162 protein-coding genes, 2 tRNA genes and 2 riboswitches (1 of these 166 running past the window's edge) are annotated in these 185342 nt (G+C 60.2%); of the genes, 77 read left to right on the forward strand and 87 right to left on the reverse strand.

What is annotated here, in order from left to right; translation table 11 throughout:
* A protein-coding gene (locus tag K290_RS0108145; protein WP_028751449.1) for a type II toxin-antitoxin system VapB family antitoxin crosses the window boundary here: on the forward strand, positions 1 to 191 show its 3' portion. Its footprint begins 37 nt before the window's first position; the window shows 191 of its 228 coding nt (coding positions 38-228); the start codon falls outside the window, past its left edge; the stop codon is at positions 189 to 191.
* The gene (locus K290_RS0108150) at positions 191 to 586 is read left to right on the forward strand and encodes a type II toxin-antitoxin system VapC family toxin (protein ID WP_028751450.1); all 396 of its coding nucleotides are present in this window, start codon (positions 191 to 193) and stop codon (positions 584 to 586) included. The genes K290_RS0108145 and K290_RS0108150 overlap by 1 nt, the downstream gene beginning before the upstream one ends.
* A 22-nt stretch (positions 587 to 608) precedes the next feature.
* Here the strand turns inward: K290_RS0108150 and K290_RS0108155 are convergent, their stop codons facing one another.
* The 7 genes from K290_RS0108155 to hutI all read right to left on the reverse strand — a co-directional run bounded on the left by K290_RS0108155 (position 609) and on the right by hutI (position 8437).
* A complete protein-coding gene (locus K290_RS0108155; RefSeq protein ID WP_028751451.1) occupies positions 609 to 914 on the reverse strand; it encodes a hypothetical protein in 306 nt (101 codons plus the stop codon).
* A 103-nt stretch (positions 915 to 1017) separates the two neighbouring features.
* Positions 1018 to 2457: an MFS transporter gene (locus tag K290_RS0108160; RefSeq protein ID WP_028751452.1), complete on the reverse strand. Its 1440-nt coding sequence runs from the start codon at positions 2455 to 2457 to the stop codon at positions 1018 to 1020.
* A 199-nt stretch (positions 2458 to 2656) separates the two neighbouring features.
* Complete coding sequence (locus K290_RS0108165; RefSeq protein WP_028751453.1) at positions 2657 to 3319, reverse strand: sulfite oxidase-like oxidoreductase; 663 nt, start codon at positions 3317 to 3319, stop codon at positions 2657 to 2659.
* Between the two features lie 77 nt (positions 3320 to 3396).
* Complete coding sequence (locus K290_RS0108170) at positions 3397 to 3960, reverse strand: HutD/Ves family protein (RefSeq protein ID WP_028751454.1); 564 nt, start codon at positions 3958 to 3960, stop codon at positions 3397 to 3399.
* Between the two features lies 1 nt (position 3961).
* Complete coding sequence (gene hutU / locus K290_RS0108175) at positions 3962 to 5647, reverse strand: urocanate hydratase (RefSeq protein WP_028751455.1); 1686 nt, start codon at positions 5645 to 5647, stop codon at positions 3962 to 3964.
* 1 nt (position 5648) lies between these two features.
* Positions 5649 to 7184: a histidine ammonia-lyase gene (gene hutH, locus K290_RS0108180; protein WP_028751456.1), complete on the reverse strand. Its 1536-nt coding sequence runs from the start codon at positions 7182 to 7184 to the stop codon at positions 5649 to 5651.
* A complete protein-coding gene (gene hutI, locus K290_RS0108185) occupies positions 7181 to 8437 on the reverse strand; it encodes an imidazolonepropionase (RefSeq protein WP_028751457.1) in 1257 nt (418 codons plus the stop codon). The genes hutH and hutI overlap by 4 nt, the downstream gene beginning before the upstream one ends.
* A 101-nt stretch (positions 8438 to 8538) precedes the next feature.
* Here hutI and K290_RS0108190 point away from each other — a divergent pair, with 101 nt between their 5' ends.
* Together K290_RS0108190 and hutC are read left to right on the forward strand one after the other, a co-directional pair.
* A complete protein-coding gene (locus K290_RS0108190; RefSeq protein ID WP_028751458.1) occupies positions 8539 to 9882 on the forward strand; it encodes a formimidoylglutamate deiminase in 1344 nt (447 codons plus the stop codon).
* An 83-nt stretch (positions 9883 to 9965) separates the two neighbouring features.
* Positions 9966 to 10685, forward strand: coding sequence for a histidine utilization transcriptional repressor HutC (gene hutC / locus K290_RS0108195; protein ID WP_028751459.1), 720 nt, complete (start codon positions 9966 to 9968; stop codon positions 10683 to 10685).
* Between the two features lie 73 nt (positions 10686 to 10758).
* On the opposite strand, the gene K290_RS37865 is transcribed toward hutC, so the two are convergent.
* Positions 10759 to 10911, reverse strand: coding sequence for a hypothetical protein (locus K290_RS37865; protein WP_154668566.1), 153 nt, complete (start codon positions 10909 to 10911; stop codon positions 10759 to 10761).
* A gap of 195 nt (positions 10912 to 11106) precedes the next feature.
* On the opposite strand from K290_RS37865, the gene K290_RS0108205 reads away from it, so the two are divergent.
* From K290_RS0108205 to K290_RS0108225, 5 genes are all read left to right on the forward strand, one after another.
* The gene (locus K290_RS0108205; protein ID WP_028751460.1) at positions 11107 to 11691 is read left to right on the forward strand and encodes a TetR/AcrR family transcriptional regulator; all 585 of its coding nucleotides are present in this window, start codon (positions 11107 to 11109) and stop codon (positions 11689 to 11691) included.
* 205 nt (positions 11692 to 11896) lie between these two features.
* Entirely contained in the window at positions 11897 to 12520 is a 624-nt protein-coding gene (locus K290_RS0108210) for a hypothetical protein (protein WP_028751461.1), read from the forward strand.
* A gap of 193 nt (positions 12521 to 12713) precedes the next feature.
* Positions 12714 to 13571 (forward strand): cytochrome b/b6 domain-containing protein, encoded by an 858-nt coding sequence (locus tag K290_RS0108215; protein ID WP_028751462.1) that lies wholly within the window; start codon positions 12714 to 12716, stop codon positions 13569 to 13571.
* Complete coding sequence (locus K290_RS0108220; RefSeq protein ID WP_028751463.1) at positions 13568 to 14344, forward strand: molybdopterin-binding protein; 777 nt, start codon at positions 13568 to 13570, stop codon at positions 14342 to 14344. Before K290_RS0108215 ends, K290_RS0108220 begins: the two co-directional genes overlap by 4 nt.
* Before the next feature lie 112 nt (positions 14345 to 14456).
* Positions 14457 to 14711: a hypothetical protein gene (locus K290_RS0108225; RefSeq protein WP_028751464.1), complete on the forward strand. Its 255-nt coding sequence runs from the start codon at positions 14457 to 14459 to the stop codon at positions 14709 to 14711.
* A 59-nt stretch (positions 14712 to 14770) separates the two neighbouring features.
* Here K290_RS0108225 and K290_RS0108230 read toward each other — a convergent pair whose 3' ends face one another.
* Positions 14771 to 15247 (reverse strand): Lrp/AsnC family transcriptional regulator, encoded by a 477-nt coding sequence (locus K290_RS0108230; RefSeq protein ID WP_028751465.1) that lies wholly within the window; start codon positions 15245 to 15247, stop codon positions 14771 to 14773.
* Between the two features lie 147 nt (positions 15248 to 15394).
* On the opposite strand from K290_RS0108230, the gene K290_RS0108235 reads away from it, so the two are divergent.
* Positions 15395 to 16144, forward strand: coding sequence for a tryptophan 2,3-dioxygenase family protein (locus tag K290_RS0108235; protein ID WP_028751466.1), 750 nt, complete (start codon positions 15395 to 15397; stop codon positions 16142 to 16144).
* 17 nt (positions 16145 to 16161) lie between these two features.
* Here the strand turns inward: K290_RS0108235 and mntR are convergent, their stop codons facing one another.
* The gene (mntR, locus tag K290_RS0108240) at positions 16162 to 16617 is read right to left on the reverse strand and encodes a manganese-binding transcriptional regulator MntR (protein ID WP_028751467.1); all 456 of its coding nucleotides are present in this window, start codon (positions 16615 to 16617) and stop codon (positions 16162 to 16164) included.
* A gap of 198 nt (positions 16618 to 16815) precedes the next feature.
* On the opposite strand from mntR, the gene K290_RS0108245 reads away from it, so the two are divergent.
* The 3 genes from K290_RS0108245 to K290_RS0108255 all read left to right on the forward strand — a co-directional run bounded on the left by K290_RS0108245 (position 16816) and on the right by K290_RS0108255 (position 20727).
* Positions 16816 to 18171, forward strand: coding sequence for an Nramp family divalent metal transporter (locus K290_RS0108245; RefSeq protein ID WP_028751468.1), 1356 nt, complete (start codon positions 16816 to 16818; stop codon positions 18169 to 18171).
* Between the two features lie 132 nt (positions 18172 to 18303).
* Complete coding sequence (locus K290_RS0108250; RefSeq protein WP_028751469.1) at positions 18304 to 20133, forward strand: M23 family metallopeptidase; 1830 nt, start codon at positions 18304 to 18306, stop codon at positions 20131 to 20133.
* A gap of 180 nt (positions 20134 to 20313) precedes the next feature.
* Entirely contained in the window at positions 20314 to 20727 is a 414-nt protein-coding gene (locus K290_RS0108255) for a GFA family protein (RefSeq protein WP_028751470.1), read from the forward strand.
* A 14-nt stretch (positions 20728 to 20741) separates the two neighbouring features.
* On the opposite strand, the gene K290_RS0108260 is transcribed toward K290_RS0108255, so the two are convergent.
* From K290_RS0108260 to K290_RS0108275, 4 genes are all read right to left on the reverse strand, one after another.
* Positions 20742 to 21665: an SMP-30/gluconolactonase/LRE family protein gene (locus tag K290_RS0108260; RefSeq protein WP_028751471.1), complete on the reverse strand. Its 924-nt coding sequence runs from the start codon at positions 21663 to 21665 to the stop codon at positions 20742 to 20744.
* A 285-nt stretch (positions 21666 to 21950) separates the two neighbouring features.
* Entirely contained in the window at positions 21951 to 24239 is a 2289-nt protein-coding gene (locus tag K290_RS0108265; protein ID WP_028751472.1) for a xanthine dehydrogenase family protein molybdopterin-binding subunit, read from the reverse strand.
* Positions 24236 to 25219, reverse strand: coding sequence for an FAD binding domain-containing protein (locus K290_RS0108270; protein WP_028751473.1), 984 nt, complete (start codon positions 25217 to 25219; stop codon positions 24236 to 24238). Before K290_RS0108270 ends, K290_RS0108265 begins: the two co-directional genes overlap by 4 nt.
* The gene (locus K290_RS0108275; RefSeq protein WP_154668567.1) at positions 25216 to 25683 is read right to left on the reverse strand and encodes a (2Fe-2S)-binding protein; all 468 of its coding nucleotides are present in this window, start codon (positions 25681 to 25683) and stop codon (positions 25216 to 25218) included. Before K290_RS0108275 ends, K290_RS0108270 begins: the two co-directional genes overlap by 4 nt.
* A gap of 298 nt (positions 25684 to 25981) precedes the next feature.
* Between K290_RS0108275 and K290_RS0108280 the strand changes: the two genes are divergently transcribed.
* Both K290_RS0108280 and K290_RS0108285 read left to right on the forward strand, forming a co-directional pair.
* Entirely contained in the window at positions 25982 to 26626 is a 645-nt protein-coding gene (locus K290_RS0108280) for a TetR/AcrR family transcriptional regulator (protein WP_037135113.1), read from the forward strand.
* A 63-nt stretch (positions 26627 to 26689) separates the two neighbouring features.
* The gene (locus K290_RS0108285) at positions 26690 to 27067 is read left to right on the forward strand and encodes a DUF427 domain-containing protein (protein ID WP_028751476.1); all 378 of its coding nucleotides are present in this window, start codon (positions 26690 to 26692) and stop codon (positions 27065 to 27067) included.
* Here the strand turns inward: K290_RS0108285 and K290_RS0108290 are convergent.
* The 4 genes from K290_RS0108290 to K290_RS0108305 all read right to left on the reverse strand — a co-directional run bounded on the left by K290_RS0108290 (position 27064) and on the right by K290_RS0108305 (position 31524).
* Positions 27064 to 28134, reverse strand: coding sequence for an ABC transporter ATP-binding protein (locus K290_RS0108290; RefSeq protein WP_028751477.1), 1071 nt, complete (start codon positions 28132 to 28134; stop codon positions 27064 to 27066). The genes K290_RS0108285 and K290_RS0108290 overlap by 4 nt on opposite strands.
* Before the next feature lie 21 nt (positions 28135 to 28155).
* Positions 28156 to 29004: a carbohydrate ABC transporter permease gene (locus tag K290_RS0108295; protein ID WP_028751478.1), complete on the reverse strand. Its 849-nt coding sequence runs from the start codon at positions 29002 to 29004 to the stop codon at positions 28156 to 28158.
* Positions 28997 to 29935 carry a carbohydrate ABC transporter permease gene (locus K290_RS0108300; RefSeq protein WP_028751479.1) on the reverse strand — a complete coding sequence of 313 codons (939 nt, stop codon included), beginning with the start codon at positions 29933 to 29935 and terminating at the stop codon, positions 28997 to 28999. Before K290_RS0108300 ends, K290_RS0108295 begins: the two co-directional genes overlap by 8 nt.
* Positions 29936 to 30222: 287 nt before the next feature.
* Positions 30223 to 31524, reverse strand: coding sequence for an ABC transporter substrate-binding protein (locus K290_RS0108305; RefSeq protein WP_028751480.1), 1302 nt, complete (start codon positions 31522 to 31524; stop codon positions 30223 to 30225).
* 220 nt (positions 31525 to 31744) lie between these two features.
* Here K290_RS0108305 and K290_RS0108310 point away from each other — a divergent pair, with 220 nt between their 5' ends.
* From K290_RS0108310 to K290_RS0108365, 11 genes are all read left to right on the forward strand, one after another.
* A complete protein-coding gene (locus K290_RS0108310; RefSeq protein WP_028751481.1) occupies positions 31745 to 32947 on the forward strand; it encodes an ROK family transcriptional regulator in 1203 nt (400 codons plus the stop codon).
* A gap of 40 nt (positions 32948 to 32987) precedes the next feature.
* Positions 32988 to 34088, forward strand: a complete 1101-nt coding sequence (locus tag K290_RS0108315; protein WP_028751482.1) for a Gfo/Idh/MocA family protein — start codon at positions 32988 to 32990, stop codon at positions 34086 to 34088.
* A 24-nt stretch (positions 34089 to 34112) separates the two neighbouring features.
* Positions 34113 to 34754: a ThuA domain-containing protein gene (locus K290_RS0108320; protein WP_028751483.1), complete on the forward strand. Its 642-nt coding sequence runs from the start codon at positions 34113 to 34115 to the stop codon at positions 34752 to 34754.
* Between the two features lie 183 nt (positions 34755 to 34937).
* Positions 34938 to 35981, forward strand: a complete 1044-nt coding sequence (locus K290_RS0108325; protein WP_154668568.1) for a CorA family divalent cation transporter — start codon at positions 34938 to 34940, stop codon at positions 35979 to 35981.
* Positions 35982 to 36835: 854 nt separating this feature from the next.
* Positions 36836 to 37918 (forward strand): ABC transporter ATP-binding protein, encoded by a 1083-nt coding sequence (locus K290_RS0108335; RefSeq protein ID WP_028751486.1) that lies wholly within the window; start codon positions 36836 to 36838, stop codon positions 37916 to 37918.
* A 15-nt stretch (positions 37919 to 37933) separates the two neighbouring features.
* Positions 37934 to 39004, forward strand: a complete 1071-nt coding sequence (locus K290_RS0108340) for an ABC transporter ATP-binding protein (protein WP_028751487.1) — start codon at positions 37934 to 37936, stop codon at positions 39002 to 39004.
* Between the two features lie 2 nt (positions 39005 to 39006).
* Entirely contained in the window at positions 39007 to 39879 is an 873-nt protein-coding gene (locus tag K290_RS0108345) for a carbohydrate ABC transporter permease (protein WP_028751488.1), read from the forward strand.
* Positions 39880 to 39917: 38 nt separating this feature from the next.
* Complete coding sequence (locus K290_RS0108350) at positions 39918 to 40799, forward strand: carbohydrate ABC transporter permease (RefSeq protein ID WP_028751489.1); 882 nt, start codon at positions 39918 to 39920, stop codon at positions 40797 to 40799.
* A gap of 12 nt (positions 40800 to 40811) precedes the next feature.
* Complete coding sequence (locus tag K290_RS0108355; RefSeq protein ID WP_028751490.1) at positions 40812 to 41099, forward strand: DUF2160 domain-containing protein; 288 nt, start codon at positions 40812 to 40814, stop codon at positions 41097 to 41099.
* Positions 41100 to 41225: 126 nt separating this feature from the next.
* Entirely contained in the window at positions 41226 to 42956 is a 1731-nt protein-coding gene (locus tag K290_RS0108360) for an ABC transporter substrate-binding protein (protein ID WP_028751491.1), read from the forward strand.
* 193 nt (positions 42957 to 43149) lie between these two features.
* Positions 43150 to 43593 (forward strand): SRPBCC family protein, encoded by a 444-nt coding sequence (locus tag K290_RS0108365; RefSeq protein ID WP_028751492.1) that lies wholly within the window; start codon positions 43150 to 43152, stop codon positions 43591 to 43593.
* Between the two features lie 136 nt (positions 43594 to 43729).
* Here the strand turns inward: K290_RS0108365 and K290_RS0108370 are convergent, their stop codons facing one another.
* Positions 43730 to 45025 (reverse strand): ABC transporter substrate-binding protein, encoded by a 1296-nt coding sequence (locus tag K290_RS0108370; protein WP_028751493.1) that lies wholly within the window; start codon positions 45023 to 45025, stop codon positions 43730 to 43732.
* A 161-nt stretch (positions 45026 to 45186) separates the two neighbouring features.
* Here K290_RS0108370 and K290_RS0108375 point away from each other — a divergent pair, with 161 nt between their 5' ends.
* From K290_RS0108375 to K290_RS0108390, 4 genes are all read left to right on the forward strand, one after another.
* Complete coding sequence (locus tag K290_RS0108375; protein ID WP_028751494.1) at positions 45187 to 46209, forward strand: LacI family DNA-binding transcriptional regulator; 1023 nt, start codon at positions 45187 to 45189, stop codon at positions 46207 to 46209.
* Positions 46210 to 46251: 42 nt separating this feature from the next.
* On the forward strand, positions 46252 to 48108 hold the full coding sequence (locus tag K290_RS0108380; RefSeq protein ID WP_028751495.1) for a DUF2264 domain-containing protein: 1857 nt from the start codon (positions 46252 to 46254) through the stop codon (positions 48106 to 48108).
* A complete protein-coding gene (locus tag K290_RS0108385) occupies positions 48105 to 49130 on the forward strand; it encodes a hydroxyacid dehydrogenase (protein ID WP_028751496.1) in 1026 nt (341 codons plus the stop codon). Before K290_RS0108380 ends, K290_RS0108385 begins: the two co-directional genes overlap by 4 nt.
* Before the next feature lie 205 nt (positions 49131 to 49335).
* Entirely contained in the window at positions 49336 to 49923 is a 588-nt protein-coding gene (locus K290_RS0108390; RefSeq protein WP_028751497.1) for a transglycosylase SLT domain-containing protein, read from the forward strand.
* A 21-nt stretch (positions 49924 to 49944) separates the two neighbouring features.
* Here K290_RS0108390 and K290_RS0108395 read toward each other — a convergent pair whose 3' ends face one another.
* From K290_RS0108395 to K290_RS0108410, 4 genes are all read right to left on the reverse strand, one after another.
* A complete protein-coding gene (locus K290_RS0108395; protein WP_028751498.1) occupies positions 49945 to 51207 on the reverse strand; it encodes a Gfo/Idh/MocA family protein in 1263 nt (420 codons plus the stop codon).
* Between the two features lie 174 nt (positions 51208 to 51381).
* Complete coding sequence (locus tag K290_RS0108400; RefSeq protein ID WP_028751499.1) at positions 51382 to 52833, reverse strand: enolase-like domain-containing protein; 1452 nt, start codon at positions 52831 to 52833, stop codon at positions 51382 to 51384.
* 271 nt (positions 52834 to 53104) lie between these two features.
* On the reverse strand, positions 53105 to 54250 hold the full coding sequence (locus K290_RS0108405) for a Gfo/Idh/MocA family protein (protein ID WP_028751500.1): 1146 nt from the start codon (positions 54248 to 54250) through the stop codon (positions 53105 to 53107).
* Between the two features lie 178 nt (positions 54251 to 54428).
* Positions 54429 to 55124, reverse strand: a complete 696-nt coding sequence (locus K290_RS0108410; RefSeq protein WP_028751501.1) for a TetR/AcrR family transcriptional regulator — start codon at positions 55122 to 55124, stop codon at positions 54429 to 54431.
* 180 nt (positions 55125 to 55304) lie between these two features.
* On the opposite strand from K290_RS0108410, the gene K290_RS0108415 reads away from it, so the two are divergent.
* From K290_RS0108415 to K290_RS0108440, 6 genes are all read left to right on the forward strand, one after another.
* Complete coding sequence (locus K290_RS0108415) at positions 55305 to 56588, forward strand: ABC transporter substrate-binding protein (protein ID WP_028751502.1); 1284 nt, start codon at positions 55305 to 55307, stop codon at positions 56586 to 56588.
* 61 nt (positions 56589 to 56649) lie between these two features.
* Positions 56650 to 57561: a carbohydrate ABC transporter permease gene (locus K290_RS0108420; protein ID WP_210311460.1), complete on the forward strand. Its 912-nt coding sequence runs from the start codon at positions 56650 to 56652 to the stop codon at positions 57559 to 57561.
* Positions 57554 to 58438 (forward strand): carbohydrate ABC transporter permease, encoded by an 885-nt coding sequence (locus K290_RS0108425; RefSeq protein ID WP_028751504.1) that lies wholly within the window; start codon positions 57554 to 57556, stop codon positions 58436 to 58438. The genes K290_RS0108420 and K290_RS0108425 overlap by 8 nt, the downstream gene beginning before the upstream one ends.
* Positions 58439 to 58510: 72 nt before the next feature.
* Complete coding sequence (locus K290_RS0108430; protein ID WP_028751505.1) at positions 58511 to 59536, forward strand: Gfo/Idh/MocA family protein; 1026 nt, start codon at positions 58511 to 58513, stop codon at positions 59534 to 59536.
* 7 nt (positions 59537 to 59543) lie between these two features.
* Entirely contained in the window at positions 59544 to 60614 is a 1071-nt protein-coding gene (locus tag K290_RS0108435; protein WP_028751506.1) for a Gfo/Idh/MocA family protein, read from the forward strand.
* A gap of 44 nt (positions 60615 to 60658) precedes the next feature.
* Complete coding sequence (locus K290_RS0108440; protein WP_028751507.1) at positions 60659 to 61738, forward strand: ABC transporter ATP-binding protein; 1080 nt, start codon at positions 60659 to 60661, stop codon at positions 61736 to 61738.
* A gap of 73 nt (positions 61739 to 61811) precedes the next feature.
* On the opposite strand, the gene K290_RS0108445 is transcribed toward K290_RS0108440, so the two are convergent.
* The 7 genes from K290_RS0108445 to epmA form a co-directional block, all read right to left on the reverse strand.
* Positions 61812 to 64283 (reverse strand): glycoside hydrolase family 2 protein, encoded by a 2472-nt coding sequence (locus tag K290_RS0108445; RefSeq protein WP_028751508.1) that lies wholly within the window; start codon positions 64281 to 64283, stop codon positions 61812 to 61814.
* A gap of 67 nt (positions 64284 to 64350) precedes the next feature.
* On the reverse strand, positions 64351 to 65310 hold the full coding sequence (locus tag K290_RS0108450; RefSeq protein WP_172831056.1) for a DUF1839 family protein: 960 nt from the start codon (positions 65308 to 65310) through the stop codon (positions 64351 to 64353).
* A gap of 8 nt (positions 65311 to 65318) precedes the next feature.
* Positions 65319 to 66227 carry an amino acid--[acyl-carrier-protein] ligase gene (locus K290_RS0108455; protein ID WP_028751510.1) on the reverse strand — a complete coding sequence of 303 codons (909 nt, stop codon included), beginning with the start codon at positions 66225 to 66227 and terminating at the stop codon, positions 65319 to 65321.
* Positions 66228 to 66232: 5 nt separating this feature from the next.
* The gene (locus K290_RS0108460) at positions 66233 to 67426 is read right to left on the reverse strand and encodes an acyl-CoA dehydrogenase family protein (RefSeq protein ID WP_028751511.1); all 1194 of its coding nucleotides are present in this window, start codon (positions 67424 to 67426) and stop codon (positions 66233 to 66235) included.
* Complete coding sequence (locus tag K290_RS0108465; RefSeq protein ID WP_028751512.1) at positions 67426 to 67677, reverse strand: acyl carrier protein; 252 nt, start codon at positions 67675 to 67677, stop codon at positions 67426 to 67428. Before K290_RS0108465 ends, K290_RS0108460 begins: the two co-directional genes overlap by 1 nt.
* Before the next feature lie 354 nt (positions 67678 to 68031).
* Entirely contained in the window at positions 68032 to 69084 is a 1053-nt protein-coding gene (locus K290_RS0108470; protein WP_028751513.1) for a lysine-2,3-aminomutase-like protein, read from the reverse strand.
* Positions 69081 to 70145, reverse strand: coding sequence for an EF-P lysine aminoacylase EpmA (epmA, locus tag K290_RS0108475; RefSeq protein WP_028751514.1), 1065 nt, complete (start codon positions 70143 to 70145; stop codon positions 69081 to 69083). Before epmA ends, K290_RS0108470 begins: the two co-directional genes overlap by 4 nt.
* Before the next feature lie 150 nt (positions 70146 to 70295).
* Here epmA and efp point away from each other — a divergent pair, with 150 nt between their 5' ends.
* Complete coding sequence (efp, locus tag K290_RS0108480; RefSeq protein WP_028751515.1) at positions 70296 to 70865, forward strand: elongation factor P; 570 nt, start codon at positions 70296 to 70298, stop codon at positions 70863 to 70865.
* A 386-nt stretch (positions 70866 to 71251) separates the two neighbouring features.
* Here efp and K290_RS0108485 read toward each other — a convergent pair whose 3' ends face one another.
* Positions 71252 to 73105 carry an ABC transporter ATP-binding protein/permease gene (locus tag K290_RS0108485; RefSeq protein ID WP_028751516.1) on the reverse strand — a complete coding sequence of 618 codons (1854 nt, stop codon included), beginning with the start codon at positions 73103 to 73105 and terminating at the stop codon, positions 71252 to 71254.
* Between the two features lie 168 nt (positions 73106 to 73273).
* On the opposite strand from K290_RS0108485, the gene K290_RS0108490 reads away from it, so the two are divergent.
* The 10 genes from K290_RS0108490 to K290_RS0108535 all read left to right on the forward strand — a co-directional run bounded on the left by K290_RS0108490 (position 73274) and on the right by K290_RS0108535 (position 82544).
* Positions 73274 to 74116, forward strand: a complete 843-nt coding sequence (locus tag K290_RS0108490) for an AAA family ATPase (protein ID WP_028751517.1) — start codon at positions 73274 to 73276, stop codon at positions 74114 to 74116.
* Positions 74116 to 74538, forward strand: a complete 423-nt coding sequence (locus tag K290_RS0108495) for an NUDIX hydrolase (RefSeq protein WP_028751518.1) — start codon at positions 74116 to 74118, stop codon at positions 74536 to 74538. Before K290_RS0108490 ends, K290_RS0108495 begins: the two co-directional genes overlap by 1 nt.
* 80 nt (positions 74539 to 74618) lie before the next feature.
* A riboswitch (SAM riboswitch) is annotated at positions 74619 to 74696 on the forward strand.
* 49 nt (positions 74697 to 74745) lie between these two features.
* Positions 74746 to 75672: a homoserine O-acetyltransferase MetA gene (metA, locus tag K290_RS0108500; RefSeq protein ID WP_028751519.1), complete on the forward strand. Its 927-nt coding sequence runs from the start codon at positions 74746 to 74748 to the stop codon at positions 75670 to 75672.
* 2 nt (positions 75673 to 75674) lie between these two features.
* Positions 75675 to 76862 carry a vWA domain-containing protein gene (locus K290_RS0108505; protein WP_028751520.1) on the forward strand — a complete coding sequence of 396 codons (1188 nt, stop codon included), beginning with the start codon at positions 75675 to 75677 and terminating at the stop codon, positions 76860 to 76862.
* 132 nt (positions 76863 to 76994) lie between these two features.
* A complete protein-coding gene (locus K290_RS0108510; RefSeq protein ID WP_154668569.1) occupies positions 76995 to 77417 on the forward strand; it encodes a hypothetical protein in 423 nt (140 codons plus the stop codon).
* A 267-nt stretch (positions 77418 to 77684) separates the two neighbouring features.
* Positions 77685 to 78710: an aldose epimerase family protein gene (locus tag K290_RS0108515; RefSeq protein WP_028751522.1), complete on the forward strand. Its 1026-nt coding sequence runs from the start codon at positions 77685 to 77687 to the stop codon at positions 78708 to 78710.
* Positions 78711 to 78832: 122 nt separating this feature from the next.
* Positions 78833 to 79606 (forward strand): GntR family transcriptional regulator, encoded by a 774-nt coding sequence (locus K290_RS0108520; protein ID WP_028751523.1) that lies wholly within the window; start codon positions 78833 to 78835, stop codon positions 79604 to 79606.
* On the forward strand, positions 79603 to 80634 hold the full coding sequence (locus K290_RS0108525) for an SIS domain-containing protein (RefSeq protein ID WP_028751524.1): 1032 nt from the start codon (positions 79603 to 79605) through the stop codon (positions 80632 to 80634). Before K290_RS0108520 ends, K290_RS0108525 begins: the two co-directional genes overlap by 4 nt.
* Positions 80634 to 81791, forward strand: a complete 1158-nt coding sequence (nagA, locus tag K290_RS0108530) for an N-acetylglucosamine-6-phosphate deacetylase (protein WP_028751525.1) — start codon at positions 80634 to 80636, stop codon at positions 81789 to 81791. The genes K290_RS0108525 and nagA overlap by 1 nt, the downstream gene beginning before the upstream one ends.
* Positions 81792 to 81815: 24 nt before the next feature.
* The gene (locus tag K290_RS0108535; protein WP_028751526.1) at positions 81816 to 82544 is read left to right on the forward strand and encodes an SIS domain-containing protein; all 729 of its coding nucleotides are present in this window, start codon (positions 81816 to 81818) and stop codon (positions 82542 to 82544) included.
* 6 nt (positions 82545 to 82550) lie between these two features.
* Here the strand turns inward: K290_RS0108535 and K290_RS0108540 are convergent, their stop codons facing one another.
* From K290_RS0108540 to K290_RS0108560, 5 genes are all read right to left on the reverse strand, one after another.
* Positions 82551 to 85727 carry an efflux RND transporter permease subunit gene (locus K290_RS0108540; RefSeq protein WP_028751527.1) on the reverse strand — a complete coding sequence of 1059 codons (3177 nt, stop codon included), beginning with the start codon at positions 85725 to 85727 and terminating at the stop codon, positions 82551 to 82553.
* Positions 85724 to 86908 (reverse strand): efflux RND transporter periplasmic adaptor subunit, encoded by a 1185-nt coding sequence (locus K290_RS0108545; RefSeq protein WP_028751528.1) that lies wholly within the window; start codon positions 86906 to 86908, stop codon positions 85724 to 85726. Before K290_RS0108545 ends, K290_RS0108540 begins: the two co-directional genes overlap by 4 nt.
* Before the next feature lie 412 nt (positions 86909 to 87320).
* Positions 87321 to 89147 (reverse strand): ABC-F family ATP-binding cassette domain-containing protein, encoded by a 1827-nt coding sequence (locus K290_RS0108550; protein ID WP_028751529.1) that lies wholly within the window; start codon positions 89145 to 89147, stop codon positions 87321 to 87323.
* Between the two features lie 2 nt (positions 89148 to 89149).
* Entirely contained in the window at positions 89150 to 89803 is a 654-nt protein-coding gene (locus K290_RS0108555) for a thiamine diphosphokinase (RefSeq protein WP_028751530.1), read from the reverse strand.
* 72 nt (positions 89804 to 89875) lie between these two features.
* Entirely contained in the window at positions 89876 to 90403 is a 528-nt protein-coding gene (locus tag K290_RS0108560) for a MarR family winged helix-turn-helix transcriptional regulator (RefSeq protein ID WP_028751531.1), read from the reverse strand.
* 213 nt (positions 90404 to 90616) lie between these two features.
* Between K290_RS0108560 and K290_RS0108565 the strand changes: the two genes are divergently transcribed.
* The 5 genes from K290_RS0108565 (at position 90617) to K290_RS0108585 (ending at position 97599) form a co-directional block, all read left to right on the forward strand.
* The gene (locus K290_RS0108565) at positions 90617 to 92152 is read left to right on the forward strand and encodes an MDR family MFS transporter (RefSeq protein WP_028751532.1); all 1536 of its coding nucleotides are present in this window, start codon (positions 90617 to 90619) and stop codon (positions 92150 to 92152) included.
* A gap of 80 nt (positions 92153 to 92232) precedes the next feature.
* Positions 92233 to 92347, forward strand: a riboswitch (TPP riboswitch).
* Positions 92348 to 92396: 49 nt separating this feature from the next.
* A complete protein-coding gene (gene thiB / locus K290_RS0108570; protein WP_028751533.1) occupies positions 92397 to 93425 on the forward strand; it encodes a thiamine ABC transporter substrate binding subunit in 1029 nt (342 codons plus the stop codon).
* Between the two features lie 7 nt (positions 93426 to 93432).
* The gene (gene thiP / locus K290_RS0108575) at positions 93433 to 95076 is read left to right on the forward strand and encodes a thiamine/thiamine pyrophosphate ABC transporter permease ThiP (protein WP_028751534.1); all 1644 of its coding nucleotides are present in this window, start codon (positions 93433 to 93435) and stop codon (positions 95074 to 95076) included.
* Positions 95066 to 95794, forward strand: coding sequence for a thiamine ABC transporter ATP-binding protein (locus tag K290_RS0108580; protein WP_028751535.1), 729 nt, complete (start codon positions 95066 to 95068; stop codon positions 95792 to 95794). The genes thiP and K290_RS0108580 overlap by 11 nt, the downstream gene beginning before the upstream one ends.
* Positions 95795 to 96138: 344 nt before the next feature.
* Entirely contained in the window at positions 96139 to 97599 is a 1461-nt protein-coding gene (locus tag K290_RS0108585) for a M48 family metalloprotease (protein ID WP_154668574.1), read from the forward strand.
* Positions 97600 to 97774: 175 nt separating this feature from the next.
* Here the strand turns inward: K290_RS0108585 and K290_RS0108590 are convergent, their stop codons facing one another.
* The 5 genes from K290_RS0108590 to K290_RS0108610 all read right to left on the reverse strand — a co-directional run bounded on the left by K290_RS0108590 (position 97775) and on the right by K290_RS0108610 (position 104149).
* Positions 97775 to 98638 carry an RNA polymerase factor sigma-32 gene (locus K290_RS0108590; protein WP_028751537.1) on the reverse strand — a complete coding sequence of 288 codons (864 nt, stop codon included), beginning with the start codon at positions 98636 to 98638 and terminating at the stop codon, positions 97775 to 97777.
* 401 nt (positions 98639 to 99039) lie between these two features.
* Positions 99040 to 99612, reverse strand: coding sequence for a CarD family transcriptional regulator (locus K290_RS0108595; protein WP_028751538.1), 573 nt, complete (start codon positions 99610 to 99612; stop codon positions 99040 to 99042).
* 400 nt (positions 99613 to 100012) lie between these two features.
* Entirely contained in the window at positions 100013 to 100351 is a 339-nt protein-coding gene (gene fdxA, locus K290_RS0108600) for a ferredoxin FdxA (protein ID WP_028751539.1), read from the reverse strand.
* Positions 100352 to 100558: 207 nt separating this feature from the next.
* Entirely contained in the window at positions 100559 to 100963 is a 405-nt protein-coding gene (locus tag K290_RS0108605; RefSeq protein WP_028751540.1) for an RNA-binding S4 domain-containing protein, read from the reverse strand.
* A gap of 3 nt (positions 100964 to 100966) precedes the next feature.
* Positions 100967 to 104149: a helicase-related protein gene (locus K290_RS0108610; protein ID WP_028751541.1), complete on the reverse strand. Its 3183-nt coding sequence runs from the start codon at positions 104147 to 104149 to the stop codon at positions 100967 to 100969.
* 1290 nt (positions 104150 to 105439) lie between these two features.
* Between K290_RS0108610 and K290_RS36145 the strand changes: the two genes are divergently transcribed.
* From K290_RS36145 to K290_RS37870, 3 genes are all read left to right on the forward strand, one after another.
* Complete coding sequence (locus K290_RS36145; protein ID WP_065091597.1) at positions 105440 to 105595, forward strand: DUF3309 domain-containing protein; 156 nt, start codon at positions 105440 to 105442, stop codon at positions 105593 to 105595.
* A gap of 44 nt (positions 105596 to 105639) precedes the next feature.
* Positions 105640 to 105894 (forward strand): YMGG-like glycine zipper-containing protein, encoded by a 255-nt coding sequence (locus tag K290_RS0108625; protein WP_028751543.1) that lies wholly within the window; start codon positions 105640 to 105642, stop codon positions 105892 to 105894.
* Positions 105895 to 106066: 172 nt separating this feature from the next.
* On the forward strand, positions 106067 to 106222 hold the full coding sequence (locus tag K290_RS37870; RefSeq protein WP_172831049.1) for a hypothetical protein: 156 nt from the start codon (positions 106067 to 106069) through the stop codon (positions 106220 to 106222).
* 63 nt (positions 106223 to 106285) lie between these two features.
* Here K290_RS37870 and phbB read toward each other — a convergent pair whose 3' ends face one another.
* Together phbB and K290_RS0108640 are read right to left on the reverse strand one after the other, a co-directional pair.
* Complete coding sequence (gene phbB / locus K290_RS0108635) at positions 106286 to 107011, reverse strand: beta-ketoacyl-ACP reductase (RefSeq protein WP_028751544.1); 726 nt, start codon at positions 107009 to 107011, stop codon at positions 106286 to 106288.
* Positions 107012 to 107139: 128 nt separating this feature from the next.
* On the reverse strand, positions 107140 to 108321 hold the full coding sequence (locus K290_RS0108640) for an acetyl-CoA C-acetyltransferase (protein ID WP_028751545.1): 1182 nt from the start codon (positions 108319 to 108321) through the stop codon (positions 107140 to 107142).
* Positions 108322 to 108559: 238 nt separating this feature from the next.
* Here K290_RS0108640 and phaR point away from each other — a divergent pair, with 238 nt between their 5' ends.
* Positions 108560 to 109132 carry a polyhydroxyalkanoate synthesis repressor PhaR gene (gene phaR / locus K290_RS0108645; protein ID WP_028751546.1) on the forward strand — a complete coding sequence of 191 codons (573 nt, stop codon included), beginning with the start codon at positions 108560 to 108562 and terminating at the stop codon, positions 109130 to 109132.
* 160 nt (positions 109133 to 109292) lie between these two features.
* Here phaR and K290_RS0108650 read toward each other — a convergent pair whose 3' ends face one another.
* The 5 genes from K290_RS0108650 to mtgA form a co-directional block, all read right to left on the reverse strand.
* Complete coding sequence (locus K290_RS0108650) at positions 109293 to 109700, reverse strand: hypothetical protein (protein WP_028751547.1); 408 nt, start codon at positions 109698 to 109700, stop codon at positions 109293 to 109295.
* A 162-nt stretch (positions 109701 to 109862) separates the two neighbouring features.
* A complete protein-coding gene (gene rpmF, locus K290_RS0108655) occupies positions 109863 to 110048 on the reverse strand; it encodes a 50S ribosomal protein L32 (protein ID WP_003543812.1) in 186 nt (61 codons plus the stop codon).
* A gap of 179 nt (positions 110049 to 110227) precedes the next feature.
* On the reverse strand, positions 110228 to 110875 hold the full coding sequence (locus K290_RS0108660) for a glutathione S-transferase family protein (RefSeq protein ID WP_028751548.1): 648 nt from the start codon (positions 110873 to 110875) through the stop codon (positions 110228 to 110230).
* 12 nt (positions 110876 to 110887) lie between these two features.
* Positions 110888 to 111610 (reverse strand): DUF1868 domain-containing protein, encoded by a 723-nt coding sequence (locus K290_RS0108665; protein WP_028751549.1) that lies wholly within the window; start codon positions 111608 to 111610, stop codon positions 110888 to 110890.
* A gap of 95 nt (positions 111611 to 111705) precedes the next feature.
* A complete protein-coding gene (gene mtgA, locus K290_RS0108670; RefSeq protein ID WP_172831055.1) occupies positions 111706 to 112449 on the reverse strand; it encodes a monofunctional biosynthetic peptidoglycan transglycosylase in 744 nt (247 codons plus the stop codon).
* Between the two features lie 181 nt (positions 112450 to 112630).
* Here mtgA and K290_RS0108675 point away from each other — a divergent pair, with 181 nt between their 5' ends.
* Both K290_RS0108675 and K290_RS0108680 read left to right on the forward strand, forming a co-directional pair.
* Entirely contained in the window at positions 112631 to 113545 is a 915-nt protein-coding gene (locus tag K290_RS0108675; RefSeq protein WP_028751551.1) for a polyprenyl synthetase family protein, read from the forward strand.
* A gap of 260 nt (positions 113546 to 113805) precedes the next feature.
* Positions 113806 to 114447, forward strand: a complete 642-nt coding sequence (locus tag K290_RS0108680; RefSeq protein WP_028751552.1) for a LysE family translocator — start codon at positions 113806 to 113808, stop codon at positions 114445 to 114447.
* Between the two features lie 19 nt (positions 114448 to 114466).
* Here K290_RS0108680 and ispG read toward each other — a convergent pair whose 3' ends face one another.
* Both ispG and K290_RS0108690 read right to left on the reverse strand, forming a co-directional pair.
* Entirely contained in the window at positions 114467 to 115720 is a 1254-nt protein-coding gene (ispG, locus tag K290_RS0108685; RefSeq protein WP_028751553.1) for a flavodoxin-dependent (E)-4-hydroxy-3-methylbut-2-enyl-diphosphate synthase, read from the reverse strand.
* A 129-nt stretch (positions 115721 to 115849) separates the two neighbouring features.
* Positions 115850 to 117049: an MFS transporter gene (locus K290_RS0108690; RefSeq protein WP_037135121.1), complete on the reverse strand. Its 1200-nt coding sequence runs from the start codon at positions 117047 to 117049 to the stop codon at positions 115850 to 115852.
* 254 nt (positions 117050 to 117303) lie between these two features.
* Here K290_RS0108690 and K290_RS0108695 point away from each other — a divergent pair, with 254 nt between their 5' ends.
* Positions 117304 to 118176 carry a DMT family transporter gene (locus K290_RS0108695; RefSeq protein ID WP_028751555.1) on the forward strand — a complete coding sequence of 291 codons (873 nt, stop codon included), beginning with the start codon at positions 117304 to 117306 and terminating at the stop codon, positions 118174 to 118176.
* Positions 118177 to 118311: 135 nt separating this feature from the next.
* Here the strand turns inward: K290_RS0108695 and K290_RS0108700 are convergent, their stop codons facing one another.
* Positions 118312 to 118809, reverse strand: a complete 498-nt coding sequence (locus K290_RS0108700; RefSeq protein WP_028751556.1) for a BA14K family protein — start codon at positions 118807 to 118809, stop codon at positions 118312 to 118314.
* 291 nt (positions 118810 to 119100) lie between these two features.
* Between K290_RS0108700 and K290_RS0108705 the strand changes: the two genes are divergently transcribed.
* The 3 genes from K290_RS0108705 to K290_RS0108715 all read left to right on the forward strand — a co-directional run bounded on the left by K290_RS0108705 (position 119101) and on the right by K290_RS0108715 (position 121394).
* Positions 119101 to 119874, forward strand: coding sequence for an amino acid ABC transporter substrate-binding protein (locus K290_RS0108705; RefSeq protein WP_028751557.1), 774 nt, complete (start codon positions 119101 to 119103; stop codon positions 119872 to 119874).
* A gap of 81 nt (positions 119875 to 119955) precedes the next feature.
* Positions 119956 to 120636: an amino acid ABC transporter permease gene (locus K290_RS0108710; protein ID WP_028751558.1), complete on the forward strand. Its 681-nt coding sequence runs from the start codon at positions 119956 to 119958 to the stop codon at positions 120634 to 120636.
* Entirely contained in the window at positions 120633 to 121394 is a 762-nt protein-coding gene (locus tag K290_RS0108715) for an amino acid ABC transporter ATP-binding protein (RefSeq protein ID WP_028751559.1), read from the forward strand. The genes K290_RS0108710 and K290_RS0108715 overlap by 4 nt, the downstream gene beginning before the upstream one ends.
* Before the next feature lie 230 nt (positions 121395 to 121624).
* Here K290_RS0108715 and pyc read toward each other — a convergent pair whose 3' ends face one another.
* Both pyc and K290_RS0108725 read right to left on the reverse strand, forming a co-directional pair.
* The gene (gene pyc / locus K290_RS0108720) at positions 121625 to 125086 is read right to left on the reverse strand and encodes a pyruvate carboxylase (protein ID WP_028751560.1); all 3462 of its coding nucleotides are present in this window, start codon (positions 125084 to 125086) and stop codon (positions 121625 to 121627) included.
* Positions 125087 to 125203: 117 nt separating this feature from the next.
* Positions 125204 to 125944 (reverse strand): helix-turn-helix transcriptional regulator, encoded by a 741-nt coding sequence (locus K290_RS0108725; protein WP_028751561.1) that lies wholly within the window; start codon positions 125942 to 125944, stop codon positions 125204 to 125206.
* A gap of 364 nt (positions 125945 to 126308) precedes the next feature.
* Between K290_RS0108725 and K290_RS0108730 the strand changes: the two genes are divergently transcribed.
* Positions 126309 to 128078, forward strand: a complete 1770-nt coding sequence (locus tag K290_RS0108730; protein WP_028751562.1) for a glucan ABC transporter ATP-binding protein/ permease — start codon at positions 126309 to 126311, stop codon at positions 128076 to 128078.
* 319 nt (positions 128079 to 128397) lie between these two features.
* On the opposite strand, the gene K290_RS0108735 is transcribed toward K290_RS0108730, so the two are convergent.
* The 15 genes from K290_RS0108735 to K290_RS0108805 form a co-directional block, all read right to left on the reverse strand.
* Entirely contained in the window at positions 128398 to 129489 is a 1092-nt protein-coding gene (locus K290_RS0108735; RefSeq protein WP_028751563.1) for a porin, read from the reverse strand.
* A 344-nt stretch (positions 129490 to 129833) separates the two neighbouring features.
* Positions 129834 to 131048, reverse strand: a complete 1215-nt coding sequence (locus tag K290_RS0108740) for an OpgC family protein (RefSeq protein ID WP_051263961.1) — start codon at positions 131046 to 131048, stop codon at positions 129834 to 129836.
* A gap of 92 nt (positions 131049 to 131140) precedes the next feature.
* Complete coding sequence (locus K290_RS0108745) at positions 131141 to 139651, reverse strand: glycoside hydrolase family 94 protein (protein ID WP_028751565.1); 8511 nt, start codon at positions 139649 to 139651, stop codon at positions 131141 to 131143.
* Positions 139652 to 140072: 421 nt separating this feature from the next.
* Positions 140073 to 140756, reverse strand: coding sequence for a helix-turn-helix domain-containing protein (locus tag K290_RS0108750; RefSeq protein ID WP_028751566.1), 684 nt, complete (start codon positions 140754 to 140756; stop codon positions 140073 to 140075).
* Positions 140757 to 141077: 321 nt separating this feature from the next.
* Positions 141078 to 141236 carry a hypothetical protein gene (locus K290_RS37875; RefSeq protein ID WP_172831048.1) on the reverse strand — a complete coding sequence of 53 codons (159 nt, stop codon included), beginning with the start codon at positions 141234 to 141236 and terminating at the stop codon, positions 141078 to 141080.
* A gap of 163 nt (positions 141237 to 141399) precedes the next feature.
* A complete protein-coding gene (locus K290_RS0108760) occupies positions 141400 to 141588 on the reverse strand; it encodes a hypothetical protein (RefSeq protein WP_028751567.1) in 189 nt (62 codons plus the stop codon).
* A 165-nt stretch (positions 141589 to 141753) separates the two neighbouring features.
* Positions 141754 to 142503 (reverse strand): ABC transporter ATP-binding protein, encoded by a 750-nt coding sequence (locus tag K290_RS0108765; protein ID WP_028751568.1) that lies wholly within the window; start codon positions 142501 to 142503, stop codon positions 141754 to 141756.
* On the reverse strand, positions 142500 to 143333 hold the full coding sequence (locus tag K290_RS0108770) for an ABC transporter ATP-binding protein (RefSeq protein ID WP_028751569.1): 834 nt from the start codon (positions 143331 to 143333) through the stop codon (positions 142500 to 142502). The genes K290_RS0108765 and K290_RS0108770 overlap by 4 nt, the downstream gene beginning before the upstream one ends.
* The gene (locus tag K290_RS0108775; protein ID WP_028751570.1) at positions 143330 to 144256 is read right to left on the reverse strand and encodes an ABC transporter permease; all 927 of its coding nucleotides are present in this window, start codon (positions 144254 to 144256) and stop codon (positions 143330 to 143332) included. Before K290_RS0108775 ends, K290_RS0108770 begins: the two co-directional genes overlap by 4 nt.
* Positions 144253 to 145320 carry an ABC transporter permease gene (locus K290_RS0108780; RefSeq protein WP_028751571.1) on the reverse strand — a complete coding sequence of 356 codons (1068 nt, stop codon included), beginning with the start codon at positions 145318 to 145320 and terminating at the stop codon, positions 144253 to 144255. Before K290_RS0108780 ends, K290_RS0108775 begins: the two co-directional genes overlap by 4 nt.
* A gap of 21 nt (positions 145321 to 145341) precedes the next feature.
* On the reverse strand, positions 145342 to 146982 hold the full coding sequence (locus K290_RS0108785; RefSeq protein ID WP_028751572.1) for an ABC transporter substrate-binding protein: 1641 nt from the start codon (positions 146980 to 146982) through the stop codon (positions 145342 to 145344).
* A gap of 38 nt (positions 146983 to 147020) precedes the next feature.
* On the reverse strand, positions 147021 to 148088 hold the full coding sequence (locus tag K290_RS0108790) for a dipeptidase (protein WP_028751573.1): 1068 nt from the start codon (positions 148086 to 148088) through the stop codon (positions 147021 to 147023).
* Positions 148089 to 148265: 177 nt separating this feature from the next.
* Positions 148266 to 149291, reverse strand: a complete 1026-nt coding sequence (locus K290_RS0108795) for an ABC transporter permease (RefSeq protein WP_028751574.1) — start codon at positions 149289 to 149291, stop codon at positions 148266 to 148268.
* A 32-nt stretch (positions 149292 to 149323) separates the two neighbouring features.
* Positions 149324 to 150865 (reverse strand): sugar ABC transporter ATP-binding protein, encoded by a 1542-nt coding sequence (locus K290_RS0108800; protein WP_028751575.1) that lies wholly within the window; start codon positions 150863 to 150865, stop codon positions 149324 to 149326.
* Between the two features lie 75 nt (positions 150866 to 150940).
* Positions 150941 to 151870, reverse strand: coding sequence for a sugar ABC transporter substrate-binding protein (locus K290_RS0108805; protein WP_028751576.1), 930 nt, complete (start codon positions 151868 to 151870; stop codon positions 150941 to 150943).
* 387 nt (positions 151871 to 152257) lie between these two features.
* On the opposite strand from K290_RS0108805, the gene K290_RS0108810 reads away from it, so the two are divergent.
* Positions 152258 to 152764, forward strand: a complete 507-nt coding sequence (locus K290_RS0108810) for a DUF1993 domain-containing protein (RefSeq protein ID WP_028751577.1) — start codon at positions 152258 to 152260, stop codon at positions 152762 to 152764.
* Positions 152765 to 152785: 21 nt separating this feature from the next.
* Here K290_RS0108810 and K290_RS0108815 read toward each other — a convergent pair whose 3' ends face one another.
* From K290_RS0108815 to K290_RS0108830, 4 genes are all read right to left on the reverse strand, one after another.
* The gene (locus tag K290_RS0108815) at positions 152786 to 154342 is read right to left on the reverse strand and encodes an alkaline phosphatase family protein (protein WP_028751578.1); all 1557 of its coding nucleotides are present in this window, start codon (positions 154340 to 154342) and stop codon (positions 152786 to 152788) included.
* Entirely contained in the window at positions 154320 to 155303 is a 984-nt protein-coding gene (gene galE / locus K290_RS0108820) for a UDP-glucose 4-epimerase GalE (RefSeq protein WP_028751579.1), read from the reverse strand. Before galE ends, K290_RS0108815 begins: the two co-directional genes overlap by 23 nt.
* Positions 155304 to 155425: 122 nt before the next feature.
* Complete coding sequence (locus K290_RS0108825) at positions 155426 to 155614, reverse strand: hypothetical protein (RefSeq protein ID WP_028751580.1); 189 nt, start codon at positions 155612 to 155614, stop codon at positions 155426 to 155428.
* A 129-nt stretch (positions 155615 to 155743) separates the two neighbouring features.
* Positions 155744 to 156310 carry a cytochrome b gene (locus K290_RS0108830; protein WP_028751581.1) on the reverse strand — a complete coding sequence of 189 codons (567 nt, stop codon included), beginning with the start codon at positions 156308 to 156310 and terminating at the stop codon, positions 155744 to 155746.
* A 235-nt stretch (positions 156311 to 156545) separates the two neighbouring features.
* Here K290_RS0108830 and K290_RS0108835 point away from each other — a divergent pair, with 235 nt between their 5' ends.
* Positions 156546 to 157832, forward strand: coding sequence for a nucleotide sugar dehydrogenase (locus K290_RS0108835; protein WP_037135125.1), 1287 nt, complete (start codon positions 156546 to 156548; stop codon positions 157830 to 157832).
* A 7-nt stretch (positions 157833 to 157839) separates the two neighbouring features.
* Here K290_RS0108835 and K290_RS0108840 read toward each other — a convergent pair whose 3' ends face one another.
* Positions 157840 to 158772: a UDP-glucose 4-epimerase family protein gene (locus K290_RS0108840; protein WP_028751583.1), complete on the reverse strand. Its 933-nt coding sequence runs from the start codon at positions 158770 to 158772 to the stop codon at positions 157840 to 157842.
* Between the two features lie 188 nt (positions 158773 to 158960).
* Between K290_RS0108840 and K290_RS0108845 the strand changes: the two genes are divergently transcribed.
* Positions 158961 to 159536, forward strand: coding sequence for a sugar transferase (locus tag K290_RS0108845; RefSeq protein ID WP_028751584.1), 576 nt, complete (start codon positions 158961 to 158963; stop codon positions 159534 to 159536).
* Positions 159537 to 159681: 145 nt separating this feature from the next.
* Positions 159682 to 161082, forward strand: coding sequence for an O-antigen ligase family protein (locus tag K290_RS0108850; RefSeq protein ID WP_037135127.1), 1401 nt, complete (start codon positions 159682 to 159684; stop codon positions 161080 to 161082).
* Positions 161083 to 161124: 42 nt separating this feature from the next.
* Here the strand turns inward: K290_RS0108850 and K290_RS0108855 are convergent, their stop codons facing one another.
* The 8 genes from K290_RS0108855 to K290_RS0108890 form a co-directional block, all read right to left on the reverse strand.
* On the reverse strand, positions 161125 to 162261 hold the full coding sequence (locus tag K290_RS0108855) for a glycosyltransferase family 4 protein (protein ID WP_028751586.1): 1137 nt from the start codon (positions 162259 to 162261) through the stop codon (positions 161125 to 161127).
* A gap of 124 nt (positions 162262 to 162385) precedes the next feature.
* Positions 162386 to 162934: a dTDP-4-dehydrorhamnose 3,5-epimerase gene (rfbC, locus tag K290_RS0108860; RefSeq protein WP_028751587.1), complete on the reverse strand. Its 549-nt coding sequence runs from the start codon at positions 162932 to 162934 to the stop codon at positions 162386 to 162388.
* Positions 162935 to 163001: 67 nt separating this feature from the next.
* Positions 163002 to 163889, reverse strand: coding sequence for a glucose-1-phosphate thymidylyltransferase RfbA (rfbA, locus tag K290_RS0108865; RefSeq protein WP_028751588.1), 888 nt, complete (start codon positions 163887 to 163889; stop codon positions 163002 to 163004).
* Between the two features lie 77 nt (positions 163890 to 163966).
* Positions 163967 to 164866 carry a dTDP-4-dehydrorhamnose reductase gene (gene rfbD, locus K290_RS0108870; protein ID WP_028751589.1) on the reverse strand — a complete coding sequence of 300 codons (900 nt, stop codon included), beginning with the start codon at positions 164864 to 164866 and terminating at the stop codon, positions 163967 to 163969.
* Complete coding sequence (rfbB, locus tag K290_RS0108875) at positions 164863 to 165930, reverse strand: dTDP-glucose 4,6-dehydratase (RefSeq protein WP_028751590.1); 1068 nt, start codon at positions 165928 to 165930, stop codon at positions 164863 to 164865. Before rfbB ends, rfbD begins: the two co-directional genes overlap by 4 nt.
* Before the next feature lie 335 nt (positions 165931 to 166265).
* Positions 166266 to 166339 (reverse strand) — tRNA-Gln (locus tag K290_RS0108880).
* 223 nt (positions 166340 to 166562) lie between these two features.
* Positions 166563 to 167198, reverse strand: coding sequence for an NrsF family protein (locus tag K290_RS0108885; protein WP_028751591.1), 636 nt, complete (start codon positions 167196 to 167198; stop codon positions 166563 to 166565).
* Positions 167185 to 167751, reverse strand: coding sequence for a sigma-70 family RNA polymerase sigma factor (locus K290_RS0108890; RefSeq protein WP_028751592.1), 567 nt, complete (start codon positions 167749 to 167751; stop codon positions 167185 to 167187). Before K290_RS0108890 ends, K290_RS0108885 begins: the two co-directional genes overlap by 14 nt.
* 386 nt (positions 167752 to 168137) lie before the next feature.
* Here K290_RS0108890 and K290_RS0108895 point away from each other — a divergent pair, with 386 nt between their 5' ends.
* Positions 168138 to 168428: a BufA1 family periplasmic bufferin-type metallophore gene (locus tag K290_RS0108895; protein WP_028751593.1), complete on the forward strand. Its 291-nt coding sequence runs from the start codon at positions 168138 to 168140 to the stop codon at positions 168426 to 168428.
* A 55-nt stretch (positions 168429 to 168483) separates the two neighbouring features.
* Here K290_RS0108895 and K290_RS0108900 read toward each other — a convergent pair whose 3' ends face one another.
* Positions 168484 to 169440, reverse strand: a complete 957-nt coding sequence (locus tag K290_RS0108900) for a phytanoyl-CoA dioxygenase family protein (RefSeq protein ID WP_028751594.1) — start codon at positions 169438 to 169440, stop codon at positions 168484 to 168486.
* A gap of 581 nt (positions 169441 to 170021) precedes the next feature.
* Between K290_RS0108900 and K290_RS0108905 the strand changes: the two genes are divergently transcribed.
* Together K290_RS0108905 and K290_RS0108910 are read left to right on the forward strand one after the other, a co-directional pair.
* Positions 170022 to 170930, forward strand: a complete 909-nt coding sequence (locus K290_RS0108905; RefSeq protein WP_028751595.1) for a DUF1003 domain-containing protein — start codon at positions 170022 to 170024, stop codon at positions 170928 to 170930.
* A 660-nt stretch (positions 170931 to 171590) separates the two neighbouring features.
* Positions 171591 to 171809, forward strand: coding sequence for a hypothetical protein (locus K290_RS0108910; RefSeq protein ID WP_028751596.1), 219 nt, complete (start codon positions 171591 to 171593; stop codon positions 171807 to 171809).
* 409 nt (positions 171810 to 172218) lie between these two features.
* On the opposite strand, the gene K290_RS0108920 is transcribed toward K290_RS0108910, so the two are convergent.
* Together K290_RS0108920 and K290_RS0108925 are read right to left on the reverse strand one after the other, a co-directional pair.
* Positions 172219 to 172308, reverse strand: a tRNA-Ser gene (locus tag K290_RS0108920).
* 95 nt (positions 172309 to 172403) lie between these two features.
* On the reverse strand, positions 172404 to 173348 hold the full coding sequence (locus K290_RS0108925) for a DUF4357 domain-containing protein (RefSeq protein ID WP_028751597.1): 945 nt from the start codon (positions 173346 to 173348) through the stop codon (positions 172404 to 172406).
* A gap of 181 nt (positions 173349 to 173529) precedes the next feature.
* Between K290_RS0108925 and K290_RS0108930 the strand changes: the two genes are divergently transcribed.
* From K290_RS0108930 to K290_RS0108950, 5 genes are read left to right on the forward strand one after another with little or no spacing between them, the layout of a single operon-like run.
* Positions 173530 to 176226, forward strand: coding sequence for a type I restriction endonuclease subunit R (locus tag K290_RS0108930; RefSeq protein ID WP_245276504.1), 2697 nt, complete (start codon positions 173530 to 173532; stop codon positions 176224 to 176226).
* A complete protein-coding gene (locus tag K290_RS35835; RefSeq protein WP_051263963.1) occupies positions 176226 to 177782 on the forward strand; it encodes a restriction endonuclease subunit S in 1557 nt (518 codons plus the stop codon). Before K290_RS0108930 ends, K290_RS35835 begins: the two co-directional genes overlap by 1 nt.
* Positions 177779 to 179458 (forward strand): DUF262 domain-containing protein, encoded by a 1680-nt coding sequence (locus tag K290_RS0108940; protein WP_028751599.1) that lies wholly within the window; start codon positions 177779 to 177781, stop codon positions 179456 to 179458. Before K290_RS35835 ends, K290_RS0108940 begins: the two co-directional genes overlap by 4 nt.
* A 9-nt stretch (positions 179459 to 179467) precedes the next feature.
* Positions 179468 to 180922 (forward strand): class I SAM-dependent DNA methyltransferase, encoded by a 1455-nt coding sequence (locus tag K290_RS0108945; protein WP_037135154.1) that lies wholly within the window; start codon positions 179468 to 179470, stop codon positions 180920 to 180922.
* Positions 180923 to 180934: 12 nt separating this feature from the next.
* Positions 180935 to 181702: a DUF429 domain-containing protein gene (locus K290_RS0108950; RefSeq protein WP_037135130.1), complete on the forward strand. Its 768-nt coding sequence runs from the start codon at positions 180935 to 180937 to the stop codon at positions 181700 to 181702.
* A gap of 117 nt (positions 181703 to 181819) precedes the next feature.
* On the opposite strand, the gene K290_RS0108955 is transcribed toward K290_RS0108950, so the two are convergent.
* A complete protein-coding gene (locus K290_RS0108955) occupies positions 181820 to 182404 on the reverse strand; it encodes a hypothetical protein (protein ID WP_154668570.1) in 585 nt (194 codons plus the stop codon).
* 206 nt (positions 182405 to 182610) lie between these two features.
* Here K290_RS0108955 and K290_RS0108960 point away from each other — a divergent pair, with 206 nt between their 5' ends.
* Positions 182611 to 183195: a recombinase family protein gene (locus tag K290_RS0108960; RefSeq protein WP_028751603.1), complete on the forward strand. Its 585-nt coding sequence runs from the start codon at positions 182611 to 182613 to the stop codon at positions 183193 to 183195.
* On the opposite strand, the gene K290_RS0108965 is transcribed toward K290_RS0108960, so the two are convergent.
* Complete coding sequence (locus K290_RS0108965; protein ID WP_154668571.1) at positions 183169 to 183369, reverse strand: hypothetical protein; 201 nt, start codon at positions 183367 to 183369, stop codon at positions 183169 to 183171. The two genes, K290_RS0108960 and K290_RS0108965, sit on opposite strands and share 27 nt — an antisense overlap.
* A gap of 11 nt (positions 183370 to 183380) precedes the next feature.
* Positions 183381 to 183779: a hypothetical protein gene (locus tag K290_RS0108970; RefSeq protein WP_154668572.1), complete on the reverse strand. Its 399-nt coding sequence runs from the start codon at positions 183777 to 183779 to the stop codon at positions 183381 to 183383.
* A gap of 1312 nt (positions 183780 to 185091) precedes the next feature.
* On the opposite strand from K290_RS0108970, the gene tnpA reads away from it, so the two are divergent.
* Positions 185092 to 185342 (forward strand): IS66-like element accessory protein TnpA (gene tnpA, locus K290_RS36150; protein WP_161631239.1); only part of this gene is annotated, 251 nt, incomplete at its 3' end.

A 185342-nucleotide genomic window follows, 5' to 3' on the forward strand; every position in this document is an offset into this window, starting at 1 on the left:
TGGCACGGCGCTATCAGGCGCTGACCAAGGCCTCTACCAAAACCGAAGCGGTGCGGCTTGCCTTGCAGAAAGTATTGGATGAAGAGCTGAGCAAACCAGCCCTTGCCGATATTGCCGTCGCGTTCTGCCGCAATCTCAAGCAGAAAGCCACCGCAAACAGTGGAAACGCTGCCACAACGGAGGATGCGTGATGTTTGTCGATGCGTCCGTGTTATCGGCAATGATGACCGACGAGGAGGAGGCGCGCGCCTACGCCATTCGCATGCAGCCGGCGACAGCGCGGATGACATCGCCGCTTGCGGCAGCAAATGCCGCAATTCTGGTTTCCGCCGCTTTGGGATTGCCGCCGACCGGGGCCGGCGAAGCGGTGCGCACGTTTCTGCAGCTCATGAACATTCAGATGCTTGCCGTGCCACCCCGTGCCGCCGTTTTGGCGACCGAAGCTTACGAGCGCTTCGGCCAAGGCGGCCATCCGGCACGCCTCAGCCTTGACGATTGCATGACTTATGCCTGCGCTCGCTATTATCGCCAGCCGCTATTGTCGAAAAGCGACCGGTTCAATCAAACCGATATCGAAATGGCGTGAGCCATCCGACGCCATATCGCCGTTACGGGCAAAGCGAAGCCGAACCGGCGGTAAAGGTGTTGGAGCGCACGCCGACCGAGTTCGGCGCAGCAGCGCATTGCAGCCGGGTCATCGCATCGCCCGCGCGGATCGGGCCAGTCACCGACGGATCGGTATTGATAGTGCCATCCGGCAGGATCGCATCCTTCGAATGGTCGACATTGCCGATATCGGTCTGGAACGTCTCGACATCGACGCGCTTAGGATGATGCTTGTGCACCTGTTCCGCCATCGCGGCGCCGGACATGCCGACGACGAGGGCGGAGATGGCGAAAGTTTTGAGCAGCATGAGACTGCCTCCTATGGGAGTTGGCGCAAAATTCATATGGGAACTGGCAAGCCATTTTACAGCGGCTTGCGTCTCAATATCGTTAAGAATTTGAAGGTTTTGATCAGGTCTTCACTTTATGGCGGGACACCTCTGCGCCCGCATCGTGCGGCAGGCTGATAAAACGCAATGCGGAGATGGCACCGATAAGACCCACAACAAGGAAAGCCCAGCGGAAATCGACGAGCGAAAGCGTTTCTCCACCATGAATGGTGCGGGAGAGATTGAGAACGGCAGCGGCGACGGCAACGCCGAGCAACAGCGAAACCTGCTGCAGCATGCTCGAAAGAGTCGAGGCAGAACTGCGCTGCGCGGCATTAATATCGGCAAAGCCGAGCGTATTCAGTGCCGTGAAATTCATCGATCGCGAAAGTCCAGCAACGAATAGTAAGCTATATATCAGCAAGTCCGGCGTCGACGGAGACAGAAACGCGCATGCACCGATGCTGGCCGACGAAATCAGGCCATTGACGACGAGCACGTTGCGGAAGCCGAAGATTTTCAACATCTGCGTGGTGATCGCCTTCATGCCGAGATTGCCGGCGAAGTAGAACAGCAGATAGGTGCCGGCGTCGATCGCCGTACGGCCGAAGCCGACCTGGAAGAGCAGCGGAACCAGGAATGGCGTAGCGTTGATCGCCACCCGGCTCGCCGTTCCGGCCGAAAGCGTCGACATGGCGAAGGTCTGCACCTTGAAGGCGGAGAGATCGAGCAAGGGCGCGTCGATCCTCAAGAAATGCCGGGTGGCAATGACGGAGAAAACCACGCCGGCAGCAATGAGCCCAACGCTGGGCGCCAATCCGGTGGCCCCCTGGACCACGAATTCCAAGCCGGCGAGCAGGAAAGTCAACCCCACCGCCGATTGCAGGAAACCGATGAAATCGAGCCGCGCGACCTTCTCTTCGCGCTGGTCCGGCACGAAGCGCAGAACAAGCCCAAGCCCCAGGATGCCGATCGGAATGTTGATCAGGAAGTTCCAGTGCCAGGTGAGATAGGTGGTGATGAAACTGCCGAGCACAGGGCCGATGACGGGTGCGGTCAGCGCCGGCCAGGTGATCATCGATATGGCGTGCACGAGCTCGGATTTGCGGGCGTTTTTCAGCACGATAATACGTCCGACCGGGGTCATCAGCGCACTGCCGATACCCTGCACTGCACGGGCGATGACGAATTCGACGAGATTGCCGGAGAGGCCGCAGAATAGCGATGCCGCAGTGAAGACTGTGATCGATGCCAGAAACACCCGCCGGGCGCCGTAACGATCGCCGGCCCAACCTGCCAGCGGCACGAAGGCCGCCATCGTCAACAGATAGACTGTGATGCCGATGCTCATCGACACCGGCTCGACTCCGAAGGTTGCCGCCATCTGCGGCAGCGAGGTCGTGACGATCGTGCCGTCCAGGATCTGCATGAAGAATGCGACGGCGACGACCAAAGCGATGATACGGGATTGTCGGCCGAAACTTTCTTCGGATTGCTGCTCTGTGGTCCGGACAACGGTCATGAGATAAATTTCGGAGAATAATGTTAGGGGGCCGGGCGTTCGCCGACAGTAATCATACGATCATTGAATACGCCCATCACCATCGATTGCAAAGCCGCAAAGCCGCATCCCAGCCATCAAAAATTGACACGGTGACATAAGCGTTGCGATTCCCCCGGGATTTGCGCTGGCGTCACCTCCGCCTGCAACATCGCAGGCATCAATCGTCCGAGTATCGCTGCTCGCGCCAGGGATCGCCATACATGTGATAGCCGTTCTTCTCCCAGAAGCCGGCCCGGTCGGCACCGATGAGCTCGATGCGGTTCAGCCACTTGGCGCTCTTCCAGAAATAAAGATGCGGCACGACGAGACGCATCGGACCACCATGCTCACGCGTCAGCGGCTGGCCCTCCCACGCCGTGGCCAGAATAGCATCCTCGGCAGCAAAATCGGCAAGCGGCAGATTGGTGATATAGCCGTCATAGCTCGTCAGCAGCACATGCTGCGCCTCGACAGTCGGCATGGCGAGATCAAGCAGATCGCGCGTCGAAACGCCTTCCCAGCGATTGTCGTAGCGCGACCAGGTTGTCACGCAATGAATGTCGCTAACCCTGGTGCTCTGTTCGATCGCCTGAAAAGCGGCCCAATTCAGACTGAGCCGCGTTTCCACGAACCCAAGCACATCAAGCCGCCAGCTCGATAGCGAAACCTGCGGCTGCTGACCGAGATCGAGCACCGGCCAATTCCTGACGAGATGCTGCCCCGGCGGCAAGCGCTCGGTTTCCGGCCGGCTGATGCGCCCGGTCAGAAATTTGCCCTCCGCCGCCCAGCGGCGCTTGGAGGCAGTGAGCTTGCTGTCGGCGGGGATCTGATCATCGCTCATGCGGGCATCCTCTCTGCTGCGCAGAAATAGGATAGCGGGGGCATGTCCATGTCAAGTCAGAGGCAGTTGATAGCCGGCTATATTGCTTCGATGGCGATGCAGAACAGCTCCGCCTTGCCAAAGATGGAGCGCCGTGTGGCGTGATCATCCGAGATAAGCAAGCAGTCCCCCGCGGCAAGCGTCCTACCGTCGACCTCGGCATTGCCGCGATGGCAAAGAACAAGACTAGTCCCACCGGCGAAAGCGACTTCACTATTTCCGTCAACCGAAACGCGCTGCACCGAATGCGTGAAGCGTCCCCGCCGCGTCATCACGTTGAGATCCGTGATCGTCCCATTGATCAAGGTTGCCGAGGTCGGCGCATCGGCGGCAAAGGGCAGCGGCTCACTCGCCTGCGTCAGGCCTTCCGGCGCGCGCCCCTCGATAAAGAGGGTCATGCCTGCGCCATCGAGAATGGATAGCGTGCGATCGATGCCGGGGAAAACCGAAAACGGCCCGTCCGTGGCAACGGTCGCCATGCTGACGCGCCAGTCGAATTCGGCAAGCCCGGCACCCTCGGGCGAAACGGCGATTTCCACCGTCTCGCCGCCGCCGTTTTTCCAAGGCATGCGTTTGTGGTCGCTGGCGCGCAGCAGCTTCATCTTAGTTCCCCAGGATAGCCGGCAGGCGCAGGCCCTGCTTCTTGGCCCAATCGAGGGCGATGTCGTAGCCGGCATCGGCGTGGCGCATGACGCCGGTTGCCGGGTCGTTCCAGAGAACCCGCTCTAAGCGCTTGGCCGCATCATCCGTGCCGTCGGCGCAGATGACCATGCCGGAGTGCTGGGAAAAGCCCATGCCGACGCCGCCGCCATGGTGCAGCGACACCCAGGTGGCGCCCGATGCGGTGTTGAGCAGCGCATTGAGCAGCGGCCAGTCGGAAACGGCATCCGAACCGTCCTTCATGGCTTCCGTTTCGCGGTTCGGCGAAGCGACCGAGCCGGAGTCCAGATGGTCACGGCCGATGACAACAGGCGCCTTCAGCTCACCGTTCCTGACCATTTCGTTGAAGGCCAGACCGAGGCGGTGGCGATCGCCGAGGCCAACCCAGCAAATGCGCGCCGGCAGGCCCTGGAAGGCGATGCGCTCGCGCGCCATGTCGAGCCAGTTGTGCAGGTGCTTGTTGTCAGGCAGTAGCTCCTTCACCTTGGCGTCGGTCTTGTAGATATCCTCCGGATCGCCCGAGAGAGCCGCCCAACGGAACGGACCGATACCGCGGCAGAAGAGCGGACGGATATAGGCCGGCACGAAGCCCGGGAAGGCGAAGGCGTTTTCGAAACCCTCGCCCTTGGCGACCTGGCGGATGTTGTTGCCATAGTCGAGCGTCGGCACGCCGGCATTCCAGAAATCGACCATTGCTTCGACATGCACCCTCATCGAAGCGCGAGCGGCAGCTTCGACGGCTTTCGGATCGCTCTCGCGCTTGGCTCTGTGTTCGGCCACAGTCCAGCCCGCCGGCAGATAGCCATTCAGCGGGTCGTGGGCAGAAGTCTGGTCGGTGACGATATCCGGGCGCGGGCCGCCGGCCTTCATGCGCTTCACTAGCTCGGGGAAGATTTCTGCGGCGTTGCCGAGCAGTCCGACGGACTTGGCTTCGCCGGCCTTTGTCCACTTGTCGATCATGGCAAGCGCTTCATCCAGCGTCTTTGCCTTCTCGTCGACATAGCGGGTGCGCAGGCGGAAATCGATGCGGGTTTCATCAGATTCGACAGCGAGGCAGCAGGCGCCGGCCATGACGGCCGCCAGCGGCTGCGCGCCGCCCATGCCGCCGAGGCCGCCGGTCAGGATCCACTTGCCCTTGAGGTTGCCGTTATAATGCTGGCGGCCGGCTTCGACGAAGGTCTCATAGGTGCCCTGCACGATGCCCTGCGTGCCGATATAGATCCACGATCCGGCCGTCATCTGGCCGTACATGGCAAGGCCCTTCTTATCCAGCTCGTTGAAGTGATCCCAGGTCGCCCAGTGCGGCACGAGGTTGGAATTGGCGATCAGCACGCGCGGCGCATCCTTATGGGTGCGGAACACGGCGACCGGCTTACCGGACTGCACGAGCAGCGTCTCATCTTCGTTGAGCGTCTTCAGCGTCGCAGCGATACGGTCGAAATCGTCCCAGGTGCGGGTAGCGCGGCCGATGCCGCCATAGACGACCAGCTCGTTCGGGTTTTCCGCAACGTCCGGGTCGAGATTGTTCATCAGCATGCGCAGCGGCGCTTCGGTCATCCAGCTCTTGGCGTTGAGCTCCGGGCCGCGAGGTGCGCGGATTTCGCGGATATTATGGCGTGGGTTGGTCATGTCATATCTCCAGAGAGGGCAGAATGCCGGCGGATACGGATGCGTTGAGCGCGCCGGAAGCGACGAGGTCGCTGGCGGCCTTTAGATCGTTTGCCATGTAGCGGTCCTCATCCAGCGTGGGGGCTGCAGCACGGATAGTGGCAATGGCAAGGGTCAGTTCCGGACTGGTAGTCAGCGGCGCGCGAAGTTCGACGCCCTGCGCTGCCGTCAGCGCCTCGATGCCGACGATGCCGAAGAGATTGTCGGTCATCGGCAGGAGCCGGCGCGCGCCATGGCAAGCCATGGACACATGGTCTTCCTGGTTGGCTGACGTCGGCGTCGAATCGACGGAAGCCGGATGCGACATCTGCTTGTTTTCCGACATCAGCGCGGCGGAGGTGACCTCGGCAATCATCAGTCCGGAGTTCAGGCCGGGCTTCTTGGCGAGGAAAGCCGGCAAGCCGTAGCTCAGGGCCGGATCGACCAGCAGCGCGATGCGGCGCTGCGAGATCGCGCCGATCTCGCAGACAGCGATCGCGATCTGATCGGCGGCGAAAGCTACCGGCTCGGCATGGAAGTTGCCGCCGGACACCACAGAATTATCAGACAGGACAAGCGGATTGTCGGTGACCGCATTGGCCTCGATTTCAAGCGTTCGGCCGGCCGAACGCAGGAGATCCAGGCAGGCACCGTCGACTTGCGGCTGGCAGCGAATGCAGTAGGGATCCTGGACGCGCTCGTCGCCCTCGATATGACTTTGACGGATCACGGAACCGGCAAGCAGGCCGCGAAGGGCAGCGGCGGTATCGATCTGGCCCTTATGGCCGCGCAGCGTGTGGATATCGGGATGGAACGGCGCGGACGAGCCCATGGCGGCATCCGTCGACATCGCGCCGGTGATCAATGCTGCCTGCGCGGCGCGATGGGCGCGGAAAAGGCCGGCAAGAGCGAGGGCCGTGGAGACCTGCGTGCCATTGATCAGTGCCAGGCCTTCCTTGGCCGCAAGCACGACCGGCGTCAGTCCAGCCTTTTTTAGCGCCGCAGCGCCGTCCAGCCGTTCGCCGGCATAAAAGGCCTCGCCGTGACCCATCATCACTGCCGTCATATGCGCGAGCGGGGCGAGATCGCCGGACGCGCCGACGGAACCCTTCTCGGGAATGACGGGCATGACGCCCTTTTCAAGCATCGCCTCGATCAACCGCACCAATTCCAGCCGTACGCCGGAAGCGCCGCGGCCAAGCGAGATCAGCTTCAGCGACATGATCAGGCGGACGACATTCTCCGGCAGCGGCTGGCCGACGCCGCAGCAATGCGAAAGGATCAGATTGCGCTGCAGGGTGGCAACGTCGGCGCTGTCGATCTTGATGGAAGCCAGTTTGCCGAATCCGGTGTTGATGCCGTAGACCGGCGCATTACCGGCGGCGATCTCGGCGATACGCACAGCGGCTTTGAGAATGCCGGCATTGAAGGAAGTATCGAGCTTGGCAGGCTCGCCGGTCCAATAGATCGTAGCCAATTGTTTCAGCGAGACGGAGCCGGGATGGAGTGTGACGGTCATCGGTCGAATTTTTCTCCCTTGAAAACGCGGGCATGAAGCGGATTGAAGCCGATGCGATAGACAAGCTCGGCAGGGCTTTCGATGTTCCAGATGGCGAAATCGGCCGATTTGCCGGCCTCCAGCGTGCCCGTCTTGGTGAGCAGGCCGAGAGCCCGGGCACCTTCACGGGTGGCACCCGCGATGCATTCCTCGACGGTCAGACCGAAGAGGGTCGCCGCCATGTTCATCGTCAGCAGCATAGAGGTCAGCGGCGAGGTGCCGGGATTGCAATCGGTGGCGATGGCGATCGCAACACCTGCCTCACGCAGCACCTTGACCGGAGGTTTCTGCTTTTCATGGATGGCGTAGAAGGCGCCGGGCAGGAGAACCGCGACCGTGCCGGCCTCCGCCATCGCTTTCACGCCATCCTCATCGAGATATTCGAGGTGGTCGGCGGAAAGAGCGCCATAGGAGGCGGCAAGCTTGGCGCCGCCGAGATTGGAAAGCTGCTCGGCATGCAGTTTCACAGGGATACCGAGCGACTTGGCACGATCGAACACACGGGCGATCTCGGCCGGCGAAAAGGCAATCCCCTCGCAGAAGCCGTCGACGGCATCGGCCAGGCCCCTGGCATGCGCCTGCTCCAGACCCGGCAACACGACATCGGAAATATAGTCGCCGTTCCGACCCTTATAATCCGCCGGCGTCGCATGCGCGGCGAGATAGGACGTGACGACGCGGACCGGACGGGCATCTTCCAGCGCCCGGGCGGCTTGCAGCATCTTCAATTCGGATTCGACGCTGAGGCCGTAGCCGGATTTCACCTCGATGGTGCTGACGCCTTCGGCAAGCAGCGTGTCGAGGCGCGGTAAGGCAGTCGCAATGAGATCATTGACGGACAGCGCGCGCGTTGCGTTGACGGAGGAAACGATGCCGCCCCCGGCGCGAGCAATCTCTTCGTAGCTCGCACCTTCCAGCCGCATCTCGAATTCGCGGGCGCGGTTGCCGCCGTGAACGATGTGCGTGTGGCAATCGATGATACCAGGCGTGACCCAACGTCCCCCGAGATCGACGATTTCGGCATCGCCGATCTCAGGCGCATCGCTTTCGCGACCTGCGAAAACGATGTGGCCATCCTTGGTCAGGATCGCACCCTTCTCGACAATGCCGAGCCCCGGCCGATCGCCTTGCAAGGTCACCAAACGGGCATTGCGCCAAAGGCGGCTTTTACCTTCGGATATCACGCTATCGCTGGAAAAATTGTTCCCACTCATCAGCTTTACGCCTTTCCTTATGGGCTCATAATGTATATACATATTAAAAGGGCTGACAAGAGGGATTTTGGATTCTGGATCCAAAAGGAAAGAGCTAGGTCATGACGAAACTTCATGCACGTTCGGCACTGCTTCACGATGGCTGGCGGAAAAACGTCCGGCTAACTCTCGAAGACGGCCGCTTTGCCGGCGTCGAGGCAGATGTTGCGGCCGAGGCCGGCGACGAGCGGCACGACGTTCTGGTTCCCGCGATGCCTAATCTCCACAGCCATGCCTTTCAGCGCGCCATGGCGGGCCTTGCCGAAGTCCGAGGTCCGGCGAACGACAGCTTCTGGAGCTGGCGGACCGTCATGTACAAGTTCGCGCTGTCGATGACCCCCGATCATGTCGAGGCGGTGGCCGCGCAGCTCTATATGGAAATGCTGGAGGCCGGCTTTTCCCGTGTCGGCGAGTTCCACTATCTGCATCACGACAAGGACGGCAGCCCCTATGCCAATGTCGCCGAGTTGGCCGAGCGCATCGGCGCGGCAAGCGCCGAGACCGGCATTGGGTTGACCCTGCTGCCGGTTTTCTACGCCCATTCCGGCTTCGGCGGCGCGGCCCCCATCGATGGCCAGCGGCGCTTTATCAATTCGCTCGATCGTTTCGAAGCCCTGATGACCGGCTGCCGGACGATCGTTGGCCGGCTGCCGGGCGCCGAACTCGGCCTTGCCCCGCACAGCCTGCGGGCGGTAACGCCCGAGGAGCTGGAAAAACTTGTGCCGCTAGCCGGTGATGGGCCGATCCATATCCATGTCGCCGAACAGGTGAAGGAAGTCGAGGATTGCATCGCCTGGTCGGGTGCCCGCCCCGTGCAATGGCTGCTCGACCACGCCCCGGTTGACAGGCGCTGGTGCCTTATCCACGCGACCCATATGACCGATGATGAAACCCGGCGCATGGCGAGAAGCGGTGCGATCGCCGGCCTCTGCCCCGTGACGGAAGCCAATCTCGGCGACGGCACTTTTCCGGCGCCGCTATTCCTGGAGGAAGACGGTCGCTATGGCATCGGCTCGGATTCCAATATCCTGATCTCCGTTCCGGAAGAACTGCGGCAGCTCGAATATTCCCAGCGCCTGGCGCTGAGGGGCCGCAACGTCATCGCCACATCGGGCGGCTCGACGGCACGCGCCCTGTTCGACCACGCCATTACAGGCGGCGGCGCTGCGTTGAAGGCGCAAGCAGGGCTCGCTGTCGGCGGTTACGCCGATGTGGTCTCACTCGACGTCAGCGCCGTTCCCTATGTCTCGGGCGATCAGATCCTCGATCAATGGATGTTCGCCGGCGGCGTTACGGTCGACAGCGTCTGGGCGCAGGGCCGCAAGCAGGTCGAAGGCGGACGGCATAAGCAGAGGCAAACGATCTCCGCCCGATTCCGCGCTGCGATGAACGAACTAATCGGTTGAAAAAGCACTTTTCCTCGCGACAATGAAATTCTAAATGAACAGAGTGGCGATCATCCAGGTCTCACGAGGAAACGGTCGGCGGCATGACGACAGCTAAAGAAGCGACCCTGCATCAGCGTATCCTGAGCGATATCGAGAGCCGGATCGTTTCCGGCGATTGGCCTCCCGGCCATCGGATTCCCTTCGAGCTTGCCCTGGCGGAACAATATGACTGTTCGCGCATGACGGTGAACAAGGTGCTGACGCAGCTTGCCAGGGCTGGACTGATCGAGCGGCGCAAGCGCTCGGGAAGTTTCGTCACGCAGCCGCAGGCGCAATCGGCAGTGTTGGAAATCCACGACATCAAGTCGGAGATCCTGTCGCTGAACCTGCCCTATTCCCACAAAATCATGAAGCGCGCCAAGCGCAAGGGCCGCCCCGACGATGCGCGGCGGCTGCAATTTGCCGGCACGGTCTCGGTGCTGGACATCACCTGCATTCACTATGCCGGGCGCCGGCCCTTCTGTCTGGAAGACCGCGTCATCAATCTCGACGCCGTACCAGAGGCGGCTCAAGTCGATTTCGACGAATTGCCGCCGGGGCCATGGCTCATCAATCAGGTGCCGTGGAGTACGGCCGAACACCAGATCCGCGCCATCGCCGCGGAGAGTGAGGCCGCCGCAAGCCTGGACATCGCCAAGGGCACCGCCTGCCTCGTCATAGAACGGCGCACCTGGAGCAACCTCGGGCCGATCACCCACGTCCGCCTCACCTATCCCGGCGATCGTCATACATTGGTGGCACGCTTCACGCCGTCGAGCTGAAAACGCTCTATCCCTTGTTTTACGCATTCCGGACGGAAAACCGCTTGGCGCTTTTCCTGGAATTGCTTAGCCGCTACCGGCGCTGCACGGGCTCGGTCTGCATCGGGATAAGGTTGTCGGATTGATGGATGGGCTTCACGGGGTTGACCAGCAAGATGCTGAGCGCAATCAGCACCAGCGCCAGGACAAGGATAATGCCGATCAAAAATGGACGAATGGCGATCATTTCGGTTCTCCAATCTTCCGTGTTTGACACCATAACGTTACAGGAAGGGGATTTTGAGGCAATCAGCTTTTGCGCTCAGCCATTGCGTGAATCTATAAAGTTTCAACCGTATTCACGATTTGCTTGAATTCTCGACGGCGAAAGCCACAATCCGAACGACTTGACAGACACCCTACCAATAGGTAGGCAAAACGGATGAGCAATATTTCGACAAAAGCTGACGAAATCATCCAGTCCGCACGCGGCCTGATCATCGCGGGCGGCTACAACAGCTTCAGCTTCGCCGATATTTCGGCAGAGGTCGGTATTCGGAAAGCTAGCATCCATCACCATTTTCCGACCAAGGCCGATCTCGTCAGGATCGTCGTGGCGCGCTATCGAGAGGAGGCGCGGCAGGGCCTCGCTAAGACCGACGCTGATATTGCCGATCCGGTCGCGCGCCTTCGAGCCTATACGGGCTTCTGGGAAGCGTGCATCAGAGACAATACCGCACCCTTCTGCATCTGCGCCATGCTTGCCGCCGAACTGCCGGTCCTGCCGGCCGATGTTGCGGCTGAGGTGCGCGGCCATTTCCGCGATCTCTCGGGTTGGCTTGCCGCCGTCATGGAAAAAGGCGCGGCCGACCGCCGTCTCGTTATGCCCCGACCGGCAACCGAGGAGGCTCTTTCGTTCATGGCGACTGTGCACGGCGCCATGCTTTCGGCCCGAGCCTATGGCGACCCGGTTGTCTTTGCCACCATTGTCGAGCCACTGTTCGATCGACTGGCCACTTTCCATTGAAATCATTTGTGTTTTCGTGATTTTGACGGGTAACGCGCCTCTCACGCTTGTTTGATTGGCGAAGCTACCGAGTGGTAGATAGGATCGCCTCGTTGCAGCACGGGATGACGATCTTTCCGGTCTTCTCATGCAAAGAATTTTGTTGGCGGCCTCGACCGCCTGTCCAAAAGCCTACCGACTAGTAGGTCTATCAAGGAGACTATTCATGGATCGCAAGCTTCTGCCGAAGAGCATATTGGCACTGGCCGCCGGCGCTGTCGTAACGCTCGCTGCGCTGCAGGGCGCCAATGCCGCCGACCGCCTCCGCGTGCGGGGCACGATCGAAAGCCTCGATGGCGATACCCTCAAGGTCAAGTCCCGCGACGGCAAGGACATCACCGTGATGCTGAAATCCGGCTGGGGCGTCACCGGCGTGACCAAGGCTTCCGCCGCCGACATCAAGCCCGGCGATTTCGTTGGTATCGCCAACGAGCCGACGAAGAGCGGCGTTGCCGGCGCCATTGAAGTCGTGATCTTTCCCGCCTCGATGAAGGGCACCGGTGAAGGCGACCGGCCCTGGGACTCGAAGCCGAACAGTTCCATGACCAACGCCACCGTGGCCAATGCCGTCAAGTCGGTGAACGGCCCGACACTAACCCTGACCTATAAGGGCGGCGAGAAGAAGATCAACATTCCGGACGGCACACCTGTCGTGACCCTGACCTCGGCCACCAAGGACGATCTGAAGGCCGGCGCCGGTGTTTTCATCACTGGTGAAACCACAGGCGACGGCATGGTTTCCAGCGATCGCATTGCCGTCGGCGTCAACGGCACCGTTCCGCCGATGTGATCTTCCCGACAAAGTGATCTTCCCATCAAGGGAAGCTCGCAGGCCGACCGGCACCCGCCCGCCGAGAGCCTGCCATGCGGCGCTCCATAGTCAGACCTGGTGATGGAGCGCCGCCACTTTGCCGCTCGATTTGTGGTACCATGCAGTCACGGTTTTCAAAGGGTTCGTTGAAGATTTCGAGAGGAGCCTAGCCATGGCCGACATCGATGCGACCGGTGCGCCTGCGCGCCCTCGGACGATCTACATTCGCCGGCATTCGATCGTTACCCGCCTGACGCACTGGCTGAATGTGCTCTGTCTTTCACTGCTGCTGATGAGCGGCATGCAGATTTTCAACGCCCATCCCGCCCTCTATTGGGGCCAATACGGCGCCAATGCCGATCCGTCCTGGCTGCAGATATCAGCCACCGACAGCGACAACCAGCCCTACGGCACCCTCCGCATCGGCAACCTGACGATCCCGACGACCGGCATTCTCGGCGCGTCGAAAGAGGACGGTGAATGGACTGAACGCGCTTTTCCCGCCTGGGCGACGATCCCAAGTTATCAGGATCTGGCCGACGGCCGGCGATGGCATTTCTTCTTCGCCTGGCTCTTCGTCTTCAACGGTCTGATTTACCTGCTCTATGGCTTCGTTGCCGGCCATTTTCGCCGCGATCTGGCGCCTTCCGGTGCCGAAGTTTCGCCGCGCAATCTCTGGCATGAAATTATCGAGCATGCCCGCCTGCGTTTTCCAAAAGGCGAGAAGGCGAAACGCTACAACGCATTGCAAAAACTCACCTATCTGATCGTCATCTTCATTCTGCTGCCGCTGATGCTGGCGACCGGGCTCACCATGTCGCCCGGCATCGATGCCGGCTATCCGTTCCTGCTCGATATCTTCGGCGGCCGGCAGACGGCGCGTGGCATTCATTTCATCACTGCATGGACGATCGTGCTCTTCGTCCTCGTCCATGTGGTGATGGTCATCCTGTCCGGCCTCTGGAACAACATGCGCTCCATGGTCACCGGCCGCTATGCCATCCGCACGAAAGGGGAGGACGACGCATGAGCAAGATTTTCACCCGTCGCCGCTTCCTCGTCGGCTCTGCTGCCAGCCTCGGCGCCATCGGCCTTACCGGCTGCGACGAAGTCACCGGAAATCAGAACGTCCAGAAAGTTCTGGCGCTGGCCGAAGGTCTGACCATGGGTACGCAACGCCTGCTCGTTTCGCCGCAGACGCTTGCCCGTGAATATACCGACAGGGACATCTCGCCAACTTTCCGACCGAACGGCACCGACGATCCCGGCACCGAGGACTATGCCGCTATGGTGGAAAACGGTTTCTCCACCTGGAAGCTGAAAGTCGACGGCATGGTCAATCAGCCGATGGAATTTTCGCTGGCCGACCTGAAGAAACTGCCGTCGCGCACGCAGATTACCCGCCATGACTGTGTGGAAGGCTGGAGCGCCATCGGCAAATGGACCGGCGTACCGCTCGGCCTCATCCTGCAGAGCGCCGGCCTGAAGCCGGGCGCGCGCTACGCAGTGTTCTACTGCGCCGACGAGTTGGAGCAGACGCTCGACGGCAGCGGCCGCTACTACGAGAGCATCGACCTGATCGATGCCTTCCATCCGCAGACGATCCTTGCCTATTCGATGAACGGCAGGGATCTCGAAGTCGCCCATGGCGCACCGCTGCGTCTGCGGGTCGAGCGCCATCTCGGGTACAAGCATGCCAAATACGTGATGCGCATCGAAATCCGCGACAAGTTCGACGATATCTGGGGCGGCAAAGGCGGCTTCTGGGAGGATCGCGGCTATGAATGGTATGCCGGAATCTAACGCATGGCTTTTGACATGTTTCAATTTGTCGCAGGTCGCTCGGAGCCGGAACACTCATGCGTGCATGTGCGTTTCCGCGAAGGGCAATTATGCCCTTTCGGAGGAAATGCACATGCTGAGATCGATTTTGATCGCGGCCGTGTTTGCGGCAGCGGGCATTGCGCCTGCTTACGCTGCATCTATGGCGAAATGTGACGATGCTTCCATTGCGGCCTTGCAGACCAAGGTGGATGCAATGACCGACCAGACGAAAAAGACAGCCGCCACCAAACAGGTGACTCTGGCCAAAGATGCCATGAAGGCGCACAAGATGAAAAATTGTGTGACCCACATGGAAAATGCCGAGAAGGGCATGAGCAAGATGTAACCGTTCGCCGCCGCTTTGGTGGATTTGGAGGATGAGGCCCGGGCGTCCGGGCCTTAAATTTAGCGGCTCCCCCTGATATGCCGCGCCGCGTCGGCAAACGAGATGTCCGACTTGATTTCGCGTGTCGACATCGACGTCACCGTATGCCGTACGCCGGGTAGCCGGTTCAACTCCTGGCGCAGCAACCGGTCGAGGGCGGCCATGTCCGCGGCCAATATGTGCAGGAGATAGTCGGCCTCCCCCGTGGTCGCATGACAGCGCCAGATCAGCGGATGGCGGCGCACGGCCGCTTCGAAGGCATCGAAGCGCTCGACGTCGATCGACACTTGCACGAAGGCCTCCAGACCGAAGCCGAGCTGCGCCGGATCGAGAAGCGTCCGGTAACCGCGGATCACGCCGGCCTCTTCCAGCGCTTTCACCCGCTTCCAGCATGGCGTCTTGCTGAGGCCGACCCGATCGGCAAGCGCGGCAAAGGAGATGCGGGCATCGGCTTCCAGAGCCGAGACGATCTTATGGTCAAGCGCGTCCAAGTCCATCGTTCTCTCCATTGCACTCGGCTAAGACAATCGTACTCCCAGTTGCCGATTTTGAATGACAATGAGAAACAATGTTCAAGCGAAATTTTCGTATCCTTCCAAAAAGAGAATATGCCAGCGGCAAGGGCCAGGAAAATGGGAGCGAAGATGCAGAAGGAAGAATACTACGCACACATCGAGGCGCCAGACATGCGCGACTATGGCGTTTATCTGCAATGCGACAAGCTGCTCGCCTGTCAGAAGCCGTTAAGCGAGATGGTCAACGGCGACGAGCTGCAGTTCCAGATCGTCCATCAAGTGGAAGAACTCTGGATGAAGCTCATCGCCTACACGCTGGTCGATGTCATCGCCTTCATCGAAGAAAACAATACCCATCGGGTGGTGACGCTGATGGGCCGCGTGCATCGGCTGATGCGGTTGATGACGACGCAGCTCGATCTGCTCGAAACCATGTCGCCGAAGGAATATCAGCAGATTCGCCTGCAGCTCGGCAATGGCAGCGGCCAGGAATCGCCCGGTTTCAAGTTCCTGCTGCGCCTGCCGCCGGATCTCTGGCGGGCCTTCAAGGCGCATTACCTCGACGCACCGGGATTGACGGTCGAGGACCTCTATGATGGCAAATACGATCATGGCGACAGCTATGTCGTCGCGGAGGCGCTGGTGGAGTTCGACGAACTCTTTCAGAAATTCCGCGCCAATCACATCTATCTGATCCAGCGCTCGATTGGGCTAGGTTCGAAATCCCTCAAGGGTCGGCCGGTCGAGCTGTTGCAGGCCGGCACCCGCCACCGCTTCTTCCCCGATCTCTGGGATATTCGCGCCGAGATGACCGACCGCTGGGGCAGCCAATACGGCGTGGTGCGCGATTCCATTTCCAAGCACGACGCGGCAGAATAAGGATCGCGATCCCTTGATTATCCGTCGCGCTGCATGGCGCGCCGGAACGCTTTCAGCGTTTCGGCGCTGACGTGGTGTTCCATGCCCTCGGCGTCGATTCGCGCCGTCTCGGCGCTGACGCCGAGCCAACGAAGGAATGCTTCAACCGTCTGGTGGCGGGCACGGATGTCCTGGGCAATCTTGCTGCCCGCCTCCGTTAGGAAAACACCGCGATAGGGCCGCCGCGATACCAGCCCATCGTCGCAGAGCCGTGCCAGCATCTTGGCGACCGTCGGCTGCGACACACCAAGCCTTGCCGCGATATCCACCTGCCGCGCCTCGTTGCCGTCATCGATGAGATCGGCGATCAGCTCGACATAATCTTCCACCAGGGCGCCACGGGTGGCCTCCCGCGTATGCCGGAAACCCTCCGAATGCGTCTCGGCATCCGGCAGCGGTTCGTCTCGATAGATCGGCGGTTTTCTGGCTGGCAATGCGTTAGGCTCCGGAGATGCGGATAAAATCCCTTTTATCTTTATAGCACCGGCTTCAATCTTGAAAGCGGATGATAGTTTTTGCGGCGGCGGCGCGATCGCCATTACCATGCCTAAACTATACAATATAGCCTATTGCATAATGTTGATATCCGGCATATTTATTTGGTCATGTCACAGACCGTTCCGGAGCCCCGCATGACGCAGATTCAGGAAGCAGCCGCACAGCCTGCATGGAAATTCGCCCACCCCGATGAAGATGCGCGGCCGAGCCTACCGGAAGTCAATGCCACAGTTCATGTACCGCATACCGGGACCTGGGTCCGGCGGCTGATCGCCTTTCTCGGACCGGGCTACATGGTTTCCGTCGGCTACATGGACCCTGGCAACTGGGCGACGGACCTCGCCGGCGGCGCGCAATTCGGCTACACGCTGCTTGCCGTCATCATGCTGTCCAATCTGATGGCTATTTTGCTCCAAGCCCTTGCCGCCCGGCTCGGCATCGTCACCGGCCGCGATCTGGCGCAGGCCTGCCGCGACCATTATTCGAGGCCGGTCAATCTGGCCCTGTGGTTTGCCTGCGAACTCGCGATCATCGCCTGCGACCTCGCCGAAGTCATCGGCACCGCGATCGCGCTGCAATTGCTCTTCGGTATCCCCTTGATCGGCGGCGCGCTGATCACCGCGCTCGACGCCTTCCTGCTGCTGCTCCTGATGAACAAGGGCTTTCGCTTCCTGGAGGCCTTCGTCATCGCACTCCTCGTCGTTATCGCCATCTGCTTCGCCATCCAGATCGCCGCCGCCGCTCCTCCGGTCGCCGCTATTCTCGATGGTTTCATTCCTTCGCCCGAGATCGTCACCAATCACGAGATGCTTTATATCGCCATGGGCATCATCGGCGCGACCGTCATGCCGCATAATCTCTACCTGCACTCCTCGATCGTGCAGACCCGCGCCTATAAGCGCACCGATGAAGGCCGCCGCGACGCGATCAAATGGGCGACGACCGACAGCACCATTGCCTTAATGCTGGCACTTTTCGTCAACGCTTCCATCCTGATTGTGGCAGCCGTCGCATTCCACAATAGCGGGCATTCCGATGTCGCCGAAATCGGTCAGGCCTTCGAGTTGCTTTCGCCGCTGCTCGGCCTTGGGATCGCTTCGACGCTCTTTGCCGTGGCGCTTCTTGCATCAGGCCTCAATTCCACCGTAACGGCGACGCTCGCCGGCCAGATCGTCATGGAAGGTTTCCTGCGCCTGCGCATTCCGCACTGGGCAAGGCGGCTTTTGACGCGCGGCCTCGCAATTATTCCAGTTGTTTTTGTTACCGCATTTTATGGTGAAAAAGGTACTGCGGATTTGCTGGTTCTGAGCCAGGTCATCCTGTCCATGCAACTGCCCTTTGCCGTCATACCGCTCGTCCAGTTCGTCACGGATCGCGGAAAAATGGGCAGATTCACCGTTCCGAGAAGCGTTGCCCTCCTCTCCTGGCTGGTTGCAGGCATCATTCTGGCGCTGAATTTCAAGCTGCTCTACGACACCATCTTCGGTTGACGAATCACCCGTGATGCGAGAATCTGCACCCGCCGAAGATCACCGTAATTAACCGATCCGTAATATTTGCCCAGATTTTGACATGATTTGCCCTAGTTTGGGCCCACCGCAGTCTGCAGGGTTCCTCAATTCATGGTCGAAAGTCCATTGCGCGTCCAATTCCCCGCAGAGGCTGCGATTCAGGCGCGGCCGCATCATGAATTTCATATTCCTTTTCTGCCCCGCTCAGCCCATCTTCGCCATCTGATCGCCATCGGCCTTGCCGGCACCGCCTCCTTCGGCCTTCTCGCCACCGTTCTTTACCCGCTGCTTGCCCGCCATACGATCGAACAGGCTGTGCCGGTCCGCATAGCCCAGCTCATCCGCTCACAGCCCGCCCTACCTAAGAGCGACCGGATTGCCGCGAAACAGCGTTTCGACGGCGCCCGCTTTGCGCAGGTGGCGGAAAAGACTTCAAACGGCGAAACCCGCATCTTCACCTATCACCGTACGACGCTGGTCTTCAAAGCCGAAGCTGCCGAGCCTTCCGACGATGACGCCACGGCCATCAATGCGGCCTATGGCGACGATGCCCAGTCCGAGCCTGCTCTCTTTTCAGCGGCGGCGCTTTCGGATATCCGCCCGGGCATCTATCCGCATGCCAATCGTTACGATGCGGTCCGGCGCTCGCGCTTCCCGGTCCGCGGCGTGCCGTTGAATGTCAGCGTGTCGAAGGCGACCACGGGCGAGACCGGCCGCGAGTTCAAGAGACTGGTTTCCATGCCCAAAGACCGGCAGGACCTGCAGGATATCCTCGCCTCCGCCGGCCTGGGTCAAGACGCTGGCGACGAACTGCAGCGCGCCTTGGAAACCGATACGGTTTCGCCCGGCGATAGCCTGGAACTGCTGCTCGAAAAAAGGACGGCCGACGCCGCGCCGAAACTGATCATGGCCCGCCTCAGCGGCGGGAAAACGCCGGAGCGCATCGTCGCACGCGACGATGCCGACGGCTTCGTGCCGCTCACCGACGACCGGCTGTTTTCCACGCTCTATAGCGAGAGCCAGGCTGACGCGCCCTCCTCCTCGGAAGTGGCCGCGGTCGACCTTAAGGGCATCGACAGCGACGATCGGACGACGATCCGTGCCAAGCTGAAGAAGGCGGGGCTTTCCGACGAATGCGCCGACCAGCTCATGAAGCTTGCCAAGGCAAATGACGTTTCATTGACGGGTGACGATACGCCCGACAGCGTCGATCTGCTGTTCCGCAAGGCGGACAATGGCAAAAGCGAGCTGATGTTCATCGAGTTCCATACCGATGGCGATACGCATCGCTTCTATCTGCACAAAGACGGCGGCAACGGCGCCTCCGAATTCTACGACGAGGGCGGTCATTCGGTTGCCAAGGTGCTGACCCACCGTCCCGTGCCCAATGGCACGCTCGGTGATGGATTTGCCTGGCGCATCCATCCGATCCTCGGCGTCCGGAAATTCCACAACGGCGTCGATTTCCGCGCTCCGATGGGCAGCCCGATCATGGCCGCCGGCGACGGCACCGTCGAAAAGATTTCCTGGGAAACGGGCTACGGCAAATATGTCCGCATTCGCCACGATGGCGGCTACGAGACCACCTATGCCCATATTGCCTCGACGCCGTCGGACCTGCATGTCGGAGAGCGCGTCACCCAGGGCCAGGTCATCGCCTATGTCGGCTCCACCGGCTATTCCACCGGTCCGCATCTCTATTACGAACTGCGCGTCAACGGCCGCTACGAAAACCCGCTGACCGCCCAGTTGCCAGCCGGCACCAATCTCACCGGCAAATCGCTGGACAGCCTGCGCTCGCAAGTCAGCCACGTCGACAATATCATGACCTATCTCGACGTGCCGCCACCCAACGAAGCCCGCCCCTTCTCAGCTTTCGACCAGGGACCGGAGCGAGGTGCAGGTCCAGGCGCGGGCCCGGGTCACGCCAGCAGGCCCTGATCGAGGCGACTACAGCGGCGCTTGCCCGGCACAACCGAGATTCCCCAAACAGCGAATTTTTGATTTGAGGCTGGAAAATGGAGCCTCGGATGCATGCTGAACGATGCGCCGCGGGAGCGCGTCGTAGCGCCGGTTTGAAATCTCAACACGATCCCGCTTCAGAAAACGGAGGGTTTTCGAATGGCTGATGCTCGATGCAGTTGCGGCGCTCTGAGACTGATGCTTTCAGAGCCGGCAAAATTGGTTGTGGCCTGTCATTGTCTTGACTGCCAACGCAGAACCGGCGCGCCATTTGGCGTGGGCGCCTTTTATCCCGTCGACGCCGTCGCGATTTCCGGAACGTCGAAAGAGTTCACCCGCGAGGCGGCAAGCGGCGGGAAGGTCCATACCTACTTTTGTCCAAGCTGCGGATCATCGGTCTATTGGAAGGCCGATAACCTGCCGTCCTTCGTCGGGGTTGCGGTCGGCGCTATGGCCGACCCGAAATTCCCGGCCCCCGCTCGATCGGTTTTTGAGCAGTCGAAACACGATTGGGTTCAAATCGAAGGTGCCGAACACTTCCAGCAAAGCAGTGCGGCAAAAAATTCGAACTGAAACACTATCGAACTCTAACCGAGACGATTAGCCGGCTCAGCAGGGCCGCTGTTCACATAGATTGCATAGAGCGAAGTCGTAGCGGTGATATAGAGCCGGTTGCGCTTCGGACCGCCGAAGCAGAGGTTCGATACGACCTCCGGAATGAGAATGCGGCCGATCAATGTACCATCCGGCGCGTAGACCCGGACGGAATCGCCGCTGGAGGCGAAGATGTTGCCCTGGCGATCAACCCGGAAACCGTCGAACATGCCGACTTCGCAGGTGGCGAAAACACGCCCCTCACTGAGGCTGCGGCCGTCCGGATTGACGGAATAGGCGGTGATCGTCGGCGGCAGGCCGGGCACATGCGAGCCGCCGGTATCGGATACATAGAGCACGCTTTCATCCGGCGAGAAGGTGAGACCGTTCGGCTTGACGCGGTCACCGGCAACCAGCGTCACCGCTCCATCGGCTGGATCGATGCGATAGACGTTGGACGCATTGATTTCGGAGGGTGCGGCAAAGCCCTCATAATCACTGTCGATCCCGTAGGTCGGATCGGTGAACCAGATCGAGCCATCCGACTTCACGACAACGTCGTTCGGCGAATTCAACCGCTTGCCGTCGAAACGGTCGGCGAGCGGCCGCCATAGCCCGTCATGATCCAGCCGGCTGACACGGCGGCCTCCATGCTCGCAGGCGATGATCCGGCCTTCGAAATCGAGCGTGTGGCCATTGTGATAACCGACGGGACTCTCGAAGACGCCGGCTGCGCCCATCACTTCGTCATACCGCAGAATTCGGTCGTTCGGGATATCGGACCATACGACATGGCGTGCGGCCGGCACATAGACGGGTCCCTCGGTCCAGCGCCCGCCCGTCCAAAGCTGCTCCAATTTCGCAGACCCGTTGATCAACGCCTTGAAGCGCTGATCGAGAATATCATACTGGCTCATGATGCTCCGCCCTGTTCCTCACAGCCAGCCAACCTCCGACCGGCCTCCCATAATCGGAAGCCAGTCTAGTGACAGCAATCATCGGCTGTCAAAAACAAGCTGAGGATATGACACGCTTTTTACCGGCGTCATTGCCTATCCGGAAGAGTAGCGTCGTTCCCTCTCCCCGCGAGCGGGGAGAGGGTGAGGGTTAGGGTTAGGGTTAGGGTTAGGGTTAGGGTTAGGGGCCGGGCACGAGACATCCTCAGCGACAGACTCGCCGACCATCCCCAAAATCCCTCAAAATTACAGCAACTTCTCCAGCGTAATCGGCAGCTCGCGTATCCGCTTGCCCGTCGCGTGGAAAACCGCATTGGCAATTGCCGGCGCAACGCCGACGATCCCCAGTTCGCCGACCGCTTTACCGCCGAGCACGGAGGCGTGCGTGTCGGGAATGCCGACGGAGATCACTTCGATGTCGGGAATATCGGCATTGGTCGGCACGAGGTAGTCGCCGAGGTTGTTGTTGATGACGCGGGCGTAGCGCTCGTCGACAATACCCTCTTCGAGCAGCGCCTGGCCGATGCCCATGATGATGCCGCCCTTCCACTGGCTTTCGGCCAGCTTCGGATTGTAGAGCCGGCCGGAATCGAGCGCCGAGACGACGCGCGAGACGCGCACGGTGCCGAAATCCTCGTCAACGCGTACTTCGATGAAGTGCGCGCACCAGCTATGCATCGAATAGTCGCCGTCCGTGGGCGACAGCATGGTCGCGATGGTCGAGAAGTTGCGGTAATGATCCGCCTTGCTCTGCTTGTCTTCCGGCAGGGTATTGCGCAGCACCTCGATCTTATCGCGGCCGACCTGCCGCAGAAGCTCGGCAATGGCGATGCCGTCACCGCCTTCGCGCGGCGGCAGGATGCGGCCGTCCGAAACGGTCAGCGTATTGGCCTGCAGATCGCGAAGCGGCGAGTTGGGATCGTTGATCGCCAGCCCCACCAGCTCGTCGCGGGCGGCGATAGCCGCCTTGTAGACGGCGCCGGTCATGAGGTTGGCAAGCTGCGACCCGCCCGCAACGGGCGCGCGCGGCAAGGCGGAATCGCCAAGCTTGACCCGGATTTGTTCGACCGGGATGCCGAGTGTCTCGGCGGCCGTCTGCGCCAGGATCGTATAGGTGCCCTGGCCCATGTCGATGCCACTGCTCGCCACTTCCGCCGAACCGTCGGCGAGGATGCGCACCAGTGCTTCACCCGGCGTGCGGCGTACCGGATAGGTGCCGGCGCCGACACCCCAGCCGATCAGCTGCTTGCCGTCCCGCATGGAGCGCGGCGCATGCGAGCGCTTCGCCCAGCCGAAAGCCTTGGCACCAGCCTCGAAAGCCTCGCGCAATTGCCTTGTCGACCAAGGCTTGTCCGCTTTCTGGTCCCGCTCGGCATAATTCTTCAGCCGGATTTCCACCGGGTCCATGCCGAGTTCGTAGGCGAGCTCGTCGATAGCGCTTTCGATGCCCCAGGCGCTGGGATTTTCGCCAGGTGCGCGCAATGCGCCGGGCTTTACGGTATTGACCGCCACGATGTTCTGCCGCGACGAAAGATTGGGCGTCGCATACATGATCGAGGTGACGACACCCAACGGCTCGACCGCCACATCGCCAATCGAAGTCTCGTTGGCGCTGGTATGGATGATGGAGGTGAGCTTGCCGTCCTTGGTCGCGCCAAGCGCAATCCGCTGGCGCGTGCCGGGCCGACCGCCGAAGGCGGTGAAGGTCTGCGGCCGGGTGATGACCAGCTTCACCGGACGTCCGAGCAGCTTCGCCGCCATGACACCAGCGGCCCCATGCGGCAGTGCCAGCGCCTTGGAGCCGAAGCCGCCGCCGATATAGGGCGAGATCATCCGCACATTCTCGAAGGGAATACCGAACCATTCGGCATAGGTGCGCGCCATGCCGTCGATCCACTGGCTCGGCTCCCAAAGGGTCAGCATGTCGCCGTCCCACTTGGCGATCAGCCCGTGCGGCTCGATGGGCACGTTGTATTCCCGCGGCGTCTTATATTCGGCTTCGATTTTGACGGGCGATGCGGCGAGGGCGGCTGCGGCATCCCCCCACTCCCTGGTCATCGGCTCGATCGGAAAACCTTCGCCGCCTTTCGGATCGTCGAGGCTGAAAATCGCCGGAGCCTCCTCATAGGTGACCTTGACCAGTGCCGCCGCGGCTGTCGCCTGCTCGAAGGTTTCGGCAACGACGATGGCGACATGCTGGCCGCTATAGGTAATGTCCTTGACAAGTGGCCGGTACGGGCCTTCCGGACCGGGGGTGTCGAGCCAGGTAGTCGGTGAGTTCAGGTCCGGCATCGTGTCCGGCGTCAGCACCAGCAGAACGCCGGGTGCGCTCTCCGCCGCCGACGTATCCATGCCGGTGATCCGGCCAGCAGCGATCGTGCTTTGCACCATTACCGCGTGGGTCAGCCCCTCAAGATCGCGCTCGACAGCGTAATCGGCTTCGCCCTTGATCTTTGCGGTTCCATCCAGGCGGGACAGCCGCCCGCCGAGCGCGCCGTCAGCGACGCCATGCTTTCTGGTTTCCATGATGGTCATGCCATTTCTCCCATCGTCAGGATGGCGCGCTCGACGACACGTGGCGCAAGCGCAATCTTGTAGTGATTGCCGCCATGATAGACGGCACCTTGCACAGCGAGCAGGCTGGCGCGCTTCACAGTAGCCGCATCGAGCACCTGGCCCTTCAATGCTTTTTCCACGGCGCGGGCACGCCAGGGCTTGGTGGCGACACCGCCAAGCGCCACCCTGATATCCCTGATCGTCCTGCCATCAGCCTCCAGTTCGAGCCCGACGGCGGCGCTGGCCGCGGCGAATTCATAGGACTGTCGGTCGCGCACCTTGAGATAGGTCGAACGGCGTGCAGCGGCGGAGGCCGGAATGGTGATCGCCGTAATCATCTCACCCGGCTCGATCGCATGTTCCCGTTCCGGCGTCGCTCCCGGCAAAAGGAAGAAATCATCGATTGCGACCTGACGGCTGCCGAGATACACGACCGCATCGAAGGCCACCAGAGCCACCGCCAGATCGCCGGGATTGGTGGCGATACAGGCCTCGCTCGTGCCGAGAACCGCATGATTGCGGGTGACGCCGCCGATTGCCGAGCAGCCGGAACCGGGTGCGCGCTTGTTGCAGGCGGCAAAGGTCGCCGGATCACGGAAATAGGGACAGCGCGTGCGCTGCATCAGATTGCCGCCGATCGTCGCCATGTTGCGGATCTGCGCCGAGGCCGCAAGCGACAGCGCCTGCGAAACGGCCGGGAATTGCGCCTTGATATCGGCATCGTCGGCGACACGGCTCATCTTGGCGAGCGCACCGATCGTAACACCCTGGTCGGTCAGGGAGATGGCATCGAGACCAGTGAGACGGCCGATATCCACCACCGTCTCAGGTTCGGCAAAGCCGCATTTGGCGAGATCGAGCAACGTCGTGCCGCCGGCAAGCAGCATGGTGGCGGAAGCGGCCGCAGCTTGCCGGGCTTCATCGACGGAGCCGGCGCGGAGATAGGAAAATGCCTTCATCGGGTGGCCTCCGCTGCTTCGCGCACGGCGGCGACGATGTGCGGATAGGCGCCGCAACGACAGAGATTGCCGGCCATATATTCGCGGATTTCATCATCGGAGCCGGCATGGCCTTCGCGGATGCAGGCGACCGCCGACATGATCTGCCCCGGCGTGCAATAGCCGCACTGGAAAGCGTCATGTTCTAGGAAAGCAGCCTGGACCGGGTGCAGATCGCCGTTTTCGGCCGCCAGCCCTTCGATCGTCGTGACCTTGCGGCCTTCTGCCTGGGCGGCCAGCGTCAGACAGGAGAGCACACGTTCGCCATCGACATGGACGGTGCAGGCACCGCATTGGCCTTGATCACAGCCCTTCTTGGTACCGGTCAGACAGAGATGCTCGCGAAGGGCATCGAGAAGCGTGACACGCGGATCGAGCGAAAGCTCGTGTGCGCGTCCATTGATATCGAGATGCATGGTAGTCATCAGGTCACTCCCTGTTCGGGTCATCTTGCAAACATCAGAATTTGCCAGTCGCGACATCGCTCTTGACGTCAGCCCGGCCGGCGCCAGGTAATCAGGCTACAGCGCTTTTGCCGGCGCGTGCGGCTTGTGGTGGGACGCCTGGGGAGGCTGCGCTTTCACCGTCTTGGATCCCTCGATCAGACGGTAATGGCATCCTGGCCCATTATGCGATAACAATCCTCTGGTACTTCAGCTTAAACGGAGGAGCCTCCGTTTATTATCCTAGAGACTTGTCGGACATCGTCAAGTCGCAATCCGCATGGAGCGAAAATTGGCTTCGAGGCCATTGTCAGAGCTGAAGGACGACACGCCGCCAGGCGCAAAAACCCTACGCGCGGATGCGCGGCGCAATCGCGACAAGCTCATCGAAGCCGCGGCGCAAGCCTTCGCCAACCACGGCACCGCCGCCTCGCTCGAAGACATCGCGCGCCGCGCCGGCGTCGGCGTCGGTACGCTCTATCGTCATTTTCCAACCCGCGAGCATCTGGTCGAAGTCGTCTATCGCCATGAGGTCGAGGTGCTCTGCAACGCCGCCCAAGAGCTTTCGCGCGAACGCGCGCCGGATCAAGCGCTGGAAGAATGGATGCACCGCTTCGTCGGCTATATCGCCACCAAACGTGGCATGGCCGACAGCCTGCGCATCCTGCTCAACAGCAATTCCGAACTCTTCGCCGACAGCTACGGCATGGTGCCGATCGCGCTCCGCGGCCTGATCGAACGGGCAGTGGCCGACGGTTCCATCCGCGCCGACGTCGACAGCACCGATGTGCTGCACGCACTGTCCGGCACCTATTCCATGCCCAATTCACCGGAATGGCACGAGCGCTCCCGCCGCCTCGTCCGCCTTCTGATGGACGGCCTGCGCTGGGGGGCGCCGAAAGCGCTGAAGCCGCAGGGGGCCTGATATTCGGCGGGGCACTTCCTATATGCTTTTTTGAACTGAGTTCGTCAGGCGAGGAGAGCAAGAATGTCCGAAAAGCTGGTCAAGATTCCCGGTCCCGATCATCCCATCACGATCGAGAACAAGCGCGCCCATGTCACCGTCTCGGTGGCCGGCAAGGTCATTGCCGATACGCGTGACGCGCTATCTCTGAGGGAAGCTTCCTATCCACCGGTTATTTATGTGCCGCGCGGAGATGTCGACATGTCGGCGCTTCAGAGGACAGACCATGCCACCTACTGCCCCTATAAGGGCGATTGCTCCTACTACAGCATCCCCGCCGGTAGCGAGCGCTCGGTGAACGCGGTCTGGACCTACGAAAATCCCCACGCCGCCGTCAGCCAGATCAAGGATTACATGGCCTTCTACCCGGATCGGGTCGACGCCATCAACATCGACTTTTAAAGGGCGAGCCCGCTTCCGCTGTCGAAAACATAGACCTGCTCGGCATTGACGCTGACCTTCAGTTGCTCGCCGTAGCGAACCGGTGCCTCACCGTCGACGACGGCGGTCACCTGCTCGCCGGCCAGATCGAACAGCACATGGGTCTGCGCGCCCGTCGGCTCGACCAGCAAAGTCTGCCCGGTGAGCGGCGAGCCGCCGCCCGTCAAGCTCAGATGTTCCGGCCGAAGGCCGATCTTTACATTCTGGCCGGACTTCACTTTTCGCTCGTTGGCGATGCGCACCGGTGTGCTGTCCCTCAGCCGCACCGCTGGAACCCCCTCGACGCCTTCAACCACGCCATCGAGGAAATTCATGGCCGGCGAGCCGATGAAGCCGGCGACGAAGAGATTTGCCGGCTGGCGATAAAGCTCGATCGGCGTGCCCTGCTGCTCGATCTTCCCCTGATTCAGCACCACGATGCGGTCGGCAAGCGTCATCGCCTCGATCTGGTCATGCGTGACGTAGATCGAAGTGGTCTGCACCTTCTGATGCAGCGCCTTGATTTCCGAACGCATCTGCACGCGCAGCTTCGCGTCGAGGTTGGAGAGCGGCTCGTCGAACAGGAAGACGGCCGGGTTGCGCACCACGGCGCGGCCCATGGCAACGCGCTGGCGCTGGCCGCCGGAGAGCTGCGCCGGCTTGCGGTCAAGCAGCTTGGTGAGGTCGAGCATGCGCGCGGCTTCATTGACCCGTTGCGCGATGACCGGCTTGGTTTCGCCCGAGAGCTTCAGGTTGAAGCCCATGTTCTCGGCGACCGTCATGTGCGGATAGAGCGCATAGGACTGGAAGACCATGGCGATGTTGCGTTCACGCGGCGTCATGGCGTTGACCACCTGCCCGCCGATCGACACGTCGCCATCGGTGATTTCCTCAAGCCCGGCGATCATCCGCAGCAGCGTGGACTTGCCGCAGCCGGAGGGACCGACGAGCGCGATGAACTCGCCGTCCTCTATCGCCAGCGAGATATCGTGGATGACGGTCAGCGCCCCATAGGCCTTGTGGATGTTATGCAGTTCGACGGATGCCATTTGTTTGTGCTCCAATAAGGCTCAGGATTTCACGGCGCCGGCGGTAAGGCCGGCAATGATGTGCTTCTGCGCCAGGAAGAAGACGATGACGGTGGGCAGGATGGTCAGCGTGATGAAGGCAAGCACCAGCTCCCATTCCGTGCCGAATTCGCCGCTATAGACCATCATGCCGAGCGGCCAGGGATAGATCGAATCCGAGTTCAGCATGATCAGTGGCAGGATGTAGCTGTTCCAACTGCCGACGAAGGAAATGATGCTGACGGTCGCGATGATCGGTCGCGAGAGCGGCAGCGAGATATGCCAGAAGAAGCGGATATAGCCGCAACCATCGACAAACGCTGCCTGGAACAATTCTTCCGGAAGGTTTCTAAAATAGTTCCGGAAGAGCAGGATGCTCATGCCGAGGCCGAAAGCCACCTGCGGCAGCACCACGCCCCAATAGGTATTGAGCAGGCCGAGATCGCGGATACGGATGAAGAGCGGCAGGATGGCGGTGGCCGCCGGGAACATCAGCCCGATGAGGAAATAGTTCAGCAGGAAGTTCGAGCCGAAGAACTTCACATGCGCAAAGGCGAAAGCCGCCATGGCCGAGACCGACAGCGTCAGGAAGACGGTGAGAACGGCGACGATCAAAGAGTTCATCATCTGCCGCCAATAGCGGTCGCCAAACAGGATGCCGGTATAATTCTCGAAATGCCACTCGGCCGGCAGGCCGAAAGGATTGGTGCGGAGATCGCCGAGCGTCTTGAAGCCGCCGAGCGCGGTCGTCAGAAGCGGGATCAGCACGATGGCGGCGATGATGGTCAGCGACACGTAGAGATAAATCTTCGTGCCGGTGGTCATGCGAACGGATGAGGCCATATCAGTCATTGCGCATAAATATCCGTTTGTAGCCGAAGGCGAGGGTGACGCAGATCACGAACAGCACGACGCCGACGGCGCTGCCGAGGCCGACCTGCATGCGGGTGACGCCGAAATTGTAGAGGAAGGTCACCATCGTCTGCGTCGAGTTGAACGGGCCGCCGCCGGTGAGCGGCATGATCATGTCGAAAAGCTGCAACGATCCCACAACGGCGAAGAAGACGGAAAGGCGCAGCGTCGAGCCAAGCAGTGGCAGCGTCACGTAGCGGAACTTCTGCCTGCCGGTTGCGCCATCAATCTCGGCCGCCTCCAGCACGCTCTTATCGAGCGATTGCATGCCAGCGATGAACAGCATCATGTGAAAGCCGAAATATTTCCACACGATCACGCCGAGCACCGCATACATCGCCAGATTCTTGTCGGCGAGCACGTAGGGCGTCGGGGTGCCGAGGAAATGCGCGATCGCGGCAAACAGGCCGTAGTCGCCGTCATAGACGAAGCGCCAGATCAGGCCGGCGGCGACTTCCGCCAGCACATAGGGCAAGAAGAAGATCAGCCGGAAGAGCACGACGCCGCGAATACGATGCGCCAGCATCGTCGCCAACCAGATGGCCAGCGGCACCTGGATGGCGATCGAAACCAGAATGATCAGCGCATTATTCTTCAGCGACGTCAGGAAGGCGTCGTTCTTGAACAGAACTTGGAAATTGCGCATCCCCACGAACTCGGTCGGCGGCCCATAGCCGTTCCAGCGATAAAGGCTGTACCAGGCCGCTTCCCCCATCGGCAGGATGACGAAGATGGTGAAGAGCAGCAGAGCGGGCGGCAGGAACAGTAGAATGACGGGCAAGCGGCCGCGCGCGGCCGGCGATTTTCGCTTGGTCGCGGGCCTCGCTCTTGCAATGGAGGGCATGGCGGTCGTGGCGCTGACATCGGTCATGGGTGATCCTGACCCCTAAATTCAGGGAGATGCGTCGTCTTTGGAAATGATGAGCCGGTTTTCGGGAACTGACTCACCCGGTCAATTGTCACGCCAAATTGGCGCAAGGCACGTTTCACCTTCTCCCCGCCGGGGAGAAGGATGCCCGAAGGGCAGGTTGAGGGGGCATTGCACCGTAAGACCGCCCGCGGAGCTTGCCGCGACACCCCATCATTCGTCTCTCACGATTTCGCGACGCTCAATCGTTCGATCCACCTTCTCCCCGTTGGGGCGAAGGGGTTTAGGCGTCAGAACTGGTCCTGCTCGAAAGCGTCCTGGACCTGCTGCGCGCCATCCTTTGGCGAAATCTGGCCGGAGACGATGCCGACAGCCACATCGTTGACGACGCGGCCGACCGAGGGGCCGAGATCCTGGTCGAAGAAGTTCTGGTGCCAGGTCGAATGCGCCAACTGGTCGGCGGCTTCGTGCATCAGCGGACCCTTGACGCCATCTTCCGCACCGACGGCGACCGGGATGATCATGCCGGCCTGCGCCAAGGTGCGCTCGTTTTCGGCATTGGTCAGATAGGCAAGGAAATCGAGCGCTTCCGGCGGAGCCTTCTTGGTAACGGCCCAGCCGTTCAAGCCACCGAGCGTATCGGTCGGAAGGCCGGCGCCACCGGTCACGGCCGGGAAGGCGAAGCGGCCGATATTGTCATCCGCCAGGCCCTTGCCGTCGCCGGCATTGGTGCGCTGATTGGCAACCGTATTTTCGAAGCCGAGGATCATCGCAGCCTTGCCGTCGCCGAAGACACCGAGCGCCTGCGGCCAGGTGGTGCCGAGATAGCCGGGCTGGAAGGCTTCGAGCTTGCCGAGTTCGGCGAGCTGCTCACCCGCCTTGATGATGGCCGGATCGTTGAAACCGTTGCCCTTGCCGTTCTTGGCATCGTTGAAGACCTGCTGGCCGCCGTCGCGCATCACCAGATAGCTCCAGTAGAAATGGATCGGCCACTTCTCCCCGCCGCCGCCGGCAATCGGCGCGATACCGGCGGCCTTGATCTTCTTGACCGCGGCCAGATAATCATCCCAGGTCTTGATGGCACTCGCATCGACGCCCGCCTTGGCGAACAGCGCCTTGTTGTAGAAGAAGGACACCGTGCCAAGCTTGTAGGGTACGGCACTGATCTTGTTGTCGAAGGTCAGGCCTTTCACCGCCGCGGGATTGTAGCTCTTCACCCAGGCGCCATCCTTGGCATTCATCGCCGCGGTCAGGTCCATCAGCGTGCCCGTCGCCTGCTGCTGCTTCAGCACGCCGCCACCCCAGCTAAAGAAGAAATCGGGCGCGTCCTTCGATTGCAGCAGCGTCGGCAGCTTGGCCTTGAAAGCCTCGTTGGCCAGGAACTGCATCTCGATCTTCGTGCCAGGATGCTTGGCCTCGTACTGATCCGCAATCTTGCGCCAAACGGCGACATAGTTCGGATCGGTTTCCAGATGCAGCCATTTGACGACGGTGTCGGCGGCAGCGCTGGACGCACCTGCCAGAATCGTCAGCCCGGTGGTTGCAGCAATAGCGGCGATGCGAAGGGCCTTGGCCCCACGTAGATGGATCATGATTTTCTCCTCCCAAGGGAACCAAGAGCCTCAATATTTTTTCCCTTATGCGGATTAATTCAACGGAGCTTTGCTGAAATGTCAACCACCATCGCTAAATTTTCGGCAGATTACCCGCAAGACGGCTTGACATTGGGCGATGACCATAGGTTAGTTAATTCGCATTCCGTTAAAAATACCAGGCCGCAGCCGAGCGGGTCCATCATTCGGCGCCATTCTCATGAAAACAGCAGATCCCGAGCTTATGCGGGCGATAAACCGCTTCAACGTGCTGGATACGATCCGGCGGGCGGGCTCCATCGCACGTATCGAAATCAGCGACCGCACCCAGCTTTCGACCACCACCGTGTCGGCGATCACCGCGTCGTTGCTGGATGACGGGCTGATCCTGGCGCGCACCGAAGGCGACCTGCGCGAGGCCGCAGCTCGAGGCCGGCCCCGCGTCATGCTGGAACTCAATCCGGATGCCGCGCGCGTCGTCGGTGCAAAAATCGCCGCCAACCGCATGGTCTTCGTCGTGACGGACTTTCGCGGCGAGGTGCTTTCCACGCTGACGCTGGCGCTCCGCGTCGATCGACAGCCGATCGGCGTCATTGCCGATCTCATCGAGGATGGCGTGCGCCGCTGCGTCGTCGACGCCAATCTCGCTCTGGACGAAATCGATTCCGTTTGCCTCGGCCTGCCCGGCGTCATCGAGCATCGCACCGGGCATGTCCGCACCAGCCCGATCTTCCGCGAAACCGGCATCGATTTCGCCAAGGAAATGTCGGAGCGGCTGGGCGTGACCACCATCGTCGAGAGCGATGCGCATGCCATCACGCTGGCGCATCATTGGTTCGGTAAGGCGAGAGACCTGGACGACGTGGTGCTCGTGTCGCTGGAACAGACGCTGGGGCTTGGTGTGCTGCATGGCGGTCAGCTATTCCGCGGCGCTGGCGGCCTCAGCCACAATCTCGGCGATCTCGTGCTCGGCATGGGCCCGCAGGGCACCGTTAGACTGGCAAGCCTTGCCGGCGAAAGCGCCATTCTTGGCGATCAGCCGAGCGGCCGCTTTGCCGAAGCCATCCGCCTCGGCCGGGGAATGGCGCACGCCAAGACGCTGATCGACGCCGAAGACAATGCGCTGATCAGCGCGGCAATCCGCGCTGGCGAAGCCTGCGGCATGGCGCTCGCCAACATCGTCACGCTGTTTGCGCCGCCACGCGTCATTCTTGTGGGATCGAGCCTGGCGCTCGGCCAGCCCTTCCTCGACAGCCTGCGGGAAGCCTATTCGCTGGCGATCCCGCCATCGATCAAGGGCGTGACCGAACTCGTTTTCGACCAGTCGACCGACGAAACCTGGGCGCAAGGCGCTGCCGTCGTCGCTCTGCGCGAACTCTACGAATCGCCCTGGGGAACGACGGGACCGGCACCGGCCCTTTGATTCGCGGGACAGCCAAAGACAATTCATCTGGAGGAAACCTATGAACAAGGTCGGCATCGGCATTATCGGCTGCGGAAATATTTCCGGCGCCTATCTCACCGCCATGAAATCCTTTCCCATTCTCGACATCAAAGGCGTGGCCGATCTCAATCGCGAGCTCGCCGAGGCGAAGGCCGCCGAATTCGGCCTGAAGGCGGTCGATATCGCCGACTTGCTGGCGGACCCATCGATCGAGATCATCGTCAACCTGACCATTCCCAAGGCGCATGTCGCCGTCGGACTTCAGGCCCTGGACGCCGGCAAACACACCTATTCGGAAAAGCCGCTCGGCATCAACTTCGCCGAAGGCAAGAAGCTCGCGGATGCCGCGGCGGTCAAGGGCCTTCGCATCGGCGCAGCGCCTGATACCTTCCTCGGCGGCGGCCACCAGACGGCCCGCGCCATCATCGACGAGGGCGCTATCGGTATCCCCGTCGGCGGAACCGCCACCTTCATGTGCCCGGGCCACGAACGCTGGCATCCGAATCCGGCTTTCTATTACGAGGTCGGCGGCGGCCCGATGCTTGATATGGGTCCCTACTACATCACCGATCTCGTCAACCTGCTCGGCCCCGTCTCCCAGGTCGCCGGCTTTGCCGTCACGCCGCGCAAGGAGCGCATCATCACCAGCGAACCGCGCAACGGCGAGCACATCCCCGTGCATGTGCCGACGCATGTCGCCGGCATGATGGCCTTTGCCAATGGCGCGGTCGTCCAGATCGGCATGAGCTTCGACGTCGCCGGCCACAAGCATGTGCCGCTCGAAGTCTACGGCACCGAAGGCACGCTGATCGTGCCCGACCCCAACCGTTTCGGCGGTCCGGTGGAGTTTCTGAAGAAGGGCGGCGAATTTGCCGAGCGCGAGATCATCGCACCCTATGCCGACGGCAATTACCGTTCGCTTGGCGTCGCCGACATGGCGCATGCCATCCGCTCGAACCGTCCGCATCGCGCCAATGGCAGCCTCGCGCTGCATGTGCTCGAAGTCATGGAAGCCTTCCAGACGGCCTCCGACACCGGGCGCACCGTCACTATCACGACGCAAACGGAGCGTCCTGCCCCTCTGTCCGAGTCCCTGGTTGACGGACAGATCGGCCGCTAATTGAGCTAGTTCAGGAGGAATATCATGCGTGAAGCACTCATCGTCTGGGGCGGCTGGAGCGGCCATGAACCGCAGGAATGCGCCCATATCATCCGTGACATGCTGGAGGAGGACAGCTTCAAGGTCTACCTCGAAAACAGCACCGAAGCCTTCGCCGATCCGTCGATCCACGATCTCAGCCTGATCGTGCCGATCGTCACCATGTCGAAGATCGAGAAGGAAGAGGTGAAGAACCTCGCCGCGGCGATCGAAAGCGGCGTCGGCATCGCCGGCTATCATGGCGGAGCGGGCGACAGTTTCCGCGAAAGCGTTGAATACCAGTTCATCATCGGCGGCCAATGGGTCGCCCATCCCGGCAACATCATCGATTACAAGGTCAACATCACGCGGCCGGACGACCCAATCATGGAGGGGATCACCGATTTCCCCTACACGTCGGAGCAATATTACATGCATGTGGACCCGTCGAACGAGGTGCTGGCGACCACGACTTTTACCGGCGACCACGCCTACTGGATCGACGGCGTCGTCATGCCGGTCGCCTGGAAGCGCAAATACGGCAAGGGCCGCGTCTTCTATTCCTCGCTCGGCCACCAGGCGAAGGAATTCGACGTGCCGCAGATGAAGACTATCTTCCGTCGCGGCGCCAACTGGGCGGCGCGCTGAGGGCGCTTTCGCCGCTGCGGAGCAAGGATGCCCCTCACCCGAACCCTCTCCCCGTTTTGACGGGGAGAGGGGACGACCTCTGTATTCATATCACCTTGCCACCTTGAGCCGAACTGATAAAATATCGCCGGCACGCCACAAATACCTGTGCTGCTTGCGCTTTTTGCTGTCATGGGGGGCGGGATGGGTCAAGGCGCCATGGAAGCACCGAATACGTCGACGGTCAGCTACGGCACCGAACCGGGTCTGCGTTTCGCTTCCCAACTCGACGGACGTGGCGGTTGCCGGCAGCTCTGCATGGATGAGGTGAGTGTCTGGGAACCCGGCGATGGTGTGACCTGGCTGCATCTCGAGCGCGACCACCCCGCGACAGCAGACTGGGTCACTCATAAGAGCGGCTTCGATCCCTTCGTTATTGAAGCCTTGCTGGAAGAAGATTCGCGCCCCCGCGTCGAACCGGTCGGCGATGGCCTGTTGATCATCCTGCGCGGCGTCTGCGCCACGTCGCCTGACGGCGCGACGCAGAAGCCCGCCGATATCGACCTTGTGCCTCTGCATCTGTGGGTCGACGGCGAGCGCATCGTTTCGCTCCGCGACAGCGGCCACTACATCACGGCGCTGCGCGATATCCGCCTGTCGCTGGAGAAGAAAAAGGGGCCGCAGCGCACCGGCGACCTGCTCGCCCTCATCGGCGACAAGCTGGTGCGCGACCTCGAACCTGTGCTCGACGCCATGGACGAAGAGGTGGACGAACTCGACGAACTGATCTTTCACGGCGAAGCCGGTCAGGTGCGCGAACGTCTGAAACTGCTGCGTCGGCGGGCCGTGCAGCTTCGCCGTTATCTCGCGCCGCAGCGCGACGCGCTGAACCGCATCGAGCATGACGATGCGCCCTGGCTTGCCGAGCGCGACAAGCTGCGCATGCGCGAAGTGATCGACAAGCTGATGCGCTATATCGAATATCTCGATGCCATCCGCGACCGCACCAGCATCCTGCACGACGACTTGTCGACTGTTATCAGCGAGCGCATCGCCCGCAACTCCAACCGCCTCGCCGCCCTCGCGGCCCTGCTTTTGCCGCCGAGCGTCGTCGCCGGCCTCTTCGGCATGAATGTCGGCGGCATTCCCGGCGTCAACGACACCTGGGCCTTCGTCATCATCGTCATCTTCGTTACGGTAAGCTCGATCGCGACCCTCTGGGTCCTGAAGCGCATCAACTGGCTTTAGCACTCCGACATCGCTTAGCCTCCCATCGCCGACCCAAGCGGATCGGCGAAGATGTCCACCTGCATTCGATCCTGTTCGCCCTGCATGGTTTCGGCCACGCGTCCGGCGAACTTCATCGCTTTCGAATATATGGCGGGCGATCCTAAAAGAGCGGCTTCATCGATGTTATCGATCGCCCGGGCACAGGCGTCGATGTCATTCCGGAAAGGACCAGCCGCCATCTCGGCGAAGACGATCGCGGATTTTTCGGCGGATTTTTCGTCAATTCTTCAAGGGAAAGCCGGGCCAGGCTAGGGCAGAACCGTCGCTGCGGCTTCGTGCATTCGGGTGGCCTTTTCGGCATTTTCGATGCTGGTCAAGTGGTTGTGGCGTAGGCAAAAGCATGTGCCCCGACGTTGCTTTCGGCTGGAAATTGCAGCTTGCCCAATTTTCGTTTGACATTCCTTTATCTTCATTTATCGTCATTCTAGTTTCGTTTTCGCGTGAGGGGTAGAAATCGAAACGAGGGGAGATTCAATTGTCCAGAGCTCAAATCGACGTCATGGATGTCATCGATTGCGGTGCGAGCCGCAATGCCGTCGAGCGCGGCCGCCGCACTCTTCCAAGAGAGATGCAGGCTTTTGAATTTATCACATCTGGATTGACGCAATTCACTCCTCCAAGATCGTCCCGCCGCTCCCGAATCCGTCGAAGGGACGGGCATTCGGCGTCGATGCCAAAGCCGGTTTCGGCAAGAGGTATCGCTGAGTGAAAATCTAGGCGATCGCGGGGCACATCCCCGGATTGCTACCCGATGGGAAACAAACAGGCCATACGGCCCGGCAATCCGTCGCAGCCTATGGAAGGAGCATATCGTGCTTGAACTTAGAAACGTGTCGAAGGTGGTCGGCGGCGAAATGCACATCGCCGAAACGAACCTGACGCTGCAGCGCGGCACGTTGAATGTCCTCCTCGGACCGACGCTTTCGGGCAAGACATCCCTGATGCGGCTGATGGCCGGGTTGGACAAGCCGACTTCGGGCACGATCCACGTCGATGGCGCCGATGTTACGGGCGTTCCCGTGCAACGCCGCAACGTCGCGATGGTCTACCAGCAATTCATCAACTATCCCGCGATGACCGTTTACGACAATATCGCATCGCCGATGCGCCTTCGTGGCGTCAATGCGGCGACGATCGACCGCGAAGTGAAGAAAGCGGCCGATCTCCTGCGGCTCGGTCCTTTCCTCGATCGCCTGCCGCTCAGCCTCTCCGGCGGGCAGCAGCAGCGCACGGCACTTGCCCGCGCCATCGTCAAGAATGCCGGCCTGGTGCTGCTCGACGAGCCGCTTGCCAATCTCGACTATAAGCTGCGCGAAGAGCTGCGCGCCGAATTGCCGAAAATTTTCGCCGAATCCGGCGCCATCTTCGTCTACGCCACGACCGAACCTTCGGAAGCGCTGCTTTTGGGCGGCAATACCGCGACCCTGTCGGAGGGCAGAATTACGCAGTTCGGTCCGACGATCGATGTCTTCCGCCGGCCGAAAGACTTGATCACCGCCGTCACCTTCGCCGATCCGCCGCTGAACACGATCTCGCTCGACAAGCGCGGCAATCTCTTCGTGCTGAACGGCGCGATGAGCCTGCCCGTGCCGCAGGGCCTCGAAGCTCAGCCGGACGGCCCCTACACCATCGCCTTCCAGCCGCATCATCTGGCGCTGAAACCGCAGACATCCGAGGCGGTCGCGGCACCAGCAAGGGTGATGGTCACCGAAATCACCGGTTCGGAAAGCTTCATCCACATCGATTTCGCCGATCGGCGCTGGGTCATGCTGACCCAGGGCGTCGAGGACATCGATGTCGACGACGCGATCGATGTCTACATCGACCCGCGCCACATCATGGTGTTCGACACCAACGGCGCCGCCGTCACACCCGCCCTGCAACGGGCCGCCTGAGGAGAGACACGGCCAATGGCACGCATCGACCTTGACCATATAAGACACGCCTATAACGACCATCCCAAATCCGATGCGGATTATGCGCTGAAGGAAGTTCATCATAGCTGGGAGGACGGCAGCGCCTATGCGCTGCTCGGGCCGTCCGGCTGCGGCAAGACCACCCTGCTCAATATCGTTTCCGGCCTCGTGCGCGCCTCGGAAGGCCGCATCCTCTTCGACGGCAAGGACGTGACCAGGCTGTCGACGCAGGAGCGCAACATTGCGCAGGTCTTCCAGTTTCCGGTCGTCTACGACACGATGACGGTCTATGAAAACCTCGCTTTTCCCTTGCGCAACCGGCACGTTCCCGAAGCCGAGGTGAAGCGCAAGGTCGATGAGATCATCGAGATGATCGGCCTCTCCGACAGCGCCCATCGCAAGGCGCGGGGATTGACGGCCGATGCCAAGCAGAAAATCTCTCTCGGCCGCGGCCTGGTGCGCTCCGATGTCAGCGCCATCCTGTTCGATGAACCGCTGACGGTCATTGATCCGCATATGAAATGGGTGCTGCGTTCGCAGTTGAAGCAGCTCCACCGCCGCTTCGGCTTCACCATGGTCTATGTCACCCATGATCAGACGGAGGCGCTGACCTTCGCCGACAAGGTCGTGGTGATGTACAATGGCGAGGTGGTGCAGATCGGCACGCCGAATGATCTGTTCGAGCGGCCGCGCCACACCTTCGTCGGCTATTTCATCGGTTCGCCGGGCATGAACGTCATGCCGGTAGAGATCGAGGGCCGCAACGCCCGTCTCGCCGGCAGCACCGTTGCGCTACCCGGCGCTCCCGCGAACGGACAGGCCGGCAAGACCGAACTCGGCATTCGCCCGGAATTCGTCCGCCTCGGCCGCGAGGGCATGCCGGCGACCGTGACCAAGGTCGAAGACCTAGGCCGCCGCAAGGTAGTGCGCGCCAAACTGCAAGGACAGGAGATCACGGCCATCATCGGCGAGGATCAGACCGTGCCGGCCGAACCGCACATCGCCTTCGACCCCGCCGGCATCAATATCTACGCCAACTCCTGGCGCGTCGAGATGGGAGCCTGATCATGGACAAGACCTGGAACAACAAAGCCTGGTTCATGCTCATTCCCGTCCTGGTACTGGTCGGCTTCTCGGCCGTCATTCCGCTGATGACGGTGGTGAACTATTCGGTGCAGGACACCTTCGGCAACAACGTCTTCTTCTGGGCGGGCACGCAGTGGTTTGAAGAGATCCTTCATTCCAGCCGTTTCTGGGATTCGATGATGCGGAACCTGATCTTTTCCTTCGTCATCCTGGCGATCGAGGTGCCGCTCGGCATCTTCATCGCACTCAACATGCCGAAGAAGGGTATCGGCGTGCCGGTCTGCCTGGTGCTGATGGCACTGCCGCTGCTGATCCCGTGGAACGTCGTGGGAACAATCTGGCAGGTGTTCGGCCGCAGCGATATCGGCTTGATGGGTTATGTCCTCGTCGGCTTCGGCATCGACTACAACTATGTGTCCGATCCGGCCGATGCCTGGGCGACGATCATCATCATGGATGTCTGGCATTGGACAAGCCTCGTCGTGTTGCTCTGCTATGCCGGCCTCGCCTCCATTCCCGATGCCTTCTACCAGGCCGCCAAGATCGACGGTGCATCGCGCTGGTCCGTCTTCCGCTACATCCAGCTCCCGAAGATGAACCGCGTGCTTTTGATCGCCGTCCTCCTGCGCTTCATGGACAGTTTCATGATCTATACCGAACCTTTCGTCGTCACCGGCGGCGGCCCCGGCAATTCGACGACCTTCCTGTCGATCGATCTCGTCAAGATGGCCCTTGGCCAGTTCGATCTCGGCCCGGCAGCGGCAATGTCGCTGATCTACTTCCTGATCGTGCTTCTGCTGTCCTGGGTCTTCTACACCGTCATGACCAATTATGATGCGGGAGCGACGCGATGAGCGGCAAACCTCTTACGACCTCCGCAGGCGATACCGCCATGAACAAGGTGGCAGCTTCCAACCCGGTCGCGGGCGTTACCGCCACCACGGGCACACAACTGGTGAGCCGGCACCGCGAGGAAGGGCGCTGGTCCTGGGTGGTGCCGACGCTCTACATCATCTTCCTGCTGCTGCCGATCTACTGGCTCGTCAATATGAGCTTCAAGACGAATGAGGAGATCATCAGCGGATTGACGCTCTATCCGCATGAGCCGACGCTGCGCAATTACGCGATCATCTTCACCGATCCGTCCTGGTACAAGGGCTATATCAACTCGATCACTTATGTCGTCATGAACATGGTGATCTCGGTTGCCTGCGCCCTGCCCGCAGCCTACGCCTTCTCGCGCTACCGGTTCCTCGGCGACAAGCACGTCTTCTTCTGGCTGCTGACCAACCGCATGGCGCCGCCGGCGGTCTTCGCCCTGCCTTTCTTCCAGCTCTATTCGGCCTTCGGCCTGATCGATACCCATATCGCCGTGGCGTTGGCGCACTGCCTGTTCAACGTGCCCTTGGCAGTCTGGATTCTCGAAGGCTTCATGTCAGGCGTGCCGAAGGAGATTGACGAGACGGCCTATATCGACGGCTATTCGTTCCCGCGCTTCTTCCTGAAGATCTTCATTCCGTTGATCGCAAGCGGCATCGGCGTCGCCGCCTTCTTCTGCTTCATGTTCTCCTGGGTCGAACTGTTGATCGCTCGCACGCTGACGACAACAGACGCCAAGCCGATCGCCGCCATCATGACGCGCACGGTCTCCGCCGCCGGCATGGATTGGGGCCTGCTTGCCGCCGCCGGCGTGCTGACGCTGATCCCCGGAGCGCTCGTCATCTATTTCGTCCGCAATTACATCGCCAAGGGATTCGCGCTCGGCCGCGTCTAAGAGGAAACCGCCATGAACACCGATTTCTCCTGGATGGCCTGGACGCTGCCGACGGCGCTGTTCTTCGTGACCATCCTGCTGCTTCTGCTCGGCATGGCCATTTGGGAATATTTCTCGCCCGGCGGCAATCCGCGCGTCGGCATCCTGCATTTCGAAACGACACGCGGCGACCGGCTGTTCGTCTCGCTGCTCGGCGCCGCCTTTATTCATGTCGCCTGGCTAGGCCTTGGAGGGCCTAACCTGTGGTGGGCGGTCGCCATTTCGGTGGTCTACGCCATCGGCGTTTTCCGTCTGGTCTAATGGTTCAAAGAGTTACCGCGCCCCTTTTGCCATTTCCGGACAGGTGGCGCCGTAAGAAAAGTCGATACAGATGGCTGGGGGGTCTGGCCGTCTGACAATGCACTCGCAACCTGTAGGGAGGAATATATGCGAAGACATCTCTTAACGACGACGGCTGTCGCGCTGCTGGCCTTGGCCGGCACGGCCCACGCCGGCATGAACGAAGCCAAGGCATTCCTGGACAAGGAGATCGGCGATCTTTCGACGCTCTCGCGCGCCGACCAGGAAAAGGAAATGCAGTGGTTCGTCGATGCGGCCAAGCCTTTCCAGGGCATGGAAATCAAGGTGGTCTCGGAAACCCTGACGACGCACCAGTATGAATCGCAGGTTCTGGCACCGGCCTTTACCGCCATCACCGGCATCAAGGTCACCCACGACGTCATCCAGGAAGGTGACGTCGTCGAAAAGATCCAGACGCAGATGCAGACCGGCCAGAACCTCTACGATGGCTGGGTCAACGATTCGGACCTGATCGGCACGCATTGGCGCTACAAGCAGGTGCGCAACCTGACCGACTGGATGGCGGGCGAAGGCAAGGACGTTACCAATCCCGGTCTCGACGTTGCCGACTTTATCGGCACCAGCTTCACCACCGCTCCGGACAAGAAGCTTTATCAGCTTCCCGACCAGCAGTTCGCCAACCTCTATTGGTTCCGTTACGACTGGTTCAACGACCCGAAGAACAAGGCCGATTTCAAGGCCAAATATGGCTACGATCTCGGCGTGCCGGTCAACTGGTCGGCCTATGAGGATATCGCCCAGTTCTTCACCGGCCGCGAAATCGACGGCAAGAAGGTCTTCGGCCATATGGACTACGGCAAGAAGGACCCGTCGCTCGGCTGGCGCTTCACCGACGCCTGGCTGTCCATGGCCGGCAATGGCGACAAGGGCCTGCCGAACGGTCTGCCCGTCGACGAATGGGGCATCAAGGTCGATGCCAACTCCCGTCCGGTCGGCTCCTGCGTCGCCCGCGGCGGCGATACCAATGGTCCGGCTGCCGTCTACTCCATCCAGAAGTATCTCGATTGGCTGAAGGCTTACGCACCGGCAGAAGCGCAGGGCATGACCTTCTCCGAATCCGGCCCGGTTCCGGCACAGGGTAATATCGCCCAGCAGATCTTCTGGTACACGGCCTTCACCGCCGATATGGTCAAGCCTGGTCTTCCGGTCGTGAACGCCGATGGCAAGCCGAAGTGGCGCATGGCTCCCTCGCCGCACGGCGTCTACTGGAAGGACGGCATGAAGCTCGGCTATCAGGACGTGGGTTCCTGGACGCTGATGAAATCCACGCCGCTCGACCGCGCCAAGGCTGCGTGGCTCTACGCGCAATTCGTGACGTCGAAGACGGTGGACGTGAAGAAGAGCCATGTCGGCCTCACCTTCATTCGCGAATCCACCATCCGCGACAAGAGCTTCACCAAGCGTGCGCCTGAACTCGGCGGTCTGATCGAGTTCTACCGCTCGCCGGCTCGTGTCCAGTGGTCGCCGACCGGCACCAACGTTCCTGACTATCCGAAGCTGGCGCAGCTTTGGTGGCAGGCTATCGGTGACGCCGCATCCGGCGCGAAGGATGCACAGGGCGCCATGGATGCGCTTTGCTCCGATCAGGAAAAGGTGCTGCAGCGCCTGGAACGCGCAGGCGTGCAGGGCGATATCGGTCCGAAACTCGCCGAAGAGCATGATCTCAACTACTGGAACGCCGATGCCGTCAAGAACGGCCATCTCGCTCCGCAGTTGAAGATCGCGAACGAAAAGGAAAAGCCGGTCACCGTCGACTACGACGAACTGGTCAAGAGCTGGGCTGACGCAACGAAATAGGCCTAATCTCTAATGAGGTGGGGATGCCGGGGCTCGAAAGGGCTCCGGCATTTTGCTGCGAACGATCCCGGTCAAAACCGCAGAGCATAAGAGCTGAATAATTTTTTCGGAGAAAAATCGATCCAATGTCGGATTGCTGAGGTATCGTTCGTCCTAAGGTCGTCCACTCCGTCAATTCAGAAGGATCACAACCATGCCGAATACCATACGCCTGCACCGCGTTCTGGCAACCAGTCCGGAGAAGGTCTATCGCGCCTTCATCGAGGCTGACGCGCTCGCCAAGTGGCTTCCGCCCAATGGCTTTGTCTGCACCGTGCATCATCTGGAAGGGACAGTCGGCGGCACGTTCAAAATGTCCTTCCGCAACTTCACGACCGGCAAAAGCCATGCCTTCGGCGGCGAATATGTCGAGCTCGTGCCCGGCGAGCTGGTGCGCTACACCGATAAGTTCGACGATCCCAACCTGCCGGGTGAAATGGCGGTAACCGTGACGTTGAAGAAGGTGCTGGTCGGAACGGAAGTGAATATTACACAGGCGGGTGTGCCCGACGTCATTCCGCCGGAAGCCTGCTATCTCGGTTGGCAGGAATCGCTGCGCAATCTTGCGAAACTCGTCGAGCCCGAGATCAACGAATAAAGTGTCAGGGCACCAGAACGGATTTATGGCATCTGCCGATCCGAACATCTCCCTCGGTGTGAGGGAGATGTTCTCAACGAGACGGAGCGGTCAGAGGAGCGGCAAAGCGCACGGCCTCTGAATGAGGCTCAGCCGATTACCCCTTCTTCAGCTTCGTTTTCCCTTCTTCCACCAATTTTTGCGCTGCTTCCGCAACCGTGATCTTGCCGAAAGCGAGTTGATCGGCGACCGGGCGCATGACGTTCTGGTCGAATTCGTTCGAACCAAGCGGCGCCGGCACAGGATAGGTCCCAACCTGATCCTTCAACAGCTCGACATATTTCACCGTCTGCTGCTCGACCGGATTGAGCGTCGGCAGAATGGCGGCGCGGACGGTCGGTGACATCGGCACGCCGCGCTCGACGCCGAGAATCTTGCCGGCGTCGATATCGTTGACGAAGAAATTAATGAATTTCGCGGCCGCTTCGCCGTTCTTGCTGGAGGAGCCGACGCTCCAGATCAGCGCTGGGCGATAGTAATGGCCGGAGGGTCCATCCTTCTTTTCGCGCGGCAGCATCGTCACAGCGAGCTTGCTCTTGACGACAAGCTGATAGCCGACGAGCTGGTTGGAATAAGCCATGCCAATGGCCGATTTGCCGAGCGCCAGGCAATTGCTTTCGATAGTGTTCTGGTCGAGCGTCTGGACATCGGCGGAGACGGTGCCGCCTCGTTGGCGCAGATCTTCCCAATAGGAATACCATTCCTTGGCATCATCGACGCTGAAGCCTAGGCCGCCCTCGTCCGTATAAAGGCTTTTGCCGCGTTGGCGCAGCCAGACATCGAGGACATAATTGTAGCGCGCACCATAAGGCCCACCCCAATAGGCGCGCTTGCCGGCTGCCTTCGTCATTTCAACGGCGAGGTCGGCATATTCCGCCCAGGTCGTGGTCGGACTAGGCGGCGTCACGCCAGCCTTCTTGAAGGCGTCCTCATCATAGAACATCGCGAAAGAGTTAAGCCCGAGCCCGATACCGTAGAGCTTCTTGTCGACCGTCGTCAGCTTCAGCACGTCTTTGCCGAAACTGTCGACCTTCAACGTTGAAGGCACGAACTGATCGAGCGGCATGCAGGCGCCACGCTTCGAATAATCCGAGATCGTGCTCGGCTCGAGCTGGAAGACATCCGCGATGCTCTGGCTTGCCATTCCCGTTGCGAGCTTGGCCCAGTAGCCGTCGCCGCTGATGCTCTCGCCAACGACGGAAATATCCGGATTTTTGCTGTGGAACAGCTCGGCGACGGCGACCGTGCGCTTGCCGCGATCGGGCGAGCCCCACCACATCGCCCGCAATTGCGTCGAGTCGGCGAAAGCAGGCACCGCCCCCCCGGCCCCGAAAGCGAGACCGGCTGCGGCTCCAGCAGTTCCAATCATGAATGAACGACGATTCATACGCATGAGATTCCTCCTTCTCTTGCGATGGCTATGACGCGTTATCCGCGGCGACCTCCCGACGCCTGGTGCGGACAAATTCAACGGGAGAATATGCAATTGCATTGTGTAATGCAATAAATAATCTTTTTCTTGCAAATTTGCATAATTTGCGGAACTATTGCTCTATGAGTGAGGTTCGATCCAAACGTGTCAGGCAAGCCGATATTGCCATCAGGGCCGGCGTCTCCGTTTCCACGGTGTCGCGGGTACTGACCAATGAGCCCGGAATCAGCGAAGCCATCCGCCAGCACATCTTCAAGGTGGCAAGCGACCTCGGCTACCCGCTGAAGCAGGCTGCGGAAACTGTACCGGCCGCCCTGGCGCTGATCGCCAGCGACAGCGCGACGGGCGGCCTGAGCGTCTTCTATGAGGGCATTGTCGAGGGCCTGCGCGTCGGCGCAGCCGAACGCGGCATGCCTTTCGACATTCGCCTCGTCCGCGAAGCGAGGACAGTGCCCGATCATATCAGGGAACATCTCCAGGCAGCCGGTGCTGAGGGTCTTTTCCTCGTCGGCATCGATCCCTCCGATGAGCTGCGCATCTGGCTGGAGGACAGTGGCACGCCGGTCGTGCTCGTCAATGGCACTGATTCAAGGCTGCGCTTCGATGGCGTCTCGCCCTCGAATTTTTTTGGCGCTTATGCGGCGACGCGGCGCCTGATCGACGCCGGCCATCGCCGCATCCTGCATCTCACCGGCTCGCATCGCCAGACGATTCTCGAGCGCATCCGCGGCTTCGAGGCGGCGATTGCTTCCGTCGAGGGCTGTGAAGGCCGCATCGTGCCGTTGACGTTCCGGGGCAGCGCCAGTGCGGAGGCCCATGCCGCCACGATCGCCGCCCTTGCCGAGGATCGCAGCTTTACCGCCGCCTTCTGCATGAACGATTTCGTCGCGGTCGGCGTGCTGGAAGCGGTGATGGAAATGGGTCTGCGGGTGCCGGACGATTTCGCCATCGTCGGCTTCGACGACCTGCCCTGCGCATTGATGACCAATCCGCGCCTCGCCACCATGCGCGTCGACCGCGCCGCCATTGGACGCGAAGCTATCGGTTTAATGACCGCTCGTTTTCGTGATCGCGACGCGCCCGCGCGCCAAGTCTGTCATGCCGTCGTCCCCGTTCCCGGCGGCACGCTCCCGCCCGAAACCTGAGCCCGTATCTTTAGCGGCAACGACCGAAAAAGAGCCAGACCGATGACCTACGACCCCGCCAGCAGCAACCCCCTCGCCGGCAATCCGCTGCAAAACCGCACCGATATGCGCCGAGCGCTGATCGACCTCTTCTATCCGCTGCTGCCTTACTTCTCCAAGGGCAATGCCCGCGTTCGGATCGATGCCGCCGGTGCGCATTTCGACCGTGCCGCCGCCGATCTCGAAGGTTTCGCCCGCCCGCTCTGGGGTCTTGCGCCATACGGCGCCGGCGGCGGCGATTTTGCGCATTGGGGCCGCTATGCCGAAGGGATTGCCAATGGCGTCGATCCCGGCCATCCGGAATATTGGGGCACCGTCAACGGCCGCGACCAGCGCATGGTCGAACTCGCCGCTCTTGGTTTTGCACTTGCCTTGGTGCCGGAAAAAATCTGGGAACCGCTCGATAGCAAAGCCCGCGGCAATCTCATCGCCTATCTCAAGCATGCCCGCACCTTCGACTACGCCGACAACAACTGGAAATTCTTCCGCGTCCTCGTCGATATCGCCCTCGACCGGCTCGGCGCCGAGTTCGATCGCAGCCTGACGGAGGATTACCTCAGGGAATTGGACGGCTTTTATATTGCCGACGGCTGGTATCGCGACGGCAATGTCAGGCGCGTCGATCACTACATTCCCTTCGCCATGCATTTCTACGGGCTGATCTATTCCAAGCTCGTCGATGACGACCGCGCCAAGCGCTATCGCGAGCGCGCGATGCTGTTCGCCAAGGATTTCCGCCACTGGTTTGCGCCCGATGGTGCCACAATCCCGTTCGGCCGCAGCCTGACTTACCGCTTCGCCTGCGCCGGCTTCTGGTCGGCTCTTGCCTTCGCCGATGTCGAGGCGCTGCCCTGGGGCGAGATCAAGGGGCTCTGCCTGCGGCACCTGCGCTGGTGGACCGGCAAACCGATCGCCCATCGCGACGGTACGCTGCCGATCGGCTACGGCTATCCCAACCTTCTGATGTCGGAAAACTACAATTCCGCCGGCTCCCCTTATTGGGCCTTCAAGGCCTTCCTGCCGCTGGCGCTCCCCGAGACGCATCCCTTCTGGACAGCCGAGGAAAAACCGCTGGTCACTGAACCGGCGATCGTGCCGCTCAAGCATCCCGGCATGGTGATGATGCACGGCAAAGCGGATGTCGTGGCGCTGTCTTCTGGCCAGGAAAACCTGCAGATGCGCTTCGGATCAGAAAAATACGCCAAATTTGCCTATTCCGCCCGCTACGGTTTCAGCGTCGAAAGCGACGAGCGCGCCTTTGCCGGCGGCGCCTTCGACAGCATGCTCGCCTTCAGCGACGATGGTGTGCATTACCGGGTGCGTGAGACCAATGAAGAGGCAAAGCTCGCCGGCGATACGCTTTACGCGAAGTGGTCCCCTTGGCCCGATGTCACTGTCGAGACCTGGCTGATCCCCGCGGCACCCTGGCATATCCGTCTGCACAAGATCATCACGCCGCGGCCGCTGCAGACTGCCGAAGGCGGTTTTGCCATTGCCCGGCGGGATTTCGAGGCCGATACGCTTTCTTCGCAGAAAAACGCTGCCTATGCCGTCGGCGAGGCGGATTTCAGCGGTATTGTCGATCTCGACTCGACGGTCCCACGCGACGGACTGACGCAGAAAGCGCCGCCCAACACCAATCTGATCGTTGCCAAGACGCTGGTGCCGCAACTGCGCGGGACGATTCCTACAGGCGAAACCATTCTCGTCTCCGCCGTCCTGGCGGAGCACGACCCTGCCACCGTCTCCGGCGCCTGGACGAAGCCGCCGGCAAAACCCGACCTCGATGCCTTGCGCGCGCTGATCGCCGAGAAGGGCGTCACCGTCAGCGCTATCGACGTGCCGGGACGGCCGGCATGACCCACTCCACCCCCGACCGCCCCGCCATTGCCTTCGCGATGCAGCCCACGCGGACGCAGCATGTCCTGACGCCGGAACTGATCCAACGGCTCGACGGAATAGGTCGCGTTTTGGACGCTGCGCCGATGGAGCGTTTTGACGACGAAAGAGCCCGAAAGCTGCTAAGCGAAACGGAGATTCTGGTCACCTCTTGGGGCTCGCCGCATATCGATGCCGCCGTATTGGCGCAGGCGCCGCATCTGAAACTGGTGGCGCATGCGGCCGGTACTGTGAAAGGCCTGATCGAGGACAGCCTGTTCGCCCGGGGCATATCGGTGAGCCATGCGGCACAGGCCAATGCCCTGCCGGTCGCCGAATTCACCCTCGCCGTCATCATCTTCGCCGGCAAGCAGGTCTTCCGCTTCCGTGATATCTACGTCGCCGACCGTGATCGTGGCCGCACGCAGCCGATGCAGAGCGGAGGGATCGGCAACTACGGTCGAACGGTCGGTATCGTCGGCGCGTCTCGCATCGGCCGTCGCGTGATCGAATTGCTTGCGCCGTTCGACTACAAGATCCTGCTTTACGATCCGCTGGTTGGCGAGGCGGAAGCACGGCAGCTCGGCGTCGAGAAGACCGAACTCGACGTTCTGATGGCGCGTGCCGACATCGTCTCGCTGCATGCCCCATCGCTGCCGGCGACGCGCCACATGATTGACGCCCCCCGCCTGTCGCTGATGAAGGACGGGGCGACCTTCATCAACACGGCGCGCGGCGCACTGGTCGATGAACCCGCCCTGCTCGCAGCGCTGAAGACCGGCCGCATCGACGCGATCATCGACGTTACCGATCCGGAAATCCCGGAGGCAAGTTCCGCCTTCTACGAACTGCCAAACGTCTTCCTGACGCCGCACATTGCCGGCGCCGTCGGGCTGGAACGCACCCGCCTCGGCGAGATGGCAGTCGATGAAGTCGGCCGCTTCATCGAGGGCAAGCCGTTGCTCTACGAAATCCGCCGCGACGACCTGGCACGTATGGCGTAAAGCCTCGGAATCATCACCAAACCGCCTCATTTCGGCACAAGCGGAAAACCCGTTTTTAATCATTCTGGGCTAGCAATCTCTTTGCGCATGACCCTAAAAATTCCGGTTTCGAATTTTTGGAAAGGATCATGCGCCATCAAGGTTGTTGCGGCGTCCTTTGCGCGTCCACAAGACGCGCGGCGCGGCAATGAAGAGGTTGTCAGTTATGCGTACCCGTATCGTCTCCATAGCCGCTGTGCTGCTGCTCGGAATACTGGCAGGCTGCGCCACCGCCCCGTCCCATACCCGCAACGTCTGCGCGATCTTCGATCAGCGCGACGGCTGGTTCAACAATTGGCAGCGCGCCGCCGAACGTACGGAGCGGGAATACGGGGTGCCGGTACCGATCCTGATGGCGACGATCTACGCCGAATCCGGCTTCCAGCCGCACGCCCGGCCGCCGCGCCGGAAACTGCTCGGTTTCATTCCCTGGACACGGCCTTCCAGCGCCTACGGCTATTCGCAGGCCCTCGACGGCGCCTGGGATCACTATCAGCGCGACACGGGCCGCTGGGGTGCGCGTCGCTCTGATTTCTCCGACGCGATCGAATTCATTGGCTGGTATCACGCGCAAAGCCATATGCGGAACGGCATCCCGCAGAACGATCCCTATAGTCTTTATCTGGCTTATTACGTCGGTTGGAAGGGCTACCAGCAGGGAAGCTGGCGCGGCAATGGCGAACTGCAGCGCACGGCGCAGAAGGTCGCCAGCATGTCGGCGCTCTATGCCTCGCAGTTGCGCAATTGCAATTGAACTGGCGCTGCCGGCGAGCCGCTAGGGCCGCGCCTCAAGCAGATTGAGGCCATCATCCTGACCCCAGATATCGGCGATCGAGACCTGCTTGCCGGTCCGGCTGCTTTCCAGCGCCGCAATGCCGCAGAGAACCGAGAGCGCGCCCGCGCGTGAGCCGGCACGCTGTCTCAGCTCGTCGTTCGGCCCGGACCGCAGCAGCATATTGCGTAGGCGGTCGTCGCCGCCGTAGTGGCCGCCCGAGGAATAGGGCACCCAGATGCGCTCGACATCGCCGAAATTCTTCATGACGACGATCTCGTCGGCAGGCGGCGTCGTCCAATGCTGCTTTTCATATTGCCGCAGCTCGATACGTCCCTTGTGGCCGTTGAAGGCAATATGGTGACCTTCGATCGGCATATAGGTGTTCAGCGAATAGGAGACGTTGACGCCGTTGCGATAGCGGATCGAGGCAACCATCGTGTCGGGTATGTCGATGTCCTCGCGGAAGACACAGGCGTCGCGGACATAGCCGTCGACCGTCGAGGGCTCTTCATAGAGGCTTTCGAGCAGCGGCGTGGCGCTGATGTCGAGATAATAATCGCACTCGTCCTTATACCGACAGGTGCGACAGCGCTCGCCCCGGAAAGGCCCTTTGCGGCCGTAATGCTTGAGATCGGCAAAGGCAGACACCGTTTCCGGATCGGAATCGAGATACCAGTTCAGAAGATCGAAATGATGTGTCGCCTTGTGAACGAAAAGGCTGCCGGAATTTTCGACGAAGGCGTGCCAGCGACGGAAGTAGTCGGCGCCGTGGCTGGTATCGAGATACCAGTGAAAATCGACCGATGTTACGTCGCCGATAACCCCGGAGTTGATGAGTTCCTTGATCTTCGCCGCCGTCGGCGCGAAGCGATAGTTGAAAGACACGTCGACCCGTTTGCCGGAGCGTGCCTCGGCATTCAGAATGCGCTTGATCTTGCCGACCGTCGTTGTCATCGGCTTTTCGCTGATGACATTGGCGCCTGATTCCAGCGCCTTCACGATCTGGTCGTCATGGGTGGAATCACGGGTACAGACGATGACGAGGTCCGGCTTTTCGACCCGCAGCAACTCATCGAAATCGGTATAAACGGGCACGGAGGCGCCGATATAGTCCAGGGCGCGCCTGGCCCGCATCGCGTTGAGATCGCAGACGGCGACAAGCTCGACCTCATTGCTCCAGCGCTCGACCAGATCCTTGCCCCACATGGTAGCACCGCGATTACCCGTGCCGACCAGGGCATAGCGCTTCTTCGATGACGGCATGTTTCTCCTCCAGAGTCTGGTTTCTCCTTCTTCCCTCGGGGTCTGAAGGACGGGTCGAGACCAGCGGCTCGACCCCGGTTGGTGCCCGCCCATCGATAAACTCAGGCGCGGATGAGGGGGTCAGCGCAGTAGGTTCGAGGGCGACCTTACGGTGCAACGCCCCCTCAACCCGCGCTACGCGCGACCTTCTCCCCGCTGGGGAGAAGGTGAATAAGACGTCTCCATCGCGCTCCAATCCGGCTCGACAGACGAACCGAGACCGACCGCGCCGACGACCGAACCGATGGCGATCTTCCCACCCTCGATCTTCAACCGCGTCCGCCCGTCGCGAACGGCGTAAAGATCGGAATGAGCCCGCGCGAAAGCCGCCTGCTCGGCGTCCGGCGCGCCGGCCATACCGTCGACATAGTGGTGGCCGTTGCGCTCGATATGCGTCATGCCGATCAGCGCGGCGAGCGCCAGGTCCTGTTGCACGGCGAGGCCGCCCTGTGTCGTCAGGTCCTCTGCCGACATGAAATAAGCCACGCCATCATCGGCGCTCCACTTGGCGACGCGCGCCCGGTTCAGCAGCGAACGATAGAAGCCCTTGCAGGATTTAGAGGAGATGCCGGTATAGCCAAGCCGCCTGGCCGTGACGAAAGCATTGATATCGGCGTCGGATTCATCGATCTCCACCGGCTTAAAGGCCGCAAGCGCTCCCACCGGCTTTTCGAAGGCATGCGCCCGGGCGATCGGCTGTTCTACAAACAGGATCGACGCCGCAAAGCGGGCCAGCCGCGGCTCGGCCTGGATGCGCCCCAGCAAATCGGCGACCGCCTCGGCGGAGTTGAACTGCTCGTTGCCGTCGAGCGTCACCGAATAGGCCGACGTCTGGGCATCGATGACATCGGCAATGCGGCAGAGACGATCGATATCGGCATCGGGAACGCCCGATACCTTCACCTTGAAGAAGGTCATGCCATAGGCGTCGATCGCCTCCTCGAAACTTTCCGGCAGGCCGTCGTTCAGGCGGTCGGCGGCCTGGATATCGCTCGTCCGGATAGCATCGACAAGACCGACCGTGTGGCGTGCTGCAAGATGTTCAGCCGGCGCCAGGCTCGACAGAAAATTGCGCAGATTGAAACCTGCGAGATCGGGCGTCGTTGATGCATCGATTCCGGGCCGATTGGCCTGGATCGCCCGTGCGACCGTCAGACCTTCCATCCGGCAGAGCGCGTCGAGAACCGCCCGGTTGGCGAGCGCCAGGCCGAAGGACGCGACCAGGCCGTTCAGCCTCTCGGCCGCAGCCCGCGCGTGATGCGCCGCTTCGACAGCGGCATGCAGCGAGAAAGCCGTTCCCAATCCCGCACCCGTCAGGCCGTCGAGCGCCAGCGCCAGCGAACGGCGAAGCTGGTTTTCATTGTCGGCATTGGAGAGCTCGGGCGATTTATCGAACCATTTCGGCACCATCAGCTCGGCGGCCATGCCGCTCGCCGAGCCGCCCCGGGCGTCTTCAATGCGGACACGCAGAAAAATCTGCCGCGCCTCCCGCAGCGTCGCCGCGCCGAAGCGGAACGGAAGCCGCAATGTCACCGGCCGCTCAAAAGTCTCGGCCTCGACAACTCTGATTTTCAATGGGTCGGTCATGGTTTCAGTTGGCTCCGGTAATCGTCAGGCGGGTCTGCCCATGCTGCTTCTGCGTGTCTGGCCCCTCACCCCAGCCCTCTCCCCGCTGGCGGGGAGAGGGAGCTCTATCCTGCCAAAAGCAATCTTCCACGAAAGATGCGGGCCGTTGCTTTGCGCGGTCGTTCCCTCTCCCCGCACAAGCGGGGAGAGGGCTAGGGTGAGGGGCCAGGCACAGGGATACGGCATCGAAGAACTGTCCTGACCATCCTAATGACCAAGCAACCACCATCCCTCAAATCTCCAGCGGCTCGACATCCAGCCAGCGGCGCTCGGCCCAGCTCTTCAGGCCGAGGGATGCAAGCTGGACGCCCTTGGCGCCTTCGGTCAGCGTGTAGCGCCAGGGCGCATCTTCGAGCACATGGCGCAGGAACATTTCCCACTGGATCTTGAAACCGTTGTCGTAGACCTGATTGTCCGGCACCTCGTCCCAGGTGTCGTAAAAGTCGATCGTCTGCGGCTGGTCGGGATTCCAGACCGGTTTCGGCGTGTTGACCCGATGCTGCGTCCAACAACGGGTGAGACCTGCCACCGCCGAGCCATGCGTGCCATCCACCTGGAAGGTCACGAGATCGTCGCGGCGGACACGCACGGCCCAGGAGGAATTGATATGGGCGACGATGCCGCCCTCCAGCTCGAAGGTGGCATAAGCTGCGTCGTCGGCATCGGCGACATAGCGCCGGCCCGCTTCGTCCACGCGTTCGGGAATATGGGTGGCGCCGAGGCAACTGATCGCCTTTACCGGCCCGAAAAGATTGTCGAGCACATAGCGCCAGTGGCAGAGCATATCGAGGATGATGCCGCCACCATCTTTTTTGCGGTAATTCCAGGATGGCCGCTGCGCCGTCTGCCAGTCGCCTTCGAACACCCAATAGCCGAATTCGCCACGCACGGAGAGGATCTTGCCGAAGAAACCGCTGTCGCGCAGCATGGCGATCTTGCGAAGGCCCGGCAGAAACAGCTTGTCCTGCACGACGCCGTTCTTCAGGCCCGATGCCTTGGCCTTGCGGGCCAGCTCTATCGCCGTGTCGAGGTCGTCGGAGATCGGCTTTTCGCAATAGACATGCTTGCCTGCATCGAGCGCCTTCGAAATCAGCTCGGCGCGCATCTGCGTGGTCGCTGCATCGAAGAAGATCGTATCATTGGGGTCGGCGAGTGCGCCGTCGAGATCGGTGGTCCAGCGCTCGATGCGGTATTTGCGCGCGAGCTCCTCCAGCCGCGCCGCATTGCGGCCGACGAGGACCGGATCGGGCATGACACGTTCGCCATTCGACAGCAGCACGCCGCCTTCGGCGCGAAGCGCCACGATCGAGCGGATGAGATGCTGGTTCAGGCCCATGCGTCCGGTGACGCCGTGCATGATGATACCGACGCGCTTCATGATCCCTCCTTGATATTTTGACCCGACCCTCTCCAGAGTCAGGAATAGCAAAGGTTTGGCTGGCCAGCCAATGTAACTATATAGTTACACGATCGCGCGATATCTCCGGACTTGTCAATCGCCCTTTCGAAAATTTCTCGTGATCGCCGGAGCCACCGCATGCCCAAAGCGGAACGCATTAAGCCCTGATCGAGGCCAAGGTCACCGAAACGATGTGCTCGCCCCAGGCTTTCAGCGCTTCCGGTGCAGTCAGATTGCGGGCAAAAATCGTCGACAGCGTATGACGATTGGACAGATAGAAGAAGCCGAGCGCCGCAATGGTGAGGTAAACCGACACCGGGTCGATGGCCCGCCGGAAAATACCGGCTGCTTCACCTCGTCGCAGTACGTCGGCCAGCTCGCCAATGAAATGCGAATGCATCGCCGAAATCTTGTCGGAACGTTTTAGATAGCGCGCTTCATGCAGGTTTTCGGTGACCAGCAGGCTTAAAAATTTGGGATGTTCGAGAAAGTAATGCCAGGTGAAGAGCGCGAGTTCGCGCATTCCTTCCTCGGGACCACGGCGCGCAAGGTCGAGATTTTTCTCCGCATTGCGGATCGCCGCATAGGTCGCCTCCAGCACGGCGACATAGAGGCCCTCCTTGTCGCCGAAATAGTGATAGAGCATGCGCTTGTTGGTCTGCGCCCTCGCCGCAATCGCATCAACCCGAGCCCCGCCGAAACCGTGGGCGGCGAATTCCTCCGTCGCCGCTTCCAGGATCATGGCATGGGTGCGTTGCGGATTGCGCGGCACCTTTTTCGGCCTCGTTTCCGCATTGTCGTAAGTGCCCGCTTTCGCTGATTTTTCAGCTCCTTGCGTTCCCCTGACCACCATGGACATTCCTCCTTACCGATCTATCTCTTTCGCAACGGACGCCTCCAGCCTCAGCGCGGATCGTTTGATTGTGACACGATTGGCGCTTGACAGCGGTCGCGTTTCTATCCAACTTGTAACCAAATAGTTATATCACGCAAGCAGTTCGTAAATCACCGGTTAACTGGGGAGGAGACCAGGATGACGTTGACGATCGATCGCCGGCAGTTGCTTGCCGGCATGGCAGCCACGCTAGCTTTCAGCGGTATCGGACTCTCACGCGCCAATGCGGCAACCGCGATGCGCCTTCTTTGGTGGGGATCGAAGGAGCGAAGCGACCGTACGTTTGCGGCAGTAAAGGCCTATCAAGCCAAGAACCCGGATGTCACCATCGCCGGCGAATCCTTCGGCTGGGATAGCTACTGGACGCGTCTCGCCACGCAGACTGGCGGCGGCAACGCGCCCGACCTCATTCAGATGGATTATCGCTACATCTTCGAATATGCCCGCCGCGGCGCGCTGCTCGATATGACGCCCTATCTCGGCAAAAGCCTGGCGATCGAGGATTTCGGGGCTCCCAATATCAATTCCGGCAAGGTCGACGGCAAGATTTACGGCGTCAATCTCGGGGTCAATTCCTCCATGGTCGTCGTCAATGTGGCAGCCTGGCAGGAAGCCGGCGTCGAACCGCCGCATGACGGCATGACCTGGGAGCAGCTCGGAGAGGCCTGCGCCAAGGTCACCGCCGCCAAGAAACGCCGCGGCTTCTACGGCACCGCAGATCAGAGCGGCGGAGAGCCCGACTTCGAATGCTGGCTGCGCCAGCGCGGCAAGGCGCTCTATACGAGCGACGGCAAGCTCGGCTTCGAAGCCAAGGATGCCGCCGAATGGTTTTCCTTCTGGGGCCACCTGCGCGAAATCGGCGCCTGCGTGCCGGCCGACGTGCAGGCGCTCTACAAGCAGACCCTCGAGACCGACATGCTGGTGACCAAGAAGGCGGCCGTCAGCTACGCCTTTTCCAACCAGTTCGTCGCCATTCAGGGCCTCGTCAAGGAAAAGATCGACCTGATCGCCTATCCCAGCGACCCCGGCAGCAAGCCCGGCCAGTATCTGAAACCCTCGATGCTGATGTCGGTTTCGGCAACCTCGGCAAACAAGGACGCCGCCGTCGCCTTCGTCAATTATCTCGTGGAGGATCCGGAAGGCGCAAAGATACTCGGCGTCGAGCGCGGCGTTCCCGCCTCCCCGAAGATCCGCGATCTGCTGACGCCGGATCTCGATGCGACAAGCAAACAGGTCGTCGATTATATCGGCCGGCTGACGCCGCATGTCGGAGCTCTGCCGCCGTCTCCACCGAACGGCGCCGGCGAGAATGCATTCCTGCTGAAGACGATCGCCGAGGAAGTGGCTTTCGGCAAAACCAGCGCACAGGACGCTGGCACGAAGTTCACCGAACAGGCAGCAGCAAACATTACGCGAGGCTGATACCGTGGGTACAAACAGCAAGAGCGTTGCCGGTGGCTTGGCCGTCGGCGAGCGCGCGCCGTTGCGCGTGAAAACCTCCTACAAAGCGCCGAGCGCATTCGCGCGCAACGCACCCGGCTATCTCTTCCTTTTGCCGTGGTTCATCGGCTTCTTCGGACTGACCCTCGGGCCGGCGATCGCCTCGCTCTATCTGTCCTTCACCGACTACAATCTGCTGCAGTCTCCGAACCTGGTCGGCATCAACAACTATGTGCGGATCGCGACGGCAGACGATAAATTCCTGTCATCGATGAAGGTGACGCTGTTCTATGTCGTCTGTTCCGTGCCGCTGAAGCTCGCCTTCGCACTTCTGGTGGCGCTGCTGCTCAACCGCGGTATCAAGGGCCTGCCGGTCTATCGCGCCATCTTCTATCTGCCCTCGCTGCTCGGCTCCAGCGTGGCAATTGCGGTGCTGTGGCGGCAGATCTTCGATGCCGACGGCATCGTCAACACCCTGCTCTGGTACGCCTTCGGCATCAACGGGCCGAGCTGGATCTCCAATCCGGACTATTCCCTCTATACCCTCATCATCCTGGCGATCTGGCAGTTCGGCTCGCCGATGATCATCTTCCTTGCCGGCCTCCGGCAGATCCCGACCGATCTCTATGAGGCGGCCAGCCTGGACGGCGCATCGAAGGCGCGGATTTTCTTCAAGATCACCCTGCCGCTCTTAACGCCGGTCATCTTCTTCAACGCCGTGGTGCAGACCATCGACGCCTTCAAGGCCTTCACGCCGGCCTATGTCATCTCTTCCGGCACCGGCGGTCCGATCGACTCCACGCTCTTCTATACTCTCTACCTCTACCAGGAAGCCTTCGGCTATTTCCGCATGGGCTATGCCGCGGCCCTTGCCTGGGTCCTGGTGATCATCATCGCGATCTTCACTGCCTTCTCCTTCCTCTCCGCTCGTTATTGGGTCCACTACGATGACTGACGCGAAGCTCACCCACTTTCCCGACGATCTGAACCCGCCGCGCGAACGCCCGTGGTTCCTGTCCGTCCTCATCCATATCGCTTTGGTCGGCGCGTCGATCGTGATGCTCTACCCGCTGCTCTGGATGCTGTCCGGTTCGGTCAAGGATCAGAACGAGATCTTCGGTACGGCCTCGCTGATCCCGTCGCACTTCGACTTCAGCGCCTATGCCCGCGGCTGGTTCGGCGGACAGGTCACCTTCGGCTCTTTTGTCTGGAATTCCGTCGTCATCGCCGTCCTTTCCGTGATCGGCAATGTCATCTCCTGCTCGCTGGCGGCCTATGCCTTCGCGCGGTTGAATTTCTGGGGCAAGAATTTCTGGTTCGCGCTGATGCTCGGCACGCTGATGCTGCCCTATCATGTGACGCTGATCCCGCAATATATCCTGTTCCTGAAGCTCGGCTGGGTGAAAACCATACTGCCGCTGGTCGTGCCGAAATTCCTGGCGGTCGATGCCTTCTTCATCTTCCTGATGGTGCAGTTCTTCCGCGGCATCCCCCGCGAACTCGACGAGGCGGCGATGATGGACGGCTGCAGTGCGTGGCGCATATATTGGCGCATCATGCTGCCGCTGTCGCTGCCGGTGCTCGCAACCGCCGCCATCTTCTCCTTCATCTGGACCTGGGACGATTTCTTCGGCCCGCTGATCTACCTCTCCGATATCAACACCTACACGGTGCAGCTCGGCCTGCGCTCCTTCGTGGACTCGACCGGAAGCTCCGACTGGAGCAGCCTGTTCGCCATGTCGAGCATCTCGCTGATCCCCGTCTTCCTGATCTTCCTGTTCTTCCAGAGGCTGCTGATCGACGGCATCGCCACGGCCGGCCTCAAACGCTGACACGAACCATACGGTCCCGAACGCCCAAGGTTGGGGCCGTAACCAAAGAAACTCACTGAAAGGAAATGTCGCATGAGCGCGCTGCGCTTTGCCGCCATCGGCCTCAACCACGATCATATCTACGGCCAGGTCAACGTCATGCTGCGGGCCGGCGCCGAACTCGTCGCCTTCCACGCCGTCGAGGACGCCCTCGCCACCATCTTCGCTGGACGTTTCCCACAGGCAAAACGCGTCGCCGACAAACGCGAAATCCTGGAGGACCGCTCGATCGATCTAATCGTCAGCGCCGCAATCTCCGACGAGCGGTCGAACCTCGCCATCGAGGCCATGCGGCATGGTAAGGACGTGATGCTCGACAAGCCCGGCATGGTGACTCTGGATCAACTCGCTGAAGTGCGCAGGGTACAAGCCGAGACCAAGCGCATCGTCTCCATCCTCTATTCCGAACATTTCGAGACGGCGTCGACCGTGAAGGCCGGCGAGCTGGTGAAGGCGGGCGCCATCGGCAAGGTCATCCACACGACAGGCCTTGGCCCGCATCGGCTGCGCAAGCCTACTCGCCCGGACTGGTTCTTCGACCGCAAGCGCTATGGCGGCATCATCACCGACATCGCTTCGCATCAATGCGAGCAGTTTCTGTTCTTTGCGGACTCGCTGGAGGCCGAGATACTGTCGGCGACGGTTTCCAACCGCGCCAATCCCGAAACGCCCGGTCTGCAGGACTACGGCGATGTTCACCTGCGCACGCCCGACGTCACCGGCTATGTCCGCGTCGACTGGTTCACACCCGATGGCCTTTCCACCTGGGGCGACGGCCGGCTCTTCATCGTCGGCACCGAAGGCACGATCGAGCTGCGCAAATATATCGACGTCGCCGGCCGGCCCGGCACCGATCATCTCTTCCTCACCGACCGCAAGGGCATGCAGCATATCGATTGCACCGAAGTCGAGCTGCCTTACGGCCGGCAACTGGCCGCCGATATCAGGGACCGCACCGAAACTGCGATGGGCCAGGACCATTGCTTCAAGGCCATGGAGCTGGCGCTGAAGGCGCAGGCTCTGGCCGAGGTAACATCGCTCAACAGCATTCAGAGGTAACCTCGACATGTCCGACGTAAAGAAAGTCGCGATCATCGGCCTCGGCATCGGCCGCTCGCACATCGTCGAAGGCTATCTGCCGCATCCGGATCGCTTCGAGGTCGCCGTTCTCTGCGATCTCAACGAGGAACGCCTGCACGCCGTGGCTGATGAATTCGGCATCGGCAGGCGCCTCAAGGATTTCGTCGAGGTCCTCAACATGCCCGATATCGACATCATCGATATCTGCACGCCTCCGGGCTCGCATTTCCAGCTCATCATGCAGGCGCTTGCCGCCGGCAAACATGTGGTCTGCGAAAAGCCTCTGGTCGGCTCGCTCGCCGATGTCGATGCCGTCATCGCTGCCGAGAAGACGGCGAAGGGCCGGCTGATGCCGATCTTCCAGTATCGCTACGGCGACGGCATCCAGAAGGCCAAGCGCATCATCGAGGCCGGCATCGCCGGTAAGCCCTATGTCGCCACCTCCGAGACGCATTGGGTGCGCGGTGCCGACTATTATGCAGTTCCCTGGCGCGGCAAGTGGGATACCGAACTCGGCGGCGTGCTGATGACGCACTCCATCCATCTGCACGATATGCTGACCTATCTGATGGGGCCGATCGCCGGCCTCTTCGGCCGCGTCGCCACCCGCGTCAACGATATCGAAGTGGAAGATTGCGCCAGCGCCAGCCTGCTGATGGAAAACGGCGCACTTGCCACCATCAGCGCCACGCTTGGTTCACAGGAACAGATCAGCCGCCTGCGCCTCGCCTTCGAAAACGTCTTGATCGAAAGCAACCACGAGCCCTACAGCCCCGGCCAGGACCCTTGGAAGATCGTCCCCGCCAATGACGAGATCGGCGCAAAGATCGATGCGCTGCTCGCCGACTGGTCGCCGATTCCGAACCGCTTCAACACGCAGATGAAGCTGTTCCACGAGGCACTGGTGTCGAGCGGACCGCTGCCGGTGACGACGGCCGATGCCCGCCAGGCGCTGGAGCTGGTCACCGCATTCTATGAATCATCGGAAACGCGCACCGAAGTCCGCTTTCCAGTCGGCCCCGAAAGCACGAAATACAAGAGCTGGAGGCCCGCATGACGACAGCCGTGCGAGCCATCAGGACGAACAAGGAGGAAGCGCCCATGGCGACAAGCGTCTCGCTGCAGAAGGTTATCAAGCGCTATGGCGAGCTTGAGGTCGTCCACGGCATCGACCTGGAAATCGAACCCGGTGAATTCGCCGTTTTCGTCGGTCCATCCGGCTGCGGCAAGTCCACGCTCTTGCGCATGATCGCCGGCCTGGAGCCGATTTCCGGCGGCGCGCTCTATCTCGATGGCAGCCGTATGAACGATGTCCCGGCCTCCAAACGCGGCATCGCCATGGTGTTCCAGTCCTATGCGCTTTATCCGCACATGTCGGTCTACAAGAATCTCGCCTTCGGCCTGGAAACGGCTGGTATGAAGAAGCAGGAGATCCAGCCGCGCGTCGAAAAAGCGGCCGAGATCCTGCAGATCAAGCAGCTCCTGCAGCGCAAGCCGAAGCAGCTCTCCGGCGGTCAGCGCCAGCGCGTCGCCATCGGCCGCGCCATCGTGCGCGAGCCGAAAATCTTCCTCTTCGACGAACCACTGTCCAATCTCGACGCCGAGCTGCGCGTGCAGATGCGCGTCGAGATTGCCCGCCTGCATCAGCGGCTCGGCAATACCATGATCTACGTCACCCACGACCAGACGGAAGCTATGACCATGGCCGATAAGATCGTGGTGTTGAACGGCGGCAACATCGAACAGGTCGGCGCCCCGCTCGATCTCTACAACAAGCCGCGGAACAAATTCGTCGCCGGCTTCATCGGCTCGCCGAAGATGAACTTCCTGGACGCCAAGATCGTCGCCTCCGACGACGGCTCCGCGGTCATCGACATCGCCGGCCAGACGGTGCGCCTGCCGCGCCGGCTCGGCGGTCTCCAGCCCGGACAACCCGTCACCCTCGGGGCCCGCCCGGAACATCTGAACGTCGGCGACCGCGGCCTGGCGCTGGGCAGCGCCCGCGTCGATCTGGTCGAACATCTCGGCGGCCAGACGATCCTCTACGTCACCCTGTATGGCGGCCAGGCGCTGACGGTCGCGCTGGAAGATCAGCAGGCCATCCGCGCCGGCGAAACGGTCAGCATCCACATCGATCCCGAGCGCTGCCATCTGTTCGGACCGGATGGCGTGACGTTGTAGTTGGGGCTGGCAGCACGACCAGTTCTCTCGCCCCTGGCGGGCGAGATAGGCCGCTGCGCTTGCCATGCCTTGATCACACTTCGACTATCCTTCGGCCACCCAAGGTCCTGATCTGACCGGTCGGAACAGTCTCTACCGAAGTTCCAGCCCTCGGATAAAGCCTCAACCGCCGGGTCGCCCCGGGAGCGAGGTGGAACCAGTCATCCTCCGCCCGATACGCTTCGAAATCGATCTGTACGGATTGTGCCAACCGGTCGCTGCGTAGATCAAGGAACCAGTGATCGTCCTGCTGCGCGACAGAAGCGGTTATTTCGGCTTCGTGAAAAGCTTTCGTCCTGCCCAAAGGGAAATAGAAGGCTTCAGCGATCAGCGCCCCCGTGTCGCGCGCTGTGAGACGGGCCACTGTCACATCATGCGATGGCGGGCCGAAGCGGAACGCATAGGTCGTGTCGAAGAAGGCGCCGAAGAGATCGGTGCAAGCGATCTTGTGCTTGCTGCGGGCTTCGACGGACAATTCCCGCTTGCCGCTGACCACGGTCTGGCGACCGTCGCGCAGGCAGACCACATCGAGATCGAGGTCAAGGGCAACATCGCCCTCGTTGAGGACATGCACGTCGAGGCCATTGGTGCCCTCATCAGTGAGCAAAACCTGCACCGGCCGAAAGGCGCGGCGGAGCGCGTACCATATGGGCTTCGGCTCGCCAGTGGAATCGATCACACCCCAGCCGGGGCCGGGCAACAGATCCTGCAGCGTCCAGACGAGGGCGCCATTGCATCGGGAGCCCTGCCGTCGCCATTCGGCGTAGGTTTCCTCCGCGACTTCGCCGGTAACGGCGCACGACAGATCGAGATAGAGATCCGGATCTTCGCGCCGTAAGCGGCTTGGCTCGAAGCCGTAGAGTTCGCTCAAATAGTGGTCGCGTACATCTTCGAAATCCCAGGACGCACCGCGGTCGCGCGGCACGCGCTCTTTCCATAGCGGGCTATGGACTGCCGGAACCGGCAGATGCTGCGCCAAGGTCCGGGCCTGCGGCACATGCGCGAAAGCCAGGCTTTCCGCCGCAAAGCGGACATTAGCGCGCCGCGCATCGGCGAGCGGCCGCATATAGGCGCCGACCCCGTAGTAATGCGTCACCCCCGCATTCGGGGAAAACGGCATGGCGCCGCCCGAGGGAGAATTGACGACATAGGGAACATCGGGCCGCAGCGATTTTACGACAGCCGGAATGATTTCCTCCACGATCGGGCTTGCCCAGAAGCGCTCGGGCAGGCCCATCATTGCCGCCTGCTGGTGGATCTCGCTGCCGCCACAAAGCACGGCGAGCGAGGGTGACAGGCGAGTCGCGAAGAGAAGCTGCGCTGCCTCCGCCTCGACACGGGCATTGAAAGCCTTATCGTTCTTCGGATAGTCGAAATTTGCGAACATGAAATCCTGCCAGACCAGCAGACCGAGTTCGTCGCAGAGCCGGAAGAATTCCGGCGTCTCATAGGCCATGGTGCCGCCGATGCGGACCATGTTCATGCCCGCCTCCGCTGCCAGCCGCAGCCAGGGCTCGTAATCTTCACGGCCGCCGGGCAAGCGGGCAATATCCGCCGTCGTCCAGACGGCACCGCGGCAGAAGATGCGCTCGCCATTGACCACAAGTGCGAAATCCTGCTCGTCCGCGCCGCGATCGACCGCCAGCCGCCGGAAGCCGGTGCGTCCGATCGGATGCTCGACGCCATCGACGATCAGCGCGACGTCATGGAGATAAGGCGTTCCGTGGGTCTGCGGCCACCATGGCGTCACGCCCGGGATTTTCAGGAATGCGGTGCAGTGGCCGCTATTGTCTTTCTCGAACGGCTGTTCTGCATCGCCACAACGAAGCACGATTTCACCGACCTGCCCCTCGATAACGAGCGAGGCATAAAGCCGGCCCTCACCATCCTCGAGCAGGTCCGGACGCAGCGAGAGGTCGCGAATGACCGGGCTATGCGGACGCAACAGCGAGATCGGCCGCCACGGACCGACGGCCTGGATTTCCGGGCACCAGCCGGGCATGTGGCCGAGCAGGGTCGTGCGCACCAGGCGCAGTCCCTGCGGCGTGATCATCTGCGGTCGCCAACGGGCTCTGGGGCCAGCTTCGGCAAGGCGCGGCTCCAGCGCGCGGAAGCAGAGCGCCAGCTCATCGCCGCCCAGCAGGTGGACGGCAAGTTCGTGCGATTCGAACATGCTTTCGGAGACGAGAATTTTTCTGCCATTCAGGAAGACGTCGCAGAGCGTTGCCAACCCATCGAGCCGCAGAACCGCATTGCCGGGGTCGGCATCGACCAATCGGCAGAGATACCAGGCGTCCTTATCGTTCAGCGGATGGGGATGCTCACGATCGAAAAGCCCGGCCTTCTCCAACGCCCCGGCCACCGTGCCCGGTACCGACGCCGGGATGAACCCGGCCGACAGCGGCACATCCGAAGGCAAGGCGCAAGCGCCCGCATCCGTCAAAACGAGATTCCACCCTTCGCTCAGCAGCGTCTCGCCGCCAAAGCTTGCCAAACGCCCGTGCATTGGATCTCCTGGCTCAAGACATGATCCCAAAAAAGTGCAAAGCAGCTTTGGATAAGATCATGCGCAACTACAGCTTTTGTTCAAGCAGCCCCATCATCGAATCCCACGCATCCGCGGCCGGATCAAGGGCGGTTTTCAACGGCTCGAATTTCTTGCGTGTTACGGCACGGGCAAGCTGGAACTGCACCGATTTCGCCACTTCCGAAATTCGCCGGGCCTCGCCGGCGGTTTCCGAAAATTCTCCCGATAGCCAGTCGAGATGACTGCCCGCCAGCTCGAAATTGGCGCCAAGCTGGCGCAGCGTGTTGAAGGCATATTTGTGAAAAAAGCCAAAGGGCCGCTCGGCCACCGCTTCCACCTGCGCCGGAAAAACCGCTGCGAAGGCACGGATGGGATTGGCCACAGGTCGGCGGCGGAAATGGAAGGCCAGAAGTTGCCTGGAGGTCTCTCGAATGGCAGCTTCGCCCGGCACATTCTCGGGGAACTTCGCGAACTCCGTATAGGGCAGGAAAGGCAGATCCTCTTCGCCCAGGTGCAGTTGGAACAGCCCGTCGAAATCCTCGCCCGACAGCCGGAAGAAACCGCTATTATGGAAATAATCGAGCTCGCGGCCCGCCATATTAAGCCTGTTGATGGCGACGGTCGTCTTGCCGTGTTCGCGGCGATAGCCGACACCCTGGGTGTCCGGCATGTAGAAGGAATCCATCTCGACAAGGCAGAGCCGGCCACGGCCGATCTGCCCAGCGATGTGGTGCTGGATCTTGTCGTAGATTGCGAGTTCGGTGCAGCGGATGCCGTAGAGCGCTTCCAGATCATCGAGCGGCACCTTGAAGAAGGTGAACTGATCGCCCTCGAAATCCTGCGTCACCGTGAAGCCAAGCATGGCTTCCGGCGGCAGCTTCAGGGTTGAAAGCACCTCGATCCAGAGATCGATATAGCAATTGGTTTCCGTCCACATGCGCTCGCTGTCGTGCAGCGCATGCGGCTTATAGGCGGTGGGATCGAGTCCCGCGAAGACGGAGGCCATGGAGACGATCAGCCCCACAACGCCCTGCGCACGCTTTCGGGCCATTCCTTGGTATCAAGACCATGGTGATGGAACAGCGCCAGCGCAATGCGCTCCAGACCGAAGCCGACGCAGGCCGTATGCGCGACACTGCCGTCCTCGAAATTCAGACCCCATTTCGCGCCGAACGCGTCCTGGTGATAGTTGAAGCTCATGCAAGCGGTCGGATTGGCCGGCGAGGTGATCGGGATCAGCAGCTCGAACTTCAGGTTCTGGTCGCGCTGATTGTTGGCAAGCATCTTGCCGGCCCGGCCGAAGAACGGGTCGTTGGCGACATCGATGGTCACTTCAAGGCCGACGGCCTTCATCATCTCGATACCGCGATCCATCCAGCTTTGGCGGAAATCGGTCACATGCTTGTCGGTGCCCATGCAGACATATTCGCGCATGCGGAATAGCTGCTGGCGGGTCGGATCCTTGGAGGGCTCGTGGCGGAAGCAATAGGACTGCAGGTCGAAGAGCGCGCCGCTCTCCGGCAGGTGGCCGCGCTTGGCGACGGTCGGATAAAGCGGGTAGCAGGCCGCCGGCGTCAGCACGATATCGGTCGCTTCCTGATCCTTCGTCCAATCCTCGCCGACTTCCATGCACTTCAAGAGGCTCATGTGATCGAGCTCGTTGCCGCAGAAGCTGTGCACCGTGCCGGCAAGCTGCGGGAAGCTCTTCATGTAGCCGCTCTTTTCGAAGAAGGCGCGGTTCATACCGGGCGGAAAGCGGATGGCTTCGGCACCATCGGCGCCGCCAAACTTGTCGATCAAGCGCTCGAAGGCGGAAATGACGTCTTCGAACTGGCCGCTGCGGCCATAAAGGCCGTCAACGCCGGTGTCGATCAGAAGACCGGATTCAAAAAGGCGGTCGAGAAACGAGGTCTGCATATCCATGACGATTATCCCAGTAGGCTGGTATCTTGTTTGTGGACGAGCAACATGGTCGACGTATTGCCGAGAATGCGGTCGTTCGAGATCATCAGTTGAGCGGAATGCGCATCGCGCAAATGGCGGCCGAGGCTGTAGGGCGTGCCGTTCTTATAGCCCATGATGCCGCAGATGAGCATCGCGTGGTTGATGATCGGCAGGATCATCTCGGACGATGCGATCTTGACGTTGTTCATGGCAACGGCAAACGCCATCGAGGAGAGCCGGTCGGCATCGGCCTTGGCCTCCTCATAGACATTCAAGCCGGCGACGACGTTTGATTTCACCATCTGCAGCAGGCTGGAGACCTCCGCCAGCCGCAATGCACCAGGCGGCTGCGTGCCGGGCGACTTGCGGGCCGCAGCGCGCACGAAAGCCTGGGCGCGGGCCACCGCATCGGCTGCGATGCCATACCAGACGCCGCTCCAAAGCAGATGCGAGCTTGCCAACATCGACTGCGCGGCAATCTCGGCAAACGGTTTCGGCAGGATCTGCACGGCCGGCGCTTCGCCCCTGAAGAGGAAACCATCGGAGCAGGTGCCGCGCATGCCGAGCGTGTTCCACTCGACGGTGCGCTCCAGCGTGTATTGATCCCTGAGGAAGACTGTCAGCGCCTGATCGGACGAGGCCGCCTCGGCATGGCTGCGCGAGGTGATCAGGATGGCATCGGCATGGGCACCGTAGGAGATAACCGTTGCGTCCTTTTCGAGGAAGCAACGGTCGCCCTCCACCTTGATGGCACAGATGCTGTTGCGGAGATTGCCGCCGATGCCGCCTTCCGTCGTCGCCGATGCCAGCACAAGCTGTTCCTCGGCGATGCGGCGCATGAACTCCCGGTGCCACTCACTGCCGGCGCCATGCTCGACCAAGCTCGACAGCTTGATCTGATGCATGGCGAAGACCATGGCGCTGGCCGCGCAGGCCTGGCCGAGAATCGAGCAGAGCTCGGCTATTTCGGTGATCGACGCACCTTCGCCGCCAAGATCGGCGGGGATCTGGATCGACAGCAGCCTTTCGGCGCGCATCGCATCCACAGCCTCGCGCGGGAACCGGCCCTCTATGTCGACTGCATCAGCATATTTGCCGGCGATTGCCGCGACGCGCGCGGCACGCACCGCCGCCGTGTCTCCGGCTCCTGCTTCAACCAAAGCGACCGCGACACTCATCAGGCAACCTTTCGGCTGTCCAGGATCATGCCGACCGTCTTTTCGATCGCGACGATGCTGGCAAAGGATTTGCGATTCAGCAGATTGTCGGGGAACTCGATGTCGAAGGCTTCTTCGATGCCGAGCATAAGCTGCACCGACGCAAAGGAAGACAGTCCGGCCGCATAGAGATCGGCATCGTCGGCAATCTGATCCATCGTAACGGGAAGCGCACCAAACTTGGCCAGCAAATCGCGAATCGTCTCATTCATCTTTAGTCCCTCCAGGCAATCGTAAACACGGCGGCAGCAACGCCGTCCTATCCTGAGCCGAGAAGTAACAGGCAAATTAGAACATTCCGCTAAGCGACGTGGTAAATATAACCAGGATATACTTAGCAAGAAAATCTTGAATTTTAAAATTATCTAAAATAAATTTACGATATCTAAGTCATATAACCCGTCGTTTGCAGGATAATATTTCATATTCCTAAAATACAGACGGAATGATATGCGAAGAAATGGTACTTGGCAGCAAGGTTAACGTGCCAAGTTTTCCAGCAAAGTTCATTTACAAACGTGGGCTTCGGACAGCCTGAAGTAGCAGAAACGGGCAGCGAGCAGACCCTATTCCGCCGGCGGATAGATATGTTCGCCGCCGCGATAATCCGAAATGGAATAGCAGCCTTCGCGGATTTCGTGGACGGCGTTTCGACCGATGTCTGCCTTGCCGTGGCCGCCCGGGATATCGAGGATGTAGGTGGGTTGGCAGAGGCCGGAAATGCGGCCGCGCAGTGCCGCGACGATCTTCTGTCCTTCCGCTATCGTCAACCGGAAATGGCTGGTGCCGGGGGCAAGATCGGGGTGATGCAGGTAATAGGGCTTGATCCGCGTCTCGACGAAAGCCTTCATCAGCGCCGCCAGCACATCCGGATCGTCATTGACGCCCTTCAGCAACACGGACTGACTGACCAGAACAATGCCGGCATCGACAAGCCGCGCGCAGGCGGCGCGCGCCTTGGCGGTCAATTCGCGCGGATGGTTGGCATGCAGAGCCACATAGATGGTTTTGCCGCTCACCTTCAGCGCCGCAATCAGCGCCCCATCGATCTTCAGGGGATCGACGACCGGCACGCGGGTATGGAAGCGGACGATCTTCACATGCTCGATATCGGCGAGCACACTCAGCATCTCCTCCAGCCGGCGCGGCGACAGCACCAGCGGATCGCCGCCGGTCAGGATGACCTCCCAGATCTCCCGGTGATCGCGGATATAGGCAAAGGCGGCATCGAGTGTAGCCGCGTCCAGTGTGCCAAGGCCCTGCGGCCCGACCATCTCGCGGCGGAAACAGAAACGGCAATAGACCGGGCAGACATGCACGGCCTTCAACAGCACGCGGTCGGGATAGCGGTGGACGATGCCTTCAACCGGACTATGGGCATGATCGCCGATCGGATCGGCACGCTCCTCCGGCAAAACGACGAGTTCGGCCACGTCGGGCACGAATTGCCGCGCAATTGGATCGGCGGGATCGCTGCGGTCGATTAGCTTTGCCATCGCCGGCGTCAGGGCAATGGCATATCGCTCCGCCACCGCCTCCAGCGACAGAGCCTCACCGGCATCGATCAAGCCGGCCTGTGCGAGGTCGTCGACATTTCTGATCGGGCGCATCACATTCATGAACCGAACTCCGAAACCGGCGCCCAGAGCACCTGTTCGATCCGCGAGGCACCGGTCGCCAGCATCACCAGCCGGTCGAAGCCGAGCGCTATGCCGCTCGCCTCCGGCATGACGGCAAGGGCCTCAAGAAATTCCTCATCCAGCGGATAGGCCTCGCCGTAGATGCGCGTCTTTTCCGCCATCTCGATCTCGAACCGCCGCCGCTGCTCGTCGGCATTGGTGAGTTCGCCGAAAGCATTGGCGAGTTCGACGCCGCAAGCATAGAGCTCGAAACGCTCGGCCACGCGATGATCGCGCGCCGAAGGTCGGGCAAGAGCGGCTTCCGAGACCGGATATTCGTCGAGGATCGTCGCCCGGCCGAAGCCGAGATAGGGCTCGACTTTCTCGACCAGCACGCGGCTGAAAAGATCGGGCCAATGATCGTCCTTTGCAACGCGCATCCCGATACGCCGCATCTCGGCCGCCAGATATTCGCGATCCGTCGACCCGTCGAGGCCGATCGACCCGAGCAAATCGATCTTGGCGTAACGTTCGAAGGCGGCGGCGACGCTGATGCGCTCCGGCGTAAGGAACGGATCGGTTTCGGCGCCGCGATAGCTGAGTTTCTTCGCGCCCACCGTCTCCGCCGCTAGCGCCAGCAGCGCGGCACAATCGGTCATCAGCGTTTCATAGGTCTCACCCGCGCGGTACCATTCCAGCATGGTGAATTCCGGATGGTGCAGCGGCCCGCGCTCGCGGTTGCGATAGACATGGGCGAAACAGGCAATGCGCTCCTCGCCGGCGGCCAGCAGCTTCTTGCAGGCGAATTCCGGCGAGGTGTGGAGATAGAAGGGCGCCTTCTGGCCATCCGTTGTCAGCGCTTCGGTGGCGAAGGCATGAAGATGCGCCTCGTTGCCCGGCGACACCTGTAGCGTCGGCGTATCGACTTCGATGAAGCCGTTGCGAACGAAGAATTCACGCAGCGCCGCCTGGATGGCATTGCGGCCAATCAGGAACGGCCGCCGGTCCGCATGCACGCTGCGGGTCCACCAGGGGGACGCTTTGCTGCTCGTTGGCTCCATTGCACGCTTTCTTCTCGGGATCGCCGGGGATGGGGGTGGCTATTTGCCCTGATTTAGGGTAGTTGCGCCCCCAAGCAAACAATAGCTGCGTCGCGAGGTGCATTTCGACAGTCCTCTACGACGCGACAGGCCGAGTTACAAGGAAGTCTTATGGTCAAGGTCATCGCCTCTTCAGTCCGCAAGGGCAACGTTCTCGACGTCGACGGCAAACTCTACGTCGTTCTCACAGCTCAGAACTTTCATCCGGGCAAGGGCACGCCGGTCACCCAGGTCGACATGCGCCGCATCGTCGATGGCGTGAAGGTATCCGAGCGTTGGCGCACCACCGAGCAGGTCGAGCGCGCCTTCGTCGAAGACGTGAACTTCCAGTACCTCTATGAAGACGGCGAAGGCTTCCACTTCATGAACCCGGCCAACTACGACCAGGTCGTCGTCGACGTCGAAACCATGGGTGACCAGAAGGCCTATCTGCAGGAAGGCATGACCTGCATCCTGTCGATCCACGAAGGCATTCCGCTGGCGCTCGAACTGCCGCGCCATGTCACGCTGGAAATCACCGAAACGGAACCGGTCGTGAAGGGCCAGACGGCATCGTCCTCCTACAAGCCTGCCATGCTGTCGAACGGCGTGCGCACCATGGTGCCGCCGCACATCAACGCCGGTACCCGCGTCGTCATCGCCACGGAAGACAATTCCTACGTCGAGCGCGCCAAGGACTGAGCGAACGGCCTATCGCTTCATCGGAAACGCCCTATCCTCACAACGCCCTATCCTCACGGATGGGGCGTTTTGTTTTTGGCCATGATCTTGCACGCCGAGGGGAAGTCCGGGCCTATCTCGCCCTTGGCGGGCGAGAAAGCAATTTCACTGGTTTAGAAATTACGATACAGAAAATTCTACGAATTCAGAAGTTTAGCGCAATTTCTAAGCCATTGAAATTGCAAGAGAGGGGGGCCATGTCTTGCACCGACATGCCGGGAGCTATTGCGTCCCTGCCTACCCCCGCTCTTGTAAAAACTAAAAATTAGACGAGGGCCGAGCCCTCGCCTAATCCTAAGTTTTTACTTTCTCGCCCGCCAAGGGCGAGATAGAGTTCCGCCCAAAAGCTACCGCGACGGCGAATTCGCCCTCTTGGGGGTTGCATCCCGTATCACGGCCGCCGGTGGCACGACTTCGGCAACCACTTCCTCGTGCGGCACCAGCGCCTGAAGATGCAGGACGCGTGGCGACATTGCCTGGAGATAGGCTTCGGATCGGCCAATATAGATGACGGTGGCGTCGGTGAATTCCGTTAGCAATGCCGAGAACTTCGCCTGGATATCGGGCTCCAGCCCTTCCATGACTTCATCGAGGATGATCCATTTCGGCTGCGCCAGCAGCAGATGCGCGAAGGCGAGCGCCTTTTGCTCGTCATTGTCCAGCAGCCGGTCCCAGCGCGCCTGCGTATCGAGCCTGCTCTTCAGGCGGCTAAGGCCGACCTTATCCATTGCTGCCTCGACAGCGGCATCCTCATAGGCATCCCGATCCTCAGGGAAGCAGATCGCTTCGCGCAGCGTGCCGCCCGGTACATAGGGCGTATGCGGCATGAACAGCATGTCTTCCATCGGCGGCAGGCTGATCTTGCCGGCGCCGCAATTCCATTGATGCGCCAGCGACTGGAACAGCAGCCTGCGGTTCACGCCATGGTCGCCGTTGACCATGATGTGCTCGCCGGCGGTAATCGTCACCGTGCCCTCGCGGATACGAAAACCATTCTCGATGATATCCTCACTGGTCTTGGTGGAAATCTCCATGTCCGTCCAGACCATTTCACCGGGCGCCGCATGATCGAAGGCAATGGTATGTGGCATGACCTTACCGTCATCCATCTCCGTCAAAGCCTGACGGAAATCGGTGACGCGCATCAGCGTAGCGCGCCATTCGGCGATCGGGCCGAAATTGGCGACATACCAGCGCAATGCAGTATTGACCTGGTTGAAAGCACCGACCGCCACCATCAATTGGCCGATGGTCAGCCCGCCGGAGAAATAGGCGGGTGCAGCCACCAGGATCGGAATGATCAGCACCAGCCAGCCATAACCGGCCGAAACCCAGGTGAGATTGGTATTGGCGATGGCGAGCTGACGGATGACAGCAAGCACGGCCGAGATATCGAGATTGATTCGCCGGCGCTCATTCTCCTCACCGCCGGCAATCGTAATCGCCGGCATATGCTCATTGGCATGCATCAGCGCAAAGCGCAGCTCGGCTTCCTTGGAATAACGGTCGGCATTCAGCCGCACCAGCCGGCGGCCGACGAACTGGCTCAGAAACGAGGCAGAGCCGGCATAGATAATCGCCGCCCAGACCATGTAGCCGGGGATGGAGAAGCTCATGCCCTTGAAATTGAAGACCATGCCGCTGGAGAGTTCCCAGAGCACGCCGATGAAGCTGAGCAGCAGGATGGTCGCCTGCACCAGGCCGATCGCGAGCCCTGTCGTGCTTTCGGCAAGATTGCGGGCATCCTCATGCAGCCGCTGGTCCGGATTGACGCCGATCAGGCCGGACGAGGCGAGACGAAGCGCACGTTTGGCCTGCAGCCACTGGTCGACGAGATCGCGCGCAAGGCCTTCGCGCATATAAAGCGCGGTCATTTGATTGAGCCATGCCTGCACGACATTGAGGACCAAAAGCAGGCCGGCGATGATGCCGAAGACGCCGAGCTGATGGAAAAACGCTGCAGTATCGCGCCGCGCGAGCGAATCATAAAATGGCGCATTCCAATTGTTCAGCAGAACCTGGACATAGGCCGTCACAAGGATAATCACGAACAATGCAATCGTGAGAGAAATTATCTTGATGCGTACCGCCGAATACCAAAAGGCGGAAAACATCATGCGCAGCCGATAGAGGACGCTGAAGTCGTATCCGACCCGGTCAGCTCCCTCGTTATTCGACTTGGCTTGCGTTTCAACTGCCATCAAAACTTCCCTGCGACACACTTAATCCTCAGTTAATCATGACCTGCTCACATGTCCATCCATGCGATACATCAGCGTGATCACGTTCGGTATATACACCGTTTCACGCCTTGAACCGAGTTAGGCCAAGGAATAGCTTGCGCCCCAAAGATTGATGAAAGCCTTCCAATGCAATTTCAGGGCACTGCAGACTATATCGCCGACAAGGATCTGATGGTCGCCGTCAATGCCGCAATTCGGCTGGAACGACCGCTTTTGGTAAAGGGCGAGCCGGGAACCGGCAAGACGGAACTGGCTCGCCAGCTCGCCGCTGCCCTCGGTCTCCACCTCATCGAATGGAATATCAAATCGACTACGAAGGCGCAGCAAGGCCTTTACGAGTATGATGCCGTCTCCCGCCTGCGCGACAGCCAATTGGGTGATGCCCGCGTCAATGATGTCAGGAACTACATCCGCCAAGGCAAGCTCTGGCAAGCTTTTACGGCACCAGAGAAGTGCGTGCTGCTGATCGACGAGATCGACAAGGCCGACATCGAATTCCCGAACGATCTATTGCAGGAACTCGACCGCATGGAGTTCCATGTCTACGAAACCGGCGAAACGATCCGCGCCGCGGTCAGGCCGATCGTCATCATCACCTCCAATAATGAAAAGGAGCTGCCGGATGCCTTCCTGCGCCGCTGCTTCTTCCACTACATTCGCTTTCCCGATGCCGAAACGCTGACGCGTATCGTCGAGGTGCACTATCCCGGCATCAAGCAGACGCTGGTGCGGGCCGCACTCACGCAATTTTTCGAGATCCGCGATGTGCCGGGGTTGAAGAAGAAGCCCTCCACCTCCGAGGCGCTCGACTGGATCCGCCTTCTTGTCGCCGATGATGTCGATCCCGCCACGCTACGTGCCGATGCGAAAAGCGCACTGCCGAAGCTGCACGGGGCCTTGTTGAAGAATGAGCAAGACGTCCATCTCTTCGAACGGCTGGCTTTCATGGCGCGCGGGCAAGGGAAATGATACAGCCCGATGCCGCTAAGGTCTTGATCTACGCATTGCGCGACCGGCATCTGCTGGTATTCGATGAGCCGGATTTTCCCGCCGTCCAGCTCCAGGTTCCCGGCGGCACGGTCGAACTCGGCGAAGATATTGCAACGGCGGCGGCGCGCGAATTCGAGGAGGAGACCGGTTTTGCGCCAGACGAACTCCATCCGCTCGGCGTCCACGACTACCGTTTCGAGAAGGAAGGTCGCGAGCACCATCATCGCCGGCACTATTTCCGCTGCCATATCTCCGAGACGGCGCCTGCCACCTGGCTTCACTACGAAATGACGCCGTTCGGCGGCGGCGATCCGATTGGCTTCCGTTTCTTCTGGCTGCCGATCGAGGACGCCAGGCAGCGTCTGGGCTATGGCATGCAGGCTCTCCTTGAACATCTGTAGGCCGCAACCGACATAGGGCGCGGCCGCCAGCCTTCCTTCGATGCTTGCCCCATTGACCCGCCGGGGTAGCAGGTCTATTGAATTTCTCCCGTGGTGATTTGGCCGGCCGGCTTGCAGCCACGTTAAAAAAGTCGCTAAAGGGCCGCGTGCGGACCGGTAGCGATTCTTATCGCGGCCGGTTTTTTTGTTTTTGGTCGAGTGACAACGATGCCCATCAAGATTCCCGATACGCTGCCCGCGTTCGAAGCCCTCCAGAGCGAGGGCGTGCGGGTGATGACCGAAACGGTGGCGATCCGGCAGGATATCCGCCCCCTTCAGATCGGGCTTCTCAACCTCATGCCGAACAAGATCAAAACCGAAGTGCAGATGGCGCGCCTTGTCGGCGCCTCGCCCTTGCAGGTGGAATTTTCGCTGATCCGCGTCGGCGGCCACAAGGCCAAGAACACATCGGAAGAGCATCTGCTCGCCTTCTACGAGACCTGGGAGGAGGTGAAGCACCGCAAGTATGACGGCTTCATCATAACCGGCGCCCCGATCGAGCTGCTGGATTATGAAGAGGTCACCTACTGGGACGAGATGCAGCAGATCTTCGACTGGACGACGACCAATGTCCATTCCACCATGAACGTCTGCTGGGGCGCAATGGCGGCTGCCTATCATTTCCATAAGGTGCCGAAATATACGCTGAAGGAAAAAGCCTTCGGCGTCTATCGCCACCAGAATTTGAAGCCGTCCTCGGTCTATCTCAACGGCTTCTCCGATGATTTCGCCATTCCGGTCTCGCGCTGGACGGAAGTACGCCGCGCCGATATCGAGAAGGTGCCGGGATTGCAGATCCTGATGGAATCGAGCGAGATGGGCGTCTGTCTGGTCCACGAGCAGGCGTGCAACCGGCTCTACATGTTCAATCACGTGGAGTATGATTCCACCTCACTGGCGGACGAATATTTTCGGGACGTGAATGCGGGCGTGCCGATCAAGATGCCGCATAATTATTTTCCGCATAACGATCCGGACATCGCGCCGCAGAACCGCTGGCGCAGCCATGCGCATCTGTTCTTCGGCAACTGGATCAACGAGATCTACCAGACGACGCCCTATGATCTCGAGGAGATCGGCCAAGAGAGGTTCTGAGCTTGTTCATTCCCTTCTTCCTGAAGCTGAAGGAAGCGAAGGTTCCGGTGACGCTCCGGGAGTTCCTGTCGCTTCTGGAGGGAATGGAAGAAGGGATCGCCGATTACGACGTCGAGGCCTTTTATTATCTGGCTCGCACGGCGCTGATCAAGGACGAGCGCTTCATCGACCGCTTCGATCAGGTGTTTGCGGATTATTTTCGCGGGGTGGAGGCCGTCGGCAACGACGGAGTGCCGGCCGAGGCGGTTGCTATCCCCGACGAATGGCTGCGCAAGCTCGCCGAAAGACATCTGGCGGATGAGGAAAAGAAGCTGGTCGAGGCGCTCGGCGGCTTCGAAAAGCTGAGGGAGACCCTGCGTCAGCGTCTTGCCGAGCAGAAGGGCCGAGATCAGGGCGGCTCGAAATGGATCGGTACGGCGGGCACGTCGCCGTTCGGCGCCTATGGCTATAACCCGGAAGGCGTGCGCATCGGTCAGGAAGCCTCCCGTCACCGCAAAGCGGCGAAAGTCTGGGATCGCCGCGAATTTCAAAATTTCGATGACAGCGTCGAGCTTGGCACCCGCAACATCAAGGTGGCGCTGAAACGACTCCGTCGCTGGGTGCGCGAAGGGGCGGCCGAAGAACTCGACCTCTCCGGAACGATCCGCTCAACCGCCGAGCACGGCTATCTCGACGTCCAGACCAGGCCGGAGCGGCGCAATGCCGTCAAACTGCTGATGTTCTTCGATGTCGGCGGCTCGATGGACGACCATATCCGCGTGGTCGAGGAACTATTCTCCGCAGCCCGCGCCGAATTCCGGCACATGGAATATTTCTACTTCCACAACTGTCTCTATGAAGGCGTGTGGAAGGACAATCGCCGCCGGCGCGCCGATGTCACGGCAACGACCGATCTGATCCGCACCTTCGGCCCCGATTATCGCGTCGTTTTCGTCGGCGATGCTTCGATGAGCCCCTATGAGATCACCCATCCCGGCGGCTCGGTAGAACATTGGAACAAGGAGGCCGGCGATATCTGGCTCAGCCGCATCACCGGCCATTTCCGCAAATGCGTCTGGCTCAATCCCGTGCCCGAAGACTATTGGAGCCATACCACCTCGATCTCGATCATCCGGCGCCTGTTTGGCGACCGAATGTATCCTCTGACGCTCGGCGGCTTGGAGAAGGCGACGCGGGAACTGTCGCGCTGAGCTACGTCTCCTCGGGGCAGCCGCAGCTTTTGCAAGCCGAAATGCCACCAAACCACCACAACCCGCTGTAGAAAGAAACATTCAGTATTGGTGAATACTATCTCGAATCGCGGGAAATTGGCGGAGATGTGCGTGCGCCACGCTGTTAAATTGCTTCTCTTCATCTCAACCGTTTTGTCGGTCTCGCAGCCGGCAAGATCGGAGCAAGGTAACTTCTCCGGCCAGTGGGAGCAGATCCATTCCGACGCCGGTCCATGCGAAAAATGCCTTGTGGGAATAGTAAGGCAGGGCAAATTCATGATGATCAGCGCAAACAACGGCTGGAGCGCCACGGCGGAGACGAGCAGAAGCGGAAATGTGAGCTACGCGGCAGGCACAGGCCAATGGGACGTCCCGACAGGAAAATATAGCCAAAAGGCGTTCGATATCCTTCTTGCCATTCGCGGCGATAGGTTGATGGTGATCATGATAACCGAAAAAGCGAACGGGTCGAAACAATCGATCAGAACGTTTTTCAGCAGGCGGGCAGCTAAACTTCTTTACGACAAGGCGTAGCTCGAACGCACATCTTCACAAATCAGGCAACGAGCACTCTTGCTCGGTATAGGCAAAGCAAGCACAGAGAATGGGAAAATCGGCTGCCTGTCGTATGCGCTGCACATTTGCGGCGCAATTTGCCAATCCGAAGCTATCGGCGAACACCGTATGCAGCCTTGATCCCCCTCTGCCCGCCCCTAAATTTCGCGATCGAACCGGTTGCGGACCGACGCAAATGGGGGCAGGGTCTGGCCTCGAATTTTCGATAGGAACGGATGAGCTGATATGACGAACGACAATTTGGAGCGAGAAGTTTTCGGAACGACTGCGGATGGAGAAACGGTATATCGCGTCAGAATAGCGGGCGGCGGCTTGACGGCCCATATCATGACCTGGGGTGCCGTCATTCAGGACCTGCGGCTGGAAGGCCATAGCCCCGCCCTTCTGCTCGGCTTCGATAACTTCGACGATTATCCGGCCCACTCCTCCTATTTCGGCGCCACGCCCGGCCGCTGCGCCAACCGCATCGGCGCCGGCCATTTCACGCTGGACGGTAAGGACTATCAGCTCGACCTCAACGAAAAAGGCGTCACCCATCTGCACGGCGGCAAGGACAATACCGCCAAGCGCAACTGGACGATCGTCGAACACGCCGTCGACCGCGTCGTCCTGAAAATCGTCGATCCCGACGGCCGCGCCGGCTATCCCGGCAATTGCACCATTCAGGCGACCTATTGGGTGCATGGCAACGGCGAATTCTCGGTCACCTACGAATCGACGACCGATAAGCCGACGCTCGCCAATGTCTGCCAACACGCCTATTTCAACCTCGATGGCCGTGACGACGCACTCGGCCACGACATCATGATCGCTGCAGATCACTATACGCCAACGGACGAAAAGCAGATACCGACGGGCGAAGTGCGCCCCGTCGCCGGCACCGTCTTCGATTTCCGCGAAATGGCGCCGATGATGCGCTTCGATGGGGCCGAACAGGCGCTCTACGACCATAATTTCTGCCTGTCGTCCGAGCGGACCGCCAAGCGCTCGGTGGTGCTGGCACGCAGCGTCAATTCCGGTGTTTCGCTTGAGGTGCGCACGACCGAGCCGGGCGTGCAGTTCTATGCGGGTTTCAAGCTGGATGTTCCCGTCCCCGGTCACGACGGCCGCAAGATCGGCCCCTTTGCAGGTTTCTGCCTTGAAACGCAGGTCTGGCCGGATGCCATAAACCACCAGGGCTTCCCGAACGCCGTGCTTCGCCCTGGCGAAGTGCTGCGACAGGAAACGGATTACATTTTCACCAAGAATTGAGCTGAAGGCACCGCTATCCCTGACTTGTCGCCTGGGTGCAGATAGCACCCAGGCTATTCATTTTAGCCCGGAGGCCAGATTCATCTTGCAGATTGGTTCTAAATAGGTTCTATAAAGAACCCATGGACAGAACCAGTTTGATCGCTGAATTGAACAGTCGTGGTCTGCGCGATGAGGCCAGGACCGGCCCGTTGTACAAACGCCTGGCGCAGGCGCTGACCGGCCTCATCCAGGAAGGCCTGCTGAAATCGGGAACGGCCCTGCCGGGCGAGCGCGATCTGGCTGAGGCGCTGCAGGTCGGCCGCGTCACGGTCCGCACCGCCTATCGCGATCTGCTGGCCTCCGGGGCGATCGAGTCGCGCCATGGCAGCGGCACTTTCGTGTCGCAGCGTGTCGAGCGCATCGAACAACCGCTCTGGCGCCTCTCCTCCTTCTCGGCCGATATGCGCTCGCGCGGCCGCGAGCCGGCCGCAAAGATTCTCTCGCGTACGGTCAGCGCGCCCGCCCCGGAAGAATCCTTCCTGCTCGGTCTCGGCCTGGACGAACCTGTGCTGCGGCTCGATCGCCTGCGCCTCGCGGACGGCCAGCCGCTCGCCATCGAACGCGCCGTCGTTCCGGTCAAATTTCTCGGCGAGGATGCGGTTTCAGAGGGTTCGCTCTATGATGCGCTGGCCGGGAATGGCTTCAAGCCGGTCCGGGCTCTGCAGCGGTTGACAGCGGTGACGCTCGATCCGACCTCCGCGTCGATCCTCAACGTCAAAGCCGGCGCGCCCGCGCTTTTGATCGAACGTATTTCACGCCTGGAAGACCAGCGCGTCGTTGAATACACCCGCTCGCATTATCGCGGCGATGCCTACGATTTCGTTGCCGAATTGAGAATTGGAGATGACCTATGAGCGAGACCCAATCCCTGATGCTGACGGAAGCCGGCCAGTCGCCGGATGTCGTCGCGGCCCTGCTTGAGAAAGAAAAGCCCGTCTTTGCGGAAATTGCGAAGCTCTTCGCCTCCAACCGCCCGACGGTGATCACCACGGCGGCGCGCGGTTCTTCCGACCATGCCGCCACTTTCTTCAAATATCTCTTCGAAATCTCCCATGGCATTCCCGTCGCCTCGGTCGGGCCTTCGATCGCCTCGGTCTACGGCGCCCCTCTGCACCTGAAGGGCGGCATCCACTTCACCGTATCGCAATCCGGCGGCAGCCCGGACATCATTGCGCTGCAGGCTGCCGCCAAGCAGGGCGGCGCCACCACGATCGCCGTCGTCAATGTCACCGACAGCCCGCTTGCCAAGGAGGCCGACATCGTGCTCGGCCTCAACGCCGGTCCGGAAAAAAGCGTCGCCGCCACGAAATCCTTCATTGCATCGGTCGCGGCACTTGCCGGCGTTACTGCGGCAATCTCGAAAGACCAGGCGCTTGCCGGCGGCCTCGCCAAATTGCCGGAAGCGCTTGCCGCGACATCGGGGATCGACGGCAAGGCCGCCGAGGACGTGCTCTTTAACGCCACATCGCTTTATACCGGTGGCCGCGGTCCCGCCTTCGCCATTGCGCTGGAGGCAGCGCTGAAGGCCAAGGAAACCTCCGGCCTGCATGCCGAAGCCTTTTCGCTTGCCGAACTGATGCATGGGCCGATGCGGTTGGTGCAGCCCGGCTTTCCAATCGTCGCCTTTTCGCCCGACGATGCAGCCTTTGCCAACAACGCTCAGGCGCTGGAGCGCCTGCAGAAGCTCGGCGCCACGGCGGTATCCTTCTCCAACGCACCCCTACCGGGCATCAACCTTCGTATGCCTACCACCGGCAACGGCCTGCTCGACCCGCTGGTGTCGCTGCTCTGCTATTATCGCCTCATCGAGTCCGTGACACGGCGCAAGGGTTTCGATCCGGATAAGCCGGCTAATCTTCTTAAGGTAACGGAGACCATGTGATGGACTACAAGGTCTTTATCGGCGCCCGCATCTTCGATGGCGACCGGTTTCATGAGGACAGTGCGCTGGTGATCGGCAATGGCCGCGTGCATGCCATCACAGGCGCGAACGACGTGCCTGACAATGCCGAGACGATCCGGCTGAATGGCGGGGTGCTTGCCCCCGGCTTCATCGATGCGCAGGTGAACGGCGGCGGCGGCCGCATGCTGAACGACGAGCCCTCGCCCGAATCCATGTACATGATCACCGAGGGGCACCGTCCCTACGGCACGACATCGGTGCTGCCGACGCTGATCACCGATGTGGCAGCCGCAACGACGGCGGCGATCGAAGCGGCCATCGAGGCCGTCACGGCCAATCGCGGCGTCGCCGGCCTGCATCTCGAAGGTCCGCATCTGGCGCCGGCCCGCAAGGGTGCGCATCTCGCCGAACTGATGCGCCCGGTCGAAGACAGAGACGTCAAGACCTTCATCCGCGCCCGCGAGGCGATCGGCACTCTGCTGATCACCATGGCGGCCGAGCAGGTGACCGAACGCCAGGTACAGGCGCTGAACGAAGGCGGCGTCATCGTCAGCATCGGCCACAGCGACTGCACAGCGGAAGCGGCCGATGCCCGTTTCGACGCCGGCGCCCGCGGCGTCACCCATCTCTTCAACGCCATGAGCCAGATGGGCCATCGCGCCCCGGGTCTCGTCGGAGCCGCGATCGACCATCCCGCGCCCTGGTGCGGCATCATCGCCGACGGCCACCATGTCGATCCGCGAGCCCTGCGCATCGCGCTGCGCGCCAAGCGCGGCGAAGGCCGGCTGTTCTTCGTCACCGACGCCATGTCGCTCGTCGGCACCGACCTTCCGAGCTTTACCCTGAACGGCCGCACGGTCTATCGCACCAAGGGCGGCTATTGCTCGAAGCTGACGCTGGACGACGGCACGCTTGCCGGCTCCGACGTCGATATGGCCTCGACGATCCGCTACGGCGTCAACATCCTTGAATTGCCGCTGGCGGAAGCCCTGCGCATGGCGACGTCCTATCCGGCCCAGTTCCTGCGGCTCACCGACCGCGGATATCTGACGCCCGGCACGCGCGCCGATCTGGTTCACATCAATGACGGCATCGAAGTCACCGGTACATGGATTTCCGGCCAGCCATCGGCCTGAGACAGCAACGAGAAAGGCACGGAAATGACCGCAGTCACGGACAGCTATTTCTCCGCCCTCATCGGCCGGCTGGAAACCTTGCGCGAAACGCTTGCCGAGCCGATGGAAAAGGCAGCGGTGGTCATCAGTGCGGCAGCGCGCGCCGACCGGCGCGTCTATGTCTTCGGCACCGGCCATTCGCATATGCTCGCGGAAGAGGTGCATTACCGCGCCGGCGGCCTCGCCTTCACCATCCCCGTGCTGGTCGGCTCCGCCATGCTGCATGAAGGCGCCGTCATCAGCTCGGTCTACGAGCGCACCGAGGGCCTGATACGGCCGATTTTCGAGCGCTACGGCATGCAGCCCGGCGATGTGCTGATCATTGCCTCCAATTCCGGCGTCAACGCCGCCCCGATCGAGGCCGCCGATTACGGCCGCGAGATCGGCGCGACGGTCATCGCCATCACCTCGCTTGCCTACTCCGCCGCCATCGCCAACGGCCGCCGGCGCTTGGCCGATATTGCCGACATCGTCCTCGACAACGGCCTGCCGCCGGGTGATGCCGTCATCGACCTGCCGGGCAGCGATTTAAAGGTCGGGCCGGCGTCGACCGCGATCGGCGCCACTGTGCTGAACGCTATTTTCGCAGAGGTCGCCGCCGAGCTTTGCAAGGACGGCGACCCGCCGGTCTATCTCAGCGCCAACATGCCCCGCGCCAAGGAAATCAATCAGCGGCTGGTGAAAAAATACCGGCCACGCAATCCGCATCTCTGATCGGTGTCACTGCGCCGCGTCGCGGGCTGACGCCTCCGCCGCGGCCTCCTCCGCCTGCCTGCGCCGCCTGCGCAGCACGACGTAGAACACCGGCGTCAGGAACAGGCCGAACAGCGTCACGCCGAGCATGCCCGAGAAGACCGCAGTACCCAGCGACTGGCGCATTTCGGCGCCTGGGCCTGTGGCGATCATCAGCGGCACGACGCCGAAGATAAAGGCGAAGGCGGTCATCAGGATCGGCCGCAGGCGCAAATGGCTGGCCTCGATTGCCGCTTCGACGGCGCTCTTGCCCTCCAACTGCGCCTGGCGGGCGAATTCCACGATCAGGATCGCGTTCTTCGCCGCAAGGCCGATCAGCACGATGAGGCCGATCTGCGTCAGGATATTATTGTCCATGGCCCTCAGATGCACGCCGATGAGCGCGGCCAGCACCGCCAGCGGCACGATCAGGATGATGGCAAGCGGCAGGATCCAGCTTTCATATTGCGCCGAAAGCGCCAGGAAGACGAAAATGACCGACAGCGCGAAGATATAGACCGCCGTATTGCCGGTGTTCTTTTCCTGGTAAGCGAGTTCCGTCCATTCGAAGGTGGTGCCCACCGGCAGCAGATTCTTCGCCAGTCCCTCCATCGTGTCGAGCGCAGTGCCGGTCGACACACCAGGTCCCGGATTGCCCTGAAGGGGAACCGAGACATACATGTTATAGCGCTGAACGAGCGTCGGCCCGGTCGTATCCTGAATGTCGACCAGCGTGCCAAGCGGCACGAGCGCACCGGTGGCCGAGCGAACCTTCAGAGCGAGAATATCCTCTCGGTCCATGCGGTATTGCTGATCCGCCTGCGCGCGCACCTGGTAGACGCGGCCGAAGGCGTTGAAGTCATTGACATAGGATGTGCCGAGATTGATCGACAAGGTCTCGAAAATATTCGGGATCGGCACGTTCAGTGCCCGCGCCTTGTCGCGGTCGACCGCGAGGAAATATTCCGGGCTGTTGGCCGAGAAGGTGGTGAAGACGCCGCTGACGCTCTTGTTCTGCGCGGCGATCCCCATGAGCTGATAGGCAAGCGGAAGAATCCGCCGCATGTCGGCATTTTCCCGGTCCATGATCTGCATCTTGAAGCCGCCCGAATTGCCGACGCCGCGGATCGAAGGCGGCGGAATGGCGATAATGAAGGCTTCCTGGATGCCCTGCAGGCTGCCGTAGAGCTGACCGATGATTTTGCTCGCGGTCTCGCCGCTTTTCAGTCTCTCCTCGAATGATTTGAAGGGCGTGAAGATGACCCCGGAATTCGAGGCATTCGTAAAGGTCGCGCCGTTGAATCCGGCGAAGGCGACAGCATTTTCGACGCCCGGTGTTTTCCTGATGATCTCCGTCGCCTTCTGAATGACAGCGTTGGTGCGTGCAAGCGAGGCGCCGTCCGGAAGCTGCACGACGACGATGGCATAGCCCTGGTCCATGGTCGGCACGAAACCCTGCGGCACGATCTTGGCCATGTACCAAGTGGCGCCAAGCAGCCCGACGAAGACGATAAGAGCGCAGCCGAGCGCGACCCAGGTCGTGACGAGATGGCTGATGACCCAGGAATAGCCGCTGCTCATCCGGTCGAAACCCCGGTTGAAGCCATTGCCGAGCGCGCGGCCGAAGCGCGAGAAGATGTTCGTCGATTTCTTATGGTCGTGCGGGCGCAGCACAATCGACGCTATCGCTGGCGACAGCGTCAGCGAATTCAGGCAGGAAATCGCCGTCGCAACGGAAATCGTCACCGCGAACTGCCGGTAGAATTGCCCCGATATGCCGGGAATGAAAGCCGTCGGCAGGAAGACGGCGATAAGCACCAGCGAAATCGCCAGCACCGCCGTGCCGACCTCGTTCATGGTCACGTGCGACGCCTCTTTCGGCGTCATTCCGAGCGCGAGATTGCGCTCGACATTTTCGACAACGACGATCGCATCATCGACGACGATGCCGATGGCAAGCACCAGGCCGAACAGCGTCAGCATGTTCAGCGAGAAGCCGAAGGCGAGAAGAAAGGCGAAGGTACCGATCAGCGAGACCGGGATGGCGACGATCGGAATGATCGCCGTTCGCCAGGATTGCAGAAAGACCAGCACGACGATGGCAACAAGGATCGCTGCCTCGAAGATCGTCTTGTAGACCTCATTGATCGATTCCGAGATGAACTCCGTCGGATTGTAGACGATGCGGTATTCGAGGCCCTGGGGGAAATCCTGTGCCAGATCCTTCATCGTCTTCTGGATATCCGCGGCAGCGGCAAGCGCATTGGTACCCGGCCGCGCAAAGATGCCGAGCGCAACGGCGGGAGAGCCGTTCAGATAGCTGTTGGTGACATAATCCTGCGCGCCGAGCTCGATGCGCGCCACATCCTGCAACTGCACGAGCCGGCCGCTATCCGTCGCCTTTACGATGACATAGCGGAATTGCCGCGCATCGGAAAAACGCCCTTGGGTCGTCACCGTATATTGAAAGGCGTTGGTGCCCGAAATCGGCGGCCCGCCGATCGAGCCGCCCGAGACCTGCACGTTCTGATCCCGCAATGCCTGGACGATATCGCCGGCGGTCATGCCGTAGGCGGCGAGCTTTTCCGGGTCGAGCCAGATACGCAGGGAATATTGGCGCTCGCCGAAGAGCTGCACGTCGCCGACGCCGTCGAGCCGAACGAGAAGGTCGCGAATGCGCGTGCGGGCGTAGTTGGAGATATAAAGCTGATCATAACGATTGCTTGGCGAAAGCAGATGCACGACCATCATCAGGTCGGGCGAGCTTTTGACCGTGGTGATGCCGATGCGGCGGACTTCGTCCGGCAAGCGGGGTTCGGCGATGGAGACGCGGTTCTGGACCAGAACCTGCGCCTTGTCGAGATCGGTGCCGAGCTTGAAGGTGATGGTCAGCGACATCGAACCGTCGGCGCTGGAATAGGAGGACATGTAGAGCATGTCCTCGACACCGTTGACCTCCTGCTCGATCGGCGTTGCTACGGTATCGGCGATGGTCTGCGAATCCGCCCCCGGATAAGAGGTCCGCACCACGATCGTCGGCGGCGCCACCTCCGGATACTGCGCGACTGGAAGCTGAAAATAGGCAATGCCGCCGACGATCAGCAGCACGATGGAAAGGACCGACGCGAAAATCGGCCGGTCGACGAAGAAATGGGAAAATCTCATTGATCCGACCCCTGGACCGACGCTTGGGCCGGCGCCTCTTCATTCGTCGCATCCTGGGGCAGTTGGATCATTTGCGGCGCGACTTTGACGCCGGGCCTGATGCGTATCACCCCATTGACGACAATGGTTTCGTCACCGGTCATGCCGCTGCGGATGACGCGGTAGCCGTAGAGCTTCGGCCCAAGCCGCACGGACTTCGGCGTCACGCTGCCATCGGCACCGACGACGTAGACGACGCGCTGATCCTGATCGGCGCCGATGGCCTCGTCAGGAACGAGCACTGCCTTGTAGCTGTTGGAACCGGAAACCTGGATGCGCCCGAACAGACCGGGCTGCAGAACGAAATTCGGATTGGGGAAGCGAGCGCGCACGCGGATCGTACCGGTCTGGTTGTCGACGCGGTTTTCCGCGAAATCGAGCTTGCCCTTGAACGGCTGCTGGCGAGGATCGGCGATCGTCACCGTGACATCGAGGCCACCGCCGCCCTGCTGCAGGGCGCTGCCGTTCTTGCGCGCTTCATCGGCATAGGAAAGCAGGCGGCGCTCATCCACGTCGAAATAGAAATCGATCGGATCAAGCGAAACGATAGTCGTCAAAACGGTCTGGTCGGCCTGTACGAGATTGCCGACCGAAATCAGGCGCCGGTCGATGCGGCCGCTGAGCGGCGCGGTGATTTTGGTATATTCCATGTCGAGCGAGGCGCGATCGACAGCCGCCTGCGCTCCGCGGACGTTCGCCTGCGCCGAGATCAGGTCACGGCGGCGGTCGTCGAGATTGGATGCGGACAAGCTGCCGGTGCCCGCCAATGCCTGCGTGCGCGCAAATTGCGCATCGGCGTTCGTCAGCGTCGATTTCGCGACTTCCAGGGAAGCCGTGGCTTCATTCAGCGCGTTGACATAGGGCCGCTGGTCGATGACGAAGAGCAGGTCTCCCTGCTTGACGATGGTGCCGTCCTGGAAATGCACCTCCTGCAGATAGCCGCCGATGCGCGAACGCACGGAAACCTCGTCGACTGCCTGGAAGCGCCCGATGAATTCATCGCTGTCGATGACATCGCGGACCACGGGTTTGGCGACCGTCACGGGTGCCGCGGGCGGCGCATTCTGCGCCAGCACCTGATATCCCGGGAAAACAGCAATTGCACAGCTCAATAATGCGACACGCGCCAGCGTCATCGGCATGGAGGACCCCCTGAACAATAAATCACCCGCGGCAAAACTGCCGCGCCAAGTGTTCGTGATATCTGCCTGCAGCCTTCCACGAAGGACCTGCCGCCGCGGGGCGGCGCTATATGGTCAGGTCTCTTCGGACTTCCCCATGCGTCGCGGATGAGTGACGATCCGCGACGTCCTCCAGCTCTAGAGCGCCAAGCGTTTGCCTAAACGCAGAAGTGGGCTCTCGACATTTGAACCTGGAGCATCTGTCCGCCGAGGTGATTCACCTGAAAGGGGGATGCTCTAGTCCGGGACTTTCAACACAATGTATAAACAGTTTATCGAATTCGACAACAGAGAATAGCGTCGGCTGCAACCATCTGTTTTCTTTAATATAGCGATGGCGATGAAAGGTTGATGACACGGCCTGAACCGGTCTTCAGCCCTCCAGCTCTTCCCGCAGCATCTCGAGCTCCAGCCATTCCTCTTCCATCTTCGTCAGGCTGTCGCGCAGCTTTTCCATTTCGGCCGCAAGGCGGTTGAAACTGGCCGGATCCTTGGCGAAGAGGTTGGGATCGGCCATTTTCTTTTCGCGGGCGGCGATATCAGCCTCGGTCTTTGCCATCTCCTTCGGCAGGTTTTCGAGCGCGAATTTCTGCTTGTAGGAGAGCTTGCCCTTACCCTTCGAAGTCTCCGCCACAGCCGCCGTCTCCACTGCCTTCGGTTTCTCGGCCGCCTTTTCAGCCCGTCTGCGCTCCTCGATCGCGCCCTTGCGCTGCGCGAGCATATCGGAATAGCCGCCGGCATATTCGATCCAGCGGCCGTCGGGCTCTTCGGGATTGGCGGGGGCGATGGTCGAGGTCACGGTGCGATCGAGGAAATCGCGGTCATGGCTGACGAGGATAACGGTGCCGTTGAAGCCGGCGACGATCTCCTGCAGCAGGTCCAGCGTCTCGATATCGAGATCGTTGGTCGGCTCGTCGAGGATCAAGAGATTGGTCGGCCGCGACAGGATGCGCGCCAGTATGAGCCGGGCGCGCTCGCCGCCGGAAAGATTTTTGATCGGCGTACGCGCCTGTTCCGGCTGGAAGAGGAATTCCTTCATATAGCCGGTGACGTGCCGCTGCTCGCCATTGACCAGTAGGTTTTCGCCGCGCCCATCCGTCAGATAATTGGCGAGCGTATCCTCCGGATTGAGGTCCTCGCGCTTCTGGTCGAGGGTGGCGATCTCCAGATTGGTGCCGAGCTTGACCGTGCCGCTATCCGGTGCCAGTTGCCCGGTCAGCATCTTCAAAAGCGTCGTCTTGCCGGCACCATTCGGGCCGACGAGACCGATACAATCGCCGCGATGCACGCGGATCGAAAACGGCGCAACGATGACGCGCCCATCATAGGCCTTGCTGATCTTGTCCGCCTCGATCACCAGCTTGCCGCTCTCCTGCGCGTCGGCCGCGGTTGCCTGCACCGTGCCAAGAGCGTCCTTATGGCCGCGATGGCGCGCGCGCATGTCCTGCAATTCGCCGAGGCGGCGCATATTGCGCTTGCGCCGCGCGGTCACGCCATACCGCAGCCAATGTTCCTCGCGCTCGATCGCCTTGCCGAGCTTGTGCTGCTCCAGCTCTTCCGCCTCCAGCACTTGGTCGCGCCAGGCTTCGAAAAAGGCAAAACCACGATCGAGCCGCCGCGACGTGCCGCGATCGAGCCAGACGGTCCCCGTCGAGACTTTTTCCAGGAAGCGCCGGTCGTGCGAGATCAGCACCAGGGCGCTGCGGCTCTTCTGCAGCTCGCCTTCCAGCCATTCGATGGTCGGCAGGTCGAGGTGGTTGGTCGGTTCGTCGAGCAGCAGGATATCCGGCTCCGGCGCGAGAACGCGGGCGAGAGCTGCGCGGCGCGCCTCGCCGCCTGAAAGAGTCTTCGGGTCTTCCTCGCCGCTGAGACCAAGATGCGAGAGCAGGTAGGTGACGCGATAGGGATCATCGCCCGGGCCGAGCCCGGCTTCGGCATAGGCTGCCACCGTCTTGTAATCGGCAAAGTCTGGCGCCTGCTCGAGATAGCGCACCGTGGACGACGGATGACGGAACACTTCGCCGGACTGGGCCTCGACGAGGCCGGCAGCGATCTTGAGGAGGGTCGACTTGCCCGAGCCGTTGCGGCCGACGAGGCAGATCTTGTCGCCCGGCTCCACCTGCAGCCCGGCGCCGGCCAAGAGCGGCGCGCCGCCGAAGCTCAGGAAGATGTCATCGAGTTTCAGGATAGGAGGGGCCAAGATCAGACTCCGCTGAGATCATAGGGGCGGGCAAGGACGATCGCCCTGCCGCTGCCGAGCGAAAGGCGTACGGGGCCTTCCGCCACATTGGAAATAGTACGCGATGCCCCGAAGGGCAGATGGAAGTCGCGCAGGGGATAGCGGGCGTTGTGAATGAAGAGACCCGTCAGATCGCTGAAGCCGAGAACGGAAAACAGCGAGCCGGCAGGCAGCACCAGTTCCAGGTCACCCGGCAGCAGCGGCACGGCCTCTTCGTCGCCGGAGGTCAGCAGCACCTCAAAACCTTTTTCGGCGAGCTGAACGCCATAGAGCATATGCTGGATCGCGTGGTCCGAACGTTCCCCGCCCATCGCGCCGGCGAGGATCAGCCGGGTCGCGCCACGGTCGATGGCTTCCGATATGGCGATCTCGCCGTCCGTCGCTGCCTTTGCCGCGGGATAGGGCTGCTTGGGCACATCCGGGAACGCGCCGCGCAGATCCGCCGGCGTCGAGTCAAAATCGCCGACCCAGACTTCAGGCGTCACATTAAGTGCCACGGCATGGCGCATGCCGCCATCCGCCGCGATGAAGCGGCTGCCGGCAACCGCCGTGCGCAGCCGGTCCGTCAGACGAAGCTCGCCGCCGAGAAGGATGGTGAAGGTGGTGGATTGGCTCATGTGCCAAGCCCATAGCGCAAAGACGCGTCACTAGGGAAGAGCGCTGTTGGCAAGAACGGCAGCGTCAGCCGCTCAGCCGTCCGTTTCCTTGATGCGCGCCTGGAAAACCCGCTCATAACCGCCGACGAACCGATCGAACAGCAGCGAGAAAGCCTCGACATCTTCCACCGGCCAGTCGGCGATAATGCTCTCGATGACCGAAAACTTCTGCGCTTGGATCTCGGCGAGCAACCTTTGCCCAAGCGCGGTCAGCACGACGACGATGCGTCGCGCATCGGCCTGCGAAGCCTTGCGGCGCAGCACGCCACGGGTGACCATCTCGGCGACGATGCGGCTTGCCCGCGACGGATCGATGCGCAGGATCTCGGCGATCGTCCCGACCGTGACTTCACCGGCCTCTTCCGCGCGCCGAACAGCATCGATGACGTCGAGATGCGAAAGCTCCAAGCCCGGCGCGACGTTCTGGATGGCAAGCCGGCCGATCATCCGGCGGCCGGTCATCAGGCGCATGCGCGTCATCACCTGCCCGATGCGCAGCAGGTTTTCGTCTTCGGGCAGCCGGGAAGCTTCAACTTCTCGTGTGTTCGTTGCTGTTGTCATCTTTCCAACATATCAGAGACGGACGGAAATTGAAATATGCAGACAGCATTCACTTGCCATTGACAATTATATGCTGATAGCACATATGTTTGTTCCGGAACATTCGCTTTCAAAGACCTCGCGAAACGCCGTGTTCCGCATTCAGGAACCGGGGCGTTCCCATGCGTTCGCCGAACGCATAAGCGTTTCGGGCAAGCTCGGATCTCTCGTTCCATGGATATGCAAATCACGCACGCGCCACTCGTGGCGGACCATCGCCGCCGGCTTATTCTCTTCTTTTTCCTGATGACCGCCATGTTCATGGCAACCCTCGACAACCAGATCGTCTCGACGGCGCTGCCGACAATCGTCGGAGAATTCGGGCATTTGGAACGCTTCGGCTGGATCGGTTCGGCCTATCTGTTGGCCCTTTCCGCCTCGATGCCTGTCTACGGCAAGCTCGGCGACCTCTTCGGCCGCAAATATGTAATGATGACCGCCATCGCTATTTTCACCATCGGCTCGGCCGTCTGCGGCCTTGCGGTATCGATGAACACGCTGATCGCCGCCCGCGTGCTGCAGGGCCTTGGCGGCGGCGGCATCCTGGTGTCGATCTTCGCCGTCAATGCCGATCTCTTCGAGCCGCGCGAACGTGCCCGCTATCAAAGCTATTCCAGCCTGGTGCTGATGGCCTCCGGCGCCATCGGTCCCGTTCTCGGCGGCACGATGAGCGACCTCTTCGGCTGGCGCTCGATCTTCCTCGTCAACGTGCCGATCGGCTTTATCGTGCTGACCGGTCTCGCCCTCATGCTGCCGTATCGCAAACCCGCCCGCAAACCGAAAATCGATTACGCCGGCGCGCTTCTCTTGGCGCTGACGACCACCAGCATCGTGCTCGCCGCCGACGGCACCGAGCTCTTCGGTTCACTGCTCTCGCCGCAATGCCTCGGCATCATCGCCTTCGGCGCGCTCTGTGCGCTGGCTTGGGTCTTCGTCGAACGCCGTGCACCGGAGCCCATCGTGCCGATGACGCTATTCCGCAACCCAACCTTCGGCCTGCTGCTGATCATCTCGGTCACCAGCGGCGCGGTGGCGATCGGCATGGTCAATTACTTCGCGCTCTTCCTGCAGACGACGACCGGCCTGTCGCCGTCCATGGCAGGCCTGCTGTTCATCCTGTTGACCGGCGGCATTGTCTGCGGTTCGCTTTCGGCCGGCCGGCTGATCTCGGCGAGAGGCCGCTACAAGCCCTTCGCCATCGCCAGCGCTGCCTGCAGCACCATTGCCTTCGCCACGCTGGCGCAGGTCCATGCCGGCACGCCGATCGTCTTCATCGGCACCCTGATGCTGCTGCATGGCATTGGCATCGGTCTGGCGCAACAGGTCCCGGTCATCGGCGTGCAGAATGCCGCGGCGAGAGGCGACGTCGGGGCTGCCACCGGCGCGGTGACGCTCTCTCGCATGGGCGGCGCCTCGATCGCCATTTCCATCTATGGCGCCATCATCGCCGCCAAGCTTAGCAACGTCGGCGCCTCCATTCCCGGCGTCGCCAACATCGAGGAACTGACACCGAAGATGATGGCGGCCCTACCGGAGGCCACGCGCGAAAGCGTTGCGAATGCCTATGCAAACGCCTTCAGCCCGCTGTTCATGACGGCCGCCGCCTTCTGCTTCCTCGGCCTGCTGACGGCGATCACATTGAAGAACGTGCAATTGCCCGGCACCGCCAAGACGCTCGACAGCCGAGCAGCCGCCCACGCCGCCGAGTAAAAAACGCGTCCTGCAATCGGCAAGGGAATCATCCCCTTTTTATTCCCTTGTCATCCCTTCGTCACAGGGCTAAACCTGCCAACGCTCTAACGGGGTGCCTTATGTCTCAATACATCTGGCTGAGAGGCTTTCACCGGCCAACCCGCGGAACCTGATCCGGCTAACACCGGCGGAGGGATTAGACGCGTGACAAAATCATAGCGCCCTTTTCCCGTTCAAGACAAACCAACGAGGACGCGCTGTCATGCCCAACCGATCACTGCTATCACTGTTTACCGGCTTGGCGCTCGCCGCCGGCGCAACGCTTTTCGCCACTGAGCGCACTGAGGCCGCCGACAAGACGCTCACCATTTACACCTATGAGAGCTTCACTGCCGACTGGGGTCCAGGTGCCAAGGTCAAGGCCGCCTTCGAGAAGACCTGCGGCTGCACGGTCAATTACGTCAGCGTCACCGACGGCGTGGCGCTGCTTTCCCGGCTGAAGCTGGAAGGCACGGGCACCAAGGCCGACGTCGTTCTCGGCCTCGATACCAACCTCGTCGACGAAGCCAAGGACACCGGCCTGTTCGATGCCAGCGGCATAGACGCATCGGGCCTCAAGGTTCCTGGCGATTTCAAGGACGACGTCTTCGTTCCCTATGACTACGGCCATTTCGCCGTCGTCTACGATACGCAGGCGATCAAGAACCCGCCGAAGAGCTTGAAGAATCTGGTCGAAGGCGATCCGTCCCAGAAGATCGTCATCGAGGATCCCCGCACCTCGACACCGGGCCTCGGCCTGCTGCTATGGATGAAGTCGGTCTATGGCGACAAGGCAGCCGATGCCTGGACAAGACTCAAGGGCCGCATTCTCACCGTGACGCCCGGCTGGTCGGAAGCCTACGACCTGTTCACCAAGGGCGAAGCGCCGATGGTGCTCTCTTATACGACATCGCCGGCCTATCACATGATCACGGACAAGACCGACCGCTATCAGGCCGCCGCCTTCTCCGAAGGCCATTACATCCAGATCGAAGTCGCCGGCCTGATCAAGTCGTCACCGAACAAGGAGCTTGCCCGCGACTTCCTGAAGTTCATGATCTCGCCCGGCTTCCAAGACACCATCCCGACTAACAATTGGATGATGCCGGTCTCGGCCACCTCCGAACCCCTGCCCGATGCGTTCAGCAAGCTGGTCGTCCCGTCGAAGACCTTTCTGATGAGCCCCGACGTGGTCGAGAAGAACCGCAAGGCCTGGATCGACGAATGGCTGGCCGCCACCAGCACGAACTGACATCGGGATGATACTGACGGCATCCGAGAGAAGACATGCCATCGCGGGCGGGGCGTTCAGCCTCGCCGGCATCATGTTTTTCATCGGCCTTGCCATCGCCACCCTGCTTACCGCCGGCATCGAATCCGCCGGCGGCAATCCGATCGCCGATCCCTACCTACTGCGCGTGCTGCGCTTCACCCTGCTGCAGGCGACGCTGTCCACTCTGCTTTCCGTCGTTCTCGCAATTCCCGTCGCCCGCGCACTGGCGCGGCAGCCGCGTTTTCCCGGCCGGCTGTGGCTGATCCACCTGATGGCTGTCCCCATGGGTCTGCCGGTGTTGATCGGTGCGCTCGGGCTGCTCGGCATATGGGGCCGCCAGGGCCTTCTAAACCAGGCGTTGACGGGCCTCGGCCTCGCGCAGCCGGTGAGCATTTACGGGCTGACGGGCATCCTGCTGGCGCACGTCTTCTTCAACCTGCCGCTGGCCGTCCGCCTGATGCTTGCCGGGCTGGAGCGCGTACCGGCGGAATATTGGCTGATGGCCGGCGGGCTCGGCATGCGTCCGGCCTCCGTCTTCCGTTTCATCGAATGGCCAATACTGCGCGGCCTCGTTCCCGGTATCGCCGGTCTGATCTTCATGCTCTGTGCCACCAGTTTCACGCTGGTGCTGATCCTTGGTGGCGGCCCGGCCGCGACCACGCTCGAAGTGGCAATCTACCAAGCGCTTCGCTTCGATTTCGACCCTGGCCGCGCCGTAGCCCTGTCCCTTCTGCAGATCGTGGTGACCGCCGCCATTCTCGGCGCGATGGCCTTACTTCCGGCACCCGACGATCACGGGCTGACGTCCGGCCGCGCCGTACGGCGCATTGACGGAACATTGCCCGCCGCCAAACTGGTCGATAGCCTGCTGCTCCTGCTCGCCATCCTGTTCATTGGCCTGCCGCTCGGTTCAGTAGTCATCACCGGTCTGAAGGCAGATCTTCCCAGGCTTGTCAGCCAGACGATCTTCCTGCAGGCGACCTTGACCAGCCTCACAATCGCGCTCGCCGCCGGCATTCTGGCGGTCCTCGCCTCCTTCACCATTATCCGCGCCCGAGCAGCCATATCGGCCGAACGCAGGGAAGCGCCGAGCCTGCATGCCCTCGCCGTCGCCTTGAGCGGCACGTCCTCCCTCGTCCTACTGGTGCCGCCGATCGTGCTGGCGACCGGATGGTTCCTGGCGCTCAGGCTGTTTGGCGACCCCGCCCGCTTCGCTGCCCTTCTGATCGTCATCATCAATGCTCTCATGGCGCTGCCCTTCGTCATCCGGGTCATCGAGCCGGCCCATGCCGTCCATCGCCGCCGCACCGAACGTTTGGCGGCAAGCCTCGGCCTTCATGGCCTCGCGCGGTTACGGCTGGTCGACTGGCCGGGCCTGCGCAAACCGCTTTGCACGGCGCTCTCTTTCGCCATGGCGCTGTCGCTCGGCGACCTCGGCGCCATCGCCCTCTTCGGCTCCGATAGCCTGATGACCCTGCCCTGGCTGGTCTATAGCAAGCTCGGCAGCTATCGCACCAATGACGCAGACGGACTTGCTTTCATTTTGGGGCTGATATGTCTTCTCCTGACCATCGCCGGCACGGCCGGTCAAGGCACGCATGAGCACGAAGGCAGGCAGAATGAGCGATAATCAGGACACGGCGGCACGAGGCATCGCGATGACCGGCGTCGAACTGCGGCTCGGCACGCATGATTTCCGCTTCGATTGCGAACTGCCGCGGGGCCGGATCATTGCTATCACCGGTCCGTCCGGATCGGGCAAATCCACCTTTCTCAATCTGCTCGCCGGTTTCGAGACGCCGGACCGCGGCCGCATCATGCTTGCCGGACAGGAGGTGACCAAACTGCATCCCTCCGAACGGCCCGTCTCGCTGGTTTTCCAGGACAACAACCTCTTTGCCCATCTCGATCTCTTCACCAATGTCGGACTTGGCATCAGCCCATCGCTAAAACTCTCGGCGGACGACCGGCAAAGGATTTCGCAGGCCCTGGCCCGCGTCGGGCTGCCCGGTTTCGACAAACGCATGCCCGGCACCCTCTCCGGCGGCGAGCGCCAACGGGCTGCCTTCGCCCGGGCGCTGGTACGCGATAAACCCATTCTGTTGCTGGACGAGCCCTTCGCCGCGCTCGATCCGGGCCTGCGGTCCGGCATGGCCGAGCTTTTGTCGGCGCTTCATCGGGAAACCGGCAATACAGTGCTGATCGTCTCGCATGACCCGGCCGAAGTTCGCCGTCTCGCCAATCATGCCGTCTTCATCGACGGCGGAACCATTCCGTTTTCGGCTCCCATCGACCGCTTCCTAACACAGGACGGCATTCCGGCACTGACCACATTTTTGCAGCATTGAATGCAACGCAGCATTTTGCTGCCGGTTTTGCCTTAATTTCGTCGCGGCAGGCGGCTGAAAGTCCTGGCATATGCTTGCCAAAATACAACGCTGCCACATTTTAAACGGAGTCTCGCTATGCAACTGCTGCCGAAATCGGCTACAGCAAAGGGCGGAGACCATCCGGGCAAGCTCAGGTCTGATCGGGATGGAAGCAACCTTTGACGAAACGCGGCGATGATCGGCCTATTCATGATCAACCGGGTTCGACGTCCGGCCGGCATGGCAGTATGATGAGTGGGACACAGGCACTGAAGCAGAGCGACGACGCAGGACGAAGGATCAGCGCGACTTTTGCGGCCGGTATGCGCCGCTTCGCCCCCGCCCTTATCGCCGCAGCGGTGCTCAGCGGCTGCCAGTCGGTGCTGGATCAATCCTATCAGCCGAATGTTTCGCCCTCGGCCAGTCCGCAAATCGTTTCCGAAGTGCAGAAGAACGATCCGCGCGCGCAAATGGGCGCCCGGGAGCATCCGCGCATCCTTGCAAGCTATGGCGGCGAATACAAGGATGCCAGGACCGAGCGCCTGGTCGCCCGTATCACCGGCGCACTGACCAGCGTCTCCGAAAATCCGCAGCAATCCTATCGCATCACCATTTTGAATTCGCCGTCGATCAATGCCTTCGCGCTGCCCGGCGGCTACCTCTATGTCACGCGCGGTCTGCTGGCCCTTGCCAACGATGCCTCGGAAGTCGCCGCCGTGCTCTCGCATGAAATGGCGCACGTCACCGCCAATCACGGTATCGAGCGTCAGAAGCGTGAAGAGGCCGAAGTCATCGCCAGCCGCGTCGTCTCGGAAGTTCTGTCTAGCGATCTTGCCGGTAAGCAGGCGCTCGCGCGCGGCAAGCTGCGTCTTGCCGCCTTCTCCCGCCAGCAGGAACTGCAAGCTGACGAAATCGGCATCCGCACGCTTGGCCAGGCCGGCTACGACCCCTATGCGGCAGCCCGCTTCCTCAATGCGATGGAAGACTATAGCCGTTTCATGTCGGCCAATTCCGACGCCGACCAGAGCCTGGACTTCCTATCGAGCCATCCGAGCACGCCGCAGCGCATCGATCTTGCCAAGACGCATGCCCGCGAATTCGGCGAGGAAGGCAAGGTCGGCGACACCGGCCGCGATTATTACCTCAACGGCATCGACGGCCTGCTCTACGGCGATAGTCCGGAAGAAGGCTATGTGCGCGGCCAGACGTTCCTGCACGGCGGTCTTGGCATTCGCTTCGACGTGCCGCCCGATTTTCATATCGACAATAAGGTCGAGGCTGTCATGGCGACCGGCCCCGGCGATATCGCCGTCCGCTTCGATGGCGTTGCCGACAACCAGAATCAGAATTTGACGAATTATATTTCCAGCGGCTGGGTCACCGGTCTCGATCCATCGAGCATCCGGCCCATCACGGTCAACGGCATGGAGGCGGCTACTGCACGTGCTTCGGCCGATCGCTGGGATTTCGACGTCACCGTCATCCGCGACCGCTCGCAGATCTTCCGCTTCCTGACGGCCGTGCCGAAAGGCAATACTGCCGCGTTGCAACAAACGGCCGACGTGCTTCGCTCCAGCTTCCGGCACATGACGCCGGAGGAAGCCTCGTCGCTGAAGCCGCTGCGCGTCCGTGTCGTCACCGTCAAGCCAGGCGACAACATCACCACGCTCGCCGCCCGCATGATGGGCACCGATCGCAAGCTCGATCTCTTCCAGCTGATCAATGCCTTACCGACGGGCGCAACGGTTTCGCCCGGCGATAGGGTCAAGATTATTTCCGAGTAGATTGTGTGGTTCCTTCTTCTCCCCTCGGGAGAAGGTGCCCACCCTTCGACATGCTCGGAGGGCGGATGAGGGGACCGCGGAGCGAAGCTTCGCGCGCGTTGCGCACCAGTTTCCCGTTAACGCCCGCTCAACCCGCGCGTGCCGCGCGACCTTCTCCCCAAGGGGAGAAGGTACTTTAGGCGTAACTCGCCATGCGCGGATCGGCGTCGACTAGGGCGCTACGGAGTTTCTCCATGGCGCGGCTTTCGATCTGGCGCACGCGTTCCTTGGAAATGCCGAGATCGGCACCCAGTTCTTCCAGCGTCGCGCCATCCTCCACTAGGCGGCGTGCGCGGATGATCTTCATTTCACGCTCGTTGAGATGCTTCAAGGCTGAAGCCAGCCAGACGCGGCGACGCTCGCCGTCGATCATATTGGAGACCTGTTCGTCGGGCAAAGGCTCGTCGCTGATCAGGAAATCCATGCGTTCGGCGCTTTCGGCGTCTCCGGAAATCGACGGCGCCTGCAAGGACGCATCGTTGCTGGAGAGGCGCGCATCCATCGTCTGCACATCGGCAAGGCTGACGCCAAGCGCGACGGCGATTTCCTCATGGATCGACTGCACCGTGACGCCGGTATTGCCCCTGGCGAGCTTGGCACGCAGGCGGCGAAGATTGAAGAAGAGCGCCTTCTGCGCCGAACTCGTGCCCCCGCGCACGATCGACCAGTTGCGTAGGATATAATCCTGGATCGAAGCGCGGATCCACCAGCTTGCATAGGTCGAGAATCGCACTTCCCGTTCCGGTTCAAACCTTGCCGCCGCCTCCAGGAGACCTACATAGCCTTCTTGTACCAGATCGCTCATCGGCAAGCCGAAATTGCGGAATTTGCCCGCCATCGAAATAACGAGGCGCATATGGGCTGTGGCGATCTTGTTGCGAGCGCCGCGGTCGTCGTGATCCTTCCAGCGGATGGCGAGATCGTGCTCTTCGTCACGGCCGAGATAGGGAGCGGCCATCGCGATCTTAATCATACGCCGATCTGCAGACATATTCTTCATATGCATATCCCCTAATCCTGCCCCAAAATCGTCTCTGTGCCACGGTCAACGGAAAAGACAGCAAACATCGTTCCGAACATTGCTGCGCGGGTGAAAATCTATGAATTGAATTCAATTGGAGGCCGATCTCCGGATATCCGGCAATCGGTTACTGGTCTAATTCGGCTTCACCAAAATGACCTAGCGAACGAACTGGCTTCAGATCGCCGGGAAATTTCCAATCAAAAGGCATGGGGTCCGGTCCTCGTGAACGTTAAGGGAAGCGGCTGCCGGAGCGACTCATCAGGAGAAAGCCCGCAGCAACCGCGAATACGAGGCATTAACGCGGCAGACCAAAAAAGGTTCCAAAGAAAAAACCCGGCGCGAGGCCGGGTTTTTTTACGTGGGATATGCCTCTGGCCTTATGCGGCTTCGTCTTGGGAATCGTCTTCTTCGACGACCTTGCCGCGCTTCGGGCCCTTGTTCAGATTGACTTCGACAAGGCGAACGGCCTCGGTCTCGGACATCTTGTTGACGGCGGCGATTTCGCGCGCCATGCGATCGAGTGCAGCCTCATAGAGCTGACGTTCGGAATAGGACTGCTCAGGCTGGTTCTCGGCGCGATAGAGATCGCGAACCACTTCGGCAATCGAGATCAGATCGCCCGAATTGATCTTGGCATCATATTCCTGGGCCCGGCGCGACCACATGGTGCGCTTGACGCGGGCCTTGCCCTGAACAACCTTAAGCGCCCGATCGACGAAATCCGTTTCGGAAAGCTTACGCATTCCGATGCTCATGGCCTTGGCCACGGGCACCTTCAGACGCATCTTGTCTTTTTCGAAGTCGATTACAAAAAGCTCAAGCTTCATGCCTGCGACTTCTTGCTCTTCGATCGCGGTGATCGTACCAACACCGTGGGCGGGGTACACGATCGATTCACCGGTCTTGAAGCCATGGCGTGCTGCTGAAGGTTTTTTCTGCTGGATCGTCATTCTTTTCAAAAACTCCCTGTTACGCACCCGGCGTGAGCCGGTGCCGGGTCAGTCAGGCCCGGTTGAGACGGAAGCACCGTCGGGGTGACTTCATCCTGGTCCAGCCAGACGCGTGCAAAAAGAAATCCGTTCATCGCGATCCCAGACCCCGACAACTCAAAACTTTGATATGTCAAGGAAACCGCGTACGGATTTGTTATTTGCTTTCGTGATGGTTTGGGGCACGCGAAATGCCGCAGTGGATCAGTGTGAGGAAGCTATCACAAAAATCTGACTAAATCAATAATTTGCTTTACGCACACCAACACGGCCACGTCGACCGCTCCTGCGGCCAACGGCAATGATTCGTCTTCAGGGTTTACCGACTACACCTTTATCGACGGCCTGTCACGACCTTCAATCAGTCACCGGAACCAGGGTTAGTCGAGAAATATTTCTCGAACTTGCCCTGTTCGCCGTCCATTTCCTTGGCTTCGGGAAGGGGATCGCGCTTGACCGTGATATTTGGCCAGATCGACGCATAATCTGCGTTGATTTTCAGCCACTTGTCGAGGCCCGGCTCGGTATCCGGCTTGATCGCCTCGGCCGGACATTCCGGCTCGCAGACGCCGCAATCGATGCATTCGTCGGGATGGATGACGAGAAAGTTCTCACCCTCGTAGAAACAGTCGACGGGGCAGACTTCCACGCAGTCGGTGTATTTGCAGCGAACGCAATTGTCGGTCACGACGTATGTCATGAAGCACTCCAGGAATGTCTCTCGTTTCCGTGGATGCGCAACCTGGAACGTCGCGCCTTTCCCTCGGAAGCCGGCGGGCAAGCGGATGCGCTATGCGCACGCATGCCGACCGGCTGGTTACCAGCGGGTTGACCGTGAGGTATCGACTTTACCGGCCAATTTCAAGGGATAAACAATCCCAAAATCATGGAGAGCGGGCAGAGTTTTCTAATCGTCCTCGGAGGTCAGTCGGTCGATGGCGCGCCGGTCGCGTTTCGTCGGCCGTCCGCTGCCCGGTGCACGGAGCGCCTGTTCGAAGGGCGTGAGACGTTTTGTCTCATCCGGAGGCGGTGTCAGATCCTCGTAGAGCAGCTTTGCCTCTTCGAAGGGACCTCGCCGCGAGCCCGGCTGGCGTACGATCAGGACGACGTCGCGCCGCTCCAGCGAAAGCTCGACCCGGTCGCCGGCTTTGACGCCATAGCTCGGCTGCACGACCCGCTCGCCGTTCACCCGCACGCTGCCGTTCTGGACATAGACCTGCGCCAGCGAGCGGGATTTTACCATGCGGGCAAAGAACAGCCACTTGTCGATGCGCTGACGCGAACCGGAAGATGGCTGCTTTTCGTCCGTCATGGCTTATTTCTTCATCTGCTCCTTGAGGGCTGCGAGCTTGGCGAAAGGAGAATCCGGGTCGATCGGCTTTTCCTTGCGCGGCGGCTTGGCCTCGAAGCGCAGCGGCTGCGAAGCGCCGCGATTGTTGCGGTCGTTCCGGTCATTGCGATCGTTGCGCTCTTTCCGGTCGCCGCGATCCTGGCGGTCGTTGCGATCGGAACGATTGCCCTGGTGCTGCGGACGGCCGCCATCGCGATTGCCGCGCGGTCCCTTGTTGTCGCCCCGGGCCTCGCGCCCTTCGCGATGATCCCGGCCTTCGCGATTGCCTTCGCCGCTCGCCTGCTGCTCGCCCCCGCCGTTGCGACGATTGCCCTGATGACCGCGTCCATCGCCTTGATGGCCGCGACGATCGCCATGGCCGCGTCCGCCCTGACGCTGCTGATTGTCGCTGCGTCCGCCAAGACGCCAAAGCAGAACCGGCTTCGGTTCGACCGGCTCGGCGGCGACGACATCGGCACCTGCCAATTCGGTTGCAGCCTCGGCAGCTTCCGTCGACTCTGTAGCGGCAGCCGGCTCAGCCGACGCTTGCGCTGCGGCAACCGTATCCTGGACGACGGCTTCGCCTTCCATAGCCGGCTCATCGCTAGTGCCATCGGCATCGTCGTGATCGGCCTTGTCGGCAGTTGTTTCCGCGGCCTGAGTCGCTGCAGGCGCCGAGGAGGCCTCCTGCTGCGAGAGGAAGGTTGCCGCGTCTTCGGCCTTCACGGCATCGGCGCGGTAGCCGAGACCCTTCAGGATTTCCTCCATATCTTCGAGCGTTGCGCCGAGGATGGACAGCATCGCCGTTGTGGTCGTGAAGCGGCGGCCGTCATAGGCGCCTTCCGGACGCGATGCCTGGCCGGGCTTCCACTGCAGCAGCGGACGGATGATATCCGCCAGCCGCTCGAGAATATCGATGCGCACCGCACGCTTGCCGAGGAAACGGAAACCGGCGAGCTTGTAGAACATCCGCTCGAAAGTCGGATCGGTGACCACGGAGGTGCGGCCTGCCGCCAGAACCGGAATCAGGTCGCCATAACCCGGCTTGTCGAGGCCGTCGTTCTTCAACGCCCAAAGCAGGGTGATGAGCTCCGCCGGCGCCGGCTTCAGCAGGGCGGGCACGAAAATGTGGTACGCGCCGAAGCGGACGCCATAACGGCGCATCGAGGCGCGCGCATCCTGGTCCAGCGACTTCACCTCTTCCGTGACGTCGCGGCGGAAGAGCACGCCGAGATTTTCGACGAGCTGGAAGGCCAGCCCCTTGGCAAGACCCTGCAGATCCTCGGCGCGCGACAGATCATCGAGTGGCTTCAGCACCGTGCTGATATGATGGTTCACGAAGCGCTCGATACGCGCGGCGACATGGTCGCGCGCATTGCCCGTCAACTGCTCGTCGGCGAGCAGGATGACGCGCGGACGCATGACGTGATCGCTGCCCGACAGCCGCGCCACGGGATCGCCGAGCCAACGGACGAGACCGTCCGCACTGATCGCCAGATCGCTGTTGCCGGCCGCGTGGATACGGGCGGCCCGCGCCTCGAATTCCAGCGCCAGCGCCTTTTGCGAGGCGGTCTGGACAGCCTTGGCGTCCGGCCCGTCGGTTCCCGCGATTGGCGTGAACCGGAATCCGGTCAACTGTCCCACATGATGCCCCTCGACGAAGACATCCCCATTCACACTGATTTCAGCTTCCAGCATCGCATTCTCTCTCAGGCGCTTCATGAGCACAGATGTCCTGCGATCAACAAAGCGTTTCGTCAACCTCTCATGTAACGCGTCAGACAATCGATCTTCGATTTCCCGCGTCTTTTCTTGCCAGTGTGTCGGATCGGCAAGCCAACCGGGCCGGTTCGACACATAGGTCCAAGTCCTTATCTGCGCGATTCGCGCCGAAAGCGTGTCGATTTCGCCATCTGTCCGATCGGCGCGATGCACCTGTTCGGCCAGGAAGTCCTCTTTTACCGTGCCATAGCGCACAAGGTCGGAAAAGAGGGTGGCGATAAGATCGGCATGCTGGGCGGGTGTAATCCGCCGATAGTCCGGAAGCGCGCAGGCTTCCCATAATTTTTCCACGCGCGCCGGAGTATTGGCGAGATCGGAAATCTCCAGATCGCGCGACAGATATTCCAGCGCCTGCTGATCGACTGCGGGCAGCGCGCGCGTCAGGCCCTGAACGCGGGGCGCACTCTCGAGGCTTGCGCGCAGCGAGGCGATCGAAGAGAAATCGAAGTCCTTGGTGCGCCATTGTAGCACTTTAACCGTATCGAACTCGTGACCTTCGATGCGTCGTACCAATTCGTCGTCGAAGGGATCCACCTGGCCCGTCACACCAAAAGTGCCGTCCTTCAGATGGCGGCCGGCGCGGCCGGCGATCTGGCCGAGTTCGCCCGGATTGAGCTTGCGGAACTGATAGCCGTCGAACTTGCGATCCTGGGCAAAGGCCACATGATCGACATCGAGATTGAGCCCCATGCCGATCGCATCGGTCGCCACCAGATATTCGACATCGCCGGCCTGATAAAGAGCGACCTGTGCGTTGCGGGTCCGCGGGCTGAGCGCACCGAGGACAACAGCCGCTCCGCCACGCTGGCGGCGAATGAGTTCGGCGATGGCATAGACTTCGTCGGCGGAGAAGGCGACGATCGCGGTGCGTTGCGGCAGACGAGTGATCTTCTTTTGCCCGGCATAGAAAAGATGCGAGAGCCGCGGCCTTTCCACGACTGTGATCCCGGGCAAGAGCTGCTCGAGGATCGGCCGCATCGTGCCGGCGCCGAGCAGCAGCGTCTCGTCGCGCCCGCGCAAATGCAGAATGCGGTCCGTAAAGATATGGCCCCGCTCCAGATCGCCGGCGAGCTGCACTTCATCGATGGCGACGAAAGAGGCTCGCGTCTCGCGAGGCATGGCTTCGACCGTGCAGACGGAATAACGCGCATTCGGCGGCGAAATCTTCTCCTCGCCGGTGACGAGCGCGACATACTGCGCCCCGACCTTCTCGACGACACGGGTATAGACCTCGCGCGCCAGCAGCCGCAGCGGCAGGCCGATGACGCCGTTCCCATGCGCTACCATGCGCTCGATGGCATAATGGGTTTTGCCGGTATTGGTGGGTCCGAGCACCGCGGTCACGCCGCGTCCGCTCAGGATCATTGGCTGCGAAGTCTGAGTCATAGGTCCATGCATGGGCGAGAAACCACTGTCTTCCGATCAGCAAGGTCCCCAGGGAAGAGAAGAAGAGATGACGACCATATGTGACAAAGGCAAGACCTGAATGAAAAAACAACGGCCGTAATATGCGATTTTATTTCCGGCAGGTTCAACCAAGGGCTACATTCTCCCTACATCCCACACGAGTCCCGACGAGTCGGGAACAGCTTGAGAACGAATCGGCGACGAATCGCTGACTCCATTCGGTTCTCTGTCTGTTCACTACTATATATGGATTTCGCCTTACGAAAGCCCACCAGATCGTGAATCGCGTTTTGGCTACCTTCGTCGCCTGAACTGGGGTCAAGTGTCGAATCCAGTGGAATGGCACGCGCGTTTGCCAATATGGTTAACCATTTGTAAATGTCCATGAATTTCACATAACCATGCCGCAGCAAGCTTACAATTAAGATTCGGGCCAAAGCCGGAACGAATCGGCGACGAATCGTTGACCTCCCTCGATTCCGCATTTGTTCTCCACAACATCTGGCGTCTTGCCGAAAGAAAAATACAGGACTCTGCAGGGTTGAAGCGCCGAATCACATCGAATCGTGGATTGCAATTAACTTTTGAGAGAATCGTAATATAAAAAGCTCGTAATTTCGCGCGCTGATTGAATAAATTAACTTATTGATCAAAGCCGGAACGAATTGGCGACGAATCGCCCATTCTTTCGTGTACTCGATTTGTTCATGTCTAGATATAGCGTTTGAATGAAGGAGCTCATCCAAATGGAGAATAACGCGCCGAGCCGGTTGGTAGAAAATTGCGCGGCATTAACCATTTCGGCGAGGAGAGTACCACTTTTCGGCGATAAGGCTCAGCCCGATCCATCTAAAGAAGTAGACTCCGCCATGGCAAACCGCCGTCGCCGTTAACCACAGCTCAAATGGAGAACGAATCGCCGACGAATCGCGGACGCGTCCGCCTTCTCGTTTCGTTCACCGCAAGATGTTGTATTTAAAGCAATTTTTTAACCATATGCCGAAGTCTTTTTCAACTTTTCCGCCGCGTGACTCCCGTGCCTGTGTTAACTTGTATGCCTCGGCATGCCGGCTCATCTTCATGTCTTGTTATTTCTGAGCCGGAACAATTTCCGAGGAAAAAAGTTTCTATCGACAGCGGCATTGATGCGCCTCTCATTCGGCAGAAACGGATAAGGACGCATCAGCACTTGTATCTAGCGCATCTTATCCGCTTGCGTGAGGTCGCTCTGGCGGGATGCTCTAGGCGCTGGACGCGGAGGATTACGCCATGCTTGGTACAATATTGCTCGTGATTTTGGTTCTGCTGCTGATCGGAGCCCTCCCCAACTGGGGTTATAGCCGGGGTTGGGGTTATGGTCCGTCGGGCGGTCTCGGGCTCGTTTTTGTCATCATTCTCATTCTGCTATTGATGGGCCGGATCTAATCCGGCCGATTTGTTGAAGACCTCACACACCAGGGAGCAATGCTATGAAGAAAATCATCGTCGCGATCGCCCTTGCCGGCGCCCTTGCCTCATGCACGGCGACCGAAAGGGGAACAGCTATCGGCGCCGGAACCGGCGCGGTAATAGGTGGCGTTGCCAGCCATAGCTGGGGTGGTGCCGCAATTGGCGCCGTCGCCGGTGGTGCTGTCGGCTATCTCATCGGCCGGTCCGAAGAGCACCGCGGCTATTGCATTTACCGCGATCGCAACGGCCACCGCTACGAGGCTCGCTGCCGCTAAGGCGCTCATACGCGAAGATCGATTTCCTTCGGCCGATCGTCACCGCTTCGTTGATGATCGGCCATGAAGGTCCAACTTTCGAAAATTTCGGGCCGATTTTCTTAAGACGAACACTCAAACCCACACCGGATTCGGGGGGATCGCGTCAACGTTTTTGGAAAGGAACGGCACCATGGCCGAGTTCATCGCAAGCATCGCAGCACTCACTCTTGTCGGCACCACATTTTTTGTAATGGGTCATGCCGTGCGGATGCGGGACAAGGAGATGCGCCGCGCGGCGCTTGAGGCTGTCGTTTTGGAATTCAAACCTCGGCAACGGCGCCCGTGAGTTCAAGCCAGCAATGACTGCCGGGTATTCCCCGGCAGTCATCCGTCATTCCGTTGCATCAGCTCAGACGAAGAACTGCCCGCCATTGGCGCTGATGGTCGATCCCGTAATGAAGCCGGCATCGTCGCTGGCAAGGAAGACCGCGATGCGGGCGATTTCCTCCGGCTCGCCGAGGCGTCCCACGGGGATCTGCGGAATAATCCGCTCGTTCAGCACCTTTTCCGGCACCGCGAGCACCATCTCCGTGCCGATATAACCGGGGCAAATGGCGTTGACGGTGATGTTCTTGGCTGCGCCTTCTTGGGCCAGTGCCTTGGTGAAGCCGAGATCGCCGGCCTTGGCGGCGGAATAGTTCGCCTGACCCATCTGACCCTTCTGACCATTGATCGAAGAGATATTGATAACGCGGCCGAAACTGCGGTCGCGCATGCCCTGCCAGACATGATGGGTCATGTTGAACAGGCCGGTGAGGTTCGTATTGATGACCTCGTGCCATTGCTGCGGCGTCATCTTGTGGAACATGGCGTCTCGGGTGATTCCGGCATTGTTCACGAGGATATCGATCGGGCCAAGCTCGTCCTGCACCTTGGCAATGCCCGCGCCGCATGCGTCATAGTCGGACACATCCCACTTGTGGACGGAAATGCCGGTCTCGTTACGAAAAGCCTGTGCTTTCTCCTCGTTGCCGGCATAGGTTGCTGCAACCTTGTAACCCGCATTGCGCAGCGCCATCGAAATGGCTGCCCCGATGCCGCGCGTACCGCCTGTCACCAACGCCACTCTGCTCATAGTCCACTCCCCTCTGTTGTCGCCAAAGCGGGGATGAGCGATTTCAAATCGTTCATCCCACGCCTGCTGTTTATTTTAGTACGAACTTACTAACAACCCTCGCATGTGCGGGGATCAAGGGCAGCGCACTAGAGCGCCTCGAAGCACATGGCAACGCCCATGCCGCCGCCGATGCAAAGCGTTGCAAGACCCTTCTTGGCGCCGCGGCGCTTCATCTCGAACAGCAGCGTGTTGAGGATGCGGGCGCCGGAGGCACCAATCGGGTGGCCGATGGCGATCGCACCGCCATTGACGTTGACGATCGATGTATCCCAGCCGAGATCCTTGTTGACGGCGCAGGCTTGCGCGGCAAAAGCCTCATTGGCTTCGACCAGATCGAGATCGCCGACAGACCAGCCGGCCTTCTCCAGGGCCTTGCGCGAGGCCGGGATCGGGCCGCTGCCCATGATCTGCGGGTCGACGCCGGCAGTTGCCCAGGAGACGATGCGCGCAAGCGGCTGGATGCCGCGGCGCGAGGCTTCCGCCTCGGTCATCAGCACGGTAGCGGCCGCGCCGTCATTGAGGCCGGAGGCATTGCCGGCCGTCACCGTGCCTTCCTTGTCGAAGGCGGGGCGCAGCTTGGTCATGCCGTCCAGGGTCGCGCCGTGGCGGATATATTCGTCGGCATCGACGCTGACGTCGCCCTTGCGGCCCTTGACGATGAAGGGCACGATCTCATCCTTGAAGCGGCCGGCGAGCTGCGCCGCCTCGGCCTTGTTCTGCGAGGAAACGGCGAACTGATCCTGATCGTCGCGCGAAAGCTGCCACTGGCGGGCAATGTTTTCCGCCGTATTCCCCATGTGATAGCCGTAGAAGGCGTCCGTCAGGCCATCCTTGATCATCGTGTCGATCATCTTTATGTCGCCCATCTTGGTGCCGCCGCGAAGATGCGCGGCATGCGGGGCCATCGACATCGATTCCTGGCCGCCGGCGACGATGATCCTGGCGTCGCCGGAAACGATCTGCTGCATGCCGAGCGCTACGGCGCGCAAACCGGAACCGCAGAGCTGGTTGACACTCCAGGCGGTCGCCTCCTGCGGGATGCCGGCTTTCATGGCGGCCTGGCGGGCCGGGTTCTGGCCTTCGCCGGCCTGCAGCACCTGACCGAGAATCACCTCGTCAACTTCTCGGCCTTCCACACCGGCGCGCTCCAATGCGCCTTTGATCGCGGCTGCGCCGAGCTCATGAGCCGGAATGGTCGCAAAGGCGCCGTTGAAGGAACCGACAGCAGTGCGAGCCGCACTGGCGACGACGATAGATGGATTGCTCATGGGAAGCTCCTCACAGGTTGAACATATATAAGCCGAAACTGTCAAAGCTTTGCGCCCGAGTCAAACGCCAAGAATTTTGATCTTGCAGATTTCATGAAGCCGTCATCGCCGGCAAAAAATCCAATTAAAGGAAAGGGCTTGCCGCATCGCACAAAGCGATTGTCACCAAGCTTCTTTTGCGTCTACACTTGGTCGCGGAGGAGTTTCCATACAATCAGACGGGGCCAGGAGACTGATAATGGCAAAGAATGAGGGCCAGATCATAATCAAGAAATATGCCAATCGCCGCCTATACAATACCGGCACCAGCACATACGTGACGTTGGATGACCTGGCGGAGATGGTGAAAAAGGGAGAGGAATTTATCGTTCAGGATGCAAAAAGCGGCGAAGAAATCACGCATTCGGTGCTGACGCAGATCATTTTCGAACAGGAATCAAAGACTGGAAATACGCTGTTGCCGATTTCCTTCCTGAGGCAACTGATCACTTATTACGGCGATCAGATGCAGATGGTCGTACCGAGCTTTCTCGAACATTCCATGCGGGCCTTCACCGAGCAGCAGACCCAGATGCGCGAGCAGATCAATCGCGCCTTCGGCGAAACGCCGCTCGGCAAGAACCTGCAATTGCCGATCCAGATGGTGGAAGAACAGGTTCGCCGCAATACCGAGATGTTCCAGCAGGCCATGCAGATGTTCTCGCCCTTCATGAAGCCGCCGGCGAAAGAAAGCCGCAAGGCGGAGGCAAAGGACATCGACGAGCTGAAAGAGCAGCTACGCGCGATGCAGAACAAGCTGGATAGCTTATGAGTTCCTCCCCTCGCCCCATCGGGGAGAGGGTGGCGCAATAGCGCCGGGTGAGGGGCGTTACCGGCATTTGTGTGCCAGTTTTTACTCCCATAGGGGCGCAACGCCTGCTCAACCATGCTCCGGCCGAGCTTCTCCCCGCCGGGGAGAAGTCAAAAAACCCTCACAATCCGATCGACACGTCTCGTCCCGCCGAGCGGATCGAGATCGTGAACCCGCCGATGACATCGATGAAGGCGATAGTCATCAGGACGAAAAATGTTTGCGTGGCCGCATCCTTGACCAGCAGGAATTCGACGAGATAGGCGATGAACACCAGCATCGACAGCATATGATTGAGCAGTGAGCCCGAACCATTGCGCGTTGCCTTCAGGATTTCGAAGAACAGCGTAATCAGGGCGACGACGATGAAAAGATCGCCGAGCTGCAGGGTCCACGTCGCGCCCGAGAGCATGGCGAGAGCAAGAATGACATCATTGAGGGAAGCGATGCCGCCGGCGCCCATAAGACCCAGCATCGCCAGATTGTAGAGCACGAGGGGAACGATCATCAGTGGGAGGGCAACAATCATAGTCACAAAATCTCTTCGGAATTGAAGTCGCCGCAAGTCTTAGCGCATACCCTCAAAACTGCGAAACGGTTTTCGGCACGATCCCTACTGCACCAAATCCGCAAACGGAAAAGGCCGGCGAAGCGCCAGCCTTTTGATCTCAACCCTTAAGGGAGCGCTAGATTATGCGCTTTCCTTCGGCGTCAGAACCTGACGGCCGCGGTACATGCCGGTCTTCAGGTCGATATGATGCGGGCGACGCAGTTCGCCGGAGTTCTTGTCTTCGACATAGGTCGGAGCCTTCAGCGCATCGGCCGAGCGGCGCATACCGCGCTTGGACGGGCTCGTTTTTCTCTTCGGTACAGCCATTCTCGTTACTCCACTTTGCGGACGAAACATATCAGCGGCCAGCCAGGCGGCCGAAACAGACATGGATCAATTTCGGAAATTGGGCGGGCTTATACATGGCTCAAGGGGCTTTGACCAGTCCCTTCCCGCATTTTTTGCCCGCACCACCGGATTCAGCCGGATGCAAGCCGAATCAATGATCAGGCTTCGTCCTCCGGCACGATCCACGGCTCCTCACGCGCCGCCTTTTCCCACTTCTGCCAGGCGGGCAGGGCTTTCATCGCCGCCATATAGTCCAGCGTCTCAGCGGCAGCGACGAGATCATAAACTTCAAAGCGGTTGACGATCGGCGCGAACATGGCGTCGGCGCCGGAAAAAGCGCCGAACAGGAAGGGCCCGCCGGAACGGGCGCGCATTTCGCGCCAGATCGTCTCGATACGCGCAACGTCCTCCATGACACCCTCCGGCAGATCGAGCCGGCTGACCGGACGACGGATGTTCATCGGGCAGGCATTGCGCAGCGCCCGGAAGCCCGCCAGCATTTCCATGGAGATCGACCGCGCCAGGGCGCGCGCCTGCCGCTCCTTAGGCCAGAGGCCGGCATCCGGGAAAAGCTCGGCCGCATATTCGATGATGGCGAGCGATTCCCAGACCTTGAAGCCGTCATGGACCAGCATCGGCACCCTGCCCGTCGGTGAAACCTCGCGGATGCGCGGATTGCCGGCTGGAAAATCGAAGGGGATCAGCACCTCTTCGAAAGCGATGCCGCAACCCTCCAAGGCGATCCAAGGCCGAAGCGACCAGGAGGAATAGTTCTTGTTTCCGATATAGAGGGTCAGCTTGTCCATGGTTTGTCCTTTTTATTTTGGGAACTCGAATACCAGAAGTTCCTCGAAATGCTTCATGTCGTCGAAGGCGCAGAAGGCCGGCGGACGCAGCTCGAGAACAGGCACCTCGGCGCGAACATCGGCAGCAACCTTGTCCAGCATCGCCTGCCAGCGCGGCAGCGCCTCATCGCTAAGCCGCTCGATCACATAGGAGAAGGTGATATGGAACGGATAGACATGGTGATCGGGATGGCGGTAGCCGAGAAGGTCCGCAAGGGCGTTGCGCCACTCCCGTATCACCTTCCGATCGGTCTCGGTCGCACCGTCCATCAAAAGACCGCTTGGCCGCGCATGCGTCACCGCCACCTTGAACGGATCGCGCATCGAAAAGGCCTTCAGGCGCTCGCCCAGGATCTCGGTCATCTCGTCGATCGGCGTATCCAGCGCAATATCCGCCGGCCAATACGGCTGGTTGCGGCGGTATTCGATAATACCCTGAAACAGCGTCATATGCAGGCTGGAAATCGGCGTGAAGGTGAATTGCGAAGCTTCCGGCATCGCCAGAAATTGCTCCCGGGCGGCAACGAGGGCGCGCTGCGTTTCGGAGCCTTCCACCACGTGGCAGACGATCGTATTGCCCGGCTCATATTGGAAATTACCCGAAAGATCGAAGCGCGTGCCGAGATGAACGGATGGTTCGGGATGGCGGCTCTTGGAATATTTCAGCAGTTCGGGCGAAAAGGCATCGATGCTCATGGGGCAGGTCCGATTTGGTTGGCAGATCACCCGCCCTTACGTCAGAAGCAAGAATGCCAGATGACGCTAAGCCGATCGAACGACAAGTTCTGATATCAGTTATAAAGGCATTTGATGTACTCGCCGGAATTCTTCGCCCGCCGCTGGATCAGCGAGGCGAGCTGGCGCAGTCCGCGCCCCGGCTTGCTTGCCACCCGGTCGATCGGATTGGGCAGGGAGACGGCGAGAAGGGCGGCCTGACGGGCGTTCAGCTTGGAGGCCGGCACCTTGAAATGATAGCGCGCCGCCGCCTCTATGCCGTAAATGCCCGGCCCCCATTCGGCGACATTCAGGTAGATTTCCATCATCCGCCGCTTCGACCAGACGAAGGAGGAGGAAACGGCCAGCGGCAGCTCTAGCGCCTTGCGCACGAAGGAGCGGCTGTTCCAGAGGAAAAGGTTCTTCGAGGTCTGCATCGGGATAGTGCTGCCGCCGCGCGTGGACTGGCCCCGCAGCGTATCCTGCACCAGCATGCGCATTTCGCCCCAGTCGACACCACCGTGAAAACAAAATTGCCCATCTTCGGAGACCATGACCGACTGCACCAGCACCGGCGCTATCTCATCGAAAGAAACCCATCGGCGATAGTATCCCTGAAAGGTGACGGCATCGCGCAGCATCAGGGTTGAAATGGGATGAATGAACGGCAGAACATAAAACAGGATCAGCAGATAGGGCAGCAGCAGCAAACCGACGAAGATGAGAACGATGCGCTGCCAGAGCGGACGGGTCTTGAACCGGGCAAGACGGCCCAGGCGTGGCGGCATCTCGGCTTCCTCGCTATCCGTCGATATGTCCAATTGCTGAAGGCCCTCCGTCACTCCACCCCCCGGCACCCTTTTCGCGTCCGAGGAACGCGCCAGGAATGCTCCAATTGTCATACCGTCTACACAGAGCGATGACCAGAGTGCGGCGTGATTCCGACACCGGCTGTTGACAATTCTCGTTGCCAGCAACCAGTACTCATGCCAAACAGCGGCCATGGACAGCACCAATTCCTCCTTCGAACACCGCCTCAGGGACAATGCCGGCAAGGTCGAGGCTGCCCTCGGCCAGCTTCTTACCGATGCCGGCCTCAGCGGCGAAATTACTCGCCCCAGGCGCCTGCTCGAAGCGATGCGGCATGGCGTGCTGAACGGCGGCAAGCGGCTGAGACCGTTTCTCGTGATGGAGACGGCAGCGCTTCTCGGCGGCAACGGCGACGCCGCGCTCCGCATCGGCGCAGCGCTCGAATGTGTGCACTGTTATTCGCTGGTGCATGACGACCTGCCGGCCATGGATGACGACGACCTGCGCCGCGGCCAGCCGACGGTGCATATCGCCTTCGACTATGCAACGGCGATCCTCGCCGGTGACAGCCTGCTGACCTACGCCTTCGACATCATCGCCGCGCCGGAAACCGAGCTGCCGCCAGACCGAAAGATCGAACTCGTACTGGCGCTGTCGCGCGCCGCCGGCATCGGCGGCATGGCCGGCGGCCAGGCCCTCGATCTCGCTGCCGAAAAAGAGACCCCGGACGAGCGCGGCATCACGATGCTGCAAGCGATGAAGACCGGTGCGCTGATCCGCTTTGCCTGCGAAGCCGGCGCCATCATTGCCGGCGCCCCGGCTGCAGACCGCCAGCGGCTCCGCACCTTCGGCGAAAAGACTGGCCTCGCCTTCCAACTCGCCGACGATCTCCTCGACCTGACAGCGGATGCCACAACCATGGGCAAGGCCACTGGCAAGGACGCCGCCCGCGGCAAAGGCACGCTGGTCGCTCTGCACGGCCGAGCCTGGGCCGAAACCACACTTGCCCACCTGGTGATGGAAGCCTCGGAGCTGTTGTCTCCTTATGGAGAGAAGGCGAGTTTGCTGATCGAGACGGCCCGGTTCGTGGCGAGCCGCAGGAATTGACCCTCCCCGCGCAGGACAGGGCAATCTCATATAAGATGAGGGCGCCGCCGTCCTTCTCCCCAGCGGGGAGAAGGAGCTTTCGGTGCTATTCCGCCGCACATGCAATCGCCCTCCCCCCGGGTCAGGCGAGGCGAATGTCACCATGACAAGAATTCCCACTCGGCCGGATGATTTTTCGCGCGTTTCGTGACAAGTTCCCGCGCCAGAACAGCCCCAAGTGCGGAATAACCCGCGCCGGCCGCAGTTTCAGGACTATCCCCATGCATGAGGCGCTTGCCTATCTGCCGCAGATTCTGCCGGCCTATGTTGCCTATCTTATCGCCGTCGTCAGTCCGGGACCGGCGATCATGGCCATCATCGCAACATCGATGACTCACGGCCGCAAGGCGGGCATGACGATTTCGCTCGGCATCTTCGGCGGCTCGCTGACCTGGGCGACGGCTGCCGCAGCCGGGCTTGCCACCCTGTTGCAGACCTATGCGATGGCGTTGGAGATTTTGAAGATCTTTGGTGGATTCTATCTGCTCTATCTCGCCTACAAGGCATTTCGCGCGGTGCGGGCGAGCGGCGACTTGCCGGCCGCCAGAGAAGAAGCAAGAAGCCCCAGCTTCAAATCACTGATCCTGCGCGGCTATGGCATCCACGTCACCAATCCGAAAGCGATCTTCGCCTGGCTCGCCATCATCGCGCTCGGCATGCCGCAGGGCGCACCGGCCTCCGTCGCCATGCTGATCATCGCGGTCTGCTGCTCAACCGGTTTTGTCGTGTTCATGGGCTATGCGACGCTGTTCTCTACGCCGCATGCCCTGAAGATTTACAGAAATGCGCGCCGGTGGATCGAAGGTGCCATGGCCGGCTTCTATTGCTTCGCCGGCATCAAACTGCTGACGAGCAATATTTGAGGCGAGATTGGGCGGCGGATCACTCCGCTGCGACGCTCTTCTGGCCGAAACGCTTCTCGATGTAGTCGGTCACCAGCGCTTCGAAGTCCGAAGCGATATTCGGACCGCGTAGCGTCATGGCCTTCTGGCCATCGATGAAGACGGGGGCGGCAGGCGTTTCGCCGGTGCCGGGCAGCGAGATGCCGATATCGGCATGCTTGCTCTCGCCGGGGCCGTTGACGATGCAGCCCATGACGGCGACATTCAGCGCCTCGACGCCCGGATATTTCTCACGCCAGACCGGCATGTTCTTGCGAATATCGTTCTGAATGTTCTGCGCCAATTCCTGGAACACGGTCGAGGTCGTGCGGCCGCAGCCAGGACAAGCGGCGACGACGGGAATAAACTGGCGGAAGCCCATGACCTGCAGCAGCTCCTGCGCCACCTGCACTTCGCGGGTGCGATCGCCATTCGGCTCCGGCGTCAGTGAAACGCGGATCGTGTCGCCGATGCCGTGCTGCAGCACATAGCCCATGGCCGCCGACGAGGCGACGATGCCCTTGCTGCCCATGCCGGCCTCGGTCAGGCCGAGATGCAGCGCATGATCGGAACGGGCGGCAAGCATGGAATAGACGGCGATCAGGTCCTGCACCTGGCTGACCTTGGCCGAGAGAATGATGCGATTGCGCGGCAGGCCGATTTCCTCGGCAAGATCGGCCGATATCAGCGCCGACTGCACGATCGTCTCGCGCGTCACCTCGCGGGCAGACAGCGGCGAACCCTCGGCAGCATTCTTGTCCATCAGCGCGGTCAACAGGTCCTGGTCGAGCGAGCCCCAGTTGACGCCGATACGCACCGGCTTGTCATAGCGGATCGCCATCTCGATGATTTCGGCGAACTGCTTGTCCTTCTTGTCCTTGAAGCCGACATTGCCGGGATTGATGCGGTATTTCGCCAGCGCCTCAGCGCATGCCGGGTGGTCGGCGAGCAGCTTATGGCCGATATAGTGGAAATCGCCGATCAGCGGCACGTCCATGCCGAGGCGCAGCAATCGTTCGCGGATCTTCGGCACGGCGGCGGCACTTTCATCGCGATCGACGGTGATGCGCACCAGCTCAGAACCGGATCGATAGAGCGCCGCGACCTGCGCCACCGTGGAATCGACATCGGCGGTGTCGGTATTGGTCATGGACTGCACGACCACGGGCGCGCCGCCGCCGACGATGACGCCGCCGACATCGACGGCAACGGAGGAACGGCGCGGTTTCGGATCGAAATCACTGGCGGACGACATGGAGAGCTCTCGTTAGCCTCGGGAAATGGGTGCCTTTCAGGTGGATCACGGAGCGGTCGTTGTCAACCGCTCCAAGCATCACTTTTGCTCAGGCGAAAGCATGGGCGATAGCAGCCGAAAGCGACCAAATTAATGCGAGCCACCGCCAATGCCATCGGCATAACGTGCCAGAGATGACAGCGCCAGCACGATGAGCAGCAGGACCGGCAACGCCATCAAAACCGGCGAGAAGCCGACATGTTCGGCGGCGAAACCGATCGCGGACGGGGCGACCAGCATGCCGGAATAGCCCATGGTGGTGACGACTGAGATGCCGATGCCCGGCTGCAGCCCCGGAATATTGCCGGCCGCCGAAAAGGCGATCGGCACCATGTTGGAAATGCCGATGCCGCACAGCGCGAAGCCGACAATGGCCAATTCCGCATTCGGCGCCAGCGCCGCAAGCAGCATGCCGACGATCGCGAAGGCCGTGCAGACCCGCAGCGTCTTGACGGCGCCCAGCCGGTCGCGGACGAAATCGCCGGCAAAGCGCATGGTTGCCATGGTCAGCGAGAAAGCGGCGAAGCCGAAGCCCGACAGCGTCACCGATGCCGCCTTTTCCTGACCGAGATAGAGCGCGCTCCAATCGAGCACCGCCCCTTCCGGGACCATGCAGAACAGCGCCATCATGCCGAGCAGCCAGGGAAGCGGGATCATCGGCAACCGCGCTTTCGGCTTTGCCTCGTCCGGATGCGGCTGGTCGCCGAGGATCATCGGCCAGGCGACGGCAAGGAAGAGAACGGCAAGGGCCGTGGACCCTTCGGCATGGCCGAGCACGCCCCAGCGCGAGATCAGAAAGCCGCCGATCGCCGAACCGATGAGACCGCCAAGGCTCCAGAAGGCATGACAGGACGACATGATCGCCCGATGCATGGATTTCTCGACCGACACCGCATTGGCGTTCATCGCCACGTCCATGGCGCCGATGAAGCCCCCGAACAGGAAGATGGCGATCGCAGCGGTCCAGACATTCTGAGTGACGGTCAAGGCGAGCAGCATCGGCAGCAGCAGCACGGTAAAGGCCTTGACGACGATCTTCGAGCCGCGCCCGGCGATCTGCGCCCCTGCCATCGGCATCATCACCAGCGACCCCAGACCGAAGACGAGAATCATTAGTCCGAGCTCGAATTTGGTCAGTTGCAGCCGCTCGGCGAACTCCGGAATCTTCGGCGCCCAGCAGCCGACGGTGAAGCCGTTCATCAAAAACAGCAGGGAAACGGCGGCGCGCGATTTTGTGAAAAATCCGCTTCTGCGAGCCTGAAAACTGTCGGATCGTGGCATATCATCCATAAGAAATCCCCCAAATCGGTGGCCGCAGGATATTTAAATCGATTGAAATCTCAACATCCGAAAAGACGAACATCGGTCACGTTTCGTCTCCGTCTGTTAAAACGGAGGCAAGCAAGTCACAACCGCAAATAATATTTTGCGCCCGGCCTACCCTGCCCATATGGCCTATTGACGGCGGAAAACTAGGCTCCTATCGGTTGAGCCTTAAAAGAGTTTTCGACCGGCCTGCTTCGAGCCATTCTCCTGGTGCTTCCGTGAAAAACCCCATCAGCTACGGCATCCTGCTCACGGTGATTGCCTACATGCTGTTCACTGCCCATGATTCGGTGGTGAAACTGCTCGTCACCGACATCCCGGTCTGGCAGATCCTCTTCTGGCGCAGTTGCACCATCCTTGCCGGCTGCTTCCTGTTCGAGGGGCCGTCGCTGGCACGCAAGGTTCGCCGTTCGCCGATCATCAAACCGATGATCGTGCGCAGCATATTGCTGGTGATCGCCTGGACTTCCTATTATTCCGCCGCCCGTTACCTGCAGCTCGCCGAAGTGACGACGCTCTATTATGCCGCTCCGGTCGTCGGCACGATTCTTGCGACCGTCGTCCTGCGTGAGAAGGTGACTTTCGTCCGCTGGATGGCGGTAGGCCTCGGCTTCTGCGGCGTGGTGATCGCCTCCAATCCGGTCGGTCTGTCGATCTCCTGGCCCGTCTATCTGGCGCTGCAGGCCGCCGTGCTCTGGGCGACGGGCATGGTGCTGCTGCGCAAGACCGCACTGCATGAGAAGAGCCATATCCAGATGGCCGTCTCGAACATCATCTTCATTCTCCTGACCGCCACTATGGCCATCCTGCATTGGCATACGCCAAGCGCCTATCAGGTGCTGCTGCTTTTCGGCACGGGGTTCATTGCCGGCGCAGGACAGCTTGCCCTTTTCGAAGGCATGCGGCAGGCGCCGGTCTCCGTTCTGGCGCCGTTCGAATATACCTCGCTCATCACAGCCTTCCTGCTCGGCTTTCTGATCTGGGGCGACATTCCGAAGGCCAACACCTTCATCGGCGCAGCCTTCATCCTCAGCGCCGGCCTGATCATCATCGTCAGCGAGCGGATGAAGGGGAGAGTGGCAACAGTTTAAGGTGAGCAGATAGCGGTCGCTGGACTCGCGATGCAGTGTCGGCCATGCGCGGCGGCTCGACAGCAATCATGATCCCGGCGGACCGGCAGCTATGCGCCACCGGCAGCCATTCCTATAGATACTTTTGCGCCGTCACTAGAATGGCGAGACGCAGGGCCGTCGCGGACCGTAAGAGGGCTGGAACGTGTCGTCATAGGCCCTGTAGGACCGATAACGCGCATAGCACCAGCGCACATGCGAATTGCCGCCGTAGTAGGCGCGGCGGTAATACCGTGGTGCGTAATAGCGCGGACCATAATAGCCTGGTCCATAATAGCTGGGGCCATAATAGGACGGGCCATAATAGCCTGGGTAGTAGCCCGGGCCATAATAGTTCGGCTGCGCCAGTAGCCCGCCGATTAACGCGCCGGCAGCAAGGCCGCCGAGCCCCCAACCCCAGCCGCCGCCACCGTGATGGTGATGGTAGTAGTAGCCGCCATGATAACCGCCATGATAGCCGCCATGGTAGTCTACTGGTTGCGCCTGGGGCGTCGCCTCGACTTTCGGGATGACAACGGTGGGAAACGCCTCGGCTGGCGGGACGCTCGTCAGCGCCGTCGCGAGCGACAAGGCAACGATTGCTAGCCTGTTCATTGGCTTTACCTTTCTGTCTACATCGCAGCCGATCATTATAGCGCGGAAACGACGCGGTGGCACTTAATTTCCAAGCTGGCGGCGGCCTCGGGAGGGCTGACTTTTGTCGCCATTTCTCTTTCTGTGATCGATACAACTTGCGCCGGCTGCACGACTAACCACACCTTCGGCTTCTTTGAGAAAAATATTCGCAATTGCCGATTTCTTTTGCAGTTTTCTACGCTTCACTGCCCTATGTTTTCTGCAATGTATTTGTCATCGATTGAACCGCCCAAGAAACGGAAGAAAACAATGAACTGGTTGAAGACTGTTGCCGCTGCCGCCCTCGTCCAGGCTGCGTTCCTGCTGCCCGCCCATGCCGGCGATAATTTGAAGGCGATCCAGTCCGCCGGTGTCCTGAAGGTCGGCACGGAAGGCACCTATGCTCCCTTCACCTACCACGATGAAAGCGGCAAGCTCGTCGGCTTCGATGTCGAAATCGCCGAAGCGATCGCCGGCAAGCTCGGCGTCAAGGCGCAGTTTCTGGAAGGCAAGTGGGACGGCCTGATCGCCGGCCTCGACGCCAACCGCTACGACACCGTGATCAACGAAGTCGGCATCACCGACGCACGCAAGCAGAAATACGACTTCTCCGATCCCTATATCGCCTCCAAGGCCGTATTGATCGTCAAGGACAGCAACAGCGACATCAAGGACTTCGCCGATCTCAAGGGCAAGAAGGCCGCTCAGTCGCTGACCAGCAATTTCGGCAAGCTCGCCACCCAGTCCGGTGCCGAACTCGTCGGCACGGATGGCTTCGACCAGTCGATCCAGCTCGTGCTCACCGGTCGCGCCGATGCTACCATCAATGACAGTCTGTCCTTCTACGATTTCAAGAAGCACAAGCCGGATGCGCCGGTGAAGATCGTCGCCCAGCAGGCCAATGCCGATTATTCCGCCGCCATCATCCGCAAGGGCGAGCCGGAGCTGCAGGCCGCCATCAACAAGGCGCTGGCCGATATCAAGGCCGACGGCACCTATGCCAAGATTTCGCAGAAATACTTCCGCCAGGACGTTTCGAAGTAATAGGCATAGACGCCAAATTGTGAAAAAAATGCGTCCGGAACCCTTTCCGGACGCATTCTCTTATTGAAAGGCCGCTTTTTCGTGCAGCACTGGTTGCAATTGTGGTGGGAGTCTCTGGGCACGCTGCTTTGGGCGGGGCTCGTCTTCACCATCCCGCTTACCCTGATCACCTTCGTTCTTGGCTTGCTGCTCGGCCTGCTCACCGCCGTCACGCGGCTTTTCGGCCCGCGCCCGCTTGTTGCCATTGCGCGCTTCTACGTCTGGGTGATCCGCGGTACGCCGCTGCTGGTGCAGCTCTTCGTCATCTTCTACGGGCTGCCGAGCCTCGGCATTCTGCTCGATGCCTTCCCTGCTGCCGTCATCGGCTTCACGCTGAGCGTCGGCGCCTATACGTCCGAGATCATCCGCGCCGTGATCTCCTCGGTGCCGAAGGGCCAGTGGGAAGCGGCCTATTCCATCGGCATGAGCTGGCGGCAGGCGATGAACCGCACCATCCTGCCGCAGGCGGCGAGCGTTGCCGTGCCGCCGCTGTCGAACACCTTCATCTCGCTGGTCAAGGATACGTCGCTTGCCGCCGCAATCACGGTGCCGGAACTCTTCCAGGCTGCGCAGCGTATCGTGGCGACGACCTATGAGCCGCTGATACTCTATATCGAAGCGGCCCTGATCTATCTTGTCATGAGTTCTTTCCTGTCGACGCTGCAGGTCTCCCTCGAACGTCGTTTCGCGCGTTATGGCGGCACGCTGGAGGCGCAGGCATGATCGAGCTGTCGCACATTGAAAAACGCTTTGGCGACAACGTCATCCTGAGGGATATCAGCCTGCTCATTCCGGAAGGTACGGTGACGGCGCTGGTCGGCCCTTCTGGCGGCGGCAAGAGCACGCTGCTGCGCTGCATCAATCTTCTGGAAATCCCGACCGCGGGCATGATCCGCATCGGCGAGGAAACGACCACCTTTCAGCCGGGCAAGAAGATCGGCTGGCAGGACATCCAGAAAATCCGCCGCCAGACCGGCATGGTCTTCCAGAATTTCCAGCTCTTTCCGCATCAGACGGCGATCGAAAACGTCATGGAAGGTCTGGTGACCGTGTTGCGCTGGCCGGCCGAAAGGGCGCGCGCCCGCGCCGTCGAGCTTTTGACCAAGGTCGGCATGGCACACAAGATGGACGCCTGGCCTTCGACGCTATCGGGCGGGCAGCAGCAGCGCGTGGCGATCGCCCGTGCACTTGCCCCCTCGCCCCGCGTTCTCCTCTGCGACGAACCGACCTCGGCGCTGGACCCCGAACTCGCCGCTGAAGTCGTCGACGTTCTCGGCCGGCTCGCTAACGAAGGCACGACCATGGTGATGGCAACACACGACCTGCGCCTCGCCTCCAAGATCGCCACCAGCGTCGTCTTCCTCGAGGCCGGCAACATCGTCGAAACCGGCCCCTCCCGCACCCTCTTCGGCGCCCCGACGCAGGAGCGCACGAAGCAGTTCATCTCGACGCTGAATGCCGGTCATACCTACGATATATGAGGAAAAACCCTCGCCCCATCGGGGGTCCGAAGGACGGGTTGAGACCCGTGGCTCAACCCCGGTTTGGGTCACGCGGAACGCGCAGGGTGAGGGGGCGTTACCGGTATAAATGCCTTTCGTTCATCGCCCAAGGCGCTCCTCGCACTTCTCCGAGTCCTCTCCCCTGATACGCCCTGCTGAGCCTGTCGATGGGCGAACACCTTCTCCTCGAACGAGGAGAAGGCAAAGCTTCACCCCCCGTAAACCACCAGCAGGTCCTTGGCGTCGATCTGGTCGCCGGCGCGCACGAGGATTTCGGCGATCGTGCCGTCCTTCTCCGCATGTAGCGCCGTTTCCATCTTCATCGCTTCGATGGAGACCAGCACGTCGCCGGCCTTGATCGCCTGGCCGGTCGAGACAAAGACGGTGGAGATGACGCCCGGCATCGGCGCGCCGACATGGGCGGCATTGCCGACCTCGGCCTTGCGCCTGACAGCGCTGCCGGACGCACCATGGGCACGGTCCGGCACCTTGATGCGGCGCGGCTGGCCGTTGAGCTCGAAGAACACGGTGACCATGCCCTTCTCATCGGTGGCCGTCATCGCCTGGTTGACGATGACGAGGGTCTTGCCCTTCTCGATCTCGGCAAACAGCTCGTCGCCTTCCTTGAGACCGTAGAAATAGGCGGGCGTCGACAAGACCGAAACGGGACCGTAGGTATCGGCGGCGAGCGCATAGTCGGTGAAGACCTTCGGATACATGAGATAGGAGGCAAATTCGAAATCGTCGACCTTGCGCTCCAGCTTGGTCTCGATGACTTTGCGTTCCGCATCGAGATCGGCCTCAGTGAGCAGCGAGCCGGGGCGAACCGTATAAGGCTTGTCGCCCTTCAGCGCCTTCTTCTGCAGCGCTGCCGGCCATCCGGACGGCGGCTGGCCGAGATCGCCCTTCAGCATGGAAACAACCGAATCCGGGAAAGCAATGTCCTTGGCCGGGTTTTCGACATCGGCAACCGTCAGGTCCTGACTGACCATCATCAGCGCCATATCGCCGACCACCTTGGAGGACGGTGTCACCTTGACGATATCGCCGAACATCTGGTTGGCATCGGCATAGGCCTGCGCCACCTGGTGCCAGCGGGTCTCGAGGCCGAGCGAACGGGCCTGCTCCTTGAGGTTGGTGAACTGGCCGCCCGGCATTTCGTGCAGGTAGACTTCCGAGGCCGGTCCCTTGAGGTCGCTTTCGAAGGCGGCATATTGGTGGCGAACGGCTTCCCAATAGAAGGAGATGCGGCGGATCCATTCCGGATCGAGGCCCGGATCGCGCTCGGACCCTTTGAGCGCCTCGACGATCGAGCCAAGGCAGGGCTGCGAGGTATTGCCCGAGAGCGCATCCATCGCCGCATCGACCGCATCGACGCCGGCATCGACAGCAGCGAGAACCGTTGCGGCTGCAATGCCCGAAGTGTCATGCGTGTGGAAGTGGATCGGCAGGCCGGTCGCCTCGCGCAGTGCCTTGAACAGCACCTTAGCCGCAGCCGGCTTCAAAAGACCGGCCATGTCCTTCAGCGCGATGATATGGGCGCCGGCCTTTTCCAGCTCGACGGCAAGATCGGTATAATATTTCAGGTCGTATTTCGGGCGGGAGGAATTGAGGATATCGCCGGTGTAGCAGATCGCCGCTTCACACAGCTTGTTCTCCTCGGCAATGGCATCCATCGACACGCGCATGTTTTCGACCCAGTTCAGGCAGTCGAAGACGCGGAAGAGGTCGATGCCGCCCTTGGCCGCCTGGCGGACGAAATATTTGACGACATTGTCGGGATAGTTTGTATAGCCGACGCCGTTGGCGCCGCGCAGCAGCATCTGCAACAGCAGGTTCGGCGCGCCCTCACGGATCAAAGACAGGCGCTCCCACGGGTCTTCGGTGAGGAAACGCATGGAGACGTCGAAAGTGGCGCCGCCCCAGCATTCCAGCGACAGCAGTTGCGGCAGAGCGCGCGCATAGGTGCCGGCGACGCGGGCGATGTCGAAGGTGCGCATGCGGGTGGCAAGCAGCGACTGATGGCCGTCGCGCATGGTCGTGTCGGTCATCAGCACGCGCTTTTCGTTGCGCATCCACTCGGCGAACTTCTGCGGGCCGAGCTGATCCAGGCGCTGCTTGCTGCCGTCGGGAACCTTGCCGTCGATATAGGGCAGCACCGGTTCGGCCGCTTTCGGCGACGGCGCCGGCCGGCCGCGGGCCTCCGGATGGCCGTTGACGGTGACATCAGCGAGATAGGTCAAAAGCTTGGTGGCGCGGTCCTGGCGCTTGACCTGCTGGAACAGCTCCGGCGTCGTGTCGATGAAGCGGGTGGTATAGCTGTTATCCTTGAACTTCGGATGCGTGATGATCGCTTCGAGGAAGGTCAGGTTGGTGGCGACGCCGCGGATGCGGAATTCGCGCAGCGCCCGGTCCATGCGGGCAATCGCTTCGGACGGGTTCGGCGCCCAGGCCGTGACCTTGACGAGCAGCGGATCGTAATAGCGGGTGATGATGGCGCCGGAATAGGAGGTGCCGCCATCGAGGCGGATACCGAAGCCGGAGGCCGAGCGATAGGCGGTGATGCGGCCGTAATCGGGAATGAAATTATGCTCTGGATCCTCGGTGGTCACGCGGCACTGCAGGGCATGGCCGTTGAGGCGGATGTCTTCCTGCTTCGGAACGCCCGATTCCGGCGTACCGATGGCAAAGCCGTCGAGGATGTGGATCTGCGCCTTGACGATGTCGATGCCGGTGACGACTTCGGTCACCGTATGCTCGACCTGGATGCGCGGATTGACTTCGATGAAGTAGAATTTGCCGGTATCTGCATCCATCAGATATTCGACGGTGCCGGCGCCGATATAATTCGTCGCGCCGGCGATCTTCAGCGAATAGGCGGCGAGCTCCTGGCGCTGCGCTTCGGTGAGATAAGGTGCCGGCGCACGCTCGACGACTTTCTGGTTGCGGCGCTGCACCGAACAGTCACGTTCGAAGAGATGCACGACATTGCCGTGCGTGTCGCCCAGCACCTGGCTTTCGACATGGCGAGCGCGTTCGACCAGCTTTTCCAGATAGACCTCGTCCTTGCCGAAGGCCGCCTTCGCCTCGCGCTTGGCTTCCGTCACTTCCTTGGCGAGATCGGCCTCCGAGCGGATGACGCGCATGCCGCGGCCGCCGCCGCCCCAGGAGGCCTTCAGCATCACCGGATAGCCGATCTCAGCCGCCATCTTGGCAACCTCGGCCATATCGTCCGGCAGCGGCTCGGTGGCCGGCACGACGGGCACGCCGACGGAAATCGCCAGATTGCGGGCTGCCACCTTGTTGCCGAGCTGGCGCATCGTATCGGCGCGCGGACCGATAAAGATGATGCCGGCGGCATCGCAGGCATCGACGAATTCCGGGCTTTCCGACAACAGGCCATAGCCGGGATGGATGGCATCGGCGCCGGACAGCTTGGCGACGCGGATGATCTCATCGATCGACAGATAGCTCTCGATCGGGCCGAGATCGCGGGTAAGATGCGGACCGCGCCCGACCTGATAACTTTCATCGGCCTTGAAGCGATGCAGCGCGAGTTTGTCTTCCTCGGCCCAGATGGCGACTGTTTTGATGCCGAGCTCATTGGCCGCGCGAAACACGCGAATGGCAATCTCGGAACGGTTGGCAACCAGGATCTTGGAAATGGGCAATGCGCTCTCCCTCACGACGCCGAAAGCGGGCATGCTGCACCCGCGAAGGAAATTCTTAACTTCTTGTCACAAGAAGTTCAATTTCCCCTGCGACATCCGACACCAAAATAGTTGCCATTACGGAATAAGTCCGCTTCTAAAAGCGATGGCGACGATGTGCTGGCGGTTCTTGGCGTCCAGCTTATCCTGGATACTGTTCATGTACCAATCGACAGTATGATTTGAAATCTTGAGCATCCGGCTGATTTCCATCGAGGTCATGCCTTCGGCCAGATGGTTCAATACCTCCATCTCACGCTTGGTCAGCTTGACGTCGATCGAAGCCGTCTGTTCCAGCGATTGCGCTTCGTCGCGAAGTTCCAGAAGCCGCCAGAAGGCTTTTTTTGCCACCGCATCGAAAAGCGAGATTTCGGCCGGCGACAGGTCGACCACGTTGCCGCCGATCGTCATGCTGCCGAGCAAGCCATTGCGTCCATGAATAGGGAAAATATAGCCGTCGATCAGCCCGTTGGCACGCGCATCGGTCATCATCTGCTCCATGCGCCGCCGCAGCGGATCGCTCCTCAGCGCCGCCATGGCGTCGCGCCAGCGGAAGGGCCGCTGCGCCCGGCCGAGATAGCGGATTGTGGGATCGACAAGCAGGTATTTCCTGGCAACATAAGTGAGCGGCCATTTGTCCGGCCAGCGCCCGGCCAACATCAAAGTCATGGGGTCAGCATTCGGTCGCGGCTGCTTCAGCAAACCATAAAAATCGAACTTGTAAGACCGCAGAACCAGTTCCAGTTCTGCCACGACATTCTTGGCAAGCTTGCATTCTTCAATGACCACAAGCAATTGTATTAAGGAATGAATATTCACATGTACCCCCTGGCCCAAAGGCCTGGCGTTCGTCGGCAGATGCCGCCTTCATTTCGCGCCTTGATCGGAAATGGCTGATGGCGGACAAACACAATCGGATCGAAATTAAATTAAACGCTTTCGGCGAAAAATCTCGCCATCAACCCCAAATAGCAATCGCCACGCCGTGCTACAATGCCTGACAGGAAGTATTCTCAAGTTATGACATGTCTCCGGCAGCCGATTGCACTCCTTGCGACGCGTATAAAACAACCTAAAAATTCCTCTGAAAAAACAGTGTAGGATTCCGTTAATCGCCGGTTCAGGAACCAATCTGTAGCATCCGAGCATTCCGAATTTCGCAGATGCACAGAGGGTGCCTGACGTGTCGCTGTTCAAAGTCTATGCAAGAGCTCTGAAGTATCTTGGCGCGTATCGATATCGCGTCTGGATGGTTGTGATCGCAAACATCGCACTGGCGATGACCACCATTTACGAGCCGGTTCTGTTCGGCCGCATCTTCGACGCCATCGCCAAAAAACAGGCCGTGGCGCCGACCATGATGCTGTGGGCCGGCTTCGCCGTCTTCAGCGCGGTGGCCTTCATCGTCGTTTCCCGCGAGGCAGATCGTCTCGCCCACGGACGCCGCGCTTCGTTGCTGACCGAAGCGTTCAGCCGCATCATCTCCATGCCGCTCTCCTGGCATAGCCAGCGCGGCACGGCGAGCGCGCTGAACACGCTGCTGCGCGCTTGCGAAGCCCTGTTCGGTCTGTGGCTCGAATTCATGCGCAACCATCTGACGACCGCAGTCGCACTGGTCGTAATGGTCCCCACGGCCATTGCCATGGACCTGCGCCTGTCGGCCGTTCTCATCCTGCTCGGCATCTTCTACTGGATCATCGGCCGCCTCGTCATGAACCGGACGAAGGATGGCCAGACCTCGGTGGAAAGCCATTACAACACGGTGTTCTCGCATGTCAGCGACAGCATCAGCAATGTTTCCGTGCTGCATAGCTACAACCGCATCGAAGCAGAAACCAGAGCGCTGAAGTCCTTTACCGAACGACTGCTCGCTGCCCAATATCCGGTTCTCGACTGGTGGGCGCTCGCCGGCGCGCTGAACCGCACGGCCTCGACCGTCGCGATGATGGCGATCCTGATGATCGGTACGCTGCTCGTTGAAGACGGCAGCCTGAGCCTCGGCGCGCTCATCACCTTCATCGCCTTCGCCAACGTGCTGATCGGCCGCCTGGAGCAGCTCCGCAACTTCGCCAACCAGATCTTCGAAGCGCGCGCCAAGCTGGAAGACTTCTACACGCTGGAAGATTCCGTCCGCGATCGGGAAGAGCCGGCCGGCCTTGCCGAAATCAAGGACGTCAAGGGCGAGGTCGAGTTCCGCAACGTGTCCTTCGGCTTCGGCAACACGTCGCAGGGCCTGCGCAATATCAACTTCACGGTGAAGGCCGGCCAGACGGTCGCAATCGTGGGCCCGACGGGCGCCGGCAAGACGACGCTGGTCAACCTGTTGCAGCGTGTCTTCGACCCGCAGGACGGCCAGATCCTCGTCGATGGCAACGACATCACCAAGGTGACGCGCAAGTCGCTCCGCCGCTACATCGCCACCGTCTTCCAGGATGCCGGCCTGCTGAACCGCTCGATCAGCGACAACATCCGTCTCGGCCGCGAGGGTGCGACGGAAGAGGAAATGGTCCGGGCCGCCGAAGCGGCTGCCGCCAACGACTTCATCGAGAATCGCGAGAGCGGTTACGAGACCCGGGTTGGCGAACGCGGCAACAAGCTCTCCGGCGGCGAGCGTCAGCGTATCGCTATCGCCCGCGCCATCCTCAAGGACGCGCCGATCCTCGTGCTTGACGAGGCGACCAGCGCGCTCGACGTGGAGACCGAAAACCGGGTGAAGGCGGCGATCGACAATCTGCGCCAGAACCGCACGACCTTCATCATCGCTCACCGCCTGTCGACGGTACGCGAGGCCGATATCGTCCTCTTCCTCGACAACGGCCGCGTCATCGAAAACGGCAGCTTCAGCGAACTCAGCCAGAGCAACGGCCGCTTCGCCGCCCTGCTGCGCGCCAGCGGCATCCTGACGGACGACGAAGTCCGCAAGGCACATACGACGGAAAACGAAGCCGCTTAATATTTCGCTGGGCCTAAAGATCAAAGCCGGGAAAGCGACGCTCTCCCGGCTTTTTTTTGCTGCCGAATTTTGGCGCGGCGAGGTTGTCAGCCAAGCGGGATGTGTCCGCAACCCTGTGCCTAGCCCTCACCCGCCAGGACCGTGTCGGCAAATACAAGGGGCTGAACCAAAAACAAGAAAGGCCCGGCAGGGAAAACCGGGCCTTTCTCCTTCTCTGATCGGAGGTCAAATCGGTGTGGCGTCAAGCTGGAGTTAAGGCTGACGTCAAACGGTTATGACGGGTCAACCCGGTTATGACGGGGTCGACCCGGGGATCAGATCAGAACTTGCGTTCGAAGCGGAGGACGCCGGCCCACTGGTCCTTGTCGGCAGCGTCCCAGTCGGTATAGGAGACTTCCGGCTCGATCAGCAGGTCCTTGACCGGGCGCCAGGCGACGTTGGCCGTGGCGGCAAAGATCTTCGAGTCGGTATAGGCGACCTGCGCATTCGCCTGCAGCTTCGGCGTCAACTGATAGCTGGCGCCTGTCCAGAAGGCCCAGTCGCCCCAGCCGCAATCTGCACCATTAGTCGGGCAAGCAGAGCGGTTGGTGTTGAGATAGGAGCCGGCATACTTGTTCAGCTTGTCGCCGTCCGTGTTCCAGCCGCCCATCAGGAAGGCTTTGAAGTCACCGAAGTCGGCATCGATACGAGCCTTGATGGCGCCTTCCTCGACGACGCTGTCATAGCCGCCGATAACCCGGAGCGTCCATGCACCCGCCTTGTAACCTGCGCCGGCTACAACGTCGGGAGCATAGTGATCAGCCTTGCCAGTGCGCCATGCGCCGCCGTAGGAGGAGGTGTCGGCCGACGAGTTGGAATCTTCCAGTGAGATCACCGCCGTGAAGCCGTTGCCGGCATCATATTTGTAGGTGAACTGGTTGAGTTCCTTCGGGCCGTCATAGATGACATCGTCGTTGATGACGTTACCGGCATAGCCCATGTAGAGATTGTACTGCGAGTCGAGCTTACCGACGGTAAAGCCGGCGAGGCTGATATTGGCCCAGAGCAGCTTCGTGCTCGTGGAGCCGCCTTCCTGCCAGTCCCAACGGTAGACGGTGTTTGTCTTCAGCGGGCCGTATTCGGTATCGCTTGCCGTGTCGATGTTGAGCTCGGCGCGGGTATGCCAAAGCGTACCGTTCCTGCTGTTGGCATTGTAGGCATCGTACCACTCGCCTTCGGTACGGACGCGGCCGCCGATCTTGAGGCAGGTCTCCGTGCCCGGAATGAAGAAGTAGCCGGCGCCATAGGCGTCGCAAATGCGAACATATTGAAGCGGTTCCGGTTCGGCGGCCACGATGGCGTCAGCCGCCTGCGCCCCCGAGGCGGCTGCCAGGGCGGCGGCCGAACCGAGAAGAAGACTTCTGATATTCATAGATTACTCCAATCCAGTATCGATTGGGCATGAGTTATCGCGCCGAAAATTCGACGTCCCTACCCGTTCCCTTTTTGACAATCCCCACGAATGCGTCGCGGCCGTTGGACCCCGCGTTTAGCGCCGGGGTGACGGCACTCCCCGAGCGCCGTCACGATGCCGATGTAAGTAATTCAATTTTGCACAACAAGATTTCGGGCAATGAAATCTTTGCTGCAACGCACTGGGCTGACGCTGCGTTGCAGAAAAATCACGTCACAATTTGTTCGCGTAAATGTCACAAAACGGAATGCCTATGAAATTCAAAAGCCTAGCCGTTGTGGTATCTTAAGACCGCCGTATGCCTATCGACGGTTTTCCACTCGCATCGGCAATGGAATCGTCGCGATCGACGTCGCGAGGGTCCGACGGCTGGCAGTATCCAGCCGTTTGTGCTCGAGATAGTAGGCATAGGCGAACTGTGCGACGATGCCGACGATGACGTAGGCGCCGCCGACGGCCGGGTCCTTGTCGGTGATGTAGAGGATGACCTGCCCGGCCATGGCGAGTATCGTGCCCGCAACGAAGATGCTGAGGGAATGGCGCCCGAGGATCGTCAACGGATGATCGGCGGACCGACGCAGCACCCGCGAAAGGAACGGCACGTTGATGATGAGATAGGCAAGCGCCAGCACATGCAGCAATCGCGGCAGCGACAGAAACGTCTTGTCGAAACCGGTGATGACTGTTGGCAGGCCGAGGGCTGCAAGATGATCGCCCAGCACCCAGAGCTTGTCGGTGACCCAGATGAACGACAGCACGACATAGGCAAGCGACAGCGCGAACAGCACGGGATTATAGGATATCCGGCCGCCGCGCTTCACATGCATGACGGCAACGAAGCCGATGACGAACAGAAATTGCCAGGAAAGCGGATTGAGGAACCAGAAGCCCTCCAACAGCCTCGTGTGCGGCGCGATCTGATAGATGCCGGCGATCAGCCAGATGCTGCCGGAAACCACAAGCAGGAGCAGCGGGCTTCGCGCCTCCAGCACCAGCATCAACGGCAGCATCAGGAACAAAGCGCCATACATCGGCAGGATGTTGTTATAGCCGATCTGGTGCCCGAGCAGCAGCAAGGCTTGAATGCCGCGAGCGGGATCCATCAGGACGGCAAGGATATTCACCTCGCAGAGCAGACCCGCCTGACGGAATATCCATGCGCCGGAAATGAACAGCACCAGCGTGATGAAGGTGGTGATCATATGCGCCGTATAGAGCGTGAAGGCGCGCCTGACGGCCTTCCAGGCGGTCGACAACCGGTTGCCCGGCGTGAATCGCGTGCCGTAGGCGAGGCCGACGGAGATGCCGGAGATCAGTACGAAAGCCTCCGCCCCGTCGGAAAATCCGAAATTCTTGGTGGTCAGCCGCTCGAGGAACTGACCGGGCACATGATTGATGAAAATCGTGATCAGGGCCAAAGCCCTCAATACATCCAGTCTCGTATCCCGGTGCGCCGCCGCCTTCGGCAAGCTGAGTCGCGTTGCCGAGGCCACGTCGATATTTGCCCTGGAATTCATGGACCTCTCCTGTTCCGACAACCAAATGCGATCGGGGCCAAAGAGTTCCCCCTTTGGCCCCGATCGTTGAAGCGAAACAGTGCAGGAAAACGCTACTGTCCGATCGGATAGCCCTCTTCGGGATGGGCGATCGCCCTGTCATTCACAGTCACCAAGTATCCCTTAGCATCGGGCGCTTTTGAGACGGAAATACGGTATTTTCCGCTCGGCAGATCGAGGTCCGCGGCAAAGCCATCCCACTTCGACGGCAGCGCCGGTTTGACGTAGAGATGGCCGTTTTTGACGCGGATGCCGAGAATCCCTTCAATTGCGACGCGATAAAGCCATCCGGCGGAGCCCGTGTACCAGGTCCAGCCGCCGCGGCCGGTCAATTGCCCCTCTCCATAGACATCGGCGGCAATGACATAGGGCTCCACACGGTAGGTATCGGCCTCATCACGATTTCGTGCATGGTTCACCGGATTCAGCAGTTCGAAGCAATGCCAGGCATCGTCGCCGCGATTCATTTCCGCCAGTGCCATGACTACCCAGGTTGCGGCATGGGTGTATTGGCCACCGTTTTCGCGTACCCCCGGTGGATAGGCCTTGATGTAGCCCGGATCGCGCGCCGACTTGGCGAAAGGCGGCGTGAACAGCCGGATGATGCGGCTGTCATCGTCGACCAGCTTTTCGAGAACGGCGTTCATCGCCTTCTCGCCGCGTTCGCGGTCACCTTCGCCGGAGAGAATGTTCCAGGACTGCGCGATCGAATCGATCTGGCATTCGAAGTTCTCGTCCGAGCCGAGCGGGCTGCCGTCGTCGAAATAGCCGCGGCGATAATGACCGCCGTCCCAGCCCGCGGTTTCCAGCGCCTTGCGGAGTTCCGGCAAGTGCTTCTTCCAGCGCTCGACGCGCTCCTTGTCGCCGCGGGCTTCCGCATAGGGCAGGAAAGCGGTGAGCGTGCCAGCCAGGAACCAACCGAGCCAGACACTTTCACCGCGGCCCTGGATGCCGACGCGGTTCATGCCGTCGTTCCAGTCGCCGCCGAGGATCAGCGGCAGGCCGTTGCCGCCCTTGCGCTTGATCGCGAGATCGAGCGCCAAGGCCGCGTGCTCGTAGACGCTGACCTTATCCTGCGACACGGTCGGCTGGTAGAAAGCGTCATGTGTGCCAGGCATGAGAGCAGCACCTTCGACGAAGGCGAGTTCCTCATCCAGCAGCGACTTGTCTCCGGTCACCGTGCAATACTGGTTGATGGCATAGGCGAGCCAGACGACATCGTCAGAGATACTCGTGCGCACGCCGGCGCCGCTGCCCGGCAGCCACCAATGCTGCACATCGCCTTCGCGGAACTGGCGTTGTGCCGCATTCAGGATCTGGTTGCGGGCCAATTCCGGTGCATGCATCAGGAAGGCCAGCGTATCCTGCAACTGGTCGCGGAAGCCGAAAGCACCCGACGACTGATAGAAGGCCGTACGTGACAAGATGCGGCAACCGAGGCTCTGGTAGGGAAGCCAGGCATTGATCAGGTTGTCCATCGCCTTGTCCGGCGTCGAGATCTGCAGGCGGCCGGTGAAGCCGTCCCAGAAGCCGCGGCTCGCCGAAAGCACGGCCTCGAAATCGGCCTTGCGGATATCGGCGACCAATGCACGCGCCTCTTCGATGGAAGCGGTATCGCCCATGTAAAGGCAGATATCCTTCTGCTCGCCGGCTCCGACCGTCAGGTCGAAGGCGAGTGCCGCGCAGGGATCGCCGTCGAGATCGGTGGAGTTGGAAAGGACCGCGCCGGAAACGACGGCCTGCGGCATCTGCACCGTGCCGTGGCGGCCAATGAATTCACGGCGGCTCGCCGAGAAGCTCGAATGTCCCTCGCTCGCCGCCATGAAGGCGACACGCTTGGAATAGTCGATGCTGAACGGATTGTTGGCAAACAGTGCACCCGTTTCCTCGTCCAGCGACGACAAGATGAACGGCCGCGTCTTGTTCGGATTGGTGCCGAGGACCCATTCCGCATAATTGTAGAGCCGCAGCCGGCGGGCGCCATCGCCCGTATTGCGGATGCGCAGGCGGAACAGCTTGACGGGACGTTCGCGGTCGACCGTTTGCGTCAGCTCGAGCGCAATGCCGCTCTGTTCGCTCGAGAACACCGAATAGCCGAGACCGTGCCGGGCCTCGTATCGCACGTTCGGATTGCGCGACAGACTCGCATAAGGAGTCATCACCGTGTTGCTGTCGAGATCGGTCACATAAAGCGCCTCACCCGGACGGTTGATGACCATGTCGTTGGTCCAGGGGGTCAACTGATAGTCACGTGAATTGTGGCTCCAGGTAAACCCGCCGCCTTCGGCCGGCACATGGAAGCCGAAGCGCTCGTTGGAGATGACGTTGATCCACGGCTGCGGTGTCGACTGGCCGCCGGCGAGCCGGACGACATATTCGCGGCCATTGTCGGCAAAACCGCCATAGCCGTTCCAGAAGTCGAGATCGTCCTGTGCTTCCAGTTCTTCCGCCGCAAAGACCGATTTCTGCGGCACCATCGGCACGGCAAGGCGATTGACCGGCGCCGGCCCATCGGACTGCGCGGAACCGAACAGCGTCGCCGCGCGGGCGATTTGATCGACAAGCTTACCGTTGCGTGCATGGAAGATCACACGCGAGGCAGCAAGAATCTGCTGGTAAGTCTCCTGCTCGATCAGATCCTTGCGAACCGAAAAGACATTCTGGCGCAGCCCTTCACCTTGATTGTGCCTGACATGCTCGACCAGCTTGTCCAGCTCGCGCTGCATGTCCTGCGCCTGATCCACGGCGCGCTCGTTGACGATCACCAGATCGGTATTGATGCCGCGCGAGCGCATATATTCCGCCGCGCTCAGCGCTTCCCTGGCGATTTCGAGATCGATGTCGTCATTGATGCGCAGAGTGAAGATCGGGAAATCACCCGAGATCGTCACCGGCCAGAGCGCCGACTGTGAATGCAGACCAGCCTGAACGGTGGCTCCATCGGCGCGCAGATGCATATCCGGATAGACGAGATAGCGAGCAAGCTTCTGGAAGGCGGCCGCCTGCTGCGAGGTGACGCCGACATGGCGCATCTGCATTTGCGTGCGCGTCCAGGCCTGCGTGAGCTCGACAGCGAAGGTATCGGGATTGCGGTAGCGGTCGACCGCCTTGTCGACATCCTCGCGGTTCGGCGCGGCGATCGTCCAGAAGATCACGCTGACCTTCTTGCCTGCCGGCACGCGCACGACGCGGCGCAGTGAAAGGCAGGCGTCCATGGTAAAGCCGTCCGTACCGGAGAGCACAGCGCCCGGATCGAAAGCGGCGGCTTCCGCCAGCGTCCGGCCACGGCCGAGGAATTTGCGGCGATCCGTCTCGAATTCTGTCGGGCGCTCGGTACCGGCATTGTCCACGACCAGATGGGCGATCGACATGTCGGGCTCGTTATAATCGCGCTTGTTGCGTTCGGCGCGGATCACATCGCCGCTGCTGCCGATCTCGGTGCGCACGAACATGCGGGCAAAGACCGGATGGCCCGAATCGACGTCGTCACTGGCGATCGCCGGCTCGAGATAGGAGGTCACTTCGATGAAGCGATCCTCCGCGCCCATGTTGAGCAGCGTCACGCGGCGGCCTTCGGCATCATGTTCGGTTGCGACGATGCACTCGACGTCACTGGTGAGATCACCCACCGTCTTGCTGTATTCCGCCTTTTCGTCGCTGAAGGTGACCTTGACCTTTTCGCCTTCGACGCTGCGCGGTTCGGAGGTGGCCGACCACCATTGGCCGGATGCGGTATCGCGCAGGAAGATGAAAGTGCCCCACCGATCTTCGGTCGGATCGGGCCGCCAACGCGAAACGGACAAGCCGTTCCAGCGCGAATAGCCGGCGCCGGTCGCCGTCAGCATGACCGCGTAATGGCCGTTGGAAAGGAAGGCGAGTTCGCGGTCGTGCGTCGCCGGATCGGCGATCTTGCGGATCTCCGGACGCAGCATATCTTCCTGGATATTGGCCGGCTGGTCGCTCTCATGCTTGGCAGCCATGACAGGGATATCGCGCGGCGCCTTTTCCTGCAGCAGCAGCTCGGCCGCTTCGATCACCGGATCGGCGTGGAACAGCTCGCGCAAGCGGCCGTTGAAGGCGACGTTGGCAATAGCCGCAATCGACATGCCGTGATGGTGGGCATAGTAGTTGTAGACCACCGCGCACTTCTTGCCTTCCGGAACGCGGGACGGCGTGAAGTCGACGGCGTCGTGGAAGCCATAGGTGCCGAGCGCGCCGACCTTGCGGAGCTTCTGCAGGTTTTCAAGCGCCTCTTCCGGCCGATATTGGCTGGCAAGGATCGAGGCATAGGGCGCGATGACCGCATTCTGGCCGAGGCCGCGCTTCAGGCCGAGCGACGGCACGCCGAAGTTGGTGTACTGGTAGTGCATGTAATGGTCGCGGGCGTTGAAGGCCGCTTCCGAAATCCCCCAGGGAATGCCGGCGCCGAGGCGCTTGGCATAGTTCATCTGCTCCTGGACGATCAGATTGTTGGTCTGGTTGAGGATGCCGCCCTGGCGCTCCTGCATCACGAGCGGTGGCATCAGATATTCGAACATCGAGCCGGACCAGGAAACCAGCGCGCCGCGGGAGCCGATCGGCACGACCTGGCGGCCGAGGCGATACCAATGCTCCGTCGGCAGATCGCCCTTGGCGATGGCGAAGAGGCTGGTAAGACGCGCTTCGGACGCCAGCAGATCATAGCAGGCGGCATCGAGTTCGTTGGTTTCAACACGGAAGCCGATAGAAAGCAGGCGCCGTTCCGGACGGTAGAGGAAGGCGAATTCCATACCGAAAGCAGTGTCGCGCATGCGGTCGCGCAGCTTTGCCAGACGCTGGCGCAGCGCATCGACATTGGCGAGATCGAAGACGCTGTCGGCAATATGGCCTTCGCAGACCTTCACCAGCGATTCCGACCAGGTGAGCACCTCGCCGCTCTGCGGCGACTTGACCTCATGGTCGAGGTTGGCAGCGAGCTTCTGGATATCATGCGCCAGGACCGACAGGTTGATGATACGGATCGAGGCGAACTCGTGCTCGCGCTTGACCGCCGCCAGTGCATTCCGGAAGCCGATGATGCGTTCTTCCAGGCGATGACGCAGCGGACGAACGGTCTTGCGGTCATCCGGCAGTTCAGCAAGCATTTCGCCAAGAATGCCGGCGACGTCGCCGATACCGTCAAGATTGCCCTGCATATGTGCGGAAGGCGCTTCCGCCCAGATGCGGCAGGCCGAAGACACGGCAATCAAATGGCCGGCAAAGTTGCCGCTGTCGACCGCCGAGACATAGCGGGCGCCCATCGGCTTCAGCGTGTCCGTATGATACCAGTTGCAGAGGTGTCCGCGGAATTTCTCCAGCTTCTCCACGGTCGCCATGGTCTTTTCCATGCGATCGATGGTTTCCTCGAAGGAGATCCAGCCGAAATTGCGGGCCGAGATCACCGAGAGCAGGTAGACACCGATATTGGTCGGCGAGGTGCGCGAAGCGACCACCGCATGCGGCGTCTGCTGCACATTGTCCGGCGGCAGGTGGTTTTGCTGCTCGACCACGAAGGTGTCGAAATAACGCCAGGTGCGCCGCGCGATCTTGCGCAGCTCTGCCGAAACGCTTTCCGGCACTTCGAGCTTGTCTTCGGTTTCCGCCGTCTGGCTGACATACCAGGCGATCGCCGGCGACAGCATCCACAGCAGCGCGAAGGGAATGCCCACGAAGAAGGCGTTGTCGCCGGAAAGGGAGGCGAAAGCCAAAGCCAGCAGCGCCAGCACCGGTGCATGCCACATGACGCGGTAATGGCCGAGAATCGTCGTCTGCGCCGCGGCCTGGGCACTGGCTGCCGTACGCCATTGCAGCATCAGCTTGCGGCTGACGAAGGCGCGGTAAAGCGAGCGGCCGATGGCATCGGCCATGATGCAGGCGCTATCGGCGATGAAGACGATGCGTAGCGCCACCTGCGCATTGGCGGCGCGGATATCCGACCAGACCGTATAGAGATGGGCCCGGGCGACGATATCGCTGGTGCGCGGAATGATGCCGTTGATCAGCGACAGCGTCGGCGCGACGAACAGGCAGAAGATCAGCAGGATCTGCCAGATCAGCGCGGCGAACGGCCCCATGAAATACCAGCCGAGAACGGAGGCGAAGAACCAGGCGATCGGCGTCAGCGAGCGGCGCAGATTGTCCATCATCTTCCAGCGGCCGAGGCCGGTGACACCGCGCTTCGGATTGAAGAGATAGGGAAGCAACTGCCAGTCGCCGCGCGCCCAGCGATGCTGGCGCGAAACTTCGACTTCGTAGCGGATCGGGAAATCCTCGACGAGTTCGCAGTCGGTGACCAGCGCGCAGCGTGCCATCGAGCCTTCGAGCAGATCGTGGCTGAGAACCGCGTTCTCCTCGATCTTGCCCTTCAGCGAAGCCTCGAAGGCATCGACATGATAGAGACCCTTGCCGGTGAAGGTGCCTTCCTCGACCAGGTCCTGATAGACGTCGGAGACGGCGAAGACATAGGGGTCGAGACCGCGGTTGACGGAAAAGACGCGCTGGAACACCGAGGCGTCCTTGCCGGTGGTCAGCGACGGGGTGACGCGCGGCTGCAGCACGCCGTAGCCACGCACGACACGCTTGGTTTCGGGATCGAAGACCGGGCGGTTGGTCGGATGATGCAGCTTGCCGACAAGCTTCGTGACCGTATCACGCACCAGGCGCGTGTCGGAATCGAGCGTCATGACGTATTGCACGTTCTTCGGCACGGTATTGGCGCCGGGCAGGAAGGTCGTGTCGCGGTCGCCTCGCAGCAGCAGGTTCAGCTCGTGCAGCTTGCCGCGCTTGCGCTCCCAGCCCATCCAGGCGCCTTCGGCCGGATTGTAGAGGCGGCGGCGGTGCAGCAGGTAGAAGCGCTGCTTGCCGTCTTCGGCATAGCGGGCCGAGAGATTGGCGACTTCGCGGCGGGCGTAATCCAGAATTTCCAGATCGCGTTCGCTCTCTTCTTCCTTGCTGTCCGGCCAGTCGCTCAGCAGTGCGTAGTAGACTTCGCCGAGCGGGTTGGCGAGATAATGAACCTCGATGTTGCGCACCAGTTCGTCGACGCTGTCGCGATTGGCGATCAATGTCGGCACGACGACCAGCGTGCGGGCCTCTTCCGGAATGCCCTCCTTGAACTCATAGCCGACGAGACGCGCCGGCGTGAGGAACATGGTGACCACGAAGTTGAACAGGCCGGTGGCGCCTTCGGATGCAGGCAGCGAGAACATCAGCAGCAGGATGATGGTTTCAGCCCAGCCCATGCCGGCCTGGATCATGAAATAACCTACGATCCAGAGAGCGATGATGGTGACGAGGAGAACGGGTGCGGCGATCGCCAGCCAGTTGAACTTGCGCCACTGTCGGACGAAACGCTGCGACAGCTTCGGGCGGAAGCCGATTGCCTTTTCCAGCTTCTCGATCTGCTGGCCGACGATGAAATCGCCGATATTCGGCTCATGCGGCTGCGGTTCGCCCGAAGCCTTGGCGGCTTCGGTCATCGCCATGGCGACCTGCGCAATTTCCATTTCCGTCTTATCGGAACGGCGCGCCAGCTTCTCGATGGCGCGGCGATAGCTGTTGCGCGAGCCGGGATCGAGCTTTGCGTAATCGGTCTCGGCCCAGAGCAGCTTGTCGACGGCGCTGACTTCCTCGACCCAGCCAGACCAGTCGGTGTCGTCGATCAGCCGCAGGCTTTTGATGATGTTGCCCATCGTCACATTGCCGGACGACAGGCGGTTGTGCTCGGCCATCATGACGGTTTCGGCGTCGGTGCCGGCTTCCGCCAGCCGCCTTTCCAGCCAGGTGACGGCGAGGCCCGAAGTGTGCGAGCCATCGCGCAGGCGATAGAGGAACTGCGTGGCGAAGGTGTTATCGGACGTATAAGGCTCGAGCGTCCTCAGGAACTCGGTGACTTTGGCATCGTCATTGATGCGGATCAGCTCATCGACGGCGGCATTGGCCTTCTTGCGCGTCAGGCGGCTCTGCTCGACGCGGCTGGAGATGCGGCGCAGATTGTCGACGAGCACATAGCGCACCAGCGACGGAACCGCCCAGAGTTCACCGATCTTCAGCATCTCGTGCGATTGGAAGCCTTCGACGAGCGCCAGCAGGCCCTGGTTGGATACCGTGCTGTGCGTATGGGCGACATAGAGCCAGGCGAGCGCCAGCGTGCGCGGCATCACCATACCGTCGATGGTGATCGTCTGCAGTTGATCGTAGAACTTCTTCGGAAAATCGCGGCGGACTTCCTGGATCGCTTCTTCGATGATGTAGTGGTTGTCGAGCAGCCATTCGGCCGCGGGCGTGATCGACTCGCCGGCATCGACGTCGGCATTAGCCGAACGATAGACGCGCAGGATCTCTTTTTCGTTCTCCTTGTGCCGGGCGAAGAAATCGAAGGGCGCAAAGCCCGGCAGCTTCGTAGTGGCGCCGTTGCGGGCGAAGGTCGCCCCGCATTCTCGGATCTGATCGTTGGAGAAATAGGTGGCACGGATCGAATCGTTATGATCGATCTGCTTGGCTTCAGAATCGCGCGGCGGAACAGTGGAGAGGTTTTGAGATGTCATGGATTCGGGTTCTGGGTCCAAACAGAGTGACAGGCATTGTCGCCTTTACCGTCTTTTGTCCGGCCCCACACAACTATTCATGCATTTGGACCCTTTGCTTCGCTTCCCGGCGTGCGAAGGGGATGAATTGGAGGTGGCGGCTAGAACAAACGTATTCAGGCGAAGATTTTCACGGGCTCTTCTTCAGGATCATGGCAATTTTGGGCCACCATTCGAAACAGGCTTCCGTGAAACTTGACACGCGGCCGGATGCTTCCGGCAGCAGTCCGCACGTGTCAAAGACAATCGATCAAGGTCATGAGGCATTCTCCTTAGGCTGATTTCTTGCGATCGCATTCAGCAGGGCTTGGTAGGTTGAGCCTCCATATCCCGCAGAAGATGAACTTAAACTGAACCCCCTCAAAAGATTCGCAAATTCCTTTCAAGAGCCGTATTTCTCCGGATAGGAAATGACCGACAGAAAGCGGATCGGCAGACTGATGAGCACTTCCGGACCGTGCGGCGCGTCGGCATCGAAGAACAGGCTGTCGCCAGGTCGCATCGCATAGAGCTTGTCGGCGTGACGATATTCGACCTCCCCTTCCAACATATAGATCAATTCGAGCCCTTCATGCTGAAATGCCGGAAAAACATCGGAATCGGCAGTTAGCGTGATGAGATAGGGTTCGACCTGCAATCCGCTAGATCCGTTGGCTATATGACCGAGCAGATTGTACTGATGACCGGCGCGCGTGCCTCGCCGCTCCATCTCCAAACCCTCGCCTGCCTTGACGAAGACGGCATTGCGCCTTTCTTCGAAACGCCGAAAGAACGACGTGACGGGAACGCCGAGCGCCCGCGCTAAGGCCTGCAATGTGGTGAGAGATGGCGAGGTATTGCCGTTTTCGATCTTGGAGAGCATGCCCAGCGATATGCCGGTGGCCGAGGCGAGGTCGGCGCCGGTGATGCCGAGCTTCTTGCGAAAGGCACGAACCTCGTGACCGATCGCCAATTCGAGATTGTTTTCCTTCACGTCGCGTATCGCGTCCGAATCCTGTGTCAGGATCGCGCTCGCATCGTGAGCACCATTCCGTCTGCTGCTGCGCCCAGCCTCCGCCTTGCTCATGCTCCGCCCCGTTCTATTTTATGTTTTGGCGGAGCTTACTGTTTTCATGAAGCGCATTCTATTGGCCACAAGAAATTTTCTTTGTCCGGCGAAGTTTTGACAGCACCGGAAAGAAGAATTGCCGTTAGGGAATGCTTCCATTTGGAAAGAAACGAGGTTCAACGGTACCGGTCGAGCTACTTGAAAGTGCCTCCGATCAACCACCGTTGGGAGCCTGAGAAGGGATGAGGCCGCGAACTTGTCCTACGGCGCCTGCAGCAACAGCAAGCATACCCAGTGATATGACCGATCAATACCGGTCATATCGTGTTGACGACGCATTCAGATCACGATGCCGCAGACGATGGCCGCGACGAAGATGAACGCGGCCGAAAACAGCGCGACGTGGATTGCAGTCTGGATCTTACTCCGCGTCGTCGCGACGCGCTTCGAACCGTCGAACTGGTTCACATGCGTATTCGACATACCCAAATTCGCCATGCGTTGCCTCCGTTCGTTATTTTGATGTTCTACGGGCGAGTTCACGCCCGACATTCAAACAATCCCTATCAATTAGGTAGAGATGAATTTTCGTCCAGAGGCCAACGAAGGAAAAATAAACCCTTGAACGACTGTCGGGCTCGAAAGAGCAGCAAGGCCGACATCAGCAGAGAATGCGGCGAGCCCAGATCAAAGTGCGCTCTACAGCGCCCGCTTCGGGAGCCGGAATTTCGGTCGGGCCGATCTCGCGACGGTTCTTTTCTTCCGGCAGAGTGACGCTCAGCACGTCTTCCTCTTTCGCCGGCATTGGCGGATGAAGATAACCCATGGTCATGCCACCCATGAAAAACATGCCTGCCTCCACTTGCGTTTGACCCGAAACAGGGGATCACGAAAGTTAACCGCCATTAACGGGATCATGACAGAATTGCGGCACGAGTCAATAGTCTATACGATTGGTCGTCTTTTAAGGGTGACTTAACTAAGGGAGCGAAGAGAGACTAACAACAACAGCAGGTTAGGCGCGGACAAATCCTTTACTCGCTACCATCAGATTGCGCGTGTAGTCCTGCCTGACGTCGCCGGCCGCCAATTCTTTTGCGCTCAGCCGCTCGACGACCGCGCCGTTCTGCATCACCACCAGCCGTTCGCACATATGGGTGACGACGCCGAGATCGTGGCTGACCATGACGAATGTCAGATGACGATCCCTGCGCACCTGCTCCAGCAGATTGAGCACCTCCGCCTGCACCGAAGCATCCAGCGCTGAGGTGGGCTCATCGAGCAACAGGATCGAGGGCTCGACGATCAAAGCCCGCGCGATTGCCACGCGCTGGCGCTGGCCACCCGACAATTGATGCGGATAGCGGAACCGGAAACCGGAACCGAGGCCGACCTCGTCAAGTGCTCGGGTGATGCGCATCTCGCTGTCGCCGATACCGTGGATCGCCAGCGGCTCCAGCAGCAGCCGGTCGATGGTCTGACGCGGATGTAGCGAACCGTAGGGATCCTGAAATACCATCTGGACCTGGCGATAGAAGGTTTTGTTGCGTTTCGAACCCTTCAGCGCCTCGCCGTCGATGCGGATCACCCCGTCGCTGACAGGCGCAAGACCGGCGACGGCGCGCAGCAAGGTCGATTTGCCTGAACCGGACTCCCCGACAAGGCCGAAGGACTCGCCCCGGTCCACGCCGATGCTGACCGCATCGAGGGCATAATAACCGTCATAGACGACGCTGAGGCCGTCGACTGCAAGCGCTGCCGTCATGCCGCCCACTCCGGCTTGCGGTCGAGGACCGGTAGCGGATGGCGGTTCTCACCGATCACGGGCATGCAATTCAACAGGCCGCGCGTATAGGGATGCTGCGCATTGTTGAGATCGGAAGCCTTTAGTTCCTCGACGATCTTGCCGGCATACATGACGATCACCCGGTCACAGAAGGAGGAAACCAGCCTCAGATCGTGCGACACGAAAATCAGTCCCATGCCGCGCTCCGATACCAGCCTGTCCATGATCCTCAGCACGTCGAGCTGCACTGTAACGTCGAGCGCCGAGGTCGGCTCGTCGGCGATCAGCAGCTCCGGCCCGGCAATCAGCATCATCGCGATCATCGCGCGCTGGCCCATGCCGCCGGAGACTTCATGCGGATGCAGATCGTAGACGCGTTTGGGATCGCGGATCTGCACGGCTTCCAGCATGGCCAGCGCACGGTCCCGCGCTTCCGCCTTGCTGACCTTCTCATGCGTGCGCAGGGTTTCGGTGATCTGCTTGCCGATGGTCATCACCGGGTCGAGCGAATATTTCGGGTCCTGGAGTACCATGGCAATTCGTTTGCCGCGCAGCGAGCGGCGCTCCCTGGCCGAGATCGACAGCAGATCGATGCCGCTGAAATTCAGCCTTTCAGCGGTGACAATGCCGTGCGAGGGCGTCAGCCCCATGATGGCGCGGCCCGTCTGCGATTTGCCGGAACCGCTCTCGCCGACGATGCCCAGCCGCTCGCGGCCGAGCATGAAGGACACGCCACGCACAGCTTCGATCATGCCGGTACGCGTGGGATAACGAACCCTGAGGTTCTCGACCGTCAACAATGGTGTCATTGGCCGCTCTCCTTCGGATCGAGCGCATCGCGCAGCCCGTCGCCGAGCAGGTTGAAGCCCAGGCTGACGATCAGGATGGCGATGCCCGGCATGGCCGCGACCCACCATTGGTCGAGATAATATTTGAACCCGGTGGCGATCATCGCGCCCCATTCCGGCAGCGGCGGCTGTGCGCCGAGGCCGAGGAAACCTAGGCCCGCCGCCGTCAAAATGACGCCGGCCATATCGAGCGTAACGCGCACGATCACCGATGAGATGCAAAGCGGCATGATATGGCGGAAGACGATACGCATCGGCGATGCGCCCATGAGCTGCACGGCGGCGATGTAGTCCGAGCGCCGCACGGTCATCGTCTCGGCCCTCGCCAGGCGGGCATAGGGTGGCCAGGAGGTGATGGCGATGGCGATGATGGCGTTTTCGATGCCGGGGCCGAGCGCGCCTGCAAAGGCGAGCGCCAGCACCAGCTTCGGAAAGGCAAGGAAGATATCGGTGATGCGCATCAGCACGGTATCGACCCAGCCGCCTGCATAGCCAGCTATCATACCGATAAACAACCCAAGCGGCGCCGAGATGATCGCGACGAGCACAACGATATAGAGTGTCCATCGCGACCCGTAGATCAAGCGGGATAGGATATCACGCCCAAGATTGTCGGTGCCGAGAAGATAGCCGCCGGTGCCGGGTGGTTTCAAATAGGCGTTGGTCAGATCGCCAATCGTTGGCGGATAGGGAGCGATAACATCGGCAAGAGCTGCGATCAGCACCAAGGCGACAATGATCAGCAATCCGAGAACGGCCAGCCGATTGGCGGAAAATTGTCGCCAGGTGACATAAGCGCGCCCGAGGCTCGCCTGGCGGCGCGACTGCGGCCGATCCGACAGCAGCCAGTCACGCCAGGAAAGTTGCGTGGTCTCAGCCGTCATTTCCGTCGCGTCCTTGGATCGAGAGTACGGTAGAGCAGGTCGGAGAGCAGGTTGATCCCAATGAACACCGTGCCGACGACGACGGTGCCGCCGAGCACAGCGTTCATATCGGCGTTCTGCAGTGAGCTGGTGATATAGAAACCAATGCCCGGCCAGGAGAAGACGATCTCGGTCAACACCGAACCTTCCAGCAATCCCGCATAGGAGAGCGCGATCACCGTGATCAGCGGTACGATGGCGCTGCGCAGCGCATGTCCCCAGATCACCCGCGTCTCCGAAAGCCCCTTGGCGCGGGCAGCGACGATATATTCCTGGCCCAGTTCATTCAGCATGAAACTGCGTGTCATGCGGCTGATATAGGCCAGCGAGAAGTAGCCGAGCAGCGACGCAGGCAGAATGATGTGGCGGAACGCATCCCAGAACACGTCCCATTGCCCCTGCATGACGCTGTCGAGCAGATAGAAGCCGGTGATCGGCGTAAACGTATATTCGAAGGCGATGTCGATGCGGCCGGGATAGGCCACCCAGCCCAGCTTGGCATAGAAGATGACGAGCGATACCATGGCCAGCCAGAACACCGGCACCGAATAGCCGACGAGACCGATGACGCGGACGATCTGGTCGATGAAACTGTTGCGGCGCACGGCGGCGAGCACGCCAAAGGGAACGCCGAAAATCGCGCCGATGATCGTGCCGACGGTCGCAAGCTCCATCGTCGCCGGAAAGACGCGCCGGATATCGTCCATCACCGGATTGGTCGTCAGCACGGATGTACCGAAATCGCCGGTCAGGGCGCTCAGTAGATAATAATAGAACTGCAGATAGAGCGGCTGATCGAGATGCATTTCGCGGCGCAGCCGCTCCAGCACTTGCGTAGGCGCGTGGTCACCAGCGATCGCCAGCGCCGGATCGATCGGGATGACGCGTCCGATGAAGAAGGTGACGGCGAGAAGGCCGAGATAGGTCGTGACCGCCACGACCAGGAAGCGCAAGACGCCCATTGCGATGGGCGCGGCACGGCCCTTCTTGGGCCGCACCTCCATTTTCCGTTCGACAGTGCTCAAAGAACCAGTCCTATCGGACCATCACTTCGACACCGGCCAGACGAAATTGGTATCGAAGCTCGGCCCGAGCTTGAAATCCTTGACGTCCTTGCGGAAGCCCGCGACTTCCGTCTGCTGGAAGAGGATGACGAACGGGCTGGCGTCCAGGAACTTCTTTTGGATCTCCTGATACATGGCGCCGCGCTTGGCAGTATCAACCTCGAACAGGGCAGCCTTTGTTTCCTTGTCGAGTTCAGGCGTCGTCCAGTCGTTGCGCCAGGCAAGCGTCTTGTTGGTGCCAGCGTCGGAGTTGTCGGGATTGTTCGTGAACGTATCGGCGTTGGAATGGGGATCCCAGTAGTCGTTGCCCCAGTTGCCGAAATAGATGTCATGGTTGCGGGCGCGGTACTTGGTCAGCTTCTGCTTGCCGTCGCCGGGAATGATCTCGACCTTGATGCCCGCCTGGCCAAGCGTCTGTTGGATGGAGGTGGCAACGCCCGTATCCGGCTCGATGCTGCGCACGTCCATGGTGACCGAGAAGCCATTGGGTAGGCCGGCCTTGGCGAGCAGTTCCTTAGCCTTGGCGACATCGAGCTTGAACGGATTTTCATCCAGCGAGCCGAGCAGGCCCTTCGGTTCGAAGGTCTGGTGGATTTCACCGATGCCCTTGATCAGCGTCTTGCCGATGGCGTCGTAATCGACCAGATATTTGAACGCTTGCTGCACTTCCGGCTTGGCGAGATTGGCGTTCTTCTGATTGAGGCTGATATAGTAGATCGTGCCCTTCGGTGCATTGGTCGAGGCAAGCTGAGCATTCTTCTCGACGGCTGCAAGATCCGTCGGCGACAGGTTGCGGGCGACGTCGATGTCGCCATTTTCCAATGCCAGGCGCTGCGCCGAGCTCTCCTTCATGAAGCGATAGATGACGCGCGCAAGCTTCGGCTTTTCGCCGTAGTAATTGTCGTTGCGCTCCAGAACGACGGCCTGGTTGGCGCGCCATTCGCGCAGCTTGAACGGACCGGAGCCGGCATAGCCGGTTTTCAGCCAGCCATTGCCGAAGTCGTTGTCGTATTTGTTGTCGGCCGACGGCGTTACCGGCTTGACGTGCTGCAGAACCAGCTTCTTGTCGACCACTTCCGCAACGGTCGCCGTCAGGCAGTTCAGCACAAAGCTTGGCGCATAGGGCTTGTCGACAGTGAAGGTGAAGGTGTTCGGATCGGTGGCTTTCGCCTTTTCCGTGACATTGTCGCCGGTCAGGCCGAACTGCGTGAGGATAAAGGCCGGGCTCTTATCGAGCTTGACGACGCGTTCGAAGGACCAGGCGACATCATCGGCGGTGATCGGATTGCCCGATGCGAATTTGAGGCCGGGCTTCAGCTTGAACGTATAGGTCAGGTGATCGTCGGAGACCGACCAGCTCTCGGCAAGATCGCCCTGGATCTTGGAAGTGTCGTTGATGTCGAGGCGGACGAGGAGGCTGTAGCTGTTGCCGGTGACTTCGGCAGCGGAGAGTTCGTAGGCTTCGGCCGGGTCCATGCTGAGAATATCGTCAAAGGCGAATCCTTCAACCAGCGTGTCCTTCGGCGTTGCGGCGAAGGCGCTCGGCACGGCCATCGTCAAAAGCGCGAGAGCCGCACCGGCCGAAAGGGCGCGGAAGTTGCGGTTCATCTTGGTCATGATCATGTTTTCGTTCCCTTTTTTTAGCTTTTTATCACAGTGAATCATACACGCGGCCGGCTGCTTTCTCCCCAAGCAGACGCCAGGATACGGAGCCAGTTCTCCCTGCATAGCTTCGCAAGATCGGCTTCAGCATAGCCAACGTTCCTGAGCGCAGCAATCAGCTTTTGGTTGCCTGCAGCATCGCCGATTTCTTGCGGAATCGTCGCTCCATCGAAGTCCGATCCGAGGCCCACACAATCGATGCCGACGCGGCTGACCAGGTGATCGACATGGCGGACCATCGCCTCGATCGGCGTATTGGCATCCGAGCGGCCGTCCTCGCGCAGCATGGCCGTCGCATAGTTCAGGCCGACGATGCCATGGCTCTCCCGGATGGCGTCGAGTTGCTTGTCCGTGAGATTGCGGGCGACTGGGGTCAGTGCATGCGCATTGGAATGGCTGGCGACCAGCGGCTGATCCGATGTCTTCGCCACATCCCAAAAACCCTTTTCGGTGATGTGGGCGAGGTCGATGACGATGCCGAGGCGGTTGCATTCGCGCACCAGCACAAAACCCGCATCCGTCAGGCCCGGCCCGGTATCCGGCGAGCTCGGATAGGCAAAGGGGACGCCATGGGCAAAGACGTTGTTGCGGCTCCAGACGGGGCCGAGCGAACGCAGACCGGCCGCATAGAAGGTTTCAAGCGCGACGAGATCGGCGTCGATCGCCTCGCAGCCTTCCATGTGCATTACCGCAGCGAAAATGCCCTTTTCCATGCAGTCGCGGATTTCGGCGGTCGACCGGCAAAGCTTCCAGGCGCCGGCGCGATCGAGCTTAAGCGCGATCGCCGCCATTTCAAGGGCGATATCGAGCGATGGCGTCCGCTCCAAAGGCGCTGAGAGCGGCGTCGCATAGTGGCCGTGGCGGTCGGGATCGGCGAAAACGAGATTGCCGGAGGGGATATAGATGGCGCAGAGGCCGCCGGCCAACCCGCCGGTCTTGGCCCGGGGCGCATCGATATGGCCGGTCGATACCCCATCCCTGAATTCAGCGACCGGATCGGTTCCTTCGCGAGCGTGATTCCAAAGTCTCAGCAGAACGTCGTTATGGCCATCGAATACGGATTGCATTGTCTATCCTGGATAGTGCGCTCGGATGAGCAACGGGAAAGCGGCCAGAATAGAAAAGATGGCAGGATTCGCCATCCCTAAATGAAAAAAATCTGCATTAGCATAGAATGTCGCAGCAAACGAAAAAGGCGGGGGCAAAACCCCCGCCTCGATATGACAGATGGAACCTCGGCCGTTTCAGTGTTTGGCCCGCTTCTTCTGGCGGTAGACGTCGATCGCGACCGCGGCGACGATGATGACGCCCTTGGCAATCTCCTGGTAGTAGGCATCGACGTTGAGGAAGGTGAAGCCCGAGATCATCACGCCGAGAATGACGGTACCGATGATCGTGCCGGTGATGCGGCCGACACCGCCGGTGAGCGAGGTACCCCCGATGACGGCGGCGGCGATCGCATCCAATTCATACGTCACGCCCATGCCGGCCTGCGCCGTCTGGACGCGGGCGGCGGTGATGATGCCGGCAAGACCGGCCAGAAGTCCGGCGATTGCATAGACCTTGACCAGATGCGCCTCGACATTGATGCCGGAGACGCGTGCCGCCTGCACATTGGCGCCGATCGCATAGGTGAACTTGCCGTAGCGGGTGCAGCGCAGCACGATATGGAACACCAACGCGACGAGCAGGAAGACGATGACGGGCCAGATGCCGGTACCGATGAAGTTGAACTGATCGGTAAGGCCGGAGACCGGCTGCCCCTTCGTGTACAATTTCGACAGGCCGCGCGCCGACACCATCATGCCGAGCGTCGCGATGAATGGCGGGATCTTGGTTTTCGTGATGAGCTGGCCGTTGACGTAACCGGCGGCGAGGCCGATCAGCAGGCCGATGCCGATCGGAACGAAAAACGGCATATCGGTCAGCGCCGGATAAAGCGCCCGTGCCCAGGTCGAGGACTGCGCGAAGCTCGCCGCCACCATGGCAGTCAAGCCAACGACGGAGCCTGATGAAAGATCGATACCGCCGGTGATGATAACCTGCGTCACCCCGACCGAGATGATGCCGATGACCGAAACCTGCAGGATCATGATCTTCAGGCGCTGCACGTTGAGCAGAAAGCTCTGGCCGACCAAAATCCAGCCGAGGATTTCGCAGACGAGCGCAATGCCGATCAGCACGAGGAAGATGCCGAGTTCCGGCGGCACGCGGCGGCGCCTGGGACGCGTCACTGACGGTGCGGTCGCCTCTGCAACTTTGCTAACCATGGTTCAATCCTCCTTTGCGACGGCCGGCGCGATCATTGCGCCGCCAGCTCCATCACCTTGACTTGGGTTGCTTCCGCACGATCGAGAAAACCCGTCACCCGTCCCTCATGCATGACCATGATGCGGTCGCTCATGCCGAGCACTTCTGGCATCTCCGACGAGATCATGATGATGGCGACGCCATTGCGCGCCATCTCCGTGACCAGACGGTGTATTTCCGCCTTGGCGCCGACATCGATGCCGCGGGTCGGTTCGTCCAGGATCAGAATACGCGGGTTGGTGAGCAGCCAGCGGCCGATCAGCACCTTCTGCTGATTGCCGCCGGATAGATTTTCGACACGCTCATCGAGATTCGGCGTCTTCACGCGCAGCTTACGCGCCATATCTTCGCAAGTCTCCTCGATCGCGCCCTCCTGCACGAAGCCGGCCCGCACGAACTTGTCGTGCAGCACGGCGACCTGCATGTTCTCGAGCACGCTGAGGATCAGCAGACAGCCGGTATCCTTGCGGTCCTCCGTCAGGAACGCCATGCCATGCCGGATCGCCGTGGCCGGCGAGGAGATATCGACCTTCTTGCCGAAAAGCTCGATCGTGCCGGACGAGGCCGGCGTCACGCCGAACAGCGTCTCGGCGACATTCGAGCGGCCGGAACCGACGAGACCTGCAACTCCCAGGATTTCACCGGCCTTCACATCGAAGGAGACATCGGAGAAGACGCCGTTCAGAGTGAGCCCTTTGACGGAAAGAACCGTATCGCCGATCGGCACTTCCTCTTTCGGAAACATCTGCGTGATCTCGCGGCCGACCATCATGCGGATGATGTCGTCGCGGGTGACATCGGTGGACAAATGCGTGCCGATATATTTTCCGTCGCGGAACACCGAGAATTCGTCGGCGATCTCGAACAGCTCGTTCATCTTGTGGGTGATGTAGACGATGCCGATGCCCTGCTCGCGCAGATCGCGAATAATCTCGAAGAGATGCGCCACCTCGCGCTCCGTCAGGGCCGAGGTCGGCTCGTCCATGATCAGCACATCGGAATTGTAGGATACCGCCTTGGCGATTTCGACCATCTGGCGGTTGGCGACCGAAAGATCGCGCACCTGAATTTCCGGATCGATGGTGATGTTCAGCCGGCGAAAGAGTTCTTCGGTCTTCCTGTTCATCTCGCCATGATCGACGAAGCCCAAGCGGTTCTTGGGTTCGCGGCGGATCCAGATATTCTCGGCGACAGTCATGAACGGCATCAGGTTGAGTTCCTGATGGATCATCGCGATGCCGTTTTCCAGCGCATCCAGCGGCGATTTGAGGCGAATCTCGGCGCCTTTCAAGCGGACTTCGCCCTGATCCGGTATATAGATGCCAGCCAGAATTTTCATCAGCGTCGACTTGCCGGCGCCGTTTTCGCCCATCAGCGCATGCACGGTGCCGCGCTTCAGGCGGAAGGAGACATCATCGAGGGCCAGCACGCCCGGAAATTCCTTGCGGATACCTTCGGCACTCAGCAGATAGGCGGCATTGGGGACCGCGCCGCTGGCGCGCACCGCAGCCATGGTGGATGGGCTCACAACCATCTTTTCCCTCCCGGGAGCTGTCGGAATTTGGGGATGCGGGCTGCGGCGCCCGCATCCGTCGCTAACAGCGCTCTGTTAGTTCTTCTTGACGAAGTCCTTGACGTTCGCGGGCGTAACGAGCTGGAAGGGGATGTAGACCTTCTTTTCGACCTTATCGCCCTTGGCGAGCTTCAGCGCGGCATCGACCGCACCCTTGCCCTGACCGGCTGCATCCTGGAAAACGGTGACGTCGAGGTCGCCGGCCTGCATGGCGGCCAAGGCATCCTGCGTTGCGTCGACACCGCCGATGACGACCTTATCCATCGACTTTCCGGCTGCCTTCAGCGCCTGAATGGCGCCGATCGCCATTTCGTCGTTGTTGGAAATGACGGCATCGAATTCCAAACCGCTGGAGAGCCAGTTGGTCATCAGGTCGGCGCCCTGGGTGCGCTGCCAGTTGGCGGTCTGCTCCTGAACGATCTGGATGCCCTTGCATTCGTCGGTGGCCAGAACGTCATGCACGTCCTTGGTGCGCATGCGAGCCGCCTGGTTCGACAGTTCGCCCATCATGACGACGGCCTTGCCCTTGCCCTTCAGCAGGCGGCAAACTTCCTTGGCTTCCAGCGTGCCGGATTCCTGCTCGTTGGAAGCGACGAAAGCCTGCTTGTCCGGCAGGCTGTCGACATTTGCCGGTTCGCGATTGACGTAGATCAGCGGAATTTTAGCATCCGCCGCGAGCTTCGACATGGCGGCCGTGGCATCGGTATCGACGGGGTTGACGATGATGGCGTCGACGTGGCTGGCGATGAAGTTCTGAATCTGGCTCTGCTGCTTGGCGATGTCGTTCTGGGCGTCCTCGACCTGCAGCGTCACGCCCTTCATGGTCTTGGCATAGTCCTGCATGCCGTTGCGCAGAACGGTCAGAAAGTTGTCGTCGAACAGCGCCATCGACACGCCGATGGTTTCGGCATGGGCCGCAGTCGACAGCATAAGTGCCATGACGGAGCCCAGAATGAGTTTCTTCATGATTTTCCTCCCAAAACTACGGTGTCCGGCCACACCCCTCCTGAACGCCGGAGCCCCCGGTCTCCACCGAAGGGCCAGTAATCCGAGCTGCCATCTCCCATAACGGCAGCTCAAAACGGAACAAACAAACCGTAAAATTCCATCTGCGGAATATTTATTCCATTTTTCCATAAAAACGTCAACCCTATTTTACACCTGCGATGACGGAACTGGCGATCGAAACGCAGCCGGTAATTTTCGGCCGAAAAAGGCTGTAAAAGGCGGTGATCGAGCCTACATGTGAGCGGCCCAATCCGATGGAACAGACATTCCATCGAGATTTGAATGGGGTAAATTCCGTCGATATCGGGCCGAGACCACCTCATCGGCCGACCATGGAGAACTAGCATGCCTTCGATGTACCGCTTCTCAGTCCCCGTCTTTCAACGCGGCCTCGCAAATCTTTCGATCTATCTCGACAAGATCGAGGCTTACGCGGCGGAAAATGGTACCGATCCGAACGAACTTATCGGCGCACGCCTGATTGACGACATGCTGCCGCTCTCCGATCAGTTTCAGCGCGCCACCGACAGCGCCAAACTGGCGATCGCCCGTCTGACTGGCATCGACGCGCCACGCTTCGAGGACAATGAAACCACCGTTGCCGAACTGCGCGAACGCCTGAAGAAGACGGAGGATTTCCTGGCGACGGTGACGCCGGAAACAATGGAAGGCAGCGAAAACCGGGAGGTGACGATTGCGCCCGGCGGCAACAAGATCGTGTTCAGCGGCGAGGCCTATCTCGCAAGCTTCGCCCTGCCGAACTTCTTCTTCCACGTTACCACGGTGCACGACATTCTGCGCAGCCGCGGGCTGCCGGTCGGCAAAATGACCTATCTCGGCTCGTTTTCCTGATAGCCTGCTATGTAAATTTGATCAGGGCCGGCGCGAGACCGGCCCTTTTTCCGTCAGTTCGGTATAGGCGAGCGTCTGATCGAGATGCTGCGCCCTGATCGACAGCATCTTTTCGGCATAGGCAAGCCGGGTTGCCGCATAACGCGGGTCGTCCGCGAGATTGGTGAGCTCCATCGGATCGTTTGCCAGATCGAACAGCAAGGGCGGCAGCCCGGCAAAGTAGACATATTTAAAACGCTCGTCCCGGATAACAGCGAGATTGCAGGCATTCGACCTGAGGCCAAAATGCCGTTCCGCCCCGCTCATGGCGATATCGCGGAAATCGAACTCCCAGAACGCCGCACCGCGCCACCGCTCGGGCTCTGCCCTTTGCAGGAAGGGCATAAGCGTCTCGCCGTCGAGATGATTGTCGGGCGTAAGACCCAGGCGATCGCAAAGAGTCGGGAAAATATCGGCTGCGCTGGTGAAGCGTTCCACCTGCCGGCCTGCGCTATCAGGCTGCCCCGGATCGCGGATGACCAGCGGGATGTGATAGCTGCCGTCGAAAAAGCCGCCCTTGCCGAGCATCCAGTGATCGCCCATCATTTCAGCGTGGTCCGATGTGAACACGATCAGCGTGTCGTCCCAGGCATTCGCATCCTTGAGGGCCTGCCAGATTCGCCCGAGCTGCGCATCCACTTCGGCAATCATCCCGTAATAGATGGCGCGGATTGCCGACAGATCCTCAGCCGTCCAGTCGCTCGCAGGCCCCTCGCCGCCATGGATGAAGCCGCCCTTGCCGATCAGCGGCATGGCGAAGGCGAGAAAGGGATGCGCCGCCTGCTCCACCCCGCGGTCGGCGGCGCACGCAAAAGCCGGTCCATCGTTTGCAGCAAACATGCGATTATAGGGTTCCGGCACGGAAAATGGCGGATGTGGCCTGAGGAACGAGACATGCGCGAACCAGGGCTCATCCTGCTCGCCGAGCCAGCGAATAAATTCGCCGGCGAGAAAGGACGTCTGCGTCTCATCCTTGGAATAGGCCGGCGCGGCATTGGAGATTTCACCGGGCCGGGCTCCGACGGGAATGTGGATATCACGGCTCGTCGCACCCTGATGGCCTCGCGAGCGCAGCCAGGAGAGCCATTGCTTCTCATGCTCGGGCAGAAGCTGGCGCGCGCTGAAGCCGGGAAGCACGCCCTCATAGGTCGTCAGATGCGGATCGTTCGGGTCCATGCTTCGCGGATCCGGCGCCGTATCGGTATAGCCGAACAAGGTCGGCTCGTAGCCGGCCCGGCGGGCCGCTAGCGCCAGATTGTCGAAACGCGCATCCAGCGGCGAACCATTGCGGCAGACGCGATGGTTCATTTGATAAAGGCCCGTGTAGAGCGTCGCCCGCGCCGGCGAGCAGGGCGCAGCTCCCGCAAAATGCCGGCGGAACAACACGCCGTCCCGCGCCAGAGCATCGATATTGGGCGTCTTCACACAGGGATGACCGACGGCGGAGAGACAATCGCCTCGCCATTGATCGGCGGATATCAGCAGCACATTCGGGCGTCTGCCCGAAGCGCGCCGCTCAATGCTGGTTGGATTTGGCATGCCAATTCCAGGCGGATTCGATAATGCGCGACAGATCGTATTTCGGCGACCAGCCGAGAACGTCGCGGGCCTTATCGTTATTGGCAACCAGCGTGGTCGAATCGCCTTCGCGGCGGCCGACATATTCGACGGGGAAAGGCCGGTTCGACACCGTCTCGATCGTCGACAGCAATTCCTTGACCGTCGTGCCCGTCCCGGTGCCGAGATTGAGCGCGACCGATTCGCCACCCCGCAGCAGATATTCCACCGCCCGGACATGCGCATCCGCAAGGTCGAGGACGTGGATGTAGTCGCGCACGCAGGTGCCGTCGCGCGTGTCGTAGTCGCTGCCGAACACCTTGAAGCCCTGGCGGCGGCCAAGCGCCGCATCGATCGCCAACGGGATGGCATGGGTTTCCGGCGTATGCCACTCCCCGATGCGCCCTTCGAAATCGGCGCCGGCCGCATTGAAATAGCGCAACACCACGGAGCGCAGACCCTTGTATTGGTCATAATCGGCAAGCGCCTGCTCGACGATATATTTGGTGCGGCCATAGGGATTGATCGGCACCTGCCGGTGGCTTTCGTCGAGCGGCACGCTCTGCGGCAGACCATAGGTCGCGCAGGTGGAGGAAAAGACGAAAGCGCCGATGCCGGCTGCCTGCGCCGCCGACAGCAGCGTCAGCGTACCAATGACATTGTTCTCATAGAAGGAGACGGGATCCTTGACAGACTCACCGACCTCGATCAGCGCCGCAAAATGCAGGATGGCAGCCGGCTTGTATTTCGCCAGGACCTCATCGAGCCGCGCCCGGTCCCGAATATCGCCCTCTTCCGCCGGACCCCATTTGACGAATTCGCGATGACCGTTGGAAAAATTGTCATAGACGACGGGCTGAAACCCCTTATTCGCCAGATCCAGACATGTGTGCGAGCCAATATAACCGGCTCCCCCGACCACCAGAACCGTTTCTCCTGCCATGACCATCCCTTCTCAAAGGCTGACTGCTCAAGCACGCAGCACCGTGCTCGAATCCCCGCGTACAGTTAGAGACCTGTAGATTAGTTGCAAGACCAGAAAAAGACTGGAGCCTTGAAGCCGCTCTAATAGCTATGTTCGCTTTCAAGAACGGCGATCTCGTCGGAAATTTCCGTAATGCGTTGCCGGAGCTCCGCCTCGGTGCCGTCGTCGACGTCTCCCTCGCCAAAACAATAGCGTGCTATATGCAGCTCGAGCTTTGATTCCAGCTCGACGCGCTTGGCGTATAAATGGACAAGATATTTGTTCCGCATTGCGAACCACGCATTCCGAGAAATATGTCTCTGAATACTAAATGGGTTCGCGGCGGAGGGTTTCGATAGGTGGCGCCGCGACCTTTTGGCCTATCGCGGCAATTTGAGGGTGGATCAGTCTGCCAGCGCCTATCCGCGCACGGGGATCATCCGGACAAGGACGCGGTCACGAAGCAGATAATGATGCATGAGGGCCGCAGCGGCGTGAATGCCCGCGACGGTGATGATTGCCCAGGCGGTGTAGTCGTGCAGTTCGCTGATCACATGCCGTGTCGGCTGATCGACGGCGATCAAGGGCGGCACCGAGAATAGGCCGAAGAAGCTCGGTCCATTACCCGAGGCCCAGATCATCAGGAAGCCATAGGACACCTGCGAAATCATCAACACATAGAGAGCAAGGTGCGTAAGCGTTGCCACCACATGCTGAAGCCCGGAGACGGCCGGCACTGTCCGCCGGTGGGTCGCGACGCGCCAGACGATGCGCAGGATGAGGACAGCCGCCAGCAGAACGCCGAGCGAGATGTGCACGAAGATCAGATCGCCGCGAAGGGGCGTTCCACGGGCAATGAAGCCTCTAGCCTCGGCCAATACGAACAAGGTCAGAACCAGAAATGCCGTCAGCCAGTGGAATGCGATGGTCAAATGGTCATAGCGGGCCGCCCGCTTGTCCGCGGCGGACATATTGAAATTACTCATGATTTACGATCTCCTTGGGAGGAACGAGCAGCAAACACGTGAAGCTTCCGTTTTATTCGGTCGCTCAAAAGATGGCCGGAGTGCGACGACGCTCCCGCCAATGCGTCTATTGCAAAGCCTCGGCCTGATAGTCACATTGATCTGACTTGCACTTGAATTGACCTCTTCTAACAAAGATTTGCGCTGACACGCGGCTTGGGTTTGGCTAATTCAGGTCGATTATTCGAGGTGGATTGTGTTGAGCGAAAAAATTGCCGTCATTGGCCTGGGTTATGTTGGATTGCCGGTCGCGATCGCCCTCAGCGAGAAGTTTTCCGACGTGGTCGGCTTCGATATCAAGACATCCCGCGTCGCGGCCCTGAAAGCCGGAGAAGACGATACCCGCGAGGTTTCATCGGCACGCCTGAAGGAAAGCGGGCTCCGCATCAGCAGCGACATTCACGACCTGCAAGACCGTGATATCTTCATCGTCGCCGTTCCGACGCCGATCGATCGGAACCGCCAGCCGGATCTGAAGCCGATGATTTCAGCCTCGCGCACCGTCGGTCAGGCTTTGAAGAAGGGCGGCATCGTCGTTTATGAATCGACGGTCTATCCCGGCGTGACGGAAGAGGTCTGCGGCCCCGTGCTTGCCGAGGTCTCGGGCCTGCGCCAGGGCGAGGATTTTCATGTCGGCTATTCGCCGGAGAGGATCAACCCCGGCGACAAGGAACACACGTTCGAACGCATCGTGAAGGTCGTCGCCGGCGACAACGAGGAAACGCTGGAGAGGATCGCCGCCGTCTATGGTGCGGTGGTCGAGGCCGGTATTCACCGTGCGCCGAGCATCAAGGTGGCGGAAGCCGCCAAGGTGATCGAGAACACCCAGCGCGACCTCAACATCGCCTTGATGAACGAGCTTTCGATCATCTTCGAGAAAATGGATATCCGCACCGCCGACGTGCTGAAAGCGGCGAGGACGAAATGGAATTTCCTGCCCTTCACGCCCGGTCTGGTCGGCGGCCACTGCATCGGCGTCGACCCCTATTACCTCACCGCCAAGGCCGAGGAACTCGGCTATCATCCGGAAGTCATCCTTTCCGGCCGCCGCATCAATGACGGCATGGGCGCCTTCATCGCCCAGAAGCTCATCAAGATGTTGGTATCAGCGCAAAAGCCAATCAACGGCGCCCGGATCGGCATCTTCGGCCTGACCTTCAAGGAAAACGTCCCCGATCTGCGCAATAGCCGCGTGCCGGATATCATCCGCGAACTGCATCAATTCGGCCTTGAACCGTTGATACACGACCCCATGGCCAGCCATCACGAGGCGGAAGAGGAATACGGCGTGCGACTGGCGGCGCTCGAAGACTTCGGCAGGCTTGACGCCCTCGTGCTTGCCGTGCCGCACAAGTCCTATTTGGCCGACGGTGCGGCGCAGATTCTTGATCTGCTCGGCGAGAACGGCGTGGTGGTCGACGTGAAGGCCGCGCTGGAGCAGACCAATCCGCTACTCAAGGGGCACTCCGTCTGGAGCCTGTAAGCAGCGGTCAGCGATCCCGCTTGGATGCCGTAATCGTCAGCCTTAGCCCCTCCTCGACCGAAAAAGGCGGCGACCAGCCGGTGATCGCCGTCGTCTCGCCAATATCGACCTGCAGCGATCCGAGAAGGCGTTGGGCCGCCGCACGGCGTCCAAGCAGCGCCGCGAGGCCTTCCAACAAAGACGGCGGCACGGGGAATAACAGCGCCCTGCGGCCCATTGCCGAAGACAGCTTGCCAATCAATTCGCCGATGGAAAGATCCGCGCCGTCGCTGACTAGGAACACTCGATTTCCCGCATCGGTGTGGCGCATGCAGAGCAGGATGAAATCGACCAGATTGCCGACGAACACCAGCGATCTGCGGTTGGCAATGAGGCCGAAAGGCCAAGGAAACGGCCGCTTGGCCCATTTCATCAAGCTCGCGAAATTCGCCTTCACCCCAGGGCCATAGACAAGAGGCGGACGAATGATGACGACATCCATCTTCGTTTCCCCGCCGATGGCCAGGAGCGCCTCTTCCGCCTCCCGCTTCGACTGCCCGTAAGGGTCCTCCGGATGCGGCCTATCGGAGGCGGTAAACGGCTTGCCGGGTGCGGTCGCCTCGCCATTGACCTTGATCGAACTCAGGAAGATGAAGCGCTTCACGCCGGCCTTCGCCGCCTGCCGCGCCAGGTTGACCGTTGCATCGACATTGACGGCACGAAAGGCCGCAAGCGGATCGGCGGAAGTATCGTTCATGACATGGACGCGCGCCGCAAGATGCACGACCGTTTCGACGCCGGCGAGCGTGCCGGCCCAATCCGTCCCGGCATCGATGCCGCCCATGGCCAGAAAACCCGGCTTCGGCGCGCGGCTGATCGGTCGATAGGCTATCCGTCGCCGCGAAAGCTCGGCACAAAGCGCCTGCCCGACAAAACCCGTCGCGCCTGTGACCAGGATCATGCGTCTGCCACCCTTGTTCTACCCGGTTTTCGTTGCCGCCATGCTTTGCACAATCCCGCCACCAGGAACAAGCCCGGCAAAATTCGTGGATAGGGCGATTGTGAACAAGTCCGCGATATGAGATGCACTCCGCACAAGCCGTCTTCGGCACAACGAGACACGAGCACCGGCAGAAATCATCAGAAACGATGCCCTATACGATCGCCAAGCGCCTTTTCGACTTTCTTGCCGCCTTCGGCGCAACCGTGGTCTTTTCCATTCCGATCCTGATTGTCGCGATCGCAGTCCGGTTGACCTCCCCTGGCCCCGTTCTCTACTGGTCGGACCGTGTCGGCCGCGGAAACAGGATTTTCCGCATGCCGAAATTTCGTAGCATGCGGACCGATACCCCGGCGGTCGCGACCCATCTGCTCAAGGACGCCAACGCCTATCTGACGCCGATCGGTTCCTTCCTGCGTAAATCCAGCCTGGATGAGCTGCCGCAGCTCTGGTGCATCCTGAAGGGCGAGATGAGCATTGTCGGCCCTCGCCCGGCCCTCTTCAACCAGCATGACCTGATCGCCCTGCGCACCGAGCGCGGCGTCGACGCGCTGCCGCCAGGCCTGACCGGCTGGGCGCAGGTCAATGGACGCGACGAGCTGCCGATCCCGCAGAAAGTGGCGTTGGACGAAGACTATTTGCGCCGGCGCTCGTTTCTCTTCGATCTCAAGATCATCGTCCTGACGGTGCTGAAAGTTGTGCGCAGCGACGGAGTGACGCATTAGCGGGGCGGCAATATCATAAGGTTTTGATATCATAAACGGACCACATAAAGTGCCAACCACCAAAGTGCCGTATTCATGCCGGCTTGCGACCTTACCGGCCAGCGGATACGGGCTGGCAGAAATATGAACAAAGGCGGACGCAATATTGGCTCAGTTGCAGACGAATAAGCCGCAAGTCGATCTCGGGTCTGGAAACAAGGCCGGCGAGCTCGTGCCTGTTGTCCTGCCGCAGCGCCTGATCATCCTTGGCAGCCTCCTGTGGCTCGTGATCATATCGCCGCTCTTCATCGAAAGCGCCGCCTATCGCTATGTCGCGCCCTTCCTCGCGCTGATTGCCTTGCATTACTACCAGAAGGCGCCGGTCCGTCCGCGTACCGACTGGCTCGGCTGGCTGTGCATGGCTTGGGGCACCTATGTGCTTGTCCGTTTCGTCGCCATCTTCCTCATGACGCCGGAGCATTCGATCGGCGCGTCCGACTGGCTCTATGCCTATCCCTTCTTCTTTCCGATCCTCGGCGTCGCCTTTTTGCTCTACGAACCGGTGTTGGAAAAAATCGTCGCCGCGGTTTTTGCTTTCGCGCTTATCATGCTGGTCGCCACGCAGCATTTCCGCGAGGTCTTTGCCGGCGAAACGGTGCGGCCGCTGATCATGAACAATCAGATTCACGGCGCTGTCGCCTGCGGCCTGATCCTGATTCTCACCGCTTTTTGGCTGCTGCACTATCTGACGGACAAATCCAGCAATCGATTGATCGCCCGCTTCGCCTACATCGTCTCGCCGTTGATTGCCATTCTCTGTCTGATCGCCATCTACGGCGCCAAGTCGAAAGGCGTCTGGCTGGCGCTCGCCGCCACGCTGCCAGTGCTGGGGCTGGTGACCGTGACCTATCTGCGCTTGAAAACCGGCCTCATCGTCGTCGCCTGTGCCGCGGTGCTTCTTCTGGCCGGCGCTTACGCGGTGCGGCACAATATTGAAAAGACCGCTGGCCCGACCGTCTCTTCCACTATCGAGATGATCGACAACATCACCAAAAGCCGCGATCTCAGTGATGCCGTTTCAAGCACGATCACTTCCGATACAACACCTTTTTCCATGGATGCCCGACTTCAGCTCTGGTCGAATGGCTGGGAACTGTTCTCCTCCGCGCCCATTTTCGGCTGGGGCGGCGAATGGGTGGAGCGCTGGAAGCATACGCGCTATGCCGATGTCCAATATACGCTGCTGCACGACGGCTATCTCGAAATACTGGTGAGGCACGGCTTGTTCGGCGGCCTCGTTATGGCCCTCATTCTCGCCGCGCTCATTGCCAATGTCTGGCGTGCCCGCAAAGCCGGCCTCATACCGCGCACCGCCTGGCATGCCTATGCCGTCTGCCTGTTCTTCTTTGCGCTGACGCTGCTCAGCAACTCCAACAACCGCCTCGCGATCGGCGAAAGCCTAGCGCTGACAAGCTCCGCCTTCGCCTGCTGGTGCGGCATGCGCTTGAGAGGGGAACGCTTGTTGATGCCGAGGACGAAACCACAGGCGGAAGCCGTCAGCGCCTGATCACGAGCGGAGCGGGCAACGGTCGCCGAGCCCCCTGCCCCGCTAGCGCTTACCTGCGCCAGAGGGCATCTGACTGTGCAGTCGTTTATAGAGCGCCGCATAGGCATTACCCATCCGCTCTGCGGTAAAGCACTCTTCGTATCGCAAGCGCGCCGCTTTGCCCAAGGACGCTGCCGTTTCACGATCGGCCACAAGACGCCCCATTGCTTCCGCAAGCGCTCTTGGGTCGTTCGGCTGCACGACATAGCCTGTTTTGCCGTTCTGGTTCACGAAACTGGTGCCCGTGCCGATTTCGCAGGAAATCATCGGTTTGCCGAACATCGCGGCTTCGACGAGCGAAAGGCCGAATGCTTCCGAGCGGAGATTGGAAGGGAATACGAACCCCGTGCAGAGTTCAAGAAGGGCAGCCTTATCCGCATCCGGCAGTGCGCCGAGAAAGGCGACGTTTCCGAGGCCGTGCTGCTGCGCATATTGCTTCAACGATGCTTCCATCGGACCTTCGCCGACGATGACAATATCGCTGGCCGTCTGTCGCGCAGCCTCAAGAAGGATGTGAACGCCCTTGTAATAGCGCAGCACGCCGACGAAGAGGAAAAACGGTTTGGGAAACCGCGCGCGCCAACGCGCTCTGTCCTCTTCTTTCGCCTTTCGATAATCCGCCTCGTCCAAACCGAGCGGCACGACGGCAGTCTTGTCCTTGTAGCGCTGCAAGACCTCGCTGGTCGCCAGGTAGTTCGGCGACGTCGCAACGATACTGTCGACGCCCGCAAGAAAGCGATGCATGACAGGCCCATAGAGCTTCAGCAGAAATTTCTGCTTCACGATGTCGGAATGGTAGGTCACGATCGTCGGCTTGCCGGGCGGGGCGGCAAGATGGACGATATCCATCATCGGCCACGGAAAATGGTAGTGGACGATGTCGGCCTTCCGGCTCAGCTCCCGAAAGCGTCCGAATGCTTCGCGCGAAAAGCCGGTGGAGGCAAACTCAAAATCGAGCTTTGCCTTGTGAGCCATATGGCCGTCGAATTCGACGGCGCCTTTTTCGGGCGTTTTACTCAGCGAGAGGACGTCGGACTGTATGCCGTGTCCTGCGACACCCTTGACGATGGCATGGATCGTCCGCTCGATCCCGCCGAAAGTATCCGGCCAATATGTTTTGAAAAAATGTAGAACGCGCATGTCATTCCTGTAGCGACAGAAGCTGCGCAGGTCCATAACCGGCATCGCTCGAAGAGCCGGATGTCAGGTCAATCCTTCATGCCGCAGGCGATCCGTCCTTGTGAATCCCACGACAAATGCGGGATCAATCGAATATCTCGGCATCGGCTAGCAGCGGTTGCCGTTGATCCTTGTCGGAAAACGTCAGAGGGCCGGCAGTTTTCCAGTCGATTGCCAGCGTCGGATCGTCCCAACGAATCCCGCGGTCGCTTTCCGGCGCATAATAGTCGGTGGTCTTGTAAAGAAATTCGACGCGGTCGCTCAGCGTCAGGAATCCGTGCGCAAACCCTTCCGGAATCCAAAGCTGGCGCTTGTTCGCCTCCGACAGAAGGACGCCGACCCACTGGCCGAAGGTCGGCGAAGACCGCCTGATGTCGACGGCGACGTCGTAGACCTCTCCGATAACGACCCGGACGAGCTTGGCCTGCGCGCGCGGCGGCAATTGATAATGCAGGCCGCGCAGGACGCCCTTCCCGGACCGGCTGTGATTGTCCTGCACGAATGTCGGACTTAGTCCGGTCGCCGCTTCGAATTTGATTTGGCTGAAGCTCTCGAAGAAAAAACCGCGATCATCGGCAAACACCGCGGGTTCGATGATCTTGACGTCCGGTATGGCGGTATCGATGGCTTTCATCTGTCTTTCCTGCTTCACTCAAGCCGTGCCAAAGCGGCCAGCGGGGCGCAACATACCAGGCGCGCGGCTAAAATACTCGCTCCCGCAGAATTCCAAGAAGATACTGCCCATAGGAGTTCTTCTTCAACGGATCAGCCAGGGCCTCGACCTGGGAGGCGTCGATCCACTGGCTGCGATAGGCGATTTCTTCGGGGCAGGCGACCTTCAGGCCCTGCCGGCTTTCGATGGTGGCGATGTAATGGCTCGCCTCCAGCATCGATTCATGCGTGCCGGTGTCGAGCCAGGCATAGCCGCGACCCATCGTCTGGACATCAAGCTGCCCTGCCTTAAGGTAATGCGCGTTGACATCGGTTATTTCCAGTTCACCGCGCGGCGAGGGACGTATGGATTTCGCCACATCGACGACATCGGCATCGTAGAAATAGAGACCGGTAACGGCATAGTTGCTCTTGGGATTTTTCGGCTTTTCTTCGAGGCTGATCGCGCGTCCCAAGGAATCGAACTCGACCACGCCGTAACGGTGCGGATCCTGCACATGGTAGGCAAAAACCGTGGCGCCGCCCTGTTTGTCGTTCGCCTGATGAAGAAGCTTGGTGAAATCGTGCCCGTAAAAGATGTTGTCTCCGAGTACCAGGGCGGAGGGAGCACCATCGAGAAACGCCTCGCCGATGAGAAAGGCCTGCGCAAGACCATCGGGACTTGGCTGAACCGCGTAGTTAAGCTTGATGCCCCACTGGCTTCCGTCTCTCAACAACTGCTCGAAGCGGGGCGTGTCCTGCGGCGTCGAAATGATCAGGATTTCGCGAATACCGGCCAACATCAAAGTCGTCAGCGGATAGTAGATCATCGGCTTATCGTAGATCGGCAGGAGCTGCTTGCTGAGGGCCAGGGTCGCTGGGTATAGGCGCGTTCCGGATCCGCCTGCGAGTATGATGCCTTTACGTGCTTTATTCATTGTAGAAACGTCTCGACTCAAATTCCTTTGCAGCCCAATCGGAAACGCTGCAACCAGTTTCAAAACTTCGTGCCTTTTCAACGTGAGGCAGGCGAAAGCCTTTCGATCACCTCCGTCACGCCCTCTTGCCAAGCCGGAAGGCGCAACCCAAAACAATCCGTCAATTTCGTGCAGTCCAACCTGGAATTTTGCGGCCGCTTCGCCGGCGTCGGATATTCCGCGGTCGAAATCGCCTTCAAAGCATCGAGCGTCAGAGCAAGATTGAAGTTTTTCGCGGATGCTTCGCGCACGATATGCGCGGCATAGCCATGCCACGACGTAGTGCCCTCAGCGCTCAGGTGATAGGTGCCCGACACGTCAGGCGCATTCGGGCCGCCGACGACCTCGACGATCCTGCGCGTGACATCGGCAATCAGCGCCGCCGAAGTCGGCGCGCCGATCTGGTCGGCAACGACGTTCAACGCGCTGCGCTCCTGCGCAAGACGCAGGATGGTCTTGAGGAAGTTGTTGCCGTGATGGCCGTAAACCCAGTTCGTCCGCAAGATGACGTGAGGTGCGCCGGCGGAGCGAACCGCCTCTTCGCCCAGCCACTTGCTTTCGCCATAGACCGACTGCGGATTGACCGGATCGCTCTCCACATAGGGATCCTCTTTCATGCCGTCGAAGACGTAATCGGTCGAATAGTGCACGAGAAAGGCGCCGTTGTCGGCGGCCCAGCGCGCCAGCAGTCCAGGTGCCGTGGCATTGACCGCCATCGCCTGCTCTTTTTCGCTCTCGGCACGATCGACGGCCGTATAAGCGGCCGGATTGACGATGATCCCCGGTCGATGTTCCCTCAGCACCGAAAGAATGCTCGCCTCATCGGACAGGTCCATCTCCGCGCGCGTCATCGCGACTATTTTGCCGAGGGGCGCCAGAGAACGCTGCAATTCGAAGCCGACCTGCCCGTTAACGCCGGTGATCAGAAGAGCGCTCACGCCTGAACCTCATACTGCTTGCCGACCCATTCACGATAGGCGCCGCTGGTGACGTTCCCCACCCAATCCTGATTGGCGAGATACCATTCGATCGTCTTGCGAATACCAGTCTCGAACGTCTCTTCAGGCTTCCAGCCGAGTTCCCGTTCGAGCTTGCGGGCGTCGATCGCATAGCGGCGATCATGACCGGGCCTGTCCTTCACGAAGGCGATCTGCTCCTTGTAGCGGCTGCCATCAGCCTTAGGCCGCAGCTCGTCGAGGATGCTGCAGATCGTATGCACGACGTCGAGATTGGGCTTCTCGTTCCAGCCGCCGACATTGTAGGTCTCGCCGACCTTGCCGGATTGAAGCACGCGGCGAATGGCGCTGCAGTGATCCCTGACATAGAGCCAATCGCGAACCTGTTGACCATCGCCGTAGATGGGAAGGCTCTTGCCCGCCAGGGCGTTCAAGATCACCAGAGGGATCAGCTTCTCCGGAAAATGGTAGGGGCCGTAATTATTACTGCAATTCGTCGTCAGTACCGGCAGGCCATAGGTATGATGCCAGGCCCGCACCAGATGATCAGACGCAGCCTTGCTCGCGGAATAGGGGCTGTTCGGCTCGTAGCGATTGAGCTCGGTGAACGGCGCATCATCCTTCGAAAGCGTGCCGTAGACCTCATCGGTCGAGACATGCAGAAAGCGAAACGCCTGCTTCTCGTCGCCCGGCAGGCCGACCCAATAGCCACGGACCGCCTCGAGCAAATTGAACGCGCCGACGACATTCGTCTGAATGAATTCGCCGGGCCCATGAATGGAGCGGTCGACATGGCTCTCGGCAGCAAAGTTGATCACGGCGCGCGGCCTATACGTGGCGAGCAGGTCAGTCACCAATTCGCGGTCACCAATGTCGCCGTGCACGAACACATGGCGATGATCGCCACTCAATTCTTTCAGCGTGCCCAAATTGCCGGCATAGGTCAGCTTGTCGAGATTGATCACCGTTTCATCGAACTGATCGAGCCAATCGAGAACGAAATTCCCGCCGATGAACCCGGCGCCACCAGAAACCAATATCGTCATTTCGCTTTTAGTCTCATCTAAACTTTTTAATACAACTTTTAATATGGGTCGGTCGCCAGACCTATACGTCAAAAACATTGCCGATGGATGCTTGACTTCTACAACGTCCACGAACGCCTTGAAAAGCTCTTACGCGCAAATTCGCTCAAAAATTGTCTCAGCATTTGCAATTTTCGCGCTCGAAAAGGGGCTGTCGACAACGGCGAGAATCGGCCGAAGGAGACGATACACCGAAACTTTGCCCAAACTTCTTTTGCGGCTGTTACCGAACACCGGTGTGAACGCGGACAGCATATGTCTATGACAGGAAGGTCTGTGGATTGGAAAGCTTAGATTGGCTGGGAAACCTGGATTCGAACCAAGATTAACGGAGTCAGAGTCCGCTGTTCTACCATTGAACTATTTCCCAACAGCCGCCGGACGATAAACGCCCCCGCGGGGAAAGCAGCGCCTCTATAATGGAATTCGCCGCGGATGCAAACACTTTAACGCCCACGAATGCGATTTTTTGAGCAAGGCACCGCCAACAAACAAGATAGTCTCCGACCAGCCGCATTTCCAGCCAATATCAATCCAGCGCCTGGGCTTACGACTGCCGGGCCGCCATCCATGGCTTGCAGCGCGGTAATCCATCACCAGCGCAGCACCCGTTTGCCAATGACATATCCGACCGCCGTCACGAGGGCGATGGCAATCGGGTACCAGAGCAGGACGAAGAGCGGGCTGTCGTCGGTACAATTGGAAGCATAGAAGGTGGCGGCTATGCCGCTCGCCGCAAGCCCGGCGACGGCGCCGGCAGCGCCCGGATTTTCCGGCGCTCCTTGGCGCAGCGCAAAGAGGAAACAGGCAAGCGGCCCGATTGACAGCAGCGGAATGAATGTCAGGCAGAAGCGGGCATTGTGCCCGATCATGCGTGCGCCCCAGCTATCGGGCGGCATGACCATCATCTCGGCCGTGGCCGCGGCGGCCAGCAATAGCGGCGCAGCAAAAAGCGTCCAGCCCCAGGGGCGAAGCGACACGCCGGGGCGGCCGATGCGGAAGACGACGGCGCCGGCGGTAACGGCGAGGGCGAGCGTGACGACGAATTTGAACAGGAAGCGCACCGTTTCCGTGGCACTGCCGATATCGGCGCGAAAACCGATCGCCGCGAAGAAGATGGTGCCGCTGATGAGGATGCCACCGATGACGGCCAGCGTCAGCGCCTGCCCGATCCGCGTGCGGACCGGCGCATCCTGCGCCAGAAGATTGATGAGATCATCGGTTTTCACTGGTTTCGCTCCGATATAAGGCGGCAAGCGCCTTCAATGCGCGATGCAGGGCGACGCGCACCGCACCCTCCGTCATCTTCAGCCGGTTGGCGGTCTCGCGCACACTGGCTCCCTCGACGGAAATCGAGCGTACGATAGTGCGCTGCGGATCTTTCAACTGCTCCAACATATGATTGACATCAAGTCGATCCAGGGCGTCCGTCTGCTCTTCCGCTTCCAAAATATCGATGACATCGTCGATCGGCACGCTGATATGCCGCCCGCGCCGCCTCAGGCTGTCGATCAGCTTGTTGCGCACGATGGTCGATATCCATGGGCCGACGGGACGCGAGATATCCCACGTTCCACGCTTGAGATGAATCGTCAGCAATACTTCCTGGACCACGTCCTCGGCCTCGCTTGCCGGCGCGCCGAACTGATCGCAACGCCGGCGCGCCATTGCGCGCAGATAGGGAGTGACAGTGGACAGGAAGCGATGATAGGCCTGCGCATCGCCCTCGACGGCGGCCCGCATCCAGACTGCCCATTCCTCTTCGCGCGCCGAATACTTCATTCGGCATCTCCTTCTACGCGCGGTCGCAGGCTTTTGTTACCGGCAATGGCCATTCTTTTGCAAAACCTTGCCTCAATCGGATTTTAGCCAAGACAGATGCGCCGAAGATTGGGCATCGTCAGGTGATTCGATCACTATCAGGCATGAAAGAGTGCAGCTTGGAAAGGCCGCCATTCTGCCATCGGTCAAGCATTGCCCCTTCGGCCACAGGGATCTTGCCCGTTGCTCCCCTTGTCCCACAGAACAGACCCTTGTTATCGCCCTCGGTATACATGGAGCGAATTGAATAATACACTGCCCTCGCAGGAGCTTGCGTAGCACAAGATATCGTCATGGGGTCCGAGTGCAATTGAACGACGGCTCAGGCTCGTTAGGGATACAAGCTTATGAAAGACAGCGTCGTCACTGTGGCTGTTGCCGGCATGCTGGTATCTGCGGTCGCATCCCTTATCGCGGCTCCGGCCGCAGTAGCCGACGGCAAGGCCAAGGAAAAATGCTACGGCGTGGCCCTCAAAGGTCAGAACGATTGCGCCGCCGGTGCGGGCACCACCTGCGCCGGCACCTCGACGATCGACTACCAACAGAATTCCTGGAAGCTCGTCCCCGCCGGAACCTGCGAAACGATCAAGACGCCGAACGGCCATGGCAGCCTGGCAGAGGGACCGGCGCCTGTCTGATTGGAGCCGACCGTTGGGAGCCAGGATGTCCGGGCAGGGGTTTACAGACCATCATCTACCGCAGAACCGGCTCACCATGGAATCGGCGGCGAGACGGCTTTGAAACGCCGAAGCCGACTTCCATCATCAACCGCGGCTTTTGCATTGGCACGGTGCCCATGTGGAAACCGAAGGGATCTTCGACGAAACCGAAACCGGCTTTGCCGGTCAGCGTGGCGGCGCTTTCCTCTCCGTAAAATCCAAGAACCTCCTCCGCCGGATGGCCGACCAGAAGCGTCAATTGATGCTTCACCCGCCGCCGTCTGTGGCTGCCCTTGATGAAGACATGCGGCCCGGTGCCTTCATCCACATCGACCAGATTGAAGAAAAACTTCAGCATTCGCCAGTCATCGAGGTCAAAATGATATTTGAATGAGGCACGGCTTAGATCGGCCTCGGAGGCCGATTTTGTCGGAAAGCTCCACCAGATGCGCGTGGTGATCACCTGAGCCTGTCCGCCGAGATAATGTCGGGCGACGTCCCCAAGCAGCGGATCGCGCTGAACCGCCAGGACCGCGTCGCAATCGAGCGAACGCTCGTAAAAATGCCCGCTGAGAAGAGACCGGCCGAACCGCGCCTCCGCAGCCGCATGTTCGGGCGCCAGAAACTCGAGCTTCCGGTCGAAATTGCCGAAACAGCCGGTGGTCCGGGCAAATTCGGCAATGTCCCGGTGAATGCTCTCGGGCAGCATCAGACCGGCAAAAAGCCCATCCGTCTGCAGCGCATGGACGACACCATCGCACTCGATCCCTGAAAACATCGATGCGCCGGCCCCCGGACGCGCCACCTGCTGCCTAGTCGCGAACCAATGAAGGCGCCGAAACGGCATTGTTCGGGCCAGCAGAAACATCGGCAGCCAAGCCGGATTTTCCCGCACATCCGTCAAGTAAGTGGGTATGCGAACAGCCATTCGCTTCAGGCGACCGCCTCGTCGGGCGATGGACTCCAAATCATCTGCCGGAGGATTGTGCATAGGTATCCTTTCCGCCTGCGCATAAATCCATGCCAACAGGCCCAGGCTTGTTGAAAATAGTCCTTGTTTTGCGCCGTAAGACGCTTGCTGCACTGCGGCAAATAGAAGCCCGCCAACCATGGTCAAGAGCCTGAAGGGGCAGATTTCCGCTTGTTTGACGAAAATCCACGAGACAATCGCCTTCCGATTTTACAAGTATTTTCAAAGGCCCACGGGTGGTTGTCCAATATTGCCGATATGTTTCTGACGATGAATGAATGTACTGGTCATTCGCTCCGCCGACGCACTTCTGGCACAATTTATTTGCCATTGCTTAGGATAACATCGCTAGGAAGCATTTGCAGCGAACGAGTGACCGGCCGAGACTGAGGCAAAACCGGAACAGTTTTGTCAAAGCCAATCGCGCCGCCAATCTACAGTCACAATCCTGTTCCGATCATCGGCTAGAGCATCCCGCTTGCAGGTGGAATCACCAGAAAGCGCATAAGATGCTCTAGATTCAAAAGACTAGAGCGACCTTTGCGCGTTCAGATGAACGCGCGGCGCTCTAGACGAACGAGCAATTGCGAAAGAGGGCTCATATGACAGAGACAGATCCCGCGGAAGGTATAGTCGATTTTGACGCGGGCGAAGGCGAAGCAGCGACCGTGGAGATGAACGACTATACGAAAAGTCTCGCCCAGGCGAAGGCCAAGTCGGTCAAACTCGTCGACGCCATTACCGGCGCAACGCTCAAGAAGAAGGATGCGGTGCATTTCGATGACCTGCGCCCCTCGCTTGCGGAATTCGTACGCCATAGACATCCCGACATCCGCTCCGACGACTATATCAGCCGCAAGGCGATGGACGACTATCGCGCCCAATATATCGCCGAACTGCTGGTAGACGAGCGCGGCGAACTTTCGAACCTGGAAGACGAAGTCGTCGAAAGCCTGAAGACGCACGACACGCTCGCCGAGAACATCGAAGAGGATTACGAGGATCATCGCTCCATCGGCGACCGGATGGCGGATATGGTCGCCTCCTTTGGCGGCAGTTGGACCTTCATCATCTCGTTCTGCTTGTTCCTGACGGTGTGGATGGGCATCAACCTCGCCATGGGCGAAAACAAAGCCTTCGACGCCTATCCCTTCATCCTACTGAACCTGATCCTTTCGACGATTGCCGCCCTGCAGGCGCCGATCATCATGATGAGCCAGCGGCGACAGGAAGCAAAGGACCGGCTGCGCGCCCTTAACGACTACAAGGTCAACCTGAAGGCCGAACTGGAAATCCGCCATTTGCACGAAAAAGTCGACCATCTCCTCAATCGCCAATGGGAGCGGCTGACCGAAATCCAGCAGATCCAGATCGAGATGATGCTGGAACAAGCCAAGGCCGCCACGCGCGCCCTGAAGGTCAGCAAGGCATCGAAGGTGAAGACCAATGCCTTGAAGAACCTCTTCGGCAGCAAGCCCAAGGCCGAGGAGCCGGAGGATTCGGCGGAGTAGGGCGATCAGCTCGGCGGGTACCGCCCATCAAGCCTGCCTCTCGGCACATGCATGTGTACTCACGGGCCGCCGCCGTCACATCGGCCTTCTCTCGAACAGAAAATGCGCCTCGTTTCCTAAAGCTGCGGATGAACAGCCATTCGCGCTCCCGTGGGCGCATATAAGCCGGAAGCCCGCCGGCAGCATAGGCGAACCCCATCAGGACCGTATTTTTTGCTGTAAACGCAGGGAGCCTTGTCCGCGCTGCCCGGTAGCAACAAGGCACTTTCTGCGATCTCGGCTGCAGGTATTATCGATGACACACGTATAATGTTTTGCCCTGCGCTTGCGGCCGTGGCACCCCAAAATACGACGAGAAAACACACGAAAGTTCTCATGCTCCTCTCCATTATGTTAGAAACTGAACAATAAACTGTAAGTTGTTTATCGTCAATTTAACACTCTTAAGTTAGTCAGAAGGGATGAGGCCAGCACGCGACGAGGCTCTGCCGGATGCGATTTCGCAATGCGGCTTAAGGCGATAGCTCGGATGAGCTCGGAATTGTAGGGCCGGGAAGGACGAAAGACGACCTAATACCTACGCATTAGCCACCATAGTAAGGTTGACTCGCGGTTTGCGCGTCCTAAGCTTCAGTTTGGAACGATTACTGAGGTGTCGCCATGACCTACTTCGAGGAGACCAAAAGAATAGCATGCGAAAATGACGCCGGGCGCCGCATCGTCATTATCGAACAATTGAAATGGCCCAAATTCGCCTTCTCGGACCGACCGGGAGGCCCCGTCTTCGACTACATGACGGAAGACGGCCAGATCGCCAACAAGCTGGACGACGAGAACTTCCTTTTGCTCCTAACGGACGAAGTCTTCCATCGCGCCTAGCACACCCGCTTTCAGGTGAAATCGGCGACAAACGGAAAAATACGCCCGGAGTCAAAAACCGGAGCGACCTTAGTGCGTTCAAATGAACGGACGGCGCTCTGACGGAACAGGTCTGGCTCCAGAACAGAGCGGCAAGCCTCGCACATCCCCCATACAAGATACTCCTAATGCGCCATCGAAATCGGCGCAAACAGAGACGGGGATATAGTCATGGACTACGACTGGGACGGCGTGAAAACACGCCGCATGAGGATGCTGAAGCTCGGCATATCACTATTCATCTTCGCGATGACCTTGGTAGGGCCGACGATGTTTCTTTTACATTTTCGGTAGGGGCGGGCGTATCCGATTGGCTCTTGGCGAAAGCTGCCAACGCTTAGAAAAGCGGAGAATCAGCGTCCAGTGCCTATGGCGGAGAGGGTGGGATTTGAACCCACGATACCCTTGCAGGTATGCCGCATTTCGAGTGCGGTGCATTCGACCACTCTGCCACCTCTCCGGTTATGCTGGTCGGCGCGTTTTGCAGCGCGGGCGTTCTCATAGCGAGAGAAGGATGGGATGGCAAACTGGTGATTGATCGCTTCAAGTGTGGCCTTACTGCGCCGCTCCGACCAGATCTCTTACAGCGGCTGCGATACCGAGCACGGCGCCGAGCGGCACGCCGTCCGCCATTCTCAACCAGTCTTGATAACCCGTAGAGCTTCGACCCTTGACGAGAGCGGAGGCTGGTGAAGGCTTCGAAAAGGGGATGTCTCTGGTGAGTTCCAGGTGATCACCACGCTCGATAAGGCCGCCATCCCGAATCAACTGCTCACGTAGTTTTCGCACATTCGATGGCAAGCTCTCCGTGATCCTCGAATTGATTTTGGAGCCAGCCGTCAAAACGTAGGTGCCATCCTCGTAGCGTAGAAATGCCCGATCCTCGAGCCGCTTCGGCAGTGTGGAATAGAGGTCGATAATCAGGCTTTGCGCCTCGTCGTCGCGCTGTTCCACCTGTCCGGTCGGCGATGTGGAGGTTCTCTCCTTGACGGAGAAGAGATCATACCCCAGCGCCTCAAGCACGTAGATCATGTTGCCGAGGTAAGTTTGCATTGTGGCGATGTCGGCGCGCGGAAGGTTAGAGCCCGTCGGTGTGTTCAAATTTGCCACGACTACTTTGCCACTGTTCCCTCTAAGGATCGCCCAGAGCTTCAGCTCCAGCCATTTCACATGCGCACGGGTAAGGTTGTCGTCTTTGCTCGTGAATATCAAGAAAGTATCGAATTCGATGGGAAACTTGCCGCTCGTGTAGCGCTGTGAAAAATCATCACTCTCGCCAACGTAGATTTCCGGCAGGTCATCATCGGCACCGCTGCGAATGAGCAGGTAGACGCATGAACGGCTTAAAACCTCAGCCTCGAGTGCCTTCTTGAAGAATTCGGGCTGACCCGTAATGGCAACGCCGGTCCAGTTGTCAAGCTCGACGGTGCGCAAGCTTCGTGGATCCTGGCCAGTGATAAAAATTTTCACGACCCGACCAACCATTTCACCATAACTCATGAGTCGATCCATTCGATTGACGCCCAACGCGTCCATAGCACGCATCTATGCACGTATGTCAGAAGTATTGGTTTTTATTTTCAGCCTCAGCGTGCGAAAGCGGCTTCCCTATTTTCGCTGGCGTCCGTAATCTCTGCCTATGAGCAATGATGCCTTCCATCCTGAGGATCGTGCCCGGTCATTGATCGACAGGCAGCTGATCGACTGTGGGTGGTTGGTCCAGTCACGCTCGGAGATGAATCTCGGTGCCGGCCCAGGCGTTGCAGTGCGCGAGTTCCAAACTGCGTCTGGTCCAGTCGACTACGCCCTCTTTGTCGGCCGAAGGCTCTGCGGTGTTGTCGAAGCCAAGGCGGAAGGCACTACTCTCTCTGGCTTCTCCGATCAGGCGGCTCGCTACATCCACGATATGCCCGGCCATTTGGTCCGTGAGGATGGCCAGGTGCGTTTCGAATATGTCGCCTCTGGTAGCGCGACGCTGTTTCGTGATCATGCCGATCCGCAACCAGTCTCCCGCCACGTCTTCGCATTCCACCGCCCTGAGACGCTGGAGCTCCGGTTGCGCGAGCCGGCGACGCTGCGCGCCCGGCTACAGCAGATGCCGCCCCTAGTTGTAGACGATCTGCGCGGCTGTCAGATCGACGCAGTGATGAACCTCGAGCAGTCATTGGCCCAAAACCGTCCTCGCGCCTTAGTGCAGATGGCGACCGGTGCCGGCAAGACGTTCACGGCAGCGACCTTAAGCTATCGCCTGCTCGCTCATGCTGGCTTCAAACGCATCCTCTTCCTCGCAGATCGGGCAAACCTCGTCCGCCAGACACGCGATGAATATCTCGCCTATCGCCCTCCCGGCACTGGTCGTTCGTTTTCGGAGATCTATAACGTCCAGAAGCTCGGCAACGCTGGCATTGATAAGGATGCGCAGATCGTCGTAGCAACGATCCAGCGCGTCTATTCGGTGCTGACCGGTAAGGAGCTGGATGAGGATGACGAAGAGGCATCCGCCTTCGAGGCCATTGCGGGCGGGCAGGAGCGTTTCGTCAGCTACAATCCGTCGATTCCGATCGAGAGCTTCGATCTCGTCATCACTGACGAGTGCCATAGATCGATCTACGGGACTTGGCGCCAGGTGCTGGACTATTTCGACGCTTTCATCGTCGGCTTGACGGCAACGCCCTCGCTTCACACGCTCGGATTCTTCGGTCGCAATCTCGTAGCGCAATATCCCTACGAGCGATCCGTAGTGGATGGTGTCAACGTCGGTTTCGAGATCTTCCGCATCCGCACCGAGATCGGCGAACGCGGCTCCATCGTCAAGGCAGGCTATGATCTACCGGTCCGCGACAAGCGCACTCGCGCTGAGCGCTATGAAACGTTGACTGAAGACTTCGCCTATGCCGCCGATCAACTCGACCGCACGGTGGTGGTGCCGAACCAGATCCGCACCGTGCTGGAAACCTATCGCGATTCGCTCTTTACGGAGCTGTTCCCCGGCCGTCATGAAGTGCCAAAGACGTTGATCTTCGCCAAGGACGATCATCATGCCGAGGAGATCGTGACGATCGTCCGCGATGTCTTCGGCAAGGGCAACGATTTCGCCAAGAAGATCACCTACAAGGTCGACGGCGCAGATCCGGAGCAGTTGATCCGCACTTTCCGCAATGACTACAATCCGCGCATTGCCGTCACCGTAGACATGATCGCAACCGGCACCGATGTAAAACCACTTGAGGCGCTGATCTTCCTGCGCGACGTCAAGTCCGAGCTCTATTTCGAGCAGATGAAAGGTCGCGGCGCCCGGACTATCAGCCCGGAGAAGTTGCGCGAGGTGACGCCGGACGCCGAGGCGAAGACACGTTTCGTCCTGGTCGATGCCGTCGGAGTCTCGGAGAGCTTGAAGAGTATCTCCCAGCCGCTGGAACGCAACCGAGTCATCTCCTTTGACAAGCTGATCGACGAAATTGCAGCCGGCCGCCGCGACGACGACGCTTTTGCAACACTTGCAGCGCGGCTGGCTGCCCTCGACCGCCGCATCGGCGAAAAGGACCGCGCAGCCGTGGTCAAAGTGACGGGCGGACTGGACCTCAAGGATCTCGCCTCTCGCTTGCTTGACGCAATCGATCCTGATGTGCTGGCTACCCATGTGGCGAAAGAGGCCCCCGAGCCAGACCAAAAGCGTGCAAAGGATGCGGTCAAGGAACAGGCGGCTGCGCTGTTCGACGATCCGAAGCTTCGTGGACTGTTGAAGGATGTGAAGGCTGCAGCCGACATCCGCATTGACCAGGTCTCCACTGATGCTGTCGTCTCCTCTGGTTGGGACGAGCGCAAAGCGAGCGACACGGTGAATCGCTTTCAGAAATTTCTCGAGGAAAAACAAGACGAGTTGGTTGCCCTGCAGATCCTCTATCATCGTCCCTATGCTCACAAGCATTTGACCTATGAGACGGTGGACGAGATGCGCGATGCGTTGAAGCGCCCGCCCTGGCTACTGGAGCCGGTGGACATCTGGCGCGCCTATAAACGCCTCGCCTCCGAAAAAGTGCGAGGTAACCCGGCCGGCACGCTCGCCGATATCGTCATGCTGGTTCGTTATGCTATGGGAGAAGCCGAATCGCTGGAGCCGCTATCATCGCTGGTGGCCGGGCGATTCAACCTCTGGCTTGGCCGCGAAGAAAAGGCCGGGCGAACCTATAGTGACGAGCAGCGTGCCTGGCTCCTGGCAATCCGTGATCATCTGGCGGTCAATATCGAAATCCGTCCCGAAGACATCACGGACGCACCGGAATTTGCCGGGCGCGGCGGCATGATAAAAGCGCGCGGCCTGTTCGGCGCGCGCTTGCCGGCCCTGCTCGATGAACTAACGGAAGTCTTGGTGGCGTAATGGACATGACGGTGGCTCCTTCGGAGCGGGAAGACGGCTTGGACGATGAGCCCTGGGAACTGCCGGCAGGCTGGTGCTGGACTCCTCTCCGAGCAGTGACGTCATTCATCGGTCGCGGCCGCGGCCCAAAGTATGTCGAAGACGGAGGCGTCCCGGTCGTCAATCAGAAGTGCATCCGTTGGCATAGCTTGGAAACTAGGCATCTTCGTTTGACCGCTCGGGATGCATTCGACCGCCTCACCCCGGAACTCCAACTTCAGCCGGGCGATCTGCTCTGGAATTCGACCGGCACCGGAACGATTGGTCGCGCCGTTGTCTACGACGGTTCCATCGGAGAGCTTACGGTTGATTCGCACGTAACCATCGTCCGACCAGTCGCGATCGAACCCAGGTATCTGGGTTACTTCGTTGAAACCGGTAGGGTCCAGCATTTGGTGGACGCGGGGCACGTTGGTTCGACTAATCAACGCGAACTTCCGCGTGCCTTCGTGGAAGAGCTTCGAATCCCGCTGGCACCGCTTCCCGAACAACGCCGCATCGTCGAACGCATCGATGCCCTGTTCGCCGAGATCGCCGAGGGCAAAGCAGCGCTGGAAGAGGCGCGCAAAGGGCTGGAGACCTTCCGTCGATCCCTGTTGAAGGCCGCCGTCACTGGCGAACTCACCCGCGACTGGCGCGAAACCAACAAGCCCACCGAGACCGGCCACGACCTGATCGCCCGCATCAGGGCTGAGCGCGCGGTAAACACGCCCGATAGGCGAGACAAGCGAGCGTGGGCGGGCGAGTCGATAGACACCTCAGAGTTGTCGCATCTGCCTAAGGGATGGGCTTGGGCACGTCTCGATGAAATCGTCGTGTCTGGACCAACAAATGGCTATTCGCCGAAGACGAGTTCAGATGGGTCTGGAACTCTTTCGCTCAAACTGACAGCCACAACTCGAGGCGAGATTGATCTGTCCGACCGAGCCACGAAGACGTTGTCCGAAACGATTGAACAGGGATCTGATCTCTATCTAGTGCCGGGTGACCTGCTTTTTCAGCGCGGCAACACAATCGAATATGTGGGCATAGCGGCAATATACGATGGGCCGGAGTCTACTTACGTCTACCCCGACCTGATGATCCGCGTCCGAACCAGCCACCGGTGGTTAGCGGAGTGGATATGGCGAGTGGCCAACTCCCCAATGGGTCGGAAGTTCATGATGGACAGCGCGACTGGAACTGCCGGGACCATGCCAAAAATAAGCGGCGCGATATTGCGCAGATTGCCGATCCCGATCCCTCCGGCCTCGGAGATAGGCGAAATCCTCCGCCGAGTATCTGAAGGCCTGGCAGCATGTTCAGACGGCGTAACACTGTTTGAAGTCCAAACCACCGACGCCGTCCGTCTCCGCCAGGCCATCCTCAAATCTGCCTTCGAAGGCACGCTCGTGCCTCAGGATTCGCACGACGAGCCTGCCTCGGCGCTACTCACGAATATATCCGCTCGCACCGTCAATCCATCCAAGCGCCATCGTGCACCGGCGAAAAAAACGAGGGGGAGAAGCAGCACATGACACGCCACACGATTGAGGCCGGTGAGAAACCGATCCTTGATATATTCTGCGACAAATATCTGTTTCGAATCCCATCCTATCAACGGCCTTACGCCTGGACTACTGAAGAAGCCAGCGAATTGCTGGACGACATCCAGACAGCTTGCGGCACTACTGGCAACGTTGCCGACGCAAGCCCCTATTTCCTAGGGAGCGTGGTCTTGATCAAAGATCCGCAGAAGCCGGAAGCAGACGTAGTCGATGGCCAGCAGAGATTGACGACCCTGGCGATCTTACTGAGTGTGCTGCGGGACTTGGCAGAGCCAAAGATCGCCAGCGCGATCCATGGCTACATTTGCCAAACCGGCGACCCGATCAAAGGGACCGAAGACGTCTTTAGGCTGACAACTCGTGAGCGTGACGCAAGCTTTTTTAGAACCGCAATCCAGGCTCAGGGAGCGACTGCCACCTTGCCCGACATGCGCCAGTTGAAGGACGCACGTGCAAGGATGGTAGAAAACGCTGCCTTCCTGCGCGATCGGCTGAAGGATCACTCTGAGGAACAATGCCGGCGGCTAACAATGTTTATCGCGCAGCGTTGCTATCTCGTCCTTGTCGCAGCCTCGGATCAGGACTCCGCTTTCCGCATCTTCTCCGTGATGAACTCCAGGGGCCTGGACCTCTCACCGGCGGATGTCTTGAAGGCAGAGATCATCGGCGCGCTCCCTGCTGATAAGCAGGAGGAATACACCGAAAAATGGGAGGACATGGAAGACGAACTCGGTCGCGCCCGTTTCGCTGAGTTGTTCGGCCATATCCGCATGATTCATCGCAAGCAGAAGATGCAAGGAACACTCATCGCAGAGTTCAGAGAGTTTGTGCCAACGCGGAAGGCCCCGGCAAACTTCATCGACAGTGAGCTGTCCCCCTATGCTAGCGCCTACGAGGAAATCACGGATCGGAGCTTCTCGAGCTTCAAAAACGCGGACGCGATTAATCGACAGCTCACCCACCTTTCGCGCCTTGATAATTTTGACTGGCAGCCACCGGCAATTGAAGTCATTGCCCGCTATCGCGACGACCCTGATTTCATCCTCCAGTTCTTGTCGGACCTTGAACGGCTCGCCTACGGTATGTTCCTAATGCGCCGGGATCCCTCCGAACGCATACGGCGATACGGCAAGCTGCTGGCATCAATACAGGCAAAGGACGATCTTTTCGCAGAGGGTTCTACTCTTCAGCTCGACGACCATGAAAAGCTTGAAGTGCGTAAATCCCTCGGAGCGGATATATACACTGTGACACGCATAAGACTTCCGCTTCTGCTGCGGCTTGACGAGCTACTGTCTGGCGGTAGTGCAGTCTACAATACGCCGGTTGTCAGTGTAGAGCATGTGCTGCCACAGAATCCGCCGGCAGCTAGCCAATGGTCGATTGACTTTCCAACTGAAACTGACAGACAGCAGTGGGTCCACAAACTTGCCAATCTGGTATTGTTGACCAGACGGAAGAACTCTCAGGCAAGCAATTATGAATTCACCGACAAGAAGTCGAAATACTTCTCGACAAAAGCAGGTGTGGCGAACTTCGCGCTGACCAGCAAAGTCCTTGCAGAGACAACTTGGAACATCGACACGATGCAAAAGCGTCAGGCCGAGTTGATTGGAGCTATCGAGAAGCTCTGGCGGTTAGCTTAAGGACGCATGATGAATTCCCAAACCCTCGTCGCCAAGGTCTGGAATTTCGCGCATGTGCTGCGCGACCAGGGCGTTTCCTATCAAGCTTATATAAGTCAGATCTCCTACCTGCTCTTCCTCAAGATGGATGACGAGCGGGTGACGCAGATCGGCGAGGCTTCCATGCTGCTGAACGGCGCCTGTTGGTCAGATATCCGAGATCTCTCCGGCGAGGCGCTGAGCATCGCCTACGGCAGACTCTTGGAGGTTCTATCGAAGCAGGGCGGCATCATCGGCGCGATCTTCCTGAAAGCTCAGAACGAGATCCAGGATCCGGCCAAGCTGAAGCGCCTCGTCGGCCTAATCGACAGCGAGACCTGGCTCGGCCTGCCGGTCGATGTAAAGGGCGACATCTACGAAGGGCTGCTGGCGCGTAACGCCGAGGATGTCAAATCCGGGGCCGGCCAATACTTCACCCCGCGCCCGGTGATCGACGCCATGGTCGAGGTGGTGGACCCCGAGCCACACCAAACCGTGCATGACCCGGCCTGCGGAACCGCCGGCTTCCTGCTCGCCGCATGGGAGCACATGAAAAGGCATCCCAAGGCCCGCGACCGCGCCGTCTATTCGGCGCTGAAAAACAAGTTTTCCGGTGCGGACATCGTGCCGGAGGTCGTGCGTCTTGCGGCCATGAACCTCTATCTGCACGGCATCACCGGTGTAGAATCGATCGTCGAGGCCAAGGACGCGCTACTCGGCACCGGCGGCAAGACTTATGACGTCGTGCTTGCCAACCCTCCCTTTGGCAAGAAGCAGAGCTACCGGGTGATCCGCGATGACGGCGAGATCGACACCGAGCGCGAGGACTATGATCGCCAGGACTTCTTCGTCACCACCTCGAACAAACAGCTAAACTTCCTGCAGCATATCATGACCGTGCTCGCGCCGGACGGTGAGGCCGGCGTTGTCTTGCCCGATAACGTGCTATTCGAAGGTGGGGCCGGCGAGACGATCCGCAGGCGCCTGCTGCAGAACTTCGACTTCCACACTTTGCTACGTCTGCCGACTGGCATCTTCTACAAGCAGGGCGTCAAGGCGAATGTGCTCTTCTTCGACAAGAAACCACCGTCCGAAGTCGCGGCGACCAAGGATCTCTGGATCTATGATCTGAGGACCAACAAGCGCTTCACCCTGAAGGAGCGCCCGATGACCCGTGCCGATCTCGACGACTTCGTCGCCTGCTATAGGTCCGGTCGTCGGCACGAGCGGGAGGAGAGCGAACGCTTCAAGCGCTACCCACTCGAAGCCCTCCTCGCCCGCGACAAAGTCAACCTCGACCTCTTCTGGCTGAAGGACGAGAGCTTCGACGACCCCGACCTGTTGCCGCCTCCGGATGAGGTCGCCGCCGAAGTCATTGCGAGCCTGGAACTCGCGCTCGACAAGTTCCGCGGCGTCGCAAACACTCTGAGTGCCTCGGGTGCCTGATTGAGCGCGCCGATGTCCGACCTGAATGACATCGCTCTCCTTGGGATCGATGTAGGCTTTTCGAAATCGAGGCCGACGACGGGCATCGCTTGGAGCAAAAACGGCGAGTTTGGATCCGCGAGGACTTACTCGGACTGGGAGCGTCGTAGCCGACACGTCCCGGCAACGACCGCCTTTTCAGTCATAGCCATTGACGGGCCGCTCGTCCCTATCGGCGCAGATGACAGTTTGAACCGCTTGTGCGAGCGCCTGTTCATTCGCGGAGCATTTCGGACCCGGTGCAAACCAGGCTTAAGCAATCACGGATACGGAAGGGATCTGCGCCGAGCCGCGTCACAAACCGCCGAGCACGTTCTACATCTGGCGAGTCCAAATAAGGTGATCAAGAAGGCTATTCGACCCGGCACCGCTATCATCGAAGCTTTCCCGAACGCCTTCCTTGGGGTTCTTCTGCCGGAAGACCGCTTCGCTCTGCCAGCAGCTCAAAAACGGAAGAAATTCGACTGGCTCTATGATCATGCTGTCGACAGCGGCGTTCTCGACTCCCTTTTGCAGACTCTCGGTTGGCGAAATCAGGCGCTGCTCGATGCAGTGTTGGCCGAGAAGGATCACGAGAAGCGAGCAGCGTGGATTTGCCTATTAACCGCAGCCTGCGCGGCGGCCAGTAAATCCGAGGTTGTTGGTGACGATGTGGGAGGCTGGTTCTGGCTACCCCCGTCAGACTTATGGGCAGCTTGGGCGCGGGGAGCGCTGGAGAGGAGCAGTTTGGCCGTTGTTTAGCTTCCTTTGACTCGAGGAAGCTCACTGGCTGGCACGACGCTCCTGGGCGTTGTTTCACAGCTCTCGACGTGCCAAACGCGCCAGCGAGTCTCTTTGTTCGATTGCGTCTAGCGCCGATCAGTTCGTCGCCAAAACGTCACATCCTCGAATCAAAGTTGCCGCTTCCGCTCGAAATATAGAGCTGCGACCATCTGCGAAAATTACGAGACTGAGATCGTCCAGCTGGCCGCCGGGGGTCGCAATTATCTTCATCGGAAACCCTTGAAGCCAGGTGCGCGCTATTTCCTGACCCCGACCAGTTACATCGACGCTGATCTTTAAGAGATGCGTCACCCGAGAGGCTAGCAAAGGAACGGATAAATCTGGGAAAGATCCTGTTTGCGACGTCAGCTTCGCATTCACCTCGACGTCGCGATCGCTTGTAACCGATGGCCAAGGATCAAGATCGTCGGCGGTATCAATGGTCAGGATCTGCCGGCCGTTTTCATAGCAGGTCAACCAAACGCGTGGCCGGCGCATGAAATCACGATCTTTGAGATTCTTGTCGGTCAGCTCTGCTCTCAGCGTCACATTCAATCCGTCGATCTTTGTCTCAACGGTATCTTCGTTAAGGAACAGATGAACCGAAGCTTCTTCTGCATGAGCGGTAGCCAGGCCGCTCGAGGCGAGGAGCACGGCGGCGAGAACCCTGACGAATTTCATATGGCATTCCGAGGTTTTCATGCCGACAAAAGGGAACCTTTATCCCATAGCTTAGCCGAGAAATGCCTTATCGCCTTAAACCGTTGTTTCCCTTCATGTGGCTGCCGCGGTTCACGCATAACCCCACGCCGGACAAAAAGGTTCCTTTAAGTCAATGGGTTACCGGGTATGATAGCCGGAAACCTAAGTGGGATTTCGGCTCAAAAATGCGCAAAATTGGCTATGCCCGAGTGTCGACAAATGAGCAGCATCTCGATCTCCAACTCGCGGCGCTGAAGGCGATCGCCTGTGACCATATTTTCACAGACCAGGGGATTTCCGGTTCGACATTTGATCGGCGTGGCCTGGTCGACGCCTTATCCAGTGTTGGCGAAGGAGACATGCTTGTGGTGTGGCGGCTCGATCGGTTGGGTCGATCGCTGATCGACCTCATCCGCGTCATCAACGACCTCGGAAATCGAGGCGTTGAGTTCCGGTCACTCAACGAGGCGATAGATACATCTACCTCCGGCGGACGCCTGACATTCCACATCATGGCCGCGATGGCGGAGTTCGAGCGCTCGATCATTAGCGAGCGCACGAAGGCGGGCATGGCCGCCGCCAGATCAAGAGGGAGCTTGATCGGCCGGCGACCAGCGCTCACGCCGGAGCAGATACTCGAAGCACGAGAAGCCTTCATGATCGACAAGGCTTCAATCGACGATCTCGCGGAGCGCTACAAGGTTCATCCCCGCACTCTCGCGCGAGGGATGAAGCAAGGTATTTTACTCGCCAACGATCCCGGTCTGTGACGACGTAGCCGGCAGCGACCATCGCTTTGAAATCGCCTTGACGCGGACCTTGGGCTTCTTCGGTTCCGGAACATGATTGGGAATCTTTCCCAGCATTTCCAGGAAGTCCAACTCCTTCTGACGATACTTCTCGGCCATCGCCCTGACCCTTTCCCTCAATTCTGCGCTGATCACCATATTCCTCCTCAGAACATTCCCCATTCGACATCATCGACGCCGACGGTTTCGCTTGAGGTGTCGACATTGGCACCATTCGCCCTCAGCAAAAGCCGCTCACGAGCCTTCCGTTCTGCGGCCAACCTCCGCCGGTGGACAGCCTTCTCCTCGTCCGACATCGAAGAAAGATCAGTCCAGGTGCGGACAGTGGTTTCATCTACTCCGCGCTTCTTGCGTGCCCTGTCGCGATGGAGGCGACGTTCACGGCTCTCATGAGTTTCGCCGCGGATCCACGGCACATGGTCGTGAAAGGTGTAGGGCCGCACAGTCTCGCCTTCGGCTTCCTTCTTCAAGCGATAGATCCTGCGGGATTCCTCGCGCCAGGCGCGCACGATCGGGTGAGGATTGTCACGCTGAAACTTGGCCAAGCGATTCCGCCAATCATCAATGGCGCGCCGCCGTGCCGAACCTTCCTGGAGGTCGCACACCGTCTTCTGAGAAGCTGAAGCAGTCCCTCCTGAACCGGAGGTATCATCATTTTCGATTGAGAGCATTTCCGTTCTCCTATTGCTTACTGCTTATTTATAGCGAAGCCCGGAGCCGGAGCGCACATTTCCATCCTGTCACGCTTTGTGCGGTTTCTCTCTATTATAATAATATTCTTATGTCTTGATATAATAGAGAGAAACCGCACAAAGCGTGACCTCTCCGGCTAACGAAAGACCGGGTCTCCTCCGGATAAAACGAGCGATCGTGAATGCGAAACAAGTAAATTGAGAAAACCGTAGCGGGCGACCGCGGGAACTAATCCACAAGCAGGCTTCCCGGCTCGAGGGTCGTAGCTGACGTCGCCCGTGAGAACGGGAGTGAATTACACGTCATCATCAAAAAGCGACTGGGTGAACGGTTACGTTAACTCCACGGCATGGAAGGATCCGTCCTCGGACATTGGTGGACGCAAAACCCATCCCCATCGAGCTCGTTGACGGCGTCTAGGACTTCGTGCTCCGGCAAAGAAGAGACCGTTGACGAGTAATCGCACACAAGCGGCACAGGAGGTTTCTGGCGACCAGGAGCAAATGAACAATACGGACGCGCCGAAATCCACAACGTCCGTCCGGCGCAGCTAGTCGAGAAACATGGCGACGACCCCCTCTCTGTTGTCGGATCCCACTCCCGGCTGTTCGGCTTATCTCGAACCGAGACTACGACAAGCACACGAAAGCGCCATCACGCCGGAAATGTTTTCGACGCTACCACGCAAGGCATCCGTCGCCGGGTAAGCGCTGCTGCCATGCTCCGATCCCTCATTCATGCAGCGAAGCTTAGCAGCGACGATACGCGACACCGAAGTTCCTCCCACCCAGAGAACATTAGAGCTCCCTGAAGTTGACACCTGTGCAAAAATGATAAAAAGGGGCAAAAAGTGTCAACCAAACGTAAAGTTGCGTCAACTTAGCGTCACGAAATGGGTGAATTCCGGCTCGATATTGACCCGGAAGTTGATGTTTTGGCGGGCTTCCGGACCTGGAAGTTGGCATTTCTAAACATCTCTGGGTTGGGTTGACAACTTTTGGCAACGTCTCCGGACGTGTGCTGTCGCTGGCGACGCCTCCGCCAAAAGCGATTGACGACGTCGTGTGCTGAGAGGTGCGTGTATCGTAAGCGCGATTTTCCCCGCACCTTCTGCAATTGAGTGAGCTTTGGCATGAGGTGTCCACCAAAATAGGTGGACACCAAGTGATGGAAGAAGGTCAAAAACTTGCCGTGCGGCTGGTCGGTAGGAATGGGAGACGCCGTTTCGATCAAAGTTCGAAAGACCGCCTTATTGCGGCCTGCCTTGAACCTGGCGCATCGGTATCGAAACTCGCGCGCGATCACGGGGTGAACGCGAACCTCGTTTGGAAATGGATACGGAAACATACCCAGCCCCTTGCGTCGCCGCCGTCTTCGACATCGTCTTTTATTCCGGTGCAAATCACCGCGGCCAG

The sequence above is a fragment of the Rhizobium leucaenae USDA 9039 genome, assembly GCF_000426285.1.
Taxonomy (GTDB): Bacteria; Pseudomonadota; Alphaproteobacteria; order Rhizobiales; family Rhizobiaceae; genus Rhizobium; species Rhizobium leucaenae.

What these genes read in the sequence shown, in the direction of transcription:
- K290_RS0108150 (WP_028751450.1), top strand. Translation starts at nt 191, where the DNA reads ATGTTTGTCGATGCGTCCGTGTTATCGGCAATGATGACCGACGAGGAG.
- K290_RS0108155 (WP_028751451.1), bottom strand. Translation starts at nt 914, where the DNA reads ATGCTGCTCAAAACTTTCGCCATCTCCGCCCTCGTCGTCGGCATGTCC.
- K290_RS0108160 (WP_028751452.1), bottom strand. Translation starts at nt 2,457, where the DNA reads ATGACCGTTGTCCGGACCACAGAGCAGCAATCCGAAGAAAGTTTCGGC.
- K290_RS0108165 (WP_028751453.1), bottom strand. Translation starts at nt 3,319, where the DNA reads ATGAGCGATGATCAGATCCCCGCCGACAGCAAGCTCACTGCCTCCAAG.
- K290_RS0108170 (WP_028751454.1), bottom strand. Translation starts at nt 3,960, where the DNA reads ATGAAGCTGCTGCGCGCCAGCGACCACAAACGCATGCCTTGGAAAAAC.
- hutU (WP_028751455.1), bottom strand. Translation starts at nt 5,647, where the DNA reads ATGACCAACCCACGCCATAATATCCGCGAAATCCGCGCACCTCGCGGC.
- hutH (WP_028751456.1), bottom strand. Translation starts at nt 7,184, where the DNA reads ATGACCGTCACACTCCATCCCGGCTCCGTCTCGCTGAAACAATTGGCT.
- hutI (WP_028751457.1), bottom strand. Translation starts at nt 8,437, where the DNA reads ATGAGTGGGAACAATTTTTCCAGCGATAGCGTGATATCCGAAGGTAAA.
- K290_RS0108190 (WP_028751458.1), top strand. Translation starts at nt 8,539, where the DNA reads ATGACGAAACTTCATGCACGTTCGGCACTGCTTCACGATGGCTGGCGG.
- hutC (WP_028751459.1), top strand. Translation starts at nt 9,966, where the DNA reads ATGACGACAGCTAAAGAAGCGACCCTGCATCAGCGTATCCTGAGCGAT.
- K290_RS37865 (WP_154668566.1), bottom strand. Translation starts at nt 10,911, where the DNA reads ATGATCGCCATTCGTCCATTTTTGATCGGCATTATCCTTGTCCTGGCG.
- K290_RS0108205 (WP_028751460.1), top strand. Translation starts at nt 11,107, where the DNA reads ATGAGCAATATTTCGACAAAAGCTGACGAAATCATCCAGTCCGCACGC.
- K290_RS0108210 (WP_028751461.1), top strand. Translation starts at nt 11,897, where the DNA reads ATGGATCGCAAGCTTCTGCCGAAGAGCATATTGGCACTGGCCGCCGGC.
- K290_RS0108215 (WP_028751462.1), top strand. Translation starts at nt 12,714, where the DNA reads ATGGCCGACATCGATGCGACCGGTGCGCCTGCGCGCCCTCGGACGATC.
- K290_RS0108220 (WP_028751463.1), top strand. Translation starts at nt 13,568, where the DNA reads ATGAGCAAGATTTTCACCCGTCGCCGCTTCCTCGTCGGCTCTGCTGCC.
- K290_RS0108225 (WP_028751464.1), top strand. Translation starts at nt 14,457, where the DNA reads ATGCTGAGATCGATTTTGATCGCGGCCGTGTTTGCGGCAGCGGGCATT.
- K290_RS0108230 (WP_028751465.1), bottom strand. Translation starts at nt 15,247, where the DNA reads ATGGACTTGGACGCGCTTGACCATAAGATCGTCTCGGCTCTGGAAGCC.
- K290_RS0108235 (WP_028751466.1), top strand. Translation starts at nt 15,395, where the DNA reads ATGCAGAAGGAAGAATACTACGCACACATCGAGGCGCCAGACATGCGC.
- K290_RS0108245 (WP_028751468.1), top strand. Translation starts at nt 16,816, where the DNA reads ATGACGCAGATTCAGGAAGCAGCCGCACAGCCTGCATGGAAATTCGCC.
- K290_RS0108250 (WP_028751469.1), top strand. Translation starts at nt 18,304, where the DNA reads ATGGTCGAAAGTCCATTGCGCGTCCAATTCCCCGCAGAGGCTGCGATT.
- K290_RS0108255 (WP_028751470.1), top strand. Translation starts at nt 20,314, where the DNA reads ATGGCTGATGCTCGATGCAGTTGCGGCGCTCTGAGACTGATGCTTTCA.
- K290_RS0108260 (WP_028751471.1), bottom strand. Translation starts at nt 21,665, where the DNA reads ATGAGCCAGTATGATATTCTCGATCAGCGCTTCAAGGCGTTGATCAAC.
- K290_RS0108265 (WP_028751472.1), bottom strand. Translation starts at nt 24,239, where the DNA reads ATGACCATCATGGAAACCAGAAAGCATGGCGTCGCTGACGGCGCGCTC.
- K290_RS0108270 (WP_028751473.1), bottom strand. Translation starts at nt 25,219, where the DNA reads ATGAAGGCATTTTCCTATCTCCGCGCCGGCTCCGTCGATGAAGCCCGG.
- K290_RS0108275 (WP_154668567.1), bottom strand. Translation starts at nt 25,683, where the DNA reads ATGACTACCATGCATCTCGATATCAATGGACGCGCACACGAGCTTTCG.
- K290_RS0108280 (WP_037135113.1), top strand. Translation starts at nt 25,982, where the DNA reads ATGGAGCGAAAATTGGCTTCGAGGCCATTGTCAGAGCTGAAGGACGAC.
- K290_RS0108285 (WP_028751476.1), top strand. Translation starts at nt 26,690, where the DNA reads ATGTCCGAAAAGCTGGTCAAGATTCCCGGTCCCGATCATCCCATCACG.
- K290_RS0108290 (WP_028751477.1), bottom strand. Translation starts at nt 28,134, where the DNA reads ATGGCATCCGTCGAACTGCATAACATCCACAAGGCCTATGGGGCGCTG.
- K290_RS0108295 (WP_028751478.1), bottom strand. Translation starts at nt 29,004, where the DNA reads ATGACTGATATGGCCTCATCCGTTCGCATGACCACCGGCACGAAGATT.
- K290_RS0108300 (WP_028751479.1), bottom strand. Translation starts at nt 29,935, where the DNA reads ATGACCGATGTCAGCGCCACGACCGCCATGCCCTCCATTGCAAGAGCG.
- K290_RS0108305 (WP_028751480.1), bottom strand. Translation starts at nt 31,524, where the DNA reads ATGATCCATCTACGTGGGGCCAAGGCCCTTCGCATCGCCGCTATTGCT.
- K290_RS0108310 (WP_028751481.1), top strand. Translation starts at nt 31,745, where the DNA reads ATGAAAACAGCAGATCCCGAGCTTATGCGGGCGATAAACCGCTTCAAC.
- K290_RS0108315 (WP_028751482.1), top strand. Translation starts at nt 32,988, where the DNA reads ATGAACAAGGTCGGCATCGGCATTATCGGCTGCGGAAATATTTCCGGC.
- K290_RS0108320 (WP_028751483.1), top strand. Translation starts at nt 34,113, where the DNA reads ATGCGTGAAGCACTCATCGTCTGGGGCGGCTGGAGCGGCCATGAACCG.
- K290_RS0108325 (WP_154668568.1), top strand. Translation starts at nt 34,938, where the DNA reads ATGGGTCAAGGCGCCATGGAAGCACCGAATACGTCGACGGTCAGCTAC.
- K290_RS0108340 (WP_028751487.1), top strand. Translation starts at nt 37,934, where the DNA reads ATGGCACGCATCGACCTTGACCATATAAGACACGCCTATAACGACCAT.
- K290_RS0108345 (WP_028751488.1), top strand. Translation starts at nt 39,007, where the DNA reads ATGGACAAGACCTGGAACAACAAAGCCTGGTTCATGCTCATTCCCGTC.
- K290_RS0108350 (WP_028751489.1), top strand. Translation starts at nt 39,918, where the DNA reads ATGAACAAGGTGGCAGCTTCCAACCCGGTCGCGGGCGTTACCGCCACC.
- K290_RS0108355 (WP_028751490.1), top strand. Translation starts at nt 40,812, where the DNA reads ATGAACACCGATTTCTCCTGGATGGCCTGGACGCTGCCGACGGCGCTG.
- K290_RS0108360 (WP_028751491.1), top strand. Translation starts at nt 41,226, where the DNA reads ATGCGAAGACATCTCTTAACGACGACGGCTGTCGCGCTGCTGGCCTTG.
- K290_RS0108365 (WP_028751492.1), top strand. Translation starts at nt 43,150, where the DNA reads ATGCCGAATACCATACGCCTGCACCGCGTTCTGGCAACCAGTCCGGAG.
- K290_RS0108370 (WP_028751493.1), bottom strand. Translation starts at nt 45,025, where the DNA reads ATGCGTATGAATCGTCGTTCATTCATGATTGGAACTGCTGGAGCCGCA.
- K290_RS0108375 (WP_028751494.1), top strand. Translation starts at nt 45,187, where the DNA reads ATGAGTGAGGTTCGATCCAAACGTGTCAGGCAAGCCGATATTGCCATC.
- K290_RS0108380 (WP_028751495.1), top strand. Translation starts at nt 46,252, where the DNA reads ATGACCTACGACCCCGCCAGCAGCAACCCCCTCGCCGGCAATCCGCTG.
- K290_RS0108385 (WP_028751496.1), top strand. Translation starts at nt 48,105, where the DNA reads ATGACCCACTCCACCCCCGACCGCCCCGCCATTGCCTTCGCGATGCAG.
- K290_RS0108390 (WP_028751497.1), top strand. Translation starts at nt 49,336, where the DNA reads ATGCGTACCCGTATCGTCTCCATAGCCGCTGTGCTGCTGCTCGGAATA.
- K290_RS0108395 (WP_028751498.1), bottom strand. Translation starts at nt 51,207, where the DNA reads ATGCCGTCATCGAAGAAGCGCTATGCCCTGGTCGGCACGGGTAATCGC.
- K290_RS0108400 (WP_028751499.1), bottom strand. Translation starts at nt 52,833, where the DNA reads ATGACCGACCCATTGAAAATCAGAGTTGTCGAGGCCGAGACTTTTGAG.
- K290_RS0108405 (WP_028751500.1), bottom strand. Translation starts at nt 54,250, where the DNA reads ATGAAGCGCGTCGGTATCATCATGCACGGCGTCACCGGACGCATGGGC.
- K290_RS0108410 (WP_028751501.1), bottom strand. Translation starts at nt 55,124, where the DNA reads ATGGTGGTCAGGGGAACGCAAGGAGCTGAAAAATCAGCGAAAGCGGGC.
- K290_RS0108415 (WP_028751502.1), top strand. Translation starts at nt 55,305, where the DNA reads ATGACGTTGACGATCGATCGCCGGCAGTTGCTTGCCGGCATGGCAGCC.
- K290_RS0108425 (WP_028751504.1), top strand. Translation starts at nt 57,554, where the DNA reads ATGACTGACGCGAAGCTCACCCACTTTCCCGACGATCTGAACCCGCCG.
- K290_RS0108430 (WP_028751505.1), top strand. Translation starts at nt 58,511, where the DNA reads ATGAGCGCGCTGCGCTTTGCCGCCATCGGCCTCAACCACGATCATATC.
- K290_RS0108435 (WP_028751506.1), top strand. Translation starts at nt 59,544, where the DNA reads ATGTCCGACGTAAAGAAAGTCGCGATCATCGGCCTCGGCATCGGCCGC.
- K290_RS0108440 (WP_028751507.1), top strand. Translation starts at nt 60,659, where the DNA reads ATGGCGACAAGCGTCTCGCTGCAGAAGGTTATCAAGCGCTATGGCGAG.
- K290_RS0108445 (WP_028751508.1), bottom strand. Translation starts at nt 64,283, where the DNA reads ATGCACGGGCGTTTGGCAAGCTTTGGCGGCGAGACGCTGCTGAGCGAA.
- K290_RS0108450 (WP_172831056.1), bottom strand. Translation starts at nt 65,310, where the DNA reads ATGGCCTCCGTCTTCGCGGGACTCGATCCCACCGCCTATAAGCCGCAT.
- K290_RS0108455 (WP_028751510.1), bottom strand. Translation starts at nt 66,227, where the DNA reads ATGGATATGCAGACCTCGTTTCTCGACCGCCTTTTTGAATCCGGTCTT.
- K290_RS0108460 (WP_028751511.1), bottom strand. Translation starts at nt 67,426, where the DNA reads ATGAGTGTCGCGGTCGCTTTGGTTGAAGCAGGAGCCGGAGACACGGCG.
- K290_RS0108465 (WP_028751512.1), bottom strand. Translation starts at nt 67,677, where the DNA reads ATGAATGAGACGATTCGCGATTTGCTGGCCAAGTTTGGTGCGCTTCCC.
- K290_RS0108470 (WP_028751513.1), bottom strand. Translation starts at nt 69,084, where the DNA reads ATGAATGTGATGCGCCCGATCAGAAATGTCGACGACCTCGCACAGGCC.
- epmA (WP_028751514.1), bottom strand. Translation starts at nt 70,145, where the DNA reads ATGGAGCCAACGAGCAGCAAAGCGTCCCCCTGGTGGACCCGCAGCGTG.
- efp (WP_028751515.1), top strand. Translation starts at nt 70,296, where the DNA reads ATGGTCAAGGTCATCGCCTCTTCAGTCCGCAAGGGCAACGTTCTCGAC.
- K290_RS0108485 (WP_028751516.1), bottom strand. Translation starts at nt 73,105, where the DNA reads ATGGCAGTTGAAACGCAAGCCAAGTCGAATAACGAGGGAGCTGACCGG.
- K290_RS0108490 (WP_028751517.1), top strand. Translation starts at nt 73,274, where the DNA reads ATGCAATTTCAGGGCACTGCAGACTATATCGCCGACAAGGATCTGATG.
- metA (WP_028751519.1), top strand. Translation starts at nt 74,746, where the DNA reads ATGCCCATCAAGATTCCCGATACGCTGCCCGCGTTCGAAGCCCTCCAG.
- K290_RS0108515 (WP_028751522.1), top strand. Translation starts at nt 77,685, where the DNA reads ATGACGAACGACAATTTGGAGCGAGAAGTTTTCGGAACGACTGCGGAT.
- K290_RS0108520 (WP_028751523.1), top strand. Translation starts at nt 78,833, where the DNA reads ATGGACAGAACCAGTTTGATCGCTGAATTGAACAGTCGTGGTCTGCGC.
- K290_RS0108525 (WP_028751524.1), top strand. Translation starts at nt 79,603, where the DNA reads ATGAGCGAGACCCAATCCCTGATGCTGACGGAAGCCGGCCAGTCGCCG.
- nagA (WP_028751525.1), top strand. Translation starts at nt 80,634, where the DNA reads ATGGACTACAAGGTCTTTATCGGCGCCCGCATCTTCGATGGCGACCGG.
- K290_RS0108535 (WP_028751526.1), top strand. Translation starts at nt 81,816, where the DNA reads ATGACCGCAGTCACGGACAGCTATTTCTCCGCCCTCATCGGCCGGCTG.
- K290_RS0108540 (WP_028751527.1), bottom strand. Translation starts at nt 85,727, where the DNA reads ATGAGATTTTCCCATTTCTTCGTCGACCGGCCGATTTTCGCGTCGGTC.
- K290_RS0108545 (WP_028751528.1), bottom strand. Translation starts at nt 86,908, where the DNA reads ATGCCGATGACGCTGGCGCGTGTCGCATTATTGAGCTGTGCAATTGCT.
- K290_RS0108555 (WP_028751530.1), bottom strand. Translation starts at nt 89,803, where the DNA reads ATGAGCCAATCCACCACCTTCACCATCCTTCTCGGCGGCGAGCTTCGT.
- K290_RS0108560 (WP_028751531.1), bottom strand. Translation starts at nt 90,403, where the DNA reads ATGACAACAGCAACGAACACACGAGAAGTTGAAGCTTCCCGGCTGCCC.
- K290_RS0108565 (WP_028751532.1), top strand. Translation starts at nt 90,617, where the DNA reads ATGGATATGCAAATCACGCACGCGCCACTCGTGGCGGACCATCGCCGC.
- thiB (WP_028751533.1), top strand. Translation starts at nt 92,397, where the DNA reads ATGCCCAACCGATCACTGCTATCACTGTTTACCGGCTTGGCGCTCGCC.
- thiP (WP_028751534.1), top strand. Translation starts at nt 93,433, where the DNA reads ATGATACTGACGGCATCCGAGAGAAGACATGCCATCGCGGGCGGGGCG.
- K290_RS0108580 (WP_028751535.1), top strand. Translation starts at nt 95,066, where the DNA reads ATGAGCGATAATCAGGACACGGCGGCACGAGGCATCGCGATGACCGGC.
- K290_RS0108585 (WP_154668574.1), top strand. Translation starts at nt 96,139, where the DNA reads ATGCGCCGCTTCGCCCCCGCCCTTATCGCCGCAGCGGTGCTCAGCGGC.
- K290_RS0108590 (WP_028751537.1), bottom strand. Translation starts at nt 98,638, where the DNA reads ATGAAGAATATGTCTGCAGATCGGCGTATGATTAAGATCGCGATGGCC.
- K290_RS0108595 (WP_028751538.1), bottom strand. Translation starts at nt 99,612, where the DNA reads ATGACGATCCAGCAGAAAAAACCTTCAGCAGCACGCCATGGCTTCAAG.
- fdxA (WP_028751539.1), bottom strand. Translation starts at nt 100,351, where the DNA reads ATGACATACGTCGTGACCGACAATTGCGTTCGCTGCAAATACACCGAC.
- K290_RS0108605 (WP_028751540.1), bottom strand. Translation starts at nt 100,963, where the DNA reads ATGACGGACGAAAAGCAGCCATCTTCCGGTTCGCGTCAGCGCATCGAC.
- K290_RS0108610 (WP_028751541.1), bottom strand. Translation starts at nt 104,149, where the DNA reads ATGACTCAGACTTCGCAGCCAATGATCCTGAGCGGACGCGGCGTGACC.
- K290_RS36145 (WP_065091597.1), top strand. Translation starts at nt 105,440, where the DNA reads ATGCTTGGTACAATATTGCTCGTGATTTTGGTTCTGCTGCTGATCGGA.
- K290_RS0108625 (WP_028751543.1), top strand. Translation starts at nt 105,640, where the DNA reads ATGAAGAAAATCATCGTCGCGATCGCCCTTGCCGGCGCCCTTGCCTCA.
- K290_RS37870 (WP_172831049.1), top strand. Translation starts at nt 106,067, where the DNA reads ATGGCCGAGTTCATCGCAAGCATCGCAGCACTCACTCTTGTCGGCACC.
- phbB (WP_028751544.1), bottom strand. Translation starts at nt 107,011, where the DNA reads ATGAGCAGAGTGGCGTTGGTGACAGGCGGTACGCGCGGCATCGGGGCA.
- K290_RS0108640 (WP_028751545.1), bottom strand. Translation starts at nt 108,321, where the DNA reads ATGAGCAATCCATCTATCGTCGTCGCCAGTGCGGCTCGCACTGCTGTC.
- phaR (WP_028751546.1), top strand. Translation starts at nt 108,560, where the DNA reads ATGGCAAAGAATGAGGGCCAGATCATAATCAAGAAATATGCCAATCGC.
- K290_RS0108650 (WP_028751547.1), bottom strand. Translation starts at nt 109,700, where the DNA reads ATGATTGTTGCCCTCCCACTGATGATCGTTCCCCTCGTGCTCTACAAT.
- rpmF (WP_003543812.1), bottom strand. Translation starts at nt 110,048, where the DNA reads ATGGCTGTACCGAAGAGAAAAACGAGCCCGTCCAAGCGCGGTATGCGC.
- K290_RS0108660 (WP_028751548.1), bottom strand. Translation starts at nt 110,875, where the DNA reads ATGGACAAGCTGACCCTCTATATCGGAAACAAGAACTATTCCTCCTGG.
- K290_RS0108665 (WP_028751549.1), bottom strand. Translation starts at nt 111,610, where the DNA reads ATGAGCATCGATGCCTTTTCGCCCGAACTGCTGAAATATTCCAAGAGC.
- K290_RS0108675 (WP_028751551.1), top strand. Translation starts at nt 112,631, where the DNA reads ATGGACAGCACCAATTCCTCCTTCGAACACCGCCTCAGGGACAATGCC.
- K290_RS0108680 (WP_028751552.1), top strand. Translation starts at nt 113,806, where the DNA reads ATGCATGAGGCGCTTGCCTATCTGCCGCAGATTCTGCCGGCCTATGTT.
- ispG (WP_028751553.1), bottom strand. Translation starts at nt 115,720, where the DNA reads ATGTCGTCCGCCAGTGATTTCGATCCGAAACCGCGCCGTTCCTCCGTT.
- K290_RS0108690 (WP_037135121.1), bottom strand. Translation starts at nt 117,049, where the DNA reads ATGGATGATATGCCACGATCCGACAGTTTTCAGGCTCGCAGAAGCGGA.
- K290_RS0108700 (WP_028751556.1), bottom strand. Translation starts at nt 118,809, where the DNA reads ATGAACAGGCTAGCAATCGTTGCCTTGTCGCTCGCGACGGCGCTGACG.
- K290_RS0108705 (WP_028751557.1), top strand. Translation starts at nt 119,101, where the DNA reads ATGAACTGGTTGAAGACTGTTGCCGCTGCCGCCCTCGTCCAGGCTGCG.
- K290_RS0108715 (WP_028751559.1), top strand. Translation starts at nt 120,633, where the DNA reads ATGATCGAGCTGTCGCACATTGAAAAACGCTTTGGCGACAACGTCATC.
- K290_RS0108735 (WP_028751563.1), bottom strand. Translation starts at nt 129,489, where the DNA reads ATGAATATCAGAAGTCTTCTTCTCGGTTCGGCCGCCGCCCTGGCAGCC.
- K290_RS0108740 (WP_051263961.1), bottom strand. Translation starts at nt 131,048, where the DNA reads ATGAATTCCAGGGCAAATATCGACGTGGCCTCGGCAACGCGACTCAGC.
- K290_RS0108745 (WP_028751565.1), bottom strand. Translation starts at nt 139,651, where the DNA reads ATGACATCTCAAAACCTCTCCACTGTTCCGCCGCGCGATTCTGAAGCC.
- K290_RS0108750 (WP_028751566.1), bottom strand. Translation starts at nt 140,756, where the DNA reads ATGAGCAAGGCGGAGGCTGGGCGCAGCAGCAGACGGAATGGTGCTCAC.
- K290_RS37875 (WP_172831048.1), bottom strand. Translation starts at nt 141,236, where the DNA reads ATGGCGAATTTGGGTATGTCGAATACGCATGTGAACCAGTTCGACGGT.
- K290_RS0108760 (WP_028751567.1), bottom strand. Translation starts at nt 141,588, where the DNA reads ATGTTTTTCATGGGTGGCATGACCATGGGTTATCTTCATCCGCCAATG.
- K290_RS0108765 (WP_028751568.1), bottom strand. Translation starts at nt 142,503, where the DNA reads ATGACGGCAGCGCTTGCAGTCGACGGCCTCAGCGTCGTCTATGACGGT.
- K290_RS0108770 (WP_028751569.1), bottom strand. Translation starts at nt 143,333, where the DNA reads ATGACACCATTGTTGACGGTCGAGAACCTCAGGGTTCGTTATCCCACG.
- K290_RS0108775 (WP_028751570.1), bottom strand. Translation starts at nt 144,256, where the DNA reads ATGACGGCTGAGACCACGCAACTTTCCTGGCGTGACTGGCTGCTGTCG.
- K290_RS0108785 (WP_028751572.1), bottom strand. Translation starts at nt 146,982, where the DNA reads ATGATCATGACCAAGATGAACCGCAACTTCCGCGCCCTTTCGGCCGGT.
- K290_RS0108790 (WP_028751573.1), bottom strand. Translation starts at nt 148,088, where the DNA reads ATGCAATCCGTATTCGATGGCCATAACGACGTTCTGCTGAGACTTTGG.
- K290_RS0108795 (WP_028751574.1), bottom strand. Translation starts at nt 149,291, where the DNA reads ATGGTTAGCAAAGTTGCAGAGGCGACCGCACCGTCAGTGACGCGTCCC.
- K290_RS0108800 (WP_028751575.1), bottom strand. Translation starts at nt 150,865, where the DNA reads ATGGTTGTGAGCCCATCCACCATGGCTGCGGTGCGCGCCAGCGGCGCG.
- K290_RS0108805 (WP_028751576.1), bottom strand. Translation starts at nt 151,870, where the DNA reads ATGAAGAAACTCATTCTGGGCTCCGTCATGGCACTTATGCTGTCGACT.
- K290_RS0108810 (WP_028751577.1), top strand. Translation starts at nt 152,258, where the DNA reads ATGCCTTCGATGTACCGCTTCTCAGTCCCCGTCTTTCAACGCGGCCTC.
- K290_RS0108815 (WP_028751578.1), bottom strand. Translation starts at nt 154,342, where the DNA reads ATGCCAAATCCAACCAGCATTGAGCGGCGCGCTTCGGGCAGACGCCCG.
- galE (WP_028751579.1), bottom strand. Translation starts at nt 155,303, where the DNA reads ATGGCAGGAGAAACGGTTCTGGTGGTCGGGGGAGCCGGTTATATTGGC.
- K290_RS0108825 (WP_028751580.1), bottom strand. Translation starts at nt 155,614, where the DNA reads ATGCGGAACAAATATCTTGTCCATTTATACGCCAAGCGCGTCGAGCTG.
- K290_RS0108830 (WP_028751581.1), bottom strand. Translation starts at nt 156,310, where the DNA reads ATGAGTAATTTCAATATGTCCGCCGCGGACAAGCGGGCGGCCCGCTAT.
- K290_RS0108840 (WP_028751583.1), bottom strand. Translation starts at nt 158,772, where the DNA reads ATGATCCTGGTCACAGGCGCGACGGGTTTTGTCGGGCAGGCGCTTTGT.
- K290_RS0108845 (WP_028751584.1), top strand. Translation starts at nt 158,961, where the DNA reads ATGCCCTATACGATCGCCAAGCGCCTTTTCGACTTTCTTGCCGCCTTC.
- K290_RS0108855 (WP_028751586.1), bottom strand. Translation starts at nt 162,261, where the DNA reads ATGCGCGTTCTACATTTTTTCAAAACATATTGGCCGGATACTTTCGGC.
- rfbC (WP_028751587.1), bottom strand. Translation starts at nt 162,934, where the DNA reads ATGAAAGCCATCGATACCGCCATACCGGACGTCAAGATCATCGAACCC.
- rfbA (WP_028751588.1), bottom strand. Translation starts at nt 163,889, where the DNA reads ATGAATAAAGCACGTAAAGGCATCATACTCGCAGGCGGATCCGGAACG.
- rfbB (WP_028751590.1), bottom strand. Translation starts at nt 165,930, where the DNA reads ATGACGATATTGGTTTCTGGTGGCGCCGGGTTCATCGGCGGGAATTTC.
- K290_RS0108890 (WP_028751592.1), bottom strand. Translation starts at nt 167,751, where the DNA reads ATGAAGTATTCGGCGCGCGAAGAGGAATGGGCAGTCTGGATGCGGGCC.
- K290_RS0108895 (WP_028751593.1), top strand. Translation starts at nt 168,138, where the DNA reads ATGAAAGACAGCGTCGTCACTGTGGCTGTTGCCGGCATGCTGGTATCT.
- K290_RS0108900 (WP_028751594.1), bottom strand. Translation starts at nt 169,440, where the DNA reads ATGCACAATCCTCCGGCAGATGATTTGGAGTCCATCGCCCGACGAGGC.
- K290_RS0108905 (WP_028751595.1), top strand. Translation starts at nt 170,022, where the DNA reads ATGACAGAGACAGATCCCGCGGAAGGTATAGTCGATTTTGACGCGGGC.
- K290_RS0108910 (WP_028751596.1), top strand. Translation starts at nt 171,591, where the DNA reads ATGACCTACTTCGAGGAGACCAAAAGAATAGCATGCGAAAATGACGCC.
- K290_RS0108925 (WP_028751597.1), bottom strand. Translation starts at nt 173,348, where the DNA reads ATGAGTTATGGTGAAATGGTTGGTCGGGTCGTGAAAATTTTTATCACT.
- K290_RS35835 (WP_051263963.1), top strand. Translation starts at nt 176,226, where the DNA reads ATGGACATGACGGTGGCTCCTTCGGAGCGGGAAGACGGCTTGGACGAT.
- K290_RS0108940 (WP_028751599.1), top strand. Translation starts at nt 177,779, where the DNA reads ATGACACGCCACACGATTGAGGCCGGTGAGAAACCGATCCTTGATATA.
- K290_RS0108945 (WP_037135154.1), top strand. Translation starts at nt 179,468, where the DNA reads ATGAATTCCCAAACCCTCGTCGCCAAGGTCTGGAATTTCGCGCATGTG.
- K290_RS0108950 (WP_037135130.1), top strand. Translation starts at nt 180,935, where the DNA reads ATGTCCGACCTGAATGACATCGCTCTCCTTGGGATCGATGTAGGCTTT.
- K290_RS0108955 (WP_154668570.1), bottom strand. Translation starts at nt 182,404, where the DNA reads ATGAAATTCGTCAGGGTTCTCGCCGCCGTGCTCCTCGCCTCGAGCGGC.
- K290_RS0108960 (WP_028751603.1), top strand. Translation starts at nt 182,611, where the DNA reads ATGCGCAAAATTGGCTATGCCCGAGTGTCGACAAATGAGCAGCATCTC.